The sequence below is a fragment of the Terrisporobacter mayombei genome (genome assembly GCF_020748465.1).
In the GTDB taxonomy this organism is placed as follows: domain Bacteria; phylum Bacillota; class Clostridia; order Peptostreptococcales; family Peptostreptococcaceae; genus Terrisporobacter; species Terrisporobacter mayombei.
Map to the genome: position 1 here is coordinate 691,922 of NZ_JAHZMP010000001.1, position 230,686 is coordinate 922,607.

219 protein-coding genes, 4 riboswitches and 2 other annotated features (2 of these 225 cut by a window edge) are annotated in these 230,686 nt (G+C 28.2%); of the genes, 28 read left to right on the top strand and 191 right to left on the bottom strand.

Features of this window, described 5'->3' with window-relative positions; translation table 11 throughout:
• From nhaC to spoIIIAA, 66 genes are all read right to left on the bottom strand, one after another.
• Window positions 1–1,411 carry the 5' portion of a Na+/H+ antiporter NhaC gene (gene nhaC / locus K0039_RS03370; RefSeq protein ID WP_228103636.1) on the bottom strand. Its footprint begins 20 nt before the window's first position, so only the first 1,411 of its 1,431 coding nucleotides appear in the window; the start codon lies at window positions 1,409–1,411; the stop codon falls past the left edge of the window.
• Window positions 1,412–1,716: 305 nt separating this feature from the next.
• On the bottom strand, window positions 1,717–2,220 hold the full coding sequence (locus K0039_RS03375) for a lecithin retinol acyltransferase family protein (RefSeq protein ID WP_228103637.1): 504 nt from the start codon (window positions 2,218–2,220) through the stop codon (window positions 1,717–1,719).
• Between the two features lie 228 nt (window positions 2,221–2,448).
• Window positions 2,449–2,718, bottom strand: coding sequence for a metal-sensing transcriptional repressor (locus tag K0039_RS03380; RefSeq protein ID WP_228103638.1), 270 nt, complete (start codon window positions 2,716–2,718; stop codon window positions 2,449–2,451).
• A gap of 172 nt (window positions 2,719–2,890) precedes the next feature.
• Window positions 2,891–3,103, bottom strand: coding sequence for a heavy-metal-associated domain-containing protein (locus K0039_RS03385; RefSeq protein WP_228103639.1), 213 nt, complete (start codon window positions 3,101–3,103; stop codon window positions 2,891–2,893).
• A gap of 25 nt (window positions 3,104–3,128) precedes the next feature.
• Window positions 3,129–5,627 carry a heavy metal translocating P-type ATPase gene (locus K0039_RS03390; RefSeq protein ID WP_228103640.1) on the bottom strand — a complete coding sequence of 833 codons (2,499 nt, stop codon included), beginning with the start codon at window positions 5,625–5,627 and terminating at the stop codon, window positions 3,129–3,131.
• Window positions 5,628–5,985: 358 nt separating this feature from the next.
• Window positions 5,986–6,900, bottom strand: coding sequence for a ribosome biogenesis GTPase YlqF (gene ylqF / locus K0039_RS03395; protein WP_228103641.1), 915 nt, complete (start codon window positions 6,898–6,900; stop codon window positions 5,986–5,988).
• A 165-nt stretch (window positions 6,901–7,065) separates the two neighbouring features.
• Window positions 7,066–7,416 carry a 50S ribosomal protein L19 gene (rplS, locus tag K0039_RS03400; protein ID WP_228103642.1) on the bottom strand — a complete coding sequence of 117 codons (351 nt, stop codon included), beginning with the start codon at window positions 7,414–7,416 and terminating at the stop codon, window positions 7,066–7,068.
• 98 nt (window positions 7,417–7,514) lie between these two features.
• On the bottom strand, window positions 7,515–8,210 hold the full coding sequence (trmD, locus tag K0039_RS03405; protein WP_228103643.1) for a tRNA (guanosine(37)-N1)-methyltransferase TrmD: 696 nt from the start codon (window positions 8,208–8,210) through the stop codon (window positions 7,515–7,517).
• 8 nt (window positions 8,211–8,218) lie between these two features.
• Window positions 8,219–8,734 (bottom strand): ribosome maturation factor RimM, encoded by a 516-nt coding sequence (rimM, locus tag K0039_RS03410; RefSeq protein WP_228103644.1) that lies wholly within the window; start codon window positions 8,732–8,734, stop codon window positions 8,219–8,221.
• Between the two features lie 208 nt (window positions 8,735–8,942).
• Window positions 8,943–9,170: a KH domain-containing protein gene (locus K0039_RS03415; RefSeq protein ID WP_018589721.1), complete on the bottom strand. Its 228-nt coding sequence runs from the start codon at window positions 9,168–9,170 to the stop codon at window positions 8,943–8,945.
• A 62-nt stretch (window positions 9,171–9,232) separates the two neighbouring features.
• The gene (rpsP, locus tag K0039_RS03420) at window positions 9,233–9,505 is read right to left on the bottom strand and encodes a 30S ribosomal protein S16 (RefSeq protein WP_018589722.1); all 273 of its coding nucleotides are present in this window, start codon (window positions 9,503–9,505) and stop codon (window positions 9,233–9,235) included.
• Between the two features lie 41 nt (window positions 9,506–9,546).
• Window positions 9,547–10,899, bottom strand: coding sequence for a signal recognition particle protein (gene ffh / locus K0039_RS03425; RefSeq protein WP_228103645.1), 1,353 nt, complete (start codon window positions 10,897–10,899; stop codon window positions 9,547–9,549).
• The gene (ylxM, locus tag K0039_RS03430; protein ID WP_018589724.1) at window positions 10,896–11,264 is read right to left on the bottom strand and encodes a YlxM family DNA-binding protein; all 369 of its coding nucleotides are present in this window, start codon (window positions 11,262–11,264) and stop codon (window positions 10,896–10,898) included. The genes ffh and ylxM overlap by 4 nt, the downstream gene beginning before the upstream one ends.
• Window positions 11,265–11,362: 98 nt before the next feature.
• Window positions 11,363–12,532: a signal recognition particle-docking protein FtsY gene (gene ftsY / locus K0039_RS03435; protein ID WP_228103646.1), complete on the bottom strand. Its 1,170-nt coding sequence runs from the start codon at window positions 12,530–12,532 to the stop codon at window positions 11,363–11,365.
• 34 nt (window positions 12,533–12,566) lie between these two features.
• Window positions 12,567–16,115, bottom strand: coding sequence for a chromosome segregation protein SMC (smc, locus tag K0039_RS03440; RefSeq protein WP_228103647.1), 3,549 nt, complete (start codon window positions 16,113–16,115; stop codon window positions 12,567–12,569).
• Between the two features lie 88 nt (window positions 16,116–16,203).
• Window positions 16,204–17,274 carry an elongator complex protein 3 gene (locus tag K0039_RS03445; RefSeq protein WP_228103648.1) on the bottom strand — a complete coding sequence of 357 codons (1,071 nt, stop codon included), beginning with the start codon at window positions 17,272–17,274 and terminating at the stop codon, window positions 16,204–16,206.
• A gap of 17 nt (window positions 17,275–17,291) precedes the next feature.
• Window positions 17,292–17,996 (bottom strand): ribonuclease III, encoded by a 705-nt coding sequence (gene rnc / locus K0039_RS03450; RefSeq protein WP_228103649.1) that lies wholly within the window; start codon window positions 17,994–17,996, stop codon window positions 17,292–17,294.
• A gap of 114 nt (window positions 17,997–18,110) precedes the next feature.
• Entirely contained in the window at window positions 18,111–18,584 is a 474-nt protein-coding gene (locus K0039_RS03455) for a CD1247 N-terminal domain-containing protein (RefSeq protein WP_228103650.1), read from the bottom strand.
• A gap of 90 nt (window positions 18,585–18,674) precedes the next feature.
• On the bottom strand, window positions 18,675–19,232 hold the full coding sequence (gene efp / locus K0039_RS03460) for an elongation factor P (RefSeq protein WP_148488690.1): 558 nt from the start codon (window positions 19,230–19,232) through the stop codon (window positions 18,675–18,677).
• Between the two features lie 330 nt (window positions 19,233–19,562).
• Window positions 19,563–20,843: a type I 3-dehydroquinate dehydratase gene (gene aroD, locus K0039_RS03465; RefSeq protein WP_228103651.1), complete on the bottom strand. Its 1,281-nt coding sequence runs from the start codon at window positions 20,841–20,843 to the stop codon at window positions 19,563–19,565.
• 447 nt (window positions 20,844–21,290) lie between these two features.
• Window positions 21,291–23,228: a bile acid Fe-S flavoenzyme BaiCD gene (gene baiCD, locus K0039_RS03470; RefSeq protein ID WP_228103652.1), complete on the bottom strand. Its 1,938-nt coding sequence runs from the start codon at window positions 23,226–23,228 to the stop codon at window positions 21,291–21,293.
• 161 nt (window positions 23,229–23,389) lie between these two features.
• Window positions 23,390–23,974 carry a TetR/AcrR family transcriptional regulator gene (locus K0039_RS03475; RefSeq protein WP_228103653.1) on the bottom strand — a complete coding sequence of 195 codons (585 nt, stop codon included), beginning with the start codon at window positions 23,972–23,974 and terminating at the stop codon, window positions 23,390–23,392.
• Window positions 23,975–24,269: 295 nt separating this feature from the next.
• Window positions 24,270–24,791 carry a hypothetical protein gene (locus tag K0039_RS03480; RefSeq protein WP_228103654.1) on the bottom strand — a complete coding sequence of 174 codons (522 nt, stop codon included), beginning with the start codon at window positions 24,789–24,791 and terminating at the stop codon, window positions 24,270–24,272.
• Window positions 24,781–25,215 (bottom strand): GspH/FimT family protein, encoded by a 435-nt coding sequence (locus tag K0039_RS03485; RefSeq protein ID WP_228103655.1) that lies wholly within the window; start codon window positions 25,213–25,215, stop codon window positions 24,781–24,783. Before K0039_RS03485 ends, K0039_RS03480 begins: the two co-directional genes overlap by 11 nt.
• A gap of 20 nt (window positions 25,216–25,235) precedes the next feature.
• Window positions 25,236–25,835 carry a hypothetical protein gene (locus K0039_RS03490; RefSeq protein ID WP_228103656.1) on the bottom strand — a complete coding sequence of 200 codons (600 nt, stop codon included), beginning with the start codon at window positions 25,833–25,835 and terminating at the stop codon, window positions 25,236–25,238.
• Window positions 25,816–26,172 carry a hypothetical protein gene (locus K0039_RS03495; protein WP_228103657.1) on the bottom strand — a complete coding sequence of 119 codons (357 nt, stop codon included), beginning with the start codon at window positions 26,170–26,172 and terminating at the stop codon, window positions 25,816–25,818. The genes K0039_RS03490 and K0039_RS03495 overlap by 20 nt, the downstream gene beginning before the upstream one ends.
• A 16-nt stretch (window positions 26,173–26,188) precedes the next feature.
• Complete coding sequence (aroE, locus tag K0039_RS03500) at window positions 26,189–27,043, bottom strand: shikimate dehydrogenase (protein ID WP_228103658.1); 855 nt, start codon at window positions 27,041–27,043, stop codon at window positions 26,189–26,191.
• A 59-nt stretch (window positions 27,044–27,102) separates the two neighbouring features.
• On the bottom strand, window positions 27,103–29,592 hold the full coding sequence (locus K0039_RS03505; RefSeq protein WP_228103659.1) for a sensor histidine kinase: 2,490 nt from the start codon (window positions 29,590–29,592) through the stop codon (window positions 27,103–27,105).
• A 26-nt stretch (window positions 29,593–29,618) separates the two neighbouring features.
• On the bottom strand, window positions 29,619–32,015 hold the full coding sequence (locus tag K0039_RS03510) for a PAS domain-containing sensor histidine kinase (protein ID WP_228103660.1): 2,397 nt from the start codon (window positions 32,013–32,015) through the stop codon (window positions 29,619–29,621).
• 214 nt (window positions 32,016–32,229) lie between these two features.
• On the bottom strand, window positions 32,230–32,880 hold the full coding sequence (gene sigK, locus K0039_RS03515; RefSeq protein WP_228103661.1) for an RNA polymerase sporulation sigma factor SigK: 651 nt from the start codon (window positions 32,878–32,880) through the stop codon (window positions 32,230–32,232).
• 77 nt (window positions 32,881–32,957) lie between these two features.
• A complete protein-coding gene (locus K0039_RS03520) occupies window positions 32,958–34,619 on the bottom strand; it encodes a peptidoglycan D,D-transpeptidase FtsI family protein (RefSeq protein WP_228103662.1) in 1,662 nt (553 codons plus the stop codon).
• Window positions 34,620–34,733: 114 nt separating this feature from the next.
• On the bottom strand, window positions 34,734–35,189 hold the full coding sequence (locus K0039_RS03525) for a MarR family winged helix-turn-helix transcriptional regulator (protein ID WP_103978886.1): 456 nt from the start codon (window positions 35,187–35,189) through the stop codon (window positions 34,734–34,736).
• A 214-nt stretch (window positions 35,190–35,403) separates the two neighbouring features.
• Window positions 35,404–36,333, bottom strand: a complete 930-nt coding sequence (locus tag K0039_RS03530; RefSeq protein ID WP_228103663.1) for a peptidase U32 family protein — start codon at window positions 36,331–36,333, stop codon at window positions 35,404–35,406.
• Window positions 36,334–36,335: 2 nt separating this feature from the next.
• Window positions 36,336–36,998, bottom strand: a complete 663-nt coding sequence (locus tag K0039_RS03535; protein ID WP_228103664.1) for an O-methyltransferase — start codon at window positions 36,996–36,998, stop codon at window positions 36,336–36,338.
• Between the two features lie 108 nt (window positions 36,999–37,106).
• Window positions 37,107–38,174, bottom strand: a complete 1,068-nt coding sequence (mltG, locus tag K0039_RS03540; protein WP_228103665.1) for an endolytic transglycosylase MltG — start codon at window positions 38,172–38,174, stop codon at window positions 37,107–37,109.
• 171 nt (window positions 38,175–38,345) lie between these two features.
• On the bottom strand, window positions 38,346–39,671 hold the full coding sequence (locus K0039_RS03545; RefSeq protein ID WP_228103666.1) for a pyrimidine-nucleoside phosphorylase: 1,326 nt from the start codon (window positions 39,669–39,671) through the stop codon (window positions 38,346–38,348).
• 87 nt (window positions 39,672–39,758) lie between these two features.
• Window positions 39,759–40,928, bottom strand: coding sequence for a phosphopentomutase (locus K0039_RS03550; protein ID WP_228103667.1), 1,170 nt, complete (start codon window positions 40,926–40,928; stop codon window positions 39,759–39,761).
• Window positions 40,929–40,941: 13 nt separating this feature from the next.
• Window positions 40,942–41,829 carry a tyrosine-type recombinase/integrase gene (locus K0039_RS03555; RefSeq protein WP_228103668.1) on the bottom strand — a complete coding sequence of 296 codons (888 nt, stop codon included), beginning with the start codon at window positions 41,827–41,829 and terminating at the stop codon, window positions 40,942–40,944.
• Between the two features lie 12 nt (window positions 41,830–41,841).
• Window positions 41,842–42,453 (bottom strand): stage II sporulation protein M, encoded by a 612-nt coding sequence (locus K0039_RS03560; RefSeq protein ID WP_228103669.1) that lies wholly within the window; start codon window positions 42,451–42,453, stop codon window positions 41,842–41,844.
• A 58-nt stretch (window positions 42,454–42,511) separates the two neighbouring features.
• Window positions 42,512–43,042, bottom strand: a complete 531-nt coding sequence (locus K0039_RS03565; protein ID WP_228103670.1) for an NUDIX hydrolase — start codon at window positions 43,040–43,042, stop codon at window positions 42,512–42,514.
• Window positions 43,014–44,111 (bottom strand): DUF3866 family protein, encoded by a 1,098-nt coding sequence (locus K0039_RS03570; protein WP_228103671.1) that lies wholly within the window; start codon window positions 44,109–44,111, stop codon window positions 43,014–43,016. Before K0039_RS03570 ends, K0039_RS03565 begins: the two co-directional genes overlap by 29 nt.
• A gap of 4 nt (window positions 44,112–44,115) precedes the next feature.
• The gene (locus tag K0039_RS03575; RefSeq protein WP_228104179.1) at window positions 44,116–44,880 is read right to left on the bottom strand and encodes a glycosyl transferase; all 765 of its coding nucleotides are present in this window, start codon (window positions 44,878–44,880) and stop codon (window positions 44,116–44,118) included.
• Between the two features lie 64 nt (window positions 44,881–44,944).
• The gene (locus tag K0039_RS03580; protein ID WP_228103672.1) at window positions 44,945–45,637 is read right to left on the bottom strand and encodes a glycosyltransferase family 2 protein; all 693 of its coding nucleotides are present in this window, start codon (window positions 45,635–45,637) and stop codon (window positions 44,945–44,947) included.
• 25 nt (window positions 45,638–45,662) lie between these two features.
• Entirely contained in the window at window positions 45,663–46,541 is an 879-nt protein-coding gene (locus K0039_RS03585) for a copper transporter (protein ID WP_228103673.1), read from the bottom strand.
• Window positions 46,542–46,563: 22 nt separating this feature from the next.
• Window positions 46,564–47,685, bottom strand: a complete 1,122-nt coding sequence (gene steA / locus K0039_RS03590) for a putative cytokinetic ring protein SteA (protein ID WP_228103674.1) — start codon at window positions 47,683–47,685, stop codon at window positions 46,564–46,566.
• A gap of 121 nt (window positions 47,686–47,806) precedes the next feature.
• Complete coding sequence (locus K0039_RS03595; protein WP_228103675.1) at window positions 47,807–49,030, bottom strand: CCA tRNA nucleotidyltransferase; 1,224 nt, start codon at window positions 49,028–49,030, stop codon at window positions 47,807–47,809.
• A gap of 184 nt (window positions 49,031–49,214) precedes the next feature.
• Window positions 49,215–50,042 (bottom strand): sporulation transcription factor Spo0A, encoded by an 828-nt coding sequence (gene spo0A, locus K0039_RS03600; protein ID WP_026255020.1) that lies wholly within the window; start codon window positions 50,040–50,042, stop codon window positions 49,215–49,217.
• A 106-nt stretch (window positions 50,043–50,148) separates the two neighbouring features.
• On the bottom strand, window positions 50,149–51,165 hold the full coding sequence (locus tag K0039_RS03605) for a SpoIVB peptidase S55 domain-containing protein (protein ID WP_228103676.1): 1,017 nt from the start codon (window positions 51,163–51,165) through the stop codon (window positions 50,149–50,151).
• A 127-nt stretch (window positions 51,166–51,292) separates the two neighbouring features.
• Complete coding sequence (gene recN / locus K0039_RS03610; RefSeq protein ID WP_228103677.1) at window positions 51,293–52,972, bottom strand: DNA repair protein RecN; 1,680 nt, start codon at window positions 52,970–52,972, stop codon at window positions 51,293–51,295.
• Window positions 52,973–52,997: 25 nt separating this feature from the next.
• Window positions 52,998–53,810: a TlyA family RNA methyltransferase gene (locus K0039_RS03615; RefSeq protein ID WP_228103678.1), complete on the bottom strand. Its 813-nt coding sequence runs from the start codon at window positions 53,808–53,810 to the stop codon at window positions 52,998–53,000.
• A gap of 4 nt (window positions 53,811–53,814) precedes the next feature.
• Window positions 53,815–55,683 carry a 1-deoxy-D-xylulose-5-phosphate synthase gene (gene dxs, locus K0039_RS03620; protein WP_228103679.1) on the bottom strand — a complete coding sequence of 623 codons (1,869 nt, stop codon included), beginning with the start codon at window positions 55,681–55,683 and terminating at the stop codon, window positions 53,815–53,817.
• A 170-nt stretch (window positions 55,684–55,853) separates the two neighbouring features.
• Window positions 55,854–56,291: a divergent PAP2 family protein gene (locus tag K0039_RS03625; RefSeq protein WP_228103680.1), complete on the bottom strand. Its 438-nt coding sequence runs from the start codon at window positions 56,289–56,291 to the stop codon at window positions 55,854–55,856.
• Window positions 56,292–56,300: 9 nt separating this feature from the next.
• On the bottom strand, window positions 56,301–57,188 hold the full coding sequence (locus K0039_RS03630) for a polyprenyl synthetase family protein (RefSeq protein ID WP_228103681.1): 888 nt from the start codon (window positions 57,186–57,188) through the stop codon (window positions 56,301–56,303).
• The gene (gene xseB / locus K0039_RS03635; protein ID WP_228103682.1) at window positions 57,189–57,404 is read right to left on the bottom strand and encodes an exodeoxyribonuclease VII small subunit; all 216 of its coding nucleotides are present in this window, start codon (window positions 57,402–57,404) and stop codon (window positions 57,189–57,191) included.
• Between the two features lie 2 nt (window positions 57,405–57,406).
• Complete coding sequence (xseA, locus tag K0039_RS03640; RefSeq protein WP_228103683.1) at window positions 57,407–58,612, bottom strand: exodeoxyribonuclease VII large subunit; 1,206 nt, start codon at window positions 58,610–58,612, stop codon at window positions 57,407–57,409.
• 10 nt (window positions 58,613–58,622) lie between these two features.
• Entirely contained in the window at window positions 58,623–59,588 is a 966-nt protein-coding gene (locus K0039_RS03645; protein WP_228103684.1) for a Kae1-like domain-containing protein, read from the bottom strand.
• Window positions 59,569–60,111 (bottom strand): transcription antitermination factor NusB, encoded by a 543-nt coding sequence (nusB, locus tag K0039_RS03650; RefSeq protein WP_228103685.1) that lies wholly within the window; start codon window positions 60,109–60,111, stop codon window positions 59,569–59,571. The genes K0039_RS03645 and nusB overlap by 20 nt, the downstream gene beginning before the upstream one ends.
• A gap of 81 nt (window positions 60,112–60,192) precedes the next feature.
• On the bottom strand, window positions 60,193–60,612 hold the full coding sequence (locus tag K0039_RS03655) for an Asp23/Gls24 family envelope stress response protein (protein ID WP_228103686.1): 420 nt from the start codon (window positions 60,610–60,612) through the stop codon (window positions 60,193–60,195).
• 150 nt (window positions 60,613–60,762) lie between these two features.
• Window positions 60,763–61,449: a SpoIIIAH-like family protein gene (locus K0039_RS03660; RefSeq protein WP_228103687.1), complete on the bottom strand. Its 687-nt coding sequence runs from the start codon at window positions 61,447–61,449 to the stop codon at window positions 60,763–60,765.
• 19 nt (window positions 61,450–61,468) lie between these two features.
• A complete protein-coding gene (locus K0039_RS03665; RefSeq protein ID WP_228103688.1) occupies window positions 61,469–62,023 on the bottom strand; it encodes a SpoIIIAG-related protein in 555 nt (184 codons plus the stop codon).
• A 16-nt stretch (window positions 62,024–62,039) separates the two neighbouring features.
• On the bottom strand, window positions 62,040–62,597 hold the full coding sequence (locus tag K0039_RS03670) for a stage III sporulation protein AF (protein WP_228104180.1): 558 nt from the start codon (window positions 62,595–62,597) through the stop codon (window positions 62,040–62,042).
• Window positions 62,598–62,615: 18 nt separating this feature from the next.
• On the bottom strand, window positions 62,616–63,794 hold the full coding sequence (gene spoIIIAE, locus K0039_RS03675; RefSeq protein WP_228103689.1) for a stage III sporulation protein AE: 1,179 nt from the start codon (window positions 63,792–63,794) through the stop codon (window positions 62,616–62,618).
• Between the two features lie 19 nt (window positions 63,795–63,813).
• Window positions 63,814–64,188: a stage III sporulation protein AD gene (spoIIIAD, locus tag K0039_RS03680; RefSeq protein ID WP_103978953.1), complete on the bottom strand. Its 375-nt coding sequence runs from the start codon at window positions 64,186–64,188 to the stop codon at window positions 63,814–63,816.
• Between the two features lie 24 nt (window positions 64,189–64,212).
• Window positions 64,213–64,410 (bottom strand): stage III sporulation protein AC, encoded by a 198-nt coding sequence (gene spoIIIAC / locus K0039_RS03685; RefSeq protein WP_018589775.1) that lies wholly within the window; start codon window positions 64,408–64,410, stop codon window positions 64,213–64,215.
• A 9-nt stretch (window positions 64,411–64,419) separates the two neighbouring features.
• Window positions 64,420–64,968: a stage III sporulation protein AB gene (gene spoIIIAB, locus K0039_RS03690; RefSeq protein WP_228103690.1), complete on the bottom strand. Its 549-nt coding sequence runs from the start codon at window positions 64,966–64,968 to the stop codon at window positions 64,420–64,422.
• Window positions 64,931–65,890: a stage III sporulation protein AA gene (gene spoIIIAA / locus K0039_RS03695; RefSeq protein WP_228103691.1), complete on the bottom strand. Its 960-nt coding sequence runs from the start codon at window positions 65,888–65,890 to the stop codon at window positions 64,931–64,933. The genes spoIIIAB and spoIIIAA overlap by 38 nt, the downstream gene beginning before the upstream one ends.
• A gap of 150 nt (window positions 65,891–66,040) precedes the next feature.
• Between spoIIIAA and K0039_RS03700 the strand changes: the two genes are divergently transcribed.
• A complete protein-coding gene (locus K0039_RS03700) occupies window positions 66,041–66,853 on the top strand; it encodes a hypothetical protein (protein WP_228103692.1) in 813 nt (270 codons plus the stop codon).
• Window positions 66,854–66,911: 58 nt separating this feature from the next.
• Window positions 66,912–67,667 (top strand): peroxide stress protein YaaA, encoded by a 756-nt coding sequence (yaaA, locus tag K0039_RS03705; protein ID WP_228103693.1) that lies wholly within the window; start codon window positions 66,912–66,914, stop codon window positions 67,665–67,667.
• 49 nt (window positions 67,668–67,716) lie between these two features.
• Here the strand turns inward: yaaA and plsX are convergent, their stop codons facing one another.
• From plsX to K0039_RS03725, 4 genes are all read right to left on the bottom strand, one after another.
• Entirely contained in the window at window positions 67,717–68,748 is a 1,032-nt protein-coding gene (plsX, locus tag K0039_RS03710; protein ID WP_228103694.1) for a phosphate acyltransferase PlsX, read from the bottom strand.
• A gap of 153 nt (window positions 68,749–68,901) precedes the next feature.
• The gene (gene rpmF / locus K0039_RS03715; protein ID WP_018589781.1) at window positions 68,902–69,078 is read right to left on the bottom strand and encodes a 50S ribosomal protein L32; all 177 of its coding nucleotides are present in this window, start codon (window positions 69,076–69,078) and stop codon (window positions 68,902–68,904) included.
• Window positions 69,079–69,091: 13 nt separating this feature from the next.
• Window positions 69,092–69,619 (bottom strand): YceD family protein, encoded by a 528-nt coding sequence (locus K0039_RS03720; protein ID WP_228103695.1) that lies wholly within the window; start codon window positions 69,617–69,619, stop codon window positions 69,092–69,094.
• Window positions 69,620–69,818: 199 nt separating this feature from the next.
• Window positions 69,819–71,015, bottom strand: a complete 1,197-nt coding sequence (locus tag K0039_RS03725) for an acetate/propionate family kinase (RefSeq protein WP_228103696.1) — start codon at window positions 71,013–71,015, stop codon at window positions 69,819–69,821.
• 383 nt (window positions 71,016–71,398) lie between these two features.
• Here K0039_RS03725 and K0039_RS03730 point away from each other — a divergent pair, with 383 nt between their 5' ends.
• Window positions 71,399–72,664 carry a nucleotidyltransferase gene (locus K0039_RS03730; protein ID WP_228103697.1) on the top strand — a complete coding sequence of 422 codons (1,266 nt, stop codon included), beginning with the start codon at window positions 71,399–71,401 and terminating at the stop codon, window positions 72,662–72,664.
• 113 nt (window positions 72,665–72,777) lie between these two features.
• Window positions 72,778–73,959, top strand: coding sequence for a dipicolinic acid transporter SpoVV (gene spoVV, locus K0039_RS03735; protein WP_228103698.1), 1,182 nt, complete (start codon window positions 72,778–72,780; stop codon window positions 73,957–73,959).
• A gap of 45 nt (window positions 73,960–74,004) precedes the next feature.
• Here spoVV and K0039_RS03740 read toward each other — a convergent pair whose 3' ends face one another.
• The 6 genes from K0039_RS03740 to K0039_RS03765 form a co-directional block, all read right to left on the bottom strand.
• A complete protein-coding gene (locus K0039_RS03740; RefSeq protein WP_228103699.1) occupies window positions 74,005–74,517 on the bottom strand; it encodes a hypothetical protein in 513 nt (170 codons plus the stop codon).
• Window positions 74,518–74,535: 18 nt separating this feature from the next.
• A complete protein-coding gene (coaD, locus tag K0039_RS03745) occupies window positions 74,536–75,024 on the bottom strand; it encodes a pantetheine-phosphate adenylyltransferase (RefSeq protein WP_331476674.1) in 489 nt (162 codons plus the stop codon).
• Window position 75,025: 1 nt separating this feature from the next.
• Entirely contained in the window at window positions 75,026–75,580 is a 555-nt protein-coding gene (gene rsmD, locus K0039_RS03750) for a 16S rRNA (guanine(966)-N(2))-methyltransferase RsmD (protein WP_228103700.1), read from the bottom strand.
• 38 nt (window positions 75,581–75,618) lie between these two features.
• Window positions 75,619–77,676, bottom strand: coding sequence for an ATP-dependent DNA helicase RecG (recG, locus tag K0039_RS03755; RefSeq protein WP_228103701.1), 2,058 nt, complete (start codon window positions 77,674–77,676; stop codon window positions 75,619–75,621).
• 91 nt (window positions 77,677–77,767) lie between these two features.
• On the bottom strand, window positions 77,768–79,393 hold the full coding sequence (locus tag K0039_RS03760; RefSeq protein ID WP_228103702.1) for a DAK2 domain-containing protein: 1,626 nt from the start codon (window positions 79,391–79,393) through the stop codon (window positions 77,768–77,770).
• Window positions 79,394–79,408: 15 nt separating this feature from the next.
• Window positions 79,409–79,759, bottom strand: a complete 351-nt coding sequence (locus K0039_RS03765) for an Asp23/Gls24 family envelope stress response protein (RefSeq protein ID WP_018589791.1) — start codon at window positions 79,757–79,759, stop codon at window positions 79,409–79,411.
• Between the two features lie 469 nt (window positions 79,760–80,228).
• Between K0039_RS03765 and rpmB the strand changes: the two genes are divergently transcribed.
• Window positions 80,229–80,417, top strand: a complete 189-nt coding sequence (rpmB, locus tag K0039_RS03770) for a 50S ribosomal protein L28 (RefSeq protein ID WP_228103703.1) — start codon at window positions 80,229–80,231, stop codon at window positions 80,415–80,417.
• Window positions 80,418–81,135: 718 nt separating this feature from the next.
• Here the strand turns inward: rpmB and K0039_RS03775 are convergent.
• From K0039_RS03775 to K0039_RS03860, 18 genes are all read right to left on the bottom strand, one after another.
• Window positions 81,136–81,786, bottom strand: a complete 651-nt coding sequence (locus K0039_RS03775) for a thiamine diphosphokinase (RefSeq protein WP_228103704.1) — start codon at window positions 81,784–81,786, stop codon at window positions 81,136–81,138.
• A 9-nt stretch (window positions 81,787–81,795) separates the two neighbouring features.
• On the bottom strand, window positions 81,796–82,452 hold the full coding sequence (gene rpe, locus K0039_RS03780; protein WP_228103705.1) for a ribulose-phosphate 3-epimerase: 657 nt from the start codon (window positions 82,450–82,452) through the stop codon (window positions 81,796–81,798).
• 2 nt (window positions 82,453–82,454) lie between these two features.
• Complete coding sequence (rsgA, locus tag K0039_RS03785; protein WP_228103706.1) at window positions 82,455–83,336, bottom strand: ribosome small subunit-dependent GTPase A; 882 nt, start codon at window positions 83,334–83,336, stop codon at window positions 82,455–82,457.
• Window positions 83,337–83,497: 161 nt separating this feature from the next.
• Window positions 83,498–85,252, bottom strand: a complete 1,755-nt coding sequence (gene pknB, locus K0039_RS03790; protein ID WP_228103707.1) for a Stk1 family PASTA domain-containing Ser/Thr kinase — start codon at window positions 85,250–85,252, stop codon at window positions 83,498–83,500.
• 12 nt (window positions 85,253–85,264) lie between these two features.
• Window positions 85,265–86,014, bottom strand: coding sequence for a Stp1/IreP family PP2C-type Ser/Thr phosphatase (locus K0039_RS03795; protein ID WP_228103708.1), 750 nt, complete (start codon window positions 86,012–86,014; stop codon window positions 85,265–85,267).
• Window positions 86,015–86,032: 18 nt separating this feature from the next.
• Entirely contained in the window at window positions 86,033–87,064 is a 1,032-nt protein-coding gene (gene rlmN, locus K0039_RS03800; protein WP_228103709.1) for a dual-specificity RNA methyltransferase RlmN, read from the bottom strand.
• A gap of 7 nt (window positions 87,065–87,071) precedes the next feature.
• Window positions 87,072–88,397, bottom strand: a complete 1,326-nt coding sequence (rsmB, locus tag K0039_RS03805; RefSeq protein ID WP_228103710.1) for a 16S rRNA (cytosine(967)-C(5))-methyltransferase RsmB — start codon at window positions 88,395–88,397, stop codon at window positions 87,072–87,074.
• Window positions 88,398–88,554: 157 nt separating this feature from the next.
• Window positions 88,555–89,262, bottom strand: coding sequence for a zinc metallopeptidase (locus K0039_RS03810; protein ID WP_416390112.1), 708 nt, complete (start codon window positions 89,260–89,262; stop codon window positions 88,555–88,557).
• A 20-nt stretch (window positions 89,263–89,282) separates the two neighbouring features.
• A complete protein-coding gene (locus K0039_RS03815) occupies window positions 89,283–90,017 on the bottom strand; it encodes a DUF116 domain-containing protein (RefSeq protein ID WP_228103712.1) in 735 nt (244 codons plus the stop codon).
• A 7-nt stretch (window positions 90,018–90,024) separates the two neighbouring features.
• Window positions 90,025–90,954, bottom strand: a complete 930-nt coding sequence (gene fmt / locus K0039_RS03820) for a methionyl-tRNA formyltransferase (RefSeq protein ID WP_228103713.1) — start codon at window positions 90,952–90,954, stop codon at window positions 90,025–90,027.
• A gap of 14 nt (window positions 90,955–90,968) precedes the next feature.
• Window positions 90,969–91,409, bottom strand: a complete 441-nt coding sequence (def, locus tag K0039_RS03825; RefSeq protein WP_228103714.1) for a peptide deformylase — start codon at window positions 91,407–91,409, stop codon at window positions 90,969–90,971.
• Between the two features lie 17 nt (window positions 91,410–91,426).
• Window positions 91,427–93,967, bottom strand: coding sequence for a primosomal protein N' (gene priA, locus K0039_RS03830; protein ID WP_228104182.1), 2,541 nt, complete (start codon window positions 93,965–93,967; stop codon window positions 91,427–91,429).
• A gap of 126 nt (window positions 93,968–94,093) precedes the next feature.
• Window positions 94,094–95,296, bottom strand: coding sequence for a bifunctional phosphopantothenoylcysteine decarboxylase/phosphopantothenate--cysteine ligase CoaBC (gene coaBC / locus K0039_RS03835; RefSeq protein WP_228103715.1), 1,203 nt, complete (start codon window positions 95,294–95,296; stop codon window positions 94,094–94,096).
• Between the two features lie 3 nt (window positions 95,297–95,299).
• Window positions 95,300–95,560 carry a DNA-directed RNA polymerase subunit omega gene (gene rpoZ, locus K0039_RS03840; protein ID WP_228103716.1) on the bottom strand — a complete coding sequence of 87 codons (261 nt, stop codon included), beginning with the start codon at window positions 95,558–95,560 and terminating at the stop codon, window positions 95,300–95,302.
• A 1-nt stretch (window position 95,561) separates the two neighbouring features.
• On the bottom strand, window positions 95,562–96,188 hold the full coding sequence (gene gmk, locus K0039_RS03845) for a guanylate kinase (protein WP_228103717.1): 627 nt from the start codon (window positions 96,186–96,188) through the stop codon (window positions 95,562–95,564).
• Window positions 96,189–96,255: 67 nt separating this feature from the next.
• Window positions 96,256–97,137, bottom strand: coding sequence for a YicC/YloC family endoribonuclease (locus K0039_RS03850; RefSeq protein ID WP_228103718.1), 882 nt, complete (start codon window positions 97,135–97,137; stop codon window positions 96,256–96,258).
• Between the two features lie 4 nt (window positions 97,138–97,141).
• Complete coding sequence (gene dapF / locus K0039_RS03855) at window positions 97,142–97,975, bottom strand: diaminopimelate epimerase (RefSeq protein WP_228103719.1); 834 nt, start codon at window positions 97,973–97,975, stop codon at window positions 97,142–97,144.
• A 103-nt stretch (window positions 97,976–98,078) separates the two neighbouring features.
• On the bottom strand, window positions 98,079–98,345 hold the full coding sequence (locus K0039_RS03860; protein WP_228103720.1) for a TfoX/Sxy family protein: 267 nt from the start codon (window positions 98,343–98,345) through the stop codon (window positions 98,079–98,081).
• A 140-nt stretch (window positions 98,346–98,485) separates the two neighbouring features.
• Between K0039_RS03860 and K0039_RS03865 the strand changes: the two genes are divergently transcribed.
• The 4 genes from K0039_RS03865 to K0039_RS03875 all read left to right on the top strand — a co-directional run bounded on the left by K0039_RS03865 (window position 98,486) and on the right by K0039_RS03875 (window position 103,412).
• Entirely contained in the window at window positions 98,486–100,249 is a 1,764-nt protein-coding gene (locus tag K0039_RS03865) for an Rqc2 family fibronectin-binding protein (protein WP_228103721.1), read from the top strand.
• A gap of 293 nt (window positions 100,250–100,542) precedes the next feature.
• Window positions 100,543–100,794 carry an N-acetylmuramoyl-L-alanine amidase gene (locus K0039_RS21915; RefSeq protein ID WP_322789376.1) on the top strand — a complete coding sequence of 84 codons (252 nt, stop codon included), beginning with the start codon at window positions 100,543–100,545 and terminating at the stop codon, window positions 100,792–100,794.
• A gap of 91 nt (window positions 100,795–100,885) precedes the next feature.
• Window positions 100,886–101,023: an N-acetylmuramoyl-L-alanine amidase gene (locus tag K0039_RS21920; RefSeq protein ID WP_322789377.1), complete on the top strand. Its 138-nt coding sequence runs from the start codon at window positions 100,886–100,888 to the stop codon at window positions 101,021–101,023.
• A gap of 214 nt (window positions 101,024–101,237) precedes the next feature.
• Window positions 101,238–103,412 carry a GH25 family lysozyme gene (locus tag K0039_RS03875; RefSeq protein WP_228103722.1) on the top strand — a complete coding sequence of 725 codons (2,175 nt, stop codon included), beginning with the start codon at window positions 101,238–101,240 and terminating at the stop codon, window positions 103,410–103,412.
• Between the two features lie 39 nt (window positions 103,413–103,451).
• On the opposite strand, the gene K0039_RS03880 is transcribed toward K0039_RS03875, so the two are convergent.
• The 10 genes from K0039_RS03880 to K0039_RS03925 form a co-directional block, all read right to left on the bottom strand.
• On the bottom strand, window positions 103,452–105,374 hold the full coding sequence (locus tag K0039_RS03880; RefSeq protein ID WP_228103723.1) for an AAA family ATPase: 1,923 nt from the start codon (window positions 105,372–105,374) through the stop codon (window positions 103,452–103,454).
• A 105-nt stretch (window positions 105,375–105,479) separates the two neighbouring features.
• Window positions 105,480–106,724 carry a uracil-xanthine permease family protein gene (locus K0039_RS03885; protein ID WP_228103724.1) on the bottom strand — a complete coding sequence of 415 codons (1,245 nt, stop codon included), beginning with the start codon at window positions 106,722–106,724 and terminating at the stop codon, window positions 105,480–105,482.
• A gap of 36 nt (window positions 106,725–106,760) precedes the next feature.
• Complete coding sequence (gene pyrR, locus K0039_RS03890; protein WP_228103725.1) at window positions 106,761–107,291, bottom strand: bifunctional pyr operon transcriptional regulator/uracil phosphoribosyltransferase PyrR; 531 nt, start codon at window positions 107,289–107,291, stop codon at window positions 106,761–106,763.
• A gap of 243 nt (window positions 107,292–107,534) precedes the next feature.
• A complete protein-coding gene (locus K0039_RS03895) occupies window positions 107,535–108,446 on the bottom strand; it encodes an RluA family pseudouridine synthase (RefSeq protein WP_228103726.1) in 912 nt (303 codons plus the stop codon).
• A 20-nt stretch (window positions 108,447–108,466) separates the two neighbouring features.
• Window positions 108,467–108,898 (bottom strand): signal peptidase II, encoded by a 432-nt coding sequence (gene lspA / locus K0039_RS03900; protein ID WP_228103727.1) that lies wholly within the window; start codon window positions 108,896–108,898, stop codon window positions 108,467–108,469.
• Window positions 108,899–108,996: 98 nt separating this feature from the next.
• Window positions 108,997–109,773, bottom strand: a complete 777-nt coding sequence (locus K0039_RS03905) for a polysaccharide deacetylase family protein (RefSeq protein WP_228103728.1) — start codon at window positions 109,771–109,773, stop codon at window positions 108,997–108,999.
• A gap of 22 nt (window positions 109,774–109,795) precedes the next feature.
• Complete coding sequence (locus tag K0039_RS03910) at window positions 109,796–110,287, bottom strand: TraR/DksA C4-type zinc finger protein (protein WP_228103729.1); 492 nt, start codon at window positions 110,285–110,287, stop codon at window positions 109,796–109,798.
• Window positions 110,288–110,300: 13 nt separating this feature from the next.
• The gene (locus K0039_RS03915; protein ID WP_228103730.1) at window positions 110,301–110,786 is read right to left on the bottom strand and encodes a DUF5665 domain-containing protein; all 486 of its coding nucleotides are present in this window, start codon (window positions 110,784–110,786) and stop codon (window positions 110,301–110,303) included.
• A gap of 176 nt (window positions 110,787–110,962) precedes the next feature.
• Window positions 110,963–111,667, bottom strand: a complete 705-nt coding sequence (locus tag K0039_RS03920) for a 5'-methylthioadenosine/adenosylhomocysteine nucleosidase (protein ID WP_228103731.1) — start codon at window positions 111,665–111,667, stop codon at window positions 110,963–110,965.
• Window positions 111,668–111,800: 133 nt separating this feature from the next.
• Window positions 111,801–112,646 (bottom strand): DegV family protein, encoded by an 846-nt coding sequence (locus K0039_RS03925; protein ID WP_228103732.1) that lies wholly within the window; start codon window positions 112,644–112,646, stop codon window positions 111,801–111,803.
• Window positions 112,647–112,831: 185 nt separating this feature from the next.
• Between K0039_RS03925 and K0039_RS03930 the strand changes: the two genes are divergently transcribed.
• Window positions 112,832–113,428, top strand: a complete 597-nt coding sequence (locus K0039_RS03930; RefSeq protein ID WP_228103733.1) for a TetR/AcrR family transcriptional regulator — start codon at window positions 112,832–112,834, stop codon at window positions 113,426–113,428.
• A gap of 40 nt (window positions 113,429–113,468) precedes the next feature.
• Here the strand turns inward: K0039_RS03930 and ileS are convergent, their stop codons facing one another.
• The 9 genes from ileS to K0039_RS21925 form a co-directional block, all read right to left on the bottom strand.
• Entirely contained in the window at window positions 113,469–116,582 is a 3,114-nt protein-coding gene (gene ileS, locus K0039_RS03935; protein ID WP_228103734.1) for an isoleucine--tRNA ligase, read from the bottom strand.
• Between the two features lie 148 nt (window positions 116,583–116,730).
• Window positions 116,731–116,956 (bottom strand) — a binding site (T-box leader).
• A 77-nt stretch (window positions 116,957–117,033) separates the two neighbouring features.
• A complete protein-coding gene (locus tag K0039_RS03940) occupies window positions 117,034–117,576 on the bottom strand; it encodes a DivIVA domain-containing protein (protein WP_228103735.1) in 543 nt (180 codons plus the stop codon).
• Between the two features lie 11 nt (window positions 117,577–117,587).
• Window positions 117,588–118,373 carry a YlmH family RNA-binding protein gene (locus tag K0039_RS03945; protein ID WP_228103736.1) on the bottom strand — a complete coding sequence of 262 codons (786 nt, stop codon included), beginning with the start codon at window positions 118,371–118,373 and terminating at the stop codon, window positions 117,588–117,590.
• A gap of 13 nt (window positions 118,374–118,386) precedes the next feature.
• Window positions 118,387–118,647, bottom strand: coding sequence for a YggT family protein (locus tag K0039_RS03950; protein ID WP_018589827.1), 261 nt, complete (start codon window positions 118,645–118,647; stop codon window positions 118,387–118,389).
• A 19-nt stretch (window positions 118,648–118,666) separates the two neighbouring features.
• Window positions 118,667–119,137, bottom strand: a complete 471-nt coding sequence (locus K0039_RS03955) for a cell division protein SepF (protein ID WP_228103737.1) — start codon at window positions 119,135–119,137, stop codon at window positions 118,667–118,669.
• Window positions 119,138–119,160: 23 nt separating this feature from the next.
• A complete protein-coding gene (locus K0039_RS03960) occupies window positions 119,161–119,859 on the bottom strand; it encodes a YggS family pyridoxal phosphate-dependent enzyme (protein ID WP_228104183.1) in 699 nt (232 codons plus the stop codon).
• Between the two features lie 22 nt (window positions 119,860–119,881).
• Window positions 119,882–120,949, bottom strand: coding sequence for a biotin/lipoyl attachment domain-containing protein (locus K0039_RS03965; RefSeq protein ID WP_228103738.1), 1,068 nt, complete (start codon window positions 120,947–120,949; stop codon window positions 119,882–119,884).
• 107 nt (window positions 120,950–121,056) lie between these two features.
• Window positions 121,057–121,203, bottom strand: coding sequence for a hypothetical protein (locus K0039_RS03970; protein WP_228103739.1), 147 nt, complete (start codon window positions 121,201–121,203; stop codon window positions 121,057–121,059).
• Window positions 121,204–121,232: 29 nt separating this feature from the next.
• On the bottom strand, window positions 121,233–121,361 hold the full coding sequence (locus tag K0039_RS21925) for a hypothetical protein (protein WP_265589399.1): 129 nt from the start codon (window positions 121,359–121,361) through the stop codon (window positions 121,233–121,235).
• A 330-nt stretch (window positions 121,362–121,691) separates the two neighbouring features.
• Between K0039_RS21925 and K0039_RS03975 the strand changes: the two genes are divergently transcribed.
• Window positions 121,692–122,000, top strand: coding sequence for a DUF1540 domain-containing protein (locus K0039_RS03975; RefSeq protein WP_228103740.1), 309 nt, complete (start codon window positions 121,692–121,694; stop codon window positions 121,998–122,000).
• Between the two features lie 47 nt (window positions 122,001–122,047).
• Here the strand turns inward: K0039_RS03975 and serS are convergent, their stop codons facing one another.
• The 28 genes from serS to K0039_RS04115 form a co-directional block, all read right to left on the bottom strand.
• Window positions 122,048–123,325 carry a serine--tRNA ligase gene (gene serS / locus K0039_RS03980; RefSeq protein WP_228103741.1) on the bottom strand — a complete coding sequence of 426 codons (1,278 nt, stop codon included), beginning with the start codon at window positions 123,323–123,325 and terminating at the stop codon, window positions 122,048–122,050.
• 322 nt (window positions 123,326–123,647) lie between these two features.
• A complete protein-coding gene (locus K0039_RS03985) occupies window positions 123,648–125,132 on the bottom strand; it encodes an alanine/glycine:cation symporter family protein (protein WP_228103742.1) in 1,485 nt (494 codons plus the stop codon).
• Between the two features lie 382 nt (window positions 125,133–125,514).
• Window positions 125,515–126,990, bottom strand: a complete 1,476-nt coding sequence (gene spoIVA, locus K0039_RS03990; RefSeq protein WP_228104184.1) for a stage IV sporulation protein A — start codon at window positions 126,988–126,990, stop codon at window positions 125,515–125,517.
• A 93-nt stretch (window positions 126,991–127,083) separates the two neighbouring features.
• The gene (locus K0039_RS03995; RefSeq protein WP_228103743.1) at window positions 127,084–128,106 is read right to left on the bottom strand and encodes an NAD(P)H-dependent glycerol-3-phosphate dehydrogenase; all 1,023 of its coding nucleotides are present in this window, start codon (window positions 128,104–128,106) and stop codon (window positions 127,084–127,086) included.
• Between the two features lie 25 nt (window positions 128,107–128,131).
• Window positions 128,132–128,740 (bottom strand): glycerol-3-phosphate 1-O-acyltransferase PlsY, encoded by a 609-nt coding sequence (plsY, locus tag K0039_RS04000; RefSeq protein ID WP_228103744.1) that lies wholly within the window; start codon window positions 128,738–128,740, stop codon window positions 128,132–128,134.
• An 18-nt stretch (window positions 128,741–128,758) separates the two neighbouring features.
• Window positions 128,759–130,084, bottom strand: a complete 1,326-nt coding sequence (der, locus tag K0039_RS04005; protein WP_228103745.1) for a ribosome biogenesis GTPase Der — start codon at window positions 130,082–130,084, stop codon at window positions 128,759–128,761.
• Window positions 130,085–130,098: 14 nt separating this feature from the next.
• Window positions 130,099–131,430 (bottom strand): DUF512 domain-containing protein, encoded by a 1,332-nt coding sequence (locus K0039_RS04010; RefSeq protein ID WP_228103746.1) that lies wholly within the window; start codon window positions 131,428–131,430, stop codon window positions 130,099–130,101.
• A gap of 146 nt (window positions 131,431–131,576) precedes the next feature.
• Window positions 131,577–131,777 (bottom strand): capping complex subunit for YIEGIA, encoded by a 201-nt coding sequence (locus K0039_RS04015; protein WP_228103747.1) that lies wholly within the window; start codon window positions 131,775–131,777, stop codon window positions 131,577–131,579.
• Entirely contained in the window at window positions 131,778–132,710 is a 933-nt protein-coding gene (locus tag K0039_RS04020; protein WP_228103748.1) for a YIEGIA domain-containing protein, read from the bottom strand. It lies immediately after the preceding gene.
• Window positions 132,711–132,745: 35 nt separating this feature from the next.
• Window positions 132,746–133,675 (bottom strand): YIEGIA domain-containing protein, encoded by a 930-nt coding sequence (locus K0039_RS04025; RefSeq protein WP_228103749.1) that lies wholly within the window; start codon window positions 133,673–133,675, stop codon window positions 132,746–132,748.
• A gap of 110 nt (window positions 133,676–133,785) precedes the next feature.
• On the bottom strand, window positions 133,786–135,069 hold the full coding sequence (locus K0039_RS04030) for a HAMP domain-containing sensor histidine kinase (RefSeq protein WP_228103750.1): 1,284 nt from the start codon (window positions 135,067–135,069) through the stop codon (window positions 133,786–133,788).
• Between the two features lie 16 nt (window positions 135,070–135,085).
• Window positions 135,086–135,775: a winged helix-turn-helix domain-containing protein gene (locus tag K0039_RS04035; protein WP_228103751.1), complete on the bottom strand. Its 690-nt coding sequence runs from the start codon at window positions 135,773–135,775 to the stop codon at window positions 135,086–135,088.
• Window positions 135,776–135,787: 12 nt separating this feature from the next.
• Entirely contained in the window at window positions 135,788–136,498 is a 711-nt protein-coding gene (gene pgeF, locus K0039_RS04040) for a peptidoglycan editing factor PgeF (protein WP_228103752.1), read from the bottom strand.
• Window position 136,499: 1 nt separating this feature from the next.
• On the bottom strand, window positions 136,500–136,958 hold the full coding sequence (nrdR, locus tag K0039_RS04045) for a transcriptional regulator NrdR (RefSeq protein ID WP_228103753.1): 459 nt from the start codon (window positions 136,956–136,958) through the stop codon (window positions 136,500–136,502).
• Window positions 136,959–136,983: 25 nt separating this feature from the next.
• Window positions 136,984–137,253 (bottom strand): YlmC/YmxH family sporulation protein, encoded by a 270-nt coding sequence (locus tag K0039_RS04050; protein ID WP_228103754.1) that lies wholly within the window; start codon window positions 137,251–137,253, stop codon window positions 136,984–136,986.
• A 117-nt stretch (window positions 137,254–137,370) separates the two neighbouring features.
• The gene (gene sigG / locus K0039_RS04055) at window positions 137,371–138,144 is read right to left on the bottom strand and encodes an RNA polymerase sporulation sigma factor SigG (RefSeq protein WP_018589848.1); all 774 of its coding nucleotides are present in this window, start codon (window positions 138,142–138,144) and stop codon (window positions 137,371–137,373) included.
• An 87-nt stretch (window positions 138,145–138,231) separates the two neighbouring features.
• Entirely contained in the window at window positions 138,232–138,951 is a 720-nt protein-coding gene (sigE, locus tag K0039_RS04060) for an RNA polymerase sporulation sigma factor SigE (protein WP_228104185.1), read from the bottom strand.
• Window positions 138,952–138,990: 39 nt separating this feature from the next.
• Window positions 138,991–139,818, bottom strand: coding sequence for a sigma-E processing peptidase SpoIIGA (locus tag K0039_RS04065; protein WP_228103755.1), 828 nt, complete (start codon window positions 139,816–139,818; stop codon window positions 138,991–138,993).
• Between the two features lie 296 nt (window positions 139,819–140,114).
• Window positions 140,115–141,281 carry a cell division protein FtsZ gene (gene ftsZ, locus K0039_RS04070; protein ID WP_228103756.1) on the bottom strand — a complete coding sequence of 389 codons (1,167 nt, stop codon included), beginning with the start codon at window positions 141,279–141,281 and terminating at the stop codon, window positions 140,115–140,117.
• Between the two features lie 438 nt (window positions 141,282–141,719).
• Entirely contained in the window at window positions 141,720–142,454 is a 735-nt protein-coding gene (locus K0039_RS04075; protein WP_228103757.1) for a cell division protein FtsQ/DivIB, read from the bottom strand.
• 123 nt (window positions 142,455–142,577) lie between these two features.
• Window positions 142,578–143,828 (bottom strand): UDP-N-acetylglucosamine 1-carboxyvinyltransferase, encoded by a 1,251-nt coding sequence (murA, locus tag K0039_RS04080; RefSeq protein WP_228103758.1) that lies wholly within the window; start codon window positions 143,826–143,828, stop codon window positions 142,578–142,580.
• Between the two features lie 68 nt (window positions 143,829–143,896).
• Window positions 143,897–145,114: an undecaprenyldiphospho-muramoylpentapeptide beta-N-acetylglucosaminyltransferase gene (gene murG, locus K0039_RS04085; RefSeq protein ID WP_228103759.1), complete on the bottom strand. Its 1,218-nt coding sequence runs from the start codon at window positions 145,112–145,114 to the stop codon at window positions 143,897–143,899.
• 14 nt (window positions 145,115–145,128) lie between these two features.
• Window positions 145,129–146,259: a stage V sporulation protein E gene (spoVE, locus tag K0039_RS04090; protein ID WP_228103760.1), complete on the bottom strand. Its 1,131-nt coding sequence runs from the start codon at window positions 146,257–146,259 to the stop codon at window positions 145,129–145,131.
• A 44-nt stretch (window positions 146,260–146,303) separates the two neighbouring features.
• Window positions 146,304–147,662: a UDP-N-acetylmuramoyl-L-alanine--D-glutamate ligase gene (gene murD / locus K0039_RS04095; protein WP_228103761.1), complete on the bottom strand. Its 1,359-nt coding sequence runs from the start codon at window positions 147,660–147,662 to the stop codon at window positions 146,304–146,306.
• Window positions 147,663–147,680: 18 nt separating this feature from the next.
• Window positions 147,681–148,646 (bottom strand): phospho-N-acetylmuramoyl-pentapeptide-transferase, encoded by a 966-nt coding sequence (mraY, locus tag K0039_RS04100; protein ID WP_228104186.1) that lies wholly within the window; start codon window positions 148,644–148,646, stop codon window positions 147,681–147,683.
• A gap of 36 nt (window positions 148,647–148,682) precedes the next feature.
• On the bottom strand, window positions 148,683–150,059 hold the full coding sequence (locus K0039_RS04105) for a UDP-N-acetylmuramoyl-tripeptide--D-alanyl-D-alanine ligase (RefSeq protein ID WP_228103762.1): 1,377 nt from the start codon (window positions 150,057–150,059) through the stop codon (window positions 148,683–148,685).
• Window positions 150,060–150,201: 142 nt separating this feature from the next.
• On the bottom strand, window positions 150,202–152,181 hold the full coding sequence (locus K0039_RS04110) for a stage V sporulation protein D (protein ID WP_228103763.1): 1,980 nt from the start codon (window positions 152,179–152,181) through the stop codon (window positions 150,202–150,204).
• Between the two features lie 15 nt (window positions 152,182–152,196).
• On the bottom strand, window positions 152,197–152,544 hold the full coding sequence (locus K0039_RS04115) for an FtsB/FtsL family cell division protein (RefSeq protein WP_228103764.1): 348 nt from the start codon (window positions 152,542–152,544) through the stop codon (window positions 152,197–152,199).
• 392 nt (window positions 152,545–152,936) lie between these two features.
• Between K0039_RS04115 and K0039_RS04120 the strand changes: the two genes are divergently transcribed.
• A complete protein-coding gene (locus tag K0039_RS04120; protein ID WP_228103765.1) occupies window positions 152,937–153,371 on the top strand; it encodes a hypothetical protein in 435 nt (144 codons plus the stop codon).
• Window positions 153,372–153,430: 59 nt separating this feature from the next.
• Here K0039_RS04120 and K0039_RS04125 read toward each other — a convergent pair whose 3' ends face one another.
• The 7 genes from K0039_RS04125 to yfmF form a co-directional block, all read right to left on the bottom strand.
• A complete protein-coding gene (locus K0039_RS04125; RefSeq protein ID WP_228103766.1) occupies window positions 153,431–154,783 on the bottom strand; it encodes an MATE family efflux transporter in 1,353 nt (450 codons plus the stop codon).
• A gap of 122 nt (window positions 154,784–154,905) precedes the next feature.
• Window positions 154,906–156,195: an O-acetylhomoserine aminocarboxypropyltransferase/cysteine synthase family protein gene (locus K0039_RS04130; RefSeq protein WP_228103767.1), complete on the bottom strand. Its 1,290-nt coding sequence runs from the start codon at window positions 156,193–156,195 to the stop codon at window positions 154,906–154,908.
• Window positions 156,196–156,330: 135 nt separating this feature from the next.
• Window positions 156,331–156,431: riboswitch (SAM riboswitch) on the bottom strand.
• A gap of 63 nt (window positions 156,432–156,494) precedes the next feature.
• Window positions 156,495–157,433: a 16S rRNA (cytosine(1402)-N(4))-methyltransferase RsmH gene (rsmH, locus tag K0039_RS04135; protein WP_228103768.1), complete on the bottom strand. Its 939-nt coding sequence runs from the start codon at window positions 157,431–157,433 to the stop codon at window positions 156,495–156,497.
• A 33-nt stretch (window positions 157,434–157,466) separates the two neighbouring features.
• Complete coding sequence (lgt, locus tag K0039_RS04140; protein WP_228103769.1) at window positions 157,467–158,195, bottom strand: prolipoprotein diacylglyceryl transferase; 729 nt, start codon at window positions 158,193–158,195, stop codon at window positions 157,467–157,469.
• A gap of 11 nt (window positions 158,196–158,206) precedes the next feature.
• On the bottom strand, window positions 158,207–158,989 hold the full coding sequence (locus K0039_RS04145; protein WP_228103770.1) for a tyrosine-protein phosphatase: 783 nt from the start codon (window positions 158,987–158,989) through the stop codon (window positions 158,207–158,209).
• 219 nt (window positions 158,990–159,208) lie between these two features.
• Complete coding sequence (gene yfmH, locus K0039_RS04150) at window positions 159,209–160,495, bottom strand: EF-P 5-aminopentanol modification-associated protein YfmH (RefSeq protein WP_228103771.1); 1,287 nt, start codon at window positions 160,493–160,495, stop codon at window positions 159,209–159,211.
• 2 nt (window positions 160,496–160,497) lie between these two features.
• Window positions 160,498–161,772: an EF-P 5-aminopentanol modification-associated protein YfmF gene (yfmF, locus tag K0039_RS04155; protein WP_228103772.1), complete on the bottom strand. Its 1,275-nt coding sequence runs from the start codon at window positions 161,770–161,772 to the stop codon at window positions 160,498–160,500.
• Between the two features lie 359 nt (window positions 161,773–162,131).
• Here yfmF and ychF point away from each other — a divergent pair, with 359 nt between their 5' ends.
• Both ychF and K0039_RS04165 read left to right on the top strand, forming a co-directional pair.
• Entirely contained in the window at window positions 162,132–163,229 is a 1,098-nt protein-coding gene (ychF, locus tag K0039_RS04160; protein ID WP_228103773.1) for a redox-regulated ATPase YchF, read from the top strand.
• A 173-nt stretch (window positions 163,230–163,402) separates the two neighbouring features.
• Window positions 163,403–163,882, top strand: a complete 480-nt coding sequence (locus K0039_RS04165; protein ID WP_228103774.1) for a pyridoxamine 5'-phosphate oxidase family protein — start codon at window positions 163,403–163,405, stop codon at window positions 163,880–163,882.
• 70 nt (window positions 163,883–163,952) lie between these two features.
• Here the strand turns inward: K0039_RS04165 and sstT (K0039_RS04170) are convergent, their stop codons facing one another.
• From sstT (K0039_RS04170) to K0039_RS04190, 5 genes are all read right to left on the bottom strand, one after another.
• Complete coding sequence (sstT, locus tag K0039_RS04170) at window positions 163,953–165,185, bottom strand: serine/threonine transporter SstT (protein WP_228103775.1); 1,233 nt, start codon at window positions 165,183–165,185, stop codon at window positions 163,953–163,955.
• A gap of 516 nt (window positions 165,186–165,701) precedes the next feature.
• Window positions 165,702–166,250, bottom strand: a complete 549-nt coding sequence (locus tag K0039_RS22410; RefSeq protein WP_331476679.1) for an amidohydrolase family protein — start codon at window positions 166,248–166,250, stop codon at window positions 165,702–165,704.
• A 214-nt stretch (window positions 166,251–166,464) separates the two neighbouring features.
• A complete protein-coding gene (locus K0039_RS04180) occupies window positions 166,465–166,875 on the bottom strand; it encodes an FxLYD domain-containing protein (RefSeq protein WP_228103776.1) in 411 nt (136 codons plus the stop codon).
• A 93-nt stretch (window positions 166,876–166,968) separates the two neighbouring features.
• Entirely contained in the window at window positions 166,969–167,229 is a 261-nt protein-coding gene (locus K0039_RS04185; RefSeq protein WP_228103777.1) for a hypothetical protein, read from the bottom strand.
• The gene (locus K0039_RS04190) at window positions 167,226–168,077 is read right to left on the bottom strand and encodes a serine/threonine-protein kinase (RefSeq protein ID WP_228103778.1); all 852 of its coding nucleotides are present in this window, start codon (window positions 168,075–168,077) and stop codon (window positions 167,226–167,228) included. The genes K0039_RS04185 and K0039_RS04190 overlap by 4 nt, the downstream gene beginning before the upstream one ends.
• A gap of 71 nt (window positions 168,078–168,148) precedes the next feature.
• Here K0039_RS04190 and K0039_RS04195 point away from each other — a divergent pair, with 71 nt between their 5' ends.
• Window positions 168,149–168,589, top strand: a complete 441-nt coding sequence (locus K0039_RS04195; protein WP_228103779.1) for a hypothetical protein — start codon at window positions 168,149–168,151, stop codon at window positions 168,587–168,589.
• Window positions 168,590–168,665: 76 nt separating this feature from the next.
• Here the strand turns inward: K0039_RS04195 and metA are convergent, their stop codons facing one another.
• The 12 genes from metA to licT all read right to left on the bottom strand — a co-directional run bounded on the left by metA (window position 168,666) and on the right by licT (window position 179,889).
• Window positions 168,666–169,583: a homoserine O-acetyltransferase MetA gene (gene metA, locus K0039_RS04200; RefSeq protein ID WP_228103780.1), complete on the bottom strand. Its 918-nt coding sequence runs from the start codon at window positions 169,581–169,583 to the stop codon at window positions 168,666–168,668.
• Window positions 169,584–169,734: 151 nt separating this feature from the next.
• Complete coding sequence (locus K0039_RS04205; protein WP_228103781.1) at window positions 169,735–171,018, bottom strand: Nramp family divalent metal transporter; 1,284 nt, start codon at window positions 171,016–171,018, stop codon at window positions 169,735–169,737.
• A 42-nt stretch (window positions 171,019–171,060) separates the two neighbouring features.
• A complete protein-coding gene (locus K0039_RS04210) occupies window positions 171,061–171,819 on the bottom strand; it encodes a LamB/YcsF family protein (RefSeq protein WP_228103782.1) in 759 nt (252 codons plus the stop codon).
• A gap of 22 nt (window positions 171,820–171,841) precedes the next feature.
• Window positions 171,842–172,627: a putative hydro-lyase gene (locus tag K0039_RS04215; protein ID WP_228103783.1), complete on the bottom strand. Its 786-nt coding sequence runs from the start codon at window positions 172,625–172,627 to the stop codon at window positions 171,842–171,844.
• 19 nt (window positions 172,628–172,646) lie between these two features.
• The gene (locus K0039_RS04220) at window positions 172,647–173,984 is read right to left on the bottom strand and encodes an acetyl-CoA carboxylase biotin carboxylase subunit (RefSeq protein WP_228103784.1); all 1,338 of its coding nucleotides are present in this window, start codon (window positions 173,982–173,984) and stop codon (window positions 172,647–172,649) included.
• Window positions 173,985–174,000: 16 nt separating this feature from the next.
• Entirely contained in the window at window positions 174,001–174,432 is a 432-nt protein-coding gene (locus K0039_RS04225) for an acetyl-CoA carboxylase biotin carboxyl carrier protein (protein WP_228103785.1), read from the bottom strand.
• 25 nt (window positions 174,433–174,457) lie between these two features.
• Window positions 174,458–175,468 carry a 5-oxoprolinase subunit C family protein gene (locus tag K0039_RS04230; RefSeq protein ID WP_228103786.1) on the bottom strand — a complete coding sequence of 337 codons (1,011 nt, stop codon included), beginning with the start codon at window positions 175,466–175,468 and terminating at the stop codon, window positions 174,458–174,460.
• A gap of 2 nt (window positions 175,469–175,470) precedes the next feature.
• On the bottom strand, window positions 175,471–176,190 hold the full coding sequence (gene pxpB, locus K0039_RS04235) for a 5-oxoprolinase subunit PxpB (RefSeq protein ID WP_228103787.1): 720 nt from the start codon (window positions 176,188–176,190) through the stop codon (window positions 175,471–175,473).
• Between the two features lie 463 nt (window positions 176,191–176,653).
• Window positions 176,654–176,845: a P-loop NTPase family protein gene (locus K0039_RS04240; protein ID WP_228103788.1), complete on the bottom strand. Its 192-nt coding sequence runs from the start codon at window positions 176,843–176,845 to the stop codon at window positions 176,654–176,656.
• 204 nt (window positions 176,846–177,049) lie between these two features.
• Window positions 177,050–178,492 (bottom strand): N-acetylglucosamine-specific PTS transporter subunit IIBC, encoded by a 1,443-nt coding sequence (gene nagE, locus K0039_RS04245; RefSeq protein ID WP_228103789.1) that lies wholly within the window; start codon window positions 178,490–178,492, stop codon window positions 177,050–177,052.
• Window positions 178,493–178,509: 17 nt separating this feature from the next.
• The gene (locus tag K0039_RS04250) at window positions 178,510–179,010 is read right to left on the bottom strand and encodes a PTS sugar transporter subunit IIA (protein ID WP_228103790.1); all 501 of its coding nucleotides are present in this window, start codon (window positions 179,008–179,010) and stop codon (window positions 178,510–178,512) included.
• Window positions 179,011–179,046: 36 nt separating this feature from the next.
• Window positions 179,047–179,889, bottom strand: coding sequence for a BglG family transcription antiterminator LicT (gene licT / locus K0039_RS04255; protein WP_228103791.1), 843 nt, complete (start codon window positions 179,887–179,889; stop codon window positions 179,047–179,049).
• A gap of 717 nt (window positions 179,890–180,606) precedes the next feature.
• Between licT and K0039_RS04260 the strand changes: the two genes are divergently transcribed.
• Window positions 180,607–181,737, top strand: a complete 1,131-nt coding sequence (locus tag K0039_RS04260) for an AI-2E family transporter (protein WP_228103792.1) — start codon at window positions 180,607–180,609, stop codon at window positions 181,735–181,737.
• A gap of 71 nt (window positions 181,738–181,808) precedes the next feature.
• Here the strand turns inward: K0039_RS04260 and thiC are convergent, their stop codons facing one another.
• The 4 genes from thiC to K0039_RS04280 form a co-directional block, all read right to left on the bottom strand.
• Complete coding sequence (gene thiC / locus K0039_RS04265; protein WP_228103793.1) at window positions 181,809–183,113, bottom strand: phosphomethylpyrimidine synthase ThiC; 1,305 nt, start codon at window positions 183,111–183,113, stop codon at window positions 181,809–181,811.
• A 184-nt stretch (window positions 183,114–183,297) separates the two neighbouring features.
• Window positions 183,298–183,401: riboswitch (TPP riboswitch) on the bottom strand.
• Window positions 183,402–183,656: 255 nt separating this feature from the next.
• Complete coding sequence (sstT, locus tag K0039_RS04270) at window positions 183,657–184,883, bottom strand: serine/threonine transporter SstT (protein WP_228103794.1); 1,227 nt, start codon at window positions 184,881–184,883, stop codon at window positions 183,657–183,659.
• A gap of 426 nt (window positions 184,884–185,309) precedes the next feature.
• Window positions 185,310–185,591 (bottom strand): hypothetical protein, encoded by a 282-nt coding sequence (locus K0039_RS04275; protein WP_228103795.1) that lies wholly within the window; start codon window positions 185,589–185,591, stop codon window positions 185,310–185,312.
• 63 nt (window positions 185,592–185,654) lie between these two features.
• Window positions 185,655–186,548: an SPL family radical SAM protein gene (locus tag K0039_RS04280; RefSeq protein ID WP_228103796.1), complete on the bottom strand. Its 894-nt coding sequence runs from the start codon at window positions 186,546–186,548 to the stop codon at window positions 185,655–185,657.
• A 245-nt stretch (window positions 186,549–186,793) separates the two neighbouring features.
• On the opposite strand from K0039_RS04280, the gene K0039_RS04285 reads away from it, so the two are divergent.
• On the top strand, window positions 186,794–187,264 hold the full coding sequence (locus K0039_RS04285; protein WP_228103797.1) for a hypothetical protein: 471 nt from the start codon (window positions 186,794–186,796) through the stop codon (window positions 187,262–187,264).
• A 49-nt stretch (window positions 187,265–187,313) separates the two neighbouring features.
• Here the strand turns inward: K0039_RS04285 and K0039_RS04290 are convergent, their stop codons facing one another.
• Window positions 187,314–189,647 carry an ATP-dependent DNA helicase gene (locus tag K0039_RS04290; protein WP_228103798.1) on the bottom strand — a complete coding sequence of 778 codons (2,334 nt, stop codon included), beginning with the start codon at window positions 189,645–189,647 and terminating at the stop codon, window positions 187,314–187,316.
• A 205-nt stretch (window positions 189,648–189,852) separates the two neighbouring features.
• Here K0039_RS04290 and K0039_RS04295 point away from each other — a divergent pair, with 205 nt between their 5' ends.
• On the top strand, window positions 189,853–190,311 hold the full coding sequence (locus K0039_RS04295) for a hypothetical protein (RefSeq protein ID WP_228103799.1): 459 nt from the start codon (window positions 189,853–189,855) through the stop codon (window positions 190,309–190,311).
• 53 nt (window positions 190,312–190,364) lie between these two features.
• Here K0039_RS04295 and K0039_RS04300 read toward each other — a convergent pair whose 3' ends face one another.
• The 9 genes from K0039_RS04300 to adhE (K0039_RS04345) form a co-directional block, all read right to left on the bottom strand.
• Entirely contained in the window at window positions 190,365–192,053 is a 1,689-nt protein-coding gene (locus K0039_RS04300) for an ABC transporter ATP-binding protein (RefSeq protein ID WP_228103800.1), read from the bottom strand.
• Window positions 192,054–192,085: 32 nt separating this feature from the next.
• Window positions 192,086–193,207, bottom strand: a complete 1,122-nt coding sequence (locus K0039_RS04305; RefSeq protein WP_228103801.1) for a GGDEF domain-containing protein — start codon at window positions 193,205–193,207, stop codon at window positions 192,086–192,088.
• Between the two features lie 503 nt (window positions 193,208–193,710).
• The gene (gene asnA, locus K0039_RS04310) at window positions 193,711–194,715 is read right to left on the bottom strand and encodes an aspartate--ammonia ligase (RefSeq protein ID WP_228103802.1); all 1,005 of its coding nucleotides are present in this window, start codon (window positions 194,713–194,715) and stop codon (window positions 193,711–193,713) included.
• A gap of 65 nt (window positions 194,716–194,780) precedes the next feature.
• Window positions 194,781–195,029 (bottom strand) — a binding site (T-box leader).
• A 104-nt stretch (window positions 195,030–195,133) separates the two neighbouring features.
• Entirely contained in the window at window positions 195,134–197,746 is a 2,613-nt protein-coding gene (adhE, locus tag K0039_RS04315; RefSeq protein ID WP_228103803.1) for a bifunctional acetaldehyde-CoA/alcohol dehydrogenase, read from the bottom strand.
• A gap of 216 nt (window positions 197,747–197,962) precedes the next feature.
• A complete protein-coding gene (locus tag K0039_RS04320; protein ID WP_228103804.1) occupies window positions 197,963–198,508 on the bottom strand; it encodes a helix-turn-helix domain-containing protein in 546 nt (181 codons plus the stop codon).
• 283 nt (window positions 198,509–198,791) lie between these two features.
• Window positions 198,792–200,048 carry a serine hydroxymethyltransferase gene (gene glyA / locus K0039_RS04325; RefSeq protein ID WP_228103805.1) on the bottom strand — a complete coding sequence of 419 codons (1,257 nt, stop codon included), beginning with the start codon at window positions 200,046–200,048 and terminating at the stop codon, window positions 198,792–198,794.
• Window positions 200,049–200,349: 301 nt separating this feature from the next.
• Entirely contained in the window at window positions 200,350–200,979 is a 630-nt protein-coding gene (locus K0039_RS04330; protein ID WP_228103806.1) for an HD domain-containing protein, read from the bottom strand.
• 58 nt (window positions 200,980–201,037) lie between these two features.
• Entirely contained in the window at window positions 201,038–202,687 is a 1,650-nt protein-coding gene (locus K0039_RS04340) for a potassium/proton antiporter (RefSeq protein WP_306665633.1), read from the bottom strand.
• Between the two features lie 343 nt (window positions 202,688–203,030).
• Window positions 203,031–205,694, bottom strand: a complete 2,664-nt coding sequence (gene adhE, locus K0039_RS04345) for a bifunctional acetaldehyde-CoA/alcohol dehydrogenase (RefSeq protein WP_228103807.1) — start codon at window positions 205,692–205,694, stop codon at window positions 203,031–203,033.
• A gap of 446 nt (window positions 205,695–206,140) precedes the next feature.
• Between adhE (K0039_RS04345) and yidA the strand changes: the two genes are divergently transcribed.
• Window positions 206,141–206,959 carry a sugar-phosphatase gene (gene yidA, locus K0039_RS04350; RefSeq protein ID WP_228103808.1) on the top strand — a complete coding sequence of 273 codons (819 nt, stop codon included), beginning with the start codon at window positions 206,141–206,143 and terminating at the stop codon, window positions 206,957–206,959.
• Window positions 206,960–207,094: 135 nt separating this feature from the next.
• Window positions 207,095–208,891, top strand: a complete 1,797-nt coding sequence (locus K0039_RS04355; RefSeq protein ID WP_228103809.1) for a sensor domain-containing diguanylate cyclase/phosphohydrolase — start codon at window positions 207,095–207,097, stop codon at window positions 208,889–208,891.
• 66 nt (window positions 208,892–208,957) lie between these two features.
• On the opposite strand, the gene K0039_RS04360 is transcribed toward K0039_RS04355, so the two are convergent.
• The 6 genes from K0039_RS04360 to ade all read right to left on the bottom strand — a co-directional run bounded on the left by K0039_RS04360 (window position 208,958) and on the right by ade (window position 215,041).
• Complete coding sequence (locus K0039_RS04360) at window positions 208,958–209,581, bottom strand: PH domain-containing protein (RefSeq protein ID WP_228103810.1); 624 nt, start codon at window positions 209,579–209,581, stop codon at window positions 208,958–208,960.
• Between the two features lie 152 nt (window positions 209,582–209,733).
• A complete protein-coding gene (locus tag K0039_RS04365; protein WP_228103811.1) occupies window positions 209,734–210,540 on the bottom strand; it encodes a MetQ/NlpA family ABC transporter substrate-binding protein in 807 nt (268 codons plus the stop codon).
• Between the two features lie 123 nt (window positions 210,541–210,663).
• Window positions 210,664–210,769, bottom strand: a riboswitch (SAM riboswitch).
• 94 nt (window positions 210,770–210,863) lie between these two features.
• Window positions 210,864–211,496: an amino acid ABC transporter ATP-binding protein gene (locus K0039_RS04370; RefSeq protein WP_228103812.1), complete on the bottom strand. Its 633-nt coding sequence runs from the start codon at window positions 211,494–211,496 to the stop codon at window positions 210,864–210,866.
• An 18-nt stretch (window positions 211,497–211,514) separates the two neighbouring features.
• Window positions 211,515–212,126 carry an amino acid ABC transporter permease gene (locus tag K0039_RS04375; protein WP_228103813.1) on the bottom strand — a complete coding sequence of 204 codons (612 nt, stop codon included), beginning with the start codon at window positions 212,124–212,126 and terminating at the stop codon, window positions 211,515–211,517.
• 41 nt (window positions 212,127–212,167) lie between these two features.
• On the bottom strand, window positions 212,168–212,953 hold the full coding sequence (locus tag K0039_RS04380; RefSeq protein WP_228103814.1) for an amino acid ABC transporter substrate-binding protein: 786 nt from the start codon (window positions 212,951–212,953) through the stop codon (window positions 212,168–212,170).
• Window positions 212,954–213,307: 354 nt separating this feature from the next.
• A complete protein-coding gene (gene ade / locus K0039_RS04385; RefSeq protein ID WP_228103815.1) occupies window positions 213,308–215,041 on the bottom strand; it encodes an adenine deaminase in 1,734 nt (577 codons plus the stop codon).
• 184 nt (window positions 215,042–215,225) lie between these two features.
• Here ade and K0039_RS04390 point away from each other — a divergent pair, with 184 nt between their 5' ends.
• A complete protein-coding gene (locus tag K0039_RS04390; RefSeq protein ID WP_228103816.1) occupies window positions 215,226–216,983 on the top strand; it encodes a GH25 family lysozyme in 1,758 nt (585 codons plus the stop codon).
• 51 nt (window positions 216,984–217,034) lie between these two features.
• Here the strand turns inward: K0039_RS04390 and K0039_RS04395 are convergent, their stop codons facing one another.
• A complete protein-coding gene (locus tag K0039_RS04395; RefSeq protein ID WP_228103817.1) occupies window positions 217,035–218,378 on the bottom strand; it encodes an MATE family efflux transporter in 1,344 nt (447 codons plus the stop codon).
• Between the two features lie 488 nt (window positions 218,379–218,866).
• Between K0039_RS04395 and K0039_RS04400 the strand changes: the two genes are divergently transcribed.
• On the top strand, window positions 218,867–219,412 hold the full coding sequence (locus K0039_RS04400; RefSeq protein WP_228104188.1) for a peptidylprolyl isomerase: 546 nt from the start codon (window positions 218,867–218,869) through the stop codon (window positions 219,410–219,412).
• Between the two features lie 290 nt (window positions 219,413–219,702).
• A riboswitch (cyclic di-GMP riboswitch) is annotated at window positions 219,703–219,788 on the bottom strand.
• 116 nt (window positions 219,789–219,904) lie between these two features.
• On the opposite strand, the gene K0039_RS04405 is transcribed toward K0039_RS04400, so the two are convergent.
• Complete coding sequence (locus K0039_RS04405) at window positions 219,905–220,423, bottom strand: GNAT family N-acetyltransferase (RefSeq protein WP_228103818.1); 519 nt, start codon at window positions 220,421–220,423, stop codon at window positions 219,905–219,907.
• Window positions 220,424–220,506: 83 nt separating this feature from the next.
• Complete coding sequence (locus K0039_RS04410; protein WP_228103819.1) at window positions 220,507–221,016, bottom strand: TVP38/TMEM64 family protein; 510 nt, start codon at window positions 221,014–221,016, stop codon at window positions 220,507–220,509.
• A 372-nt stretch (window positions 221,017–221,388) separates the two neighbouring features.
• On the opposite strand from K0039_RS04410, the gene K0039_RS04415 reads away from it, so the two are divergent.
• On the top strand, window positions 221,389–222,651 hold the full coding sequence (locus K0039_RS04415; RefSeq protein ID WP_334302531.1) for a Y-family DNA polymerase: 1,263 nt from the start codon (window positions 221,389–221,391) through the stop codon (window positions 222,649–222,651).
• A 24-nt stretch (window positions 222,652–222,675) separates the two neighbouring features.
• Window positions 222,676–222,936, top strand: a complete 261-nt coding sequence (locus K0039_RS04420; RefSeq protein WP_228103821.1) for a hypothetical protein — start codon at window positions 222,676–222,678, stop codon at window positions 222,934–222,936.
• A 101-nt stretch (window positions 222,937–223,037) separates the two neighbouring features.
• Here K0039_RS04420 and K0039_RS04425 read toward each other — a convergent pair whose 3' ends face one another.
• Window positions 223,038–224,309: a dicarboxylate/amino acid:cation symporter gene (locus tag K0039_RS04425; RefSeq protein WP_228103822.1), complete on the bottom strand. Its 1,272-nt coding sequence runs from the start codon at window positions 224,307–224,309 to the stop codon at window positions 223,038–223,040.
• A gap of 367 nt (window positions 224,310–224,676) precedes the next feature.
• Window positions 224,677–225,258 carry a hypothetical protein gene (locus K0039_RS04430; RefSeq protein ID WP_228103823.1) on the bottom strand — a complete coding sequence of 194 codons (582 nt, stop codon included), beginning with the start codon at window positions 225,256–225,258 and terminating at the stop codon, window positions 224,677–224,679.
• A gap of 139 nt (window positions 225,259–225,397) precedes the next feature.
• On the opposite strand from K0039_RS04430, the gene K0039_RS04435 reads away from it, so the two are divergent.
• Entirely contained in the window at window positions 225,398–226,942 is a 1,545-nt protein-coding gene (locus tag K0039_RS04435) for a leucine-rich repeat domain-containing protein (RefSeq protein WP_228103824.1), read from the top strand.
• A gap of 53 nt (window positions 226,943–226,995) precedes the next feature.
• Here K0039_RS04435 and K0039_RS04440 read toward each other — a convergent pair whose 3' ends face one another.
• Window positions 226,996–227,676, bottom strand: a complete 681-nt coding sequence (locus K0039_RS04440) for an LPXTG cell wall anchor domain-containing protein (protein WP_228103825.1) — start codon at window positions 227,674–227,676, stop codon at window positions 226,996–226,998.
• A 241-nt stretch (window positions 227,677–227,917) separates the two neighbouring features.
• Here K0039_RS04440 and rbsK point away from each other — a divergent pair, with 241 nt between their 5' ends.
• The 3 genes in view from rbsK to rbsA are tightly spaced (at most 2 nt apart) and all read left to right on the top strand, a layout consistent with a single transcriptional unit that may run on beyond the window.
• Window positions 227,918–228,826: a ribokinase gene (rbsK, locus tag K0039_RS04445; protein WP_228103826.1), complete on the top strand. Its 909-nt coding sequence runs from the start codon at window positions 227,918–227,920 to the stop codon at window positions 228,824–228,826.
• Between the two features lie 2 nt (window positions 228,827–228,828).
• A complete protein-coding gene (gene rbsD, locus K0039_RS04450) occupies window positions 228,829–229,218 on the top strand; it encodes a D-ribose pyranase (RefSeq protein ID WP_228103827.1) in 390 nt (129 codons plus the stop codon).
• Window positions 229,218–230,686, top strand: partial view of a ribose ABC transporter ATP-binding protein RbsA gene (gene rbsA / locus K0039_RS04455; protein ID WP_265589404.1) — the 5' portion only. It continues 55 nt past the right edge of the window; the window shows 1,469 of its 1,524 coding nt (coding positions 1–1,469); it begins with the start codon at window positions 229,218–229,220; its stop codon lies beyond the right edge, outside the window. The genes rbsD and rbsA overlap by 1 nt, the downstream gene beginning before the upstream one ends.

Genomic DNA, 230,686 nt, shown 5'->3' on the forward strand with positions numbered 1-230,686 from the left:
TTTTTAAATCTTCTTCTTTGTTATCATCAATTCTTGCTACTTTATAATTAAATGCTATCATTGCCAATGAAACTAATGGATTTATTAGATTTAATAAGGCATATGGCGCATATACAAAGGCTGATACACCTAATGTTCCTGCAATATATGCTCCACATGTATTCCATGGTATTAATGGAGAACTTAGTGTTCCACTATCTTCTAGTGCTCTTGATAACATCTTTGGATGTATTCCTCTTTTTTTGAATTCTTCGCTATACATTCTTCCAGGTATAACAATTGATAAGTATTGTTCTCCAGCTATTATGTTAGTAAATGTACAAGTTAACATAGTACACAGTACTGTTCCAAATACTCCTTTTGCAGCTTTTAATATAGAAGATGCTATTGCTTCAAGCATACCTGTTTTTTCTAGTATTCCACCTAAACCTAGGGCACATATTGTTAATGATACTGTTGACATCATATTCATAAGGCCACCTTTAGATAATAACATGTCCACTGACTCCACACCTGTGGCTGATACATATCCATTTGTTGCTGCCTCTAATATAGCTCCCATATCTTGCCCTTGGAAAAATACTGCTATAACAACTCCTATCAATGCTCCTCCTATAAGTCCAGGAATTGCTGGTACTTTTAGCATTACTAGCACAATTACTGCTATTGGTGCAATTAATAAAAGTGGTGATAGTGTATTATATGAAGATTCTAATGTATTACTAATTAATTGTATTTGACTTATATCTAATTCTTGTCCAGAATATTTCATTCCCATTATACCAAATATAACTAAAACTATTATTAATGATGGTATAGTTGAATATAACATATATTTTATATGAGTAAATAAATCAGTACCTGCCATTGCTGGTGCCAAATTAGTTGTTTCAGATAAAGGAGATAACTTGTCACCAAAGTATGCTCCTGATATTATAGAACCCGCTACTAAGCCTGTTGGTATTCCTAAACTTTGACCAATACCTAAAAGTGCAACACCAACTGTTCCCATTGTACTCCAAGATGATCCTGTTGCTAGAGATACTATGGAACATACTATTACTGATGCCACTAAGAAAATATTTGGTGATATAACTTTTAGTCCCCAATAAATCATGCTTTGTACTACTCCACTTATTATCCAAGTTCCTATAAGTATACCTATTATCATTATTATTAAAATTGCTTGCATTGCCATTTTAATACTATCAAACATACTACTTTCTAGTTCAGACCATTCAAAGCCTAATCTATATACACCTATAGCTCCTGCTATGGCTGCTGCTCCTACCAGTGGTACATGTGGTGACGATCCATACATAAATATTCCTATTCCTAAAAATAATCCTAAACATATTATCGGTATCATCGCCTCTAATAATGTGGCCTTCCTACTAACTTGCTGTTTCATATTAATTCTCCCCTTATCAATAGCGTAATGCTTTTTTTTTGAAACTTATTAGTTCGTACTAGCTCTTATTATTTTCCTCATAAATCAATATGTTTTGCTGTATCACCTGCTTTATAATTTAAATATACAATTTGTTATATTTTATTATAATTTTAGCACGATTTTTATTAATTGTTAATTTTTTGTTAAATTTTTTTAAATTTTTTTTATTTTTTAACATTATCTTTTATTATACTTGTTTAAACATTTATTTTTATGTAATTTTATAAACAAAAAATACGTAGGTATCGTTTGCCTACGTATTTTTAATAATCCTCATATATTAAATATTTCACAAATACTGCTTTTATCACTGCATTAACTTGATATGATTGTTTAACTCCTGTTTTGCACCAAACAGCAAAATGTTCACAGTTATTAGCATGAAGTAAAAATTTTCTCTCACCTACTCTACTTCTTGCCCTCTTTACAGTTTCTTCTGGTGTATATAGTTTAAATTTAATTTTGTTTTTAATTTTGTAGAGAATATATAAGGCTTGCACATCATCTATTAAATCTCTACCTAGCCCCTCTGCCCTTATCCTACTAACATTAGAAGGTTTGTCTTCTGAGAACTTATATACATAATATTTATCAGAGCCTCCCAGAAAATTTTCCATATCTGTTTCATCTATAACCATCTCTCTAAAAAACATATCTTTTTCTTTCCCACTATAATGAATAACATGGCTTTTATCTACAAATATGCCAAAATGATTATATATGCCGTGATTAACACATATTACGTCTCCGTATTGAGGTTCAATCAAAATATCACCTCCCAATAAATATTTATATATATAATTTATGATTTATTTTTTATAATGTTATTTCTCAAAAAAATATATGTTTTATATTTTTTTATAGTAATCTATTTTCATATATTTAAAAATTTATTAATGCTGGTACTAAAAAAGTGTGTAAATTAACATATTTTTATCTGTTTATTTACACACTTTATATTACATCTCTATTCAAATTTAACATAAACATTATTCTTATTTCATTGTCTTTTCAAGTATTTTTATTATTTCTGCCATTTTTTCATCAGTATCAGTATCATTATTATAACAAGCATCTTTTACGCAATGTTCTAAATGCTGTTTCAAAATTAGTATATTAGATTTTTTTAAAAGAGACTGCGCTGCTAAAATTTGATTTGATATATCTATACAATAACGTTCTTCTTCTATCATTTTTATTATTCCATCAATCTGTCCTCTAGCTGTCTTAAGTGATTGAATCGATTTTTTTTTATCTGTATTCATTATCTTCCTCCTCTTCGCCACCCCTACAGGGTGTATGTGTTCTCATAATAAAACATTTTATTAAAGTTGTCAACTTCCATCTAATATTTTTTTAATTCATAAAGTTTATATTTTATTCTTATATAAAAATTAAGACATAGGATGGATATTATCCACCTATGCCCTAATAAAGTTATTTTATATTTGTATCTATAGTAACTACTGAATATGCATCTCCTAATGTAAAAACTATTTCTTCATTACTTAATGTGCTATCAAGTAATATTGATGATTGTTCTAAATTAACATCTACTGACTTTACTTCTTTAAGTTCTTCAAATAATCCCGTTACTCTTTTTACACAGTGTCCACAATTCATTCCTGTTATTATTATTTTTTTTATCATATTTATATCCATCCTTTTCAATTTTTTATTTATATGCTTTGAATCCTTTTAATCTAAGTGCATTTGTTATTACTGATACTGAACTTAAACTCATTGCTGCAGCTGCAATCATTGGGTTTAATAATGGTCCTCCAAATATATACAACACTCCGGCTGCTACTGGTATACCCACTGTATTGTATCCAAATGCCCAGAATAGATTTTGTTTAATATTTTTCATTGTTTCCTTACTTAATTTTATAGCTGTTGGAACATCCATTAAGTCACTTCTCATTAATACTATGTCTGCTGATTCCATAGCTACATCTGTTCCACTACCTATTGCTATACCTATATTTGCTTGTGCTAGTGCTGGAGCATCATTTATTCCATCTCCTACCATTGCAACGAATTTACCTTGTTCTTGAAGTTTTTTCACTTCATTTGATTTATCTTGCGGTAAAACTTCTGCTAGTACTATATCTATTCCAACTTCTTTTGCTATCGCATTAGCAGTCTTTTTGTTATCTCCTGTCACCATAGCAACTTGTATTCCCATACTGTGAAGTTTTTCTATTGCCCTTTTACTACTTTCTTTAACTACGTCAGCTACTGCTATTATTCCTGATATCTCATTTTCCATAGCTATATACATAGGTGTTTTACCTTGAATTGCTAATTCATCTGATTTTTTACTTAGGTCGCCTAGGCTTATTTTTCTGTCATCCATAAGCTTTTTATTTCCAAGTAATACATTCCTGCTATCTATAGTTACTTCTATACCATGACCTGGTATAGCTTTGAATTTTTCTACTGTCATAAATCCAGTATTTTTTTCTTCACCAAATCTTACTATAGCTTCGCCTAGTGGATGCTCTGATCCTTTTTCAGCACTTGATGCTATTTTTAATAAATAATCTTTATCTACATTTTTACTTACAACTATATCTGTAACTTGAGGTTTACCTTCTGTAATTGTTCCTGTTTTATCAAATATTATAGTATCTATTTTATGTGATAATTCTAATGCTTCTCCACCTTTTATTAATATCCCATTTTCTGCACCTTTACCTGTACCTACCATAATTGCTGTAGGTGTTGCAAGACCTAGGGCACATGGGCAAGCTATTACAAGTACTGATATAAATATTACAAGTGCAAATTCTAAACCTTTGCCTCCAACTGTTAACCAAAGTAATGCTGATACTATAGATATTACTATAACAGTTGGTACAAAATATCCTGATACAGTGTCTGCTAATTTTGCGATTGGTGCTTTTTTACCTTGCGCATCTTCAACTAATTTAATAATTTGAGATAAAGCAGTGTCTGATCCTACTTTTTCTGCTTTAAACTTTATACTACCGTTTTTATTTATACTTGCACCTGTAACTTTAGATCCTATATTTTTCTCTACAGGTATACTTTCACCAGTAAGCATAGACTCATCTACAGAAGTATGCCCTTCTATTACTATACCATCTACTGGTATTTTGCTTCCTGGCTTAACTATTATTATATCTCCAACTTCGACTTCTTCTATTGGAGTTTCTATTTCTCTTCCATCTTTTACAACTATTGCAGTTTTTGGTTGAAGCCCCATAAGTTTCTTTATAGCTTCACTTGTTTTACCTTTTGATCTTGATTCTAAATATTTACCAAGTAATATAAGTGCTATTATTATTCCTGCACTTTCATAATATAGTTGGTGATGCCCGTGACTTTGTACCATATCTGTAGTAGCTATTTGGAATGTTGTATACGCACTATATAAAAATGCTGATAGTGTTCCTATTGCTACTAATGAATCCATATTTGGACTTTTATTTATAAGTGCTTTAAAACCATTTGTATAGAATTTATTCCCAGCTATCATTACTGGTGTTACTAATACTAACTGAATTAATGCATAATTTAATGTACTAGTAACTGGATCTATAATTTCTGGAACTGGCCATGGTCCTATAGGACTTGGTACCATCGGTCCCATTGCTATATAAAATAGTGGTATAGAAAATGCTACTGCTACCAAAAATTTTGTAAACAGTGTTTTCATCTCTTTTTCTTTTCTTATTTTATCTTCATCTACACTAGCATTTCTGTTTTCGCTTTTTTCTAATACCTTGTAACCTGCTTTTTCTATTACATTTCTTATTTGTGTTAATTTTAATTTAGATTGATCATAATTTATCGTAGCTCTTTCTGTAGCCACGTTTACACTTATGCTATCTATTCCATCAAGTTTATTTACAGCTCTTTCAATTGCTTTTGCACAGGATGCACAACTCATACCACCTATTTTGAATTCTATCTTACTGTATTTAACATCTTCTAATAGATTAAATCCTGCTTTTTTTACTGTTTTCTCTAAGTCCTCAAACTTAACTTTTTGATTGTCGTACTCTATGTGAAGTTTTTCTGTCGCCATATTTATACTTTGGTTAACTACTCCATCTATTTTTTTTACTGCTCTTTCTACTGCCTTACCGCAAGACGAGCAGGTCATTCCTGTTACCTTATAGCTTTTTTTTACTATATTACTCATGCTTATCACTCCTTTAACATTTTTTATACTTTAATGAACATTTTAATATTTGTTCAGCAGGTTACTCCACCCACCCCCACCCCCTGGGGGTGTTTTATATTTATTATTATATACTATATTTTTTAGTTGTCAATAAGGTTTTTATGTTTTTTGATGAAATAATATTGTAAATATTATTTCATCCACTTTTATAATAAAATAATTCATTAATTCTGAAGCTTAATTAATTCACAAGTATGTTCTTCAATCTTAGGATATAAGCTAATATATATCTTATTTTAAGTTAAAATAAAAAAAACTATTTTGAATCTTACTCAAATATAAGTAATTTCAAAATAGTTTTTATACTAATTTATTTTTATTTATCCATATAATCCATAGGTTCTTCTAAAGATATTTGTCCTATTTTACCTTCTCTATACTCATTTAAAACAGTTTGAGCTATTCTAGTATAGTCAAGTTCTTGTTTTCCTAGTATAAATCCTCTTTTTCTACCTATCATTTCCATAGTTTCAAGAGGAGTTTCTCCTAACTCTTCTAACTTATATCTTGCTTTTAATTTCTCCGGTTCTATTTCCATAATCTTTTCTATAAATTTAAGTCCTAAAGTATCTATATCAAGTATTTCGTCTTTTATAGCTCTACTGAAAGCTAAGTTAAGTGCAACTTCTTGATCTTCAAACTTAGGCCAAAGTATACCTGGAGTGTCTAGTAATTCTAAATTTCCTTTAAGTCTTACCCATTGCTTACACTTAGTAACTCCTGGCTTATCTCCAGTTACAGTACTTTTTCTTCCTGTAAGTTTGTTTATAAGAGTTGATTTACCTACGTTTGGAACACCAACTATCATAAGTCTAATAGCTCTTTCTTGTCTTCCCTTAGCTTTAAGGTTGTCCATCATTTCTTTAGTAACATTTTTACACTCGTCTACTATTTTATTTACTCCATTACCTTTTATAGTAGCTACAGGTATTGCTTTTATTCCTTTTTTATCATAGTAGTTAACCCATTTGCTTAAGTTAGCTTGATTTGCTAAGTCACTTTTGTTTAAAACAACTACTCTTGGTTTATCTCCAACTATTTCATCTATTTGAGGGTTTTTACTTGAGTAAGGTATTCTAGCATCTAATAACTCTATTACAACGTCTACCATCTTTAAGTTGTTTTGAACCAATTCCTTAGTTTTTTTCATATGCCCTGGATACCAGTTTATATGTAGATTATCATCCTTTAAGTACTCGTCATAATCACTTCTTCTATAATCTCTTGCCATATTTTCACTTCCTTATCTTTTATAAGTACTAATTTATTTCATCCTAATATCTAGGATTTCATTTTTTTATTATATCTATAATTTTGTCCATATTTCATCATATTAATGACTGAAAAAAAGGAAATCCCCAAAGAGATTTCCTTCCTAAATTAACTTAAAAAGTTATTATTTATTTCTAGCTTCTTTTATCTTAGCAGCTTTACCAGTTCTAGTTCTTAGGTAGTTTATCTTAGCTCTTCTTACTTTACCTTTTCTAGTAACTTCGATTTTTTCTATTTTGGGAGAGTGAACTGGGAAAGTTCTTTCTACACCAACATTGAAAGATATTTTTCTAACAGTGAAAGTTTCTCTAGCTCCTCCACCTTGTCTCTTAATTACTACACCTTCAAATACCTGAACTCTTTCTCTTTTTCCTTCAACTATTTTAACGTGTACTCTTACTGTGTCCCCAGGTCCAAATGCAGGAACTTCAGCTTTTAATTGTTCTTGTTCTAATGATTTTATTAATTCGTTCATTTTCTTCCTCCTAAATTCATAGACGCTCTTAATTACTGACCAATGTAAGCAGAGGAGCGGCCGTTATTTATCAACAGTCTTAATTATACTATATTTATTTACTTCTTACAAGACTTTTTATACAAGTCTGGTCTTCTAAGTTTCGTAATTTTTTTAGATTCATCAAGACGCCATTTTTCTATTTTTTGATGATTACCCGATAGTAATACATCTGGTACAGACATACCCATAAACTCTCTCGGTCTAGTGTAATGTGGGTATTCTAATAAATCATCTTTGAAACTTTCTTCTTCAAAGGATTCATTTTGGCTAAGTACACCAGGAATTAGTCTAGCTATAGAGTCTATCATAATTAAAGCTGGAAGTTCTCCACCAGTTAATACATAGTCTCCTATGGAAACTTCATCCGTCACTATTAAATCAATTATTCTTTGATCTATTCCTTCGTAATGACCACAAAGTAATATGATATCCTCACCTAGGGATAAATCACAAGCTATATCTTGTTTATATACTTGCCCTTTTGGTGTTAAGTATACCACTCTAGGATTGTTTATATTGTGAGTCTCTACAATATGCTTATATGTGTCATATATAGGTTGAGGAGTCATAAGCATTCCTGCTCCTCCTCCAAATGGATAGTCATCCACTTTTTTATGTTTGTTTGCTGAAAAGTCTCTAATATTGTACACATGTACTTCTATTATTTCTTTTTCGATAGCTCTTTTCATTATACTTTCACCCATATAAGAGTTAAAAATATCTGGGAAAAGAGTCATAATGTGAAACCTCATATTATCACCTAATCTAACATTCCTTTTATAGGATCTATTATCATTTTCTTTTCTTCTATGTTTATTTCAGGAACAAATTTTAATGTTGATGGGATAAGATATTCTTTATCATTATCTCCTTTTACAACATATACATCGTTAGCTGAATACTGTAGTACGTCTTTAAGAGTTCCTACTTTATCTCCACCTACTGTAAATACTTCTAGTCCTATTAAATCTGCGATGAAAAATTCATCTTCATCAAGGTCTACACTGTTATCTCTAGATATATAAAGATTTTTAGTTTTAACTTTTTCAGCAAGCTCCACAGAGTCTATGCCCTTTATTTTCATTATAACCATATTTCCTTTATATCTAACTTTTTCAACTTCATATTCTTTTTCGAAGTTTTTATCAAAATAAAAGCTTTCTAAATCATCAAATCTGTTTATATCGTCCACATATGGATATACTCTAACTTCGCCCTTAAGACCTTGAGTATTTACTATCTGACCGATTCTAAAATGAGTTAACTTTTCTTTCATAGTCTCACCTTCTTTAAATTGTTTCTTTCTTTTTCAAAAAATATATCTTTAATATCAAATAATATTTGTTTTTGTTTTTAGCTTTTGTTTTTAGTCTTTGTTTTTAGTCTTAAAATTATTTTATATTTATACATTTAATATTTGTATGATTATTTTCAACTTTAAAGATTATTATAAACAAAAAGGATTAGGCACATACCTAACCCTTCTATAATATTTCAAGTGAAACCTTGACATTTTCTTTATTTCCAGCAGATTTTAACACAGTTCTTATAGCCTTAGCTATTCTTCCCTGCTTTCCGATAACCTTGCCCACATCATCTTGAGAAACTTTTAGTTTTAAGATAATTTCATCTTTTTCCATAGTTTCTTCTATTGTCACTTCGTCAGGATTATCTACTAGAGCTTTGACAATATGCATAACTAGCTCTTTCATATACTCATCTCCTAAAAACTAATCCATAATGGATTATATTAAGTACCTTAATAGTTTAAATACTATTTAGATTGTTTTTGAGCTTCGAACTTTTCAGTTATTCCGTTGTTAGCGAATAATTTTTTAACAGTATCAGTTGGTTGAGCTCCTACTGATAACCATTTTAAAGCTTTTTCGTCGTTTATTCTTGTTTCTTTGTTAGCTGAAACTGGATTGTAGAATCCTATTTCTTCTATGAATTTTCCATCTCTTGGTGCTCTAGAATCTGCTACTACTATTCTGTAGAAAGGTTTTTTGTTTGCACCCATTCTTTTTAATCTTATTTTAACTGCCATTACAGTCACCTCCGAATTTTTTTGTCTATTTTGTGTATTATTTATTTAAAGAAAGGAAGTCCGCCAAGTGCGCCTCTTTTCTTCATACCTTTTTGATTACCCATAAACATCTTCATCATTTTTTTCATTTCATTTAATTGTTTTACAAGTCTGTTTATGTCTTGCACGCTTGTCCCACTACCTTTTGCTATTCTTCTTTTTCTAGAAGCATTTAGTAGCTCCGGCTTACGTCTTTCTTCTAAAGTCATAGATTGTATTATGGCTTTAGTTCTTTTCATTTCTTTTCCATTTAAGTCCACATCACCAAGTTGGTTTTTTATGTTACCCATACCTGGCATCATTCCAATAATTTTATCTAATGGACCCATATTTTCTATTTGTTCCATTTGAGTTAAGAAATCTTCGAAGTCAAAATCTTGTTTTCTTATTTTGCTTTCTAATTCCTTAGCTTTTTCTAAATCCATAGCATCTTGAGCTTTTTCTATTAAACTTAGTACATCTCCCATTCCAAGAATTCTCGATGCCATTCTGTCTGGATAGAATGGTTCTAAATCGTCTAGTTTTTCACCCATACCTATAAATTTAATTGGTTTTTGCGTTACAGCTCTTATTGAAAGTGCTGCCCCACCTCTTGTATCACCATCTAGTTTTGTAAGAACTACACCGTCTAAGCCTAAAGCTTCATCAAAACTTTGTGATACATTTACTGCATCTTGACCTGTCATAGAGTCAACTACTAATAAAATCTCATGAGGTTTTATTTCTGTTTTAATAGATTTTAATTCATCCATTAAAGTTTCGTCTATATGAAGTCTACCTGCTGTATCTATAATAACTAAGTCATTGTTATTTTTTAGAGCATGACTTAATCCTGCTTTTGCTATATTTACCGGGCTTTCTTTGTCACCCATATTAAATACTGGTATATCTAATTTTTCTCCTACAACTTGTAATTGTTTGATTGCTGCAGGTCTATAAACGTCACAAGCTACTAATAAAGGTCTTTTACCTTGTTTTTTGAAGTAATTTCCTATTTTACCTGAAGTAGTTGTTTTACCAGCACCTTGAAGACCAACCATCATAATAATTGTAGGTGGTTTCGAAGATATCATTACTTTACTTTGTACATCTCCCATAAGAGCAGTAAGTTCTTCGTTTACTATCTTGATAACGTGTTGAGCTGGAGTTAAACTTGTCATAACCTCTTGTCCAACACATCTTTCTTGAACCTTTTTTATAAAATCTTTAACAACTTTAAAGTTTACGTCTGCTTCTAATAAAGCAAGCTTAACTTCTCTCATTGCATCTTTTACATCTTTTTCTGTAAGTTTTCCTTTTGATTTTAACTTACCAAGTGCACCTTGCAATTTATCTGATAAACCTTCAAATATCATTTTAACAACTCCCTACATATTTGTTCTATTGTTTCTAACTTAGGGATTAAATTAGCACAATCTCTATTTTGCAATAAATCTTGTTTAATGTCAACAATTTTATCTTCAAGTGATTTTAGGATTTTTTCTTGTTCGTTATTTTGCGATACTAAGTGAAGTTTGCTTTCATATTCTCTTAATATCTTCTCTGAACGTTTAAGTGTATCGTAAACTCCTTGTCTAGATACATTAAGATTTTCACTGATTTCACCTAAAGAATAATTTTCTTCATAATAAAGTGAAACTATTTCTTTTTGCTTATCAGTTAGTAATTCTTTATATTGTTCAAATAATAACCCGATTTCCACCATCTTCTCTATATTCATAACTTCACTTCCCAGTGTATACTGTAAAGGTTAATTACTTTACACATTGTATTTTATATTAAAACTAATTTATTGTCAATATATATTTCGTCTAAATTTTACCCAAATAATGCCTCTGAAAATGCTTTAGCATCAAAGTCTTGTAAATCTTCAATTTTTTCTCCTACACCTATTAATTTAACAGGTACATCTACTTCAGATTTAACAGCTAAAACAACTCCACCTTTTGCAGTCCCATCAAGTTTAGTTAAAACAAGTCCTGTTATATCACATACTTGTTTAAAGCTTTTTGCTTGAGATACAGCATTTTGTCCAGTAGTAGCATCCACAACTAGTAATACTTCTTTTTTAGCTTCTGGATATTCTCTATCTACTATTTTGAATACTTTTGATAATTCATTCATTAAGTTAGCCTTATTGTGTAGTCTTCCTGCTGTATCACAGATTAATAAATCAATATCTCTTGCTTTTGCAGCTTTTATTGAGTCAAATATCACAGCTCCTGGGTCTGCGCCTTCTTGATGCTTTATTATATCTACATCACTTCTCTTAGCCCATACTTCTAATTGGTCTATGGCAGCAGCTCTAAATGTATCTCCTGCTGCGATTAAAACTTTTTTACCTTCTTTTTTGTATCTGCTAGCTAGTTTTCCTATTGTTGTAGTTTTTCCAACTCCATTAACTCCTACCATTAATATTATTGTTGGTTTATGACTAACATCTAAAGTTGAATTTTCATTAGTTAATATTTCTTCTATTATTAACCTCAATTCTCCTTTAACATCTTGTGGATTAGTTATTTTTTTAGTTTTTATTGCATCTGTTAGTTTTTCAATTATATTCATTGTTGTATCTACACCAACATCTGCTGTTATTAGTATTTCTTCAATTTCTTCTAATAGATCATCATCAACTTTTGTATATGATTTTAAAACTTGGTCTACTCTGTCTGTTATACCTTGTTTAGCCTTTGATAAACCTTGTTTTAATCTTTCAAATAAACTTATTTTAGGTTCTTCAGTTTTATCTTCAATAATTTCTTCTTTTTCCACCACTTCATCTACTTGTGGTTTCTCTTCAAGTTGAACTTCTTCCTCTATTGATGTATCTAAAGAAACTTCTTCTATCGTTTCAACTGTTTCCTCTTTTACTTCTTCATTTTCTTCTAATACTATTTCTTCTTGAACTGCTTCTTCACTTACAGCTACTTCTTTCACTTCTTCTTGTATTTCTTCTTTTTGGTTCTTTTTGAAAAACTTTTTAAACACTCTGCTTCCTCCTAAGTATACTTTACTTTTCTTGTTAAATAATATCAGTCATTTCTTCTGCTTCATTTAAGCTTAAAGCTATGACTTTTGAAATAGCTCTTTGTTCCATAGTTACACCATAAATATAATCTGCTGCTTCCATTGTACCTCTTCTATGAGTTACAGCAATAAATTGAGTTCTAGATGTTAATTCTTTTAAGAATGTTCCAAATCTAGCTATATTACTATCATCTAGTGGAGCTTCTATCTCATCTAGGATGCAAAACGGTGTTGGTTTTGCTAGTAAAATGGAGAATAGTATACTAATTGCTGTTAATGCCTTTTCTCCTCCTGATAATAAACTTAAATTTTTCATCTTTTTACCTGGTGGTTTTGCAGTAATTTCTATATCACTTTCTAGAATGTTTTCTTCATCTAAAATAGTTAAATTTCCTTCTCCTCCACCAAATAATCTATTATATACATATTTAAAGTTTTCATTTACTTTATCAAATTCTTCTTTAAACTGTACTTTCATGTGTTCTTCCAACTCTGATATTATCTCTTCTATGGCCTCAATAGATTTTTGTAAGTCTTCTTTTTGCTCACTATAGAAATCATATCTTTCTTTTGTTTCTTTGTATTCTTCTATGGAATCTACATTTACATTTCCTAAAGATCTAATATCTTTTTTAATAGAATCTAATATCTTTTTATTTATTTCTATTTCATCATCTCTAAGCTCTATAGCTTGTAAGTATGTTAGATTATAGTCTTCAAATAATTTAAAGTTATTACTTTCCTTATTTGACTCTAGTTTTTCAATTTTAGATTCAACTTTAAATATGGCTTCTTTTAACTCCATAAATTGTTTATCAATATTTTTAAGTTTTATATTATTATCATCTAGATTTTGTTTTAAGTTTTCTCTAGCTATTTTTTTATTCTCTAATACTTTATTATTTTCATTTAATTGACTTTTTAAATTTTCCTTTTCTCTATCTTCAAGGATTATTTTTTCTTCAATATCTTTTATTTCATTTTCTTCTTCATTATTTTCTTTCTCAATTAAAAGTTTTTTACTGTGAAGTTGATTTAAATATTCTTTTATCCTTTCCATATCTGCATTAAAGGACTTAAGTATTTCTTTGTCTTTTGTAAGTTGAAGATTTATATTATCAAATTTACTTTTTTCAGTTTCGTAAATTTCACTTTCTTTATTAAGTTCTTCATTTAAGACTTCTATATTTTCTTTGTTGTTTTTATGCTTGTCATCAATATCTTTTATTTGAGATTCTAATACTTCTTTCTTTTGAAGAGTATAACTTAAGTTTGATCCTAGATTTTGTTTTTCATTCTCCAACTTTTTCATACTAGATAAGAAATTATTTATTTCTTCTTCGTATCTTGAATAAGATGAATTACTAAATATTAATTCTTTATCTAAGTTTTTTATTTCTTCTTCATATGATTGAATATTATCTTTACAGCTTATTATGTCTTTTTCTATGGATACTAGTTTTTCTTGTATAGATGTATTTTCTTCCTTTGTAGTTTTTATTTTTTCGTTAAACTCATTTATAAGTCTTTTTCTTGATAAAATATTTCCACTTGTTTTTAGAGAACCTCCTGTTAAAGAACCTCCTGGATTTAATATTTCACCTTCTAGTGTTACTACCTTATATTTATGTCCAGTTTCTCTAGCAAATTTAATTCCTTCATCTATATTGTCTATTACTATAGTTCTTCCTAGTATATTCTCCAGTATATCCCTATATTTATCATCATAAGATATTAAATCACTGGCAATTCCAATAAAATTAGTCCTAGTTTGAATATTGTTTATCTTTTTAGATTTGATAATATTCATAGGCAGAAAAGTTACCCTACCAATTTTATTATGTTTTAAATAATTTATGGCCGCTTTTGCACTATTTTCATCAGCTGTTATTATATTTTGCATATAAGCACCAAGTGCTGCTTCAATAGCTTTTTCATACTTTTGTGGAACAGTTACCACTTGTCCTAAAGCTCCATATATTCCATTAAGATTTTTATTTTTAAGAACCTCTTTAACTCCTCTGTTAAATCCTTCATAGTGATTTTCCATATCTATATAAACATTTAATTTGGAGCTATATTCTTTTAGAGCGTAGTTATTATTTTGTATCTTAGTATTTAAGTTTTGATTATCTTCTTTTAATTTTCTAAGATTTTCATAATAATTATTTACTTTATTTTTTAAATCCTCAATTTTTTCTTTTTTATTATTTATTTCATATTGGATTTCTTTTAAAAGTTCTTCCTTAGATTTTAATTTTTCATTTATTTCATTAATCTCTACGTCTATATTTTCATTTCTTTGATTAATATTATCTTTATTGGCATTTAAAGTTGATAATTTATTACTTACATCTTGTTTTTCATTAAGTAATTTGATTATTTCATCTTTTAAATTTTCAATTCTATCATTCAACTCTTCAATTTTATTCTTATTGGTTTCATTTTTTTCCATAAAAATATTAAGTTGATTCTTAAATTCATTTATTGATTTTTCTTTTTCTTCTTTTTCATTGTTTATTTTTTCTAAATTTTTTTTATTATCTTCTAAAGATTTATCTATATTTTCTAGCTCCTCAGTATTTCTTTTTATTTTAGTAGAGCTATTATCTTTTCTTTGATTTAATAAATTAATCTCATAGTCTTTTTTATCTATTACAGATTTAATAGAGTTTATATATTCTGTAGATTTTTCTATGGATTTATCTATTTCTTCTATCTGAACGCTGACTTCTTTTGAGTTTTCTTCAAATAATATTTTTTCTTTATCAATATGTTCTAATTCTTCACCTAAAACTTCATATTGACTATTTATTTCTTTTAATTGTTGTTCTATTCTTTGTATTTCCCTTATATAATTGTTTACTTCTAATTTTTTTAACGTTTCACTAAGATCTAAGTATTTTCTTGCTTTAACTTGTTGATTATAAAGTGGTTTAATTTGATTTTCTATTTCCACATATATATCGTTTATTCTATCTAGATTTTCCTTAGTGTTTCTTAAGTTTCTCTCTGACTCCGTCTTTTTATATCTATACTTAGATATTCCACAAGCTTCGTCAAAAACTTTTCTTCTGTTTACTGGGTTATTGCTTAAGATTTCGTCAACTTTCCCCTGCTCTATAATAGAGTATCCATCTTTCCCAATTCCTGTATCTAATAAAATTTCTTTTATATCTTTTAGCCTACAGTTTTTATTATTTAAATAGAATTGACTTTCACCATTTCTATAAGCCCTTCTCTTTATGGTAACTTCACTATAATCTATATTTAACTTTTCATCTGAATTATCTATTGTAAGAGCTACCTCACAGAAATTCATAGGTTTTTGGTTATCAGATCCAGCAAATATAACATCTTCAAGTTTATCTCCTCTAAGACTTTTTATACTTTGTTCTCCAAGAACCCATCTAACAGCATCAGATACGTTACTTTTACCACTTCCATTTGGTCCAACTATTGCTGTTACACCTTCTTTGAAGATTATATCTGTTTTGTTTGGGAAGGATTTAAATCCTTTTAACTCTAATCTCTTTAAATACAATGCTTACGTTCTCCCTTCCTTACAAAATTTGCTTCGCTTAAGCCACTGCGTGGGCGCTACACTTCATATCGCCAACGAGATGTCTTTCCTACAAGTTATAAATATTATAAAGTTTTTTGTACATATCTTCTGCTTTAATATTTACTACCTTATTATCATCTAACATTATTATGAATTCATTTTCGTCTATATTTTCTGGTTTTATCTTCATATTAATATTAAGTTCATTCTTGAAGAATAATTTATTGCTCTTCTTATTACCAACTACTTTTGATATGTTTTTATTGTTTGTTTTTATTTCTAAATTGCTTACAGTCTTATTTTGTATAACAAGATAATGTAAGTAGTCTTTGATCATTTCCCCTTCAACTAATTCTCTAAAAGCTGGATGATAAGGTCCGTCTACTATTCCTTTTCCAAGCTGTATATCTTCTGTTGCTTGAAGCCCAACTCTTATAACATTTATGTTGTTAACATAAAATAAAACTAAAAGCTTTTTAACAATTGAAATACATTCTTCTAAAGTAAAAGGCTTATATTCCCCTTTATTTAATAATGTTTCAAGTCCTGTATCTTTTACTACTAATGTAGGATAAATTCTTACACAAAATGGATTTAGTTCTATGAATTTTTTTGCAGTTTCAATACATTTTTCTTCTGTATCTGAAGGTAGCCCAACCATCATTTGAAGTCCTAAGTTTATGCCAGACTCTTTAATTAAGTGTGAACTTTTGATTACACTTTCTATATCATGTCCTCTAGCGCTATCATGAAGTACTTTTGCATCCATTGATTGTACTCCAAGCTCTATTATTGTTGTTTTGTATTCTTTTAATCTATTTAGGATATCTACACTAATACAGTCTGGTCTTGTTGACATTCTTATATCTGACACTAAACCCTTTTCTACATATTCTTTAGCCACTGATAGTAACTCATTTTGTGTTTTTTCATCTATTGCTGTAAAACTACCACCAAAAAATGCAATTTCCACACTGGCATCCTTTGGTATAGTAGGTAAATATTCTTCTATAATATTTCTCGCTTCTTCACTAGTGACTTCTGTGCTAACTCCTGTTATTTTCTTTTGATTGCAAAATATACAATCATGAGGGCATCCCCTATGTGGCACGAATATGGGTATTATTCTCTTTTTCATTTTATAAACCTCTTAAGTTAAATTTTTTGTGATTTAAGAGCAGATTTTGCAGCAACTTGTTCTGCATCTTTTTTACTTTTGCCTTCTCCCACACCTAATACTTCATCATTGATTCCAACTTCCATAACAAATCTCTTATTATGGTCTGGCCCTTTTTCTTCAACTAAATTATACCATATGTGTTGTTCACCTTTGCTTTGTAAAACTTCTTGAAGATATGTTTTATAATCTCTAAATATTTTACCTTCAACAGAGTTTTCTATTATTTCTTCCATAAATTTAAATATAAATTTACTTGCTTCTTCTAAACCACCATCTAAGTAAATAGCTGCAATTACTGCTTCTAAAGCATCTGCTAGAATTGATATTCTGTCTCTTCCACCAGTAGCTTCTTCACCTTTTCCAAGTAATAGGTACTCTCCTAAATGAATTTGTCCTGCGACTTCACTAAGTGATTCTTCACATACAATATTTGCTCTTAGTTTTGTAAGTTCACCTTCTGGAAGATTCTTTTCTTTTTTAAATAAATAATCACTTATTACTATACTTAAAACTGAATCTCCAAGAAATTCTAATCTTTCATTGAATTTATAATTTTTATTTTCATTTGAATATGAACTATGAGTTAATGCTTCTAAAATATAACTTTTGTCCTCAAATATATAATTAATTGTTTCTTCAAATTTACTAATGTTATAAATTGCTTTCTTATTAACGTTCATTGTTCCTCCTTAAATAATTATATCATTTTATAGTGTACTATTTTCAATAAAATAATGCAAAAAACCTATGGAGCAGAAAGCTTCATAGGCAAAATATTTTAATAATTTTCTGTTCTATTTCTCTTCGTGATCTTCGCAGCTGCATACACATCCACAACAATCTTCATCTTCTTCTGATGATAATATTATTGCTTGGCAGTTAGGGCAAATAACATCTACTGAATCATCAAATAATAGTTCTTCGTCTATGTCAACTAAATCGCCACAATTTGGGCATTCCATTTCTATGTAACTTAATTCATCTTCATCATCGTAATCTTCATCATCGTAGTCATCATAATCATCGTCAAAATCATCTTCGTCTTCTTCATATAATATGTCTTCTACATCTGATAAATCTTCGTCAACACTTTCAACATATTCCACTAACTCATCATAATCTTCTTGCATATCGTCTAATGTGTCAGCTAAGTTTTCAAGTACATCTATTATCTTGCATATCATTTTGCCTTCTTTAGTTTCGCTTTCTATTTCTAAACCTTCTGCCAAACCTCTTAAATATGCTACTTCTTCGCCTAGATACTTCATATATTAATACCTCACTTTCATTTTATTTATAAACTAAAAGCTCATATATCATTATTATTGAGATATATAAGCTTTTTATACATTAAAATATTAAACTCTTGATAAATATTCACCAGTTCTAGTGTCTATTTTTATTTTGTCACCTTCATTTATAAATAAAGGTACTTGAACTACTGCACCTGTTTCAACTGTAGCTGACTTAGTTACGTTCGAAGCAGTATCTCCCTTTATTCCTGGCTCAGTTTCAGTTACTGTTAATTCTGCAAAGTTTGGAGCCTCTACTTGGAATGGTTGTCCTTGGTAGAATCTTATAGTTGCTACTTCGTTTTCTTTTAAGAATTTTATAGCATCTTCAACTTGCTCATAGTTTAAAGGTATTTGATCGTAAGTTTCTTCGTCCATGAAGTAGTATAATTCACCATCATCATATAAGTATTGCATTTGCTTAGTCTCTATTAATGCTTTTGGGAATTTATCACTTGGGTTGAAAGCTTCTTCTCTTATAGCTCCTGTTTTTAAGTTTTTGTATTTTGTTCTTACGAAAGCTGCACCTTTTCCTGGCTTAACGTGTTGGAAATCAACTATTAAACAAGGTTGTCCATCTTTTTCGAAAGTTACACCTTTTCTAAAATCTCCTGCTGTTACCATATCTGTTCCTCCATCTAAAAAATTTGTCATCATATATGTCTTGATGATATCTATTAACTTCATCCCAATACATATCATCATATGAATTTAAATTTTTAATATACAATAACTTATTAAGTAAATTGCATATTTTTACAAAATAATTTTTTCTCTTAATATAATATCATACATTAAGTTATTTAAACAAGTTTTTAACTAACTACTTTATTATATTTTTATAATTTCTCTGTTTTTTATACTAAATCACTTAATTCAAATAATGTTACTTTAGTAAAAATTTAATAAAAGCCTTTATTTACTTATAAAGTTACGTTTTTAGTGACTTATAAATCATAACTTATTTATTATTTCTTCACAAATTTTTTCTATACTTTTATTATCTGTATTTATAATTATATCTGCTGCTTGCAAATATCTTTCTTCTCTTTTCTTCATTAAAGTTGATATATATTCTTCATTCATATTATCATTTAAAATTGGTCTATCTTTGCTATGTTTTACTCTTTTGTATATGATATTAGAACTTGCTGTAAGCAATATCACTTTTCCCATTTCTTTCATTAATTTAATATTTTCTTCCTTTATTACTATTCCCCCTCCACCGGAAATAATAATATTTTTTTCATTTGATAATTCTAATAAAACGTCTTTTTCACATTTTCTAAAATACTCTTCTCCATTAACAGAAAAAATCTTATCAATAGTTGTATTTTCTTTTCTTTCAATATATTGATCAGTATCAATGCTTTTCATTTTTAATACTTCACTTAGCTTTTTTGATACGGAACTCTTACCAGTTCCCATAAAACCAATTAGTATAATATTATTTTTTTGTAAATTAATTTCTTCCTTATAATACTTATTGATTATTTCCAGAGAAATATCTAAATCTTCAACTTCTATTTGCCCTGGCGCGGATGCTTTTGTTCCAGAAGCAAATGTTAAGCAAGAACCAAATATCTGACCGCTCATACGACTTATTATGCCCTTAGTTCCCATGGAAATAGTTATTATTGGAGTTTCATTATATTTTTCTTTCATTATACTAGTAACTTCTAATAATTTAATTACATCTATATAATCATTGGGCATAACTGCCAATTTTGGAATATCCCCATTTAGTTTTTGCATTTTTATTAAATCTTCAATCATTTCACTTTTAGAAGGAGTCTTCTCAAAATCATGTTTAGAAATAATTACTTTAATATCATTATTATGAGCTATTTCAACTAATTCTTTTATTTTTTCATCTCCAACTCTAAGCTCTACATCAATAATATCAGTAAGTTTTTTTTCACATATGTTTTTATATAAATCTATATACTCATTTTCACTTATATTTATTTCTCCGCCTTCTTCTTTACTTCTGATAGTAAAAATCAAAGGCTTTTCATTCAAATTTTTTTTTATTTTATCTAACAAATCACATACTTTTGTAATATCTTTAATATATTCATAAAAATCACATCTTAATTCTACAATATCTACATCCATAGAATATATTTTTTCGCATTCTTTTATTACTTCATTTTCACTTTTACCTACTAAAGATGTACAAATTTTAGGTTTGCCACAACCTAGTCTTATATTTTTAACTCTTACACACTTCATATTATTCTCCATAAGTTCTATTTTTTAATCATATACATTTTAATTTAATTAGATTGTATACTATTATTCTACTATTTGAACACAATAAAACTAAATAAAATTTTTTTAACATAAAAATATAAGTAAATTATTGTAAAATACCATAATATATTGTAATTTATAATTAGAGATATGAGTCTCATATCTTTAATTTGTTTTTTGTTATGTGTTGTTTAAAAATGTTTATTTATGTGTGTATGTAAACGGAAAAAGAGTTGTCTCAAAATGATTTTTAAATCATTAAAGGGATAGCTCTTTTTACATTTTTCACATTAAATAGCGCATCGCATAGAGTTTGATCTTAGAACAAAGGTAATTATATGTTTTCCTAAATATTCATTAATTAAAATAAAAAGAAACCCAAGTATAGTTCTTAGGTTTCTATATACAAAGTTAATTAATAACTTATTATATTTCTCTTGCCACGTCTACTGCCTCTTTAACACAATTCAATGCTCTTCTAGCTTTAATTGCGTCTCCTATTATATGATAAGGTATATTATTTTCATCACAATATTGTGATATTTCCTTATGATCACGAGCTCTTGAACCTATTGATACAACTGTATAATCACAAGGTATTTCTTCTAAAACACCCTGTTTATCAATAGTAATTGAATTCTCTTTTATTTCTACACATTTAGCATTAGTTATAGTAGTTATTCCTTCTTCATATAAATTCTCCATTACACAAATCTTACGAAGTTGGCCTAAATCTTTGGCTACTTCATTTAACATTTCAACAGCAGTAATCTTTCCAACTTTACCTGATAGATACTCAGCAACTTCAAGACCTACTAATCCACCCCCTACTACTACTACATTCCCCTCTATTTTAACTTTCCCAGCTAATACATTATGAGAGTTTGTAACATTAGCTAAATCAGAGCCAGGTATATTTAGTTTTATTGGAGAAGATCCTACTGCTACTATAACTTCATCTGGATTTACACTTTTAATTACTTCAGGTGTTACCTTTGTAGAAAGTCTAATTTCAATACCTGCTTTCTTACATTCTTCTCCCATATGGATAGCTGCCAATTTCATTTCTTCCTTCCTTGGTGCTGCTCCAGCTAATACAAATTGACCTCCTAATGAATCACTAGCCTCACATATTACCGGAATATGTCCTCTTTCTTTTAAAGTAATTGCAGCTTGTAGCCCTGAAACTCCTCCACCAATAATCAGTACCTTTTTAGGTTTTTCAGTTCTTCTTAATTCATATTCCTTCTCTCTTCCTAAAGCTGGGTTTCTTAAGCAGGTTATAAAAGGAACATCTTTGGAATTAAATCCATCATAGCATCCTTGGTTACATCCAACACAACGTATAATGCTATCAGCTTTTCCTTTCATAGCTTTGTTACAAAACTCTGGATCTGCAAGTTGTCCTCTTCCTATAACAACCATATCCGCTTTGCAGTCCTTAATAATTTCATCAGCTTGCTCTGGATCATTTATTCTGCCTACAGCAACTGTTACTAAACCAGTCTCATTCTTTATTCTTGTTGCATTATCAACATTAAATCCTCTTGGTAAATCTACTGGTGGTACTTCATATTTAATAGCTGCACTTGAAAAGTTTCCTCTTGAAACATCAACTACATCTACACCTGCATTCTTAGATAATTTACAAAATTCAATTACTTCTTCAATAGTTAAACCATCTTCAACATAATCATCAAATGCATCTATTCTCATAAATAGTGGCATATCTTCAGGTATATTATTACGTATAGATTCTATACATTCTAATAAAAATCTTGAACGATTTTCAAAAGACCCACCATACTCATCTCTTCTTTTATTAAATGCCTTACTTAAGAAAGAATGTGGAGTATAGTTGTGCCCTGCATGGAACTCAACCGTATCAAACCCTACTTCTACTGCACGCTTTGCTGCTGTTCCAAAAGCTTCAACAGCTTCTTTGATTATTTCTATACTAGCTCCTGGTATTACATAATCAGGAGATGCTTGAAAGTCAGTAGGCAATACAACCATTGCACTTGAATCCCCAAATAATACTGCTGATCCTCCTAACCATAATTGAGCACCAATCAATCCACCTTCCTTATGAATTGCATCAACTAATTTCTTCATTCCTGGAATGTATTTATCATCAGACAAAGCTAAAAAATTCTTTGGTGATGATTTACTGTATACAGAACATACTTCTGTAAAGTTTAAACCATTTCCACCTTTTGCTCTGGCTACATGATAATCAATTAGTTGATCAGTTACATAGCTATCTCCATTAAGCATTTTTGTCCCCATAGCAGGAAATATAACCCTATTTTTTATTTCCAATCCCCTTATTTTTATAGAGTTAAATAAATGATTATAATACATAATATCCCCCTTAAAATTTATTTTTTATCAAATTAAGATTCTTGTTTTATTTTATTATATTCCATCACTTTGATTTAATCAATATGTTTCAAACAAAATGTTTTAATACTGTAAAAAAAGAATATATCTACACTTTTGTAAATATATTCTCACTTACCAACTTAATTATTTTTTAGTATATTCAATATATATCTTATATACTCTATTCTTTTATCTTTATCATTTATCAATTCATTTTTTAAGTCTTCTGTATTAAGATCACTAGTAGGATAAATAATTGATGATAAAAATACCATCTTTGCATATGTAAATTTATTTTCAGATATTTTAATTACTTTTTTTAAAACTCTATCTAACTTTTTATTTAAAGATTCTGTGATATCTATTATTTCTCTTGATATTTCTTCATCTTCACCAGCCTTAGTAGCTTCCTTTTGCATTACAAGCACTCCTGGATATCTTAATGCATATTCCATTATTTCATTAGTACACAGGATTAACTTTTCTTCATCACTAAGCTGTTCATTATCAAGCTTGGAATAAGCTAAAATTGTGTTCTGAATATAAAATCTTTGAACATTTTTTATCATTTCATCTTTACTTCTAAAATAATAATTTATTGCACTTACATTTACTTCTGCTTCCTTTGCTATTGTCCTAATTGGAACATTTAATGAACCATTCTTTCCAAAAAGATATAATGCACTATCTAAAATTTTTTCTTCTATATTTTTAAGTTCTCTCACTTTTTCACCTCTTATAAGAAATTTAAATTTATACCTTTTAATTTTATAACTATATTATATTTTCAATCAAACTATTTATATTTATAGCTTTTTACTATATTAACATTCACAAATAATATTATATCATAAGACTATTTATGAAAATTACTTTTCTATATACTAACATCAATTCATTGTTGTCAAACCAATCATAACTATATAATATCCACTAAAGCAGCATCATACAAATTAGTACTGCACTTTGTAATTGTTTTATCACATGAAAATAGGACGATTAATATCGTCCTATTTTCATTCAAAAGTTTTTTATATAAGATTTAAAAGTCGTTTCATATTTTTCATCATTTTTACTTAAATTAAGTTTGACAGATATCTTATTATTTTCTATCATTACAGATATAAAATCAACGTAGTCACCTATTTCATACCCTCCAGTTTCACTATTTCCACTACTATTTAGCGTATTTATAAACAGTTTTTTATTGCTCTTATAACTTATTTCCTTATCTTTTACATTTCTATATTGATTTTTATATTTACACTTCATTGAATTAATTTTTTTATAAGATGAAGTATCTCCGTTTATGGTATTTCCATTCAAATCACGTATACTTATAATTCCATCACTATTTTCTATAACTTTATTAATTTGATAACACATTTCTTCACCTTGTTCATATAATTCAACATTGTCTTCAATAGTTTTTTTATATTTATTACTAAAAAATAAAAATGAATATAAGCTTAAAGAAATAGTAACTATAATAAATAAAGATATTATGCTTTCTAAAAGCAAGTAACCTTTTCTACTTTTCATATATTCCCTCTTTGTATAGCACTCTTCCGCTTACTGGCACTATTGTAATATATTTATACTTATCACCTTTATTAATGCTTATAGTTCCACCACCATTTTTATATAGACCACTCGTATAAAAAGATATTAAGGAATTGTTCTGGCCTATTGGAAAGTTTAAATTTACATTCTTAGGTAAATACAATCTTTTGTCTTCTTTTTTATTTTTATGTAAAATATAAGACCATTTGTTATTTTCATTTAAAAACCTAATATAAACATTAGTATTGTTTAACATATTCTCTCTTCTTACATAACGTATGTCTGAACATAACTCTCTCGCAAAAATTTCCATTTTATAATTATCACCTTCGTATTTCATAAAGCAAATACTAGATAAGATGACTATTATACTTATTGTTACTATAAGTTCAAGCGTACTCACATTCCTTCTCGCTTCATATATTATTTCTCCTCGTAATTATACAACATAATCAAATCACCTTCATTTATTTCAGCAATTTCATCCTCAGTATTTTCAACATTAACTTCCATATTTAAATCTTCTTCTTCATTCATATTTGATTCTTCTAAATTTTTCTCTGTTTTCCCAAACCAAGGATTTTTAATTTTCACACTTATCAGTGCATATTTATCATGATTATTAATTTTACTTTTTGTTGAAATTTTATAATGAATGTATTCTTTTGTAGACAAACTATTATCAAAAGCCATATCTATAGTTCTATTTGTAAGGCCTGTATTTTCAATTTTCTTTACTTTATTTATAAATATTGCGCTATTATTTTTAGTTAAATAATTATAAAATTCATCTTCTCTTTCCGTGTTTTCCATAGCATATTTAACTTCTTTAAGCATATTACTATAAATAAGTTCAATAACTCCAAGATTTTCTTCCTTAAGCTTTTCAGTTTTATATTCTAACTCACTGATTCTGTTATTACTTAAAATCAAACTGGAACATGTAATACATATTAAACTAATTATTGTAAATGTAATAACAGACATAATTAAAATTGAACCTTTACTCTTTCTTTGTAACATAAGTATTAAGTTCCATTTCTCTATTATTATCTGATACTTTAACTCTTAAATCATAACAATTATAATAACTAATTGGAGTAACTGAAGTTTTTATTTTAAAATTGTTCACCGTTTGCTCTGCATCATATCTGTCTGTATTAGTACTCATTTTTATTTTATTTCTTTCATCTTCGATTTTTTCTTTAGCTATATATAACATCTGTCTATTATGATTATTTTTCTTAAGCAAAATAATATTATTATGCAATGTTGATGTGATTATAAATACTATCATACTAACAATAAATAAGCTTATTACACATTCTAAAGTTGTGAATCCTTTTCTTTTAATCCTCATCACCCTTCCTAAATTTTTACTTTAGTGAATTGAAATATATATTCTTTATTTCTTCAAGATCATCCTCACTCGCTTTTATATTTTCCCATATTTCATAAGCTAATAATCCTTGATTAATTAACATATTAATGCCATAAACAACCTTTAAATTATTATTTTTAGCCCAAGATAATAATTTAGTTTCATAAGGCTTGTATACAATATCACAAACTAGTAAATTTTTAGGTGGATTTATATTAACATCTATTGGACAGTCCTTAGATCCCATACCTATAGGCGTAGTATTAATTAAAATATCAAAGCTTTTCAAATCATTTTCTTCTACTGGATTTGTGTCATAATCGGCTTTTAATAAGAAATTACTATTAATTAAGTTACAAATATTCTTTGCATTTTCTTCACTTCTATTTCTAATTTCAATATAAGAAACTTCTTTGTTAGCCAATTCTACTGCTATACTTCTACAAGCTCCTCCAGCCCCTAAAATGATTATTTTTTTATCTTTTAAATCATAACCTTCATCTGTTAAAGATTTTATAAATCCTATACCATCTGTGTTATAGCCTACTAATTCATTATTTACATTTTTTATTGTGTTTACAGCTCCTATAAGTAGTGCATTTTTGTCTACTTTATCTAGGTATGGGATTATATCTACTTTATAAGGAATTGTTACATTACAACCTTTCATATTAAAAGTTTTTATACTTTGTGCTGCATTTTCTAAGTTATTTTTTTCTATTTCAAAACACATATAAATATTATTTTTTTTATATTTTTGTGATAAGTAATTATGTATGCTTGGTGAAAAACTTTGGCTTACTGGTTGTCCAAAAAGACCTATTAATTTTGTGTTAGAATTTATATTCATAGTAGCTCCTTTATTATGTTTATTATCATATCTTTAGTAATTTATACGTCTTATTTTAACTATAAATCGCATATTTTCTTATATTCATTATAGATAAAGTTTTCATCAATTACTTTAATAGTTTTTTCATTATCATTAATATTTTTTTCAATATTAAGTTCCATCTCAATTAATATGCAATCATCTTTGTTAGTTCTCATGTCTACTTTTCCCTTATATTTGTTCACTATTAACTTTGCAATGGACATACTTAAATTAAGAATTTTTTCTTCATAATTATCAAGGTATTGCTCGTAATTATATCTTTTGAAATTTTCTATCATAATTATTACTTTATCTACTTTGGTTTTTATACTAAAATCAATTGTACTTTTTATCCTAGAGTTTTTTACTACTACAGATAATAAGGTAAGAATAGCTTTAGTCATATCATCTGAATCTATTTTTGTATATACTTCCTCTTCATCTGTATCAAATACTATGTTAATATTTTTATAATCAGTATACTTATTTAATTGAGTAACTATATCTTCACACAAAGATACAATATCGTAAATTTCATTACTTTCATTATGGTTATCTTCTTCTAACTTAGATAATTCCATAATCTTATTAATTAGTGTGATCAAAACTTCCACATGTTTTTTCATAACTGATATAGAGTTGGCAAACTCACCATTAGGCTCTCTCTTAATAATATCTTTACAGTTTCTTTCTATAAATTGATTACTGCTATGAAGTAAGTTAGCCGGTGTTAACAGTTCATGTGACATATTTATAAAGAAATCATCCTTGTCCTTATTAATAATTTCACTTTCTAAAATTTCTTTTTTCATAGATTCCACTTTAATTTCTTCTGTAATGTCTCTAATTATTAGTACCATTTTAGTAGATTTATTAATATTAATAAGTACTACACTACTTTCAATATTTATTAACCCTCCGTATCCATCCTTTAGAGTTTTCCTTATATATTTAATATTTTCATTTATATTACCAGAACTAATTGCTATGTCATTATATATTTCATCCAAGTCCATATTCTCTATATCTTGAATTTTGAATAATTCAAAGAAAGTATCATTTGCATATTCAAACTCTTTACTTTCATAATCTAATACACATATTGCCTCTGGTATAGTATCTATTAAAGTTTTATATTGATTTGTACTAACCTCCAATTTATTAAGTAACTTTTTATAGTTAGAAATATCTTTTATTTCAATTAAACTAATTTCCTCATCATCCTCAATAAATTTTATTCTGTCTATATATAATGAAATTTCTTTACTTTCATCATCAATATAATTTATTTCACCTTTTGTTGCGCTATTTAGAATAATATTCTTAATATCACTATTATTTAAGTCTATATCTAACTTATTATTATTATAAACTATCTCTTTATTTTTCTCTAATATTATAGAGTATGGTATATTTTCAACTATCTTTTTATACTTTACATCATTTTCTTGTATCTTTAAGGCCATTTTCTTTTCATACGTAATATCAGATAATATACAAATGACTTTTGAAGATTCATATTCTTCATATAAAGAAAAGACACATTCAAAAATCCTACCATCCTTTATTGTTACCTCAGTAATTACGCTTTCACCATAATATCTTGCATCTTCTATACTTTTTAAAAATTTTTCTTTTTCTATCATATTGTCATTTAAAAAATTATCTAGTTTTATCGCTGTATGGTAGTCCTTATATGAATTAAACATAGTTTTAAATACAACATCATTATTAATAATATAGTTATCTTCGTCAATTAATAAGGCACTTTTCTTAAATTGCCCTAGAAGAATATGCAGATTTTTTTCTTTTAAATCATAGTCTTCTTGCAATATTTTATTAACCATTCTATAATTATTCAATCTTTCATCATATAACTTCATATTTATGGCACTTCTACTTAAATTACTTTCTGTTTTAGCATATTTTATGTTAGGCTGCTCAATGTAAATTATATAAGTTTTAAAGAATATAAGTGAAACAATTAATAAATCTAGAAGTATATTACTATATATAAGCCAATTAATAATATGACTTTGCAATACTAAGATAAAATTAATAATATAATATAATGAAATAGTCTGTATCACCTTAGGATATTTACTATAAAATAAGTAGATATTTCCTATAATAAGACTTATAATCATAAAATTATTTAAATTAGTATGTATATTATTAAGGCTTAAATAAAATGAAAATATGCAAGCTACATAATTTATAAAAAAAATGATTCTTCTATGTAAGTTAATCTTTTCATCATTAGATATAAGATAAAATAATATTAGTACTATTATATCCCCTACTAAAAACATATAAAATAAATTATAATCATTAGCAATTATAGTATTTGCTACTATTCTTTTTAAGTAATAGCATATTTTCATTGTTAGAATAGTTCCTATCAATACTAATTGAATTATATTTTTTTTGCTTTTTCTAATACCTATACTAGATAAAATAATAAAAAAAACACATAAGAATAAGGAAATCGTTAGTGTGTTCAAATTTACAATAAAGCCATTCATTACTTCCCCCCCCCTATTTTTAAGCGCTAAGCCAGATATATATCAGAAAACTCTAAGTCAATAGACTCTCTATCTATTATAATGTTTTCAATTTTATGTTTATTTTCTTTAGTACTTTCTAAATAATTACCTTTAAGGATTACTTCAAATTTGCTTCCATAGCCTATCTTGCTATTAACTTGAATCTTGGCATGATGAACCAAAGCTAACTTCTTAACAAGATATAAACCAACCCCAGTTCCTTCTGCGGTTCTAGATAAGGATCTATTAACTTGTTCAAAGTTTTCGAAAATAAAATCAAGTTTATTGCTAGGTATTCCACTACCATTGTCTTTAATAGCTATTGTTATATCTTTTTTATCTACTTTTAATGATACTTTTATTTTTCCGCCTTTTTCAGTAAATTTTATTGCATTAGATAATAAGTTAAGTATAATTTTTTCAATTTTTTCTTTATCCATAAAAATTAGAACTTCTCTTTTATTGCTTTCAAATGTTATATCTAAATTTTTAGGTTTTGTATATGCTCTACATAATTGAACAAGCTCTTCTAAATATTTAACTATATCATAGATTTTATAATCTCTATAATATATACCTGCCTCTATCTTACTTATTTCTTCTATATTATTTAATAATCTCTTTAATCTGTAAGAATTTTGTTTAACTGTTTTAGTATAACTTCTTACACCATCATAATTATATATATCTTTGTTGTTATCTAAAAATTTATTAACTTCAAATATAGTATTTATTGGTTTCTTTATAATCGAAGATGCTCTTGTTAAAAATTCAGTTTTAAACTTGTTTCTTTCTTTTATCATTCGAAGTTTATTGTACACACTCTCCAGTTGTTGTTCAATTTCTAAGTCTCTTACTATAACAAGTAGATTATCTTGTTTTGGCACTTGTTCTATGGCTATTGATATTTTTTTATTTTTTTCTTGATTCATATAAAAAGTTTTAAAATTAACTTCTTCATTATTTTCTAAGTATGTATCTATTATTTTATTAAAGTTGTCTAGTCCCATGTCTTTTAACAACCTCATCATGTATTTATTAGTGTATACTTGTTTTTTTGTATATTTATTCACTAATATGATTCCTTCTGGTAAAGTTTGAATTAATCCATAATAAGTCTCTTTATTTTCATCAAGTTTATTTAATGCAACTTCATGTTCCGTACAATCACTGGCAATACTTAATATCATTTTTTTACCATTTAGCCTAAAAGTCGATGAAATGAAATCTATAATCTTTCCATTTTCCAATTCAAGTTGGCTTTTTTCTTGCTCTTTATCACCATTTTTCAAAACAAATATATTATGTAAAAACTCATCCTTGCTATCTTTGCTTATTCTTTTTTCTATTTTGTCCATAGTCCACACATTTTTTATAGATGAATCTAAATCAAAAATATCCATTCCTATTTTATTAATGTAGCTAATATTATCCCCATCATGAATAAGTACACCATCACTTAATATATCCATTAAAGTTTTATATCTTAATTCGCTTTTTTTCAATTTGTCTTCTTCAATAGATATTTCAGTAATATCTTTCAATTCACAAATTATGGTTTCCCCACCTTCAAAGTAGTCTTTTACTAAAACTAACTTATACTTCTTATTAACAAATTCTATTTGTAAAAAATTTTCTTTTCCAAAATCCATCTTACTTATTTGATCAAATATGTTTTTAGGATCTTTATTTAACTCATTACTTATAAAATCACTAAAATCAAAGTTTTCAACATTATAATTATTTCCTATTATAAATTCATCGAAATACTTATTTTTAAAAATACACTTATAATTAAATGCATTTAAAATTATTATAGGAATATTAATTACTTCAACAATACTAGCTAATTTATCATTAACAGTTTTAATTTCTTCCCTCATATAGTTCTGAATATACGTTTCATTTTCTACTTCTTTTATTGTTCTTGATATATATTGCTTATTCATACGAAACTTATTTTTGTTCAATTCATTTTCTTTATGTTTTATATATATAACGTTAATACATATAATGCTTAAAATACATAAGTTAATTAATATTTCATATATTACATCCATAGTCATGGAACCATAAAGTACTGTATATACTAGTCCAATAGTAAATATTAAAGGAGTGATATACTTTTTCAAACTACTTTTGCTTTTTATTTTTATTTGAAATAGTATAAGAAGTTTTAGAAAAATAACTATAGATGATATTTCCGTAGCATAGTTCATTATTAGTCTAATATTATATTCTTTTAATTGCATTATTAATAAATCTAAAAAAAATAATGGTAATATTAACAATATATTTTTGTCTTTTGATATTTTATATATAAATATTAACAATAGTGGTATAGCAATGTTAGTAATAATTTTTAATAAATATAGTAATTCACCATATTCATTTAGAATCATAAAGCTTCCCCCCTTTATAGTATGATAGCAGTAATAACTTATTTATTTTTAAATTACATACATTTTGATTCATTACTAAAAAACACGATTCTTGAGTATAAACTTCATATTTTTTTCTCTTTTTTTATCATATAAGTTATATTATCATAATTATATTAAATATTTTGTCAATTTCTGGATATAAGCGAAAAAGTTATATACGACAAAAAAAGCCTTATTCAAGGCTTTTTTCTGATTTTAGTTCTTTTCTCAACTTTTTAAGAGCTTTTTTTTCAATTCTTGATACATAAGAACGTGATATGTTAAGTTTTTGAGATATTTCTCGTTGAGTTTTATATCCCAAAGGTGTAAGTCCATATCTTAATTGAATAATTTCTTTTTCTCGATCTGTGAGAATTTTATCCAACTTTTCATAAAGCTTACTTATTTGTACTTTTAATTCAACCTGGTCTATTACATAATCAGGTTCAGTACCTAATATATCTATTAAGCTAATGGAATTCCCTTCCTTATCTACACCAATAGGGTCTTGAAGAGAAACTTGCACCTTATTCTTTTTATTAGTTCTGATATTCATTAGAATTTCATTTTCTATACATTTGGATGCATAAGTTGCTAGTCTTGTTCCCTTATCTACTTTAAATGTCTCTATAGCCTTAATTAAACCAATGGTTCCTATTGATATAAGATCATCTTGGTCCTCATTAGAGTTATTATATTTTTTTGCTATATGAGCAACTAATCTCATGTTTCTCTCTATTAAAATTTCTTTAGCTTCTTGATTATCTTCATTTTTTAATAAAGATAAATAATGTATCTCTTCTTCAGGGGTTAATGGTTTTTCAAATGATTTTAGAATAGTCAACAGGCCACCCCCTTTTTTAGGTGTCACTCTAAATTATATGAAAGTGACCTGGTAAAGTTGACTATTCTTCGTTAAATTTATTTTAAATTTTCACAGATTTCTTTGAAAGTTGGAGTTGCTGATTTACTTTCCTTTTCTGTTCCCTCAATTATAATCGTTATGGCGTATTTAGGATTTATTTCTGGATAAAAACCTGTAATCCATCCATGAGATATATCCTTTCCATTTAAACTACTTTGAGCAGTACCTGTCTTTACACCACATCCTCCTTGTAAATGTGATAATGCTTTTGCTGTACCAACCTTTGATACTTTCATCATCATGTTTTTAATTCTAGTCATAGTGTAAGGAGATATTATTTCTGACTTTTTATTAGGTTTGTATTCTTTTATGATGTTTTTATTATTATCTATAATACTATTATATATATATAGTGGCATATATGTACCATTATTAGCTATTGCTTGAGTAAGTTGATTAATTTGAAGCGGAGTAAATTCTATATTAGCCTGACCAATTGCTAAATTACTAAGAGCTATATCTTCAGGTATTTTAGAATCTTTTTCTTCATCTATTCCTATATCTATTTTTTCATCTAAATGAAGTGTTTTTATGGCTTCAAATATCTTTTCACTACCTACTCGTTTTGCTATATCATAAAATGCACAGTTACAAGAATTAGCTAATGCATCACTAACATCTTCTGAGCCATGGGAAACATTATTATTGCAATTTAAAACTTTACCAGAAGTTCCTATCTTTGCACTTCCATTACAGTTATATCTGTAATTTTCATCTATTGCATTATTTTCAAGTGCTGCATATAATACTACTAGCTTAAATACAGATCCTGGAGGGTATGTAACAGCTAGAGCCCTATTTTGCAGCTCACCTTTTGCACTATCACTATAATCAGATATTTCATTTTGATTAAAGTTTGGTCTAGAGCACATTGCTAAAATTGCACCAGTTTTAACATCTGATATTATTACTGAACTAGGATTTTCTTCTTTATCCATAATTTTTTCTACTTTTTCTTCTATCTTAGAATCTATGCTTATTTTAAGGTGTGAAGAATTTTCTCCATTTGAACTTTCTTCTATACTTCCTTTTAAATAATTAAGACCTTTATTATTTACTCCTGCTTTAAACACGGATACATAGTTTTTATTACTATCTTTTAGTTCTTCATTCATATATTTTTCTATACCACTAACGCCATTATTTTCTGATTTTTTTACATATCCTATCAAATGAGTTAGTAGGCTATTATCTGAATATCTAATTGTTTTTTCTTTTACTGAAATATTTTTCTCTTTTAATTCATCTATTTTACTTTCATCAATATAGTCAATGTCTATTTCAATAATTTCATTTGATAACTGTTCTTGTACTGCTTTATATATATCTTCCTCCGTTAATTTTGTTGCTTTTTTTATAAGGGATACATTTTGATAATTACCACTTATTATATCTTTTGGTACAAGCAATACCTTAGTTTCTTTCTTATCTGTAAGAGGTAAATTATTTCTATCATAAATTATTCCTCTTCCACTATTTAAATTTATTGTTTCTAAACTTTGGCTCTCTACTTTGCTTTCATATTCTTTATTTTTAAATATTGCTAAATTTGATATTTCATATGTTAGATAAGCGCACAATAATAAAAAAACAACAAAAAAACAGTTTATCCTTCTTCTTATTAATTTATTTGATGTATTTTTTTTCTTCCTTGTCATCCAATCACCTCTTATCATTTGTAATTATTTTTGACAACTAAAAGAAAAAAAATACTGTAATGGTAAATTTTATATTTAAAATTATGTTTTATTTTTGAGCATAAAAAAAGCTCCCTATTGGAAGCTTTCATATTTTCTTTCAAAGAATCTGCTTGCTTTTCCTAAAATTTTTGTTAATATTTCTAAATCTTCACCTTTAAACGCCTCTAATATAGCATCTATCATCTCTTTATGGAAGATACTATGGACATTAAATACTTCTTCTCCTTTTTCAGTTAAATTAACAAGTACTACTCTTCTATCTTCTTCAATCCTTTTTCTTTCCACGTAACCCTTTTTAATAAGTCTATTTATTGCTGTAGTTAGCGTTCCAACAGTAATTCTCAAATCATGGGCAATTTCTCCCATTGTTCTATTTCCTTCTTTACCTATTGCTTCTATAGTATGTATTTCCGTAATGGATAAATTAGCAAATTCCGTATTTTTCATTGATTTTTCTTCAATATGTAAAATGTCATTAAATAATTGAACTAATAATTTATTTAAAACTTCCTCTTTCTTATTTTCCATAATTTTGTACTCTCCGTCCTTTATATTATAAATGTATTATAATAAATTTTTTGACACAATTCAATCTATACTATTTATATTTAATTTTTATAATAATACATTACTGTTTTATTGTCTTTTCATACTCTTTATTTATCATACCCATAAATATTGTCTACTAATTACAATATTAAAAAATGCACATTTATTTTCATAATTGTGCACTTTAATATTATTATTTCGTATAGTCTATATTTTCTTCTAAATAAAATCCAGTTGTTAAATCTCTATGATCTATGTTTTGTAGTTCTTCTAACCAGTTTTTATCAAATTTCCAGTTATCTGGATTATTTATAAATTCATCAATAGCTTTTCTATATGCTTTTATTACTTTTTCAGTATATTCATTTGATTTTAGATGTCCTTCTACAGTTAAAATAGTAACACCAGATTTAATAAGTTCTGGAATAAATTCTATCATACATAAATCTTTTGCAGCATAGAAGATAGTACCACCTTCATCCTCATATATTGGACAATACTGACCCGGTCTTTTTTCTTCTACTAAATTATAATTTTTTTCCTCGTCATATTTTCCAGCGTCTTTACTTGTCATATAATTTGATAATAATCTTCTACCTGAATATGACATTACCATTGAACCATGAACAAAGGCTTCTATTTCTAAATCTAATGGCGCATTTTTTCTTATTTCAATTGTGTCCTTAAGCGCTAATTCTTTAGCAATTACAACTCTTTTAACACCTAAGTCATAATAAAATCTTGCTGTTTCATAGTTATAAATATTAGCTTGTATTCCCATGTGAACTTTCATGTTAGGCGTTACTTTTCTAACTATTTCTAAAGTCCCTGGCTCGCATAATATTAAACCATCTACTTTTATGTCATTTAACTTTAATAAGTATTCTTCTAGCTTAACGAAGTCATTGTTATGTGGCAATAAAGATATAGTCACATAAACTCTTTTATTTTTTTCATGTGCAAATTTTATGCCTTCTTCTAATTCTTCCATAGAAAATTTGTTTGAAATAGTGTCCATTCCAAAAGTTTGCCCACCTATATATACACTATCTGCTCCGCTTTCAAGAGCAACTTTCAATCCTGCCAAATCTTTTGCAAAGGATGATAATTCTAAGTTTAACATTATTATTCTTCAACCCTTTCTGCTTCCTTGTAACTTAGAGCTACTCCATCTCCAATTGGTATTAATGATGTATTTAAGTAGCCACAATTACATATATAGTCTAAATAGTTTCTCATTCTTTTTACAATAGTTTTTTTTCTTCTCATTACAAGATCATCGTCAGCAATCATACCTTTGTAAAGAATATTATCTGAAATTAAAAGACCACCAACTTTAAGTTTATCTATTACTAAATCGTAGAATAATTGATATTGACCTTTAGCTGCATCTAAGAAAATCATATCAAATTCACCTTCAACATTTTTTAATAATTCTTCCGCATCTCCTTCTAATAAGGTAATATTATTATTAAATCCTGATCTTTCAAAGTTTTTCTTTGCTTGTTCAATCATTTTTTCATTTCTCTCTACTGTTATTATTTTAGCCTCTCCATTTGTAGAAGTTGAAAATAAAATAGATGAATATCCTATGGCACAACCTACTTCCAATATAGTCTTTGGATTTTGAACTTTTAATAAAACTTTTAATAAATCTGATACTTCTTTATGCACAATAGGTACATTATATTCAGCTGCATATTCTTCTAATTCTTTTAATAAACCTTCTTTATCTTTTAGTGTTTCTCTTATATATCTTTCAACTTCATTATTTACAATATTACTCAATTCTTTCACTCCTTAATTTATTACTTAACTTGCTCTCTTCAAATTAATAGGATTATATCTCAAATTTTTAAGACATAATCCATACAAACTATCAATAATATACTTACCCTATTTATCTGTAGAATAACTATTATTTCTTTCTTCTCTATCTTTTCTGTATTTCTCCACATTTTTTACATGTTCTTCATAAGTTTTACTATAAGTATTTCCACCTTCTATAGTTGCCACAAAATATAAATATTCTGTATTATCTGGATATAAAACTGCTTCTATAGATTTTATCCCAGGATTTGCTATAGGTGTAGGTGGTAATCCTGCAACCTTATAGGTATTATATGGAGAATCAATTTTTAAATCATTATAAGTTATACTTTTCTTTCTTTCTTTGAAAATATATTGAATTGTTGCATCAGATTGTAATGGCATGTCTATTTTTATTCTATTATAAAATACACTCGCTATTATTGGTCTATCTTCATCAAGTACAGCTTCCTTCTCTACTATAGATGCCAAATTAACTACTTCATATAAAGATTTATTAAGTTCCTTTTGTTTTTTTTGTAATTTGTCAGTATACTTTGAATCAAAAGTTTCAAGCATATGTTCTAAAACTTCTTTTTCACTTTGTTTTTCACTAAAATAGTAAGTACTTGGATATAAAAAACCTTCTAAAGATTTAATCTTTTCGTCATCTAGAAATTTGAATTTCTCCTTAAATTCTGTTGGGTTGTTTATAAGCTTTTCATAAGCACTTTTTTCACCCAATTTATTTTTAACAAGAATATCCATAATCTCAAAAGAAGTAGATCCTTCTGGAACAGTTATCTTTATACCTTCGTTGTAAACTTTACCTTCAGATAAATCCTCAATTATTTCCTTATTTGAATAAGTTTGATTAAATAAGTACTTTCCAGATTTAAGCTTTGAAGAATTATTACTTACTCTTACATATAATTTAAATAAAGTTTTATTTTTAATTAAATTGTTTTCTTTTAATATATCTGTAACTTGGCTTAGAGCAGATCCTGTTGGAATATCGATTACGATGTCTTCTTTATTAGCTTTATTGTATGGGCCTATTTGTTGAATAACTACAAAAGTTGCCACAATAATTAAAATTAAAACTGCAATTATAAAAACTACAATTTTTTTACTTTTGTCATTGTTCAGATTCATAAGTTGCTAACTCCTTATCTCTTTTATATCCTTTTTATTATAAATCTAAGGTTAAAATATTTCAATAAAAATGTCGTAAATTAAAAAATTCACTTTGCTTAGTTCAATATATTAAAAATTAAAAAAAGCTTAACTTTATTTTTTACAAGTTAAGCTTTTTTAAACATTTAACTAGAATTTACTTATTCCATCTTTTGTCACAACACCATATATTAATTTTTTAGGTTCAGACTTTTCTTCACTTATTATATAAGCATTTTTAAATCTTTTCATAGCATCTTCTAATTTATTTTCTCTATTTAAGTGCATTAAAGCTATAGTATCTCCTTTATTTACAAAGTCTCCAACTTTTTTCTTTAAGATTATACCTGCGCTTAAGTCTAACTCATCTTCTTTAGTTTCTCTTCCTGCACCAAGTATCATTGCACTTACTCCAACAGCTTCTGCTTCTATTTTATCTATGAAACCTTTTTTATCAGATTTTATTTCAACTATATTATTAGCTTTAGGTAATAAAGAGTAATCATCAGCTACTTCAGGATTGCCCCCTTGATTAGCAACAAATTCTTTAAATTTTTCTATAGCTGCACCAGATTCTAGTGCTTCTTTGATTCTTTTTACTCCATCTTCATAATCAGAAGCTACCTTAGATGATACTAGCATATATGCACCTAATGTTTCACAAAGTGTCATAAAGTCTTTTGGTCCTCTTCCTTTTAAGGATTCTATTGCTTCTATAACTTCTAAAGAGTTACCAACAGCGCTTCCTAAGGGTTCATCCATATCACTTATTATGGCTATAGTTTCTCTATTCATAGCCGTTCCGATCTCTACCATTTCTTTAGCTAATGCAAAAGAGTCATCTAAAGTTTTCATAAATGCTCCATCTCCAGTTTTAACATCTAAAACTATGGCATCAGCTCCAGAAGCTAATTTTTTACACATAATAGATGCAGCTATTAGAGATATATTGTCAACTGTTGCTGTAACATCTCTAAGAGCATACATTTTTTTATCAGCAACTGCTATTGATGCTGTTTGCCCACAAACAGCTATTTTTATATCGTTTACTGAGTCTATAAATTTCTTAGGAGTCATTTCTATTGAAAATCCAGGTATGGCTTCTAGCTTGTCTAGAGTTCCTCCTGTATGTCCAAGGCCTCTACCTGACATCTTAGCCACTGGAACACCACAAGCTGCCATTAAAGGTGCTAAGGCGATTGTAGTCTTATCTCCTACTCCACCTGTAGAGTGCTTATCAACTTTTACACCATTTATTGCAGATAAGTCCATTACCTCTCCAGAATTCATCATAGCCTCTGTTAAATAGGCAGTTTCTTTCTTATTCATTTTATTTAAGTATATGGCCATTAAAAGAGCTGATGCTTGATAATCTGGAATTTCTCCCTTTGAATATCTATCTACGAAAAAATCTATTTCTTCTTTTGTTAATTCTTCTCTATCTCTTTTTTTTCTTATTATATCGTATATTCTCATGATTGCCTCCTAAAAATTCACTTTGCTCATGTCGCCAACGACATTTATAAACAGATCCATTGATATTTTAAGATGTTGGAAATTTTGCTACATTATTTCATTCTTAAAGCTTTCACCATTAACAGGTAATTTAACATTTAATATATCTGCTACAGTAGCTCCTATATCTGCAAAACTTTTTCTTATACCTAAATTTATTCCACTTTTAATATTTTTACCATACACAAGTACTGGTATATATTCTCTCGTATGATCAGTTCCTTTATAAGTAGGGTCATTACCGTGGTCTGCGTTTATTATTAATATATCATCTTCATTCATTGATGATATGATTTCAGGTATTCTAGCATCAAATTCTTCTAATGCTTCTTTATATCCTAAAGAGTTTCTTCTGTGCCCGTATTTTGAATCAAAATCAACTAAGTTTGTGAAGATTACTCCATTATTTTCTTTTTTAATATAGTTAATAGTTTGATCTACGCCATCCATATTGTCCTTAGTATGTATAGCTTCAGTTATACCTTGTCCATTAAATATATCTTCTATTTTGCCCACACCTATGACATCTAAATTAGATTCTTTTATTGTATCTAATACTGTAGGTTCAAATGGGTTTAGTGAGTAATCTCTTCTGTTAGAAGTTCTTTCAAAGTGTCCTGCCTTCTCACCTATATAAGGTCTTGCTATTATTCTAGCTACAGCATTATCACCCATCATTATTTCTCTTGCAATTTCACACATTTTATATAATTCTTCAAGAGGTATTATCTCTTCATGAGCTGCAATTTGGAATACACTATCTGCTGAAGTATAAACTATTGCATCTCCAGTTTCCATTTGATGTTCACCATACTCGTCAAGTACAGCTGTTCCAGAAGCCGGCTTATTTCCAACGACTTTTCTTCCTGTTCTTTTTTCAAACTCGTCTATTATTTCTTTTGTAAATCCATCTGGGAAAGTTTTAAACGGATTTTCTACTAAGACCCCTGTCATTTCCCAGTGACCTGTTGTTGTATCTTTTCCACATGATAACTCATCACATTTACCAAAGGATCCCATCGGGTTTTCTTCTTTTGATAAATAATCTATTCCATCTATATTTCCAATACCTAATTTAATCATATTAGGTATTTTTATATTTTTATGGTTTTTAACTATATTACCTAAAGTATTTACTCCCACATCTCCGAATTTTTCTGAATCTTTAAGTGCGCCTACTCCAACACTATCTATAACTATCCATATTACTCTACTCATACAAATTTCCTCCTTATATGCCTTCTTTTTTCCTTGGATGCTTGTCCTTAATTTCTTTCCTAACATTATTGTCCATTTGGTTTAAATATAGCTGCAAGCTAGCTAAATTGGAATTACCCAATATTCTACTTACAACAGCTAAATTTGCCCCTCCTTTTAATAAATGTATAGCAAAAGAATGTCTAAGTATACTAGGATTAATATTTTTACTTATATTAGCCATATTAGCATATTTTTTAATTACTTTCCAAAGTCCTTGTCTTGTAAACCTTTGTCCTTGAGCATTAACAAATAGTGCCTCTTCTTCTGTTTTGGCTAAACTAGGTCTTCCTTCTTTTATATACTTCTCTAAATATACTTTAGTTATTTCACAAAGTGGTATTACTCTATGATTTTTACCCGTATTACAGTATAAATAATCAATTTCCAAGTCTATATCTTGTAAATTTAATTCTACAAGTTCTGAAACTCTTATACCTGTTCCATATAATACTTCAAAAATCGCCTTATCTCTCATTTTTTTAGGACAACTTAAATCAGGAAACTTTAGAAGAGCTTCAACTTCTTCTTCTGTTAAAATTTCAATATTTTCTCTTTTTATTTTTGGTTTCTTTATAGTATTAGCTGGATTAGTTTCGCTAATACGATTTAAAAATAAATATTCATGAAAAGACTTAACAGAAGAAGTTACTCTTGATACTGTAGCAACAGAAATATTTTGTTTTTCTAAGTTTACCAAAAAATTAATAATATCATACTCTGTTACATCTTCAATTTTAATATTCTCTGACTTTAAATAATCTAGATATTTTTTAATATCCGTATAATATGAACATATGGTATTTTCTGATAATTTTTTTTTGGATTTAATATAGTCAATATATTGTTGTAAAACTTCCATAAATAACTCCTTTTATCTTACTAGGAATTGTAAAATACCAATGCTAATTGCATTTAATAATAATTGAACTGATGTACATATTACTATTATAATAATACCATTTAACAAGTATCTTCTACCTAAAAATAAGATCCCTTCTTTTCTTCCTCGCTTATATTCTTCGTAGATATTTTTAACATAGTAAAAACTCACGGCAATAATTAATATTGCCCCTGGTATTATAATAAAATTTTTTATTACCATAATCAATATCATTTTTATACTTTTAAGTTTAATTAATAAAATAAAGCTATTAATAGTATAGCCTATTGATATTCCTTTTAATAAAAAGCTTATTATAGCTAAAGGAAAAGTAAGTACAAATAATGAAAATAATACTATACTTCCTAAAAAAATGATGTTTTCTCTTAAATTAGAAAAAACTACAGCACTTATGTTTATATCACTTCCATGGCTATAGTAGTCATTCAAATTATTTATACTATCTAATACTATATCTTGTCCATTTGAAAAAATCTTATTTAAATAAGTTCCTATGGCTACAAATATAATAAAGATAATACTTAAATAAATTATTTCTTTACTTATTCTTAAACTATCTTTTTTTCTTATTGTTTTTCTCAAATTTATAACCTCCTCTTATCCTAACATATATTTATGTTAGAAAAGAGGAGGTTATGCTTTATATTAATTCTTTAGTTAATAATATTCCAATAGCAGTTTTTGAGTCACAAATCTCATTACTAATAACCATGTTATATGCTTCATCTTTATCAATTTCATAAACTTCTAAAAATTCATCTTCTTCCAAGTTAATTTCTCCTGGAATTAAATTTTTTGCTAGATAAATGAAGACTAACTGATTAGAAAATCCAGGTGTAGCATAATACTTATGAATCAGCTTTAAACTATCTACACTATATCCCGTTTCTTCTTTTAACTCCCTTATGGCACAATCAAGAGGATCTTCTCCAATTTCAATTTTACCAGCTGGTAGTTCATATAATTCTTTTTCTACTGCTTTTCTATATTGCTTAACTAATACAATTTTATTATCTTCTGTTATGGCAACTATGGCCACTGCGCCTTTATGTTCAATTATTTCCCTTTTTTGATATCCTTTATTAGGCACCTCCACTGTGTCTACTCTAAGTTGTATAGTTTTCCCAGTGTAAATTAAATCACTACTTACAGTAGTCTCCTTTGTTATCATCACAAACCTCCATTAAGTAATATGCAGCAGTACTTGCTGCATCAAAAAATTCCTTATCTTGTTCGTAATTTCTGCCCATACTTCTTACTTTAAGGTTAAAATAATCCAAGTCTTCTTTACATTTATCGTTATCTAGATAAATTATATTGTGTTTATCAAATAGTTTATTGTCTTTTACTTGTTTTTTTATATAATCAAATTTCTCTTTATCGTAAATAGTTACAGGAATATTTACGCTCACATTTACAATTTCATTAAATATAGTTATTGCATGATGTGATATCCCTCTATGCCTTTCTCTTAAATCAGCAAAACTTATTCTAGGAATCGCTATAGGGTTTCCTCCTAGTTTTCTAATAGCATCTAATATAGGCCCTTGTTCTATCCCTGTAAAGCCATATTTTGTACCTGTTCCTGCTATTCCAGGTCCCATAGATACAAATACTGCATCAGCCTCTATTATTTCTTTTGCAGTGATTAAAGCTGTATATATGTTTATACATTCATAGTCACCTCCAAAAGCATTTCCAATAGTAATAGTACTGTCAATTAAATTTTTATCTTTTAGATTTTGTACATTTTTACTTAAATAAATTGGAAGAGCTGCTCCGTCAGTCATTATATATACTAACTTTTTATTTGGATTATGCCTTTTATATGATGCTACAAAAGGAGTTAGCATACTGTGAAGAGTTCCTACAACAACTGGCATCTCATCTAAAGTTTCAAAGTTATTTATTATATCATGATGTTTATTTTCATGATCTTCTACAGAATCTACTTTAACTTGATAAGGAGTATATCTAAGCTTCATAATATGACCTTCTGGTGATAAATCAGATTCTTTGTTATTTAGATTTGCTATAACGAAGTGATATCCACCAGTACCTAGACTTAGCTCAACTGCTGTAGTATTAAGTATTGCTTCATCACCTATATTTATCTTTCCTGTTATTTTAGGATAGTTATAAGCTCTTTGTATTTGTCCATTAATATTAACTCTTATATCGTCTAATACCTCGCTGCTATCGACTATTTCCTCTACTATTCCTACTTTTTTACTAATCATAAGATTACCTTCCTAATCTATCAATAAAATTTAATGCTTTATTCTTTTCTATAATCTTTGTTAAAGAGAATCTTTCAGTTAATAAATGAATTAATACTAAAAATACTAACCATCCTATTCTTACATTTAATGTATATCCAAAAGCCATAAGAATACCTATTGATATACCTAGTACATTTGAACCAGTATCTCCCATCATAGCCTTAGCTTTTAAATCAAGATTAAAATATGCTAGTACATTTGGAAGTATAAGTAATGGAAGTATTTTTATATATCCAGTTAAAGTTATGAATATAGTAATCATAATAACTAAGTATACTTTTATAGCTCTACCTGGTCTTAAGTCAAATAAATTCATTAGATTTGTAGATAAGGCGATTATTAAAGTATTTATTATAATATCAGCAATATTCTTAGATATAGATACTGATATTATAAGTCCAACAAAGCCACCAAATAATGCTTTAAATCCTCCTGTTGTAAGTTTACCTTTGAAAAGACTTTTAAAATGCCCTTTTAAACCACTTACATCTCTATTTCCTATAGTATCGTCTATTATACCTGCAAAAAACATAGCCATCATTCCAAATATAAATAAAAATAAACATAACATACTTATAGCATCTATAGTAAAGAATGCCACTATTATTCCATTTATTATTACCATTGGAAGAAAGACTATTCCCATACTTACAGGTATCATTTCTCCTTTATAATTCGGTCTTATACAATTACTGTCGGTAAGTAAGTTCTTGAATAAAGGTATCATTAGGTACGTTCCTATTAAACCTAATAAAAATATTATCCCTCTAAATACATATGAATACAATAGATTACCTCCATTCTTTTTTCTTTTGTCTTAGTACTTTCTTAATGTGATAATATTGTTTTCCTCTATGAATAAACCCTTTTAAATCTCTTCCTGTTTCACTATGAGTCATATTAACTAGTACTTCTTTTATTCTATATCCATATTTTAATATATCTATGGTCATACCAACTTCCACGCCATATCCAAATGGAATTTCATCAAACTTTTCTAATACTTCTTTTTTGAATAATCTTTGACCTGATAAAGTAGCATCTAATTCTACACCTGTCATTTCAAGTACCGATTCTTTTGCAAGACCTTTAACAAATCCAAGTCCTCCTTTTTTCTTTGCAGGAGGGAATTTTGCTATTATAACATCAGCTTCATCATTTAATATTGGTGTTATTAATTTTGCAACTTCTTTTGAAGAACTACCAAGGTCTCCATCTAAAAATCCTATTATATCTGCTTTTGTCATAGCAACTTTTAAACCATTGTTTAAAGCATAACCCTTACCTCTATTTTTGTCTTGAGTTATAACAGTTATTTTATCACTTTTTACTTCTTTTGCTACTTTTGATGTATTATCACTAGAACCATCATCTACAACTATTATCTCACTTATTTCTTTAATATCTTTGATATTTTCTAGTGTATCCTTAATTTTATTTTCTTCGTTGTATGCTGGTATTATTATACTTAAATAAGGATTCATTTTCTTATTCTCCTTCAATTATTAGTTATTTTTCATAAGCAATTAATTCTTTTGCTAGGTCAGAATTTCCATAATGACCAACTGTATTTTGATTTTTTAATAATGAAGTTAAAGAAATTTTTCCCATACCTTCATTTATATTATCTATTGTTGATATATTGTTTTCTGAATATAATTTTAAGGCTTCATGGTTGCTATCACTTTGAGAAACCGCTACTAAATATTTATTTTCTTCTTTTAATTTATCTAAAATTAATTTTTCTTTTGCATTAAACTTATCTTTTGCATCTTTTCCAGTTAATTCTCCAAATAATACTACTGAATCATAATCTTGGTATTTCTTTTCATCTATGTTGTTGATTTTTATTACACCTAAATCTTCTAATGCATATAATTGATCATATCCTTTTGCACTACCTAAAGAACTTACTATGTAACTTATTACATCTTGTGATGATTTAAATGTTTTATTTAAGTCTTTTGATAAAGCAGCTAACTTTTCTTCATCACTTATGTTATCTTTTATAACTATGTTAAAAGATGCTGTTCCATTTGCATTTGTTATTAATTTTTCTACATCTTCACTGTAGTCATTGTTTTCATTTGTTAGTATTATTCCAGTATTTTTATCTGTTAATACATCCTTAGTTAATACATTAATATTTTTATCAATGTATTCTCTTGTTGTTTCTATATCTCCATTTAAAGATTCAATCTCAGACTGTAAATTTTTATTTTTTTCCTTTAATTCATCAAACTCTGTATTAAAGCTTTCAAGTACTTCACTTTGTTGTTTACTTAAAGCTTGGTCGTAGTTTAAGTTAAAACCAACTAGTATTCCTACACCTAAAGCTATAAATATAGCACCAATTGTAACTATATAGTACTTCATATTTATATTCATGTTAATCCTCCTAATTTATATATTACAAGTTTAATAGTAATTTTAATTTTAATTGTATTATTCTGATAAATTGCTGTGTTGTTGGTGATAAGTACGCAAGTATCAATACTGGGAATAATGCTGCTATTATCATTGCCCAAATATATTTAATCTTTAGTTTACTTTTATACAGTAAATTAACACCCTTAGCATCTATTAATTTAGATCCTATTTTTAATCTTACAAGGAATGTACTAGCCATACCTTTTCTTCCTTTTTCCAAGAAATCTATCATATTCGAATGTGTTCCAACTGCAACAATCAACTCTGCCCCATATTCATAAGCTGTAAGCATTGCTATATCTTCACTTGTTCCTGGCGCTGGGAATACTATAGCATCAAGACCTAAGTCTTGTATTCTTTTAAGACCTGGTGCTCTTCCATCCACATAAGCATGTACCACTATTTCACTAGCTTTTTTTAGTGTTTCATCACTAACACTATCCATATCTCCAACTATAACATCTGGGACATATCCAAATTCTACTAAAGCATCTGCACCACCATCTACTCCTACAAGCACTGGTTTTACTTCTTCTATGTAGGAAATTATTGTACTTAAGTCTTCTTTGTAATCTTGTCCTCTAACTACAATTAATACGTGTCTATCTTTGTATTTTGTTTTTACTTTAGGAATTTCTACTTCTCCTAAGATGAAGCCTTTTTCTTTTTTTGCATATTCTATAGTATTATCTATGAATCTATCTAATTCTACAGACATATTATCATAAGCTTCTTTTATTTTTATAGATACCTTTCCCTTGTCTAATACACTACCTTCTCCCAAAAGTTGTCCATCTCTATAGATTTGCCCATTGTTTACTTCTATTATTTGTCCTTCTTTTAATTCATCAAATAATTCTTGTCCAACATTATCTATAATTAAAATATTTTTATCTGTTAATATTCCTGGCCCTTTATTTGGATATTTCCCACTTATAGACTCAGCTGCGTTAATTACTAGTTTGACTTTACCTTCTACAAGAGAATTGGCTGCTACTTCATCTATATCCATATGATTAATAACTGCAATCTCTCCCCCTGTAAGTCTCTTCGCAAGCCTTTTTGTTTTTCTATCTACTTTAATAGGGGCTTCCACTCTCATAATTAAAACCTCCGACATTTTATTAAAATCATATAACATTATAACATTATTTAAGAACAAAGGAAATATTTTATAGTTTTATAAATTATTATATGTTTTTTAATTTATTAAAAACAATTAGTTATATTTCTTTTACTTTTTTAATAAGTAAATTTTTTTTATTTAAATTAGGGTTCATTATAACTTCATCTAAGAGATAATTAAGAACTTGTCCTACGGCTTTATTTTCATAGCCTTGGTCCATGATATCTTTTCCATTCACTTTTAGACTTTTCATTGTATAACATTCTTTATTTTCTTCAATTTCTTTTAATATATCTATAATTTTTCCAAAATTTTTTTCATCTTTATTAATAACGCTATTTATATCTAAATAATCTTCAAACAAATTTTTATCAATTTTATTTAATATTTTTTTTATTTTAATTTTATCTAAATTTTCAATATCAGTTTCTTTAATTAAATTTAAAATAATGTCATGATTCTTATTTATTTTATTTGAATATACTAATTCCTTGCAAAACATCTTACAATTTATATTTAATTCTTCAATTAAGTAATCTAGCACTACCAATCTTTTTACTAATACTTTATCAATTTTTTTTAATATACTAATTTTTTTATACAGCTTTTCAATTTTATTTTCATCTTCTTCACTACTTATATTTAAATTATTTAATAATTTTGTTTTAAAAAGGTATATAATATTTTCCGGTTTATTGCTAAGTATGATTTTATTAAATTCATCAGTTATTCTCTCAAAACTAATATTTTTTATTATTTTTGCATTATTGTAAATAGCTAAAAAAGTGTCCATCTCTATTTCAAAATCTAATTTACTAGAAAATCTAATGGCTCTAATCATCCTTAAGCCATCTTCATTGAATCTATCATAAGGGTTTCCCACTGTTTTAATAATTTTATTTTCAATATCAATCTTTCCTCCAAATAAATCTACTACTCCTTCTTTTTCATTATAGGCCATGGCATTTATGGTGAAATCACGTCTTTTTAAGTCTTCTTCTAATTTACTAGTAAAATCAACATTTTCCGGTCTTCTATGATCCGTATATTCACCTTCTATTCTGTATGTAGTTATTTCATAGATTTCCCCATCCATCACTACACTTATAGTCCCATGTTCTATTCCTGTTTCTATGCATTTAAAGTCTCTAAATATACTTTTAATCGTTTGAGGAGTAGCGTTAGTTGTTATGTCATAGTCATTAGGTTTAAGACCTAATATGGAGTCTCTAACGCATCCTCCTACTATATATGCTTCCAAACCATTTTCATATATTTTATCTATTATGTATTTTACTTTTGGAGGTAAATTTATTTTCATTTTTGTATCTCCTTCATATATTGATAGTTTTATTTATCTATGTTCATTGCTTAAAATTTGCTTCGCTCATAACGCCAACAATATACCTTCATTTCCTTCAGGTATATATGTTGCTTAAAATTTGCTTCGCTCAAAAAATAAAGCCTTCTAAATAATTAGAAGGCTTACTGTAATCAATTTAAAATTATTTAACCATGCTGTGTTCTAATCTTAATTTATCTGCAATCATTGCTATAAATTCAGAGTTTGTTGGTTTACCTTTAGTATTGTGTACTGTATAACCAAATAATTGATTTATTGTATCAACCTTTCCTCTACTCCATGCAACTTCTATTGCATGTCTTATGGCTCTTTCAACCCTACTTGGAGTAGTGTTATATTTTTTTGCAATGCTTGGATATAATTCTTTAGTTACTGCTCCTAAAAGTTCTACATTATCAATAACCATTTTAATAGCTTCTCTTAAATATAAGTATCCTTTTATATGAGCTGGAACACCTATTTCATGGATTATATTTGTTATTTCTGTTTCTATATTTCCTGTATTTTTAACATAATCACTTCTTGTCATTTGAACTTCTTGATTTTGTCTTATTTTTGGTTCTCCGCCAACAACTTTATTAGTTACTAACTCTCTAATTCTATTTATGAATATTACAAAATCAAAAGGTTTAACAATATAGTAATCTGCTCCTAAATTTATAGCTGTTTGAGTTATCTTATCTTGCCCAACAGCAGATAAAACTATTATTTTTGGTTGTTTAGGAAGATCCATTGAATTTAATTTTTCTATTACCCCTAAACCATCTAAATGTGGCATTATTACGTCTAATACTAATAAGTCTGGTTGCGTTTTTTGTACTAATTCAAGAGCTTCAATACCATCTTTTGCTATTCCTAATATTTCAATATCTTCTTCATTAGATAAATATTCCTTTAATAGCTGGCAAAAATCTTTATTATCATCTGCTAATACTATTTTAATCTTTTCGTTCACTAAAATTCCCCCCAATAATAAGTTTTTCTTATTTTAATTTTTTTTTATCCTTACTCTTTTAGGTTTATTCGACACTGTAAAATTATATTCCTTCTAAGTGTTAAAATATTTTATTATCAATTTACAATTTTAACATTTCATCGATGAAAATACCATATCCTTTTTTAGGATTATGTTTGAATACATAGGTTAAACTGCCAATAAGTTTGTTATTTTGTATAATAGGGGCACCACTCATCCCCTTTACAATTCCACCTGTATAGTCAATTAATTTATCATCAACTACTTTTATTAACATATTATTGTCTTCTTTTATTATTTTTTCTATTTTTATTTCATAGGATTCAACATTTCCTTCTTTTGATTGAAAAAGTACATATGCACTTCCAGTTTTAACATCATCTTTTTTTCCAATTTCGATAACTGGAAGATTAAACTTGTAGTTATAATTATAAAAATTTCCTTTTATTCCATTGTTTGAATTTATAGAAAACTTTCCAACAGAATTATTATAATCTATTATAGCATTAATTTGACCAATATTTTTTTCATTATTTTTGTGAATAGATATATTGGAAGCATTGTAAATATTTCCTTCTTTGATATTTAATAACTTTTCTGTATCCATATCACAAATACCATGGCCTATGGCGTAGAATTCATTCGTAATAGGGTTGTAACAAGTTAAAGTACCTATTCCAGATATTTTATCTCTTACCCAAAGACCTAGTTTATATTTATTATTTTCCTTTTTAGTCTTAATTTTACATTTTTTAATTTTGTTATTTCTTTCAAACATGATTTCTACTTTATCTGAACGAAGTTTATTTAAAATATTTGTAATATCCTTATAATTATTAATTTTTTCTCCTTCTATAGATATGATATTATCTCCTATTTTTAGACCTCCAATATATTCTATGTCATCTTCTTCAAATCCTATAACTAAGGCTCCATCTGTATCTGCTTTAATTCCCACAATGTTTCCAAGGGGGTACACATATTGCTTATTTGATATATTTTCATTTTGAAAAGTTTCTAAGACATTATTATATTTTTGTTTTAATAACATATCACAAAAAATTAATAAAGCAAAAATAAAAAAAATGCTTATTATAAATCTATTGTTTTTTTTCATACTTAATCTCATATCCTTCTAATAATAATTTCTATATTATAATTCCATTAAATAGTTAAAATATACAAAAAAGAATAGAAAATGATTCTATTCTTTTTATTAACAATATTAAATTATTTTAATTAAATTAATGATTTTCCTTTGTTAAGTTAACAATTTCTCTAGCATGTTCAATAGTTGTATCAGTTATATTACTGCCAGCAATAAGTCTAGCTATTTCATTTATGCTCTCTTCATCTTTTAATTTTTTAATAGTTGTATAGGTTCTACTTTCATCACTATTTTTTGATATACAAAAATGTGTGTCTGCATTAGCTGCTATTTGTGGTAAATGTGTTATACAAAGAATTTGTTTTTTCTTCGCAATATTATGTAACTTGTCACCTACAACTTGAGCTGCAATACCACTTATACCTGCATCTATCTCATCAAACACTATAGTGTCTATCTCATCTATATCTGCAAGTATTGTTTTAAATGCTAGCATAAACCTAGACATTTCTCCACCCGATGCAACTTTATAAATTGGCTTTAGATCTTCACCTAAGTTAAATGATATCATAAATTCTACTTCACTATTTCCATTTTGAGAATAATTAGATTCAGTGAAGTTAACTTTAAAACTAACCCCCTTCATATCTAGGGATTTCAATTCACTTAGTATAGCCTCTTCTAAATTTATGGCAACTTCTTGTCTCACTTTTGTAAGAGAATAAGCTTTTTTGCTTAGTTCTTCTTCTAATTCAGCTAATTTATTTTTTAGACTTTCTGACATTTCATCTCTATTTACTATTTCTTCTAATCTAGATGAAATTTGATCCTTATATTTTAAAATATCGTCTATAGTATCTCCATATTTTCTTCTTAAATTATTTATTTCATCTACCCTTACTTCAATTTGTTCAAGTTCATAAGGTTCAAAATCAATATTTTCTTTATAGTTTCTAAGGTCCCTACAAGTGTCTTGAAGCTCATACATAATTCGTTCTATAATTTCACTGTATTCACTTATAGTTTCATCATACTTGCTTATTTCACTTAATTCCTTTGATGCCATCCCAATTAAATCAACTGCATTTACACTTCCATCGTGTAACTTTTCATAACTTAAATTAAGATTATTATATATTTTTTCACTATTTCTATAGATTTCTCTTTGTCTTAATAAACCTTCATACTCATCTTTGCTTAATGCTGCTGCTTCAATTTCATTAATTTGAAATTTTAATAAATCTATTTCTCTTTGAATTTCTTTTTCATCTTTATTTTCATTTAGTGTATTTAATGCTTTTTTTACTTTGTTATACTCTGTGTAAGTATCTTTATATTCATCTCTTGGTAAATCTATTATTTTACCTCCAAATAAATCTAAAAACTTTATATGAGTATCTTTATTAAATAATACTTGATTTTGATGCTGTCCATGTAAATCAATAAATGTAAGTGCAATTTCCTTTAATATGGACATTTTAATAGTCCTTCCATTTATTCTAGCTACACTTTTTCCATCTGCATAAATAATCCTAGTTATAATTAGTTCGTCATCTTCTAAATCTATGTCATATTCATCTAATATACTTTGTAAATTACTACTTGGAGATGATACTATAATCTCTGCAATACCTTTTTCAGTGCCTTTTCTTAAAAAAGACTTATCGTATTTGTTTCCTAAACATAAACCAAGAGCATCTATTATAATAGATTTTCCCGAACCAGTTTCCCCTGTTAATATGTTTAGATTTTTGCCTAAGTTGATTCTACTTTCTTCAACTAAAGCACAATTTTTCATATATAATTCAAGGATCATTTTATGCCCCCTTTATCATTACTTGTTATTTATTTAAGTTATGAGATTCTTCTACAACTTCAACTATTTTTTTATCAAAAGACTCTTTGTTAAAAGTAAAGTCATCATTATTGTTTCTTAAATGAATTAAGTATTCTATATTACCTTCTGGCCCTTTTATTGGTGAGTAATCAAGATTTAAAATTGCAAATCCATTATCCACAGCAAATGTTGATATCATCTTTATAACTTCAATATGAACTTTTTTATCTCTCACTACACCCTTTTTACCAACTTTTTCTTTTCCAGCTTCAAATTGAGGTTTAATTAATGCTACTACCTCTCCATCACTATTAAGTAATTCTTTTGCCTTAGGTAAAACAAGTTTAAGAGATATAAAAGATACGTCTATAGAAGCAAAATCTGCAAATTCTTTTGTATCCTCGATTGTAACATGTCTTATATTAGTTCTTTCCATACAGACAACTCTCTCATCTTGTCTTAGCTTCCAGGCTAATTGTCCATAACCAACATCTATTGAAAATACTTTTACTGCACCATTTTGAAGCATACAGTCAGTAAATCCTCCTGTTGATGCTCCTATATCCATACAAACTTTATCTTTAATAGTTACACCAAAATATTTCATTGCTTTTTCAAGTTTTAATCCACCTCTACTTACATAAGGAATTGGATTACCTTTTACTAAAATATTAGCATCTTCTTTAACTTCTGTTCCTGGTTTGTCACATCTTTGATTGTCTACAAATACAAGACCTGCCATTATAGCTTTTTTCGCTCTTTCTCTGCTTTCAAAATGCCCTTTATCTACAAGTAAAATATCTATTCTTTTTTTCATTATACTATCCTTCTAATAATAAATTTTTTATTCTGTTTGCTATTTGTTCATCTGACATTCCTACTGTTTCAAATAATTGATCCACATTACCATGCTCAACATACTTATCAGGAATACCTATATTTTCAACTTTTACATTATAATTATTATCTACTACAAATTTATTTATTCTACTTCCAAATCCACCACTTATAACATTATCTTCTATAGTTATAACTTTAGAATGTTTTTTCAATAATTCATGCAATAAATCTTCGTCCATTGGTTTTAAAAACCTTGCATTCACTATTGTAGGATTAATATTATCTTTAAGAAGTATTTCCCTTGAATTTAATGCTTTTTCAACCATGTTACCAATAGCTAATACTAATACGTCATTTCCTTCTTCTAATACTTCATAAGTTCCTACTTTTATATTTTCATAAGATCCCTTATCAATATAATATGAATTACCTCTAGGATATCTTATGGCTACAGGCCCGTCTGTCTCAGCCGATAATTCCATCATTAAATCTAACTCTTTTATATCTTTTGGCGCCATTACAATTAAGTTTGGTACAATATTTAAGTAACTTAAGTCAAATACTCCATGATGTGTTTCTCCATCATTACCAACAAGACCTGCTCTGTCAATTAAGAAAGTAACATTCTTTTTAGTTATAGATACATCATGTATAACTTGGTCGTATCCTCTTTGTAAGAAAGATGAATATACTGCAAAGTATGGTTTCATTCCTTCCTTTGCAAGACCTGCTGCAAATGTTGTAGCATGTTGTTCAGCTATTCCCACATCATAATATCTGTATGGATAAGATATAGCAAAAGTGTTTAACCCTGTCCCCGAAGGCATAGCTGCTGTAATTGCTACAATTTTATCATCTTCATCTGCCATACTAACTAATTTTTTCCCTACATGAGAAGATATACTTTCTTTTGTAGATGCTTTAAGCCCTTGTTCTATATTAAACTTGGATACACCGTGGTATTTATCTGGCGCATGCTCAGCAAACTCATAACCTTTACCTTTTTCAGTTATAACATGTAATAAAACAGGCCCCTTTTTGTTTTTAGCTTTATTTAAAATATCTATTAGTTCTTTAATATTATGGCCATCTATCGGTCCATAATATTTAATTCCAAAAGACTCGAATAAATCACAGTCCTGTGGTGTAAATTTGCTTATAATTCCGTCTTTAAACTTATCTGCTGTTTTATATATAAAGTTACCTGTTTTTGTCATAGATAATATCTTCTCTATTTGGTCTTTAACTTGATTTGCTTTAGCATTTCTGATAATGCTAGATAAATACCTAGACATGCCACCTACATTTTTGTCTATAGACATTTCATTATCATTCAAAATTATTATCATTTTCTTATTTAAATAACCTAAGTGGTTGATAGCCTCCAGTGCCATACCTCCTGTTATTGACCCATCTCCTATAACAGATACCACGTTGAAATCTTCTCTCTTTATGTCCCTTGCGCATGCAATTCCAAGACCTACTGATATGGATGTAGAACTATGTCCTGTATCAAATATATCATGGTCACTTTCATTTTCCTTCGGAAATCCGCTTAACCCATTAAGCTGTCTAAGTGTTGCAAATTCGTCTTTACGCCCAGTAACAATCTTATGTACATAGGATTGATGCCCCACATCCCATATTAATTTGTCTTTTGGACTATCGAAAACTTTGTGCAATGCCAAAGTCAGCTCAACAACTCCTAAATTCGAAGCTAAATGACCTCCAGTTTTTGAAATAGAGTTTATTAAAAACTGTCTTATTTCTTCTGCCAATTCTTCCATTTCATCAATATTTAATTTTTTTATATCTTCCGGAGAATTTACTTCATTTAAATAATTACACATAATTTTCCTCACCTTTATAATGGTCTAATTTATTTTAATTTTGTATTTAAAAATAACTCATACTAAAAAAGCCTTCCACAGAAGACTTTGATTTTTATAGTTTCCATGTATTTATTATAATTTCCTATAAAACAAAAAAATTATATCATATAATACATTTTTTTTCAATTTTAAGCCATAATGGCTCCAACTACTATACCTAGTATTGCTCCTAATATAACTTCTTTTGGTGTATGGCCTATTAACTCTTTTAAAGTTTCATGTTCAATATGTTTTTTATTTTGTAAATCTTCAACTATTTTATTTAAAATAGCTGCCTGCTTTCCTACTGCTCTTCTTACACCGGAAGCATCATACATTACTATTAATGCAAAAACTACACATATGACAAATTCAGCTGAATCAAATCCCTTTTGTATACCCATTACAGTTGATAAACTCGTAACAAATGAACTATGCGAACTTGGCATTCCACCTGACATAAATATTCTCGAAAATTCCACTACTCTTTCTTTTCCTGTGAATATTTTTATAAACTGCGCTAAAAAACAAGCAAATATACTTATCCATAATATATGGTTGTCAAATACTTGTGTAAAAAAATCCATGTGGCCTCCTTAACAATCCCTACTAATTATATAATCTCCTAGCTGATTTAAAAAATCTATTTCTGATGATAATCCATCTATACTAGATTTTCCCTCTTCTATTAACTGTCTAGCTATTTTCCTTGATTTTTCAAGTCCTAGTAGTGAAGGATATGTTGATTTGTGGTTTTCTATATCACTTCCAATAGGTTTTCCTAATTTAGCTTCATCTCCAGTTATATCTAATATGTCATCTACTATTTGAAAAGATAATCCAATATTTTTCCCATATTTAGTTACTTTTTCCAATTCTTCTTCACTAGCTCCACCAATTATGGCACCAGCTCTCATACATCCGATAATCATAGCTGCAGTTTTATTTAAGTGAATAAAATCTAATTTATCTTTGTCTATTATTTTATTTTCACTTTCAACGTCTACAACTTGTCCTCCTATCATACCATAAATACCTGCATGTTTTGCAATTTCATTTATGGCCTTCAAATATTTATTTGAATCTTTTTTATCTATGGATGAAGACAACATCACCTCAAAGGCATAATTTAATAGAGCATCTCCAGCTAGAGTTGCCATTGACTCTCCAAATACCTTGTGATTTGTAGGCTTACCTCTTCTTATATCATCATTATCTAGTGCTGGTAGATCATCATGAATCAAAGAATAAGTATGTATCATTTCTATAGCCACTGCAAAAGGAATAGCATCTTCTTCTTTTCCACCAACTATTTTACAACTTTCTAAAGTTAATATGGGTCTAAGCCTCTTACCTCCAGCTTTTAGGCTGTAGTTCATAGCCTGCATTATAGTTTGTTGATATCCTTCTTCTTTTGGCATATATTCATTTAAAAGTGCTTCTATATAATTAATTTTTTCCTTTAAAACATCTTTAAATTCCATTTACTCTTCCCCCATATAAAAATCTTCTTCAACACCCTTTTTATTAAATTTACTTATTTTAAGTTCTGCATCTTCTAATAATTTATTACAATGTTTAAATAATTTTATTCCTTCTTCATATAAACTTAATGAATCATCTAAACTAGTATTTTTTGATTCTAATTTCATCAAAATATCTTCTAATTTTTCATAAGCTTCTTCGTAAGTAAGTTTCATGATTATACCTCTTTGCTATTAATTTTATTTACATTACACTCTAAACTACCGTCTTTTAAAGTTATATTTATATCCTCATTTACATCTACTTCTTTTATAGAATTAATAACTTTATTATTTTTTTCAACAATAGAATATCCTCTACTTATTGTCGCAAGAGGACTCAAGTTATGTAGCAGAGCTGCTTTTTTTGAAAGCTTTTCTTTAGAAGTCTCTAAATTTTGTTCTAATCTAAAATTTATTTTATCATAAATTTGGTCTAACTGTATAACTTTGTCCCTGATTACATAGTTTTTCATATAATTATTCATTTTTTCAAAGGTATTCACAAGCTTTTCATTATCTAATATTACTTGATTATTTAAAGACCTATTCATTCTATTTCTTATATTATCAAGTCTATAGTAAATTTGTGACAAATCTGGTGTGGCTATTTCTGCTGCTGCAGAAGGTGTTGGCGCTCTCATATCAGATACAAAATCACAAATTGTAAAATCTGTTTCATGGCCTACTGCAGATATTATGGGTATTTTTGATTTAAATACTTCTCTTGCCACTCTTTCTTCATTAAAAGACCACAGTTCCTCTAAAGAACCGCCTCCTCTTCCTACTATTATTGTATCCACATTTTTCATTTTATTAAAAAATTCAATTCCTTCACAAATATCTTGAGCAGATTTTTCTCCTTGGACATTTACAGGATATAATTTTATATCCACCTTTGGAAATCTTCTTTTAGTAACATTTATAATATCTCTTATTACAGCACCAGTAGGTGATGTTACTATTCCTATAGATTTTGGTATTTTAGGTATTTCTTTTTTATATTTAGTGTCAAATAATCCTTCTTTTTTTAGTTTTTCTTTTAATTTATTAAACTCAATATATAAATTGCCTATACCTTGAATTTCCACTTCATTTATATAAAGTTGATAGGCACCATCTCGCTCATATACAGAAATATATCCTGATGCAATTATTTTAACACCATTGTCCAAATTTAAACTTTTATCATAATTACTTTTAAAAATAATACAATTTAATTTTGACTTTTCATCTTTTAGTGACAAGTAAACATTACCACTACTATGAACCTTAAAATTAGAAATTTCGCCTTTTACTCTAAGGTTATAAAGAATGGGGTCATTTATTAATATTCTTTTTATATATGAATTTGCTTCGCTTATATCTAAAGCTCTAAGTTTCATACATCCACTCCTAATAATTATTCATTTTATTTAATCCTATTATAGCACATCCTACGCCATTATCCGTTGCATATTCTTGATCAGTAAAGTAAGCTTTTATATTTTTTCTTTTTAATTTTTCACTTAATTCTTTTTTAATGTATTCACTTGCAGACACTCCGCCTCCAAATAATACTTCTTTTAACCCATACTTATCACATATGTAAATTAAAGATTTATACATGGATCTAACCAAGGTATCTAAAAGAATTTTACTAAGATATTCTTCATTATATTCATGAATTATTTTATTTATTTGGTTTTCTATCCCCGATAAATTCATATAGCCTTCTCTTACACTTGTTTTCAATCCATTTTTAATTTTTTCATTACATTTTAAAGCATTCTCATCTATATATTTTCCACAAGGAAAATTATAATTCAGTCTAACACCTAAGCGATCTACTAACTGACCAAAACTCACATCTAAACTTCCACCTACAATTTCCATATTATAGTTAGTATCTTTTTTTTCTACTAAAAGTATTTCTGTAGTTCCACCAGACATATGAACTGCTAAAAACTTATCTTTATTTTCCAAGTTATTGTTAAACAGGCTTGCTTCTATATGATTTTCTTGATGAGTTGTTTCATAAAAAGTACAGCTATTAATGCTACTTAATAATTTTGCAAAATTATACCCCACAGAAAAAACAGGCATATAAGAATTATCAACCGGTCTTGGCTTAGTCGATGCACATATACCTACAATATTATAATTTTTAAATTTTTCATTTATTATTTGCGATAATTCTCCCATATTATTTACATGTTGAAAAACTGCTTCACTTTGTCTAAGGCCCTTATTGTCTTTCTTAACTTTTAATATTATTCTTTCATTTAATAATATCTCCTTATTTAAAGAGATAGCTGCTATAGAAGTTGTATAGCAGCTAGTATCAAATCCTAATATGATATTATTGTTCTTGTGTGTCATTAACAACACTTCCTAATATTCCGTTTATAAATTTAGGAGATTTATCGTCACAGTATAATTTTGCTAAATCTATAGCTTCGTTTATTGAAACCTTGACAGGTACTTCTTTATTCATGTATACAATTTCACAAATTGAAAGTTTTAATATAGCTAAATCTACTTTTGCTATTCTACTTAGAGACCAATTTAGGGCATGTTTTGTTATTAACTCTTCTATATCATAGCTGTGTAAGCTTAGCTCATCACAAACTCTTTTCATATATTCCATATCTATTGCGTTGTTCATATTTACACGTTCTAAATCAACACAACTTTCATTTGAGAATTGTAATAATAATTCTTCATATCTATTTATTATGTATTCTTCGTTATTATTTAAGAAATCTTCAAAATAATTATTTATATCTTGTAAATCACCTTCTAATATATCTATTTGATAAATTAATTTCATTAAATATTCTCTACTTGTTATTTTTTTTGCCTTTTCAATATAACTTATTTTGCTTACATTGTCGTTTTTCATTCTTAATGAACCTCCTTCAGTCTTATTATTTACCACTTAAGCAATAAAAAACCCTCTGATTTTCAGAGGGCTTTATTTAATTTATTTAGTAATTTGCTTAGATTCTTCTTTCTTAGCTTGTTTTGCTAATTTAGCTTCTTCTTTTTTAGCTTGCTTTGCTAGTTCTTTTTCTTCTTTTTCTTTCTTGAAGCTAATTTCTTGAACTTGTATATTTACTTGAGAAACTTCTAATCCAGTCATTGTTTCAACTGTATTTTTAACATTTTCTTGTACTTTAAGTGATATGTCTGGTATTGACATACCGTATTCAATAGTTATAACTACATCTAAAGTAACTTTACTGTCTTCCATTTGGATTTTTACACCGTTGTTTTTAAGTAATTTATCTGTTAATGAAGTTATTGTCTCTACACCTTCTACTTCTAAAGCAGCTAATCCAGCTATTGTAACTATAACATCATTCGAAATTTTAACTTGCCCTAAATTATTGTTATTTTCCATGAGATTGTTACCCCCTGTATTAAGGTTTTTATAATTATATATTATCATAGCAAATTATAGTCAGTTTTGCAAGAAAATACCTCAGCATTTTCTGAGGTTTTAGTGATTATATATTATTATAACCTAAAAATAGTAATTAAAATCAATTTATTACTTTTGACTATAACTATTCATTAATTTAATTTTATCGTAAGATACTCCAGCTTGCTCTGCTACTAAGTCAAATATTCTTGCTGCCTCACTCTTAGATAAATCTTGTTTGTTTACTACTACATTTACATTGCTTTCACCTATGTATACTAAAGCATTTTCAAATCCCTTAGCGCTTAATAAATTTTCTATTTTTAATTCTGTTTCTTGATATTTAACAAGTTGAAGTTTCATATTAGATGCTTCTTCTCTTGATTTATCTGTAGTAGAAGGATTATTTATTATTTCATTTAACTCTTCTGATAAATCATTTCTTTGTTTTTCTCTTGTCATTTTCATATCAAGAATATATGTAGACTTGCTCATGTTTTCCTTTGAAGTCAATTGCTCTTCTATTTCTTTGCTTGTTTCCACTGATTTGTCTTTAACTTCATCACTTTCATTATCCTTACTATCCACAACAGTTATTTCTGCCGTCTCCTTACTATTCTTTTCATCCTTATCATTATTTTCTGTTTTTGTTTTGTCCGTATTTTTATCTTGCTGAGCCTGTTCATAAGCCTCAAATTCTTTAGATACAGTAAGTGCTGACTGTTTACTTAACTGATAATTTATAACTCCAACAGCTATTAACATCGTAGATAATGCTAACACAACAAAACCTCTATTTTTAAAATTAAATTTCATTTTTATCCTCCACCCCTTATTATTTACCGTATATCTCTACTTGATGACCTGATATTTGTAGAGATGTTTTAACCGCATCATATAGTAATTCTTTTACCGCTGGATCATTAGCTCCACTTGATACTACTATTACACCTTTTATTTTAGCTTCAGATGTTTTTAATACTACTGGGTCATTTGAATTTGATGTAATCATTGTTTTATTTTCTGTTGAACTAGTAGTTGTCCTCTCTCCTCCAGAAGAATCTTGTTCTTTAGTAGTTTCTGTTGTTGTATTAGAATTATATGCTGGAACAATTTCTTCGCTAGATCGGAAGGTAATCATAACATCCACATCTCCAGCTCCATTAATTTTACTTAGTATTTTGGTCAATTTACCTTCTAAATCTTCCTTTTCCGCTTCAGCAGCAGATGTTTTAGTTTCTGGCTCCGTACTAACATTTGATTCTTCTTTTTTTCCATCTGGCATTACTGATATGACTATGAGAGCTAATATACAAATTCCCGCTAAAAAAATTAATGGTTTCAATTTCTTCTTTTCCATATCATTGAATAATTCGTTAAATTTTTTCAACTTACTCCAACTCCTCTTAATCAATTTCTATATCCTCAATGGATATATCTAGTACCTTTATCAAGTCTTCTTTTAGCTTGCTTTCTTTTAAGTTCAGCTCACTTTTACTTCTAAAGACTTCTTCTTCTTTTGTGTCATTAGATTGTATGTCCTTATTATTGTCATTATTACTGTTTTTTTCTTTTATTTTTATAGTTTCAATATCGGACCCATTGATTGTTAAGCCTTCTAATTCATATCCGTACTCGTCTAATTTGAGTTGTAACACACTTTTAAGACCATCTTCATATCCTTTGCTTAAGTTTTCATTATTTGTTTTTCCTGCTAAATCATTATAACTATCCACATACATCTTTGAGTAATCGCCCATTTTTTTTAATATTGTATCTTCCAATGACATGTTGCTTGAAAAAAAACTTACTACAGGACTTATTATCATAAACACGAAAATAAAATTACATACCAAATTTATATATGGCTTTACTTTAGTGTTTGGTAAAATCATATCTACAATATTTATAATAAATGCCCCTACTATAATCGATATTATCCATTCCTTTATACTAGCAATAATATATCCCTCCCTTTTACTTTAAGTTGCTACTGCACTTATGGAAGTTAATATAGCTATGGTTACAAAAAACATTATTGTTACAGCAATAATTGTAGCCAAAATTATTATCATTAAATTTGATACTTCATTTAAGAAGGATGATATGTTATCCTCTCCAATTGGTTCCACTACTATGGCACATAATTTATATACAAGTATTACTGATAATATTTTTATTATTGGTATTAAGCATAATCCTACTAAAATTACTAATCCCACTCCACCAAATACATTTTTTATGAGCTGAGATGATGATAGCAATATATCAACAGAATCTGATACAAAGCCTCCAACTACTGGAATAAAGTTTCCAACAGCAAATTTAGCTGTTTTTACTGTAAACTTATCAAAGGATGTAACATATAAGCCTTGTATTGATACTAGTCCTAGGTACAAAGTGAATACAGCTCCTAAAGTTACCACATTAATTTGTTTGATAAACGATGATAATCTGTTTAATTTGATATTATTAGTTACGTTATTTATTACTAATATGGCAAAAGCTAAAGATATAGCTACAAATATAAATTTTTTAAATACGATATTTATAGCTGCAATACCTCCAATAAAAATTGGATTTAAGGCTGTCGATGTGATTGGAAACCCTACTAAAACTAAAAGTGAGATCATTATTGGTATAATTACATTAACAAGCCCTATAATACTTTCTATAGTTGCATAACATAATGCCAATATATCTTTGAAGCTTACAAGAGTTAATGTTACTACAGTTATAAAAACTATGTAATTTGTTACTGTACTTATGCTTGATGATGAAAAAGAATTTTCTAGACTTTTTATTATGGATGATAATAAAGCTAAAACTAAAATGCTAACTGCAATTTTAATACTAGTTTTTATTTCAGAAAAAACTGCTGTTTTAATTTTGTTTTTATCAAATAAGTCTAATATATTTGTATTTCCGCTTATCAAGTCTTTTATATACGTTTTTAGATTTATGTCTTTTATTACATTGTCTTCTTTTACATATTTTTCTATTTCATCTATGTTTATTTTACTTAACTGATTATCTATATATAGATCTATGTTATTTTTAGTATCCTCATATTCTTCATCATTGTTCTTATCCTGTGCAAATGACGCAGATGTAAAAGAGAATAAAATAATTAAAACAAGACCTAAAATTTTGTTTTTCATAATAAATCATTCTCCTACTTTAAATTAAACTTATTATGGTATCTACGATGGATAAAAGTATCGGGAATGACATTGTCATAATGATTATCTTCCCCCCAAACTCCAACTTAGTCGCAATGTTTTTTTCCCCACAATCGTTACAAAGAGAAACGGCAAATTCTATAATATAGCAAATACCAATTAACTTAATTATTAAACTTATGTACATAGCTGGAATATTCACCTTATCAGCTAAAGACTGTATTCCTTCAACTATAAAATTCAGCTTCATAACAACAGATAATAAAATTATTACTCCTGCTGTTATTGCAACAAAATTTGCCATTTCTGGTCTATCTTTTCTTATAACTAAACAGAGTATGGTAGAAACCATTGCAATCCCAACTAATTGCATAACTTCCAAAGTATCCCCTCCTCTTTAGTAAAGTTGAAACATTGTTCTAACTGTATTAAATAAATCACTAATTTCTGTTATTACTAATCCTAAAACGATTACCACACCTACAAGAGTTGTAAGCGTTGCCCAGTCCTTTCTATCAACTTTTTCTAAAATCATATTCAATACTGATATTAATATACCAATACCTGCAACTTTTAATATCAATGCTATTTCCATATTAACCTCCTAAATTAAAATTATTCCTATACAAATACCTATAAATGTTATTAGCTTTTTATAAAGTGAACCCTTTTTAAAAATTTCTTCTTTGCTATCGCTAGTAAATTTTTTTAAATTTTCGCAAGTTAAATCTATTAATCTTTGCTGTGATTCTATATCACTTTGTCCCAGAGTTAAAAATAATTTTTTTAACTCATCTATTTCTTTATTTTGTAGATTTGTCTCCTTCTTCAGTTTTATAATATTTTCATTTAACATCTCTTCTAAGGTTCTCCCATCTTCTTTGCTTAAATCCTCTTGCATATCTTTACAAAAATTACAAAGGCAATAATCTTGTTTTAATGATGCTCTATAAAAAACTTCTTCTAATGTGTACAACCCAAAAGCTAAATCCATTCTGATTATTTCCAATATCCTAATGACTTCATTTAACTCCTTATGTCTTTTAATAAATGCTTTATGTATAATATCACCTATTAGATAACTGGCTCCTATTAGAATTCCTATAAAAAATATTTTAATTTGCAAAGTACCATCTCTTTTCTTGTAAATCATATATTTTTTCTACCGTTCCTGGTCCCCTTTTTGCAGAAAGTAAGATAACCTTTTTGAATAATTCTTCATCTAATAAATTATTTAACTCTTTTCTGTTTCTTATATCTTCAATGGAGTCACCATGCACTGTGGTTATAAGTCCAACACCTCCATTCAAGGCAGTATATAAAGCTTTTATATCTTTTTCCGTACCAATTTCATCTGTTATTATTACATTTGGTGACATTGATCTTAAAACCATCATTATACCCACATCTTTTGGACATGTTTCTATAATGTCTGTCCTAATTCCCACATCCATTTGAGGTATTCCCAAATAAGAGCCTGCTATTTCATTTCTTTCATCTATTAAAGCCACATTTACACCCTTGAAGTTGTATTTCTCAGTTCCATTACTTAAATTCCTTACTATATCTCTTAAAAGTGTGGTTTTACCACACTGAGGTGGTGATATTATTATGGTGTTATTTATTTTAGTAGGACCTTTTATAATATGATCCATGACTTTGTCAGAACAGCTTTTAACTTCCTTAGATATTCTTATATTCAAAGAAGATATATGTTTTATATTTTCAACTTTTCCATTTTCAACTATGGCTTTTCCAACTATACCTACTCTATGCCCCCCTCTTAAAGTTACAAATCCCTTTTTTATATCATCCATAAATGAGTGAATAGAGTATTTGCATATAATTTGAAAGGTCTGATCCACATCTTCTTTAGTTACTATATAAGCCTTGTCCATATTTCTGTCTAATTTATTGTATTTTTCATTGTAAAAGTAGTCTTTCTGATTTCCGTTAATTATCAAAGGTTTGTTGATTCTAAGTCTTATTTCTTCAATATTCTCTCCCTGAATTGTTTTAATCTTATTCCTTAAATTAAGAGATAATGAATTAATAATTTCATCAGATAGTTTCATCACCTTGTCCTCCTCTCTTGTTTATAATATTTATATTTATTAGATGTATTAAATATTACTTTTAGAACAACTTTTATGTTCTTGAGTCTGTTGACATTCTTATAGGCTGTGGTAGTATTTAATAATAATCAATTAAATTAAGGAGGCAAAATGATTTATTTATCATTAAAATATAGTATTCTTATCACTTTATTAGTTACTGGAGTTTTTCTTTCATTTGGATATGTTTATAGTCTTATTGAGAGAAGAAATAGTTCATATGTGTACTCAGCTTTTGGCAGTAAAGGAATTTTGTTTACTGGTGTGCTTGGTACAGCTGTTCATGAAATTGGTCATTTAATTATGTGTTTAATATTTCATCATAAAATAAGTGATTTTCAATTATTTAATTTTAAAGGATATAAGTATGAAGAAACTCTTGGATATGTTTCTCATAGGTACAATGATAGAAGTTTATATGAGAAGGCTGGAAACTTTTTTATTGGTATAGGGCCCATGATATCTGGTACTTTATTTATAGTTTTTTCTTTTAAATTATTACTACCTTCTATTTATGAAAGTATTAATATTAATAGTTATTTTACTCACTTATCTTCAATAAATATTGAAAATGCAATTTTTTTATTGTTATCTCTTAGTAAAAATTTATTAATTTCTATTTTCAATATTAATAATTTGGGCGATATTAGTTTTTATATTTTTATTTACTTAATGTTTTGTGTTTCCTCACATATCTCTTTAAGTAAAAAAGATTTTGAAAATAGTAGTGTTGGTATATTATCCTTATTTTTGATTTTCTTTGCAATTTGTTTAGTTAGCATTTTTTTTAACCTTAATTTAAGTTACTTATTGCTAATTTTCATGAATATGATAATATGTGTAATATTTTTCTTATCAATAGGATTGATATTCTCTCTTATTTCACTTTTTATATCTTATATTGTTTACAGTATAATGATATAATCGTGAATAAACTAAAACAAAACTCAAATTAAATTCAAATTATTAGGAGGTAAAAAGTTTGATATCAATTATTTCACCTGCCAAAAATATGAGAAATATTAAAATTAATAATATAATTACTAAAACTATAGGCACAAATAGATATTTTACAAAGGAAACAAAAGAAATAGTCCAAGCATTAAAGTCATTAAACCCATGTGATATACAATCTTTAATGAAAGTTAATGAAAAGATAGCATTCCAGTCTTATGCATATTTTCAAGACTTTAATTTCAAAAAAGAAGGCGTATGTGGCCTTTTAGCTTATGACGGTTTAGTTTTTAAAAATATAAAGGCAGAAGATTTTTCTATAGAAGATTTTGAATTTGCTAATAATCATATAAAAATATTGGATGCATTTTATGGTATTGTAAATCCTCTGGATGAAGTTCTACCTTATAGACTAGAAATGCAATATCCCATAAAAATCCATGACAAAAATCTTTATAAGTTTTGGGATGATAAAATATATAATAAATTATATATTGAAGATAATGTGATTGTTAATTTAGCTTCTGAAGAATATGCAAAGACTGTAAGGAGATTTTTAAAAGAAGATGATATATTTATCGATATAGATTTTAAAGTCCATAAGGACGGAAAGTTAAAGACTCTTGCAACATTAGCAAAAATGGCTAGGGGCCAAATGATAAAATATATAGTTGAAAATAAAATAAATGATCCTGAAAATTTAAAAAATTTTAAATTTAATAATTATAAGTTTTCTCATAATTTATCAACTAGTAGAAAACTTGTTTTCATAAAAGAAGATTAGAATAGAAAAACTTCCAAATTAATTGGAAGTTTTTTAAAGGAATTTATTATTAGTTTTCTTCTTTGTTTTCTTTAGATTTTTCATCTTCTTTTTTTGCTTGTAAATATGATTCTATATCTTCTACCACATTACCATTTACAAAGTGTATAGCTTGATTTATAGCATTTTTTATAGCTTTTGAGTCTGAACTTCCATGAGCTTTTATTACTCCACCTTTTACTCCTAAGAAAGGAGCTCCACCATATTCCGAATAGTCTAGAAATGCTTTTAGTTTTCTTAAGTCTTCTTTTATCAATAATGCTCCAAGCTTTCCTTTTGTACTACTCATTAAAGTTTCCTTCATAAGCTTCATCATTCCCATTGCCACACCTTCACAAGTTTTTAACATTATGTTACCTGTGAAGCCATCGCAAACTATTACATCCGCTTTAGATTCTATAACATCTCTACCTTCCACATTACCTATGAAATTTAAATCCATATTTTTTAATTCTTCATAAGCAGTTTTTACTAGCTCATTTCCTTTTCCTTCTTCAGCTCCGATGTTTGCAAGACCAATTCTTGGATTTTCCATATTTAACACTTTTTTAAGATAAATATTAGCCATCATAGCAAACTCACTTAAATTTCTAGACTTACAATCTGCATTAGCCCCACCATCTGCTATTATAGTCATACTTCCTTTTATATTTGGCATGCAAGGACAAAGACAAGGTCTGTCTATTCCTTTTATTCTCCCAACTATTAAAGTAGCTCCTGTAAGTAAAGCTCCTGTACTTCCTGCTGATACTATGGCATCAGCTTTTTTTTCTTTTACTAAATTTAAACCTACAACCATAGATGAATCTTTTTTTCTTCTTATTGCTTGAACTGGTTTATCTTCATTTTCTATAATTTCTGTAGTATGTACTATTTCTAATTTATTTCTATCAAATTCATAAGATGCAAACTCTTTTTCAAGTATTTCTTTATCTCCTGTGATTACTATTTCTACCTTATATTCTTTTATAGCATCAACAACTCCACCTACTATGGCTTTAGGAGCATTATCTCCACCCATTCCATCTACTACTATTCTCATAATTACCTCCTCGTATATTTATGTATAAATTTATATATAACTACAAAATATTATTAGTATTTTACAGTAATTATTTTATTTTTTAAACTTCATTTATTTTTATATTTTAACAAAAAAACATGTAGATTACTCTACATGTTTTTAAAAATATCATTATTCAGATACTATTTCTTTACCTTTGTAATGTCCACAATCTGGACAAACTCTATGTGGTAATTTTGGTTCATGACATTGTGGACACTCTACGAATCCTGTTGCTGTCATTTTTGAGTTAGCCGCTCTTCTCATTTTAGTTTTTGATTTAGCTGTTTTACGCTTAGGTACTGCCATTTAAGCCACCTCCTTAGTCATTTTTAAATAAATCTTTTAATTTAGCAAAACGTGGATCTATATCATCCTCGTCATTGGCAATTTGGCTGCATGGACAAGTTTCCCTATTTATGTTAGCTCCACAATCTTGACAAAGGCCTTTACAGTCTTCTTTACAAAGAGATTGCGCTGGTAAATTAAAAATTAATGTCTGTCCTATTATGTCAAGTAAATTTACTTCATCACCGTCAATAATAAAAGCATCATAATCTTCAAACTCGTCTTCGTCAAAATCTTCTTTCACTAAGAAACCTTCCATAGCATATTCTATTGGTACTTTAACTTCATCTAGACATCTAGCACAACTGTCTATTATTTCGAAACTAACATTAGCATCCAAGTAATATCCCTTATTCGTTCTAGATATCTTACCTATTAGGTTTAACGGTGAAGCTATTTTATATGTGTTCTCACAATAACTAATAGTATCAATTTTTTGTGAAAAATTCAAGTCTATTTTATCAGTTTCTTTTCTATCTAACTTATCTAGACTAATTATCATACTTTCACCTCGTTATATTACCAAATTTATTATACAAATCTAGTCAATGTTTGTCAAGTATTTTTACTTGATAGTTAAAAATAAGGTTTTAATACTTTATTTATAAATATCTTTAAAATATGTTATTAAAATTATTTTAAGGTAGGTCCAGGCCTACCTTAAAATTTAGAATATTTTCAACAAATAAAATATTTTATGATTATTTAACTAAAGCTAAAGTATCTCTAGCTATCATTAATTCTTCGTTTGTAGGTACTAATAATATTTTAACTGCAGAATCTTCTGTAGATATTACTCTTTCTTTCCCTCTAACTTTGTTAGCTTCTTTATCTAATTTCATTCCTAAGAATTCCATGTTTGAAGCTATAGATTCTCTTATTTCTATTCCGTTTTCACCGACACCAGCAGTGAACACTATAGCGTCTACACCGTTCATTTCAGCAGCATAAGAACCTATATATTTTTTAACTTTTTGTACATATGCATCTAAAGCAACTTGAGCTTTTTCGTCACCTTTTTCTGCTGCACCTTCTATATCTCTAAAGTCAGAAGATATACCAGTCATTCCGTATACTCCTGATTGTTTATTCATCATTGCATCTAATTGATCAGCATTTAAGTTTTCTTTTCTCATTAAGAATGGTAATATAGCAGCATCTATATCTCCACATCTAGTTCCCATTATTAAACCTTCTAATGGAGTGAATCCCATAGAAGTATCTACACATTTACCACCATCAACAGCAGCTATAGAAGCTCCGTTTCCTAAGTGACAAGTTATTATTTTAAGATCTTTTATATCTTTACCTAACATATCTGCAGCTCTTTGAGATACATATTTATGAGAAGTTCCGTGGAATCCGTATCTTCTTACACCGTATTTAGTGTATAACTCATGTGGTAAACCATATAAGTAAGATTTTTTAGGCATTGTTTGATGGAAAGCAGTATCGAATACAGCTACCATTGGTACTCCTGGAAGTATAGCTTTGCAAGCGTCTATTCCCATTATGTTAGCTGGGTTGTGAAGTGGAGCTAAGTCTATACATTCTTTTAAAGCAGCTTCTACTTCGTCAGTTATAACAACTGAAGTTGCGAATTTTTCACCAGCATGAACAACTCTATGTCCTACTGCTTCTACCTCTTTAATATCTTTTACACCACCGTAAGTTAGGTCAACTACAGCGTCTAAAACTAATTTTATAGCTTCTTCATGATTTTTCATTGGTTGTTCAACTATGTATTTACCTTCAACACCATCTTTTTCTTGCTTAAGTATAGAACCTTCTATACCTATTCTTTCTACTAATCCTACACATAATACTGCTTCATTTTCCATATCTATTAATTGATATTTTAATGAAGAACTACCACAGTTTAATACTAATACTTTCATTATTAGCAATCCTCCTTAAAAATTTAAAAATTTTCCTTAAATTAATATTCAAAATGACTATTTAACTTTATATTGTCAATCATAATAAATATAACACCTTTTTAATTAAAAGTACATACTATTTATAAAAATATCATTATGTAATATTTAAATATTACGACATAGCTCTTTTATCTTATTATTTATTTGGTATAATAAATAATTAATTATATTTAGCTTTCAAAATAAGATGTTTTACTTATTATTCATATAATAAAACATATTTATGTACCATAATAACACATTTATATTATTCTATTATTATTAAGTATTTCCTCTATTTTTGTCAACTTAAAAAATATAATATACTAATATGTAGTAAGAATTACCAAAAGGAGGATTGTATGAATTTACTAGGATTAATCGTTGAATACAACCCATTTCATAATGGCCATAAATACCATTTAGAAAAGTCAAAAGAAAAAACAAAGGCTACTCATACTATGGCCATAATGAGCGGTTCTTTCTTACAAAGAGGAGAACCTGCTTTATTTGATAAATATACAAGGGCTGAAATGGCAGTAAAAAGTGGCGTGGATTTAGTAATAGAACTTCCAACTCTATACGCTTGCCAAAGTGCTGAAATATTCTCACATGGAGCTATAACTACTTTAAACTCTCTTAATTGCGTTAATTCAGTTTGCTTTGGTAGCGAAGAAGGTAGTGTTGAAATTTTAAGTACCATAGCAGAAATTTTAGTTAAAGAGCCTAAAGAATTCAAATCAACGTTAAAAAAACATTTAGATGATGGTCACGTTTTCCCCGCAGCAAGAAGTAAAGCTTTATATGAATATATAAAAACACAGAATCTTTTACGTTTAAATGAAAATAAGCTTCAACAAATTTTGAATTCTTCTAATAATATTTTAGGTATTGAATATATTAAAAGTTTAATCAAATTGAATAGTACTATTAAGCCTTACACTATTACTAGAATTGCTTCAGAGTATAATTCTAGTGATATAAGTAGCAATATTTGTTCAGCTACAGCTATTAGAAATTTTTTAAAGGACAACACTGATTTAAAACACATTGAAAATGTTATCCCAAAAACGACCTTTACTGAAATAAGCAGTAGAATTGATAGCAATTTTACTCCTGTATTTGATTACATGTTTTACAATATATTATCATCTATTATTATTAGAGATTATGAAAATTTACACAGCTATTTTGAAGTAAATGAAGGTATAGAAAATAAAATTTATTCAAATATATTCACATCTTCAAATTTAGAAGAATTAATAAATTCTACAAAATCAAAACGTTATACCATGACTAAAATAAAAAGAACTTTAAATAATATTTTATTAGGTATTACAAAAGAAGATGTTATAAGTGTAAAAGACTTAAATTCAGTTCCTTACATTAGAGTTTTAGCTTTTAATAGTAAAGGTCGTGAAATCATAAAAGAAATCAAGATTTCTAGTGATATTGAAATTATCACTAAATTTTCAAAAATAAGTTATGTTGACGACTCTATATTTAAAACACTTATCAAATATGACTTAAAATCTAGTAATATGTATAATCTTGTTTATTATAAAAATAATAAACACTTATTAAAAGGGCCAATGGATTATTATTTATCGCCTAAATATTTGCCATAAAAAAAAGAAAAGGACTCTGTATATAGTCCTTTTCTTTTTTATTAGCTGATCTTTTCATATTTTACTTTTAAAATTAATATAATACCTTAAAGTCTTTATTTATAGGTGATTTTATGAACATATCTAAATTAACAAAATATTTTTTACCCAAAATCATAGTTTTATTATTAATTATTGGGATTATAGTTTTTCCCAACGATTCCATTGAAGCTGCAAAGAATGGAATACATATATGGGTTAATATATTGATGCCATCTTTACTTCCTTTTATAATCGGTGCTAATTTAATAGTTTCATTGAGGGTTGTTGATATAATAGGTGCCATAATAAACCCCATAACTCAACTCATTTTTAATGTATCAGGAAAAAGTGCATTAGTTTTTGCTATTTCAGCTGTATCAGGCTATCCTGTAGGAGCTAGATTAGCTTCAGATTTAAGATTAAATCAAGATATTTCTCAGTATGAGGGTCAAAGATTAGTATCTTTTTGTTCTACATCTGGTCCTTTATTCATAATTGGCGCCGTTGCTGTCGGTATGCTAAATGATGCAACCTTAGGATATGTAATGCTCATCTGTCATTACTTAGGTTCTATAACCGTCGGTCTACTTTTTAGAAGATATGGAAAAGAAAAAAGAGAAAAACCAAATAAAACCATAATTAATAATATAAAATACATAATTAATACTCCCGAAAAAGATGGTTTTTTTATTTGTTTTGGAAATGCCGTTGTAAGTGGTGTAAATACGTTATTAGCTGTTGGTGGTTTTGTAATAATTTTTTCTGTTGTCTTTAAAATACTAACTTTATTCGATATTATAGATGGTATATCTTCCATATTGTGTTTGTTATTATCATTTTCAGGCATGACAAAAGAAGTTTGTTCTGCTTTCATCAGTGGATTATTCGAAATCACCATAGGTTGTAATAACGTTACTAATATTACATATGTTTCTGAGGCAATTAAAGCTAGTTTATGCAGTTTTATTATAGGTTTTAGTGGTTTATCTATATTAGCTCAATGTTGCAGCTTCATAGCTAAGACTGACATTAAAACCAACATTTACATATTCAACAAATTTTTACACGGTACATTTGCAGCTTTATACACTTTTTTACTTTACCCTGTAAGTGAAAATTATTTACCTGTTTCAAATTTTTCATCCATTTATAACTCTATTTATAATAACAATATTCTAAATCATTATTTTTATAATTTCAAAATATTTCTAGTTGTAACCGTAATTATTTATATAATATTCAATCTATATTTTTTATACATAACAAGAGATTAATTTATAAAATAAGGAAAGCTCCCAACTTAACTGGGAGCTTATTTTCTATTCTTCTCTTAATTCTCTTTTATTTCTTTTTACTATTTCCAAAGTTTCAATCAAATTTTGTTCAACAGAACTTATTACATCTTCTGCATATTCAATAGAACCTTCTCTAATTTCAAGGGCATATGACTCTGCTCTACTTATAATTTCTGAAGCTCTTTCTTTTGATCTTTCTACTACTTCATTAGATTCTACAATATCATCAAATTGCTGTTTAAGATTTTCTTCGAACTGCTCACCTTCTCTAGCCTTAATTTGGGCTTCCTGATTAGCTTGTTCTATAATTTGTTCTGCTTCTGCTTTTGCTTCTGTTATTATTCTTTGTCTTTCTCTATTTATCCATATTGCTTGATTTACTTCTTCTGGCATTAATGCTTTGATATCATTAATTATAGCAAGAATTTCTTCTTTATCTATACTAATTGATTTCCTTGCCAAACCTTTAAGTGGTGCATTTTCTATTAATTCCTCTAGTTCTTGAAATAAATCCATAATTTCTAAATCTATTTTCATACTAATCCCCCTAAATTACTATTTCGTCTTACTTTCTATTGCCTGAATAACTTCTTTAGGCACTAAATTCTTAACATCGGCTCCAAAGTTTAAAACTTCTTTAATTAATGACGAACTTACAAAAGAGTATTGTTTGTTAGTTGGTAAAAATATTGTTTCTATATCAGGATCTAATTCTTTATTCATATGAGCCATTTGTAACTCATAATTGACATCGTCTTCACTTCTTACTCCTCTAACTAAAGTATCTATTCCGTTTTCTTTACAATAACTAACTAGTAAACCTTGGAATTCAATAACTTTAATATTATTTAACCCCTTTGTGCAAATCTTAATTAACTCCACTCTTTCTTCTAATGTAAAAAGCCCCTTTTTATTAGGATTTATAAGTACTCCTATTTGTAATTCATCAAATAATTTGGCAGCTCTAAAAATTATATCTAAATGTCCATTGGTAATTGGATCAAAGCTACCAGCAAATATTGCTTTATGCATTGGTTTGTCCATGTTATTCCTCCACTTTATAGAATGTTAACGTTGTATTTCCATACTTTTTATCTCTACTTTTGTATAACCTGCCAATATTATCTGGAAACTTATCTTTAGTATCATGCTCTACAACAATAATTCCATCCTCTTTTAAAAGATTATTGTTATCTATACTACCTAATGCATCACTAAACATATTCTTATAATATGGAGGATCCATAAATATAACATCAAATTTTTCACTTTTTAAAGCGAGAGAATTTATAGCACTTTTAAAATCTAAATTTAATACTATGCTTTCATTCTCAACTCTCGCCTTTTTTATATTAGACTTTACAATATTTATACTTTCCTTACTATTATCTATAAAAATACATTTATTCGCTCCTCTTGATAAACACTCAATTCCTAAAGAACCTGTACCAGCAAATAAATCTAATATATTACTATCCATTATATATGGATTAATTATATTAAATAAAGATTCTTTAACTCTATCTGTTGTAGGCCTTACGTCATCATCTTTAGGAGCATTTAATTTTAGTCCTCTTGCCTTTCCTGAAATAACTCTCAAAATTATGTCTCCTTTCTTTATTTTACCATAAATTTTAATTAATTTAATGAGATTTCTTCACGTTCACTAAATTTATACAATATTTCTTCTTTTAATCTTTTATTATCTTCTTGTTGTAATTTTACATCTTGACCAATTATGTATCTAGCCTCTAATTGAGCCTGTTTTAATATTTTAATATGTTTAAAAATATTTGCAACTTTTAACTCTGGAAGGCCATGTTGTCTTGTTCCAAAAAATTCTCCTGGCCCCCTTATTTCTAAGTCCTTTTGAGATATTTTAAATCCATCTGTAGTTTCTTCCATTATGGACATTCTTTCTCTACACACTTCAGTTTTTGAGTTATATATTAATATACAGTAAGATTTATGTTTTCCTCTTCCGACACGTCCTCTAAGCTGATGAAGCTGGGCTAGACCAAATCTTTCTGCATTTTCTATTATCATCAATGTAGCATTAGGTACATTAACTCCAACTTCAATAACTGTAGTAGATACTAATATGTCTAGCTTTTTATTTTTAAAATCATCCATTATGGCATCTTTTTCACTTGGTTTCATCTTACCATGAAGCAGACCCACTCTTAAATCTGAAAAGAATTCTCTTTTTAGTTCTTCTACAAGTTCAACTGCTGCTGTAGCTTCTATTTTTTCGCTCTCATCTACTAAGGGGCAAACTACATAAACTTGCCTTCCTTTTTCAACTTCACTTCTTACTAAATTTTCATAAGCTTCATTTCTTCTTTTATGTTCTATTGCAATAGTTTCTACAGGTTGCCTTCCTGGTGGCAACTCATCTATTATGGATATATCTAAATCTCCGTATAAAATTAAAGCTAATGTTCTAGGTATGGGCGTTGCCGTCATAACTAAAATATCAGGGCTATCTCCTTTATTTGATAATCTTCCCCTTTGCCTAACACCAAATCTATGTTGTTCATCTGTTATAACTATGCCTAAGTTTTTAAATTCTACCTTATCTTCTATAAGGGCATGAGTTCCAATAAGAATATCTATTTCTTGATTTTTTACTTTTTCTAATACTTTTTCTTTTTGTTTTTTTGTAAGATTTCCTACTAGCAACTCAGATTTAATATTAAAGACCCCTAAGGTTTCTTTAAACGAATCATAGTGTTGTGATGCTAAAATCTCTGTAGGGGCCATTAAAGCCCCTTGATAACCATTTAAAACTGCACTTGCTAATGCAAGTAATGCTACTACTGTTTTTCCACTTCCAACATCACCCTGAACCAATCTATTCATTACTTTTTGTGATGTCATATCTTCAATAATTTCATTTAACGCTCGACTTTGAGCCCTAGTTAGTTTAAATGGAAGAGATTTCATTATATCATTTAATCTTTCTTTTTCTTCAAATTCTATTCCACTAGTTTCATTTATCCCACTTTTAAAATAAAATAGCCCTAACTGCAAAATCAAAAATTCTTCAAAAACTAATCTATATAACGCAACTTTTAAAGTTTCTTTGTTAGTTGGAGAATGTATATTTCTAACTGCAAAATCAATACCACACAATTTATATTTTTCTAATATATATTGTGGTAGGTATTCTTTTACCTGAAATTCTTCCTTCGTAAGAACTGATTTAATCATTCCTTGCAACTCTTTATTAGTTAAACCATAAGTCAAAGGATATACTGGCTCAATTTTACAAGTAGAACTTGGCTTATTAGTGTAATGTTCAACTTCAATAGGTATAAACTCTTTAAAATTATTTTCTATCTTAACCTTTCCAAAAACTAAAATACTATCTCCACTTTTAAACACCTTGGTAATGTATTCTTGATTAAAGAACGACATTTTTATATATCCACTCTCATCCCTTACATCCACTTTGGTTATTTTCATACCTTTTCTTGGACTATAAGTATCTATTTTAGTTATAACACCTTTAATAGATACTTTATCTTCATTTTCCAATTGGTTGATTTTTTTTATAATACTCCTATCTTCATATTGTCTTGGAAAATAATATATTAGATCTTTTAAAGTAAAGATATTAAGCTTATGAAGTTTTTCAGCCCTTTTAGGACCTATTCCTTTAACAAATTGTATTTCCTTATTTAAGTTATTCATAATTATCACCTACAAATATTATTTCCTTACGAATAAAAAATCCTGTATAATATACTAATTTATAGTACGATTATACAGGACTAATTAATCATTATTCAACTGAAATTAAGTAATAATAAAGAGGTTGTCCTCCATAGTGTAATTCCACATCTATATCTTCAAATTTTTCTTCTAATGAATCTCTTAAAGCTTCTGCTTCTTCTTCAGAAGTATCTTCACCATAGAATAAAGTTATTATAGCACTATCTTCATCTACTAATTTTCCTATAAGGTCAGCCGTTATTTCATCCACATTATCTCCTGCAGATAATAATTTACCTTCAGCAATACCTATTATATTTCCTTCTTTTACTTCCACATCATTTATAACTGTGTCTCTTACAGCATAAGTTACTTGACCAGATTTTACTGAAGATAAAGCTTCCATCATGTTTGCTTCATTTTCACTTACGTCTGCATCTGCATCGAATGTCACTAAAGTAGCAAAAGCTTGTGCAACATTTTTAGTTGGTATAACTATTATGTTTTTATCACTTAATTCCTTAGCTTGATTAGCAGCCATTATTATATTACTGTTATTTGGTAATATTATTATATTTTTAGCATTTAAATTTTCTATTGCTTTCATAAAATCTTCTGTACTAGGGTTCATAGTTTGACCACCTTCTATTATGTGATCAACACCAAAATCTTTAAATATTTGTGCTAAACCTTCACCCATAGAAGTAGCTATAAATCCGTACTCTTTTTCTTCAACAGGTACCTCTTGTGTTTGAGCCGTTTCATTTAATACCTTATTTTCATGTTGAAGTTTCATATTCTCTATTTTTATTGTTAATAATTGTCCGTATTTTAATGCTTCTTGTATAGCAAGACCTGGATCATTTGTGTGAACATGTACTTTTATTACACCTTCATCTCCAACTACAGCTAAGCTATCTCCAAATTTCATATACATTTCTCTTATTGCTAAATCATCTATTTTATCACTTTCTAAAATAAATTCTGTACAGTATTGGAACTTAATATCTTCACTAGATATATTTTGTTCAACATTAACCTCTACATTACTAGACGCTCCGCCTTCTATAGATTCTATGTTTCTTCCCTTTAATGAAGATAACATGCCTTCATATATAAGAACTAATCCTTTACCACCTGAGTCTACAACTCCAGCTTCTTTTAATGCCTTTAGTAATTCTGGTGTCTTATTTAGCGATTCATTAGCTTTCTTTACTACTAATTCTAGAAATTCTATCATATCCATATTTGAATTAGCTACTTTTACTGCATACTCTCCACTTTCTCTAACTACAGTAAGAATAGTTCCTTCTATTGGTTTAATTACAGCTTTATAAGCAGTATCAGATCCATTTTTAAGAGCGTTAGCTAAATCCACAACATTTAAACTATCTTTACCTTCTATTGATTTTGCTATTCCTCTTATTATTTGTGATAATATAACTCCTGAGTTTCCTCTTGCTCCCATTAGAGAGCCTTTAGAAAGAGCTTTACCTATATCTGTTATATCATCATTTTGAACTTTAGATAATTCTTTAATTGCATATGATATAGTTAAAGACATATTTGTTCCTGTATCACCATCTGGAACTGGAAATACATTTAATTTATCAACTAAATCTTTATGGTTTTGAAGATTATTTGCACCTGAAACAAACATATCTCTAAATCTTTTTCCGTCTATATATTGAATCATATTCTTCCTCCTATATTACTTAACCCTGATACCTTGCACGTTAACATCAATTTTGCTAACTTTTATTGATGTTGTATTTTCTACTGAGTATTTCACCCTGTCTATTATGTTATTTGCTACAGTAGAAATATTAATTCCATATTGCATTATAACAAATAATTCTATTTCTATTTTATTATCTTCAGTTTCATATATTTTAACGCCTTTAGTAGCATTGTCTCCTTTTAACAATTCAACAATACCTTTTATCTTTTGTGAGAAACCTACTAATCCGTAACTCTCCATTGCAGCTCTATATGCAATTTGAGCTATAACATGTTTATCTATTTCTATACATCCATATTTATTATTTACTTTAGTAGTCATGGTTTTACCCCCTCATTTTCTTTTTTAATAATATTTTGTACAATGTTGAATTATTATTTCATCAATCCAACAAATTTCCTTTATTTTAATAAATTATAGTTTATATTTCTATTTTAGACAAGATATATAATACTATAAGTAATTAATAATTAAAAGTTATTTAAATTTAGCAACTAAAAAGACGTTTATTGTCAATACTATGTATTAAGAAATAGAAGATTTAAAGTTTTTATGTTTTAAAACATAGCGATCTACAGCATAATAAAACAATGATAATAAACTTTTATCATTATTTTTTCTTTTAATATTTACATTAGCAAAATTTATATATATAATTTTATATGATAATGAGAAAATCTTCAATATGTAAAGGACAATTATATATTTTTATTGCAAAAATTCAAATTTTATGTTAATATAAATATGTTTTTAGTCTTAAAATAGTTATCATTTTAAGGAGGTGTATATAATGTCAAGAATATGTTGCGTATGTGGTAAAGGTAAAGTTTCAGGGAACCAAGTATCACACTCAAATAAACACAGCAAGAGAACATGGGCTGCTAACTTAAGAAACGTTAAAGTTATAGAAAATGGAACTCCAAAAAGAGTAAAAGTTTGTACAAGATGCTTACGTTCAAACAAAGTTGATAGAGCTTAATAATAAATTTATTTTATTAGTAAGGAGCCTACAAAAATGTAGGCTCTCATTTTTTTATCTAAAAGTTTATCTAATTTTTTTCTACTTTTTATTCGTTCTCATAAATTTTAAAACAATATTAGAAAGCCATTTTGGTAATTTTACAGTTACCATTTTCATACTTATCCCCCCCAAGTTAGATAATTTTCAATATTTCACATTAGATTTATACCATAACATTTACTAATTTCTATGCAAGTCATTTTTTTTATAGACCTTTAAATTAAATCTTACTTTATCATTATTTATGTCTATGTTTATATCCAAAAACTTCAATATAACACCTTCCCATTAAATTATATTAGAGAAGGCTTTCATTTTAGAATTATAAATTAATTATTACATTATTTTTTCTTTTTATTCCAAATACACAACCTCTAATGATATAATCAGATGTCTCGCATAAATAACAATACTTTCTTGTCCCATTTTTGTTGAATTATCATAATGTTTGTTTTGATTGTTAGAATTTTATATCTTTAAAGGTAATACTTCGTCGTTTTCCTCATAAGTTATATTTCCAATATCAACTGAATTTCTATTTGTATGAGCCACATCAGCCTTTTAAGAAGCTTTAATAATATATGCAACTAAATCATTTAGCCTTGTCCGTTACATCATATTATTTTTTACTTAGTATAAAGTGAACTCCTCTTATTCAAATTAAGAGGAGTTCACTTTATACTAAGTTATAATTTCTTATAATCAATGCATATCCATCTTCAATTTTTATACTACATTCATCTTCTAACATAACATTAGATATGCCTAAAGATGATAAGTATCCCATTTTAGCATTGTTCAAAGGATACTCTAATTTTTTAAGTGTTATATTATTTACATCTGCCATTATTGGTACAACTGATACGGTATCTCCCTTTTTACCATGTAAAATAACTTCTTCGTTTCTTATAATAGTAATTTCTTCTTCGCTCGTGATTATCCTAGGTGTTATATTCATTTCTCGAACATAGTGCATTAAACCTATATTTGCAAGAGTATGATCTATTCGTCCCCCTAAAGAACCATAAAAATCTATTTCTTTTGCTTTTAGTTCTTTTGCTAAATAAATACAAATCTCTGAATCTGTTTCATCCTTATGAGATGGATAAGTTTTAAAAAATACGTTTTTATTTTTATAATAATCCACAAAATCATTATTAATAGAGTCTAAGTCTCCTATTATATAATTAGGTATTATACTCATTTTATATAAATGATTACATCCACCATCGGCTCCTATTATAAAATCATATTTTTCCCTAAGTATTATTTCTTTTGTCCTATCATAATTTTTTATTTCGCCATTTAATATAATACAAATTTTCATTAATATCTCCTAAAGACTTGCATTCTTTCTCATTAATTTTACAGTTTCTTCTATATTTTCACTATTAAATATAGCTGAGCCTGCTACTATTACATTTGCTCCAGCTCCTACTACTTGATTTATATTACTTGGTTTTATTCCACCATCTACTTGTATATCAACATTAAGATTTTTCTCATCTATTAACTTCTTTAATTCTTTTATTTTTTCTATCATACTTTCAATAAATGATTGTCCTCCAAAACCAGGGTTCACAGTCATTATAAGTATCATATCCACATCTTGAAGTACATGTTTTATAGTTTCTATCGGTGTGGCAGGATTTAAAGCTACACCTGCTTTTACATTGTGTGACTTAATATTTTGTATAGTTCTATGTAAATGTCTACAAGCTTCCACATGAACTACAATTAAATCACTTCCTGCATCAACAAAATCTTTAATATAATTATCTGGATTTTCAATCATAAGATGTGTATCAAATACCATATTAACGTCTTTTCTTAATGATTTAACTATTCCAGGACCCAGTGTTATATTAGGAACAAAATGTCCATCCATAACATCTATATGTAAATATTCACATCCTGCTTTTTCTACCTTTTTAACATCTTCTAAAAGTTTTGCAAAATCTGCTGATAATATTGATGGTGCTAATTTTATCATTTTTAATATCTCCTTTTCACTTGTCTTATCTCATTGAGTAGTTGTATGTAACTTTCATACCTTACTTTAGAAATTTCCCCTGCTTCAACAGCTGCTTTAACTCCACAACCTGGCTCATTTTCATGTATGCATTTATTTCCAAACCTGCAGCTACCAACTTCATCAAACTCTATAAAATATTCTTTTAATTCGCTTTCTTCTATATCATCCAGTGTTAATGAAGAAAAGCCTGGTGTATCTGCAACTATACCTCCACATTGTAGTTTTAAAAGTTCAGCATGTCTTGTAGTATGTTTTCCTCTTTTGATTTTATCACTAACTTCACCAGTTTGTAACTTAAAATTTTGATCTATTTCATTCAATAAACTGGATTTTCCAACTCCTGATGGTCCAGCAAACACTACTACGCTATTATTTAGCTCTTCTTTTACTTTATCTATATTCTCTTTAGACTTACTGCTAACTGGAATTACTTTATATCCACTTAATTCATATATTTCTTTTATTTTATTTGTTGTATTGTCCTCATCTAAATCAACTTTTGTAAGAATAATTACAATTTCTAAGTTTTCTTTTTCAGCAAGAACTATAAATCTATCTAATAAAGATAAATGAGGTGTAGGGTTCTTTACAGCAAAAACTATTAAGGCTTTTTCCACATTAGCAATTGGAGGTCTTATAAGCTCACTATCTCTTTTATCAATAGTTTCTACAACACCAATCTTTTTCTCCTCATCCACTATGCTAATTTTCACTCTATCACCTACTAGAGGAGTTTGCTTATTTTTTCTAAATATTCCTCTAGCTCTACATTCATACAGTCCCTTTTCTGTATCTACATAGTAGAATCCCCCTATTCCTTTCATTATCCTTCCATCTAACATTAATTACCTCCTTATTTTTTAACACTTTATTATATATTACCACAATATTTTTATTATTTTAAATTTAATTCTTATATATTGTTTTTTATATCTTAATTTTTTCAAAAAATAAATATAAGTAAGCATGATGCTTACTTATATTTTGTATATATGATTTATTTTTATTCTTCTGCTTCATTTTTGTTGTTTACATTGCTAGTTTCTTGCTCTCCAGAGCTATTATTTCCACCTTGTGATGGTTTTTCTTCTGTCGGTTTTTCTTCTGATGGTTTTTCTTCTGATGGTTTTTCTTCTGATGGTTTTTCTTCTGATGGTTTTTCTTCTGATGGTTTTTCTTCTGATGGTTTTTCTTCTGATGGTTTTTCTTCTGATGGTTTTTCTTCTGTCGGTTTTTCTCCTTTACTTACAACAATATTAACAACATCACCTTTTTTAACACTTCCAACACCTGCAACTGGATTTTGATTAATTACAGTACCTTCTTTATAAATTTCACTATAACCATAACTTACGCTACCCAATTCTAGACCCTTATCTTTAAGAATTGTCTTAGCATCTTTTAATGAGAATCCTATTAAATTTGGCACTGATAATTCTTCTGGCCCTAAACTAATTACTATAGTAACAGTATCTCCTTTTTCAAGTTCAGTTCCTTCTGGTGGAGTTTGAGATATAACATGGTTTTTTTCAATATCCGAATCATGTTTTTCAGTTATAGTTAATTTTAATCCTAAATCATTAATAACTTTATTTGCATTTTCCAAGCTCATATTAAGTAAATTAGGAGCTTTTATTACATCAACCTGTTCATTTTTATTTAAAAGCCCAAATCCATTAGTTACTACTCCCGCTACTCCAAGCATAGCTAATACAAGCAATCCAATCAGAACACCTTTTAATCCTCTTCTTTTTTTCTTTTTGGACCTTCTCTCATAGTTATTAACGTCTTCTCCTTCGGGTTGAATAGAACCATCATCTTTAGCATCTCTATTTTGTTCTTTACCTAATGTTTTAAATTTAGACTCATCTACAACTTCAACTGGTGGTATTCTTCTTGTAGCAAAATCATCATATTGTTTAATAAAATCTAAATCTATATTTTGCTCAATATATTCAATATCTTCAATAACTTCTTCACTACTTTGATATCTGTCTTCTGGAGATTTTTCTGTTAATTTTTTTATTAATGTTCTGATACTTTGAGGTATTTGAGTTTTTTCCTCTAACGTAAAGTCTATTTCTTCATTTATATGTTGAAGAGCAATAGAAATAGGACTATCACCTTTAAAAGGTACTTTACCTAATAACATTTCATATAAAACAATTCCTAAAGAATATAAATCTGCATTATTTTTTACCGATTTACCTTTAGCTTGCTCTGGTGAAAAATAGTGAACAGATCCTATAATACTTCCTATATTAGTCATAGTAGAATTTGTAGCTGCTTTAGCTATTCCAAAATCTGCAACTTTTACATTTCTACCTTCACTTGATATTAATATATTATGAGGCTTTATATCTCTGTGTATAACTCCTTTTTTATGGGCAGCCCCAAGAGCTTTTGCTATTTGCTTAGTTATATCAAGAGCAGTATATTCATCTAAAGTTCCTTCAGATTTAATAATTTCCTTTAGATTTTGACCATCTACATATTCCATAACTATATAATTTACTTTTCCGTCACAACCTACATCATATACATTTACTATATTATGGTGAGATATATTAGCCACAGCTTCTGCTTCTCTTTTGAACTTTGCTAAAAACTCCTCGTCATCAACAAATTCCGGTCTCAAAACTTTTACAGCTACTACTCTATTTAGAAGTCTATCCTTTGCTTCATAAACAAAGGCCATCCCTCCATCTCCAATTTTCCTTATGATCTCGTATCTATTACCTAAAATTGTTTCTCCCACAATATCACCATCCTAATCAATCTTACTTAAGATAACAGATATATTGTCCTTGCCAGAATTATTATTAGCCTCATTTATTAAATCTTGGCAAATTTCTTTTATATCATTATCTTGTTTAATAATATTTTTTATAGATTCATCTTCTACACAACCAGTAAGTCCATCTGTTGCTAAAAGTAATATATCATCTTTTTCTACTTTTTCTCTAAATATGTCTACTATAATTATTTCTTCTGCTCCCATTGCTCGTGTAATTTGATTTCTACGAGGATGGAATCTAGCTTCTTCTTCCGTTATTAAATTAGCATTTACCAATTCTTCTACAACAGAGTGATCTTTAGTTATTTTTCTAAAATTGTCACCTTTAAATAAATAACCTCTGCTATCACCCACATTGGCTATAATCAAATCATTTTTGTAAATAACAGCTACGACTAAAGTAGTACCCATACCTTCACAAGAATTATCTTCTAAAGCTTTGGTATAAATTTTCTTATTAGCATAATTATATCCTTGTTTAATTATATCATCTAAATAATCCATTTTTATGCCACCACTTTGGGAAATATTCTCTTTTAAAAAATCTATAATACTTTCTACCGCTATCTTACTTGCCACCTCTCCTTTTTTATGGCCACCCATACCGTCAGCTAAAGCAAATACTCCTATACAATCATCATCTGTTTGTATAATCTCCCCCATACAGTAGTCTTCATTATTTTTTCGAACTTTTCCCATATGAGAGTCACAATTATAAATCATAGTAATTACCCTCCTTATTTACTTGTGTTTACGTCTAAGCTGACCACAAGCTCCTCCTATATCAGATCCCATAGATATTCTAACTGTTGCTGGAATATTATTTTTTTCTAGGATATCTCTAAACTTATAAATATAAGTTTTATCAGGTCTTTCAAAATCTCTTTCTTCTACTTTGTTAATAGGAATTAAGTTGACATGACATAACATTCCTTTTAAAAGTTTTGCAATTGCATCGGCTTCTTTTTTAGAATCATTTACACCTTTAATCAATGAATACTCAAAGGTTACTCTTCTATTCGTTTTTTCAATATAGTACTTACATGCTTTTATTATATCATCTATCTTATATGCATTGGCAACTGGCATTATTTTTTTTCTTTCTTCATCAAAAGGAGAATGTAGGGAAAGAGCCAAATTAATAGGTAATTGTAAATCTGCAAATTCGTACATTTTAGGTACAACACCACAAGTAGATAAAGTTATATGTCTATATCCTATATTTAATCCATTTTCTTCATTTACTAATTTTAAAAACTTTTTAGTATTTTCAAAATTATCTAGAGGTTCTCCGCTTCCCATTAAAACTATATTAGATACTCTTTTATTGGTATCTTCTTCAACTTTCATAATTTGATCTAAAATTTCCCAAGGCTCTAAGTTTCTAATTAAACCGTCTAATGTGGATGCACAAAATTTACATCCCATTCTACACCCTATTTGATTTGATATGCACACAGTTATTCTATCACCATAATCCATCATAACTGTTTCAACCACATTTCCATCATTTAATTCAAATAAATATTTTTTGCACTTATCTATTTTTGATTTTAATGATAATTCTTGTTTTATATTTCCTATATAAGATACTTCTTCTAATTTTTCTCTTAAACTTTTCGGTATATTATTCATATCGTCAAAAGTTTTAGCACCTTTATATATCCAAGAAAATATTTGGCTGCCTCTAAATGTTTTTTCACCTATACTTTTTAAAAATTCTTTTAACTCATCTTCTGTCATATTTTTTAAAGCCACTTTATTTTCTTTCATTTCATCACTACCTTACTCTAATTAATTTTGATATAAAGAAACCGTCCATTTCATGAACATTAGGATAAATCTTCATATAACCTTTTTCTTGGTTATCTAAGTCTACCTTAACTTCATTTATAGGGGCTAATTCAAAGTTTTTATTTTTTTGCAAAAATTCATTTATCACATCAATATTTTCACTATCTTGTATAGTACAAGTACTATATATTAAAGTTCCACCTTTTTTAACATACTTAGATGCATTTTCAAGTATTTTCTTTTGAATTGGTGGTAAATCTCTAAATTCTTCTTTTTCTTTATATTTTATTTCCGGCTTTCTTCTAATTATACCTAAACCAGAACATGGAACATCCGCTAGAACATAATCAAATTTTCCTATACTATCTTTATCTAAAGATAATCCATCATATTCCTGCGCATCTACATTTGTAAGATTTAATCTTTTGCAAGATGCTTTTATTAATTTTAATTTATGTTCATAAATATCTCTAGATACTACTTGTCCAGTATTATTCATTAATGTAGCCATATGTGTAGTTTTCCCGCCAGGCGCACTACATACATCTAAAACTAAAGATTTTTCCTTTGGGTTCATAACTTTCCCCACAAGCATAGAACTTATATCTTGTACAGTAAATAATCCCTCTTTATAAAGAGTGTTATTTTCTATATCTTTTAAGTTCTCTACTTTTATAGCTTCGTCTACCACATTCACTTTGTGCGCTTTAATATTTTGTTTTTCTAATTTTTCTATTAATTCGTCTCTAGTAATTTTTAAACTATTTGTTCTCAAATATATACTTGGTCTTTGACTATTAGCTTCTAATAACTCTTCTGTAAATTCTTTTCCAAAATGTATCACCCAGTTTCTTATCATCCACTTATCATAAGAATATTTAATGGCTAGATAATCTATATCATCTTTAACTTTTATTTCTCCTATGGTTTCTTTTTGTCTTATAACATTTCTAAGGATTCCATTAATAAATCCTGACACTTTAGAATTTTTCTTCTTAGCTAAATTTACTGTTTCATTTACTGCAGCATAATCAGATATACTATTTAAAAACATTATTTGATATATTCCCATTCTAAGTAATGTTTTCACGTATATTTCCATTTTATTTGTTTTTACTTTTGATAATTTATCAATCATATAATCTATATAATATTTATTTTCTATTACTCCGTATATTATTTCCGTTGCCAATCCTCTATCTTGATTTGATAACTTCACATCTTTAAAGTGTTTATTTATTGACATATTTGAATAGTTCTTGTTTTTTTCTATATCTAAAAGAACTTTGTATGCTATTTCTCTTGCGTTCATAATTTTCTCCTTGTTGATCAAAATTTAATTAAGTTTTGATTTATTTTATTTTTTAAAATTTGCTTTGCTTATATCTCCAACAACTTCACTTCCTTATCACTTCAGGCAACTCCGTTGCTCAAAACAAAACAGGTCCTAGTAAACTAGGACCTAAATATTAATCATCACGATTATTTGCAATCATTAGCAATCTTAATAATTGAAGTATTGCAGTAACTGCTGCTGCCACATAAGTTAGAGCTGCTGCTTGAAGTACTTTTCTACTTTGTCTTACTTCTCTATCGTCTACAATTCCTAGAGATGTAAGTTGAGTTAAGGCCCTACTTGAAGCATTAAATTCTACAGGTAGTGTTACTATTTGAAATAATACTGAAGCAGAGAATAATAATATTCCTATTTGTAAAAATATTCCTCTTGTTGTAAAAAATCCTATCATTATAAGTATCCAAGACATACTTGAAGCAAAATTCACAACAGGCACTAAACTACTTCTTATGTTTAAAGGTGCATATCCATGAGCATGTTGTATAGCGTGACCACATTCATGAGCCGCTACTGCCACAGATGTGATAGATGTCCCACTATAAACATCTTGAGATAGTCTTAAGACTTTAGATCTTGGGTCATAATGATCACTTAGTCTTCCTCCAACCATTTCTATTCTAACGTTATATAATCCGTTACTATCTAATATTTTTCTAGCTGTATCTTCACCAGTATATCCTCTATTTGCTCTTACATTGAAAAATCTATTTGTTGTAGAACTAACCTTATATTGAGCATATAGAGTTAGCAATATAGCTGGTATCAATAAAAACATTGTTGGATCAAATCTATAATAACCCAAACCACCATATCCATACATTGGCATTTTAAACACTCTCCTTATTTATTTGTAAAGAAGTTAATTGCTTCCTCTATTTCTTCAATGTTAATATTTGTATCTATACAAGGTCCATTAGGTCTAGAGTTGAAAACTCCAAGAACTGGAATATCCTTAACATCTCTTACCCCCGATGTTAAATCTCTTTCGCAAGCAACTGCTATTACTGCTTTTGGTTTATTATCAACAATAATTTTCCTTGCTAATGTTCCTCCCGTAGCTATAAATACTTTTGTATTATACTTTTCTTTTATTTGTAATAATTCTTTTATTTTGCACATACCACACTTTTTGCAATTTTCAACATTATTTGTAACTTTTAGTTTGCAATTATGATTTTGAATACAATGTGGTATTAGAATTATTAAACTCTCACTATTAAAACCATATTTATTGCTATAAATATAAGCATTATTTATTTTAATAAATATTTTTCTTATTTCATCTTTTGATATACCCGCAAATTTTCCCATATTACTTATGATGGGAAATATGCATCTTATTATTGTATAATTTATTTTCATTAAATGTTTATTAACTTCCTTATCATTCAAAATATAATAAGTTATCATAGTGGAAAATAATATTAATAATATTATTCCAATGACCATGAGATTTATCACTAAAGAAAGTATATTTATATATTTTGATAAAAATAAATGAATAACTAAGGCACCTAAAATAAGAGTTATTAAAAAAACATTAACTACCTTAACATATTTTTTTGTATCAGTCATAATAAACCTAGCCTAAAACAGTATTTTCTTCAATCTTATTTCCTTTTATATATTCACAAACTGCCACTCTTTTTTTATTTGGCATTTGTATTTCTTCTATTAGTAGAACATTTTCCTTTGTTGATACTCTTATACCATCTTTATCAACTTTCAGTATTGTTCCACACGGTTTGTTACTACTTTCATTTAAAACTTTAGTTTTCCAAATTTTCATAGTCTTATCTTCATAAGTTGTATAAGAACTTGGCCAAGGATTAACACCTCTAACCAAGTCATGAATTTCTTTTGCAGTCTTTGTAAAGTCTATATTTCCTAAAGATTTATTCATTATTGGTGCATATGAAGACTCTTCATCATTTTGTTTTATTCTCGGTGCACATCCTTTTTCTATTTTTTCAATAGTTTCAATTAAAAGATCCCCACCTTGCTCCATCATCATATCATGAAGCTCACCTGCTGTTATTTCATGACTTAGTACAAACTCACTTTGAAGTATTATATCTCCTGTATCCAATCCTTCATCCATATACATTGTAGTTACACCAGTTTTTTCTTCTCCGTTTATGATTACCCAGTTAATTGGTGCTGCACCTCTATATTTTGGAAGTAATGATACGTGGACATTAACACACCCTAGTTTAGGTATATCAAGTAATGCTTTAGGAAGAATTTGACCATAAGCCACAACTATTATTAAATCTGGGTTGATTTCTTTTAATGTATTTATAAATTCTTCATCTCTAGCTTTTACTGGTTGATATACAGGTATGTTATGTTTTAGTGCCAATTCTTTAACAGGTGGCATACCCATTTTTTTGCCTCTTCCAATGGGCTTATCAGCTTGAGTAACTACTCCTACTACATTAAGTTTTTCATTTATTAATTTTTCTAGACATCCTTTAGCAATGCCTGGTGTTCCCATAAATACTATTTTCATTTATATCACTCCTACTATTTTTCTACTTTATCTACAAATAATACTCCATCTAAGTGATCTATTTCATGACAGAAAGCTCTAGCTAATAGTTCTTCTCCTTCTATTTCAAAAGTGTTTCCATGTCTATCTTGAGCTCTTACTTTTACTACATAGGGTCTTTTAACTTCTCCAGTTTCTCCAACTACACTTAGACAACCTTCTGCATCTATTTGTTCTCCGCTAGTTTCTATTATTTCTGGATTTACAAGTTCTAATAAACCATCTCCTACATCAATAACTACTACTCTTTTTAATATACTAACTTGTGGTGCTGCAAGACCAACGCCATCTGCTTCGTACATAGTATCTGCCATATCTTCTAATAAATCTATCAATTTTTGATCAAATTTTTCTACAACCTTTGATTTTTTTCTAAGTACTGGCTCTCCAATTTTAGCTATTTGTCTAATTGCCATAATTCTTCCTCCTCTAATTAAAGAATGTTGTTTGGATTAACATCTATAGAAATGTTCACATCTTTATCAAACACAATTTCTTTTTTCGTTATACATATATATTTTATTATACCTTTTAATAAATTAATTTCAATATTATCATCTTTAAATAATAATTGATATCTATAGTTTTGATTAATTTTTGAAATCGCACAAGGACTTGGACCTAATATAAAATCAAAATCTTCTATTCCTCTTTCTTTTAATAAATAGGTTAATGAGTTGTACATACTTTTTATATTATTCACAACTAATTTCTCACTTTTTCCACTAACAACTACACTTATCATATTATTAAATGGTGCATAGTTGAAGATTTTTCTTACTTTTATTTCATCTTCATAAAAACCTTCAAAGTCATAATTTAAAGCTCTTCTAATTACATAGTGGTCTGTATCGTATGTTTGAAGAACTACTTTACCTTCTTTATCACTTCTACCAGCTCTTCCTGATACTTGAGTTATTAATTGAAATGTAGTTTCAAAACTTTTAAAATCCGGAAAGTTTAACATCATATCTGCTGATAAAATACCAACTAAAGTTACATCTTTAAAATCTAATCCTTTACTAAGCATTTGAGTTCCAATTAGTACATTAGCTTCTTTGTTTTTAAATTTATTTAAAATATTATCTAGTTCACCTTTTTTAGATGTGGTATCTTTGTCCATACGAAGTACTTTTGCATTTTCAAAAATTCTTTTTATTTCCTCTTCAACTTTTTCTGTACCTATTCCAAAAGGCTTAACATAATCACTTCCACACTCTGGACAAGTTTTAGGTATTATTTCTTCATATCCACAGTAGTGACATCTCCCAATGTTTTGGTGTTTATGATAAGTTAATGATATATCGCAGTTTTTGCAGGAAAACACATATCCGCATTTTCTACAAGAAACAAAATTGCCATATCCTCTTCTATTTAAAAATAATATAACTTGATTATTTTTATCTAAAGCCTCTTTAATCTCATTTTGCAAATCATAAGAAAACATACCCTTATTGCCTAAAGTTAATTCATTTTTCATATCAACCAGCTCTATTTTAGGAAGAGGCCTTTTATTTGCTCTTTCCTTAATAGCAATTAAATTATATTCATTATTTTTTGCTCTATAATATTCTTCCACTGATGGAGTTGCAGAACCAAGAACTAAAGTAATGTTTCTTTTTAAAGCCATATATTTTCCAACTTCAATAGCAGAAAACTTTGGATTTTTTTCTGATTTATATGCACTTTCATGAAATTCATCAATTATTATTACGCCTAAACTATTAAATGGCGCAAATAAAGCTGATCTAGCACCAATTAATATTCTTATTTTACCATTTTTTATAGCTTTAAAAACATCATGCTTTTCTCCTTCAGATAATCTACTATGAAAAACTCCTACTATATCTCCAAATCTATTTTTTAATCTAGATATGGTTTGGGGTGTAAGAGAAATTTCTGGAACTAGAAAGATACTATCTAAACCTTGTTTTAAAGCATAATCTATTATTTCCATATAAACTTCTGTTTTACCACTGCCAGTTACTCCATGGATCATATATGGCTTTTTATTTTCATCAAACATCTCCGAAGTAACTTTATCCACAGCTTTTTTTTGTTCTTCATTGAGTATAATTTCCTTTTTATTTTCATCATAACATCCTTTAGGACTCCTATAATAATCTTTTATGTTAAAGACTACTAAATTTTTATTTTGTAAAGAAGTTATACTTGATTTCGATGCTTTTAATAATTTAATTAAATCATTAATTTCTATTTCTTCATTGTATCTTAAAAATTCTATAATATCTCTTTGTTTATCTCCCAATCGAATTTTATTATATGAAACATATTCATCAATAAGATCATGATCCATGCTTAAGGAAATATAACAAATTTTCTTTTCATTTTTTTGACTTTTATAATTCCAATGTATATCAATCAGATTTTCTTCTTTCATTTTTAATAAAAGATTGTTTAAAGTAGATGAAAGTCTTAAATCCTTAGGGTTAATATTTTCTTCTATAGCTTTTTCTTTTATTAATCTCTCTAATTTTATCTTATTTTTATTTTCTATTATTTTATTTATAATAAATTGTCTGCTTTTACTTAAGCTATCTATTTTCATGTATAAACTATCAGCATCTAAATTTTCCATATCTTGCGATAAACTTATTTCTTTGAAGCTATCCACCTTATATCCTTTAGGATGAAGTAAAGATATACAATCCATATAAGTACATAAATATCTATTTTTTATCCAATGAATTAAATTTATATCTTCTTCCTTAAAAATAGGATGCTCATCAAGAGTATCAAATAATTCTTTGAAATCCATATTATCTTCTACTTTATTGGTGATAAAAAATACATAGGCTTCTATAGGTTTATTTCCCCTTCCAAAAGGTACTAAAACTCTATGACCTACTTGTACATCTTCCAATAAAAACTCCGGTATTTTATATGTAAATAAGTTATCTGTATATATGCTGTTATTTTTCACTATAACTTTTGCGTATTTTTCACTATACATAGATTGCTCCTTAAAATTCGCTTCGCTCATATCGCCAACGACAAGTCCGTTGCTTAAAACTCCCTTCACTAATATCATAAGCGACAAGTCCGTTGCTTAAAAATATAAGCACCTATAAATAGATGCTTACTTTTCTAATAATGATTTTACTTTATCTAATATGACATTTGCAACTTCATCCTTTTTCATTTGAGGATATTTATTTATGTTGCCTTCTTTGTCAATTATTTTTACTATATTTGTATCAGTACCAAAGCCTGCACCTTCTTCAGTTAAGTCATTGGCAACAATAAAGTCTAAGTTTTTCTTATTAACTTTACCTTTGGCATTTTCAATAAGATCATTAGTTTCAGCAGCAAACCCCACTAAAACTTTGTCTTTTTTAATTTTTCCTAGTTCATAGGCAATATCCTTATTTCTATCTAATTCTATAACTAAATCATCATTACTTTTTTTAATTTTTTTATCACTATAAGCCTTAGGTTTATAGTCTGCAACAGCTGCACTTTTTATTATGACTTGATTTTCATCTAAATTGTCTATAATTGCATTATACATATCCTCAGCAGATTGAATTTTTATTAGTTTTTTTATATTAGATGGTGGCTCTATATTTGTTGGACCACTAACTAAAGTTACATCTGCTCCTCTATCAGCTGCTATTTTTGCAATAGCATATCCCATTTTTCCTGTGGATCTATTAGTTATGTATCTTACTGGATCAATTCTTTCTACTGTAGGTCCAGCAGTTATCATTATTTTTTTACCTTGTAGATCATTATTTTTATTATTAAGTAATTTTACCACTTCATTAACAATAATTTCTGGAGAAGCAAGTTTTCCCTCCCCTTCATCACCACAAGCAAGTCTACCACTCTCTGGGTTAACAAAATTATAACCTAATTCTTTTAGTGAACTAATATTTCTTTGAAGAATCGGGTTTTTGTACATATTAGTATTCATAGCAGGTGCTATAAGTACTCTTCCTGTAGTTGCCATAACTGTAGTTGTTAACATATCATCACATATACCATTTGCTACTTTCCCAATTACATTAGCTGTAGCTGGTGCAATTAAAAACACATCAGCTTTTTTTGCTAAAGATATATGTTCAACATCCCAAGTTTTTGGTTCTTCAAACATATCACTTACTACATAATTTTGGCTTAATGATTGAAAAGTTAGAGGTGTAACAAATTCAGTTGCACCCTTAGTCATAATTACATGAACATTTGCATTTAGTTTCTTTAGTCTACTTACAATATCACATGCTTTGTATGCTGCTATTCCACCACTAACACCAATTACTACAGTTTTATTATTTAACATAACTTACTCCTCAATTAATTTACTTTGTTCTTCTGCATGTAATGCTTCTTGTATTTCTATTTCTTCTTCAGTTAATAATCTATAAGTTATTTTTCCTTCTGATATTTCTTCAGTAGCAAGCATTACTGGTTTTCCTTTGTTTATTTTGGTCTCAATGTATGGCTCATTTCCATCAACTATTTCTCTTGCCCTTTTTGCTACTGTTCCTACTAAATAATATCTGTTGTCTATTTTTGATAATACTTCATTTATAGATGGTTTCATTTTATAATTCCTCCTTAAATTTTCTTATTATTTCATCTTCATATCTTGTAGCTTTATTTTTTTCAGCGCTTATAATATTTTCAATTTCTATTGCAGCTTCAACTTCTCTATTAGTTTCGTTGAAAATAAAATAGTTATAATCTTTAATTTGTTTTATTTCTTCAAAAGCACAGCTTAATCTTTCTTGCATTTGCTCCTCAGTTTCTGTACCTCTAGAAGACAACCTACTTTGTAATTCACTAAGAGTTGGTGGTAACACAAATATTAAAATTGCATCTGGATAAATTTGTTTTACTTGTCTTGCTCCTTGCATTTCTATCTCAAGAACAACATCTTGTCCTTTTTCTAAGCACTCCATAACTGGTCCTTTTGGAGTTCCATAGAAATTACTATAAGTTTGAGCATATTCTAGAAACTCATTTTTACTTATCATATCATTAAACTTTTCATGAGTTAAGAAGAAGTAGTTTACACCTTCAACTTCACCAGTTCTTGCTTGTCTAGTTGTTGCTGATACAGAAAGCTTTAAATCTTTATTTCTGTTCATTAATACTTTACAAATTGTGCCTTTACCTGCACCAGATGGCCCCGATACAACTAATAAAAGACCTTTCTTGTTTATAACCATTAATATTTCATCCTTTCAACTTATCTATTAGTATTATACATTTTTATAGCATTTATCACACTTAATTCTACTCAATGTTTTGTATTTGTTCTCTGATTTTTTCTAATTCACTTTTAACTTCTACTACTAAATTAGTTATATTTATATTAGATGACTTTGAGCCTGTTGTATTAACCTCTCTATTCATTTCTTGAATTAAGAAGTCAATTTTTCTACCTATGGAATCATTTTTCACTACAGTATTTTTAAGTTGTTCAATATGACTTCTAAATCTAACAATTTCTTCTGTTATAGAGCTTTTATCTGCAAATATTGCAACTTCTTGAGCTAATCTATTTTCATCTATTATACTTGGATTTTCTAGTATTTCAACAATTCTAGTATTTAATTTTTCTTTATATTCATCTACAATAGTATCTGAGTATTTTTCTATTTGATCTACTAAACCACTTAATATATCACATCTTTTTAATGTATCTTCTGCAAGTTTTTTACCTTCTTCTTGTCTCATTTGTCCAAGCTTTTCTAATGTAATATCAAGTGCTTCTTTTAAAATGTTCCAGTATAAATCTTCATCTTCTTCTTTTTCCTCACATTTTACTATATCAGGAAACTTTGCCACACTCATAACACTTATATCATCTTGTAAATCAAATTTTTCTTTTATTTCTTTTAGAATATTTACATATTGAGCAGCTAATTTATCATCGAACCTTAAGTTTACATCCTCAGAATCGATCAAGTCAAGCTTTATATATAAATCTACTCTTCCTCTTTTAACAAAATTTTTTACGTAGTTTCTTATTCTATCTTCTAAAAAAGATATCTTTCTAGGTAGGCGTACATTTATATCACAATATTTGTGATTTATAGTTTTACACTCTACTAAAAAATGATAATTATCATTTTTAAATTCTCCCCTACCAAAACCTGTCATACTTATAGCCATATTATTATACCTCCAAAATTCCTTCGCATATTTTTTCTGCTCTTCCACTCATATAAGTTTCTTCATCAACTAAATCTATTTTTATGCTACCACCTTCAGAAATAACATTTACATTTTTACATACTTTATTTAAATAATTACTTATAATAACTGATGCTGTCATTCCTGTGCCACAACCTAATGTATATCCACAACCTCTTTCCCATGTTCTAACTAATATGTTTGATTCATCTATAACTTTCACAAAGTTGACATTAGTATTTTTCACAAAAATTTCATATTTTTCTATTAATGGGCCATATTTATGTATATCTTCCATGTTTATATTGTCTACAAAAACAACAGTATGAGGAACTCCCATCAACATAGAGCTAATAGTAAATTTTTTATCTAAGATTTGAATATTTTCATTTATAAAAACTTCTTTTTTGGTGTTAACAGGTATATCATCAGATTTAAAGCTTCCTCTACCCATATTAACTGTAATTGTATCTATCTTATTGTCTTTAATGTTAATCTTTATCTTCTTTATTCCATCTAATGTATAAACATTAAATTCTTCTTTTTTAATTATATTATTGTCATAAACAAATTTAACAAAACATCTAAGTCCATTTCCACACATAGATGCACGACTTCCATCAGAATTATAGTATACCATTTCTACATCTGCCACATTACTATTTTTTACAACTAGTAGACCATCAGCTCCAACTGAAAATTTTCTATGGCAAACTTTCTTTGCTAATTCACCGTAGTTATCACTTTCTATACTGTCATTTCTACCATCAATTGCTATGAAGTCATTACCTATACCTTGTAACTTCCAAAACTTCATTCATATCTCCCCTTTTATACAAACAGTTCTAACTTCATATTATACAATATTTTTTTAAAAAAATAAATATGAATACGTCTCTTACTTTATTATTTAATAATTCTTATAAATTGTTTTTATCATAATTTTTCTTAAATTTTTTTAAGTCATTCTTAATACTTTCATCTAAGTCATGCCATCTAATATTTCTTATAGCACCTTCTAAGGCGCATAGTCGATTTAAACAAGCACTTTCATCTATATTTTTAATCTTTATCCAAGCTTTTTTACTTCCTATTTTCCTTAGGCTTTCAATGCTATATATTCCAACTTCATTTAACTGTTTTTCTAATACTTTCCCTATATTAGGTAGTTTACTTAACTCCCCCATTTTCTCGCCTCCAATATTTCTTCTTAGTTATAATTTTATTGTATTTTCATATTTATGTAAAACTTTATGTTCCCACTATTCACATCTTGGTTATAATATGTAATAATAAGTTTATTACTTATGTTTGAAAGGAGAGTATTATGGCATTAGATGGTTTAGTTATTCATAGCTTGGCTTATGAGCTTAGCACAAAGCTTGTAGGTGGTAAAGTGGATAAAATTCATCAACCAGAAAATGATGAATTAGTCTTGCATATAAGAAACAATAAAGAAAACTTTAAATTAGTATTAAGTTCTAGCGCATCAAATCCTAGAGTTTATATAGCAAATGATTACAAAAAAGAAAATCCAATTAAAGCACCGATGTTTTGCATGTTATTTAGAAAATACATACAAGGTGGCATAGTTACAGGAATTTCTCAAGTTGATTTTGAAAGAATAATAAAAATCAGCGTTGAATCTTTCGATGAATTAAAGGAAAAAACAACAAAAGATATATATATTGAAATAATGGGAAGACATAGTAATATAATTTTAACTCAAAACAACAAAATAATAGATTCTATAAAAAGAATTCCTCCTAGTATAAGTAGAGTTCGTCAGTTACTTCCTAATATGACTTATGAACTCCCGCCAGCGCAAGATAAAATTAACCCTGTAAAAGGCGCATCTATAAAAAGTTTTATCAATACTTTAAGAGAATTCGATGGTCCTATATACAAAGGTATCTACGCTAAATTTTTAGGAATAAGTCCATCTGTAGCTAAAGAAATTTGTTACAGATCCAATTTAAACCCTAATGACAAAGCAGAAGATAAAACTCGCGATGAGTTATCTGTCTTATATAAAGTTTTTTCTGATTTATTTACTAAAATAAAAAACGACAAATATGATCCTTGCATCGCTATAGATGAAAATATAGATAAAGTAATTGATTTTAGCTGTATAGATCTTAGCTTCTTAATAGGAAGTAAATTCATAAAAAATGATTCTATATCCCAAATTATTGAAGATTACTACAAAACTAAAGATTTCAAGGATAGAGTTCATCAAAAGACTTCTGATTTGAGAAAAAGTATTTCTATTAAACTAGACAGACTTTATCATAAACAAAAAAAAATAGAAAAAGAATTAAGAGATGCTGATAATGCTGATGAATTTAAAATCAAAGGTGAATTACTTACTTCATATATATACATGATAGAAAAAGGTATGGAAAGTGTAGAAGTAGCAGACTTCTATGACGAAAATTATTCAAATATTATAATACCTTTAAACAAAAATTTAACACCCTCTGAAAATGCTCAAAAATATTTTAAAAAGTACAGTAAATTAAAAACAGCAAAAATAGAACTAACTTCTCAAATTACTATTTGTAATGAGGAAATTGAGTATTTAGAAAATATAATGCTTGGTATTGAAAACTGCGAAAATCTGGATGAATTAGCAGATATTAAAGATGAATTAATTAGATTAGGATATGCTAAAGCTCCTTATAGATATAAAGCAAAAAAAGATATAGATCTTACAACAAAACCTAATCAGTTTACATCTTCAGATGGATTTACAATTTTAGTTGGAAAAAACAATAAACAAAATGATTATTTAACATTAAGGATTGCTGATCCAGAAGACATTTGGATGCATACTAAAAATATACCGGGCTCTCATGTTATTGTTAAATGTGCTGGAAAAGAAGTACCTGATGAAACATTATATGAAGCTGCCATGCTTGCAGCTTTCTATAGTAAAGGTAGAATGTCTTCTCAAGTTCCTGTGGATTACACTATGAAAAAACATGTAAAGAAACCTAGCGGATCAAAACCTGGTATGGTTATTTATGAAACTAATAGCACAATTTACGTTACTCCAACAGAGGAAATAGTAGTAAAATTAAAAAAATAATACTAAAAAGGTAATAAGTCTTCCCACTTATTACCTTTTTATATATATTTATTTGTTTTTTAACTGGTTGCATTCATGTAAATAGTACTAATGTTGTTGAAAAATCTAATAACACAAATTCTAATAAAGATAAGTTAAAGAAAAAAGTCATTGCATTAGTTGTATGTCATCAATCAAAAGATGATTTATCTAAAGAACTAGTAGAACCTGGTTCTTCAGAAATTAAATATAAAGTATCTTATGGCACTTGTGGAAAGACTAGCTGTTTATATGAATGCTAATTAACATTAATCATTTCCAATAAATTAAAGGTAGAACTCCTCCCCCGTTGTTATGACACAATTATGATTCGAGAAAATAATGACGTAAACATAAGCAACGCTGAAAGATCACAGATTGCAAACAATTCTAATAGCTACATATTCTTAAAAATTCATTCTGATGTAGATGATAATAAAGCTTTAAACGGTATAATGACCCTTTGTCAAACTCCTAATAACCCTTATATAAAAAATCCATACAAAAAAAAGCAGAACTTTAACTGATTGTATTTTAGAATACATGATATTAGAAACTGACGCCAACAGCCGTGGTGCATGGGAAACTGACACGATGCCTTGAATTAATTGTTGTAAAATCCCTGTAACAATTGTGGAAATGGGTTTTATGTTTAATCAAAGGGAAGCTACTTTAATGGCATCTGATGACTATCAAGACAAATTGGTACAAGGCATATCTAACTGTATACATGAATACTTTAAAACAAATGATTAATTTTTTTCATATTTAACCATTACATTAATATTTTAACATTACTAAACATTTTTACCTTTATTTCAGTTATATTATTTACAATCTTGTTACATTATTATATATTTTAATTATAATAGTATATTTTGTCTAAATTTATCTATTTTATGATAAGTGTTGTCATAAAACTACAAATAGAAATTTTAGAACAAAATATCATCTTGTATAGGGGGAATTTATGAAAAAAATAACAAGATCATTTCTTGCCATATCACTTACAAGTTCTATGATTTTTCAAAACATGTTATTTGTAAGTAATGGTGAAGAAATAATTACAAAGGGAACAAGCAAGGATGCTTATGTTAGTAGCAAGTCTTTAGACAATCAATCTTCTACTATACAACCTGATCCAGAAGCTACTCCTCATCGTAACATGGGAGAAACACCTTCTACCTACTCACTTCAAAATCAATTACCTGATTTAGAAACTAAAGGTTTGACTGAAGCTAATTCTATAGGCTTAGGAACAGTTACTACAACTACACTAAATGTAAGAAGTGGCCCATCAGCATCATATAGTGTTGTTGGTACATTAAGTAATGGTACTAAAGTAGATATAATAGGCAGGGATAATAATTGGTACAAAATATCAACTAATAATGTAACTGGATATGTATCAGCTCCTTATATTAAGTTAAGTCCACTAGAAAAAGGAATTGATGTAAGTAAGTGGAACGGAACTATAGACTGGAATAAGGTAAAAGCTGATGGAATTGATTATGTAATAATAAGAGGTGGATTCGGAAATGATACTGTAGATCCACAGTTTCACTCTAATATGAAAGGTGCAAGCGATGCCGGATTAAAAATTGGTGTATATTGGTTTAGTTATGCCACTTCAGTAGCTAAAGCAAAAGAAGAAGCTGCCAAGTGTTTAGAAACTATCGCTCCTTATAAAAGCAAAATAACTTATCCTGTATTTTATGATTTTGAATATGCTAGTGTGGATTACGCTAAAAAACTAGGAATAACAATTACTAAGGATTTATCATCAAAAATGGCAGATGCATTTTTAACTGCCATAAAAAACGCAGGATACGTAAACGGCATATACACGAATAAAGACTTTGGTGATCAATATTTTTATGAAGATATGTTATTTGCCAATAATTTATGGATTGCGCAATATTCATCAGCATGTACATATCCTAGGCCATATATGATGTGGCAATATACAGAAAAAGGTACAATTAATGGTATTGGTACATCAAGTAAGCCTGCTTACTTTGATATGAATTATACTTATTTAAAACCAATAAGTAACCAAATACCAAGTAATAAAATTGACTTATCTTCATCTTCAATAAGTGAGATAAGTTCAAAAACATATACTGGAAGTGCTATAAAACCAAGTATTGCAGTTACTCTAAATAATAAAACTTTAAAGGCTAACGAAGACTATACTGTTACTTATTCCAATAATACATCTATAGGAACTGCAAAAATAACAATTAATGGAATAGGAAATTACAACGGTTCAAAAACTACTACTTTTAAAATAATACCAAAACAAGTAAGTAATATTTCTTTAGTTAAAAAGACTACAAGTGCACTTACCTTATCATGGTCTAAGCTTGATGATGTAAGTGGATATAAAATTTATAAATACAATCCTACTTCTGACTCTTATGAGCTTTTAAAAACGATAAGTAATAATTCTACGACTTCTTATATTGATGAAGTTTTAAAACCTGCATCTGTTTATAATTATAAGATTAGAGGATATAAGTTAATAGACGGAAGTTACTACTATGGAAATTATTCAAATGTATTTAGTGAAAGTACAAGAATAAACAAGGTTACTAACCTAAAATTAGATACTAGAAATGCAACATCTTTAGAAATATCTTGGGATAGAGTAAAAGATGCAGATGGATATAAAATTTATAAATTGGATACAAATACAAACACATATAAAATAATTGATACTATAAATAGTAACTCTATAACATCTTATAAGCACAGTAGCATAATATCTGCAACAAATTATTACTATAAAGTAAAAGCTTTTAAATATTTAAACGGAAGTAATCGTTATAGTGATTATTCTTCAACCTTAAAAGCTGCTACTAGACCATTACAGCCAAGTGTAACTTTAAGTTCAACTAAATCAAATTACATAAAAGCAAACTGGACAAAGATTAGCAAAAGAACAACAGGCTATCAGATATATATGTCAACTTCTAAAAACGGAACCTTTAGCTCTATCGGTACAACTGAAAATACAAGTTTTACAAAAGGCAATTTAACAAAAGGTAAAACATATTATTTTAAGGTTAGAGCTTATAGAACAGTTGATGGTGAAAAGATATATAGCTTATATAGCAACGTAAAAAGCATTGTATGCAAATAAATTAAAGGGCTTATTTTCTAAGCCCTTTAATTTATTACATTATATAACCCCCATTATTTCAAATAGTTTTTTAAAATTATTTACTGTCTTATCACTTAAATTTACTGACTTACATTTTACCTTATCATAAAATTCTTTAGCTGCCATAGTCTTATTATCAATATAATTAATGCTAAATTTATTCTTATCCTCCTCACTAATAAGAGTTTCTACAAACTCTGCATATTTATAAATATCCTTATCTTTATTGTCATAGGTATCATTACAATTCACAAAGAATATATCTTTATTTATTTTTAAATTTAAGTTTTCTATTAACTTGTCACACTCTACAAATCCAGCCTTATCATAGTCTAATATTATTTTAAAATCACATCCCCAACCAATTAGTATTGATACAATTACATTTACATTTCCTGCACCAACAGCTGGAATAATATAGGGCATTTTTTCTTCTGGTACATTAAAGTAATATAACATAGCCGTATAATACATATAGTCAGTTATACCTTCTGTTACAATATTTAATTTTCCTCCTTGTGGTCCAATATTGAATCTTAAATCTGCTCCTATAGCTTGAACTAACGGACTTAATGTCTCTCTTTTTGATACGCTATTTAATTTATTATCATAAGCTGTGTTATAAATATTTGTATTTCCTTTTTCATCCTTTTCTATTGCCCTTATATTTATAATATTATTTGAATCTATCATATAAGGCGAATGAGTAGAATAGACTACCTGATTATTATTTTTACACAAATCATAAAATAATCTAAGCAGTTCTCTTTGAGCATTTACATGAAGATATACTCCAGGCTCATCTAGTAAGTAAATTACATTTGTGTCTTTTATATCATTTGCTAAAATATCTATAAATAAATTTAAATACCATCTAAGTCCATTACTTCTTTCATTAATATTTGTTGTATTTTCATTTGTTTTCACAAGAATCTTTATAAAATCATTTTTGAAAGATATTTTAATTTGTGCATTTTCTTCGCAATAAAATTCATTGAATTTTTTTTGTATATTATACTTAACCTTTTCTTTAATTTTGTTTCTGAAAAGTTCTAATTGATTTTCATCATCATTTTCCATAGCAAGTAAAAATTCCTGTGCATTTATTTCACTTGCTAATAAAAACTTATATAAAGCTCCCCTTCTATCTCTTATTTGTTTTTTTACTTCTTCCAATTGGTACTCACTTTGTAGTTCTTCTTCACTTTTTCTATGATAAAGTATAGGTAAAAGTGAATATTTTTTTCTTATTTTACTTTTAATAATTTCTAAATGCCTTATAAGAGTATATCTTTTTTCATCATATACTATATTCGACTCATTCTCAATTTGTATATTGTCACTGAAGCCATCTTCTCCACTAACACAAATGTAGTCTCCCCCATAAGAATTGAGAATATATAATAACTTATTGAGTGTCTTCTTGTACTTAATCCAAATAGTATTATCAATATTTTCCATAAAGTTGATATATTTAGCTACATCACACAAAAATTTACTATCCAGACTATCATAATAATTTTCATGTAAATATGAAATTAGCTCACTTTTTAAATAATTGATTGATTTAATCAGTTCTATATCCTCATTAAATAACCTTGAATATCCTCCTTTGAACTCAATTTCCCTATGCTGTGAAAAATAAAAATAAGTAACATCATCTTTAATATCCTTGTATTCTTTTAATAGTTCTATTTCATTTTTAGTAAATTTAAGTTCTACAACTAACGATAACTCTTCATCTAAAGAACCATTATTAAACTTATAAAAATCATCTAATATATAGTGACTAAAAGAAATTGCTCCTAGGATTTCAAGTACATTACTTTTCCCACTATCATTTTTACCTATTAATGCAGTAACATCATCTTCTAACAATAATGTATTTTTTTGAGTTCCTATTGATTTATAATTATTTATTATTACGCTTGATATCCTCATACAATTCACGCCCCAATTTAATCTTCTATAAATTATATTAATATAAGTATAAAAAAAATCACAAATTATATATATAGATAATTTGTGATTTAATATTAAAATTTATTATTTCGTACTGGCAAGTTCTCCAATAGAACTGCTCTCTTCTTTTTTAAAGTCCTTATAATTTATTAATATGTTAACAATTATACCTACTAAAGCAGCTAAACTAAGTCCTGTTAGTTTTGAATTACCAGCTATAGGTATACCTATTTCTACTCCTGTAAAGTGCTTTACATAGCAAGTAGTAAGACCAATAACTAATATTATTAACATTACTGAAAGATTTCCATTTTCCTTGTAACATTCGCTATCTCTTATAGTTTTTATTCCTATGAAAGTAATCATTGAGAATAAGTAAATACTAATTCCTCCCATAACTGCTGTTGGTATTGATTGTAAAAATGCACCAAACTTACCTACACAAGATATTACTATGGCAAACACTGCTGTAAGTCTTAATAGTTTAGGATCATAGTTTTTAGTTATGGCAAGTAATGCTGTATTCTCACCATAAGTTGTGTTGGCTGGTCCACCCATAAATCCTGCGAATAAAGTTGCTATACCATCTCCTAGTAATGTTTTATGAAGTCCTGGATCTTCTAAGAAGTTCTTACCAACAACAGCTCCATTAGTAGTTATATCTCCAACATGTTCCATAAATACTGCTAAAACTACTGGTGCTATAATTATTACAGCTTCAAGCGAAAACTTTGGTGCACTAAAGTTTGGGATAGAAAAATAACTAGCTTGACTTACTGCACTAAAGTCTGTTATGCCTACAAATTTACTTACTACTATACCAACAAATATGGCTATTATTACACTAAACTGTCTAATACTTCCTTTGGCAAACTGATTAATTCCTACTGCAACACCCAAAGTTATAAGTGCAACAAGCAAATTGTTCATTGCCATATCTATAGCTGTTGGTATTAAATTTAAACCTATTACTATTATCATAGCTCCTGTAACTTGCGGTGGAAAGAATTTTTTCACTTTTTCTGGCCCCACAACTCTTACTATTATTGACATAACCACATATATAAGACCTGCTACAATTATACCACCTTGAGCATAAGACAAGTCTCCATTAAAAGTCTCTGCAACTTGATTTATTACTGATATGAAAGCAAAACTTGATCCTAAAAATACTGGTACTTTAAAATCTGTACACTTATGGAATAATAGTGTTCCAACTCCTGCACAAAATATTGCTACTGATGGATCAAATCCAGTAAGCAGTGGAACTAATACTGTAGCTCCAAACATTGCTAACAAATGTTGTATTGATAAAATGGCTTTTTTCATTTATTTTCCCCCTAAGATTTTAACTATATCGTCGATTTATTCTTCTATGCTAACTGAATCCTCTGCATCACACTCATTTAATTTAACAGATATTATTTCTGTTTTTGATGTTGGCACATTTTTACCTACATAATCTGCTCTAATAGGTAACTCTCTGTGGCCTCTATCTACTAAAACTGCCAATTGTATAGCTTTAGGTCTTCCCACATCCATAAGTGCATTTAAAGCTGATCTTACTGTTCTTCCTGTATATAATACATCATCAACTAATATCACTATTTTGTCTGTAATATCAAAATCTATTTTTGTTGAGTTAACAACTGGATCAATTTGTTTTTTACTTAAATCATCTCTATAAAGGGTTATATCCATTTCACCTATTTCTATTCTTTGGCCTTCTATATTTTCAATTTTATCTGCTATTCTACTTGCAACTGGAACGCCTCTAGTCTTAATTCCTATAAGTACTACATTCTCTATTCCTTTGTTTCTTTCAATAATTTCATGACTTATTCTTGTTATTGCTCTTCCTATTGCTTTTTCATCCATTATTTTTGCCTTTTGCATAAGAATCCTCCTAAAATTTTTGTATTTAAATAATTTTATTAAATACCATGTAAATTCCAAAGAAATATTGTTGTACATAAAAAAAACTTCTTATCTTAAGACAAGAAGTTAGTATTTTTCACATAAAAAAATTCTATTATTACATGCCTTATGATCTCTCTGTATCATTTTAAAGGTATTTAATTACTATCACCTATTATATATAATTAATAAGTTTTTTTCAAGTATATTTTACATTTTCCATTATCTTATTCGATTAAGTATTTTTTGGAAATACGTTGGTAACTCTGAATTAAATTCTACATATTCATTTTTACTAGGATGAATAAATCCTAATTTCTTAGCATGAAGGGTTTGCCCTTCCACTTTTAATTTGTTATTTTTAGGACCATATAAAGGATCTCCTAAAAGTGGATGATTTAACGATGCTGCATGAACTCTAATCTGATGAGTTCTTCCCGTTTCCAATGTAGCTTTTACTAAAGTATAATTTTCAAATCTTTCGATTACTTCAAAATGAGTCACCGCTCTTCTACCATCTTTAACTATAGCCATTTTTAATCTATCTTTTGGATTTCTTCCAAGAGGCTTATCTACCGTTATTTTATCTTCTTTAAATACACCATGGCAAATAAATTCATACTCTCTAGTTATTGAGTGATCTTTCAATTGATCAGCTAACGAGTTATGTGCATTATTATTTTTTGCAATCATCAAAAGCCCAGAAGTATCTTTATCAATTCTATGAACTATACCTGGTCTAATTACACCATTTATAGATGATAAATTATCTTTACAGTGATATAAAATTGCATTTACCAAAGTATTATCATAGTTACCTGGCGCAGGATGAACCACCATATTTTGCGGCTTATTTACTATTAGTAAATCATCATCTTCATATACTATATTTAAAGGAATATTTTGCGGAGTAACTTCTAATAATTTTGGAGCTGGTATTTCAATTACTATTTTATCTTCTTCTTTAACTAAGTATTTTGCTTTTTCTATCTTATCGTTAACTTTAACTTTTTTATCTTTAATAATTTTTTGTATATAACTTCTAGACATATCCCCCAGCTGACCTGATAAATATACGTCTAATCTTTCACCTTCTTCTTCTTCAAGGACTAAGAACTCTCTTATTTCATCCATTATTTCACCTGCTTCTCATCTTATTCACTTGTAATTATATATATACATAGCAATATTGTTCCTACTACTACAAAACAATCTGCTAAGTTAAATACATAGCTCCATATTATATGAAAATCTAAATAATCAACTACAAATCCTAATCTAACTCTATCGATTAAATTACCTATCGCACCTGATATTACTAGTAGTATACCTATTTTCCCAAGATTATTCACTTTTTTAGTATGTAAATAATAAAGACCATAACAAGAGGCAATTGCTGCAACTACTATAAAAATAGTTTGATTATTTTGTAGCATACCAAAGGCTGCTCCCCTGTTTTCCACATAAGTTAAATTAAAAATATTATTTATGACAGGGATACTCCCTATTCCTTTTAAATAATTCAATACCCAATATTTTATTATTTGATCTAGTCCAATTAATATAACTACAATAAGTTCATACATTTTCAAATCCTCCTAAACAAGTCTCATCTTAATTATACAAAAAAAGCATCTTTAAAGAAACAAATTTCTAAAAGATACTTTTTTATCTTATATATTATTTAATTAGGAATTTTTTCATTGTTAGTATTTTTTTCTAAATGCTCTATTAACTCTGAAATTGTTACAAACTTATATCCTTTTTCTAATAAGTCTGGAATTATTATATCTAAAGCTTCTATTGTTTGAGACTTAGGATTTCTTACTTTATTATAGTCGTGTAATAATATTATGCACCCATTTTGTATTCCACTTTCTATTGATTTCACAATAGAACTTACTCCTGGACTTTCCCAATCTCTAGCATCTACATAAGACCAAAGTACTATGCTCATATCTTTTTCTTTTATTATTTCACACATATCTTTACTTATGGCTCTATATGGAGGTCTAAAAGTTTTTGGGTATATTCCTGTCACAGAATTAACTGCACTTTGAGTATCTCCAATTTCTTTTTTAATTTTGTTGTATCCATTTTTTGATACATTTATATGTGTATAAGTATGATTTCCAATTTCATGACCCTCTTCAAATTCTCTTTTTATTATTTTTTTATTGTATTGAACTTTTTCTCCTATAACATAAAACGTTGCCTTCACATCGTATTTTTTCAAAACATCTAATATTTGTGGTGTGAAGTCTTCATCAGGACCATCATCAAAAGTCAATGCAAGAAGTTTCTCATTTGTATTACCACATTTAATTATTAAATCTTCATAATCAAGTTTTGATGATTTCTCAAACATTCCTGTTTCTATATCTTTATTAGATATATTTCTAATACTTATACCTATTAAAACTATTACACCTAAAATTAATGCATAAATAGTCTTTCTCATGGGAAGCACTCCTTACTTATTTTTATTCAGTTTCTCCATCTAAATCATTTTTATTTAAGTCAGTTAAATCTTTAATATACTCACTATAATACATATTGTCATATGAATTAAGAGGATTTCTATCCATATGTTCACTTTCATCTGGTGGAGTAATAATTTCTTTTGCACAAGAAGAACAAAGAGTAGTTTCTGGTATTATATCTAATCTTTCTTTTTCTATTTTTTTATTACAATTTGTACAAATACCATAGCTGCCATCAGAAAGTTTGTCTAAAGCTTCGTTTATTTCATTTAAAACATATTTTTGATGATTTATTAAACTATTATCCATGTCATGCATATATACATCTGTTCCTATATCGCCTATATGATTATCTACACTGGATAATTCTCCACTACTGTATTTTTCGCTAGTATGTTTGGTTATATTCCCAAATAGAGTATTATCTTCCATTTCTTTTATGGTCTTTTTTACTTGATTTTTTTCATTTTCTAGTTTTTTTCTGTAGTCCATAATATCACCTCATTTATTTTCTGTATTCTTGTACTATATTTAATAATTTTGCTATGTAACTACCAATAAAAGGTAGGTCTACCCAACTAAATAGAATGGTAAGCACTATAGCTGCAAGAAATGTAAATCCAATAGCTTGGCCAAATCCCTTTCCCACACCAGCAATAAAATTGATAATAAATAATCGCCTTTTACTATCTGTCAAATACATATAGTCTCTAATTCTACTTCTTTCGATTATTATTATTAGTTTTTCTAAATATCGTTTAATAATACCTAATTCTTTTTGTGAATCATCACTTAAGTACATTCCATTAATAAGCCTATCAATATCTTCAATACTTACATATTCTTCAGTATTTTTTTTGCATTTTTCTGTATAGGAGGCCTCTACGGCCTTATCTATATCTAAATATTTTTCATCTTCAACATTGAATTTTTCTTTTTTATTTTTATAATTTTTTAGATTTTCTGCAGATATACGAGTTTTAAACTTCATTATTCCACATCCTTTTTATTTTCATAACATCAAATTTAGTATATGAAAAAAACTTTTAAAAATACAAAATAAAGACTAAGTAATTTTCATTTTCTTAGTCTTTCCTTTTTTATTATTAATTATTTCTTTTTATATATATTAGTATAAAAAAGGAAGCCCTTTTGGCTTCCTTTCTATTATAATGCTCTTAACATTTTTAGTACTATATCTTTCGAATTTTCAGCTGCTTCTATAACAAATTCATCGTATGTTACATTAGCACTTCCATCAGCCTTATCTGACATTGCTCTTATTATTACGAATGGAATATTATTCAAATAACAAGCATGAGCAATAGCCGCACCTTCCATCTCTCCACAATAAGCATTAAAATCATTTTCTAACTCTTCTTTTAACTCTTTAGAAGATATAAATATATCTCCCGTTGCTACTCTACCTTTAACTATTTTAAATTCTTTATCCTTTACTTGAGCAAGAGATGATTCGTATGCAGCATTTATAAGTCTTTCATCTGCTATAAATATAGAATTATCCATTTGTGGTATTTGACCTTTTTTATAACCAAATGCTCTAGCATCTACATCATATTGTATCGCTTCTGTTGATATTACTATATCATTTACATCTAATGATGAATGTATAGCTCCTGCTACCCCTGTATTAACTATAGCATTTACATTAAATTCACTTATTAATATTTGAGCACATAATGCAGAGTTTACTTTTCCTATTCCACATTGTACCAATACTATTTCTTTATCTTCTAATTTCCCTTCATAGAATGTCAAGCTTGCTTTTTTAACAGTGTTTTCTATTTTCATTAGGCTTTTTAGAGTTGTAACCTCTAATTCCATTGCTCCGATTATTCCTATTTTTTTCATATTTCCTCCTAATTTACGTGCATTTTTAATAATAAGCATTTTATTATTAAAAAACCGTTCTAATAAATTAGAACGGATATTTTCAATATATTTAATAATATGTTTTATAGATAAATTTGTCAAGAAGCCAAATCTATATAACTGCCACCAATACTGCGCCTTCCGATGTATAAACACCCATTGATGGACCTACTTCCATTACATAAACTTCTTTAAAGTCATGATGATTTTCTAATACTTCTTTTACTTTCATAGCTCTTTCTGGGCAATTTGCATGCCCTATAGCTAATTTAGTTCCACTTGTTTTATTCACATTATTTTTTATATAATCTATAACTTTATTTATTGAGTTCTTATCTCCTCTAGCTTTATCTATAGGCTTAACCAAACCATCAGTGACATGAACAATCGCTTTCAAGTTTAAAGCACCTATTATTTTACCTGCTAAAGCATTTATTCTTCCACCCTTTATTGCATTTTCTAAAGTGTGTAAAGCTCCATAAAACACTAATTCATGTTTTAATTTTTCAATAGTATTTAATATTTCATCCATATTTTTATCTTCATCTATCATATTTGCAATTTTTGATACTAATAATGCTTGACCGATTGAGCCTGTAGTAGAATCTATTATCTCTATTCTCTTTTTGCTTCCATTTTCTTCTTCATACATATTCTTTGCAAGTACTGCACTATTATAGATTCCTGATAATTTGCTTGTTAAACATAATACTATAATGTTGTCTTCCTCACAATCAAAAGCATCTAAGAATTGATTAGGAGATGGACATGATGTTTTTGGTAATTCACTATAGTCTTTCATCATTTTATAAAATTGTGGTATAGTTATATCTGTTCTTGTTGAATAACTTTTATCTCCAAAAGAAACCATTACATCTACTATTTCAACTTTACTACTATCTATAATTTCTTGTAAAAGATCACAACTACCATCTGTTATTAATTTTATATTTTTCATTCAAAAATACCTCTCCTTAAATATAGTACATCAAATCGGCCAACTGACCGAGCAGTAAGTATATTTTATCTTTTATAAGGATTTTTGTCAATATTTATAGAATGAAAATGTTTTTTGTAATTTGACAATATTTTTTTGTGACATTATAATAGGTGTAGATAAGTAAAGTTAGGAAGGTTTATAATATGAAATTAGATAGAGGAACCAAACAAAATCATAACATGAAGGAAAAGATTTTATTAACTTCTATTGATTTAATGACTAAGAACGGCATAAACAATACTTCTTTAGCAGATATTGCAAGAGAAGTTAACATAAGTAAAGGCACATTATATTATCATTATTCATCAAAGGACGATATTATTTTTGACATAGCCGATAATCATTTGAGTATAATATCAGAAGCATTATTAGATTGTTTAAAGGAAATAAATTTTCATTTTACTACAGAGGAGTTTGTATTAGTAGTACTTAAAAATATTTCAAACATTGAAAGTACTGGTAGAATTCATATGTATTTAATTTGTGAGGCAATAATGGGTAATAATGCATTAAGAGAAAGAATTGGACTTAAATATGTTGAATGGAGAACTACTTTAGAAAATCAAATGACGCAAATTATAACTGATAAATCTCATGCAAAAGGTGCTTCATTCTTATTAATGTCTGTAGTAGACGGACTAGTAATACAGGCCCTTTTAAAAAGCGAAAAAATACCTTACGCAGAAATAGCTAAATTCTTAATAGATTATTCAAATAAAAATAGAACTACCTCTTTATAGTTATTAACTAGGAGGTAGTTCTTTTTATTATCTTAAATTATTATTTTCTAATAACTTTTATTCCTGTATCATGTCCATTTAAATCAAACACTTCTAAAGTATTCTCTTCTACTCTTTCTATATCTAGTGCTAAAGTTTCATTTTTAATATATTCATCGAAATTACTTATAGCCTTTGCTATTTCATCATCTCCACAGAACTTTATATCAATATTATCTAATACTTCAAAGTCATTAGATTTTCTTAATTGTTGAACTTTTGATATGAATTCTCTTGCATATCCTTCTTCTATTAATTCTGGAGTTAAGTTTGTATCTAGAATTACGAATATGTTGTTTTCCATACATACATCGAATCCTTCTTTAGAAGATATATTTATTAGAACCTCATCTTTACCAAATTCGAATGTTTCTCCAGCTAGATCAACTGCTACTTTTTCCCCAGCTTCTAACTTAGGTACTACTTCGTTAGCATTTAATTTTCCTAAAATTCCAGCAAACATTCCCATTTTCTTACCTAAAACAGGTCCTAAAGCTTTGAAGTTTGGCTTTAAGCTATAGTTCATATATTCACTTAAATCAGCTGCAAACACAACTTCTTTAACGTTAAGTTCTTCTTTTATTAAATCTACAACGTCACTTATTTGAGCTTCATATTTTCCATCAACTAAAACTTTTTGAATTGGTTGACGAACTTTTATTTTACTTTCTTCTCTAGATGCTCTACCTAAAGTAACTAAAGCTTTAGTTATTTCCATTTTTTCTTCTAATTCTAAATCTATTAATTCTTCATTAGCTCTTGGATATGATGCTAAGTGAACTGATTCTTCATTAGTTAAATCTCTGTATATTTCTTCAGAAAGATGTGGAGCAAATGGAGCTATCATTCTACAAAGTTCAGTTAATAATTCATAAGTAGTATTGTATACTGCTTTTTTATCTTCTGTTAACTCAGTAGCCCAGAATCTTCTTCTAGAACGTCTTATATACCAGTTTGATAAATCGTCATTTATGAAAGCTTGTATACTTCTTATAGTTTTGTTAACTTCGAATATCTCTAAGTTTTCTTCAGTTTCTTTCTTTAAATGGTTGAATCTTGATAATATCCATCTATCAAGTTCTGGTCTATCTTTATAATCAACAAAGAAATCAGTTGGATTTACATTATCTGTATTTGCATATAAAGCAAAGAAGTTATATACGTTTTTGATAGTTCCTATGAACTTACTTTGTATTTCTCTAAGACCTGATTCATCAAATCTTATTGGAGTCCATGGTGGAGATACGTATAATAGATACCATCTAAGAGCATCTGCTCCGTATTTATCGAATAATTCAAATGGATTTACTGTATTTCCTTTAGATTTACTCATCTTCTTACCATCTTTATCAAGAACAAGGTCATTAACAAGTACATTCTTGTAAGGAGCTTTTCCTGTTACAAATGTAGATATAGCAAGTAATGAATAGAACCATCCTCTAGTTTGATCTATACCTTCACAGATATAATCTGCTGGGAATAATTGATCAAAGTTTTCTTTATTCTCAAATGGGTAGTGATGTTGAGCAAATGGCATTGAACCACTATCGAACCAACAATCTATAACTTCTGTTACTCTTGTCATTGGTTTACCACAACATTCACATTTTAAATGTATATCATCCACATAAGGTCTGTGAAGTTCTACAGTTTTTGGATCTATATTTTCTATTGCTTTAGCAGCTAATTCTTCTCTAGAACCTACTGATTGTTTATGACCACAATCACATCTCCATACGTTAAGTGGAGTACCCCAGTATCTAGTTCTTGATACTGCCCAGTCATTTAAGTTTTCTAACCAGTTACCAAATCTTCCTTCACCAACGAATTTTGGATACCAATTAACACCATTATTGTTTTCTATTAATTTATCTTTCAGTTTAGTCATTTCTATATACCAGCTTGGTTTTGCATAGTATACAAGTGGTGTTGAACATCTCCAACAGTGTGGATAATTATGCTCGACTTTTATTTTTGAGAATAATTTATTTTCTTTAGCTAACCATTTTATTATTTCAACGTCTAAACCGTCTTCCATAACAAATTTACCTTCCCATGGAGTAGCTGTAAACTTACCACTTTCATCAACTGGTTGTAATACTGGTAAGTTATATTTTCTTCCTAAGTTGTAGTCATCTTCTCCGAAAGCTGGAGCAGTATGAACTATACCCGTACCATCTTCAGTTGTTACATAATCACCTAAAGTTATGAAGAATGCTTTTTCATCGGTAGTTACAAATGGCATTAATTGCTCATATTCAACACCTTCCAAGTCAGCACCTTTCATCTCTTCTAATATTTCATAAGTTCCTTCTCCTAAAACTTTATTAGCTAAAGGTTTTGAAACATAGTATATTTCATCATCTTTTTTAACTTTTAAATAATCTACTTCTCCATTTACTGTTAATGCAACATTTGAAGGCAGAGTCCAAGGAGTAGTTGTCCAAGCTAAGAAATACTCATTTTCAGCATCTTTTCTTCTGAATTTAGCTACAACTGTATTCGTTTTAACTTCTTTATATCCTTGAGCAACTTCATGTGAAGCAAGACCTGTTCCACATCTTGGACAGTATGGAAGTATCTTATGTCCTTCATACATATATCCTTCTTTATTGAATTTATCCAATATCCACCAAACTGATTCTATATAGTTATTATCTAATGTTATGTATGGATTATCTAAATCAACTTCATAAGCCATTCTTTCAGTCATGTTTCTCCATTTACTTTCGTAAGTAAATACTGATTCTCTGCATTTTTTATTGAACTCAGCTATTCCATACTCTTCTATCTGTTGTTTATTAGTTAAACCTAATTCTTTTTCAACTTGAAGTTCTACTGGTAAACCATGAGTATCCCATCCGGCTTTTCTTTTAACTTGATATCCACTCATTGTTTTATATCTACAAACCCAGTCTTTTAAAGTTCTAGCAACAACATGGTGTATACCTGGGTTACCATTTGCTGTTGGAGGTCCTTCATAGAATACAAAGCTAGGATCATTTTGCCCTTTTTCTAATGTTTTTTCTAGTATATCTATTTGTTTCCAATATTCTGACACTTGACTCTCAGCATCTTTTACTGAAGAATCTACTAGCGGCTTAAATTTTGCCATGTTAAGTTCACCCTTTCTTAATCATTTATTAGTATAAAATTTAATTATTCCCATTTTTGTTGACTTAAATGCCAATTTGGATATTTATAACTTCGGTTAGTTTAATTAAAAACATGGTATTTTGAATATAAAAAACTCGTCCCCTAATAAAAGGGACGAGTTGAAATCGCGTTACCACCCTAGTTCTATATATACTTATAAGTATCTATAACACTCTATAGTTTAACGGCACTAACCGGCACAGCTTAATTGATTAAAATCTTTCAGCCTGCAGCTCCAGAGTGATTTTCAACTTTATTCAATACATTGGTTCTCAGCTTGTCCAACTCTCTGTAGAATATCCAAAAGTTTACTCTCTCTATCATTGCTTTTTAAAGTATATAATTATATTCTTAAAGTATACAATAACTTATCTTTTCAGTCAACATAATTATTATTTAAACATTTTTTCTTATTCCATAGATGAAGCTACTTCATCCTCTGCCAAAATGTTATTCTCATCTTCAGATAAATCAATCATATTGAATGATTCATTACAGTGTTCATCTACATTGAAAAATATCTCATCTATATTTGTCATTTCATCTTGAATTAAAGACTTAAATTTATTTCTAAAAATTTTAAACTCTTTAACTAAATCATCATATTCTTTTGTTAATACTACTATTCTTTCTTTACAATTTTCTATAATTTGTTTTGACTTTAATTCAGCATCTTCTACTATTATTTTAGCTTTCTTATTTGCTGCATCACAAGTATCTTTAGCTGCTGTTTGAGCAGTTATTAAAGTATCATTTAGAGTTTTCTCTATAGTTTTATATCTGCTCACTTGTTCTTGATATAATTTAATTTTTTCTTTTAAATCTAAGTTTTCTCTATATAGATTTTCAAAATCTTCTTTTACTTTATCTAAGAATACATCAACCTCATCTTCATGGTATCCTCTAAATCCTTTTTTAAACTCTTTATTTTCTATGTCCATTGGAGTTATCATATATTCTCCTCCTACAATAATAATTTTCCTTGAATTTTAATTTTCCCTTTTTTTGTTAAATCGCCAATATTAATTATTTGTGATCGTCCTTTTCCCCTGACAGAAATTAAAGACTCCGGTTTTATTTCTTTTGAACATGATATGACTTTTTCATAATTAACCTGAACTTTTTCATTGTTTATTAACTTAGCACTTTCTTGTCTTGATATATTATATAAACCACTTATTATACAGTCTATCCTACTTGAAGAAACAGTAAAGTTAATTTCTTTATAATTAGGCGGATTGTAAAGAACCTCTTCCCTAGAAATTTCGTTTAATTTTACATTATTCCTAGCAACCTTCTCTAAGTTCATTAAAATAAAATCACAGATATCAAAGGTAACAATTACCTGACAAAAGTTCTCATGTATAATTATATCTCCAATTTTTTCTCTTTTTATACCTAGACTTAATAAAGAACCCAGATAATCTTTATGACTGATTGATTTAAACTTGAAATTTCCTTCAATTTGTATAAATCTCAAAGTTTCACTTATATCTTCATATTCCATATAAAATGGATAAATAAATACTATTTTTCGTTCACTTTCATCATATCCACCATCGACTGTATATTTTAAGTCATCATTTGAATTTAAAATAGCTTTAGCATTTTCCACTTCAAATGGATTTAAAAAATCACTAAATCTTACGTCATAATTTTTTAAACAGCCATTTGCTTTATCAATTATTCTAAACATCTTATTTTTTAAGTCTATATCTTTGATGTGAGATGTTAATTTTAACTTGTCCATTTTATTACCTATTCTACCAAACCAAACTATATATTAAATTTTTAACCATTGATATTACGAAGAACGCTATAATTGGCGAAAAATCTATTGGTATATCTATATATCTAAACAAAACTTCTCTAATCGGTCCTACTAAAGGCTCAGTAAACATACTTAATATCTCATATGCTTTTGAATATCTAGCTCCTGGAAACCAAGACATTAAACATTGTATTAAAATAAGCCAAGTTAGTATGTTTAAAAGCTTAATAAGTAATACGGCTATCATTTGCATGGTTTTTCTCCTTTATATATTATTTTTGCCACGGAAAAAATGCTTTGCTTTCTAATTCTTTTTTAATATTTGCGTCTATGTCCACATTATTGGGTGCTAAAATAAATATTGATTTAGAAACCTTTTGCATACTTCCATCTAATATATACACTGCTCCACTTATAAAGTAGTATATAGATTTTTTAAGTTCTGGCTCTTCTTCTACACTTTCTAAGTTGACAATTACTGCTCTTCTTTGTCTTAGATGATCTGCTATTATAGTTACATCGTCATATTTTTTAGGTTCAGCAATAACCACTTTCATTTGACTGTTAGTATGTATATTAACTACTTTACTGCTTCTTGTTACATGAGAGTTAGCAGCTTCTAATTTAGGTTCTTCTTGATCTTGTTCTTCTTGAATACCTTCGTATCCTTCATCTTCTCCATCATATTCTTCTTCATCAATTGACATCCAATCTTTAAACTTCTTTATAAATCCTTCACTCATTTTATATTCCTCCCTAATATTTTCTATTTATTATAATTTCTTTGGCCAAATATTGAAGTTCCTACTCTTATAATTGTAGCTCCTTCTTCTATGGCTATTTTAAAGTCATGGCTCATTCCCATAGACAAAGTATCCATTTCTACATTTGGTAAGTTTAAATCCTTAATTTGCAATGATAAATTCTTTAAACTTTTAAATACTTTTCTTATTTCTTCTTCATCATCTATAAAAGGGGCCATTGTCATTAAACCTTTAATGTGTATATTCTTATAATTAATAGATACATTCTTAACAAAATCTATTACAAACTCTTCTTCAAGTCCATGCTTACTTTCTTCTTTTGATATGTTAATTTGAACTAAGCAATTAATCTCTTTGTCTATTTTTTCAGCTCTTTTTTGAATTTCTTCACATAAAGCTATTCTATCTAAGGAGTGAATCATATAAACTTTATCAATTATATACTTCACTTTATTAGTTTGTAGAGTCCCTATTAGATGATATCTAACCTTATCACCAATAACTTCATATTTTCTGGCTAATTCTTGAGGTTTATTCTCACCTATATCTGTAATGCCTGCATCTATAGCCTCTAAAACCTTATCTACATCCACAGTTTTAGTAACTGCCATTAAATTCACTTCTTCTTGTCTATTACTTTCTTTTCTTATATTATCAATATTTTGTTTAATGGATATTATATTATCTTTAATTGACATAATTACCACCTTCTTATTAGTTATACTAGTTAATCTTTGCAATTCTTTTATTAATAAAATTTGGCTTTAAAATGATTCTGTCATGTAATTTAACCGTATTTATTCCATTAGCTTCATTACTTCTAAAGTCAACATATATATAAGTATCGTCTTCAAAAGAAATTCCTTTAATTTCTATAAATTCAGGCTTATTATTTTCTTCATTTATCACATATACACCTGTTTTATTGTCTTTTTTCACTAAAGATTGTTTAGGTATTCTTAAAGCTTCCATTTGTTTATATATTATATCAAATTCTTCCACTCTTGTATCATAAATTCCAATATTTTGTTGCGTAAATTTAACTATTATAATAGAATAATTATCCTTCTTACATATTTTATATATCTCTCCATTTATTTCATTATCTCTAATTCCAATTTTAACACTATCACCTTCATTAAACAACTTGTTATCTTCTATTACAAACGCCATGTAACAATCATTATTATTTATCACTCTTGCAATGATAGTATCTTGTTTTATCTTTTTATGGTTAGTTGCAGTTGGTATATAGTTATTACTTGCATCATCTATATCTTCTTTAGTTATATTAGATAAATAATCAGTGCTATATTTATTTTCATTGTTGTCATATTTGTAAGATATAATTCCTGATGAACTTGCACAGTAGTTAGTAGAATTAGATTTTATTTTTTCTTCTAATATGTTTAATTCTTCTTTTTTTACAGATAATATCCCAATTTTTAATGAATTATTTTCACTTTCCAAACCTTTTATTTCTTCTTTTAAATTTATTAATTCTTCATTAATATTCTCATCTATATTGTTATTGTACACAGTAGCTATATTCTGAGATTTTTGAACTTTTTCATTGCTATTCACCAACAAAGATAATGTTCCATTAGTATCACTTTTTATTAAATATTCATCTCTTACAACAATACCTTTTTCTTTAGTTTTCATAGTATAAAAATCATCTTTTAATACTAGCACAGATGTATTTAATCCTATTATTAAAGCTATCCCTTTAAATATTAAGTATATAAATACTCCTAGTATAAAAAGTCTAGAATATTTTATTTTCTTCAATGGATTCACCCCAGTATTTAAATAGTATTCTTAATTTAAAAGTAATTAATTTATAATTTCTTTAAATATTATTTAAATCCTTCTTAATATGTAAATAGATTTACATTTTAATCCTTATCTTCTATGCAAATTTCTTCTTTTTTCTTAAAAAAACTTAATTTTATTTCAGAAATCACAACTGCAATAGATATAAAAACAAATCCTATAGCAAGTTTTGTTGTAATTTGTTCATTATAAACTATAATGAACAACATAATGCCAAAGACAGCTTCCAAACTCAATATTAAAGAATCTTTGTTTTTACAGTAAATTGATGTGGCCATAATATTATCGCTGCAAAAAATCCAGATAGTAAAATAGCTAAATCTCCACCTGTTATATCTAAGTTTTCATTTAATGATACTAATACCATTCCCTTTATACATCTAAAAATTAAGAAATAAAGTTATTGCCATAACTAGACCGCTCTTCAAATATTCCTTGTCTATTACCTTTAATTTTTTATAATAAATTAATATTAGCGTTAAAGATCCTACAGAAAATCTTAATGCCAAAATATATTTTTATCTTTCATTTTGTATCTCCTTATGAATAAGTAGCTTTAAAATCAAACCATCCCATAATAATTAAATTATTCTTATAATATTAGAATATATTTCCAATAAAATGATATCTCTTTATACATACTTTTTTTTCTTTGGATAAAAATAAGATAATGAAGTGTTGATTAGGAGGAAATAATATGTCTGAAAAAAAATTATATTGCAAAGCAACTAATTGTGCTCATAATTACGATGAATGTTGTCGTGCTGGTTACATAAATGTAAGAGGTAATTCTGCAGTAAAAACATCTGAAACTACTTGTTCAACATATTTTGCAGATAGTTTAGGTTTTTTTACTAGTGCAATAGAAGTAGGCGGGTATACAACACCAAAAAATATAATTTGCGAAGCTTGTAATTGTATTTATAATAATGACACACATTGCACTGCAGATAGTGTTCTGATTAATTCTCATTTTTCATCATGTGAAACATTTAAATGCAAATAATAAAAAAAAGAGAGATATTAATCTCTCCTTTTTTATGTAAATTAAAATTATTTTATAACATTTATACCCATATATGGTATTAATACTTCTGGTACTACTACTGAACCATCAGCTTGTTGATAGTTTTCAAGTATAGCAGCAACTGTTCTACCTACAGCAAGACCTGAACCATTTAATGTATGGCAGTATTCAGCTTTAGAGTTTTTATCTCTTTTAAATCTTATACCAGCTCTTCTAGCTTGGAAGTCTTCACAATTTGAGCAAGAAGATATTTCAACGTATCTATTATATGATGGCATCCATACTTCTAAGTCATATTTATATGCAGCAGTGAATCCCAAGTCTCCTGTACATATTCTAACAACTCTATATGGTATGTTTAATTTTTGTAATAAATATTCTGCATTAGCAGTTAATTTTTCTAATTCATCATATGAAGTTTCTGGCGCAACTATTTTAACCATTTCAACTTTGTTGAATTGATGTTGTCTAACAAGACCTCTAGTGTCTCTACCTGCAGAACCGGCCTCTGATCTAAAGCATGGAGTATAAGCAGTATAATTTAAAGGTAATTCATCATATGATAATATTTCATTTGCAACTATATTTGTTAAAGGTACTTCTGAAGTTGGTATTAAGTAGTAATCAGTATCTTCAACTTTGAACATATCTTCTCCGAATTTTGGAAGTTGTCCAGTTCCTAAGAATGAGTTTGTATTAGCCATAAATGGTGGTATAAACTCTGTGTACCCTTGCTCTTCTGTATTTGTATTTAAGAAAAAGTTAGCTACAGATCTTTCTAATCTTGCACCTTTGTCTCTATATAATGTAAATCTTGAACCAGTTATTTTAGCTCCAGTCTCAAAATCTAATATTCCTAAATCAGTACCTATATCCCAGTGAGCTTTGAAATCGAAATCAAACTTTTTTGGCTCTCCCCATTTTCTAACTTCTACGTTATCTTCATCAGTATCCCCTTGAGGAACGTTTGCATTTGGAACATTTGGTATTCTAAATAATCTATATTGTAATTCATCTTGAACTTTTTTAACTTTTTCATCTAAAGCTTTTATGTTTTCAGATAATTCTTTAAGCTTAACTTTTTCCGCTTCAGCTTCTTCTTTTTTTCCTTCTTTCATTAGTTGAGGTATTTTCTTTTGTTCAACGTTCATTTCGCTTTTTAAAGACTCAACTTCTTTTAATAACTCTCTTCTTTGATCGTCTAGCTCAACAACAGCATCAAGGTCGAATTCTTTTTCTCCCCTTCTATCCATTGCTTTTTTAATATCTTCTAGATTTTCTCTTATCCTTTTGATATCTAACATTTTCTTTCCTCCTACATTTTATGTACAAATTGAATTATGTATATTCCCTGAGAAATATAAAACATAAAGTATAATCAATCCATTTTAACTATATTTTAAGCATTATAAATTATATTGTCAAATAATTTAACTTCTATATAATGAATTTCAATATTATTACTTTATTATATATAAGATTATAACCAATAATATTAATTTTTTCACATATTATTCTAAAAAATATAAAAAATTTGTATTAATATAAAAAAAATGGTTCTTTATAATAAAGAACCATCTTTTTTATTATTTATTTACATTTATAATTAATAAAATTCAATTCACATTAGTCAACTTTTTGTTTATTTCTATTTTCCCAGAAATCAGCATTTTTAATTCCTAACGGTACTGGGTCAAATGTAATTTCCTCACTAGACTTACCAGACTTCATTTGGGATTCGTAGTCTTTAAAACACTTCATTACTATGTTTGATAGTAGAAGTATGGCTACTATATTCAGCCATGCCATAAGACCAACACCTATATCACCCATTGTCCATGCAAGCTTTGCAGACTTAACACAACCAAAGAATATCATTATTAACATTACAAATTTTAATACGTGTGTTGCCATCTTACTTCCTTTACCAGTAATCCTCTTAATCATATAATTTAAGTTAACTTCAGCTATATAATAGTAAGCCATCAACGTAGTAAATGCAAAGAAAAATAATGCTATAGCAACGAATGCTGCTCCAAATCCATCTATTAATGTATTAACAGCGCCTTGAGTATAAGCAGGCCCTATTTGTTCAACTGTATATTGAGGTCCTGCATTGTATAGTACTGTACCATCTGCATTAAAAGTAGTATAATTATTAGTTATTAATATCATAAATCCAGTTGCAGAGCAAACGAATAATGTATCAACATATACTGAAAAAGCTTGAACAAAACCTTGTTTTACAGGATGAGATACTTCTGCAGCTGAAGATGCTTGTGGTCCAGTACCTTGACCAGCTTCATTAGAGTAAACACCACGTTTAACACCCCAAGCTATAGTAGATCCTAATATACCAGCAAAAGTTTGTTCAACACCAAATGCTGATTTAAATATTGTAGCTATAACTCCTGGTAAAGCTCCTATATTAAAAATTATTATTATTACAGCCATTAGTATATATGCTCCACCCATAAATGGAACTATAAATTCTGCAGCAGCACCTATTCTTTTAATTCCACCAAATATAACTATACCAACTAAAATAACTAATGCTATACCAGTAATTGATGTACTTAATCCAAATGCATTTTCAACAGATACTGCTATTGAGTTAGATTGAACACCTGGCATTAATATCCCCATTGCTAAAAGTGTAACTATAGCGAAAGCCATACCATATACTTTTGCCCATCCTTTTTTGCCAAAACCTTTTTCTATATAATATGCCGGACCACCACAGTATTCACCTTCATGCTCTTCTTTATATATTTGACCTAATGTAGACTCTGCAAGTGCTGAACCTGCTCCTAAAAATGCTATAACCCACATCCAAAATAATGCTCCTGGACCACCCCAAGCAATAGCTGTAGCAACACCTGCTATGTTACCTGTTCCTATACGTCCTGCTAGTGCAGTACAAAAGCCCTGGAATGATGAAATACCTTGTTCAGATTTTTCACCTGCGAATAATAAATGTACCATTTCTTTGATATTTCTAATTTGAGAGAATCTAGTTCTAAGAGAAAAATAAATCCCAGCACCTAGACATAAGTAAACTAGTGCACTACTCCATACGATGTCGTTGACCGCATTAACAATGGTTTCCATAAAACCCCTCCTAATAATAAAATTTGTCCCTAAAAAAATTAATATACCTGCGAGTAAAAGATATATTTATAAATTATATTTTTAGCACTTCATTTTATAACTAAAAAGAATGCTAAAAACACATACCTTAATACTCGTATTTAGACTAATTCTATGTTTACTCCAAATTTCCTCCTTTAATTTTCAATTTTCTCAAAATTTTCTGAATTATTTTTTCAGTATGACTATTCTGATTTGACTATATATTCCAAATTATAATAAAAATTAGAAAATATATAAAATTATTATATATTTGCAAATAAAAAAGAACTAAATTTATTACATTCAAAAATTCAGTTCTTTTTTATTATATAAATATTTAATTTTTGTATTAAAATTGTTTTTATAGCAAAATAGTTATTATATTGCTACTACCTTCATTAATAATTTTTTGTAATGTTTTTTGGATCTTATATCTTATTTCTTCTGGCATAGTATACAATTTACTTTGTAATTGTTCTTTCACTAAATCATTTAATGATTTACCAAACATATTTGATTCCCAAATTTCAGCTGGATTTTGCTCAAATTCTTCAAGTAGATATTTTATCATTTCCTCTCCTTGATTTTGATTTCCAACTATAGGAGATACTTCTGTTGAAATATCTGCTTTTATTATATGAAGAGAAGGTGCATTTGCTTTTAATTTAATTCCATATTGCTTTCCTTGTTTTGTAATTTCTGGTTCTTCTAAACTAAGTTCATCAAGAGATGGTGCAACAACTCCATATCCTAAAGTTTTTGCATCACATAAAGCACTTTCTATTTTATCATACTCTGTCTTAACCTTTGATAATTTTGTAATTAAATTAAGTAATTGACAGTTTCCTTCAATTTTAAATCCACTTTGTTCTTCTAATATTTCATAGAATAATTCTTGCTTTGTACGTACATCAATATTTATTACTCCTTCACCAAGACTTACATCATCTACTTCACAATCTTCTAAGAAAGGTAATTCATTAAATCCATGTACTACAAAATCTATATCTCTTATTTTATCAATAGATGCTATAGATTGCTTTAAAGTATTAATAATATTACTCTTGATCCAGTGATTATTAGGTAATCCTTCTACCCAATCAGGTAAATTAATCCTTATTTCAGCTAGTGGGAAGTCATATAGAACTGTTTCCATAACTTCCTCTATATCCTTTTCGTCCATTTGATCCACATCCATAGGTACTACAGGAACTGCATATTTTTCCTCTAAGTCACGTCTTAAGAATTCTGTTTCTTCACTACCTGGATATTTAGTATTCAATACTATTGCAAATGGTTTCTTTAATGCCCTTAGTTCTTTTATCACTCTTTCTTCTGGGATTATATAGCTACTTCTATCAATTCCTGTAACAGAACCATCTGTAATTATTACAATTCCAATTGTAGAGTGATCTTTGATAACTTTTTTTGTTCCTATTTCAGCAGCTTTTTCAAAAGTCATAGCTTCCTTTGACCATGGTGTAGATACTAGTCTTTGCTTTCCGTCTTCTTCATGACCTAAAGCCCCATCAACTATGTATCCTACGCAGTCCACCATTCTGACTTTTAGAGATACTGTGTCTTTGATTTTTATTTCAACTCCATCAGCTGGAACAAATTTAGGCTCTACTGTCATTATGGTTTTTCCTGAACCACTTTGAGGTATCTCATCTTTAGTTCTTTCTCTTTTGAAGTCATTTTCTATGTTAGGTAACACAAGGGTTTCCATAAATCTTCTAATAAACGTTGATTTACCTGTTCTTACAGGTCCAACAACACCTATATATATGTCACCTTGAGTTCTTTTAGCAATGTCTTCATATATATTGTTCATAATAATTCCCTCCTGCATATAATTTCTTAGTTAATTATATTTCAGGAGGGAATTTTTTATTACATATATATTTATACCTTATTTAATAAATATTTATTATTTGAATAAGCCGTTATTAACTATTTCTTCCATTTCATGTTTTTTTGATCTAGTCATTAATTCTAGCACAGCTTTGTTAGGATTAGCTCCTTCATACAAAACTGAATATATAGCTTCTGTTATTGGCATATCAATATTTAAATCTCTAGAAACTTTATATGCTACTTCTGTGGCAGTTATTCCTTCAACTACCATTTGAACTTCATCTAATGTTTCTTGTAAAGATTTACCTTGCCCCATAAGTATACCCGCTCTTCTATTTCTACTATGCATACTTGTACAAGTAACTATTAAATCACCTATACCAGCAAGTCCTGTAAAAGTATTTACGTTAGCTCCCATAGCAACTCCAAGTCTTCCGATTTCTGCAATTCCTCTTGTCATTAAAGCTGCCTTTGTATTATCTCCATAACCTAAACCATCACACATTCCTGCACCAAAAGCTATAATATTTTTTAATGCACCACCAAGTTCTACTCCGATTATATCAGGATTAGTATAGACTCTTAAATATGGACTCATAAAAGCATCTTGTACTTCCTGAGCATATTTTATTTCTTCACAAGCTGCAACTAAAGTTGTTGGCATATATTTAGAAACTTCCTCTGCATGTGAAGGTCCTGATAATGCTACATAAGGGCTATTAGGTAATTCTTCTTTTGCCACATCTGAAAGTCTAAGTCCAGTTCCTTTTTCTAAACCTTTTGCCACGTCAACTAAAACCTGCTCATCCCTAAGGAAAGGTTTAATTTGTTTGCAAACACTTCTTACAGCTTGAGATGGAACTGCAAGTACAACAATTTCACTATCTTTTATAACTTCCTCTAAATCATTAGAAACTATTAAATCTTCTGGGAAAACAACATCAGGTAAAAACCTACTATTTTTTCTAGTATCATTTATTTCTTTAACTTGCTCATTATCTCTTGTCCACATGAAAACTTTATGATTATTTTTATGTAAGCTAAGAGCTAGTGCACTACCCCAGCTTCCAGCACCTATAACACACATCTTCTTCATAATAAACACCACCTAGTATAGTAATTTAATTTTTCTTTTCTCCTATTTTTCTTTCTGTACCGTTTAGTAATCGTTTAATATTTTCTTTATGAGTTATTGCTACTGATATGGTTAAGAATAATGCAACTAAAACACCTTTAGTATTATGATTTATAAGCATGATTATAGGAGATAAACCAATACCTAGTATAGAACCTAGAGAAACATACTTAGTTATAGCTACTATTATTATAAAAAATCCTAAACACATTAGCGCAACTAGCGGATTCATCCCTAACATAGAGCCTAAAGAAGTCGCAACTCCTTTACCTCCTTTAAATCCAAGAAAAGCAGGATAATTGTGACCAAGAACAACAGCAACAACTGCAAAATAGGCACAAATGCTTTGGTCCATATGAACTCCATAAGCAATTAACCTTGCTATTAATACTGCGATTAATCCTTTTAAAACATCTCCTATAAAAGTTAATGCTCCTGCTTTTTTACCTAATGTTCTAAGTACATTGGTAGAGCCTGCATTACCAGAACCCTGAGTTCTTATATCAACTCCAGCAAGCTTCTTTGCTACTATATATGAAGTTGATATATTCCCAAGAAGGTAGGCAATTATAATTATAATTAAATAAATTAACATATTAACCCCCTAAAGTCTCTATCTTTTTCTATCCTTTTCTCTATATTCAAATTGCATTGATGTTCCTTCAAATCCAAAGTTTTCTCTTATTTTATTTTCTAAGTATCTTTGGTATGAGAAATGAGTTAAATCTTTACTGTTTATATATAAAGTAATCTTTGGTGGCTTAGTTCCAGTTTGAGCACCATAGTATATTTTAAGCCTTTTACCTTTATCTGATGGAGGTTGATTAAGCATCACAGCTTCACCAATTACATCATTCAATTGAGAAGTACTTACACGCTTAGAGTGTTCTTCAGCTACTTTATCTACTGTATCTAATATTTTGCTCATTCTTTGGTTAGTTACTGCTGATACGAATAATATTGGAGCATAGTTCATGAATGGGAACATATCTCTTATCTCGTTTGTATAATTTCCAAGTGTCTTATTGTCTTTTTCTATTAAATCCCATTTGTTTACTACAAATATGCAAGCTTTACCTTCATCATGAGCGATACCTGCTACTTTTGTATCTTGTTCTGTAACACCTTCTGTAGCATCTATAACTATTAACACTACATCAGCTCGAGATACTGCAGACATAGCTCTAAGTACTGAGAATTTTTCAACTCTTTCATATACTTTACTTTTTCTTCTTATACCAGCTGTATCTATTAATAAATATTGTTGATCACCTTTTTCAAAGTATGTATCAACGGCATCTCTTGTTGTTCCTGCTATTGGACTTACTATAACTCTCTCTTCTCCTAATATTTTGTTAAGTATAGAAGATTTACCTGCATTTGGTTTACCTGTTATAGCAACTCTTATTATATCTTCGTTATACTCAGTGTTTAATCCTTCTGGGAAGTTTTCCACTATTTCATCTAATAAATCTCCAAGTCCCATGGCATTTGCACTTGATATTGGATGTGGTTGCCCAAGTCCTAACTCATAGAAATCATATATATTATCTTCTAAGTTTATATTATCTATTTTATTTACAGCTAAAATAACTGGTTTATTTGTTTTTCTTAGCATTAATCCTACTTCTCTATCTGCAGAAGTTATTCCACCTTTACCATCAACAACGAATACTATTACATGAGCCATATCCATGGCAAGCATAGCTTGGTTTCTCATTTGAGTTAATATTATATCATCATTTTCAGGCTCTATTCCTCCCGTATCTATTAAAGTAAAGTATTTATTTAACCACTCTACCTCTGTAAATATTCTATCTCTAGTAACCCCTGGTGTATCCTCTACTATTGATATTCTCTTTCCTGCTAATTTATTAAACAATGTAGATTTTCCAACATTTGGTCTACCTACTACTGCAACTATGGGTCTATTATCCATATTTATTCTCCTTCCTATTTAGTTATCTTGTCTACTACATCAGTACCTTTATTTTCGCATGGTACTACTTCTAAATTCAATTGTTCTTCTAATTCTTTTAAGGTTATATTGTCTAAGAAAATTTCTTCATCAGCTTTCATCATAGACCTAGTAATATACAATGTTTCACCTAAGTCTTCACTTTTCAATTGATCAATTAAATCAGTAGCTGTTAAAAGACCACTAACTGTTATTGTTTCTCCAAAGAAATTATTTTTAATTCTATATACATTAATTTCTATATTTTTAAATTTATCCATTATTTTATTAGCCATACGGCACATAAATTCATAAGCAGATTTTCCTGTTGCAATAGATACCTTTTTTGATTTATTTAATCTTGAACCAGATATTGTATCTAAATACTGTACAATTTCTGTTCCCATTTTTGTTATCATTCCAACACCATCTTCGAATTGGTCAAATCCCTCATACTCATCATATTTTAATAATGGTCTTTTTGCAAGAATATAAAACTCATCTGATAAAAATGCAAATCTAGTATTTAATTTATCCAAATATTTTTCTTGTAATTTATTAACTTGGTCAATTGTATATCCTGCACTTTTTTCATCAAATATATCAAGTCTAGCAAGATTATCTCTATGTCTAGTAATTCCAACTGGAACTATAGCAGCACTTTTTACGTAAGGATGTAAACTTGATAAATCTTCTAATGATCTTTCTAATTCTTCTTTATCATTATATCCTGGACAAAGTACTATTTGAGCATTCATTTCAATTCCTGCTTCTGCAAGTCTTCTCATTATATCTATTAGCTTTCCTGCAAATTTATTGTTTATCATTTTTCTTCTTAGTTCAGGATTTGTAGTATGTACAGAAATATTTATTGGGCTAATCCTATATCTTATTATATTATTAATATCATCCTCACTCATATTTGTTAAAGTAACGAAGTTTCCTTGTAAGAAAGATAGCCTTGAATCATCATCTTTAAAATAAAGTGTTTCTCTCATACCTTCTGGTAACTGGTCTATAAAGCAAAATACACATTTATTTCTACAACTTTTTGCTTTATCTATTATAGGGTTAGTAAATTCTATGCCTAATTCTTCATCATAATCTTTTTCAATTTCGTATAAATATATCTTTCCATTTTTTTGTTTTTTAATTTCTAGCTCGATATATTCTTCACTTATTAAAAATCTATATTGAATTATATCTTCAACTTTCTCTTTATTTACAGATAAAAGTATATCGCCAACTTCGATACCCATTTCATCTGCAATACTATTTTTATAAACTTTACTTACTATATTATTAATATTTTTTACGTTTACTTCCATTTTGCATATCACCACTTTTCCACATAAATGTATTATCTAATTTTAGATGTAAATACATCATTTAATCATACATGATTTAAAAAAATTAGTCAACTTGTATCTAGCTTTCAACCATATTAATTAACAAAAGGTACCCCCAAGGTACCTTAATGTCTTACTACTATAAGAATTTCCTCAGTTATTTGATGAACCATTCCATCCACACTTTTTGCCACTAGTAAAGCTTTCTTTTGCATATCATCATCATCATTTGCATAAAATAGAGGACATCCTCCTGATATAACCATATTTTTATCTGTAGTTATCACTGCCATTGTATATGAATTAATACCTATATCATTTCCCATCTACTTACTTTCCTTTCCTTCAATTTTTAGTTTTTTTAATGCTAAGTGTTTACCTCTAGCACTATCTAGTATTGGGCAAGATTTAACCGCCTCTATTACTTTTCTTTCATCTTTTTCCATTGGTATAAATGCTATATATATAGCTTGGCTAACTGGATCTTTTCTCGGTATTGGAGTAAAAGCAGGTTCATCACTTTCTTTAAGTACTCCAAGTCTTGAGTATAAGTTATAACATATTGCCTGTCTCTGACCAGGATAACTTAAAATTCCAGCATTAGTATAACTATTATTTTTAGGTCTTATTTCAATTCCTATACCATCTTTTAAATACCTCTCTCTATCCTCTTTTAAACCAACATTTGTTATTCCTTTTAAATTACCAACTTTTAACAAAGTACCCTCTACAAAACTAATATCTACAATAGATACTTCAGCTATATCAGCAATGCATTGTCTTGATAGCGCATTTCTAAGAAGAAGAGCTATTGAAAGGCCAACTACTGTACTTATTATTGTTGCTGAATTATCACTTATATTAGTTTCATTGCTTAGACCATAAAAACATGCAACAGTTATAAAGGATGTTACAATACACATGTAATTTCTAATTTCGTACGTTCTAGCTATTTCTTCAATAAATGAATTTCCTCTAGGAACTAACTGTGTAGGTTCCAGATCTTGTAGGGAATTCCTTCTACTACTTCTTACTTGTCTAAACTGTTCTGCTGCTAAGGACAAAAATGTAATTGATGTATAAGATCTATTTATCAAAGCTGGAATTAATAATGCTCCTAATGAAGATGCCACAAAGGCTAATACTATTTGTGATGTTAATATATTCGGTTGGGTTGGATATTGTTTGTTATCAAGATTCAACATAATTAATCTTGAAGTAACTCCTATTGTTAACCCTATAAAAAATATGTTGTCCATTTACTCACCTCTTTCAATCACTTTTATTTGAAAAGTTATGATTTTTTCTTATAAGCACTTTGCTTGCCTTTTGATGTATCTATAATAGGAGTACTTCCTGCTGCTTTCATAAGAGTTATTTCATCTTTAAGTAAAGGTATCATAACAATTACTACAGATTTCTTTTTTAGATCAGTCTCAGAAATTGCTAGTAAATCTCTTTCATCAACATCTTTGTCCATGCCAAGCTGAATATAAATATTGTGCATTATAGCCTTTTGTTGACCTATATCATTTATTGTTCCGAAGCTTCCCATATCTTTAGGTACTATTTCTATGGCAACACCTTTTTCCATATATTTCTTCCTACTGTCTTTTAGACCAATATTACCCATGACTACATCATTAACTTTTAAAAGAGGTCCATCAAATGTTACTTTTCCTAGATATACATCTGCTAAATCATTAACACTTTTTCTTCTTAATAATCTTCTAAATATAAGTGATAACACTATGGCTCCCACAGTTGAAGTAACTGTACAAACTAATACGCTATCGTTATATATTCTAGAAGTAAATATGTATATTAAAGAAGCTATCAAAGCAGAGAACAAGCTTACATAACTTCTTACTTCATAAGTAGATGCAATTTCATCAATATATGGCTGTCCCTTATCTATCAAGTCATCATTATCAATATTTTCTAAAGTGATTTGTTCTTGTTGTGATAAACCTTGAAATTGTTGTATTCCTACTGCTAAAAAAGTTAAGGCTGAAAACTCTTTATCAATTAATGCAGGCAAGGCTACAGAACCAAGAGATGCGGCTAAAGCTGCCACTATTATTTGTTCTATATAATCCTGTGGTCTTGATGGGTATTGTTTATCTTTAACTCTTAGTACAAAAAATCTACATAAGGTTCCTATAATCATGGCTGTAATAAAAGCATGTCTAAATAGAGCGTCATTTATTTGGCTATTATTCATAAAACTAAATCCTCCTAATAATTTAATACCTTGAAACTAAATTTAAAGTTTTCTACTAATAAATCTATAAATTTAGTTTGTGCAAAAAATAAAAAAAATTTCCTAATAATCTAGGAAATTTTTTTCGGTAATCTTACTATAAATTTGCTACCCTCACCAAGTTCGCTTTCTACGCAGATGCTACCCTTTAGAGAGTGAACAATATGTTTTGTTATGGCAAGACCCAAACCTGTACCTCCTACAGATCTACTTCTAGCCTTATCTACTCTATAAAATCTTTGGAATATTTTACTTTGGTCTTCCTTTGGAATACCAACTCCATTATCTATAACTTCTATTACTATTTCATCATTTATAGATAATTGGTTAATAGTTACCTTACCTCCTTCTGGAGTATATTTAATAGCATTATCTATTAAATTAAGAAGCAACTGTTTAAGATAATCGCCATAAGCTTGAACTACTATTTCTTCATCTTCAAAATTATATTGTAGATCAATTTTTTTTGAATTAGCTATGTAATTTATCATCTCATATACTTCTTTAAATACATCATAGAGTAATATATTTTCCATTACTAAATTATTTTTACTTTCTATTGATGATAATAAAAGTATATCCTCAATTAATCTTTTTAGCCTATCTGATTCTTTTTTTATTATAGCTAAAAACCTATTTCTCTTATTTACTGGTAAATCTTCATTCATTATTAATGTCTCTACAAATCCATTTATTGATGTCAAAGGTGTTTTTAGTTCATGACTTACGTTAGCCACAAAATCTCTACGCATATTTTCTAATTTTACAATCTCTGTTATATCTTCAATATTAATTATAGAACCTATAATAGCATTTTTAGAGTCTTGTAGATATACAGGGTCAATTTTTATTCTATAGACAATTTCATCATCTAAAGTTACATTATTGCTTTGATTTTCTTTACTTCCAATATATCTTTCTATACCTCTTAAAATATCATCAACATCAATAACTTGTTTTAAATTTTTTCCGTCTTCTTTTCCATTACATTTACTTTTTATCATTTTACGTGCTTCATCATTAATTAAAATAATATTGCCATCGATATCAATAACTACAATTCCATGTGAAATACTTTTAAGTACTGAGGTAAGTTGAAGATGCTTATACTCCACTTCTTCAATTGTACTTTCCATTGTTTCCATCATAAAATTGAAGTTTCTAGTAAGCTCTCCTAATTCACCTCTAGCAGAAGTTTGTAATCTTGCATGAAATTCTTTATTGCTTACCTTATTTGAGATTTTAATAAAACTTTTTAAAAATCTTCTTATAGTTATAGTATATCGATATAAAAGTATTGCCACACTACAAGCTAGTAACATAACAAAAAAGTAAACACTGCTAATAGGTTCCATATATTTTCTCCATTTCTTACTCTATTTTATATCCTATTCCTCTAATAGTTTCAATATATTTTTCATTACCATCTGGACTTTCTATTTTTTTTCTTAAATATCTAATATGAACATCTACAGTTCTAGTCTCACCATAAAACTCATATCCCCAAATTTTATCTAATAAAAAGTTTCTAGATAAAACTTTTCCTTTATTTTGAAGTAAAATTTTTAATAAATCAAATTCTTTAAGAGTTAAATCTAGCTTTTCTCCATTTCTAGTTGCTTCATGTTTTATTAAATCAAGTTTTATATCTTTTACAGTTAATATTTCTTCTTCTCTTGGTGAATTCATATTATATCTTCTTAAAACAGAGCTTATTCTAGCTAATAATTCTTTAATGCTAAAAGGTTTTGTTATATAATCATCTGCACCACCTACCAAGCCTTCAACTTTATCACTTTCCATATTTTTAGCTGTAAGCATAATAACAGGTATATTTTTAAGGTCCTTATCTCCTCTTATTTTCTTTAATACATCTATACCACTTATATTAGGTAACATCCAATCAAGAAGTATTAAATCAGGTTTATTTTCTTTAGCTTTTAAAAACCCATCAAATCCATCATAAGAATAGTCTACAATATAATCTGAAGTTTCCAAATTAAATTGTAGTAGCTCTACTATGTGCTCTTCATCATCAATTACAAGAATCTTAGTACCCATTATTACTCCTCCTTATCTAATTTGAATCATCGTTCCTATTCTCTTTGATGTTTTATTATGTTTTCTGTAAGAATAGAATTTATCGTGATTGCAATTAGTACATATTTGAATATTTATTATATTTTCTTCTTTAACTTTATAATCTTTTAACATAAGTTCGTTAATTTTCCATAAATCCAAATAATATTTATTATCTTTTATTATATCGAATTTTCCTGCATTATTTGCTAAATTTATGTTAAATTTTTCAACTAAGTCTTTTGAAACTTCATAACAGCATGGCCCTATTGATGGTCCTATTATACATATTAAGTCTTCTGGTTTAGAATTATAATTTTCACTCATTTTTTCTATAGTTTTTTCACTTATCTTATCATAAGTCCCTCTCCACCCTGCATGAACTATTCCTATAGCTTTGTTAACTGGGTCAACAATTACAACAGGTACACAATCTGCCGTTAATATTAGTAATGGAACTTGAGGAACATTAGTTATTAAAGCATCTCCATCTATTCTCTGACCTATATTATGTTCATCAATTTTATTAACAATACTAGAGTGAATTTGAGAATTTCTTGTTAAATTTGTTAACTTAAATTCTTCTTGTGTAAATGTCTTAAATAAATCATCTTCGTTTTTTGCATCTATATTAGTTGTTGTTATAACTAAGTTAACAAAATCTAATTCTTTTTCTACTCTATCTACAGTTATATAATTTTCCATTTTATTTATCCTTCTCCATTAATATCGTTTTTAATTCATTAACAAAAGTATTTATATCTTTAAATTGCCTATAAACAGACGCAAATCTAACGTAAGATACTTCATCTATATCTTTTAGTTTGTCCATTATCATTTCTCCAATTATTTTTGTTTCTATCTCAGTCATATAGTTTTTATTTATTTCATTTTCTATGTAAGATACTACCCCTTCAATTTGATCAATTGAAACTGGTCTCTTTTCACAAGATTTTATTAGACCATTTTTTATTTTTTCTCTATCAAAGTACTCTCTTGTATTATCTTTTTTTACCACCATAACAGGTGTTGTTTCAATAGTTTCGTAGGTTGTGTATCTTTTTTTACAAGATTCACACTCTCTTCTTCTTCTAATAGAATCACTATCTGTATGTCTTGAGTCTACAACTTTAGACTCCTTATAATTACAATAAGGACATTGCATAATCTTCCTCCTTAGTTAAGTTAGTTTAAATTTTCATTTCATCAATATCTAATTTTCTTTCTGAGCCTATATTTACTATTATTGTGTCACATCCTATTTTTAATATATCATTCCAAAATATCATATCTACATCCATTCCTCTAGAAAAAAATCCTCCACTTCCTTCTCCTGTTGTTGAAAAAGATACAACCTTACCTTCATTAACATCTATGTCTATGTCTGTAATAAAACCCATTTTCTTTCCATTTTTCACATTGATAATTTCTTTATCCATTATATCAGATACTCTTATCATATTATAACATCCTCCTTAAAAATACAAAAAAAATATATTTCTCTCTTAATAATTTTTATGCAAAAAAAATCCTTAGTATTCTTCTACTAAGGATTTATTCTTCATATTTAATTATAATTAAATGTACTTTCTCATATTTTTCAGTGCATTTTTTTCAATTCTTGAGACTTGTGCTTGAGATATTCCTATTTCATCTGCCACTTCAATTTGAGTACGGCCCTTATAAAATCTCAAGTCCAATACAAGTTTTTCTCTGTTATTAAGTTTTTTTATTGCTTCTTTCAGTGCTATTTCTTGAAGCCAGTGCTCGTCAGTATCTTTTTTATCCTGAACTTGATCCATTACAAATATGGCATCACCATTATCTTGGTATACAGGGTCAAATAAAGATATGGGATCTTGTATAGCATCTAGTGCCATAACAACAGATTCAACATCTAACTCTAGCTCCTTTGCTATCTCTGAAACTGTTGGTTCCTTTGAATTGCTTCTAATTAATCTTTCTCTAACCTGAAGAGCCTTATAGGCAATATCCTTTAATGATCTACTAACTCTTATAGGATTATTATCTCTTAAATATCTTCTTATTTCACCTATTATCATTGGAACCGCATAAGTTGAAAACCTAACATTTTGACTTAAATCAAAATTATCTATAGCTTTTATAAGACCGATACAACCAATTTGAAATAAGTCGTCAATATTTTCTCCTCTATTGTTAAACTTTTGAATGATACTTAGAACTAGTCTTAAATTACCCCTAACAAACTGTTGTCTAGCTTCTTCATCGCCTGCCTTAATTTTAACTAGAAGATCCATCATTTGAGCATTTTTAAGAACTGGCAATTCAGATGTATTCACACCACAGATTTCAACCTTATTAATTTGCATAAGTTTCAGTCCTCTCTTAAAAGATTCTTTATATGAAATTATTTACATATCATATATTTTTATACTTTTATCGAGATTTTATTTAATTTATACAAATTTTTTCATTTCCTTTTTTAACCTGCTGATAATTTTCTTTTCAAGTCTAGAAATGTAAGATTGAGATATACCAAGGATATTAGCTACTTCCTTTTGCGTTTTTTCATTTCCTCTTGTACTTAAACCAAATCTTAATTCCATAATTTGCTTTTCTCTATCTGATAATTTGTCCAAAGCCATAAATAATAAATTTTTATCTATTTCCTCTTCAATAATTTTATATATTTCATCATTTTCTGTTCCAAGTACATCTGATAGCAACAATTCATTGCCATCTAAATCAGTGTTTAAAGGTTCGTCAAATGAAACTTCGGCCTTTTTCTTATTATTTTTTCTAAGATACATTAATATTTCATTTTCTATACATCTAGATGCATAAGTTGCTAATTTAATATTTTTATTTGATTTAAATGTATTAACAGCTTTTATAAGCCCAATAGTTCCTATTGATATTAAATCTTCAACGTCTATACCTGTATTTTCAAATTTTCTAGAAATATACACTACTAATCTAAGATTTCTTTCTATTAAAATAGTTTTTACATTATCATCCTTTTCGAGTCTATCTATTAGTAATTTTTCCTCATCTGGTTTTAGAGGTGGAGGCAGTATATTTACACCGCCCATGTAATACATGCCATTAGGTTTAATTATACCTAATTTAGATCCTATATTCACTACCCAAGAGTTTATTTTCCACTTCATTTTCATTAATGTTAATTTCAATTATAACCCTCCCCATTTTTAGACCTAAGAAAGTATACTTGGATTTAGTATGGCATCATAATTGTCGTCTTTAAAATTTGATATACCAAGTACAATGTTCCCTATCTTTTTATTATCAATTTGTAAATAGTCGGCTTTAAATCCTAGTACCATGTTAGTTTTATTACTAGTAGCGTGGTTATAAGGAATTAGCCTTACCCTGGATGATATGTCTTCACTTAAAATATTGATGATTTCCTCTGCCAAGAGTACATCAACATATTCATAATTATAATTTTCAGGCAAATACTTTTCTAATAAAGAAGAATTCACCATAACTACATCACTTTTACTTAAAGGATCTTTTAGCAAGTTTCCACTATCTAAAAGAGCAACACACTTTAGTTCTTCTCCAAGAAGCGAAATTGTCACTTCCTTAGTAAATTCTTTAATATGATTTATTAACCTAATATCCGAATATATTTTTTTTAGTATAAGGCCACTAATATATACGGAAACTATTACAAATGAGATTTTTATATGTTCTATCCCTGTAAAATAAATTATAAAATATGTACTTCCACAGATAAAAAAATTCACTAAAAAAAATACGGTAAGTATTCTTATAAAGTCATTTTTATCTGTGTAAACGAATGATATAAATCCTATAATTACAATAAATATTGCTTTTGAGGGTAATGTATATAATAAATAAAACCTTGGAAGTAAATAAATTACAGAGTAAATAGTTCCAACTATTGCCCCTATTATTTTTCTTTTATAAGAATTTGTATTTTTTGCAAGTGTAGAAGTACAACTTATAATAATATAATTTATTAATAGGTTTTCAATAATGTAAAGGTCTAAATACATTAATTACTCCCCCCTTTTTATGTTTATATTATAAGCTAGCATAAAAAAATAATATGTCATTTTTAACAGTCGAAACTCAATTACTTTAATATAAAAAAACACAAAAAAAGGAAAAATTCTTCTTTTTCCTTTTTTAAATAATATTTTACTTCTTTTTAATTAGTATAAAAACACATATATTGTTCATAATTTGTTATAATTAATAACTTTCTTTATAATTCATAATATGCAACATGAATAAATATTATAACAAAAAAATAAGAAGCTTAAGCTTCTTATTTGACTATGTATATTAACTATTTTCTATTTCTTCTTAAAAAAACTGGAATTGGTGGTAAATCGTCATCTATATCATGAGCCGGCTTTTTATCTTCCACTTTTTCCTCTACTTTTTCTTCTTTTGTTACAACAACTTCTTCTACAGTAGCTTTTTTAGTTGCTATTTCCGAAGGTCTATTAGTACCTCTGTTTTTAAATGAATCCTCAAATCCTTGAGATGGATTAGTTTCAAATCCTGTAGCTATTACAGTTATAGTAATATCTTCTCCTAAATCTTCTCTTATAGATGTACCAAATATTATATTAGCTTCTGGATCACATGATTCTGTAACTAAACTTGATGCTGCATTAGCTTCAAATAGTGTTAAATTAGCTCCACCAGCAACGTTAAGTAATACTCCTTTAGCTCCTTTTATTGAAGTTTCTAGTAATGGTGATTGAATAGCTTCTTTAGCAGCTTCTAAAGCTCTATTTTCTCCACTAGCAGTACCTATTCCCATATGAGCTAATCCTTTGTCCTTCATTATAGAAGTAACGTCGGCAAAGTCTAAGTTTATAAGCCCTGGCATTTTTATTAAGTCAGATATAGATTGTATACCTTGCTTTAATACATTGTCTGCTATAGAAAATGCATCTACCATTGATGTATTCTTTTGTACTATTTGTAAAAGTCTATCGTTAGGTATTGTTATTAGCGTATCCACATTAGCCTTTAAATCTTTTATGCCTTCTTCAGCATTTTTCATTCTTATTTTACCTTCAAATCCAAAAGGCTTAGTTACAACACCTACAGTAAGTATCCCCATTTCCTTAGCTAATTTTGCAACTATTGGTGCAGCACCTGTTCCAGTTCCTCCACCCATACCTGCAGTAACAAATACCATATCTGTTCCGTCAAGTAATCCTACTATTTGTTCTCTACTTTCTTCAGCAGCTTTTTTTCCTACTTCGGGCTTAGCTCCCGCACCTAATCCTCTAGTTAACTTTTCTCCGATTTGAATTTGGTTTTCTGCCATAGATGATAATAGTGCTTGCTTATCTGTATTTATAGAAATAAACTCTACTCCTTTTACTTCTTCTCTTATCATTCTGTTAACAGCGTTGTTTCCACCGCCACCAACACCAATAACTTTTATAACAGCATCATTGTTGTCAGTTTCTATATCAATTCTATTATTATTCATTATTTTTTAACCTCCCTATCTTCTGAATTAAACAGTCATGTATTATGATTATACCATTTTACTTGTATTTTTTGTTAAATTACTATCTTATTCCATAAAAATACCAATTTTTACTCTTGTTATTAAACATGTATAATAGATATTTAACAATCTGTCTTGTATATTGTCAAATAATATAGATAAATATTCCTTAAAATAATATACTATAAAAGCGTCTTATTCTCTATATTATTATACTCTTAATAGCAATGATTTGAAAATAGATATTTCCTAATTTTATGAAAAATTTCAAATATTTATCTATTACGCTTATGAAAACATTTTTTGTCATTAATTTACAACATTTATCTACTTTAAATTTTACTGTGAAACTGTGGTAATATTCAAGTGATTTTTTCACAATATTAATGCATTTTTTCTATTTTTTAAATAATTTTATTAATTTGAATACGGGCTATATAGTAAATAATTGTCATAAGTAAAATCTACCTTTCCATAATGCTCTTTTCTATTTTGCAAATCTATCATAACTTTACTAAGCTTTAATATGTTTTTTTCTATGTTATTATCTTTATTAAGACATATAGTAAGTCCTGTTTTACCCTTCATGATAATTTCTTTTTCTTTTGTAAAATTAACTGTTTTAATTTGTAATAGTATGTTTTCTTCATCCAGCTTTTTATATAGCGTAATAAGTTTATTCTTATCATTTTCATTATTAAATTTTAAAGTTTTATTATTTAATGTGTAAGCAATAGATATAACTAGTTCATCATTTGCTATCTCTTTTAATTCATCTACAAATTTTCCTTGGTCATCTATATAACAATAAGACTTACCATTATACAAAGGTCCAATAATATTTTTTTCTTTTACATTTACTATAAGTTTGTTTGGTATCTTCCTTTTTATTTCACAATCTTTAACATAGGCACTTTCTTTAACTCTGTTTTCTAAATTTTGTAAATCATAGAAAAAAATATTCTTATTTTTTTCTAAATTTAAAAGATTATTAACATCCTCTTTTGATAAATATTTATTATTATTTATCACTACGTCTTTTAAAAAAAAGAAGTCACTTTTTAAGAAGAAACATGTTCCTAAAGTTAATAACAAAGAAAAAAATAAAATTCCCATAAGTTTATTAGTATTTATCTTTCTTCTTTTTTTCAAACACACCCCTCCTTAGTTTTTATTATATATAAAATACTTCTTTTACTCTCAAAACTCCTACAAAAGTTTTCCATTTTAATAAGCAAATTATGACAAAAAAATATAAAAGGTCTAAGAGACCCTTTATATTTTCCTAATATCTGCTCCTAAGTTGTTTAATATACCTTCTATATTTTCATATCCTCTTTCAACATGATATATATTACTAATTTCACTTTCTCCATCAGAAGCAAGTGCTGCTAAAATCAAAGCTGCTCCACCTCGTAAATCAGGTGATTTAGTTTTAGCACCATATAATTTACTAACACCATTCACTTTACACAAATGAGTACTTATTATCTCTGTGTTTGCTCCCATTTTATTAAGTTCACTACAATGCATAAAACGATTTTCAAAAATAGTCTCATAAAAAATATTATTTCCATCACTCAATGCCATAAGTGCCATCATTTGGGCTTGCATATCTGTGGGGAAATTAGGATGGGTATCTGTTTTTAAAAAGTTTATTGCTTTAATTTTCTTTGGTGAGTTTAAAATAAGACCCTCTTTAGTGTATTCAATATCACATCCTGCTTTTATTAGAGTATTATTTATAGGATCCATATGAGATCTTACTATTTTATCTACTTCTAAACATCCTCCTGTAATCGCACTGGCAACCATATAAGTTCCTATTGCAATCCTATCAGGAATAACAGTATGCTCTACTTTATCTAATTTATCTACACCTTGTATTTCTATAAAATCACTTCCTGCTCCGCTAACTTTAGCTCCCATTTTATTTATATAATCTTGCAGATCCTCTATTTCCGGTTCCTTTGCTGCATTATATATTCTAGTCGTTCCTTTAGCTTTAACCGCTGCTAAAATAATATTTTCCGTAGCACCAACACTTGGACTATCAAGAATTATGTCATTCCCTATAATTTCTTTTCTTTCGCAGTTTATAATCGAACCTTCTTCTATCCTTACTCCTAGTTTTTTTAAAGAGTTAAGATGCAAATCTATTGGTCTTTTACCTATTGCACAACCCCCTGGCTCATATATTTTAACATGTTCTAATCTACTAATCATAGCTCCTAGTACAATAATAGAAGATCTCATTTTCTTAACATATCCTTCATCTATTTCATTAGATGTAAGATTAGAGCTATCTATTACTAATACATGGTCATTAAAATCAATTTTACAACCTATGCTTTTTAATATCTCTATCATTGTATATACGTCAGCTATTAATGGAACATTATGAATGATATTAATATTTTCATTCAACAAGGACGCAGCCATTAATGGTAAAATGGAGTTTTTCGCCCCTTTTATACTCAAGGTTCCGTGTATTTTGTTTCCACCAGTTATTAGATATTTAGACAAAATGAACCCCCCTAATCATAATATTAAATCCCTTATTATTAAATATTATGAGTTAGAGGGGGTATGTGTTACTTTTTCTTTATTCCTATTGTTTTTATTTCCTTAACTTCTTCAGTAGCCTTTGTTTCTTTGGCTATTTCTTTTAATTCTTTCTTTTCTTGTTTAGGAGTATTATTTTCTTGTTTTTCATTATATGCTTTCATAATTTCATCGTATATTAAATCTATTGCTTGAGGTTTTCCAATAGATTTACTTGAATTAGCCATGTCTATTAGTAATTCCCTATCTCCTAGTAATTTAAATACTACTTCATTTAATTTTTCAGGAGTTAAATCTTTTTCTAATATGGCAATTCCTGCACCTTGAGACTCTATACTCTTAGCATTATATTCTTGATGATTTTCAGCAGTATAAGCCTTCGGTATTATAATAGATGGTTTTCCAAGAGCTGTTATCTCTGCTAAAGATATAGCCCCAGCACTTCCTATTACTATATCACTAGCAGAAAGTCCATCAGCCATATTATCCAAATAAGGCATTACTCTTTGATAAGGTTTTAAAGAAATTTCTCCTAAAGACTCCACAAATTCATCATAATATAGCTTTCCAGTGGCAAATATAAATGCAATATCTTCTTTTACCATATTATTTATTACAAGTCTCATTGCATCATTAATTTCTTCTGATCCACCACTACCACCATAGCAAAGAACCATTTTTTTATCTTCACTTATTCCAAGTTTTTTTCTTGAAGTAGATTTTCTTGATTGTAATATTTCTTTTCTTACTGGATTTCCTGTAAGAACTAGTTTATTTCTACTTTCTTCAGGAAATCTTTCATGAGAATCTTCGAAACTTGTAAGGACTCTTGTAACCACTTTAGAAAGTATTTTATTTGTTACTCCAGGGAATGAGTTTTGCTCATGAACTATTGTTACAGTTTTATTTAAAGCTGAGTTAAATAAAACTGGTCCACTTACATATCCACCAGTTCCTATTACTATATCTGGTTTATATTTTTTAACTATTCTTCTAGATTGTTCTAATCCCTTACATAGTTTAAATACCCTTTTAACATTTTCAAAATCTATTTTTCTTCTAAACCCTTGTACTGTTACAGTTTTTAACTCATATCCGTATTTTGGAACTATTTCTGATTCTATACCTTCTTCTGTTCCTACAAATAATATCTCACAATCAGGATTTTCTTCTTTTATTTTGTTAGCGATTGCTATTGCTGGATAAACGTGTCCTCCCGTTCCTCCGCCTGATAGTAATACCTTCATTGTATCATCTCCTGTTATTTAATCTTGACATGTTTTGAGATGTTTAACACTATTCCTATCTCACCCATAAGCATGGTCAGTGAGGTTCCTCCATAACTTATAAATGGCAGGGCTACTCCTGTATTTGGCATAGTCGATGTGGCAACAGCAATATTTAATGCTGCTTGAATACCTATTAGAGCTCCTATACCTATTACTAACATGCAAGCAAATATGTCTTCACATTTTAAAGCTATACGAACACATCTATAAACTAATAATATAAATAACATAATTACTAATATACATCCTATTAAGCCCAATTCTTCACCTATTATGGCAAAGATAAAATCATTCTGTGGTTCTGGTATGTAAAAATATTTTTGTTTACTTTTCCCTAGGCCTAGGCCAAATAATCCTCCTGATCCTAGTGCATACAAACTTTGTATAACTTGATATCCAGCTCCTAGTGGATCTTGGAATGGATCTAAAAAGGAAGTAATACGTTTTAGTCTATAAGGCTCTATCATTACTAAGATACCAAATAGTCCCACTCCTGATAATCCCATAACCCCAACAAATTTCATATTCATTCCTGCTACAAACAACATAACAAAGGTTACAAGTATTACTGTACCAGCTGTAGACATATTAGGTTCAAGCATTATTAACACAAATATTAGCATAGGCATAAGTAAAAGTGGTAAAACACCTTTTGTCAAAGATTTTATTTTATCATATCGTTTTTCAATTAATTTTGCTGTAAACACAACACAAGCAAATTTAGCTATATCTGATGGTTGGAAAGTTGCCCCTCCAACGCCTAACCACCTCTTAGCACCATTAGCTTCGATTCCAAGCGGTGTCAAAACTAAAAGTAAAAATATAATGGCAACTATACAAATCGGCGTTGCATATTTTTTCCAAAGTTTATAATCAACATTGGAAAGAACCATCATTCCTATAAATCCAAGTGTTGCATAAATTAAATCTCTTTTTAAAAAGAAATAGGGATCATTATGTTTAAATGAAGATTGAATGTAACTTGCACTAAACACCATGATGATCCCAAAAAATACTAAAATCATGGTAGTATAAAATACTACTGAATCAAAATCAGTCTTCATCCCCCTGTCAATTTGCTTTTTTAAAATTTTACTAGGCATCTGATAGACTACCCTCCATTTCGCAGTGAATTGCTTTGAAGGAGTTATTTTAAGTTGTTTACATTATCTTTGAAGTCGCGTCCTCTCACCTCAAAACTTTTGTACATATCCCAACTTGCACAAGCAGGAGATAATAAAATTACATCTCCACTTTTAGCTAAGTCATAAGAAGCTTCTACAGCTTCTTTCATATTATTAACTCTAATTATAGTTTTATAATCTTTTTCTTTTGCACATTTTTCAATTATACTTGCTGTTTCCCCCATTAAAACTAAGGCTTTAATGTTTTCTTTTCCTACTTCTAAAAGCTCATTAAAATCACTTTCCTTATTATATCCACCAGCTATTAGTATAATTGGATTTTCATAAGAAGTTATTGCCTTAATAGTTGAATCTGGATTAGTACCCTTAGAATCATTTACAAATATAATATCACTTAATGTTCTAACATACTCTAATCTATGTTCTACAGCTTTAAATGTTTTTAATACGTGCTTTAATCTTTCCAAATCTACATTACAGACATATGCCATAGCAATAGCCGCCATACAATTTTCTAGATTATGTGCTCCTGGTAAACTAAGCTCTTTTTTATTTAATAAAACAATTTTTTTATCTATATGAATAACTATATTGTTATTTTCGTCTAAATATACACCTTTATCAAGTTTTTCTTTTCTCGAGAAGAATATTATTTGACCATTGCAGTTAGATTCTAGTGCTCTAACTTCTTTGTCGTCATAATTTAATATGGCGAAATCACTTTTGTCTTGATTTTTAAATATATTTGCTTTAGCAGCTATATAATTTTCCATAGTATGATGTCTATTTAAATGATCTGGAGAAAAATTTAATATTGATGCAACTTTAGGTTTAAAATTAACAATACTTTCTAATTGGAATGAACTTAGCTCTGTTATTAAGTATGAATTTTCATTTGTAGTTTCTACTGTATCTATGACAGGATTTCCAATATTTCCAACTATATATGTATCCTTATTGTCTGCTTTAAATATTTCACCTACTAAAGATGTTGTAGTCGTCTTTCCATTTGTTCCAGTTATACCTACAAATATAGGATTTTTAGAAAGTCTATAAGCTAATTCAACTTCTCCTATTATCTCTATATTATTTTCTTTTAATTTTAATATAAAAGGTAAATCTAAAGGTACTCCTGGAGATACTACCGCTAAGTCTATGTGGTCTACATTTTCTGGGTGATACCCAAGAATATACTGAGCATTTTTTATATCTTTTAATTCTAATAAAATATCTTTTAATTTTTCTTCATCTTTTATATCATTAACTATTATATTTGCTTCTAATTTGTCTAATAATTTAATTGTTGAAACACCTGTTTTAGCTAAACCAACAAGTAAAATATTTTTATTTTTTAGGTTCATTGTTTTCCCCCCTAGTGATTAGAATACTGCAATTATTCCTATCCATGCTAATACCACTGTAGTTATCCAGAATATAAACACAACTCTAGTTTCTGGCCATCCACATTGTTCAAAATGATGATGTACTGGAGCCATTTTAAATATTCTTTTACCAGTTAATTTAAATGATACAACTTGTAATATTACTGATATAGCTTCAGCAAAATAAATACCTCCTACTATTGGTATTAAAAGTACTGAGTTTGTTAATACTGCAAAAGCTACTACTGCTCCTCCTAAGGCCATAGAACCTGTGTCTCCCATGAATACTTTAGCAGGATATGAATTAAATCCTAAGAAACCTAAACAAGCTCCTCCAGTTGCTGCTGCAAGTATTGCAACATCGCTATTACCTATTGTTGTTGCCAACATCATAAAAAATGCTGATACTATTAAAGTTACTCCAGATGCTAGACCATCTAAACCATCAGTTAAATTTACAGCATTTACTGTTCCTATTATAATAAACATCATTATTGGTACATATAAAGGCCCTAAGTTTATTACATAATCAGTAAATGGAACCATTATCTGTGTTGCACTTGGTGATGCACTATACTGGTAATAAGCAACAAATAATGCAAGAGCAAATTGTAATACAATTTTTTGATATGCTTTAAGTCCTAAAGATCTTTTCATTTTAATTTTAATAAAATCATCTAGGAATCCTACAAATCCAAATCCTGTTATACATATCAATCCTACTAATAAATCTCTGTCTATTTTTGCTCTTGTAAGTCCCGTAATAAGGATAGCTATTATCATTATTACCCCACCCATAGTTGGTGTTCCGTTTTTTAGTAAATGAGTTTGTGGTCCATCATCCCTAACCGTCTGACCAAATTTAAATTTTGATAACATTGGTATAAATATTGGTCCTAGTATAACTACTATTAAAAATGCGATTATCGCTGTATACGTAAGTTGTGTTATTCCTAACATAATATAAAACTCCTCTCCCTAGTTCGCTAATTATTTTGTCTATTTATTAAGATGTTCAACAATCTTTTCTAGATGCATTCCTCTCGATGCCTTAACTAAAATAGTGTCATTTTCTTTTATGATATCATCTAGATTTTCAATTGCTTCTTCTTTTGTTTTAAAATGATAAAGATTGTCAGGGTTCATATTATTTTCTTTTAATTCTTTTACTATAAACTCTGAATCCTTTCCTATTGATATTAATATATCCACATTGTTTAAGGCTGCTTTTCCTACTTGTCTATGGCCAAATTCTGCAAATTCACCCATTTCAAACATATCTCCAAGTATTGCTACTCTTCTGCTTTTATATCTTCCAAGGATATTTAATGCAGCAGTCATAGAATCTATGCTTGCATTATAAACTGAGTCAATTATAGTTAAATTATTATTTTTTATTATGTCTAATCTATTTTTGGTACATTGGAAATTTTTTAAACCATCTTTTATTTCCTCTAGTGTCATATTCAGATTAATTCCTACTAATATTGCTGTCAGAGCATTATATATATTATGTTTTCCAACTGTTGGAATGAAAAATTCTTCTCTTTTTCCATCAATAACAGCTATGAAGTTTATACTGTCTTCATCCATCTCAAAAGATTCACAATATATATCGTTGTCTTTTTCAAATCCAAAAGTTCTTAATTTATAAACTAAATCTTTACTCTTTAAAGTTTTTAAACAATCATCATCTCCATTAACTATTAATAAAGAACTTTCATTAAAGTTTGTTGTTATTTCCATTTTTGCTTTAAAAATACCATCTCTACTTCCTAGATGTTCCACATGAGAATACCCAATATTAGAAATTATACCTATTTGTGGATTTACAATATTTACTAGGTATTCAATTTCATTAAATCCACTCATTCCCATTTCTATTACTGCACATTCATGTTCTTTATTTAAATTAAATAAAGTTAAGGGCACTCCAAATTGGTTGTTTAAGTTTCCTACATTTTTAAGTGAGTTGTATTTTGCACTAATGGTATAATATACCATATCCCTGGTAGTTGTTTTTCCAACACTACCTGTAACAGCTATGAAAGGTATTTCAAATTTGTTCTTATAAAATCTAGCAATATTACCAAAAGCTACTTCCGTGTTGTTTACTTCTATTACATTAATTTCTTTATTCTCTATGTCAACGTTGTTATCTTTATTTTTTATAATAGTTTTACAGCCTTGATTTATAGCTAAATTAATGAAATCATGCCCATCTAAGTTTTCTCCAACTATAGCAACAAAAGCATTGTCTTTACTTGCTTTTCTACTGTCTATTACTATATCATTTACTAAAGTTTCTTCACTACACGTGGAAACTAACTGTCCTTCACTAGCAAGTATTAACTCTTTTATAGTTAAATATTCCATTTTAACCTCCTTATTCATTTTTAATTTCATACTTATCTTTATAAAAGGCAATGCATTATATACATTGCCTTCTATATATTTATCTTAATAATTATATACCATATTAACTTTTTTTTGAAGATATTTATAAGTTTCTGTAATATTAATTATCAAAATAAATGGATATTAGAGAACCTTCATTTACACTAACTCCAGGTTTTGGGAACATATCTTTAATTATTGTTCCTTCCTTTATATCTACATCATTATCAATATTTGCTTCTAATTTAGACTCCTCTAAAACTTTTGTTGCATCTTCTATAGTTAGACCTCTAACATCGGGCACTTTCACTTTATTTTTTACATTTTCAGCTTTTTCTTCTTCTGTATATTCTGGCTCTACACCTAGATATTTCAATGTATTGCTCATTACTTCTTTTATTATTGGTCCTGCTGTTGTTGAACCAAATTGCATAACTCCTGTAGGCTCATCAACTATGGCAAGCACTACAATTTGTGGATCATTAGCAGGTGCCATTCCAACAAATGAACATGCATAATGTCCTTGAGCATAAGCTCCATTTATAACCTTTTGTGCAGTTCCTGTTTTTCCTCCTAATCTATATCCTGGTAAGTAAGCTATCTTACCTCCACCTTCTGTTACAACAGATTCCATTATTTCTCTCATTTGCGCAGATGTTTCTTTTGAAATAACTTGTTTAACTTGTACTGGGTCTACTTCCTTAGTTATGTTTCCTTTATTATCTGTATATGCCTTTACTAATCTTGGTTCCATTCTATTTCCGTCATTTATTATGGAACAGACTGCTGTAATAAGTTGCATAGGTGTTACAGATATGGATTGGCCAAAGGAGATCGTTGCCAGTTCAACAGGCCCCACATCCTTTTCATTGTACATTATACTTCCTGCTTCACCTGGTAAGTCTATTCCTGTTTTTTTATTTAAACCAAATGCTTCTATGTAATCATACATTTTTGAAACGCCAAGTCTTCTGCCTACTTCAACAAAGACTGGGTTACAAGAGTTTTGAACACCTTGTTTAAATGTTTCTGATCCATGAGGTCTATAAGATCTCCAACATTTAATTTTTTGTCCTTCAACCATGACACTGCCACTACAAGTAAATTTGTCGTCTTGTTTAACAACACCTTCTTCTAGCCCTGCTGAAGAAGTTATAAGTTTAAATGTTGAACCTGGTTCATATGTATCACTTACTGCTGTATTTCTCCACATAGTTGAATACGCTTTTATTTTTTCATTATCATTTTTACATCCTTCTAATAATTCTTCATAAGCAGGATAAATTGCTTTTGTAGGAGTATTTGGATTATAATCTGGTTTTTTTACCATTGCCTTTATATCTCCTGTTTTAGGGTCCATGGCAATTATAGTTACTTTATTTGCATTGTTTTCTTCATAAGCTTTTTGAGCCGCCTTTTCACAATAATGTTGAATTACTTCATCAACAGTTAATACTAATCCATCTCCTGTTGTTGGCTCATAATATTGTTCAGAACCTTGAGGGATTTCTTTTCCTGCTGCATCAGTACTTACAATTAACTTTCCTGCAGTTCCTTTCAATACATTATCATATTTTAATTCTATTCCTGCTACACCTGATGAATCTGCAGATGTATGACCAAGTACATAAGAGGCAAAGTTGTCATACGGATAATATCTTTGATTATCTTCAGCCACCCATATGCCAGATAATCCCGCCTTAGTAATTTTATCTGCCGTGTCATCGTCTATCCATCTTTTTACTTTAACTAAAGCCATGTTTTTCTTATTGACTTTTTTGTATATATCATCATATTTTTCATCTAATATTTTAGCTAGATCTTCAGACGTTTTTTTTGTATCTTTTACTTCAACTGGCTTACACCAAACTGTATATTTTGTAACACTTACTGCCAATTCTTTCATATTTGTATCATATATAGCTCCTCTTTTAGCTTCTATAGGAATCTCTCTTGTTTGTTGTTCTGATGCTTTTGTACTAAGCCACTCTCCTTTAATCAATTGTAAATACCCTATTCTAAATACCAATGCTAAAAATAAGGAACAAGCCAACACCATTACTATAACTAATCTTTTCCTGCTGTTTATTTTTATCTTCATTAACAACCTCCCTTTCTAATCCTTTAAGTCAATATATCTCATTTGACTTTCATTAGGGTAATCCATATTTAACTTTTCTTTTGCATTTTCTTCTATATTAGTAATGCTGGAATTTTCTAGTTGTTCCATTTTTAATCCATCTAAAACTATCTCTTCTTTTCTTAACTGCTTTTTCAGTTTGTTAATTTCATATTTGTAATTTGATACAATAGCATTACCACATAAATTTATGATGATTATTGATACCACGGGAAATGCACACAAAATAGGCTTAACTACTCTTTTTATTTTTCTCCTTCTATATCTATTCTTTTTTCTCTTTTTATATTCATTTATGTTCTTCACTCTTTCCTTACTATTCAAAAAATCACCTCCGTCTTCTGTGGTATATACATATTTAGTTTTTTTGTGCCTGCCTTCCTTTAATGACTTATACAAAAATTCATACATAAAAGAGTATGAATTTTTATATGTAGAACATTTTTTTAAAAAATTTATATTTTTTTGAAGTATTAAATAGAACTAAATACGTTCATTTTCTTTATATTTTTAATAAAGTAATTTATACTTAAGTTAATATTTCTTTAAAAGAAATAACTGTTGTTTATGAAATAATTAAAGCATGAGAAAAATTGTGACTTTACTAATTAGTATTAAAAAGAAATTACATAAAAACTCTGTGCTTGGCTTTAAATAATATAAAGTAAGGAATATATTGATAAAATATTTTTATGTTTTAATAAAAGGAGGAATATATGAGAAAGAGATTATTATTAATTATACTAATATCCACTGCTATTGTTTTTTATGGTTGTAACAAAAATTCAAAGGAAGATAGTCCTGTTTCCCTATCTTCCGTAGATATAAGTTCATTAAATAATAAAAAAATATTAGATGTAATATATGACAATGATTTAGAAGAAGGCGTTTATCAGATAATAACAAGTAACAATAAATATATATTTTTTAAGGGTGTCAAAAATGAATATATTGATGTAAGTTCAGACCTCGAAGATAAAATACTTGTAATAAACTGTAATACTATATCCTCTTCTGAAGAGGTGAATAAACTATATGTTATAAGAGAAAAAAATTCAACTTCATCAAAAGATAAAAATTTATTTTTCGATACAATAATGTTAGAAGTAAATAATAAAGAAGTTCCATTTAATTCTGTACACACCTTATAATAAAACAGATAAATTATGAATTTCTACCATCTAAAAAAGCTCATTTTATAATGAGCTTTTTAAATTTCATGTAATTTCCACTTATTTCCCTTATATCTAGTAATAAAGCATGCTACTCTGAATACCCAATCTATACTCATGGCTACCCATACACCAAAAACTCCCATATTCATATATCTTCCTAATACATAACTAAAACCAATTCTAAAAATCCACATAGATAAAATAGCAACTATCATACAAAACTTAACATCATTTGCTGCACGAAGGGTATTGGGAAGGACAAAAGAAACTGTCAATATAATAATTGATAAGCTTCCATGATATAAAATAATATTTTTTGAAATTGTTGCTGTATAATCAGATAGATTATATGCCTTTAGAATTAATGGCATACTTATAAAAGTAAGTATTACAGCTAAGGATATGCATATAGTACTTATCTTAACTAGTTTTCTTGTATAATATTTTGTTTGATCGTAATCTCCTGCACCTATACATTGAGATGTTACAGAAAGGGTGGCCTGGCTAATTGCCATACCTGGTATAATTTGAAAAAGTCCAACAGCATTTGCTACAGCATTAGCTGCAATAGCTGCAGTTCCAAAGGTCGCAATTAAGTTTAGAACAATAATTTTTCCAAGTTGAAACATTCCATTTTCCAGACCATTTGGAATACCAATATGAAGTATTTTCCTGATTAATATTCTATCAAATTTCATGCACATTTTTTTAGATAAGTGAATTTGTAAATTATCATTTTTTATTAATATAAAAATTACTAAAGCAGCCACAACTCTAGAAAAAACCGTAGGTATGGCTGCACCTGCAATTCCCATTTTAAAAACATAAATTAGAAAATAGTTTCCTATTAGGTTTATTAGATTCATCATAATGGCTATTTTCATTGTGATTTTTGAATTTCCCATAGCTCGAAATAAAGCTGCCCCACCATTGTATATAGCTATAAAAGGAATTGACATAAATACTATGGTTAAATAAGTACTAGAATAGTTCATAACATCTTGTTCTATATGTCCAAAAACTATATGAAGAATAAAGTATTTGCATAAATACCCTAGTATCATAACAGTAATAGAACTTAAAGAAAGAAAAAGTATAAGTTGATCAGCGCTCTTACATGCATTATCCTCCTTTTTCTGACCTAAATACTGACCTGATACAACTGCGCCTCCAGTAGCAAGTGCTGTAAATATATTTATTACAAGGATATTTATACTATCTACTAAAGATACAGCAGATACTGCAGCTTCACCTATGCTAGCGATCATTATTGAGTCCACTAACCCTACAGTTACTAGTAAAAATTGCTCTATTATTAATGGAAAAATAAGTTTATATAAATTTTTATCTGAGAATAAGTATTCCCGCGTCTTTGGAGTAATTTCCATATAAGCACCCCCCCTTATAACATTCACCAATAATTATAACAGATATTTAATTTATATTCAGAAGCTGAGAATTATAATTGCGCAATACAAAAAGAAAGATGATACTTCTCATCTTCATTTTTCTATAATGATGCTTTTTCTAAAGCTTGATTCAAATCCCATATTAAATCATTTACATCTTCAATCCCTACAGAAACTCTTATCATATCTGGAGTAACTCCTGCCAATTCTTGCTCTTTTTCATTTAGTTGAGCATGAGTTGTACTAGCTGGATGAATTACAAGTGATTTAGCATCTGCCACATTAGCAAGATGAGAAAAAATTTGAAGAGATTCTATAAATTTAATTCCAGCTTCTAGTCCTCCTCTTATTCCAAAAGTAAATATTGATCCTGGTCCTTTAGGTAAATACTTTTGGCATAAATCATAATATTTATTTTCTTTTAAACCTGGATAGTTGACCCATGCAACTTGAGGATGATTATTTAAAAATTCTGTGATTTTCTTAGTATTCTCCACATGTCTTTCAACTCTTAATGATAAAGTTTCAAGTCCTAACAATAATTGGAATGCATTTTGTGCACTTAGGCAAGCTCCTGTATCTCTTAGATATTGAGCTAGAAGCTTTGTAGTATAAGCTGATTTTCCACAATCTTTAGCATAGTTTAAACCATTGTAAGATAAGTCTGGTTCTGTTAAACATGGGAATTTGCCACTTTCTATCCAGTCAAAATTTCCACTATCAACTACTACTCCACCTAAAGTAGTTCCATGTCCCCCTATAAATTTTGTAGCTGAATGAACAACAATATCAGCACCATAATCAAATACCTTTATTAAATAAGGCGTTCCAAAAGTATTATCTAACATAAATGGAATTTTAGCCTCATGAGCTATTTTTGCAATTTTTTCTATATCAATTATATTTATTCCTGGGTTTCCTATAGTTTCTGCATAAACTAATCTTGTTTTATCGTTTATTGCAGCTCTAAAACTTTCTGGGTCATCAGGATTTACAAAATGAGTTTTAATCCCTAATTTAGGTAACATATTTGCTAATAAATTGAATGTTCCGCCATATATTGTTGGTGCAGCAACTATTTCATCACCAACTTGAAGTATATTTAATATGGCTGCATTTATCGCTCCCATTCCAGAAGAAAAGGCTACAGCCCCTACTCCACCTTCAAGTAAAGCCATTCTTTCCTCAAATACTGCAACCGTTGGATTTGATATTCTTGAATAAATATGCCCTTGTGCCTTTAATGCAAATAAATCTGCTCCATGGTCCACACTTTCAAAGCAATAGGATGTTGTTTGATAAATTGGAACTGCTCTAGCTCCTGTTGCTGAATCTGGTTGTTGTCCCCCATGAACTTGTAATGTTGAAAAACCTAACTTTCTTTCACTCATAATTTGTATCCCCCTTGTTATTTAATATAAATAATATTAAACAATATATAAAAAACCTTACAAATTACATCTCATAAAATAAAAAAGGTTCTTTTATCCTTAAAGATAAAAGAACCTTAATAATCTAAGATTTACCTCTTATCTTTCTTATGTTTCCATAAGTAGGATTTAGCACCTATCTAATATAGGTTGCCGGACTTCTCAGGGCCTATTCCCTCCATCACTCTTGATAAGATTTTTTACTATTAATTTAATAAGTTAATTGTATACATGTTCTTATTCATATGCAATAATAAAAATTATTTTTTTTGAGCTACCCTAAGTTTTGCACTTCTCGCTCTTGGATTTCTTTCAATTTCTTCATCACTAGGAATTATTGGTTTTCTTGTTATAATCTTAACTTCTGATTTTTTGTCACATTGACAAATTGGTAGTTCTGGTGGACAAACACAACTTAAAGCTAAATCTTTGAATTCATTTTTTACTATTCTATCTTCTAAAGAATGGAAGGTTATCACACAAACTCTTCCTCCTTTATTCATAATAGAAACAGCATCTTCAATCATTTTGTTTATTACACCAAGCTCGTTATTTACTTCTATTCTTATGGCTTGGAAAGTTCTCTTTGCTGGATGTGGTCCATCCATTCTAGCTTTTTTAGGTATTGCTTTTTTTATAACGTCTACAAGTTCACCAGTTTTTTCTATTGGACCATTCGCTTCTCTTTCTTCTACTATAAATTTAGCAATTCTCTTTGCCCAATTATCTTCGCCATAATCTCTGATTATCTTAGCTAATTGCTCTTCACTATAAGTATTTACCACATCATAAGCAGAAAAGTCTTTTCTAACGTCCATTCTCATATCTAGTGGTGCATCATGCATATAAGAGAATCCTCTATCAGCTTCATCAAGTTGATGAGAAGATACACCTAAGTCAGCAAGAACTCCATCTATTTTATAAACACCTATTTTTTCTAATTCTGATTTAATATTTTCAAAATTACTGTGTACAAATTTTACTCTATCTGAATACTCTGCCAGTCTTTCTTTTGCCGTAGCTATGGCATTTTTATCTTGATCAAATCCAATAAATAAACCTTTATCAGATAATCTCTTTACTATTTCTTTTGAATGTCCTGCACCACCCATAGTACAGTCCACATATACTCCATCTTCTTTTATGTTTAAATTTTCAATACATTCATCTAGTAGTACTGATACATGATTAAATTCCATTTTTTCTTCTCCTTAAGAGTTACTAGTTAGCCTCTATTTTTTCTTCTTCAATAATATTTTATGTAAAATTAAACAAACTATAATAGTTACTAAACTTATTACTTGAGCCATTCTAAGTGGACCAATCATAAGAGAATCTGTTCTAAGTCCCTCTATGAAAAATCTTCCTATTGAATATAAAATTAAATACGATATAGCTAATTGGCCTTCATATTTTTTCTTCTTTCTAAAACACCACAAAAATATGAATATACCTAAATCCCAGATAGATTCATATAAAAACGTTGGATGAACTTTCATGCCATCAACAATTATTCCCCAAGGTAAAGAAGTTGGACCTCCATGTGCTTCTCCATTTATAAAATTTCCCCATCTTCCTATGGCTTGACCTAAAGGTATACCAATCATTACCGTATCAGCCATCTTAAAGAAATTAATTTTTTTAATTTTAGTATATATGAACCCAGCCAATATACCACCAATTAAAGCTCCATGTATTGCCATACCTCCTCCTCTGAAATTTAATATTTCAGATAGATTATTAGAATACCAAGACCAATTAAAAATAACATAGTAAAGTCTAGCACCAATTAAACCACAAGGTATTGCTATTATAGCTAAGTTTAGTAAATCATCTTCACTTATATTTACTCTTTTTCCTTCTCTTAGCGCTATAAACACGCATATTATCATAGCCAATGCCATTAATACGCCATACCACATTACATCTAAACCAAATATTGTGAATGCCACTCTATCCATTATTTCACCTCTTATAATTTAAATAATCTTTTAAAAAATCCTTTTTTCTTTACTTCCTCTTTACAAGGTTTTGACACATATAGATCTTCATTATTTATTATTGCATTATTATTTTTAATGAATAAATTATCTGCCATTTCTTTTGAATATTTTTCGCATACATATTTGTAGGCATCTAAAAATATTGGTGTTCTTCTTTTGCTACGATGAGCATCTGTTCCTACAATATGAACCATATTTCGGCTTATTAGTGTATTACAAGTTCTTTGTAATTCTTTTCCACTTTTGCCTAAAATACTATGAGAGTTTATTTGTATTATAGCTCCAGCTTCAATAACTTCATATATTAACTCAGGATTTTCTTGAACCTCTCTATATCTTTCCACATGTGCAAAAACTGGTATATAGTTTTTTTCTTTTAATTCATATACTATATTACATAAATCACTTGGAAAATTTGTAGGAGGAAGTTCGATAAGTATGTATCTACTATTATTTAAAGTATAAAAATCTAATTCATCAATTTGTTTTATTAAATCATTAGTATAGTAAATTTCATTCCCAATTAACACTTCAATATCTATCATATTTTCTCTTAAAATATTATTAAAATCTTTTAGCTCTTTTAATAGTTCTTCGCCTTTTTTGTACCTGAAATCTGGATGATAATGTGATGTATTAATAATTTTTTTTATACCTTGTTCCCTAGCTATGAGAGCCATTTCTATAGACTCATTTAAGCTTCTAGAACCATCATCTACTTCAGGCAAAATGTGGCAATGTATATCAATCATAAAACATAGCCTCCTTCTACCCTAAACAATTATCCCTTTCATTTTTTATTATATCAGTTTCTTAATAATAAAAAAATAGAATGCCTTAATTATAATTAATTAATAAATATTTTACAATGAAAAAAGGATAATTATCGTCAAATTTAACTAAAATTATATCTTTAATTAAAATTGACTAATTACCCTTTATTTTATTACATTTTTATTTTTATATAAGTATTATCTAGGTTCTGCGATAGATATAACACAATTTTCTTCTCTAAAATGATTATTTAGTCTTTCACTTACCTCTTCAAATGTGATTTCCTTCATTACCTCCACATAGTCAAGTAAATTTATACCTTTAAATTTGTACGTTATAAAGTTATTAGCAATAAAAGTAACTGAATCAAAATATTTAATAAAGTTGCCTATATTTTTTTTCTTTGTTCTTTCAAAACCTTCTTTGTCTAAACCTTCTAATTTAAATTTTTCAATATAAGACATTATTATTTCTTTTACTTTATGAGGATCTTTTGATTCACCACCTATAGATGTATATGAATAATCTACTTGTGATGAGAATCCTGCTCCAAAATTTGGTGTTATAAGGCCTTGCATATATAAATCTTCGTATATAGCACTACCTTTTTTGAATAGCATATCTGTAATGATATCTGTCATTACTTCGTATCTCAATAATTCTTCACCCTTCATTCCTACTTTGTCATCTTTAAAGCAAATTGAAAACATTGGCATAGAGATTGGGAATTTTGCTACAATCTCTTTTTGCTTGACTTCCTTAGGTTCTTCTGGATAAAATCTCACAATTTCTTCTTCAAGTTTTTGTATATCTTTATGATTAGCTTTTTTTATATGATTAAATACTTCTTCTTTATCTAAATCACCTACAACAAATAAAATCATATTCCCTGGATTATAGAATGTGTTATAGCATTTATATAATTCTTCTTTAGTTATCTTATATATACTGTCCACAGTACCTGCAATATCTATTCTTGTAGGATGATTTACATACATAGCCTTTAAAGCATTAAAAAATACATTCCACTCTGGATCATCATTATACATTTTTATTTCTTGCTCAATTATTCCCTTTTCTTTTTCCACATTCTCATCTGTAAAATATGGTGTTTGAACATAATCTATTAGATGTTCTAAACATTCGTAGAAATATTCTGTAGCTGAAAATAAATAAGCTGTCATTGTAAAGTTAGTAAATGCATTGGCATTTGCTCCATATTTTGAAAACATATCAAATGCATTTCCTCCATCTGGTTGTTCAAACATTTTATGTTCTAAGAAATGAGCAATACCAGCATTTACAAGCATTTTTTTCGTTTCATTTATAGGAATAAATTCTAAATCATTTGAACCATAATTCGTTGCAAGAACAGCATATTTTTTTGTAAATCCTTTTTTAGGCATAAAATATACATCTAAACCATTTTCTAATTTTTCATAATATAATTCTTCTTTCAATAATTCATTAATTATTTTTTCCATTTTTATGCCTCCTTGTTGTTACTTAAGAAGTATATAGTATCTAGCTGAATATTTTTAAATGCATCAACTATATCTTTCACTGTAACCTTATCTATCATTTCTATAATTTTTTCTACAGTTGAGTTTGTTTGACCCATTGTTTGAGAGAAATAAAAATCTGATGCTCCTCCTATAGAGTCTTTTATTGTTTTTAATGAACTTATTAAGGCACTTTTACTATTTAATAATTCTTCTTCTGAAATTTGCCCTTCTTTTAAGTATTCTAGTTGTTCTTTTATTAGCTTAATTGTTTTATCATAGTTTTCACTTTCTATTCCAGAAGCTATAAACATGGATGTTTTATATTTTTCTAGTGAAGAATAAATATAGTAGCATAAGCTCTCTTTTTCTCTAACATTTACAAATAACTTTGAATGAGGTCCTCCACCAAGAACATTAGAACCTACAAATAAAGAATAGTATTTATATTCGTCTTTGTAGTCAATGTTGCATCTAAATCCCATAACAAGTTTTCCTTGAGTTATGTCCATATATTCATTTATTACCTTTACTTCATCCACATCTTTATTAAAATCTGCTCTAGGTATTTCTATTATATTTTCTCTATGAAAGTTAAATCCATTAGATATTATTTTTACTATTTCATCTTCATCAAAATTACCTTCTACAACTATATCTATGGGAGAAGTTTTCATAATTTCCATATAGTGTTCATAAAGTCCTTTGGCAGTTATTTTATCTATATCTTCTACGTAACCTAAATCACTAATTCCATATCTTTCTCCTTTAAACATTTCTTCACGAGCACGCTCAATAGCATATCTACCTTTGTCATTTATAATTGACTCTATTCTATTTTTAAGGTTTTCTTTCTCTATTCTTACATATTCTTCTTTGAATCCACTATCTATAACTAATGGATGATTAACTACTTCGTCTAGAAATTCCACAACAGGTTTAAATATTTTTTCGTCTAAGTATTTTTCATCTGTACTGATAATTTTAAAAGTAATTACTTGAGTTTCTCCTCTTTTACTACTATCTGCTCCTATAGAAACTCCATATAAATCATCTTGATGCTGAGACATTTCTCTAGCACTTGGATATTTTTCACTCCCACTCTTTATTACAGAAGGAAGTAGAGCATTCATCGTTACTTCATCTCTATTTAATAATCTTTGGATATAAATACTTACTAAATTAGTTTTAAATTTTTCTTCTGGTATTAAAGTTAGATTAATTCCTTTACCTAGATTTATTGTTTTATTATTTTTCATTTTTACCTCCTCTTATGAGTAATCACTTGTATATACAATAAATGATTTATATATTCAAAATTTTTCCTTTTACTTAATTATATATCTTTTATTATTTTCTAAAATACTTATTTTTATTTTGTTTACATATTTTTATTAGGATATGCCAAATCTCAAGTTAAAATCCTATTAATAATATAAATTCTTACAAAAATAATGTATTTTACAAATAATAACTTATTTCAAACGTGTTTACACATATTAAGATTATGATGTATAATCAATATGTATGTCTAGAAAATACTAAGAAGTGTTTATAATTTATGTATAAATAAAATTGACAAATATGTAAATTCATATAAGAAAGGAAGATTATTAATATGAAATTAGGTATAGTAGGATTACCAAACGTTGGTAAAAGCACGCTATTTAATGCTATAACTCAAGCAGGAGCTGAATCTGCAAACTACCCTTTCTGTACGATAGAACCAAACGTGGGTGTTGTTTCTGTTCCAGATGAAAGATTAGAAGTACTTAGAGAAATGTATGATTGTAAAAAAGTTATTCCTACAGCTATAGAGTTCTGTGATATAGCAGGTCTTGTTAGAGGAGCTTCAAAAGGTGAAGGTTTAGGAAATAAATTCTTATCTCATATAAGAGAAGTTGACGCTATAGTTCATGTTGTTAGATGTTTTGATGATTCAAATGTTATACACGTTGACGGAAGTGTTAATCCACTTAGAGATATAGAAACAATAAACTTAGAGTTAATATTCTCCGATATAGAAATATTAGAAAGAAGAATCTTAAAAAGTACAAAAGCTGCTAAAGCTGATAAAACAATTGCTGCTGAGGTAGAATTCTTAAAAGAGATATTAGCCGTTCTTGAAGATAATAAATCAGTAAGAGCTATGGATTTAAATGAAGATCAAATTAAATTTGTTGATACTTTAAATTTATTAACTTCAAAACCAGTTATATATGCTACAAATGTTTGTGAAGATGATTTAGCTGACGAAGGTGAAAATAACGAATATGTTCACAAAGTTAGAGAATTTGCTGCTGGTGAAAATTCTGAAGTTGTTGTTGTTTGTGCTCAAATAGAAGCAGAAATAGCTGAATTAGAATCAGAAGAAGAAAAACAAGAATTCTTAGAATCTTTAGGACTTGAGCAATCAGGTCTTGATAAATTAATAAAATCTTCTTACTCTTTACTTGGACTTATGTCTTACTTAACTGCTGGTGTTCAAGAAGTCAGAGCTTGGACTATAACAATAGGAACTAAGGCTCCACAAGCTGCTGGTAAAATCCACTCTGATATGGAGAAAGGATTCATCAGAGGTGAAATAGTAAACTACAAAGATTTAGTTGAATGTGGTTCTATAGCTAATGCTAGAGAAAAAGGTAAAGTTAGACTTGAAGGTAAAGAATATATAATGCAAGATGGTGACGTAGTTAACTGGAGATTCAACGTATAAACTTAATATAAAAATGATTAAGCCAATTATAGATAAATGTCTTTATTGGCTTTTTATTTTCTTTATATAAATAAAAATTTTAATATTCTGTATATTTTTTAAATACATTTTTTTACATATAATAGTGCTATAATTATTACAATTATAAATTATATTCTAAGGGGATGGGGATTTTGAGAAGAAAAGATAGAACTATTAAGGATATTAATACAATCAAAGAGATTGTTTCTAAATGTCAAGTCGTTAGAGTTGCCATGTGTAAAGATAATGCACCTTATTTAGTTCCTTTAAATTATGGTTATGAATTTAAGGACGGAGGAGAACTTATTCTCTACTGTCACTGTTCCACGAACGGTAAAAAACTTGATATTTTAGAGGAAAACCCAAATGTATTCATAGAAATCGATAATAAAAAAGATATTATCGAAGATAATACTCCTTGTGAGTTTGATTTTGAATACTTTAGTATAATGTCTCCAGGTAAAGTTGAATTTGTACATAATATTTATGATAAAATCCATGGTCTAAATAAAATAACAGAAAATTATACTTCTAAAGATAATAATAATGAGTTTAAAAACGAAGCTTTAAATAAAATTTTTTTGCTGAAAATCACATGCACAAACCTTTCTGCAAAAAGTTGTACTAGATAAAATAAAAAGGTATGGTATGAGCAAGATAAATTCTTTCATACTATACCTTTTATATTTATGATAAATTTGTCTAAGCTATGTTTTCTCTTGCTTTTTTATCTTTACGTCTTTTTGAAAGTTCCGCAACTGCAGTATACAATACGTCTGTTGAAGAGTTTAGCGCAGTTTCACAAGAGTCTTGAATAACTCCAACTATAAAACCAACTCCAACTACTTGCATTGCTATTTCATTTGGTATACCAAATAGTGAGCAAGCAAGTGGTACTAAAAGTAAAGACCCTCCAGCTACTCCTGATGCTCCACAAGCAGATACAGCTGATAATACTGATAATATTATTGCTGTTCCTATATCTACTTTTATCCCCAATGTATTCGCAGCAGCTAAAGCAAGAACTGATATTGTTATTGCTGCACCACCCATATTTATAGTTGCTCCCAAAGGTATAGACATTGAATATGTGTCTTTATCTAGTCCTAATTCTTTACAAAGTCCCATATTTACTGGTATATTGGCAGCTGAACTTCTTGTGAAAAATGCTGTTAATCCACTGTCTTTTAAACATTTTAATACTAATGGATATGGATTTTCACGAATTCCTATAAATGTTATTATAGGGTTTACAACTAATGCCGCAAATACCATACATCCAACTAATAATATTATTAATTGACCATAACTTAATAATGATTCTATTCCTGATGTTGATATTGTATCAAATACTAATCCCATTATCCCAAATGGAGCTAAGTTAATTACCCATCTTACTACTTGAGATATGGCATCCGAAATATTTACTATTATTTGTTTTGTAGATTCTTTAGAATTTTTTAATGCAAGACCTAATACTAAGGCCCAAGTTAGTATACCTATGTAATTTGCATTTGCTAGAGCATTTACAGGGTTATCCACCACGTTCATTAATAAAGCTTTTAATACTTCACCTACTCCACCTGGAGGAGTTACTCCCTCTGCCCCTGCTGCAAGTGTTAAAGTTACTGGGAAAATAAAACTTGCTATAACTGCCACTACACCTGCTAAAAATGTTCCTAAAAGATATAAAATTATTATTGATTTCATATTTGTTTTTTGTCCTTCTTTATGTTGACATATTGCAGCCATAACTAAGAAGAAAACTAAAATTGGCGCTACAGCCTTTAAAGCACCTACAAATAATGACCCTAAAATGGCTAATGGTGCTAATTGAGTTGGTACTGTGATTGCTAAAGTTATACCAATTATTAATCCCATAATGATTCGTTTTACTAAACTAATATCATTCCACTTTTTTACTAATTCCTTCATATATGATTCCCCCTAAAAAATTTTTGATATAAACAAATATTAGCACTATTTTATATAGCTTTCAATTGAATTGCTATATTTTCCTATTTATTGACAAAATCATCATAATAATCAGAAAAATAGTTATTAATTTACTCTAATTTTATAACTAAAAAAGCATATTGATGATTACATCAATATGCTTTTAAATTATCTTTTAAAATCAATTATTTCTTTATTTCCAAAATCAACAGTAGTCTGACTTAAAGTTGTATTAGCTATTATTTCGCCTCCTCTGATTGAACAATAAACAGATGCCTGTCTTCTTACTGCATCGTATCCATTCTCAGCTGAAAGAGTAATTATATTTCCTGGCTTACCAACTTCTATTCCGTACTTGTCACTTATATTTAAAGTCCTTTCTGGGTTATCTGTTGTTAAATCTACCGATTAATTTATCTCACTATATCCCATCATTTGGCATACATGAAGCCCCATATGAAGTACTTGTAACATATTTCCTGTTCCCAGTGGATTTCACTGATCCATTATATCATCATGACCAAAACATACATTTATTCCACTCATCTTTAATAATCTAAATAATTTGTATGTGTGAGCTCCATTATATGAATGCATGGCAGTTGTATGACTTGCTGTAACTTTATGAACCATATTATACTCATAAGCTCTAGCTGCAAGTCCTTCTATAAATCTTGATTGCTCATCATCTATCTCATCACAATGGACATCGACTAATACACCATATTTTTTAGCAAGCTCCATAATTTTATTTATACTTTCTACTCCGTATTCTCTTGTAAATTCAAAATGTGGTATGGCTCCTATTACATACGCACCAAGCCTTAATGATTCTTCTAACAATTCTAAACCATTTGTGTAAGATAAAATTCCTTCTTGTGGAAAAGCTACTATTTGTAACATTACATAATATTTTAACTCTTCTCTAAGTTCTATCATAGCTTTCATTGCTGTAAGATTTTTATCTGTAGTATCTACATAAGTTCTTATATATTGAATTCCGTTAGCAACTTGCCAAGATATAGCTTTTCTTAATTTATTCACTTTTTATACAAGCAATACTTATGCCAAAATATTTTCCTTATAAGATCCTCAATATAGCCATCCTATTCATATAAAATTAATCTTATTTTGCGATTTTTCAAATAAAAGATTAATTTCACAAGTTTTACAACAAAAAAAGTGTGCATTTTCCCCAAAATACACACTTAATATATATAATTTAAATACCCCTATTTCAAACCTCTTTTTTAATTACTTAAAAAGCACTTGATTTTACTTTAATATCATATTTGTCAAAATCATTTTCTGAGCAGAATATTTCAATTTTTCTCTTTTCTCCAGGTTCAATTTCTGTTTCATTAGTAAATGACTTTTCTACAACTGTTCCGCCAGAATTCATTAATTTATATTCAAATTCCACGTAGTCTAAAACTTCCTCACTAGTATTTTCAAAAATACCAACTATCTCAGTGCTATAATCACCTCTTTTTACTTTCCATTCTATATCTTTAGCCATTTCTTGTAACTTATTATCATTTTTAACTGTTTCTTTTTCTACTTCTTTTACTGCGTTATCTACACCAGACATTCCTGCTCCAACTAATGCTACACAACCTCCAACAATAACTACAAATCCAATAATAATACCTAATAATACCTTTTTCATATTTTACCTCCATAAGTGATTGTCTAATTATAAATTAATTATATAAATTTACTTATGAGAGTTGGTATGCTGTCAGCATACAAAATGAATTTTTTAGTTCATAGTTAAAGTTAATAATCCACCACCTATTAAAAATATACACATCACATAAATAAAATACCCTACTAACCTTATTGCTATTTTTTTACTTTTTATCAATGGTAACTTATTTTTTATCCCTAAATAATTTGTAAATATAAAATATGTAGATAACATCACTACAACAAGTATAATATTACCTAAAAAATCATTAAAACCTTCTGCAATAAATAGACCAATTATTAAAAATAAGTACCAAAAACTAGCGCCTATCATATAATAGGATTTTTAGATCTAAACCCTGGTAAGGCTTTTGAGTAGTTATGTGATGTTTTTATCTTTCCTTCTTTAATATGCCATTTGCTATCTACTTTTTTATCTATTTTAGTATTTTCTTTATCATAAAGTTTATTTTTTAATTCTTCTTTTAACTCAAGAACATTAGCATATCTTTTTTCTGCAGAAATATGAGTACATTTTTTTATTATGTCTTTTAATAAAGTATTATTTACTTCTTCTTTTACATGTTTTCCTGTAGTTAATACATTCATCATAACACCCATTGCGTATATATCACTTCTACAGTCTGTTTGATCAAACCCAAACTGTTCTGGAGAAGCATATCCTTTTGTCCCTAAAAGGGTTGTATCTAAACTTTCCCCTTCCTTATAAGTTCTTGAAATATCGAAATCAATTAGCTTTAACACATTATCATTGCTTATAATTATATTAGCTGGTTTGATATCTCTATGAATTATAGGAGGATTTAAACTATGAATTTCATATAAAGCATCACACAGAGAAATAATATATTTAATTACTTCTTTTTCTTTTAGCTTATTTTCTTTTTCTAGTATTTTTTGTAAGGTATCTCCATTTATAAACTCTTCAATTATTATAAGTTTATCTTCATATTCTAATATTTCATATATTTTAGGCATGTTTTTACAATTTATATTTTTTATAATTTCATATATTCCCTTTGTATATTCTTTTATTTCTTTTTTTATATATATTTTTTCATCCTGTATATTTTGAACTATAAAAATTTCAACTTTTCTACTTTTATGAATAGATTTCAGTTCTTCATACAAAGATAATTTAAATTCTGTATTTATATTCAAATTTAGCACCTCATCTTATTGATTTTGTAACGCTAAAATTATATCATATTACAAGAAGAGGTGAAATATCTATGAAAAATCTAGAAACCATAAATCTTATGAGCTTATTAAATAATATAGATAATGAATCTAACTTAGATGATTTTATATCAAATACTTTAGATAACTCTAAAAATATAAAACTTTGTGAATATTTAGAAAAGATGTTTAAAGAAAAAGGCATGAGTAAAAGCGTCGTTATTAAAAATGCCGACTTAGATAGAACTTATGCATATGAAATTTTAAGAGGAGATAAAAAGCCTAGCAGAGACAAAATACTACAACTTTGTATAGGTAGTAATTTCACTTTAGACGAGACTAATAAAGCCTTAAAAATCGGTAATTGTGGTGAGCTTTATCCAAAAATCACAAGAGACAGTGTTATAATCTTTGGCCTAAATAAAAATTTAAATATCCTTCGTATTAATGAGCTTTTATTTTCTTATAATTTGACATTATTAGGAGAGGAATAATACTATTCCTCTCAATATTTTTAGATTAAGTTTATACAAATTATTTCCCAGGAAAATTTATTCCTAATTATTATAATTAATTTATTTCATCAATATTATAAGGTGTATCTTGGTATACACAGTAATTTAACCAATTACTAAATACTATGTTTGCACTTTCTCTCCAAGTAACTAAAGGAATAGTTTTATCATCATCATTTTCAAAATAATGTTTAGGCATTTCTATAGGTAATCCTTTGCTTAAATCTCTTAAGTATTCTACTTTTAAAGTATCCCTATCATATTCTAAGTGACCAGTTATAAATATTTGTCTTCTACTTTTGTTAGCTACAATAAATATCCCTGCTTCATCTGATTCTGATAATATCTCTAAATCATCAACTTTCTCTATATCTTCTCGTTTCACTTCTGTATGTCTAGAATGAGGAGCATAAAACACATCATTTAACCCTCTAGTTAAATTATCATGTTCAAAATTATTTCTATGTTTAAATACCCCAAATAATTTCTTATCTAATTGATATTTGGACACATTATAATGATGATAAAGAGCTGCTTGTGCTCCCCAACATATATGTACTGTGGAATAAACATGAGTTTTCGTCCAATCCATTATATTTTTTAATTCATCCCAATAATCCACATCTTCAAATTTCATTTGTTCCACTGGTGCACCAGTAATAATAAGTCCATCAAATTTTTCATCTTTAACATCATCCACATATCTATAGAATTTTTCTAAATGTTCAAGTGGTGTGTGATTGCCCGTATATGATTTAGTTTGAAGCAGTGTAATTTCAACCTGAAGGGGTGTATTCGAAAGATATCTAAGAAGTTGATTTTCAGCTTGAATTTTTATAGGCATTAAATTTAATATTCCTATCTTAAGTGGTCTAATATCTTGATGATTTGCTCTTTCTATATTCATTACGAAAATATTTTCACTTGACAGTACATTGTATGCAGGTAACTGTGATGGTATTTTAATAGGCATTTATTTTCCCCCTTTTTTCATTTCCCCTTTTTCTATATTTAGAATAAATTATAGCACAATTATATATTTATTTAGCCAAAAAAGTCATAGTAAAATATGAAGGATAAGATTTTATAATAAAACCTTATCCTTCATATTGATAATATTAAAATTATATAAATAATCCTTTTACAGTTTCAGCAAATGATAATAATGAACGATAACTTATAGCTAAAGTTACACATAATATAAATAGACCTAATACATTATTCCAAAGCTTATTTTTGTATTCGCCCAAATCCTTATGATTCAATACATATATTAAGAATATTGCGATAATTGGCAATATTATAGCATTTGCTGCTTGAGCTACTAGTATGAGTTCTGTTGGGCTTGATGACATTCCAAGAGCACTAAGTACCATACCTACTCCTAAAACTATCATCCAAACTATTTTGAACTTCATACTTTTCATATCTTTTTTATATCCAAGAGCACCTGTTGTAGCAAATGCTGCTGAAAGCGGTGCTGTTATTGCAGAAGTAAAACCTGCTGCAAACAATCCTATACCAAAGAACCATTTAGCCCAAGATCCAAGTAATGGTTCTAATTGTTGTGCCATTACTGCTCCACTATCTATAACCGTTCCACTTCCATGGAAAGATGCTGATGCTGAAATTATTACAGCCATAGAAATAAGACCACCAAGTCCTATAGATATAACTGTATCTATTCTTGCATGTTTTAAATCTTCTTTACTAGTCCATCTCTCAGATACTGAAGATGCATGTAAAAATAAGTTGTAAGGGACTACTGTTGTTCCAATTAATCCTACTATAGTTAACCAATCATTAGCCCCTGCTTTTGGTATAAACATACCTTTTATGATTGCTCCAAAATCTGGTTTTGAAACTATGGCAGTAGTAAAGAATGTAACGCTCATGACTAAAACTAATCCAATTAATATTTTTTCTATTTTTTTATAATTCCCTGACCAAAGCAATGAGAAGGCAGCTAAACCTAGTAATGGTGCCCATATAGTATTTGGCACTTGTGGTATTAATGTTGAAAGTCCCATAGAACCACCAACTAAATTCCCTGTTTCATAAGCTACATTCCCTATAAATATAGCAACTATTACTATTCCTACCGCTATAGCTTTTAATGCTTTGTTCGAGATTTTTTCTCTAATATTTTCACCTAGACCTTTTTGAGTAACTATCCCTAACCTTGCAGCCATTTCTTGGAATATTATTGTGGCAACTGTTGAAAATAGCATCGCCCAAAGAAGAGTATATCCACTACTTGCTCCTGATTTTGTACAAGTTGTTATTGTCCCTGGTCCAATAAATCCAGCTGCTATTAAGGCCCCCGGACCTATATTTTTTAATTTTTCTTTAATTTTGCTCTCTTTTTTGGCGATTTCTTCAATTGAATTTTCCTTCAAAACTTCCATTTTTATTCCCCCTTTTAAATTTTCAAAATAAGATTATAAGTCCTAAAATAATGATTTTATCTCTATATTCTCCTCTTTTAATTTTCTATTTATTTTTTTTACAAACTCCAGTGCTTTTATTCCATCTCCATGAACACAAATAGAATCAGCTTTTATATCTATATATTTTCCACTTATCGTTTTTACTTGTTTTTTTACTATCATATCTATTACTCTGTCTATTGCTTCTTCTTCATCAGTTATTACAGCTCCATCTTTTTTTCTACTTACTAAAGTACCATCTTCTTCATATGCTCTATCAGCAAAAACTTCACTGGCACATTTAAGCCCAACATCTTCACCTGCACGAATTAGCTCGCTTTCACTTAGTCCCAAAAGTATAATTTCTTTATCAAATTTATATATAGCTTCACATATAGCTTTTGATAAGTTATAATCTTTTGCTGCCATATTATACAGCGCTCCATGAGGCTTCACATGATTAAGTTTTATATTTGCACTTTTACAAAATCCATATAGTGCTCCTATTTGATATTTTGTATATGATTTAGCTTCCTCCAAAGAAATATCCATATTTCTTCTTCCAAATCCCATCAAATCTAAAAATCCTGGATGAGCTCCTATTGATACGTTATTTTCTTTTGCTAATTTAACAGTTTTCTCCATTACAACTGGATCTGATGCATGAAAACCACAAGCTATATTAACAGAAGAAACATATTTAATAATTTCTTCATCTAATCCTAATTTATATCTCCCGAAACTTTCCCCTAAGTCACAATTTAAGTCTACTCTATACATAACTTCTTCCCCCAAAACTTATTTAGTCTTTTAAATCTTCATTTTTAATGTCAGTAATTAGCATGTGACCTGGAGAATGAGTTATTACTATATTAGGTTTCACATTCATAACTACAGATTGAGGCGTTACTCCGCAAGGCCAAAATATTGGTACTTCACCTTTTTTAATTGTTACACTATCTCCAAATTCAGGACTATTAATATCTTCAATTCCAATCACTGTAGGATCTCCAATATGAATTGGTGTACCATGAACTTTTGGAAACTGTTCAGTTACTGTAACTGCTTTTATCACCTGATCATAAGGAATAGGTCTCATACTTACTACCATATTTCCTTTAAACATCCCTGCTTCTTTACATTCAATATTGGTTTTATACATTGGCACATTGCACCCTGTGGTAATATGCCTTACTTCAATATGATTTTTTATTAGTTCTGATTCAAAAGAAAAACTACATCCTATTAAGAAGCTAACAAAATCTTCTTGCCAAAATTCTTCTACTTCCTCATATTCTCCCCTTAATATTCCGTTTTCATATACTCGATACTTCGGAATATCTTTTGCAATATCCACATCTTTTGCAATATATTTTAAGTTTCTACTTCCAGTATCTGACACTTCTAAAATAGGACATGACTTTGGATTTCTTTGTGTAAACAAAAGAAAGTCATAAGCTAAATCTTTAGGTAAAATTACTAAATTTGCCTGAGCATAACCACTACACATACCAGAAGTTGGTTTTGTGTACTTGCCCTCTCTAATCATTTGTCTAACTTTAACTGGTGACTCTTTTGAGTAATCCATTTTTATCCCCCCATTTTTATCATAGCAATTCTTCTATAAATCCTGTATCTGCTTTCCCCTGCACATAAACTGGATTATTCATAAGAGAATATTGAAAATTAGCATTAGTTTCAATTCCGCTTACAACTAATTCATCTAGAGCTATTTTCATTTTTTCTATAGCTTCACTTCTATTGCATCCATGAACTATAATCTTACATATCATAGAATCATAATTCATTGGTATTTTATATCCACAATATATAAAAGTATCAACCCTAACTCCATTGCCTCCTGGAAGGTTCAGTGAAGTTATTTCTCCTGGACATGGTAAAAAATTATTAGCTGGATTTTCTGCATTTATTCTACATTCAATGGCATGTCCTTTTATCTTCACGTCATCTTGTGTTAAAGATAATGTCTCACCATAAGCAATCTTTATTTGTTCTTTAATTAAATCTACACCTGTAACCATTTCTGTTACTGGATGTTCTACTTGAATTCTTGTATTCATTTCAATAAAATAAAAATTTAAATCCTCATCCATTAAAAATTCAATAGTACCTGCATTTTCATAGTTTACTGCTTTTGCCGCCTTTACTGCCATGTTTCCTAATTTTTTTCTAGTTATTTCATCAATAACAGGTGAAGGTGATTCTTCTATCATTTTTTGGTGATTTCTTTGTATAGAACAATCTCTTTCACCTAGGTGAATCACATTTCCATAACTATCTCCTAAAATTTGAACTTCTATATGTTTAGGATTTTTAATATATTTTTCAACATACATAGTATCGTCATTAAATGCATTTACTGATTCTATCTGAGCTAAATTAAATAGTGTTTCAAAATCTTCTTCTTTTTCTACTATTCTCATGCCTTTTCCACCACCACCAGAAGATGCTTTAACTATTACAGGGTATCCTATTTCGTCTGCAATTTTTTTACCATCTTCACTTATATATATAGGTGCTTTACTTCCTGGAACAACAGGAACACCAGCTTCAATCATTGTGTTTCTTGCTTTTGATTTATTTCCCATAGCATCAATTATTTTACTATCTGGACCTATAAATTTAATGTTTTGTGATTTACATAACTCAACAAACTCACTTTTTTCTGACAAGAAACCAAATCCTGGGTGAATTGCATCTGACTTTGTTACTATAGCTGCACTTACAATTTTACTCATATCTAAATAACTTTCTCTTGGATTTGCCTCTCCAATACAAATCTTCTCATCGGCCAAAACTGTATGAAGTGAATTTTCATCTACTTTAGAATATACTGACACTGTCTTTATACCTAAAGTTTTACAAGCTCTAATTATACGAACTGCTATCTCTCCCCTATTTGCAATTAATATTTTATTAAACATAACTATTCTCCCATAATTAAAGTACTTTTATTTTTATTAGACTCTGACCATATTCAACAGTATCATTGTTATTAATTAAAATGTCCTCAACTATTCCATCGTAATTACATTTCACTTCATTCATAACTTTCATAACTTCAATTATACCTATTATTTGCCCTTTAGATATTTTATCCCCTGTAGCAATATACGGTTCTTCCTCAGGCGATGGAGAGTTATAAAAAGTTCCTATAAGCGGAGATTTAATATACTCAAAATTATCAGATTCTATTTTTTCAACATCATCTTTTATTTCTAAATCTTCATTTTGCAAGACCGATTGTGTATATGCAGTCTCTCCCCTATTCTTCTCTATTTTTATTTTTGTATTTCCCTCTTTAAAAGAAAATTTAGTAAGTGTAGATTTATCTATTGCTTCAATTAATTCTAATATTTCTTCAAAGTCCATGTTAATGCCCCCTTTTTCAAACTTGCTATTTGCTATTTAACAATATTTCTATTTTCTTAGATGTATTTCTTGGATTTAATACTTCTATACATGGTCTGTTAATTTGTTTCTTAATCTCATTCATTTTTTTGATTTTATCTCTATAAATCTGTTGTGCTTTTTCTAAAGATATTTCTTCAAATCTTATTTTGTCTCCAGTTTTTCTTTGAGCTAGTTTTCCAATATCTAAGGAAATAACAGTTGCAATTTTTGTATAACCACCTGTTGTCTGTCTATCGCTTAACATTATAATTGGTTTTCCATGGGAAGGTACTTGTATTGATCCTAGAACAATTCCATCAGATATAATATCTGCCGATGTTTTATGTTCTATAATAGGTCCATCTAATCTACATCCCATCCTATCAAATTCCTTTGTTACCTCATATTTTTCATTTAAAAATGTATAAATTCCGTTTTCTGTAAAAGCATCATCTTGTGGTCCTAATATTACCCTTAACACAATTTCTTTTTCTTCTTCTAACTTAAGATCTAGCTTTCTAGATAAGTAATTTTCTAAATATACCTTTGGCCAAGAAAATTCAATAAAATCTCCATCTTTCAACGTTCTTCCTTTATATCCACCTAAAGAGCATTTCACATTTGTTGATTTGCTCCCCATTACTTTATCAATTTTTAATCCTCCACAAAAAGCTATATATGCCCTAGCTCCTATTTGTGAATCTGTAAAGGATAAAATATCATCTTTCTTAACAAGTAAAGCTTTATACATGGAGACCTTTTCTCCATTTATTTTTGGATTTAAATCGCCACCAGTTATAGATATAAAATTTTCTTCTGTAAATTTTATTTTAGGTCCAATCAAAGTTATTTCCAGACCTGCTTCATCTTCTTGATTATCAACTAGAAGATTTCCAATTGATAAAGATTTTTTATCCATGGCTCCACATACAGAAAACCCCGCATCTTGATAACCGATTCTTCCAAAATCCTGTACAGAAGTATATAGTCCAGATTGTAGTATTTCAATTCCCAACGCTATGCACTCCCTTCAACCACATTACATTCATAAATTCCTTTATCTACTAAGTCTTTTATTTTGTAATATTCTTTTTTGCTTATTGGTGTAAATTTTATATAATCTCCAGCTTCATATAAAATTACCCTATTTCTATTTGAATCATATGGTTTAATAGGTGTTCTTCCTATAATCCTCCACCCACCTGGAGATGCTAATGGGTAAATTCCTGTCTGCTCCCCGCCAATTCCTACTGCTCCTGCTTCTAGTTTTAATCTTGGGTTTTCTAATCTTGGTGTGACTAACCTTTCATTCATTCCTCCCAAGTATGCAAAGCCTGGTAAAAACCCTAGCATATATATTAAGTATTCTTTTGAACTGTGTAGTTTAATAACTTCTTCTTTAGATAATTTTGTATATTGACTTACAAAGTCTAAATCTTCTCCAAATTCTTCATCATAGCAAACTGGAATTTCTATAACCTTTCTTATTTTCTTATTCTCAACATCTATTGTTTTAAATAAATCAGTTATAATCTCTTTTACTTCACTAAAAAATAATTTTTCCGGATTATAATAAACTAATAGCGCTTTAAAAGAGGGTACTGTTTCTATTATTCCATCTATATTTAATGATTTGATTTTTTTATTAAAAACTCTAATCTTATTATTAATTTCATAATTAATTTCATCGCCAAATTCTAAAGTTAGTGCCGAGTCCCCCACTGGTGAACATTTCATTATTACACCTCCATTATGATTTAAAATTCAAATCACTTTTCAAAATATACCTTTATTTATCATATTTACCTTAGTATAAATTGTATATTACAAAGTTTATTTTTGCAATATATTTTTCTTAACTTGCATATTATTTTTAATTAATAATAACATATTCTCTTCCAATCTATATAAACCTTAGATTTTAAGGTGTTTTTATAGTTTTGTTTACCATATCTAATATTTAATACTTGATTATTTTGCATGTATGAATTTCTTTAATTCATATATGTCATTTTTCGAACCTTTAATTTCAATTATCTGAAAATTTAGTTATCTTATTTTTTTGAATGAATATACTATTTCACCTTCAAGTTTTAAAATAACCATAGAATATCCAATGAATGAATTATCCTATGGTCTAATATACATTTATATAGTTTCTTTTTTACTCAAATCAAGTTCGTAAATCACATCTGCATTTTCACATACATTTTGAGAATGCGTTACAATAATAACAATTTTTTTCTTCTTTAGCTAATTTTTTAAATATCTTTAATATTTCATTTTCCGTCTTTCTATCCAAGCTACCCGTAAGTTCATCTGCTAGAATCATATGAGAAACTTTTGCTATAGATATCCTTTGTTGCTTTCCTCCTGACAACTTTAATATCATTCTATTGACACGGATGCGTCGAGACCTACATTTTTTAATAATTCTATAACCCTTAAATATTTCTTAATTTATCTCCTTATTATGGATATAATGACATTGCTATATTTTTCAAAATTCTTTTAATTCACCTTTTATAATAAAAAAGTTCCTAAGATAATAATCTTAGGAACTTTTTCGTTATAAACTTTTATTATTAAAAAGCTTTTACCCGCAAAGCTTTTTAAATTCATCTGCCACAAATTGTACATGAGTACCAATTATAACTTGTACACTAGTTTTGCCAGGTCTTATCACACCTGCCACACCAGCTAATTTTATAAGTTTTTCATCAACTAACGATTGATCTTTTACCTCTAAACGAAGTCTTGTTATACAATTATCTATAGAAGTTATATTCTCACTTCCACCAAGACCTTTTAATATTAGCTCAGCAGTGACAGCATAATCATTATTTGATGTAGCTACACTTTCTTTTAAAACAACCTCGTCATCATCTTCTCTACCAGGAGTTTTTAAATTAAATTTAGTTATTGCAAATCTAAATGTTACATAATATAAAACTGCAAATACTAAACCTATTGGTAATAACATTAATGGATTTTCTGCCATTGGAGCTTTGAAACTTAAGAACCAGTCAACAAATCCTGCTGAGAAGTTAAATCCAGCTCTTGTTGGTAGCATAGCACAAACTGCCATTGATATACCTGTTAATCCTGCATGTAATACATACAAACCTGGAGCTAAGAACATGAATGCAAATTCTAATGGTTCTGTAACTCCTGAGAAGAATGCAGAGAAAGATGCTGCTAATAATAATCCATACACAGCTGCTTTCTTTTCTTTTTTAGCAGTATGGTACATTGCTAAAGCTGCCGCTGGTAAACCAAACATCATAACTGGAAAGAATCCTGTCATATACATGCCTGTCACACCTGGAGTTCCTGTTCCTCCCCAGAAGCTCGCTATATCATTTATTCCTGCAACATCAAACCAGAATACTGAGTTTAATGCATGATGTAACCCAGTTGGTATTAACAATCTATTGAAGAATCCATATATCCCAGCACCTATTGGTCCTGCAGATATTATACCTTTACCAAATGATACTAATGCATTGTATACTATTGGCCATACTAAGAATAATATAACAGCTACTATAACTGAGAATAATGCAGTTACTATAGCAACACTTCTCTTACCACTAAAGAATGATAACCAACTTGGTAATTTTGTATTTTTAAACTTATTATAGCAAGTTGCTCCTATAATCCCTGATATTATACCAGTAAATTGAGTTGCTATTTTCCCAAACGCTGGATCAACTGCAGTTACATCTATTTGTTGGAAAAATGCAACTGAACCTGGAGCTAATAATGTAGTTATTACAAGCCAAGATACTAAAGCAGCTAAACCTGCTGAACCATCGTTGTCATCAGACATACCTACACCAACACCTATAGCAAATAATATTGCCATATTATCTATTAATGCACTACCTGCTTTTATTAAAAATGCAGCTATTACACTATTTGCACCCCATCCGGTAGGGTCAACCCAATAACCTATCCCCATTAATATACTAGCTACTGGCAAACAAGCAACTGGTAACATTAATGACTTACCTAGTCTTTGAAAATATTTCATCATAATTAATAATTCCTCCCTTATTTTATTATAATTTCTATAATATTATCTTGTTTTTCAACTTCCCCTATTTTAACAACATTAACATCTGCATATTCAAAAGTGTTGCATATTATCATAGGTGTAGTCGTGTCATAACCAGCTTCTTTAATTTTTTCTTCGTTGAATTTTATTAATAAATCTCCAGTTTTAACTTTATCACCTACTTTTACATAAGATTCGAAGTGCTCACCTTTTAAATTTACCGTATCTAATCCTATATGAATAAGTATTTCTACTCCATCATCACTTTTTATAGATACAGCATGTTTTGTTTCAAACAAAACTGTTATTTCTCCATTTACTGGTGATACTACATTTCCTTCAGCAGGTTTTATAGCAACACCTTTTCCTAACATCTCCTGAGCAAAAGTAGGATCATTTACTTTATCTATAGTCACCACTTCTCCCTTTATTGGAGCTACAACAAGTATACTTTTATCTTCTTTTTTGCTAAATCTTTCTTTTAGTCCTTTAAACATTTTAATCCTCCATAATATTTCTTCTCTTTTATAATTTTATAAATCCTCAGCATACATAGACACTCTTTTTATGTGTACTGCCAAATATGCTAACTCTTCCCTTGATACTTCATGTTCATATTTTTTCTCAATATATTCTTTAATTCTTAAACTACATTCAAATTCTTTTTCATATCTACTTGTGATCATATCTACTAAAATATCATCTGTATCTTTTATTGTTTCATTCAAAAATAATCTTTGAGATAAAAATTTTAAATGTGTTATTAATCTTGAATAATGTAGACTTTCTTCATCTAATTTAATTCTATAAAAATCATTTATTATTTTTACAATATCACTTATTAAAGTGGTAATTTTCAGCGCATCATTCATATTTGTGTTGTATTCTGCGTTTACAATATGTAGCGCAATACTTGCTGCTTCATCTTCATTCATCTCTATTTCTAACTTTTCTTTAATAAGCCTGAGAGCATATTCTCCAATTAAATACTCACTTTTATAAAATTGCTTCACTTCCCACAATAAAGGATTTGGAAACATCATTCCCTTTTTAAATCTTTTTACTGCAAAGTTAATATGATCTGTTAGTGTAATATAGATATTTTCATTAAGTTTTTGGCCTAAAGTTCTTCTTGCATAGCTAATAATTTCATAAGATAGTCTAAAATGCTCTAAAGGAAGTTTTTCTAACAATTGTTTGAATTTATCTACTGATGATTTATCATCCATAATAAATATTTTTTCAATTCTTTTTTTACTTACTATATCCCCTTCTTTTGCTTTAAATCCAATTCCTTTACCCATAACAACTACTTCTTTATTATTTGAGTCATAAGCACATACAAAACTATTGTTAATCACTTTTGTTATCTTCATAAATACATCTTCCTTTTTCTATATTTTTCAACGCAAAAATGACCAAACTTTATAACACACTAAATAGATCTTAGAAGAAATCTAATGTGCTATAAAATTTGGTCTTGCCTGCATTATCAGTAACACGCCAAATCATTTAATTATCCAGTTATAATTATATGATATCGTTTGCTTGTAATAATGTCAATATAAAAATATAGTTTTTTATCCTTCTAGTCTATACCCTACTTTAAATACAGTTTTTATTTAGTTTTTCAAATATAGTTTTTCTCTAATTCTCTAAACATGAATATCTACTGTTCTAGTTTCTCCCACATATTCAATTGACTATTCTTTTATTTGTATCTACTTCAACATTTTTAAATTTTATTTTATGATTATCTTTATTATATCTCCTTAAGATAACTTCTATTCTAGCTAATAATTCTATAGTTTCAAAAGGTTTAACAATATAATCTTTTTTCTTGTACTTTAGTTCGAAAAGTTAATAATAAACTTGATTATAGACACAAATTATTATATCATATTATTTAACAACGTAAATTCTCGAAGGGGAGTAGCTTTCACATTTGTGATAATCAGCCGTCATTACGTATAATATCCCGGTTGATTAGCAAGGTAAAACTTGTTAGCAAGACCTTCAGAGAAATATTCATTTTGTATTTATGAATATTTCTCTGAAGGTCTTTTCAATTATTTGTAATAAAGGAGTTCAAAATGAAAAATTTTAAAGAAGAATTTGTTAAATCCATAAGATATATAATACCTATATTTCTTATATTTGTAGGAATACTTATACTTAAAAACTACGGCCATATAGCTAGTTTTTTTAGTGATAATTTTACAATACTTAATAGTTTACTTGCACCATTTTTTATAGGTTTTATAATAGCATATATGCTTAATCAACCTATGAAAAAATTAGAAGAAAAATTTAAGTTAAGAAGAGGGCTTTCCGTTTTAATTATTTATGGAATAACTTTGATTATATTAATATTTTCATGGTTATTTATTGTTCCAGTTATAAAATCTAATATTAGTGAACTTGCTCTTTCTATTCCAAGCGGTATAGATCAGGTACAAGATTTAATTAATAATATTTCATCACAATTTAAATTTGATATTACTAATCCAGACATTAAAGCACAAATTAATGATTTTATCACTAAGGTTTTAATTCCAGTATCAAGCTTTACAGCATCTACTGTTAGTAACTTTATTATTAATTTAATGAGTACCATCGTATCTTACACTATCAACATCGTTCTTGGTTTAGTTATCTCAGTTTATCTACTTTTATCAAAAGAAAAATATATTAAAGTTGTAAGTTTATTTTTCCAAAAAATATTAAGACAACATTATTTTAAAGTAAAAGAATTTGTTAATATATTGGATAATAATATTGGTGTATATATAGTGGCAAAAGCTATGGATTCTACAATTTACGGTATTATCTGCACTATAGTACTTGCATTAACAGGTTCTAAATATGCATTATTTATAGGAATAATCGCTGGTGTAACTAATATGATTCCTTTCTTTGGACCTATTTTAGGTACTATTATAGCTGTTGTTACCAACTTATTCTTCTCTATTAATAAGGCTATTTTAGTTTTAGTAGTTATGATAATCGTTCAACAGTTAGAAAGCGCCATATTAGAACCTCATTTCGTTGGAAAACAAGTTGGTGTACCACCAATATTAACAATATTCGCTGTAACATTTGCTGGAAAATATACAGGATTTTTAGGTATATTGTTAGCCGTACCAGTTACTGGTGTTCTTTTAGTTTACTTTAAAAGATATCTTTACAACAAAAAAGAAGAACCTCTAAGCGATACCATATAAAACAACAAATATAATTAAAATAAAAATACCTTAGAATCGGCTTTTATAAACTATTCTAAGGCATTTTTTAATTAATCCATAATATCTACATCTTCACCTTTTAATATCTTATTTATATTTCTAACTGCACACATTTTTCCACACATTGTACAAGTATCTTCATTTTCTGGTTTAGACTCTGTTCTGTATCTTCTAGCTTTTTCACTATCTATAGCTAAATCAAACATTTTCTCCCAATCTAAATCTCTTCTAGCTTTACTTATTTCATTGTCCCAATCAGTAGCACCTTTAACACCTTTTGCTATATCAGCTGCATGAGCTGCTATTTTAGATGCAATTATTCCTTCTTTTACATCTTCTACTGTTGGCAGTCTTAAATGTTCTGCTGGAGTTACATAACATAAGAATGACGCTCCATAAGTAGCTGCAATAGCTCCTCCTATAGCAGCTGTTATATGGTCATAACCTGGTGCCACATCAGTAACTAACGGACCCAAAACATAAAAAGGTGCTCCTTTGCAAACAGTTTCTTCTATTTCCATATTGGCTTTTATTTGATTTAATGGCATATGGCCAGGGCCTTCTATCATAACCTGAACATTTCTCTCCCAAGCTTGAGTAGTCAATTCTCCTAATGTAACTAACTCCTCAATTTGAGATACATCCCCTGCATCTGCAATACTTCCCGGTCTACAAGCATCTCCTAAACTTATAGTAACATCATGTTTTGCACAAATGTCTAATATTTCATCATAATATTCATAAAAAGGGTTTTCATTGCCTGTCAGCTCCATCCATGCAAATATTATAGATCCTCCCCTAGATACTATATTAGTAAGTCTATTGGATTTTTTAAATCTTTCTGCTGTATGTTTGTTAACTCCACAATGAAGAGTCAAAAAGTCCACACCATCTTCTGCATGCATTCTAACAATATCTAACCATTCTTTTGCAGTTATCTTCTTTAATGGTTTATCATAATATACTACTGCATCATATATAGGCACTGTACCTATCATTGCAGGACACTCATATATTAATTTTCTTCTAAATGTTTGGGTATCTCCAAAAGAACTTAAATCCATTATGGCTTCAGCTCCTAAGTTTACTGCATTCATAACTTTTTCCATTTCTATATTTGTATCAAGACAATCTTTAGAAGTACCTAAATTTACATTGATTTTTGTTTTTAGTTTTTTACCTATTCCATAAGGTTTTAAAGATGTATGATTTTTATTAGCTGGTATTACAACCTTACCTTCTCCTACTAAATTAAGTAATTCTTGAACCTCCATATTTTCATATATTGCCACACTTTTTAACTCTTCTGTTATTATTCCCTTTCTTGCTGCATCCATCTGCGTTGTATAACTCATTTCATTCCCCTTCCATTTTAACCTTAAAATATTTTATTTATTTGCAATAAAAAATCTTCCTTACTTTAGCTATAATTGCACTAAAATAAGAAAGATTCTCTTAATATAAAAAGTCGTACAATAAATGTACGACTTCTAATCAAAATTAATAAATAATGTAATTAACAATAAAATGTCAAAACAAAATATATACAATATTTAATCTCCCTACGTCGGCATTATCCAAACAGGTTCAGTGGGTTTAGAATTAAAAATTCATTCTCAGCGATAGCTCCCCCTAAATATTTTATTTTAATTTTATTCTAGCACTATCTTCTATCAACTTCAACATTATGGACTATTTTATATAGATATTTAAATATTTATTGTTGATCTCTTCAATAAAATCTTTAGACATATTTCTCCCATATTAATATGACAATAATTTTATCTAATTATGGTCAACTCACAAAACAATAGAATTATTGTAAAAATAAAACCATATTGATTTAAATATCAATATGGTTTTAATATATTATCTCTATTAATCTAAGATTAAAATTATTAAGCAGTTTTTTTCATAGATTCTTTTCTTCTCTTACCAAACTCTGCAACTGCAGTGTAAAGAACATCTGTTGAAGAGTTTAATGCAGTTTCAGCAGAGTCTTGTATAACTCCAACTATAAATCCAACACCAACTACTTGCATTGCTATTTCGTTTGGTATTCCAAATAATGAACAAGCAAGTGGCACTAGAAGTAATGACCCTCCAGCTACTCCTGATGCTCCACAAGCAGATACTGCAGATAACACTGATAATATTATTGCTGTTCCTATATCAACTTTTATTCCTAAAGTATGAGCAGCAGCTAAAGCAAGAACTGATATTGTTATTGCAGCTCCACCCATGTTTATAGTAGCCCCTAAAGGTATTGATACTGAATAAGTATCACTATCTAATCCTAAATCTTTACAAAGTTTCATGTTTACTGGTATATTTGCAGCAGAGCTTCTTGTGAAGAATGCTGTAATTCCAGATTCTCTTAAACATCTTAATACTAATGGATATGGATTTTTTCTTATTGCTATAAAAGTTATTATTGGATTAACTATTAAAGCAAAGACTGCCATACTTCCTAATAACACAGCTATTAATTGCCCATAACTGAATAATGATTCTATTCCAGATGTTGCTATTGTATCAAATACTAATCCCATTATACCAAATGGTGCTAAATTAATTACCCATCTAACTGCTTGAGATATGGCGTCAGATACATTTACGATTACTTGCTTAGTTGAATCTGATGAATTTTTAAGTGCAAGTCCAAGAACAACAGCCCAAGTTAACACCCCTATATAGTTAGCATTTGCTATTGCATTTACTGGATTGTCTACTACATTCATTAATAAAGCTTTTAGTACCTCGCCTACACCACCTGGAGGTATTACTCCTTCAGCTCCTGCAGTAAGTGTTAATGTTACCGGGAATAAGAAACTCCCCACAACAGCTACTATACCAGCTATTAATGTACCAACAAGATATAAAGTTATTATAGATTTTATATTTGTTTTTTGTCCTTCTTTATGCTGACATATTGCTGCCATAACTAAGAAAAATACTAATATTGGAGCTACAGCTTTTAAAGCTCCTACGAATAATGATCCTAAAATTGCTATTGGTGCTAATTGCGTTGGTACAGTTAAGGCAAACGTTATACCGATTACTAAACCAATAATGATTCTTTTTACTAAACTAATGCTGTTCCATTTGTTGATTAGTTTTTTCATTTTCTCTCCCCCCCAAGTTTTTTCTTGAATTTATAATATCATTATTCGACAACGTTTTCAAGAAAAAAGCCCGTTTTTTGTGAAAAAGTTTTCACACCCTTATAATTGTACTTCTATTTCAAATTTAATTTAAGAATCTATTATTAAATATTGATTCACTAACCCTTTGCTATGGCAGTATTGCAGCTACTCCTATTCTTATTTTAGATAGTTTTCTCAAAATAAAGTTATTATCTTTTTCATACGTCCATCTTCTGAAAACATTTGCCCGCATTTTATTTTTAAGCAAATCAATATTATTAATTTATTGTATTATTAATCTACAGCTTTATAGCTTTCTTAATATTTTTTACGCTTACTGTTCATATGTTTTTTACAATTTTATCCAAAATAAAAAGGAATGGTTTAAACCACTCCTTTTTTCATCTATAGCTTTTCTTGCATATATGTAAATACCGTTTCAACATACTTAGCAAAATCATTTTCATCACTCGGAAAAGAATATTCTTCTATAAATTCCATTGTTTTATGTAAAACTAACTTATAAATAGCTTTTTTATTATCTTCTTCTAATTCAACGTGCCCTCCTGTTTCTGGATTTATTAGAGAATCTAATAAATAATCGGTGCATCCTTGTGTTAATTCTGTAATCTCTTCTATTTCAGCAAGTTCTTCTTCACTTATATTAAATTCATTTATGCCTGTCATAATATTTCTTCCCTTCTAAATTTGTATTTGTAATATATCATAAAAGAATATATATAACAATAATTAAAACCAAGTTATCTGTGTTATTTCATAATTATGCTTGTAGTCCTCTATAATATCTTCCATTTTGTATAAAATATTATATTTTTCACATTCTTCTTTAAAAATTTTCCATAAATAAGTTGCATTTGGTGACGGATGTTCATATACATCTCCAAATACATTAATATACATTTTATCTAAGTTTTCTTTTGGGAATATTCTTCTCAATTGTTGAAAGTAGTATTCTCTTTGATTATTTCTAAGCGTTACTCCCATACCATATGCGAAAATAAATTTTCCGCCACATTCATGTACTTTTTTTATAATATTTTTTATATTATATTCATTATCATTGATAAAAGGTAATAATGGCATAAGCAACACACCCGTATATATGTTATTATCACTTAATTCTTTTATAGCCTTAAATCTTTCATCTGATGTACATACTTTTCTTTCAATTTTTTTGCACAATCCATCATCAAAAGTTGTAATTGTCATTTTAACTATAACCGGAGAGTGGCTTTGTATTTTTTTCAGTATATCTATATCTCTAGTTATTAAATTACTTTTTGTAGCAATTGCGATTCCAAATCTGTATTCATCAATTATTTTTAAAGCTTCTCTAGTCAGTTCATATTTTTTTTCAAAAGGATTATAAGGATCACTCATTGCTCCCGTTCCAACTACACCTTTTTTTCTTTTACATTGAAGTTCTTTTTTTATTATTTCTATTGAATTTTCCTTTATTCTTACTCTGTCAAAATCTATAATTTGATAACAACTACTTCTAGAGTCACAATAAATGCACCCATGACAACAACCTTTGTATATATTCATATTGTAATTAATTCCAAACCAATGTTGATTTTCATTATATGAAGATATGATTGCTTTTGTTGGTATAAATTTCATAAAACTTCAGTCCCTTCTTTTTTTGCTGAGTATTATATTTAGAAAACTCCAAACTAATTTCATTATATTTATGGATTATATCATAAAAAGAATCTCTCAACATATATTATATAAATTTATTAATAAAGGTTGTGGATATGCCATAAATAAATTTTTTACAACTGAATAAAAATTACCAATAATATTTATACTCAAAATATAGTAATCATTATATAATTATTACTATAACAACTTGGAGGTAGGAAATGAAACTAAAAAATTTAATTCACTATAAAGATTTTGATTCAGATAATATTATATTCAATTCTCTAACACAAAGTACTGATGATGAAATACTAACTTATGTAATTAATGTTACATCTGATTTGTTAAATGGAGTTTTTTTAGCTAATGATTTTAGAATAAGCTCAAAAGAAAATCTAATAAACTATGATGAAAGAGATCTTGGAGAATTAGCTACATATATGTGTATAACACCTTTTGTGCAATCTACTTTAGCAAAAGAAACTAACTGGCAAGAAAAAGCAACTTCTTACTTAGAATGTTTTATAGGATATATTATCGGTACTATGGATAAAGAGGAATTTTTAAGCAATTTAATGGAAATGAGAGAAATATTAAATATTTCTAATAAGTTTTATACAGGATTGATTATTTACTTTAGTGAAAATAAAAAAATTATAATTAATGGCATATTAAATAAACTACAATTTTAATTTTTGCATAAGAAAACACTACCAAACTGTAGTGTTTTTTTATATTAACTTACTCATTATCCCAAAATCTTTTGCATAAATTCTTAATATCATTAGGTTTTTTTATCCTCACATAAGGATTCCATTCTTGCGGAAAAAGACTTTTGTATCTATAACTTGAATATCTATTGTCTAGAAGTAAAATTACCCCTCTATCATTTGAAGTCCTAATACATCTCCCCACAGCCTGAAGTACTTTTGTCATTCCTGGATAAACATAAGCATAATCAAATCCTTTATTATTCTCATTTAACTGGTCCTTTATTATATCTCTTTCTATGTTTATTTGTGGCATTCCAACTCCCACAACAATAACGCCTATTAGCTTATCTTCTGTTAAATCTATACCCTCTGAAAAATGACCTCCCAGGACACAAAATCCCACATGAGTTTCTTTATTATCATTAAATAAATTTAAGAATTCTTCTTTTTCTTCCTCGCTCATATTATTTTCTTGTATGATTACATTAAGTTCTTCATACTTATCTCTAATTTTTTCATAAGCCAATTCCATATATTTATATGACGGGAAAAATACCATATAATTACCAATTTTGCTTTCTACACAAACTTTAATATATTCTACTAAATCTTCTACTGTATCTTCTCTTTTATTATATTTAGTGGAAATATCTTCTCCTATCATTATCAATCTGTTTTTTACGTCAAAAGGACTCTTTAAATTTATTACAAAGTCTCCATCCTCACTACCGTAAATATCTTTATAATAGCTTAAAGGTGTTAACGTGGCAGAAAAAATTGTTGTAGATTTAGATTTATTCATTTTCTCAATAATTAAGTCTGAAGGATTTGCACAAAATAATTTTACATTAATACCTATTAATTCATCACTATATATAGTTCTATAGTTATCATTATAGAACGTTGAAATAGATAAAAATTTATTAACTTCAAAATACAAATCTAGTAGTTCGGAGTTTTCTTCATTAGTTCTTGATAAATATTCATCCATAAATTTCATTAAAATATTAAATAGCTCTATAAGCGATTTAGGTAATTCCTCTTCAATAATATGCTTCTCTTTTATTAAATTTAATACTTTTGATTTATCTGTAAAATATTTTTCTATTTCTTTTATTGTATTTAATATTCTTTTATCTTTTTTGCCTATTATTTTCTTCATTTTTATAAAAATTTGTTGATTTATTTCAGCAGAATACATATTTCTACTTCTATCTAATAAATTGTGTGCCTCGTCCACAAGAAATATAAAATCTGTTTTTTTTACATCAAAATATCTTTTTAAGTAAACCCTCGGATCAAATATGTAATTATAATCACAAATAATTACATCACTAAACATGGTTAAATCAAGGCATAATTCAAAGGGACATAATTTATAAGCTTCACTTATTTCATCAATATTTTTTCTACTAAAATCATTATATTTACTTAAAATTTGCTTAAGGGCATTGTTTATTTTGTCATAGTATCCATTGGCGTAAGGACAATAATCTGGATTACAATTAACCTCTTCCATCTTACATATTTTTTCTTTTGCAGTTATTGTTACACTTCTCAAATTTAAATTTTGTTTTTTCATCAATCTTATAGTCTCATTTACTACTTCTCGCGTTATAGTTTTTGCTGTAAGGTAAAAAATTTTTGAAGTTTTCTCTTCTCCCATTGCTTTTATAGCTGGAAAAAGTGTTGATATAGTTTTTCCAGTACCTGTTGGTGCCATGGCAAAACATTTTCTGCTATCTACTATACTTTTATAAACTCTCACTGCAAATTCTCGTTGTCCTGACCTATATCTTTCAAATGGAAACTTCAATTTTTTAATGGAGTCATTTCTTATTTCCATCCATTGTTTCTCCATATTTGCCCATAGTTTATATTCATTAACCAACTTAAAGAAAAACTCTTCCAATTCACTTAGTTGGAACTTTTTTCTTAATATTCTTGTAGATTTATTTTCTATATTATAATAAGTTACTTGTAAATCTATTTTATGTAAATCATTATGGATACAATACATATATCCATAGCATTTTACCTGAGCCCAATGAAGCGGATTGCTATCTTCATCTATTAATAGTAAATCTTTTGTAGTAGTTTTTATTTCATCAATTATAACTTTACTATTTTCAATTAATAGCCCATCCATCCTTCCTTCAACTTCTATTTCTACTTCATCAAAAGTAAATGTATGTTTTATAGATACTTCCGAAGTATATTCACCTCCATAGGATTTTTGTACTTTTTGATGGCCTCTGATTCCTTCAATTGCCTTTATATTTCCTACAAATCTGTTGTCTATACTTCCTTTTTTCATAATAAACTCAACTAAGTTTCTCACTGATATTTTTATTTTTTTCATAATAACTTCCTTATTAGCATTTTTATAAATATCTATGTTTTATCTTATTATATACAAATTTACTATAAATTTAAAACTAGCACAAATTTATCTACTTATTAATAAATGTAAATTTATGTAACATCCAAGGCTATTATGCCATATTATAGAATATAGACATTAAAGAAATATGTCTTAATATTATTACAAGGGAGGACAGTGAATTATGAATAAAGATAAAAATTCAATGAATAAAGTTAACTCTTCAAGTGCTAATACTTCTAACGCTTCTATTGTAGTTCAATTTACTGTTTATACTAGCGAAGAATACCTATCTGCCTTGTTAAGTACTCTTGGAGAAAATAACTTAAATATCTCTGCATATTATATATCAGAGAACAACAGACAACTAAAATTTGTATTTATAGTTGGTGAAGATGATGTTCAGTCTTCAAGCGATGTAAACATTACAAGAAATATATTAAAACAAAATAGATTTAAATTTGATGAAACAAAGGTAGTAAGACTATCAACACCTAATGATGTAGGTTTACTGGCATATCATTACAGTGAGTTGATTAAAAATTTAACAGTTTATAATTCTTACACTGGAGAAGATGGAAGCATTATATATGAAACTTGTTGCCCAACAAAGACTTTAAAAGCAGTAAATGAATTATATTAAAAACAAAAAGTGATGAATTGTTTCTTAATTCATCACTTTTTATTTTCAATTAATTATGCCGTTTCTAACTTATAAAAATCATAGAATTTCGCTTCTTTTTTTATTAAATCAGTAAAGTTGCCTTGCTCGATTATTTTACCATCTTCCATAAAAATTATCTCGTCATATAAACTTAATAATTCCTGACTCATTTTATGTGTAATCGTCATTAATGTAAGATTATCTAAATTTAATAACCTATTTTCAATATCATATCCAGTTTGCATATCTATTGCTGAAGTCCCTTCATCTAAGACAAGGATTGGTGTTTGTTGAATTAAAGCTCTTGCTATAGCAATTCTTTGTCTTTGCCCACCAGATAAGTTATTACCATTCTCACCTACAAAATAATCTAAGCCCTCTTCTAATTCATTAATAAATTTATCTGCACCACTTAATTTTAATATATTGTTTATATTATCATAGGAAAATTCCTCATATAAACAAATATTATCTTTTATGTTTTTATCAAACATATATACATTTTGATGAATGATAGAAATCATCTTATTAATTTTTTCTATGTTTACATTTCTAATTTCTTTGTCATCATACTTGATTTCTCCACTATAATCTGCATAGTATCCAAGAATTAACTTTGCTAAAGTTGACTTCCCACAGCCACTAGGTCCTACAATGGCATATTTTTTATTTTTCTTTATTTTTAAGTCTACATTTTCAAGAATATTTTTATTCTCTTCATATGCAAAATTCACATTACTTATTTCTATATAGTTTTCAAAGAAAGGATCTTCATTTCCTATAAAACTATTATCTTTATAGTTAGATATATCATCTAACCTTTTTATCACAGAAGTCATAGACGTAATCTTTGGAGCATAGCTCATTATCATAATAACAGGTTGAATAAAACTTCCTGATAATTGAACAATAGCAATTAATGTTCCCATAGTAATATTTCCTTTTAAAACTAAATATGCTGATAAAAATACTGCAACAAATTGAGTTCCCATACCAAGTAATTGGGATAAAGTTTCGTTTATTACTAGTAATTTATCCGCTTCGAACTTAGTCTTAGCTAAATCTACATTTTCTTTTTCAAACTCTTTAAATGCATCTTTCTTTAAATTATAAGATCTTATAACATCGTATCCACTAAGCATATCTTTAATTACAGTAGTAAATGATGTAAGTTTATTAGAAAGGTTCATCTGTTTACTTTCTAGTTTTTTTCCAAAAATACTTGGTACTATAAAGATTAATAACATACTTATAAATAAGCAACCTGTCACTAATGGACTTAAATATAGCAATATACCTATTGTTGCTAAAAATGCCACGGAAAACTGTAAAACTAATAATAAAGATGTAATATAGTTTTCTTCTACTAATTTAATATCATTTGTCAGTGCTGATATGTAGTCTGCTGTATTTTTAGAATTAAAATCTTTATAGTTATGATTTATTATACCCGAAAAGATTTTACTTCTAAGTTCCCTCGTTACATTCCTAATAAACATTTTGCTCAGGATATCATAAATAAAATATAATAATCCCATAATTCCGCAATATATTAGAGTAAAAATTAAAATTTTTTTAAATCCTTCCATATCTCCATTCATTACTTTGTCTATAGTTGATTGTAGTAATAGCGATACACCTACCATGGTTATGGACGATATAACACTAAATATTATTGTGATAAATAATAATATCTTATTCTTTTTAATACATTCCTTCATAAATGTCCCCCCTCTGCCTTTATAACAATTAATTAATGTAACTTTTTCTTTATTTTTTGCTTATTTATGTACATTAACTCATCAATATCTTTAATATAATCAGTAATTCGTGAATAATTATTATAAAATTTTTTATAACCAGTACTTATGGTTAATTTATATGATTTATTTAATTTAATATTATATTTACATAACTGAAGATTTATATCTCTAATTATACTATTTACTTGAATTTCATTTTCTTTGTAAATAATTATAATAAACTCATCTCCACCCATTCTACCTACTTTCCCTATATCTTTAAAATAATTTTTTAGGAAATTAGCAATATTTATTAAAGCCTTATCTCCTTCATTATGTCCGTAAGTGTCATTAATAAGTTTAAAGTCATTAACATCCACATAGATAAGTGAAAATGGCCTATTCTTATTTATAAAGTTATTATATATATATAATTCACTAGTCATTCTATTCCATACACCTGTTAGATTATCATATCTTAAAAGTTTTTCCTGGATATATATATAATGTATTACTAAAGATATTCCTACAGATCCCCAAATAAGTAATAAATTATTAAAAAATATTTGAATAATGGCTGCAATAAAAGGTATAGCTTCAAACATAATCAAATTTATATATTCTTTATCTTCTGTTTTTTCTTTATTTTTAAATATAATTATTAAGCTTGTTATAAAATAAAAATATGTTATGATAATCGATGTAAAAAAAAAGGTACCTCTGCTATATATATTTAGATTATTAACTTCAAATATAAATCCATATTTATAGCTCAATAAACTGATTGCAAAATTTATTATTAATGGCATTATAATAAGTTTTGATTTTGGCTCCAGATTAAAATATTGCAATAAATATATCATCCATAAAAATGCTGAAATCGGATATAATCCAAACCCTATGATATTAATTATTTTTGTAATAGGAACAAGAATAGTACTATGATGTAATAATAAAATTTTATCTAATATTTCTAAAATTATAATTATAGTAGTGGTAATTATTAAATAAACATAAGTTTTATTTATTTTTTCATCCATTTTAAATTTTGTTTTATACGTATGCAGTATGACTACCAAAAAAATAACCACAATTATATCTAAATCTATAATTGGTAAAATTACTTTATACATTTTTCCCCCTCATCAGTAAGAAATTACTATTTTCATATTACTTTCTTATCTAAATTATATACAAATGTATAGAAAAATGTATTACAAAATTTGTAAAATATAATTTTCAATATAGTTAAATACTTCATGTGGTAAAATTCCTAAAACTGTAACAAACCATTCATTTAACATATTTTCTGCAATATCCATGATATTTTTGTCTCTTTTAGCACTTTATCTCCTATTAATTTTTTATATCAATGAATATAATTCTTTTTCAAATATTAACTTTTTCATTTTCTACAAGAGTTTTAATTATTGTATTTTTACTATTTATATTTTAAATTATATTTAATGTTTTGCCTACAAAAAAAGTAGTTTTGACAACTGGACTTACGTTATCAAAACTACACATTGTATTTTTATTTTATCCTATTTTAAAATTTTCAATGTAAGCAAAACTTTTATTACATAATATGATTTTTATTGAAACTTGGTAATCTTTTTTATTAAAAATTCACAAATTATAATAAAGTTATTCCTGCTTGACTACATTCTTCAATCATATCTTGAGGCCATATACCTACTTGTACTTCACCTATATGAGCTTTATTTAAGAAGAACATACATATTCTAGATTGACCTATACCTCCGCCTATTGTATATGGTAATTTTCCATCTAACAAATCTTTGTGGTAATCTAATTCTTTTCTGTCTTCACATTTAGCCGCTTTTAATTGTCTTTCTAATGCTTCTTCATCTACTCTAATTCCCATAGAAGAAAGTTCTATAGCACTATCTAATACTGGGTTATAGAATAATATATCTCCATTTAAATCCCAATCATCGTAATCAGGACTTCTTCCATCATGTTTTTCTCCACTGCTTAATACTTTTCCTATTTGCATTAAGAAAACTGCTTTTTTGTCTTTTACAATAGCATTTTCTCTTTCTTTTGCACTTAAATCTGGATACATGTCTAGTAGCTCTTGTGAAGTTATGAAAGTTATTTCTTCTGGTAATACACATTCTACTTCAGGATATATCCCATGAACATGTTCTTCAGTTTCCTTAAAAACATTATATAAATCTCTTACAACTTTTTTTAATGTTTCCATAGTTCTATCTTCTTTATTTATTATAAGTTCCCAATCCCATTGATCGACGTATAAAGAATGTAAGTTGTCTAGTTCTTCATCTTTTCTAATAGCGTTCATATCAGTATATAAGCCTCTACCTACAGGGAATCCGTACTTTTTAAGAGCCATTCTCTTCCATTTAGCCAAAGAATGTACTATTTCTGCATCTTTTCTTAAATAAGGAACTTGAAAGCTCACTGGTTTTTCCACACCATTTAAGTTATCGTTTGTTCCTGTTTCTGGTAAAACAAATAATGGAGAAGATACTCTTGTCAATTTTAACATTTCTCCTAATCTATTTTCAAAAAAATCCTTTAAGTCCTTTATTGCCTGTTGAGTTTCTATAACCCCTAAACTTGTCTCATATCTTTCTGGTATTACTAAACACATATTACTTCACTCCTTTTGATTTATTATTGTGATTTTTCCAATAAAAAAAGCCTTTCATCCTATATGAATAGGACGAAAGACTAGACTTCCGCGGTACCACCTAATTTAACTTTAATAAAAGTTCGACTCATTCAACGTACTAAATAATACATTGCCAAGTAGGTAACGGCTTGGTTCCGACTAAGTCTACTTTCTATTAGATTTCGGTTAGTAGCTCTGGGAGGTTCTTCATTATATACTTTGTACTGGACTCACACCATAACCAGCTCGCTTTGACTCTGTATTATAATTACTCTTCCCTTCATTGCTTTTATTCTTTTTTTAACTAATTAATAGTAATATTATACGAATAAATATTATTTGTCAATAAATATTTTTAAAAGTATTATATCTCATTATAAAAAAATTATTCTTATTTCTAATATATTTTATTATATATTTCTTTTAATTCACTAACTAAGGGCGATCTTGGATTGGCAGAAGTACATTGATCATCAAAGGCTTCCAAAGATAATTTTTCTATAACAGAAAAATACTCATCTTTTTCTACGCCACACTCTTTAATACTCATTGGTTCATTTAACTCTCTCATCAATCTTCTTATTTCTTCGATTAAATTTTTAACGCCCTCTTCAATACTCTCTGCTTTTAATCCAAGTGTTTTTGCAATTTCCCAATATTTTTTATTGGCTACAAAAGATTTATATTTAGGAAATGCTGTAAATTTACTTGGTATTTGCGAATTATATTCTATTACATAAGGCAATAAAATTGCATTTGCTTTTCCATGAGGTATATGAAACTGTGCTCCAAGTTTATGAGCTAAGGAGTGATTTATACCTAAAAAAGCATTTGCAAATGCCATTCCTGCAATACATGAAGCATTGTGCATTTTTTCTCTAGCTTCTTTACATTCAGCCGAATCTTCACCTTTATATGATATTGGTAAATATTTAAATACCATTTCTATGGCTTTTAAAGCCAAGGCATCTGTGTAATCTGTTGCCATTACAGAAACATAGGCTTCTATTGCATGAGTTAATACATCTAGTCCTGTATCAGCAATAACTGATTTTGGCAAACTCATAACAAACTGAGGATCTACTATTGCCACATCTGGTGTTAATTCATAGTCAGCCAAAGGGTATTTTATATTATTTTCTTTGTCTGTTATAACTGCAAAAGAAGTAACTTCTGAGCCAGTTCCTGATGTTGTTGGTATTGCCACCAGTTGTGCATTTTTGCCTAATTTAGGGAACTTATAAACTCTTTTTCTTATATCCATAAATTTAAGTCTTAAATCTTCAAAATTAACCTGTGGATTTTCATAGAATAACCACATTCCTTTTGCTGCATCTATTACTGAACCTCCGCCTAATGCTATAATTGTGTCTGGTTTAAATTTGATCATTTCCTGCGCTCCATTTAGTACTGTTTCTACAGATGGGTCTACTTCAACATCTGTAAATTTTTCTATAATAACTGGATTTCTTCTTTTTCTTAATTGGTATTCTATTTTCTTTACGTATCCTATATTTTCCATAGTTCTATCTGTAATTATGATTATTCTTTCTGCATTATGCAATTTTTCCAAATATTGAATAGAACCCATTTCATGATAAATTCTTTCTGGAACTTTAAACCACTGCATATTGGCAGTTCTTTTTGCTACCCTTTTAAGGTTGATTAAATTAAGGGCAGATATATTGTCCGTAGTAGAGTTATTTCCCATAGATCCACAACCTAAAGTTAATGATGGCATATTAGAATTATATATACCTCCTATTGCTCCTTGACTTGATGGCGTATTTATTAAAAGCCTTCCTGTTTTTACTTTATTACTAAATTTTGAAATTACATTATCATTATTTGAATGTATACATGCCGAGTGTCCAAGACCTCCAAACACGGTCATTTCAACACATTTATCTATACCCTCCTCTTCATCTTCCACCTTTATACAAGCTAAAACTGGACTAAGCTTTTCTTTTGATAAAGGATAGTCCTCACCTACTCCACTAATTTCTGCAACCAATATTTTAGTGTCTTTTGGCACTTCAAATCCTGACATCTGTGCTATTGTATAAGCACTTTGACCTACTATTTTTGGATTTAATGATTTAGTTTCGACATTTATAACAGTCTTTTCTAGTAATTGTTTTTCTTCATTATTTACAAAATAACATTTATTATTTTTCATTAAGGAAACAACATCTTTATATATTTCATCTTCTATTATTACAGCCTGTTCAGAAGCACATATTACACCATTATCAAAGGATTTAGAAATTATTAAATCATTAACCGCTTGATTAATATCTGAAGATTTTTCAATAAAACAAGGAACGTTTCCTGCTCCAACTCCTAGAGCTGGCTTACCAGAGGAATATGCTGATTTAACCATTCCAGGTCCTCCAGTTGCTAAAATTATGGATGTACCCTTATGTTTCATAAGCTCACTAGATGCCTCTAATGATGGTTTCTCTATCCATTGTATGCAGTCTTTTGGTGCTCCTTCTTTTATGGCCGCATCTCTTAATATTCTAGCAGCTTCAGATGAGCATTTTTGTGCAGATGGATGAAAACTAAATATTATTGGGTTTCTTGATTTTATAGATATTAATGATTTAAACATGGTTGTTGATGTTGGATTAGTAACAGGTGTTACTCCTGCAATTACTCCTATAGGCTCTGCTACCATCATATATCCTTCTTCATCATTTTCTTCTACAATCCCAACAGTCTTTTTGTATTTTATACTGTTATAAATATATTCTGTTGCAAAAATATTTTTTGTTACCTTATCTTCAAAAATCCCCATATTAGTTTCATCCACAGCCATTTTAGCCAATTCAATATGTTTATCAAGGCCTGCCTTTGCCATGGCTTGAACTATTTTGTCTATTTTTTCTTGGTCAAACTTTAACATCTCTTCCATCGCTACATTAGCTTTTTTGACTAATTCATCAATCATATTTTCTATGTTTTTTTCTTCTTTTAGATTTTTAGTATTTTTTATGTCTTTATTCATTATTTTAATCCTCACCAAATATAATTATTTTTAAATTTGTTATATTTTTGTTGATTATTTATATATTTATACCTTATATTTACTTCCACATCTTTCAAAACTAATTTGTAATTAAAAATCAATGCACATAATTTATTAATAATTTAAATAAATATTAAGGCCTGATATCAATATTAATGATAATCAGGCCTTTTAATTCGTAAAAGCTATCTATTTTTATAATAAAACAGCAAATATAATTTTTGATTCTAAATCACTATTATTTTCCCATCTATGTTTCATTCCAACAGGAATTTTTACACTGTCCTCTTTCTTTAATTCAAATTTTTCATCATCTAAATGTAAGGTAACTTCACCTTCCAATACATAGGCAATTTCATATCCATTGTGATGAATATAGTCAGTACATGATGATGATTTGGGTGATAAATCCATAATAGCAAATTCTAAATTATCGCTTACACCAGGTGCTAGCATCTCATATATAACATTATCAGCTCCAGGAAGTATTACTTTTTTTCTATTATTTCCTCTTATAATTAAATCTTCTTTTATTACCTCAGAAGTAAAAAATGTAAATAATGGTGCATTCAATGCATTTGCTATGGACTTTAAAGAGTTAACCGATGGATTTGCCAAACCTCTTTCTATCTGACTTAGTAATGATGGTGTAACTTCTGCCATTTTTGCTAACTCTCTTATACTTAAACCTTTACTTTTTCTGTATTGTGCTATTTTTTCCCCTATATTTAAATCACTCATTAATATTCTCCTTGAAAATTTATATGATAATCTATAAACTTTGTTTTCTTTTTATTATACCACAATCTCTTAATCTTCCACCTTATCATTAAATACAATTCATTTTAGTAAATTAAATTTAACACATACTTATTTTTATACAATGGTTTTGTTTTATTAGTATCACTTTAAATATAAAAATGGTGAACATGTATATTACGCCCACCATTTTTATGTTATATATTAATAATTTAAGCAAAAGATCTATCTATAAAAATATACCTATTGCTGTGAGAGGCTAATTCTAATCTTCAAAATATCCATCTGGGTATAATGGGAATTTTGAAACTAAGTTTCTTGCTTGACTTTTACATTCTTTTAAAACATCTTCATTATCTATATTATCTGAAACTTTTTCCATTATATCAGCTATTTCAGTGATTTCAGTATGACCAAATCCACGTTCTGATACTGCTGTAAGCCCTATACGTACGCCACTTGTAACAAATGGACTTTCTGGATCATTGGGAATAGTATTTTTATTTACTGTTATACCTATAGATTCAAGGGCTTGGTCAAACTGTTTACCAGTTATTTTTTTACCTCTTAAATCAACAAGTACTGTATGGTTATCAGTTCCACCGCTTACTATTCTAAATCCTCTCGCTTCCAATTCTTTTGCTAAATATTTAGCATTATCTAAAACCCTTTCCATCGTGGCAATAAACTCTGGCTCTATTACTCTCTTAAACATATTTGCTTTTGCTGCAATACCATTTATTTGTATAGAACCAAGTGTTCCAGGGAAAGTTGATCTATTTAATGCCTTTGCATATTTTTCTTTACACATTACAAATCCGCCTCTAGGACCACAAATTGTTTTTGAGCAAGAAGATGTACAGAAATCTGCATAAGGTATAGGTGAAGGAATTACACCAGCTCCTATAAGTCCTGATATATGGGCCATATCTACCATTAAATACGCTCCTACTTTATCAGCTATTTCTCTCATTCTTTTGTAATCTATTAGTCTAGGATAAGCACTAGCTCCAGCTATTATCATCTTAGGTTTAAACTCTAATGCTTTAGCTTCTACTTCATCATAATCTATTGTTTCATTTTTTAAATCTACACCATAGTGCTCATAATTAAATATTTTACTTACAAAGTTTGCTGGTGAACCATGAGTTAAATGTCCACCGTGATCTAACCTCATTGCAAGTATTTTGTCTCCTGGGTCAAGTACAGCATTAAATACCGTATAGTTCGCAGTTGCTCCTGAATAAGCTTGAACATTTACATATTCACAACCAAAGGCTTCTTTAGCCCTCTCAATACATAAGTTTTCTACCTCATCAGCATATTGTGAACCTGCTTGATATCTTTTCCCTGGAAGACCTTCCTCTGTTTTATTTACAAATACACTTCCCATAAGTTCTAATATTTCTGTTGGTGCAGAGCTTTCAGATGCTATCATTTCTATATTGTATTTTTGTCTTTCTAATTCTTTTTCTACTATTGAATATAATTCTGGGTCAGTTATTTTTGTTGTTTTTAACATAATCATTTCCCCCTTAAAATATTTTTAATATCTGAAAAAGCAATTAAACTATTTTATTATAAGCATACTCAACTGTGTTTAATTATTTTTAATTAATTAAATTTTATTAATTAAATAGTAATAGCTCATTCCAATTTTGTCAATTATATTTTAATATTTTAAATTTAATTTAACACTTTTGTATATACTTTTTAATTTTATAACTTTTTATAAACAAAAAAGTCTGTTATATTTTTTATAAAACAGACTTTTAAGATATATTTATATTAATTTGTAATTTTTTTCTTTTTTAATATTATAATTATTCTAGCTCTTGAAAATCCTTTAATGCATTTTTTAGATAAGCTTCTTTAAATGAGTAATCTTCATTTACTGATCTTCCAAGGGCGTCTGCCTTTGCCAATAGTATCAAATCTTGTGGACAAACTGACTTATTAAATAACTTTCTAGTACTTTTCAACCTGCTATTTTGATTTGCCAGTTGATTTGGTTGCATGTGGAGTTCCACCATGTTTAATATATAATCTCTAAATTCATTCTCTTCTTTTCTAATTGTTCTATTTAAAAATGTCCTAACTAATTTTAATCCAGCTCTTTCATGATTATAAGAAATTATTTTTCCATCTTCTTTCGTTGTAGTTGTAATCACTTTTCCAAAATCATGACATAAAGCTGAATACATAAATCCAATTGGATTTTTAGCTTTATTCTTTAACTTTGCAGCCTCATCTACAACCATCATAGTGTGATTAAATACATCACCTTCTGGATGATGTACAGGAGATTGAATTACCCCTACCAAATCACCTATTTCAGGAAATTTTATATCCAAATTATTATCCTCTTTTAAACCTGTAAAATATCTCGATGGTTTTTCATATGTTAAGAGCACTTCTTCAAGTTCTTCTTGTATGTTTATATTTTTTGTCATAGTTTAAAATTTCCTCATTTATTCATTAATTTTAATTTTCAGACTTGTCAATTTATACTTAATGATTAACAATATCTAATTTATCTATATCACTAATATCAGTTCCTGTTATTACTAATATATCATTAGGAAGTATCTCTGTAGAACCATTTGGAATAACTATTTCTCCTTTTCTCTTTATCATCGCTACAAGAATCTCATCTGGTATATCTGCCTCTGCAATTGATTTATTTGCAAAATTACTTGTAGCTCCCACACATATTTCCATAAGTTTTGTACTCTTTCCTTCTTGATACATTCTCAATTTATCAAAATTATTTCCTGTTACAACTAGTATATCTCCAGGAAGTATTTTTGTAGTACCATTCGGAACAAATACATCTCCTTCTCGTTTTATCATTACTATAAGAATATCTTCTGGTATATTACTATCCATAATAGTTTTATTTGCCAAATTACTATCTTCAGTAATTGATATTTCTATTAGCTTTGTGCTTTTATCTTCTTTATAGTCATTAAAGGTTTTGAAAACTGAAGATTCATCATCTATTAAATCTAATTTTAATGCAATTTTAGGTATAAGAGTTCCTTGTACTCCAACAGAGAATAATGCTATAAAGAATATAATGTGAAATATATCACTATTAATTGGAACTCCATAAGTTATTGCAAATATGGCAAAAGCTATGGATGCAGCTCCTCTAAGACCTACCCAAGATATAAATATCTGCTGTTTGAAAGGTATTTTGAACCAGCTTAAAATACTAAATGTAGCTATAGGTCTTGCTATAAATATCATAAATAGAGATATTGCAATTCCTTGTACCATTATATCAGACATTTGGGATGGATAAGATAATAATCCTAATAAGAAAAATAATATTATTTGCATAAGCCATGATATGCTATCAAAAAATTCAAATATACTTTTTTTGTGAGGAATTTTACTATTCCCAATTATTATTCCTGTTATATATGCACTTAAATAACCATTTCCACCAAATAACTCACTTAATCCATAAGATAACACTGCAATAGCTGTTACAAATATAGGATAAAATCCATCTATTTCAAAGTTTATATGTCTCAATAGATATATAGTTAATTTTGATAATAGGATAGCTAATATAATCCCTACTACAATCTGACTAAATAGCATTGGTACTATACTTGAATATCCTTTGTTAGACATTAATGAAAGTATAATTATAGTTAACATATATGCAAAAGGATCATTACTCCCACTTTCAATTTCTAATATAGATGCAATTGAACCTTTTAAATTTAATTTTTGTGAACGAAGTATAGAGAATACTGAAGCTGCATCTGTAGATGCTACTATAGAACCTATAAGAAGGCTTTCTAACCATGTAGTTTTTAATACGCCATAACAAAATGCGCCTGTAAGACCTGCTGTTATAACTACTCCTATGGTTGACATTAATATGGATGGAATAGCAATAGGCTTTGCCATTTTCCAGTTTGTACCAAACCCACCAAAAAACATTATAAATATAAGGGCTAAGGTACAAATATCTTTTGTTAATTCAAAATTATTATAATCAATTCCGAATATCCCATCTGCTCCAAAGACCATGCCAAGTATTATAAAGATTAAAAGTATGGGTACCCCAAATTTGTATAACACTTTACTAGATGTGACGCAAGTTAATATTACAAGAGCGCTTATAACCATCAATTTTATCATCCTACCACTCCTTTACAATATAATTTTTTATATTATTATACACAATTATAATATAAAAATTATAAGTTAATAGTTTATCAATTTAATTTTAACCTTAAATATATCATACTGTCAATTTTTTTAATTTTCTATCAATTCAATAATTATAAAATACAAATTTACTTATTGAACTTTTAAGTGATATAATTTGTATTAATAAATAAAAAATGAGATGATTTTGAACGTAATATTGGGTAAAAATCATATACAAAAGACCTTCTATTTTTTATAGAAGGTCTCTTGTATTGCACAAAATATTAATTTTTAAGGTTATATTTTTAAGGAATCACTAATTAAACTATTTTTATACTAATGTTTTTTCTTCTTTTTTAGATTCTTTTAATACTTTTTTAGCTGGATATATATTCTTATATATCTCATGTAGTTCAGTTACTAATGGTAATCTTGGGTTAGCTGGAGTACATTGATCGTCAAATGCATCTAAAGCTAATTTTTTAATTGAACCAAAGTAAGTTTCTTTTTCTATACCACATTCTTCTATAGACATTGGCATATTCAATTCTTTCATTAAATTTCTAATAGCCTCAACTAAGCTCTTAACACCTTCTTCAGTTGTATTAGCTTTTAATCCAAGAACTTTTGCTATTTCAGCATATTTCTTATCCGCTACGAAAGATTTATATTTAGGGAATGCAGCAAATTTAGTTGGCATTTGTGCATTGTACTCTATTACGTGTGGTAATAATATTGCATTAGCTCTACCATGTGGTATATGGAACTCAGATCCTAACTTATGAGCTAATGAGTGGTTTACACCTAAGAAAGCATTGGCAAATGCCATACCTGCCATACAAGATGCATTATGCATTTTTTCTCTAGCCTCTCTACCTTCAGCAGTATATCCACCTTTATATGATAATGGTAAATATTCAAATACCATTTGTATAGCTTTCATTGCAAGAGCATCTGTATAATCAGTTGCCATTATAGATACATATGCTTCTACAGCATGAGTCAATACGTCAAGTCCTGTATCTGCAGTAACAGCAGCTGGTACAGACATTACAAATTGTGGGTCTATTATAGCCACATCTGGAGTTAACTCATAATCAGCTAATGGATATTTAACATTATTTACTTTGTCAGTTATAACTGCAAATGAAGTTACTTCTGAACCTGTTCCTGAAGTAGTTGGTATAGCTACCATTTTAGCTTTTCTTCCTAATTTAGGGAACTTGTAAACTCTTTTTCTTATATCAGCAAATTTAAGTCTTAAGTCTTCAAAGTCTGCTTCTGGATTTTCATAGAATAACCACATACCTTTAGCAGCATCCATTGCAGATCCTCCACCTAAAGCTATTATTGTGTCTGGCTGGAACTTTCTCATTGCTTCAGCACCATTTAGTACAGTGTCTACTGATGGATCTGGTTCTACATCAGCGAATACTTCTACCATTACTGGATTTCTTCTTTTTCTTAATTGATATTCTAATTTATCAGCATATCCAAGTTGAACCATCATTCTATCAGTTACAATCATTACTCTTTCAACATTTGGTAGTTTCTCTAAGTATTGTATTGAACCTACTTCATGATATATTCTTTCAGGAACTTTGAACCATTGCATATTAACTCTCCTTTTAGTAACTTTCTTAACGTTTATTAAGTTTACAGCAGATACGTTATCTGTAGTTGAGTTATTACCCATTGATCCGCATCCTAAAGTTAATGATGGAGTATTTACGTTGTATATATCTCCTATTGCTCCATGAGTAGATGGCGCATTTACTAAAAGTCTTCCTGTTCTTACTCTATTTGAAAATTCTAATATTACATCATCATTGTTTGAATGAATAACTGCTGAGTGTCCAAGTCCACCAAACTCTGTCATTTCAACGCATTTTTGTATTCCTTCTTCAGCATTTTTTACTTTTATACAAGCTAATACTGGAGATAATTTTTCTTTTGATAATGGATAATCCATTCCAACACCTTCTATTTCAGCTACTAATATTTTAGCATCTTTCGGAACTTCAAATCCTGCCATTTTTGCTATAGTATATGGACTTTGTCCAACTATGTTAGGATTTAATGTTTTAGTTTCTGGATTTATAACTGTTTTTTCTAATAATTCTTTTTCTTTTCCATATACGAAGTGACAGTTGTAATGCTTAAGTAAAGCAACTACTTCATCGTATATACATTCTTCTATTATAACTGCTTGCTCAGAAGCACATATCATTCCGTTATCAAATGATTTAGATAATATTAAATCATTTACTGCTTGTTTTATATCAGAAGATTTTTCTATGAAACAAGGCACATTTCCTGCCCCAACTCCAAGTGCTGGCTTTCCTGCAGAGTAAGCAGACTTAACCATTCCAGGCCCACCAGTTGCAAGTATTAATGATACTCCATTATGCTTCATTAATGCACTTGATGCTTCTAATGATGGTTTTTCTATCCATTGCACACAATTTTCTGGAGCTCCTGCTTCTACAGCTGCATCTCTTAATATTCTAGCTGCTTCAGCAGAACATTTTTGAGCTGACGGATGGAAACTAAATATTATTGGATTTCTCCCCTTCATAGATATTAAAGTTTTAAACATTGTTGTTGAAGTTGGATTTGTAACAGGAGTTACCCCAGCTACTACACCTATTGGCTCAGCCACCATCATGTATCCTTCTTCATCATTTTCTTCTATTACTCCAACTGTCTTTTTGTATTTTATACTGTTATATATATATTCTGTAGCAAAAATATTTTTTGTTACCTTATCTTCAAATATTCCTCTTCCTGTCTCGTTTACTGCAAGTTGAGCAAGTTCTATGTGTTTATCAAGTCCAGCTTTTGCCATAGCTGCTACTATCTTATCCGCTGCTTCTTGATCTAACTTTAACATAGCTTCTTTAGCTATAGTTGCCTTTTCCACTAATTCATTAATCATGCTTTCAACATTTACTTCTTGGTTTACAACTTTAACTTTTTTTGTTTCTTTACTCATTTCGAAACTCCCCCTATATAATTATAATGTTAATAAACTTCGTTATATTTTTAACAACTTTTTATACTATTTATAATAAATTATCTTATTTCACCTGTCAATATATTTGTTAAATTTTTATCAAATTAATATATAAAATTAAATCAACATATATAATTCTCTCCAAAACCACTTATATTCTAATTTTTAAATTATATATTTTTAATTACTAAAAATGATTTATATGCTAATATTAATATTTTATATAGTTTATTTTTTAACAATTAATTTTATTCCAATGAAATTTTATTGAATTTAGTTATAAAAACTTTTAAACTATATATTGTCCTTGAAAATTACTACTAATAAATTTCAATATTAATCTTATCCAAAAATATTAATATATAAGTTTATTAATATAGTTATTTAAAGATAATTTACATTTTTAACATGCAACAGGAGGATTTATGAATTACAAATTAATTGCATTAGATATTGATGGAACTTTAATCAATAGTTCACACCAACTTACAGAAGGTGTAAAAAAATCTATAAAAGAAGCAAAAGAAAAAGGCGTTAAAGTGGTTTTATGCACTGGCAGACCATTAAAAGGTGTTGAAAAATTCATAGATGAGTTAAGTCTTAAAGAAGAGGGAGATTATGCTACTACTTTCAATGGTGCTTTAGTTCAAGATACATTTACTAAAAATCCTGTATCTCACTTAACACTAAAATATGAAGACTTAATGGATTTATACAATTTAAGCCTTGAAGTTGGATCTAGAAGTCATTTTTATGATACTAAAACTATTTATACTTTTAATAAAGATATCAGTGATTATACAGTATTTGAATGCCATCTTACTGGAGTTCATTTAAATGTTGCTACATTAGATGAAGTTCCAAAAGACATTGCCATGTCTAAATTTATGATGGTAGACCATCCAGAAATATTAGATGAATGTATAAGAAAAATCCCTAAAGAATACTACGAAAAATATACTATAGTAAGAAGTACTCCTTCATTTTTAGAGTTCTTAAATCCAAATGCAAATAAAGGTAATGGTATTTCGCTCCTTGCTCAAGAACTTGGTATAAAAAAAGATGAAATCATCTGTATTGGAGATGCAGAAAATGATAAACATATGATAGAATATGCAGGACTTGGAGTTGCCATGGGAAATGCTACAGAAGAAATAAAAGACTTAGCAGATTATATTACTCTTTCTAATGATGAAGATGGAGTTGCTCATGTTATAAATAAGTTCATACTAGAAGAAAGATAATTTTAAAAGGAACTACTTTATATAAAGTTTTAGTAGTTCCTTTTTTATATAGTATTTATAGACATAATCATGAAATAATTGTAAAATATTTCTTGTTATGATTTACGAAAAATACACTCAAAAGGAGCTTATATAATGGAGAATACTAATTCTACAGACATATATAAATTATTTTTAGAAAATATACCTTATCCTGTGTGGATACAAGGCATTGATACAAAAATAATTTTTATAAATGATCATTATGAAAATCTATATAACGTAAAAGCATGTGATGTCATTGGAAAAAAAACTGTTGATGTATTATCTAAAGAAAAGTCTGATATTTATAATGAACAATTAAAAAACACATTAATAACAAAAAAAGTAACTATTTCTGAAGTACTTATTAAAGATTTATACTTTAGAACCTATGTATTTCCTATTCTTGATAAAAGACAAGAAACACAAGGTGTTGCAGGCATAGTTATTGATGTAGATGAAAAAAAACAAAAACAGTTAGAATTAATACATCAAAAGAATATTTTAAGAACTATTATAGATACACTCCCTGAGGCAATATTTTACAAAGATGAAAATTCTAAATACCTAGGTTATAATAAGGCATTTTTAAATAGCTTTAAAAATCTACACATTTGCAATTTATTAGATGATGACAGCCTATTAGAAAAAACTGACTTGGATTTAATGCATAACAAACATAGAGCCATGAACTTCTATAAACAAGATAAAGAAATTTTAAAAACTAAAAAACCAATTAGTTTTGAAAATTGTTATAAACACTCTGACGGTCATATTATAACTGAGGAAAGCATAAAAACACCCATAATTGATGAATCTGGAAATATACGTGGTATAGTCGGAATATCAAGGGATATAACTCAACATAAAACTTTAGAAGAGAAGTTAAGATATTTAAGTGAAATAGATACTCTTACTGATCTTTATAACAGAAATAGTTTTGAAGAAAAAATAGAAAAACTTAATAAAACAAAGTATCATCCTCTAGGTATAATAATGGGTGATGTTAATGGATTAAAATTAATTAATGATACTCTTGGTCATTTAGAAGGCGATAAATTATTAAGAAGTATTTCTAATGTTTTAAAGTCTTCTTGCAGTGAAAGTGGATATGTTTTTAGATGGGGCGGAGATGAGTTCATTATTCTTGCTCCAAATGCTAACGAGTTAAAATGTGATAAATTAATAAAAAAAATTTTAAATGATTGTAAAAAATACGATTATAAATATATGCAACTTAGTATTTCTTTGGGGGCTGTAGTTAAAGATGAGGTTGATGATAATATTTATGATTGCATAAATAAGGCTGAAGAAAAGGTTTATCGTCATAAATTATTAGATAACAAAAGTATTAAAAGCTCCATTATGGATTCTTTACTAAAAAGTTTAGAAGAAAAAAACTTAGAAACTAATGAGCATGCTAAAAGAGTAACTAAATATGCACTAGCTTTAGGACAAAAGTTAAACTTTAAAATTTCAGAACTAGATGAATTAATTCTAGTAGCTAGACTACATGATATTGGTAAAATAGGTATTAGTGAAGATATACTACTAAAACCAGGTTCTCTTACTAATGAAGAATTTGAAATAATGAAAACTCATACAGAAAAGGGCTATCGTATTATAAATGCATCTAGTGAACTATATACTGTTGCAAAATGCGTTCTTACACATCATGAAAGGTGGGATGGCAAAGGATATCCTCTCGGACTGAAAGAAGATGAAATCCCTTTAGTATCTAGAATAATTAATATTGCTGATTCTTTTGATGTTATGACTAATAATAGGCCTTATAAAAATACAAAGAGTAAAAATGAAGCTATAAAAGAACTTCAAAGATGTTCTGGGACACAATTTGATCCCACTTTAGTTCAGTATTTCATAGAATATATTAATGATATAGAGGAGTAATTCCCCTATATCATTTTAAATTTCACTCTATAATATTTTAGATTACTTCTACCTTTTTAGCTCTTATTAATTATTTATATATTTTTCAAAAATATATCCGAAATCTTTATTATTATAATTCTCTCTTATATCACTCATCCAACTAAAATTAAATTTAGTAATTTCTTCTATCATATTGGCAGTATTACCCTCCATACGAGATCTACTTACAGCATCATTGGCCATGTCTAAGCTTTTCATTCCATATTCATAAGACTGTCTATTTTTATGTTGTATTTTCCCAATTTCAAATAAAGCTTTATATAAATCTTTTAATTGTTCTATTTGTTTTTTATCAACATCTATACTGAAATAATCGTCTGCAAAGCTAAATTTTATTTCCACGTCTAAATCTACTGTTCCTGCCGTTTCTAGCGTTACCGAATGAACATTTTCACTACGAAACTCATGTCTTTTTACTACTCTTTTTTTACTCACAGCAGATGCACCATCCACATGTATTAATCCTCTATTTGTAAACACATACTCATCTGATTTTGATTTTATAACAAAGTAGATTTTCTCACCATCTTCGTTCATTATATAATCATCTCCATCAACTTTGTTAAAGTCCTTTGGATCTATTATCTTGCCTATATCAGATAAACCTAATGTGTCTGCTGCCATTTTTCCAAATATATTGCCTGCCATATTGTCCTCCAAGTTATTTGATTCTATTAATACATTTATATTATACCATGTTAAAATTTCTATTCAATCATGATAATTTTAACATTAATTACGGTGCAAATTTCATGGAAATTTATTATTTTATATGTCTCATTTAGACAACTATGTTTACTTTAAAATACAGGTATTACAATTCCATTATATTTAGATTCTATAAGTTCTCTACATCTATCAGATGTAAGAACTTCTTCTAGCACTTTTATTTTTTCACTATTCTTGTCTTCTATTCTATATGCAAGTAAATTAGCATATTCATCATTTATCGGTGCTGTATAAATTCCATCTTCCTTTGCACTAAGTCCTGCAGGTATGGCATAAGTTGTATCCACAAACCCAGCTGTAACATCTTCTAATGATGGCGGTATTTGAGCCACATCTAATTGAACAAATTCTAAATTTTTTAGATTTTTAGTAATATCATTAACTCCAACTATATCACCTTCTCTTAAAGTTATTAACCCTTCACTCTCCAAATATCTTAAAGACTTTGATGCTGAGGAAGCATTATCACTTATGGCAATCTTGTCTCCACTTTTAAATTCGTCAATAGAATTTATTTTCTTAGAATATAATACTCCTGGACAAATATATAGTTTAGATCCTGCCATTATTTTATACCCCTTACTTTTTACTGCCTCATCTAAATAAGGCTTATGTTGAAATAAATTTGCATCGATTTCTCCATTATTTAATGATTCATTAGGTAGTACATAATCATTAAACGTTACAACTTCTAACTCATATCCTTTTTCTTCTATAAGTGGTTTTAACTCTTCTAATAATTCTCCACCTGGAACTAATGTAGCCCCTACTTTAATTGTTTTATCATCCTTAGATTCAGGTGATGAATTTGAGCATCCAACTAATGATGCGCATAGCACTGCACTTAGTGCTATGTTTAATAATCTTTTTAATTTCATAATAATGTTCCCCCTTAAATTTGTAGTAAAATAAAAATCTCTATAGCTCCTCCATTACTTGAAATTTCATTCATATAAAACAAAAAAACTTGAGTATAAACTCAAGTTTTAATAGCGAATTTATACTTATCTTTCAGTAAATATACTGCAGGATTTAGCACCGTGTATATAAAAATATACTGGTTGCCGGGTTTCATAGGGCCAGTCCCTCCACCACTCTAGATAAGAGATATTTATTTTTTAATTTGATAATTATAGTAACACTATCCTTTTTTAAAGTAAATTATATAATTTAATTTTTATACTTTTATTTGTTTTTAATGTTAGCCTCCTATTTTTATTATTTTGTCTTTAATATTATTAGCGAATCCTATATCATGAGTTATTATCAAAATTGCCATGCCTTTGGACTTTAAATCTCTTATTATTTTTGAAACTTTTTCTATTGAATCCACATCTAAGGCTGATGTTGGCTCATCAAAACAAAGGATTTTTGGTGTTAATGCACAAGCTCTCGCTATGGCAACTCTTTGACATTGTCCTCCAGATAACTCATAAGGATAAGCATTTATTTTGTCTTCTAAATCTACCATTTTTAAAATTTCTTTTGCTTCTTTAGTTGCCTCTTCCTTTGACTTTTTCAATACATTTATTGGTGCTGATATTATATTTTCTAAAACCGACATATGTGGAAATAAATTAAAATTTTGAAATACCATTCCTATTTTATCTCTATTTTTCGATATATGACTTTTATCCTTCATTACACAATTATCTACTATTATTTCTCCTTCATCAAAATCTTCAAGACCATTTATACATCTAAGAATTGTAGTTTTTCCTACACCTGATTTTCCCAAAAGTACACATACTTCCCCACTATTTACTTCAAAACTTATATTATCTAGTACTTTATTATCTCCAAAGGATTTATTTAAATTTTTTACTTGTAACATATTTTTTCTCCCATCTTTTTATCTATAATAAGCATATTTGTTTTCAATTTTTTTGAACATAATTGTTAAAATTCCAATTAAAACTAAATACACTCCTCCAGCTTCTATTAAAGGCACTATACTTGCCTGTTGATTTTGTGCTATTTGAGCAATTCTCAATATATCGTTTAATCCTATGGCATAAACTATAGCAGTGTCTTTAATTAAAGTTATTACTTCATTTGACATGGCAGGTAATACTCTTTTTATAACTTGTGGGAAGATTATTTTTCTGTACATTTCAAATTTACTAAATCCTAGTACAAAAGCACCTTCATATTGACCTTTGTCTATAGATTGAATTCCACCTCTAAATATTTCAGCAAAGTAAGCTGCATAGTTTAGTGAAAATGCTACGATTACTGCATCAAATCTATCAAATATTATTCCCATTAAAGGAAGACCGAAAAATACAAATACAAGTTGTAATAATAATGGTGTTCCTCTCATAATTAATATATAAAAATTTGCTATCTTGCTTATTATTTTATTTTTAGATAATCTTAAAAAAGCTATCATAATTCCAAGTGGTACTGATATTATCAAGGTTATAAAAAACACTGATAATGTAATTTTTAATCCTTCTAACATTATAAAATTTCCTCCTTGCTTTTTTCCTTAATTTTTATATCTTACTCAGATTTTCCAAACCATTTGTTATAAATTTCATCAAAAGTTTTATCTTCTTTTATTTCATTTATTGTCTTATTCACCTTATCTCGAAGCTGGGCATCATCTTTTCTAAATGCAACAACATAGTCTTCAGTTCCGAAATTATCATCTAAAATTTTATATTTTTCTTCACCTTTTTTACTTATATAGTATTTAACTAAAGTTTCATCTCCAACTATGGCGTCTATTCTCCCTGCTTCTAAATCTCTAAAAACCTTATCGAAAGTATCATATAAAATTGGTGCTCCATTTAAGCTATTTAATATTTCTGTATCCTTTTCTAAAGCTTCTAGCCCTGCTGATCCTTGTTGAGTCCCTACTATTTTACTTTTTAAGCCTTCTTTATTTTTAATTGTTGAGTCTTTTAAAGTCACTATAAGCTGACTATTTTTCATATATGCATCTGTATAAGCAACTTTTTCTTTTCTTTCTTCAGTCAATGAATATCCATTCCATATGGCATCTATGTTTCCTGAATTTAATTCAGTTTCTTTCATTGACCAGTCTATACTTTGAAATTTTACATTCATATTTAGTCTCTTAAAAGTTTCTGCAGCTAAATCCACATCAAAGCCTACTATATTTCCATTATCATCTAAATATCCCATAGGAAAATATGTATTATCATACCCTATTACTATTTCATTATCATTTGAATCTACATTCTTTTTATTACATCCTACTATCCCTATCATAATTACTAAAACTGCTAATCCCATTGTTAATTTTTTTAATACTTTTTTCATTTCTTTTTCCTCCTAATAATTTAATTTTTTCTTTGTTAATTATTGCAATAAAAAAACCACATAGGCTAATACCTATGTGGTTAATATTTATAATATATATTCCACCATAGATACAAGCCTTTTTAACAACGCTAAAAGGGCTTGTATCTATGAATTAAATTTCATAATTTACAATCCCTTGCTTCTATGATGGTGATGATGAAGTTGTATATTTAATTTTATTATAATTTTCGAATTTTTCATAACACCATTTCTCCTCTTCTTAATTTTTATCTAAATTAATTTTTTTATTTGTAATTAATAGTAATATCAATATTTAGAATTGTCAAATGTTTTTTATTTTTTTATTCTAATTTATTTTGATACTATACTCATAAAATCAAAATTTTCCACATCAAATAATCCTTTATCTGTAAGTTTTATATTAGGGATTACTGGAAGTGCTAAAAACGCTAAAGTCAAAAATGGATCTATATCTTTACTTACTTTTAATGAATCATAAGCTATGTCTACCAATTTACTAAATCTTGAATTAACATACTCTATATCTTTATCACTCATTAAGCCACCAATATTTAAAGGTAAGCTTTCTAAAATTTCATTGGAAGATGATATTGCAATTCCTCCATCCATACTTATAACTTTATTCACAGCATTAACTATATCTTCATCATTATCCCCAACAACTATAATATTATGAGAGTCATGAGATATAGTCGTTGCTATAGCTCCATTTTTTAATTTGAAGCTTTCTACTAGACCTATACCTATATTTCCTGTATTTTTATGTCTTTCTATTACTGCTAACTTTAATATATCTTTTTCATTGTCATATTCAAACTTATTCTGAACAATATTAACTTTAGCCTTTGATTTTTCAGTTATCAAACTATGAGGTTTTAATGAAATAATATTTACTTCTTCTTCTCCATCTTCCTTTTCAAAATATATTTGTATGTCTTCTATATCAATTTTTGAAAGATGAACAGTTTTTAATACTTTAGAAATGTCTTTTTCTTTAGTTGTGAATAAAGGCATTTTTTCTTTTCCTACTAACTTTCCATCTTTATAAACTTCTTCTATATTAAATTTTTCTAAGTTATCAAATACGATTATATCTGCCTTATATCCTGGAGCTATTGCTCCTACATCTTTTAAATTGTAACAGTTTGCTGGATTTATAGTTGCCATTTGTATTGCTGTTATTGGGTCTATTCCATTTTTTATTGATAATTTAACATTGTAGTCTATATGACCTTCTTTTAATAAATCTTCTGGGTGTTTATCATCCGTGCATAATAAAATTCTTTGATAGTTATATTGATTAACTCCGTTTATAAGATTTTTAAGGTCTTTAGTTGCAGAACCTTCCCTTATCATAACATACATACCTAGTCTTAATTTTTCTAACATTTCTTCTTCTGTTGTACATTCATGATCTGTGTTTACTCCACTTAAAACATATGCATTTAAGCCTTCTCCATTTATACGAGGAGCATGCCCATCTACACTTTTTTTATTTTTATAAGCTAAATTTAACTTATCCATTACAACTTTATCTTTATATATAACACCAGGGTAATTCATCATCTCACCTAAACCTAAAACCCTTGGATGATTTATATATTTTTCCAAATCATCAGCCTTAAGAACTGCTCCTGAATTTTCAAAATTAGTTGCTGGCACACATGAAGGTAGCATCACATATGTATTTAAAGGTAATTCTTCACTTGAATTTAATATATATTCTATTCCATCAAGACCACAAACATTAGCTATCTCGTGCGGGTCTGTGATTATTGTAGTAGTTCCTCTTGGTACTATAGCTTTTGAAAACTCACCTGGTGATAACATAGATGACTCAATGTGAACGTGGGAATCTATAAGCCCCGATGCTATATATTTCCCTTTTAAGTCTATATTAGTATCTCCTGTATATTCTCCAATTCCTACTATTATGCCATCATGTACTGCAACATCCCCAGTCACAATTTCATGTGTAAATACATTAACTATATTTGCATTCTTTAATACTAAATCTGGATTTTTATTTTTCATTGATCTGTCTATTAATTCACTAATGTACATAATACTCTCCCAACTATCAAATATTTTTTAAATCCTATAATATCACATTTATATTCATAGTCAAGTTTTTTTATTAAAATATTTTTTCTTTTAATACAATTATTTCTCTTAAGTATTTATTCATATATAATATATTTATACATATTTGTAAAACTATGTAATTTTATAATGAGGGGATAAATTTATGAGGAATTTAATAAAAAAATTTTTAGCTATTTTTCTAGCTAGTATAATTTGTTTTTGTAGCTTTCAAAATTCAAGTTATACTTTTGCTGCAGAGAATTCTATACTTGCTAAAGGATATGTCGACGTTTCATCTACAGCTGTTAAGGAGCTAAGTGTAAGATCTAAGCCTTCCACTTCTGCTTCAAAAATAGGCTCTATTAAGCATGGAGGTTCAGTAAATATATTAGATAGTATTTCTAGAATCACGAAAATAAATGGTTCTAACGTAGTAACTGATCCTTGGTATAAAATATCTTATTCCAATAGTTCTGGATATGTTTCTGCAGACTATGTCAAATTACCAAATGAAGGTAAACCTTATCAACCTAGCAATAGCACTGCCATAAAAGGAATCGACGTAAGTTATCATCAAGGAGATATTGACTGGGAAAAAGTAAAAAATTCAGGTGTTAAATTTGCTATTATTCGTGCTGGAAACGGAACGACAGAAGACATTAAGTTTAAAGCAAATATAGAGGGTGCTTTAAATGCTGGAATAGAAGTTGGTATTTATTGGTTTTCCAATGCTTATACTGTTAATAGTGTAAAAGATGAAGCTCAAAAATGCATTGAAGTAATTTCACCTTACAAAAATGAATTATCTTTTCCTGTTTTCTTTGACTATGAAGAATATACTATAAAATCGGCACAAGATAATAAAGTTAATCTTAGTCTTAGTTCAGTATCTAATATTTGTGAAACATTTTTGTCTAAATTAAAATCAAATGGATACAAATGTGGTATATATACAAACAAAACCGTATCAAAATTTTATCTTAGTGATAATCTAAGAAATTATTACGATTTTTGGATAGCTCAATATAGTGATAAATGCAATTATTGGGGTAAATATATCATGTGGCAATATAGCCAAAGCGGAAAAGTCGATGGTATAAGTGGTAATGTAGACTTAAACTACTACTATAAAAGTAATCCTATAAACATTTCAAAAACTACTATAGATTCTATTTCAAATCAAAAATATACAGGCAGCAAAATATCACCCAATATAAGCATAAAGTACAATAATAAAGCCTTAGTAAAAAACAAAGATTATACTGTATCATTTGAAGATAATACATCTATAGGAACTGCAACTGCCACTATAAAAGGTAAGGGTAATTACACAGGAACAAAAAAAATCACATTTAAAATTGTTCCTAAAACTGTAACCAACACTAAAATTTCAAGTACTACTTCTTCAAGTATAAAATTAAGTTGGTCAAAAGTTTCAAATGCAGATGGATATAGAATTTATAGATCTAATAGTAAAAATGGTACTTACACTAAAATAAAAGATATCACTAAAAATTCCACTTTAAGCTATACTGACTCTAGTTTATCTAGTAATAAGAAATATTATTATAAAATAAAATCATTTAAAACTTCAAAGAAAGAAAAATACTATAGCTATTATTCAAACGTAATAAACGAAGAAACAAAATTATCTACACCTTCAGTAAAATTATCAACGCCAAAAAGTAAAAGCATAAAAGTTTCATGGAACAAAATTTCTGGCGCCGAAGGATATGAAGTATACAGATTAACTAGTAAAAATGAAAATTATTCAAAAATAACTACAATCAACTTAAGTTATATCCATACAAATCTAACTAAAAATAAAACTTATTACTATAAAGTAAGAGCATACAAAATAGTAAATAGCAAGAAAGTTTATAGCTCTTATAGTTCTATAAAATCCATTTCTGCTAAATAATTAAATCATAAAAATAAAAACATATTTTAAAAATAAAGAAGGTATTGCTTATTAAGCAATACCTTCTTTATTTTCTATTTTTTTCATTTTTCTATAATAAGTTATAATAAGTGGCACAGCTGCTGCTATCCAAGCTACAGGATCTGATAAACAAATACCTGTAAATCCTATAAACTTTGGTAATGTAAATGCCACTATACTTCTTGCCACTAGCTCATAAACACCTGCCATCATAGGTACAAAAGATTCTCCCATACCTTGCAGTACATTTCTATATACAAATATAAATCCTAGTGGTATAAAGAATACTGCAGAGTAATTAAATACTTGTTGAGCATAGCTAAATATCTCAGGTGTTGGATTTTCCATAAATAAAGTTACAAAATATTTCCCAAGGAATATAAGAACAGCACCTGCTATTAAGCTAGTAACTATTGATACTTTATTCATTATCTTCATACCATTTTTAATTCTATCAAACCTACCAGCACCTAAGTTTTGTCCTGCATAAGTTGCTATTGTCACCCCAAATGAAATTGATGGTTGCATAACAAGTTGAAGTACCTTTGATGATGCTGTATAAGATGCTATTACTATTGATCCAAATACGTTTATAGCGCTTTGAACTATTATGATTCCAACAGCTGTTACTGAAAATTGTAACCCCATAGGTATACCAATCTTTAAATGCTTTGTATAATAGTGTGACTCAACTTTAAAATCTTCTTTTTTAAGTCTTAATACTTGGAACTTTTTATAGCTATAAATTAAACATAACACTGCTGAAAATCCTTGTGCAATGTTAGTAGCATGAGCTGCTCCTGATACACCCATTTTAAAATTAATTATAAATACCAAATCTAAAATAACATTAAGAATAGATGAAATCATTAAAAAATACAGTGGCGTTTTACTATCCCCTAAAGCTCTAAGTATTCCTGCAGCCATATTATAAAGAGCCTGAGTTATTAATCCTGCAAAAATTATTGTTATATAAGTATTTGCATTATCAAAAATATTTTCTGGTGTATTCATCATTCTAAGAAGAGAATTTTTTACTATTAAAGCTATTGCTGTCATAAAAAAAGTTGAAATTAATGTTAATGTAATATTACTTGCTACAGCTTTTTTTACACCTACTTCATCTTTTGCACCGAATTTTTGAGAAACTAATACTCCAAATCCACTAGTTAGACCTAGTATCATACCATTTACCAAAAAGAACATGGATCCAGTAGAACCAACTGCTGCCAGTGCATCTACTCCTACAAATCTTCCAACTATAATTGTATCAACCATGCTATACAATTGTTGAAACACATTTCCAATTAATAAAGGTATGGAAAAAAATATAAAAATTTTCAAAGGACTCCCCTTAGTCATATCGTTAGTCATATATTTATTTCTCCTATCTTTATTTATTTTTCTATACTGTTACCAAAGATGTCATACATCTATTGCTACATCATAATATATTTGAAATTAATAATTATCTATAAATTAAATAATTATTAATTCCCATTTACAATAAAAAAGCAAGCATTACTTTAGTAATGTCTGCATTATTTTTTTCAATCTTATAAAGAATATCAGATAAAAAATTATAGGTCAATAAGTATATTTTAACCTTTTTTGTGAAATCGTTTCCAACACAAAATACACCTTTTTTATATTATTCATTCAATTCTATGTGTTAAATTTATAGTTATGTGTAAAATTTCTCTTTTTAATTCATTTGAAACTATTGATTTCTATTTATGATATAATAAATAATTATAATAAAAAATAAAAGGTGGTAATTTATGACTGACAAAAGAAAAAAAGGAATTCTAGCAAGCTTGTTAGCAGGAGCAATGGCTCTTGTAGGATGTTCCCAAGGAGAAATGAATAATGAAGTTAGAACACCTCCCAAAGAGCTTCCTATAGCAACTATAGTTATCAAAAATTATGGAACTATTGAAGCTGAACTTTATCCTCATATAGCTCCAAATACAGTAAATAACTTTATCTACTTAGCTAATAGTGGTTTTTATGATGGCCTTACTTTCCATAGAGTAATAAAAGACTTTATGATACAAGGTGGAGATCCAAATGGTGATGGTTCAGGTGGCCCAGGATATAGCATTAAAGGCGAATTTACTAAAAACAAATTCCAAAATGATTTAAAGCATACAGAAGGTGTTTTATCTATGGCAAGAAGCCAAAACAAAAATAGTGGAGGTAGTCAATTTTTTATTATGACTAAAGATTCACCTCACTTAGATGGACAATATGCTGCTTTTGGTAAGGTTATAAAGGGTATAGATATAGTACACGAAATCGAAAATATAAAAACAGGAACTAATGACAAACCTGAAAAAGGCGTAATTATAGAATCTATAAAGGTTGATACTAAAGGTATAAAATACGATGAACCTGAAAAAATGTAAAATTACTTTTTAAAATTTAAATATAAAAAAAAGACGGAATTTCAGGGGTGAAATTACCGTCTTTCTTTAATTATGGGGTATGTTATATTTAAATATTTGTATAATGGGGATTATACAATATTTAAATATAGGGTTTGGTGTATTTAAACATGGGGTTGTTTAAATACGGGGTTTTACTACCAAGCCTAAAATAAAAAAACTACCATTTCAGGGTAGTTGCCATTCTATTCTAATATCATAAACCTTTATAAAAATAGCTTACGTTTATGATAACAAAGAATTTTTTATTCTTCGGCAACTGGCTGGCATAGTGTGATTAACCTTAGCCCCTATAGCTTTGCGTCTCTAGATTTCTCTAGATTTGCCAATATTTAGCTATTACACTATAAATTATATACACTTTACATCATATATGCTAGTGTTTATTTATATTTTTTTGTTTTATTTTATTTTTATTTTAAATCAACTTTTATATATGATTAAATCCATACTTTAGATAGTTTTTTTTCTTAATATCTTTTCAAAAGCTATTCTTTCAGATTGATCTTTTAAATAAATTACACCACAGTACTCAAATTTATTTTTACTTAAGAACCTTTGCATTGATTTATTGTGTCTATGAGTGTCAATCCTAATATGATTTATATTATTTTCTAAACAAATTTTCTCTATATGTTTGAATAGATCATCAGCTACCCCACTACCTTTTATATTACTAGAAACTGCCACCCTATGTACAACAGCATAATCTTCATTACTAATCCACCTTCCATCATATATAATATCATAATCTTTTTCTCCACCGAAAGATAAATAAGCTGTGGCAATTATTTTATTATCTTTCAATAAAACATAGGATTCGCCACTTTCAATATCATTAATTATGCTCTCTTCATTTGGATATCCATCTTGCCATTGATCAATATTATTTTCTTTAAAGTAATTTTGAGCTTCTTCAATAATATTTATAATTTCTTTTATATCTGATTTTCTTGATTTTCTGAATTCCATAGATTTCCCTCCTTATTTTTCATTTAAACTTATTATATTATAAAAGCCCTCCTAATAAAGAGGGCTTTTTCATATATAATAAATTATTTACTTTTCTTTTTTTCATATCTTTTATAAATAAAAAATAATATTCCACTTACAATCAAGGTTACTATAAATACAGTGGCTGCCATAGTGTAATTCTTTAATCCAAGACAACACCCTCCAATAGTTGAAGAAACAACAGATGGTATCCTAGCCACTCCTGAAACCAATAAAAATGGTACAAGTTTAATAGGTGTAACTCCTGCAACATATGAAATAACATCCTTAGGTGTTCCTGGAATTAAAAATATAAAAAATGTTGTCATATATAATTTTTTATTATCTTTCAAAAAGGTCATTTTTTCTAATTTTTCTTTTGATACAAAAATTTCAACAAAGTCCATTCCAAATTTTTTAGCAAATAAAAACACTACTACTTGTCCTAACAAAGTTCCAGCTAAACAAAGAACTGCTCCTAAAAACCATCCAAAAGCATATCCTGATGCAATTTCGATAGGCTCTCCTGGTATAATTGCTACAATAATTTGAAAAGCCGAAATTCCTATCATAATAAATTTTCCCCATATTCCTGTACTATTTATCCATGCTCTGAATTCATTCGGATTTTTTGCAAGGGAAACTATTTTTTTTCCTACTGTAAATCCTAGAGCAGTAATAATTACTAAAAATATTATTCCTCCAATTAGTAGTATTTTTTGATTCTTATCTAGTTTTTTTATAATAATTTCCCTCCTTACTTAAAATTTTTTATTTTTTTAACTGTACTTATATTAACCAAATAGACTCAATACATTCTTACTTCAGTGCACTTCCTTATTCAAAAGTATTAATTCTATTTTTGTTATAAATTTCATATTTACATAGAACAATAGTTCGAATATAATTAAAATATATTAAACATTCGTTCCATGAAAAGGAAGGTGCATTTATTGAGCAAAAAACTTATTTTTCATATTGATGTAAACAGTGCATATTTATCTTGGACAGCTGCTTATTTACTAGAGAAAGGATATGAAACAGATATTCGAAAAATTCCTAGTGTTATTGGTGGTAATGAGGAGACACGTCATGGTATTGTATTAGCTAAAAGTGGACCTGCTAAAAATTATAAAATTCAAACAGGTGAAACTTTATTTTCTGCTAGAATCAAGTGTAAAAATCTAATTGTAGTTCCTCCCCACTATGATTTATTTAAAAGATGTTCTGACTTCATGGTAGAACTTCTTAATGAGTATACGCCTAATATACAAAGGTTTAGCTGCGATGAATGCTTTTTAGATTTTACAAACATGGAAAATTTATATAAAGATCCCCTAGATTTAGCCTATGAAATAAAAGGTAGAATTGAAAAAGAACTGGGTTTTACAGTCAACATAGGAATATCAAATAACAAATTATTGTCAAAGATAGCATCTGACTTTTCCAAACCAAATAAAGTACATACTCTTTTTCCTTATGAAATAGAAAAAAAAATGTGGCCTTTAGATGTGGGAGAGCTATTTGGCGTAGGAAGAAAAACTCTAAAAAAACTTAATAGCTACGGTATAAAAACTATAGGTGATTTAGCAAATTTTGATGTTGATGTTTTAAAATATAAACTAAACTCCTATGGTGAGCAAATTTGGAAATATGCCAATGGCATTGAAGATTCAGAAGTTAGAAAAAGTAGTTATATAGGTATGAAAGGTATGGGCAATAGTACAACTACTCATTTTGATATAGCCACTAAAAAAGAAGCTCACATGGTTATTTCATCTCTTTGTGAAACAATTGGTATGAGGCTTAGAAAAAATAATAGTTGTTTCAACGTAGTATCTATACATTATAAAACAGACTCTTTCTTTTATAGAAGAAAGCAGAAAAAACTAAATTACTCTACTGATAGCACCCAAGACATAAAAAAAGAAGCTATAAAGCTATTTGATGAATTATGGGAAGAAGAACCCATCCGCCAAGTAGGTGTGCATGTGACAGGACTGTTTAATAATAACGAAGTTCAACTATCTTTACTTGAAGAAGGAAGCCATGAAAAAAAGAAAAACCTAGACAAAACTATTGATAACATTAGAAATAAATATGGCAAATATGCAATATCAACAGCTCAATTTATAGACACTCCTATTCCGCCACTATGTGGTGGCATAAACGAAGATGATTACCCCATGATGAGTAGTTTAATATAATTTATTGAAAGGTGATGATTATAAATGAAACTTGTGTCTAAGGAGATCGATATAGTCACTGTATTTGATAAGAGTGGTAAAATACAACCTATTAAATTTAAATTCGAAGATAGAGATTCTACTAAAGTCATAAAAGTAGATAAGGTTATAGATTTTGTAGATTGTAAATTTGCTGGTGATTCAATTATAGTTTATAAATGCCAATCTTGTATCGATAATGTTATAAAACCTTTCGAACTAAAGTTTGAAAAGAGAACTTGTAAATGGTATTTGTACAAAATTTAAATAATAAAAAGAACATCTACAAAATATAATTTCAGAGATGTTCTTTTTATTATTTAACTCTATTAATTTATAACAATAAAGAAAATTGTCCAATCTAAGCTTTACGCCGCTATTTCTTCTTTTCCACCACCACAATATTTGTCTACATCAAAGTCTTTTTCACTATTGGCAACAATTAGTGTGCACACATTATCTCCCATAACATTAACTGTAGTTCTAAACATATCTACTATTCTTTCCACTCCCATAATTAACCCTATTCCTTCAAGAGGTAAATTCACAGAAGTAAGAACCATAGATAACATTATCATTCCAACACCTGGAACTCCAGCAGTACCTATTGATGCTAATGTGGCTGTTAAGACTATTGTCATCATTTGATTCATTTCCAAATTTATACCATATATTTGAGCTATGAATAAAGCTGCCACACCCTGCATTATTGCAGTTCCATCCATATTTATAGTTGCTCCCATCGGTATTGTGAAAGATCTTGTAGTTTTACCAACACCTAAATTTTCTAATATTTCCATACTCGCTGGAACTGAAGCATTACTTGATGAAGTCGAAAAAGTAATAGCTGCAACTTTTGTAAACTTCTTTAAAAATGGCTTAATTTTTTGTTTTGTAAATACTTTGAATAGTCCACCATAAACTATAGTAACATGAATAGCTAGACCTAAAAGTACAACGACTAAATATTTAACTAAAACTAATATGGCATCTTTTCCCACAGTTGAGAAAGTTTCTGCAACTAAAGCAAATACACCTATTGGAGCTGCCATCATTATTATTCCAACCATTTTCATACATATATCATTAGCACTTTCAAATACTTTTCTTACTGGCTCTGCTTTTTCGCCCACCATGCTCATTGCTACTCCTGTAAGCAATGCAAAGAATATTATTTGTAGCATATCACCATTTGCAAAAGATGCAATTGGATTTGATGGTATTATCCCAAGTATAATATCTACAAGTGATTTTGATTCTCCTATTGCTACCTCACCAGTAACTACAGAACTCATATCCAGACCTGCACCTGGTTTTAATACACTTCCTAAAAATAAAGCTATTATTATTGCCACAGCAGTAGTTAATAAGTAAAATACCATAGTTTTAGTTCCTATTCTTCCTAATTGTTTAACATCTCCCATAGATGATGCTCCACATACTAATGAAACAAATACTAATGGAACAACCATCATTTTAATTGCCGATGTAAATCCAGTACCTAATACCTTGAATACTCCACCTATAATTACTGTATCCTTAATATAGCTTCCCGGTAATGATTTCAATATTAATCCAAATATAAAACCTAAAAATAATCCTAATAAAATTTTACTTGTTAATGTAACTTTTTTCTTCATTGTTCAATCTCCCTTATTTCTTTTTCGTCGTTATTATTACATTATACACTAATTTTCGTATTTTTGTTTATTTTTTTAAGTTTGAATATATTTTTGTATTGTTTTTGTTTATTTTTTAAAGAATTATAAGCTAAAACATTATTTATTTTACTCTTATTTAATTTCACAGGTAATTATTAATGTATTTGTTAAAAAATTTATTAATTTTCAAGGTTTATCGAACTTTAAATCCATTTTGATATATAATATTCCGTTTTAAGTAAAATATACAAAATTATATATAGTTGCATTTCTTTGTGTATTCCAAATAAAATACACCTAAAGATATATCCTTAGGTGTATTATGTTAAATATAAAATTAATCTTATTATATGGTATATATTCTCGTATTACAGTACTGCATAAGTGGCACCTCTGCTTCTTTATCTAATTGACTCATAATCATAGTAATATCATAATAGTTTTCATCTTTTTGATAAATAGCATAGGTTGATTTTATATATCCTTGTATAGAGTCTGTTATTACTTTAGAAGGAGAGCATACTTGACAGCATTTATTATTCATTTGACTATCTACAGGAATTAACTCTTCAATTTGTAGAGGATGTAGTTTTCCTCCTATATTAAAAAGCTTCTCATAATCCTCTTCACTATATTCCACTATATATGATGTTTCTAATTTATTATTACTGTCCTTCTTTATTATTTCTTCCTTACAATCTTCAAAAACTTCTTTAGTTGTATATGTTCCAGAAAAATCACCTCTAACAGTTGATATTGACCCTTTTTTCTCACTATAATTCACTTCCATAGTTGTATTAGAAGAGAAGGTAATTATATTATTATTGTCCCGATTTACTTCCTGACCTGTAACTCCATACTCTATTTTTAATTTTTTAGCATTATTAACTAACTTTATTAGCTGTTGCAATACACTGCTTTCATGCATTTAATCACCTCCATTTATTCATTTTTAATAAATATTATTTAAGTATATTATAATTACACCTAAATTATTACTAACTATATCAATACATATTAACAAATCAATATCTTCAATCATATAAATAAAAAAGGGGGTGCGTAAAATGACTAACCTAGTTCCGGACATAAATTTAAAGACTGTCATAAACCAATACTTTTCTAGGGAAGAAAACACAGAAATAACTAAATCAGACTTGGAAAATGTAAAAGGTTATATATATTCAGATATATCCTCCCTAGGCAAATATATCTGTAGTATGGAGGGTCTTCAATATGCAACTAATATGACAGAGTTGCTTATTGAAAATAATTTATTAACTAGCATGGAACAACTTATTAACTTAAAAAATTTAAATACTTTATTTTTAAATAACAATTTGATTACAGTTGTGCCAGATTTGTCTAATATGACTAATTTGACGTCTTTACTACTTAACGGTAATGAGATTAAGGATATTTCACCTATTTCTAGTGGAAAAAATCTTAGATTTATTAAAATTAATGAAAATAGAGTTTCTGACTTATCTTCATTATCTACTTTAGAAAACCTTAAAGAATTACGTGCCATAAATCAAGATATAGAAATCAAGGATGTTATAGGATCACCTGATTTTTATACATTAGATATTAGCTTTTTAAAGGACATTAATGGGCAAACACCAAAAAACATATCTCCTACTCACTTAGGTGAATATAATAGTGAGAGTAAAGAGATAACTTGGGATACATCATTAGTTTCTTTTGAAAGTCCTAGTTTTAATTTTGAAAGTGATGATGGCTATTTTTCTGGTATTGTTACAGTAGATTTAATTGACGTGGATCAAACTGTTATTATAGAGGACGAAAATTTACAAAATGAAATAATGGATATTTTAGATAAAAAGAACAATATTATAACTTTAAAAGATATTCTAAAACTTCGATATTTAGATTTAAGCAATAAGAGTATTAAATCTTTAAAAGGTTTAGAACATGCAAATAATTTATATACATTAATCTTAGATAATACTTACATTACTGATTTGCAGTATGTTCCTTCATCTGTTAATTATGTATCTTCCAAGGACTTAAAAAATGAAGTAAATATTCCAGATGATAGATTGAAATCACTTATAAATATTGTTCTAGATAAAAATGATAGATGTATTCTTACTTTTAATGATATAAAAAATTTAACTGTTTTAGATGAATTTGCTAACCATATTAATTCTTTAGAAGGCTTGCAGTATGCTGAAAACTTAAAAATTCTAAGTCTTCTAAATAATAGAATTTCTGATATAAATCCTATATGTGCTTTGACTAATCTAACTTATTTGGACCTTAGCAATAATAATTTAAAAGATTTATCACCTTTGTCTTCTTTTTATAAAAATATCTCTTATGTTTATGCTAATAATCAAAAAATTACAGTTGAAAAAGGTACAGCTCCACAAAACAATATTTTTAATTTATCTTTAGATTTTGTAAAAGATATTGATGGGAGTATTATTAAAAATATAACTCCATGTCAAGGCGGCATATATAATAAGCAAGAGAACTCTATAACCTGGAATTTGGATTGTATACCTTGTGATCTTAGCTTCGATTTTGCTGGTATAAATGATATTTTTTCTGGAACTGTTTATGTAAAAGTTAAAATAATCGAATAAATAAACATAAATTTTTTAATAGAAAAAGCCAGTGATTTCACTGGCTTTTTCTATTAAACTTCTTTATTTTTTCTTTTTCTTATAAAAATAAACCCACCAATAACTATAACTGCTACTCCGCTAATTATCATTATAATATTAGAAATGTTTGGAACATTAAATTTAACATGAATACTATCCAATGTATTTAAAGTATAGTCCCAATTATAAGTAGTTCTTCCATCCTTCTCTTCAACTGTGCTTGTTGCATTAGACTCTGATAATTTAAATGGAATTGTCATATGTAGATTCATACTAGCTGAGTTTCCTATAAAACTAAGCATTGACAAATCTTCTTCTGTCATCTCTCCAAGAAGAGCCTCTTTAATATTTAAAGTTACATCATAAGTATTATAAATTAAACTTTTCTCTTCCGATATATTTATAAATTTATTATCTTTTATATTTTTATTTTCACTAGACATTAAACCTTTTATGTTTCCTAAATCTTTTTTAAGCAAATATCCTGACTGATTAGGTTCATTTATTTTTTCAATAGAATCTGCCTTATACTCTTCTTTTACTCTTTGTAAATCCTCTTCTGTCATATTTGTAGCCATATAATTATTAGTTAATAATTTCATAGCCATGGTCATATTACCTTTTTTGTCTATATCCAATGTTAGGTCTGTATTTACACATCCTACCAACAAAATACTAAAACATACTAATAATACTGCTAATAATTTTTTCATTTTTACCCGCCTTTACTTAAATATTCCATATAATATTATATCCCCTATGGCAATAAATGACTAGTTAATCTTTTTTCTATTATATATAAAATCTTATTTAATTTATTATTAAATACTATATCATTATATATGTCAAATTCAATCGAATTATGTTGCACTATTTTTTTCAATATGTTACTCTATATAAAATAAAATATTTTTTATACATAAGATGTATACAATATAACTTTGGAGGTAAAACATGAAAAATATATGCGTTATAGGCAGCTTGAATATGGATTTAGTTGTTAATGTTGACACAATGCCAAAGCCTGGACAAACTCTTTTAGGAGGCAATTTCAAAGAAGTTCCAGGAGGTAAAGGAGCAAACCAAGCCGTTGCAATGGCTAGATTAGAAGGAAATGTTTCTATGATAGGCAAAGTTGGTAATGATAGTTTTGGTAAAACATTAATGGAAGCTCTAAATAATGATAATGTTAATACAGATCATGTTCATATAGCTAGTTGTTCTACTGGTGTGGCATTTATAACTGTAGATAAAAATGCTCAAAACGCTATAGTTGTAGCCCCAGGAGCAAATTTTCAATTAACTAAAGATGATATAGATAGAAATATAGATTGCATAAAAAACAGTGATATAGTGGTAATCCAATTAGAAACTCCTTTAGAAACTGTAAAGTATGCTCTAAAAGTTGCAAAAGATTTAAATAAATACACAATACTTAATCCTGCACCAGCAGTTAAGTTAGATGATGAAATAATAAAAAGTGTGGATTTATTAACTCCTAATGAAACCGAATTGGAAATTATCTCTGAAATAAAAATAGAAAATGAAGATGATATAAACAAAGCAGCTAGCAAAGTAATAGAAAAAGGTGTCAACGAATTAATAGTTACTCTTGGATCTAAAGGTAGCTTATATATAAATGAAGAAAAATCATTCTTTAAACCCGCTTACAAAGTTGAAGCAGTTGATACTACTGCTGCTGGTGATTCTTTCACAGGAGCTTTAGCAGTTGCTCTATCAAACAACAAAACTATAAAAGAAGCCATGGACTTTGCTTCTAAAGTAGGAGCTTTATCTGTTATGAAAGAAGGAGCTCAAAGCTCTCTACCAACATTAAAAGACGTTGAAAACTTTGGGAGGTAATTATGAAAAAGACAAAAATGATAAATAGTGAATTATCTTATGCAATAAGCCAAATGGGACATACTGATTCTTTAACTATAGGTGATTGTGGTTTACCAATTCCATCTGAAACTAAAAGAATAGATTTAGCTTTAACTCATAATGTACCTACTTTTATTCAAACTTTAGATGTAATACTTGTGGAATTATGTGTTGAAGAAGCAATAGTAGCTTCTGAGATAAAAGAAAAAAATCCAGAAGTTTATGAAGCAATAAAGAAAAGAGTTTCTAACTTACAAGAAGTAAGTCATGAAGAATTTAAAGTTTTAACAAAAAACAGCAAGGCAGTAGTAAGAACTGGAGAATGTAGTCCTTACGCTAACATAATTTTAAAATCAGGAGTAGTATTTTAATGAAAACACCAATTTTAAAAATGACAAATATAGTTAAAGAATTTCCTGGTGTTAAAGCCCTTGATGGAGTTAATATTGAACTTTACGAAGGTAGAGTTATGGCTCTTATGGGTGAAAATGGTGCTGGGAAATCAACACTTATGAAAATACTAAGTGGTGTATATAAAAAAGACGGCGGTGAAATCTTCTATAAAGGAAAAAAAGAAGATATTAAAGGACCAAAAGATGCCACAGATAAAGGTATTGCCATAATACACCAGGAATTAAACTTAGTTAATGACTTAAGCATAGGTGAAAATATATTCTTAGGTAGAGAACCTAAAAAAGGATTTAGAATAGATTTTAATAAATTACATGCAGATAGTGAAGTCTTATTAAAAAGATTAAATATAAATAAAGACTCTAGAGAACTTGTAGAAAACTTAAGTATAGGTGAAAAGCAAATGATAGAAATTGCTAAAGCTCTATCTCTAGATGCAAAAATAATAATAATGGATGAACCAACAGATGCTCTAACTGATAAAGAAACTGATTCTTTATTTAAAGTTATAAACGAACTAAAAGCTGATAACAAAGCTATTGTTTATATATCTCACAGATTAAAAGAAATCTTTGAACTTTGTGATTATATAACAGTTCTTAGAGATGGAAAATTTGTTGGTCAAGAAGAAATATGTAACCTTGATGAAGACAAAATGATAGAAATGATGGTTGGTAGAAAATTAACTGATCAGTTCCCTCATTTACAAGTTGAAAAAGGTGATACAATCTTAAAATTAGAAAATGTATCTAATAAATTTGTAAAAGATATTTCTTTTGAAGTTAAGGCAGGTGAAATACTTGGCATATCAGGACTTATGGGTGCTGGTAGAAGCGAACTTGCTAAAACTATATACGGCCATTTTCCTTTAGAAAATGGTTGCATTATAAAAAAAGGAAAAAAATTAAACCTTAAATCTTCATCTGACGGTGTAAAAAATAGAATTGCTTATGTTAGTGAAGATAGAAAAGGTGACGGACTTATTTTAGGTTTATCAATAAGAGAAAATATGACTTTATCTTCTCTAGAAAGAATTTCAAAATCTTTTGTAGTTGATAAAAATATGGAAAAAGAAAGAGTTAATAGTTATATAGATAGAATAAGAATTAAAACTCCTAGCATGGAACAATTAATTAAAAACTTATCTGGTGGTAATCAACAAAAAGTTGCCATAGCAAAAGCTCTTATGACACATCCTGATGTGTTAATCTTAGATGAGCCAACTCGTGGAGTTGACGTTGGTGCAAAAAAAGAAATTTATGATTTAATAAATGAATTTAAATCTGGAGGAAAAGCAATAATTATGATTTCTTCTGAAATGCCAGAAATTCTAGGACTATCTGATAGAATTCTAGTTTTAAGTCATGGTGAAATAACAGGAGAATTTGATATAAAAGAAGCTACACAAGAAAAAATATTAAAATGTGC

What these genes read in the sequence shown, in the direction of transcription:
- K0039_RS03380 (WP_228103638.1), bottom strand. Translation starts at nt 2,718, where the DNA reads ATGAATACAGATAAAAAAAAATCGATTCAATCACTTAAGACAGCTAGA.
- K0039_RS03385 (WP_228103639.1), bottom strand. Translation starts at nt 3,103, where the DNA reads ATGATAAAAAAAATAATAATAACAGGAATGAATTGTGGACACTGTGTA.
- K0039_RS03390 (WP_228103640.1), bottom strand. Translation starts at nt 5,627, where the DNA reads ATGAGTAATATAGTAAAAAAAAGCTATAAGGTAACAGGAATGACCTGC.
- ylqF (WP_228103641.1), bottom strand. Translation starts at nt 6,900, where the DNA reads ATGGCAAGAGATTATAGAAGAAGTGATTATGACGAGTACTTAAAGGAT.
- rplS (WP_228103642.1), bottom strand. Translation starts at nt 7,416, where the DNA reads ATGAACGAATTAATAAAATCATTAGAACAAGAACAATTAAAAGCTGAA.
- trmD (WP_228103643.1), bottom strand. Translation starts at nt 8,210, where the DNA reads ATGAGGTTTCACATTATGACTCTTTTCCCAGATATTTTTAACTCTTAT.
- rimM (WP_228103644.1), bottom strand. Translation starts at nt 8,734, where the DNA reads ATGAAAGAAAAGTTAACTCATTTTAGAATCGGTCAGATAGTAAATACT.
- K0039_RS03415 (WP_018589721.1), bottom strand. Translation starts at nt 9,170, where the DNA reads ATGAAAGAGCTAGTTATGCATATTGTCAAAGCTCTAGTAGATAATCCT.
- rpsP (WP_018589722.1), bottom strand. Translation starts at nt 9,505, where the DNA reads ATGGCAGTTAAAATAAGATTAAAAAGAATGGGTGCAAACAAAAAACCT.
- ffh (WP_228103645.1), bottom strand. Translation starts at nt 10,899, where the DNA reads ATGATATTTGAAGGTTTATCAGATAAATTGCAAGGTGCACTTGGTAAG.
- ylxM (WP_018589724.1), bottom strand. Translation starts at nt 11,264, where the DNA reads ATGAATATAGAGAAGATGGTGGAAATCGGGTTATTATTTGAACAATAT.
- K0039_RS03445 (WP_228103648.1), bottom strand. Translation starts at nt 17,274, where the DNA reads ATGAAAAAGAGAATAATACCCATATTCGTGCCACATAGGGGATGCCCT.
- rnc (WP_228103649.1), bottom strand. Translation starts at nt 17,996, where the DNA reads ATGAACGTTAATAAGAAAGCAATTTATAACATTAGTAAATTTGAAGAA.
- K0039_RS03455 (WP_228103650.1), bottom strand. Translation starts at nt 18,584, where the DNA reads ATGAAGTATCTAGGCGAAGAAGTAGCATATTTAAGAGGTTTGGCAGAA.
- efp (WP_148488690.1), bottom strand. Translation starts at nt 19,232, where the DNA reads ATGGTAACAGCAGGAGATTTTAGAAAAGGTGTAACTTTCGAAAAAGAT.
- aroD (WP_228103651.1), bottom strand. Translation starts at nt 20,843, where the DNA reads ATGAAGTGTGTAAGAGTTAAAAATATAAGACTAGGTTGTGGCAAACCT.
- baiCD (WP_228103652.1), bottom strand. Translation starts at nt 23,228, where the DNA reads ATGTATTATAATCATTTATTTAACTCTATAAAAATAAGGGGATTGGAA.
- K0039_RS03480 (WP_228103654.1), bottom strand. Translation starts at nt 24,791, where the DNA reads ATGAAAAGTAGAAAAGGTTACTTGCTTTTAGAAAGCATAATATCTTTA.
- K0039_RS03490 (WP_228103656.1), bottom strand. Translation starts at nt 25,835, where the DNA reads ATGTTACAAAGAAAGAGTAAAGGTTCAATTTTAATTATGTCTGTTATT.
- K0039_RS03495 (WP_228103657.1), bottom strand. Translation starts at nt 26,172, where the DNA reads ATGAGGATTAAAAGAAAAGGATTCACAACTTTAGAATGTGTAATAAGC.
- aroE (WP_228103658.1), bottom strand. Translation starts at nt 27,043, where the DNA reads ATGAATATAAATTCTAACACAAAATTAATAGGTCTTTTTGGACAACCA.
- K0039_RS03505 (WP_228103659.1), bottom strand. Translation starts at nt 29,592, where the DNA reads ATGAATGGCTTTATTGTAAATTTGAACACACTAACGATTTCCTTATTC.
- K0039_RS03510 (WP_228103660.1), bottom strand. Translation starts at nt 32,015, where the DNA reads ATGATTCTAAATGAATATGGTGAATTACTATATTTATTAAAAATTATT.
- K0039_RS03520 (WP_228103662.1), bottom strand. Translation starts at nt 34,619, where the DNA reads ATGACAAGGAAGAAAAAAAATACATCAAATAAATTAATAAGAAGAAGG.
- K0039_RS03525 (WP_103978886.1), bottom strand. Translation starts at nt 35,189, where the DNA reads ATGGAAAATAAGAAAGAGGAAGTTTTAAATAAATTATTAGTTCAATTA.
- K0039_RS03530 (WP_228103663.1), bottom strand. Translation starts at nt 36,333, where the DNA reads ATGTTAAACTTAGAATTATCATCCTTTGCAAAAGATTTGGCAGGATTG.
- mltG (WP_228103665.1), bottom strand. Translation starts at nt 38,174, where the DNA reads ATGAATCTGAACAATGACAAAAGTAAAAAAATTGTAGTTTTTATAATT.
- K0039_RS03545 (WP_228103666.1), bottom strand. Translation starts at nt 39,671, where the DNA reads ATGAGAATATACGATATAATAAGAAAAAAAAGAGATAGAGAAGAATTA.
- K0039_RS03550 (WP_228103667.1), bottom strand. Translation starts at nt 40,928, where the DNA reads ATGAGTAGAGTAATATGGATAGTTATAGATAGTGTTGGAGTAGGCGCA.
- K0039_RS03555 (WP_228103668.1), bottom strand. Translation starts at nt 41,829, where the DNA reads ATGGAAGTTTTACAACAATATATTGACTATATTAAATCCAAAAAAAAA.
- K0039_RS03565 (WP_228103670.1), bottom strand. Translation starts at nt 43,042, where the DNA reads ATGATAACAAAGGAGACTACTGTAAGTAGTGATTTAATTTACACTGGG.
- K0039_RS03570 (WP_228103671.1), bottom strand. Translation starts at nt 44,111, where the DNA reads ATGATTAGTAAAAAAGTAGGAATAGTAGAGGAAATAGTCGATAGCAGC.
- K0039_RS03575 (WP_228104179.1), bottom strand. Translation starts at nt 44,880, where the DNA reads ATGATACCTTTATTCAAGAACTTACTTACCGACAGTAATTGTATAAGA.
- K0039_RS03580 (WP_228103672.1), bottom strand. Translation starts at nt 45,637, where the DNA reads ATGAATCCTTATTTAAGTATAATAATACCAGCATACAACGAAGAAAAT.
- K0039_RS03585 (WP_228103673.1), bottom strand. Translation starts at nt 46,541, where the DNA reads ATGAATATAAATATGAAGTACTATATAGTTACAATTGGTGCTATATTT.
- steA (WP_228103674.1), bottom strand. Translation starts at nt 47,685, where the DNA reads ATGAGAGTGGAAGCCCCTATTAAAGTAGATAGAAAAACAAAAAGGCTT.
- K0039_RS03595 (WP_228103675.1), bottom strand. Translation starts at nt 49,030, where the DNA reads ATGAAAATAAATTTACCTCCAAAAGTAAAATACATAATAGATAAAATA.
- K0039_RS03605 (WP_228103676.1), bottom strand. Translation starts at nt 51,165, where the DNA reads ATGAAAAAAAACAATAGATTTATAATAAGCATTTTTTTTATTTTTGCT.
- recN (WP_228103677.1), bottom strand. Translation starts at nt 52,972, where the DNA reads ATGATCCTTGAATTATATATGAAAAATTGTGCTTTAGTTGAAGAAAGT.
- K0039_RS03615 (WP_228103678.1), bottom strand. Translation starts at nt 53,810, where the DNA reads ATGAAAAAAAGAATAGATATTTTACTTGTAGATAAAGGGCATTTTGAA.
- dxs (WP_228103679.1), bottom strand. Translation starts at nt 55,683, where the DNA reads ATGTGTAATTATTTAAATGAAGTAAATTCTCCGGAAGATATAAAAAAA.
- K0039_RS03625 (WP_228103680.1), bottom strand. Translation starts at nt 56,291, where the DNA reads ATGGATTTTTTTACACAAGTATTTGACAACCATATATTATGGATAAGT.
- K0039_RS03630 (WP_228103681.1), bottom strand. Translation starts at nt 57,188, where the DNA reads ATGGAATTTAAAGATGTTTTAAAGGAAAAAATTAATTATATAGAAGCA.
- xseB (WP_228103682.1), bottom strand. Translation starts at nt 57,404, where the DNA reads ATGAAACTTACTTACGAAGAAGCTTATGAAAAATTAGAAGATATTTTG.
- xseA (WP_228103683.1), bottom strand. Translation starts at nt 58,612, where the DNA reads ATGAAACTTAGAGCTTTAGATATAAGCGAAGCAAATTCATATATAAAA.
- K0039_RS03645 (WP_228103684.1), bottom strand. Translation starts at nt 59,588, where the DNA reads ATGACACACAAGAACAATAATATCATATTAGGATTTGATACTAGCTGC.
- nusB (WP_228103685.1), bottom strand. Translation starts at nt 60,111, where the DNA reads ATGAAAAACGACAATGTAAGCAAAATAAGTTATATTGAAAAGGCAAAA.
- K0039_RS03655 (WP_228103686.1), bottom strand. Translation starts at nt 60,612, where the DNA reads ATGGAAAATAACAATAATTTAGGGCAAGTTAAAATTTCGAATGATGTT.
- K0039_RS03660 (WP_228103687.1), bottom strand. Translation starts at nt 61,449, where the DNA reads ATGAAATTTAATTTTAAAAATAGAGGTTTTGTTGTGTTAGCATTATCT.
- spoIIIAE (WP_228103689.1), bottom strand. Translation starts at nt 63,794, where the DNA reads ATGAAAAACAAAATTTTAGGTCTTGTTTTAATTATTTTATTCTCTTTT.
- spoIIIAD (WP_103978953.1), bottom strand. Translation starts at nt 64,188, where the DNA reads ATGCAATTAGTTGGGATTGCAATGGTTTCTACCATACTCTGTTTAGTT.
- spoIIIAC (WP_018589775.1), bottom strand. Translation starts at nt 64,410, where the DNA reads ATGGAAATAGCATTGATATTAAAAGTTGCAGGTATTGGTATATTAATA.
- spoIIIAB (WP_228103690.1), bottom strand. Translation starts at nt 64,968, where the DNA reads ATGATTTACAAGAAAAGAGATGGTACTTTGCAAATTAAAATATTTTTT.
- spoIIIAA (WP_228103691.1), bottom strand. Translation starts at nt 65,890, where the DNA reads ATGAAACTATCTGATGAAATTATTAATTCATTATCTCTTAATTTAAGG.
- K0039_RS03700 (WP_228103692.1), top strand. Translation starts at nt 66,041, where the DNA reads ATGATTTATTTATCATTAAAATATAGTATTCTTATCACTTTATTAGTT.
- plsX (WP_228103694.1), bottom strand. Translation starts at nt 68,748, where the DNA reads ATGAGAATAGTAGTAGATGGAATGGGTGGAGATAATGCTCCTAAAGCC.
- rpmF (WP_018589781.1), bottom strand. Translation starts at nt 69,078, where the DNA reads ATGGCAGTACCTAAGCGTAAAACAGCTAAATCAAAAACTAAAATGAGA.
- K0039_RS03720 (WP_228103695.1), bottom strand. Translation starts at nt 69,619, where the DNA reads ATGATAATTAGTCTAGATAAGTTAGATAGAAAAGAAACTGATAAAATA.
- K0039_RS03725 (WP_228103696.1), bottom strand. Translation starts at nt 71,015, where the DNA reads ATGAAAGTATTAGTATTAAACTGTGGTAGTTCTTCATTAAAATATCAA.
- K0039_RS03730 (WP_228103697.1), top strand. Translation starts at nt 71,399, where the DNA reads ATGAATTTACTAGGATTAATCGTTGAATACAACCCATTTCATAATGGC.
- spoVV (WP_228103698.1), top strand. Translation starts at nt 72,778, where the DNA reads ATGAACATATCTAAATTAACAAAATATTTTTTACCCAAAATCATAGTT.
- K0039_RS03740 (WP_228103699.1), bottom strand. Translation starts at nt 74,517, where the DNA reads ATGAAAATAGATTTAGAAATTATGGATTTATTTCAAGAACTAGAGGAA.
- coaD (WP_331476674.1), bottom strand. Translation starts at nt 75,024, where the DNA reads ATGGACAAACCAATGCATAAAGCAATATTTGCTGGTAGCTTTGATCCA.
- recG (WP_228103701.1), bottom strand. Translation starts at nt 77,676, where the DNA reads ATGAATAACTTAAATAAGGAAATACAATTTGTTAAAGGAATAGGTCCT.
- K0039_RS03760 (WP_228103702.1), bottom strand. Translation starts at nt 79,393, where the DNA reads ATGATTCAATATATAGACGGAAAAAGATTTAGAGATATGTTTGTTTCA.
- K0039_RS03765 (WP_018589791.1), bottom strand. Translation starts at nt 79,759, where the DNA reads ATGACTACTAAAGTAAATAATAAATATGGATGTATAGAAATAGATAAA.
- rpmB (WP_228103703.1), top strand. Translation starts at nt 80,229, where the DNA reads ATGTCAAGAATATGTTGCGTATGTGGTAAAGGTAAAGTTTCAGGGAAC.
- K0039_RS03775 (WP_228103704.1), bottom strand. Translation starts at nt 81,786, where the DNA reads ATGAAAATTTGTATTATATTAAATGGCGAAATAAAAAATTATGATAGG.
- rpe (WP_228103705.1), bottom strand. Translation starts at nt 82,452, where the DNA reads ATGATAAAATTAGCACCATCAATATTATCAGCAGATTTTGCAAAACTT.
- rsgA (WP_228103706.1), bottom strand. Translation starts at nt 83,336, where the DNA reads ATGTTAGATGGAAGGATAATGAAAGGAATAGGGGGATTCTACTATGTA.
- K0039_RS03795 (WP_228103708.1), bottom strand. Translation starts at nt 86,014, where the DNA reads ATGATTTATAATTGTGACTCTCATATGGGAAAAGTTCGAAAAAATAAT.
- rlmN (WP_228103709.1), bottom strand. Translation starts at nt 87,064, where the DNA reads ATGAAAGAAAATAAAGTGGCTTTAAAAAATATGACAGAAGATGAGTTA.
- rsmB (WP_228103710.1), bottom strand. Translation starts at nt 88,397, where the DNA reads ATGAACGCAAGAGAAATAGCATACAAAGTTCTTTTAGATATAGAAAAA.
- K0039_RS03810 (WP_416390112.1), bottom strand. Translation starts at nt 89,262, where the DNA reads ATGTATGGATATGGTGGTTTGGGTTATTATAGATTTGATCCAACAATG.
- K0039_RS03815 (WP_228103712.1), bottom strand. Translation starts at nt 90,017, where the DNA reads ATGACTGATACAAAAAAATATGTTAAGGTAGTTAATGTTTTTTTAATA.
- fmt (WP_228103713.1), bottom strand. Translation starts at nt 90,954, where the DNA reads ATGAAAATAGTATTTATGGGAACACCAGGCATTGCTAAAGGATGTCTA.
- def (WP_228103714.1), bottom strand. Translation starts at nt 91,409, where the DNA reads ATGGCAATTAGACAAATAGCTAAAATTGGAGAGCCAGTACTTAGAAAA.
- priA (WP_228104182.1), bottom strand. Translation starts at nt 93,967, where the DNA reads ATGTATAGTGAAAAATACGCAAAAGTTATAGTGAAAAATAACAGCATA.
- coaBC (WP_228103715.1), bottom strand. Translation starts at nt 95,296, where the DNA reads ATGTTAAATAATAAAACTGTAGTAATTGGTGTTAGTGGTGGAATAGCA.
- rpoZ (WP_228103716.1), bottom strand. Translation starts at nt 95,560, where the DNA reads ATGAAACCATCTATAAATGAAGTATTATCAAAAATAGACAACAGATAT.
- gmk (WP_228103717.1), bottom strand. Translation starts at nt 96,188, where the DNA reads ATGGTTATAAACAAGAAAGGTCTTTTATTAGTTGTATCGGGGCCATCT.
- K0039_RS03850 (WP_228103718.1), bottom strand. Translation starts at nt 97,137, where the DNA reads ATGGCTATAAGTATGACAGGTTTTGGTAGGGGAGAATTTAAAAATGAT.
- dapF (WP_228103719.1), bottom strand. Translation starts at nt 97,975, where the DNA reads ATGAAGTTTTGGAAGTTACAAGGTATAGGTAATGACTTCATAGCAATT.
- K0039_RS03860 (WP_228103720.1), bottom strand. Translation starts at nt 98,345, where the DNA reads ATGGGGGAGTTAAGTAAACTACCTAATATAGGGAAAGTATTAGAAAAA.
- K0039_RS03865 (WP_228103721.1), top strand. Translation starts at nt 98,486, where the DNA reads ATGGCATTAGATGGTTTAGTTATTCATAGCTTGGCTTATGAGCTTAGC.
- K0039_RS03875 (WP_228103722.1), top strand. Translation starts at nt 101,238, where the DNA reads ATGAAAAAAATAACAAGATCATTTCTTGCCATATCACTTACAAGTTCT.
- K0039_RS03880 (WP_228103723.1), bottom strand. Translation starts at nt 105,374, where the DNA reads ATGAGGATATCAAGCGTAATAATAAATAATTATAAATCAATAGGAACT.
- K0039_RS03885 (WP_228103724.1), bottom strand. Translation starts at nt 106,724, where the DNA reads ATGAAAAAAGCCATTTTATCAATACAACATTTGTTAGCAATGTTTGGA.
- pyrR (WP_228103725.1), bottom strand. Translation starts at nt 107,291, where the DNA reads ATGCAAAAGGCAAAAATAATGGATGAAAAAGCAATAGGAAGAGCAATA.
- K0039_RS03895 (WP_228103726.1), bottom strand. Translation starts at nt 108,446, where the DNA reads ATGGATGAAATAAGAGAGTTCTTAGTCCTTGAAGAAGAAGAAGGTGAA.
- lspA (WP_228103727.1), bottom strand. Translation starts at nt 108,898, where the DNA reads ATGTATGAACTTATTGTAGTTATATTAATTGGACTAGATCAAATAATA.
- K0039_RS03905 (WP_228103728.1), bottom strand. Translation starts at nt 109,773, where the DNA reads ATGAGAAAGACTATTTATGCATTAATTTTAGGTGTAATAGTTTTAATA.
- K0039_RS03910 (WP_228103729.1), bottom strand. Translation starts at nt 110,287, where the DNA reads ATGGACTACAGAAAAAAACTAGAAAATGAAAAAAATCAAGTAAAAAAG.
- K0039_RS03915 (WP_228103730.1), bottom strand. Translation starts at nt 110,786, where the DNA reads ATGAAGTTTAAAACTCGTATATCTGCAGAAAATCTAAAAAATTATAAA.
- K0039_RS03920 (WP_228103731.1), bottom strand. Translation starts at nt 111,667, where the DNA reads ATGAAAAAAATAGGAATAATCGGAGCAATGGAATTAGAGGTTACAACT.
- K0039_RS03925 (WP_228103732.1), bottom strand. Translation starts at nt 112,646, where the DNA reads ATGAAAAATATAAAATTAATAACAGATGGTAGTTGTGATCTTTTACAA.
- K0039_RS03930 (WP_228103733.1), top strand. Translation starts at nt 112,832, where the DNA reads ATGAAATTAGATAGAGGAACCAAACAAAATCATAACATGAAGGAAAAG.
- ileS (WP_228103734.1), bottom strand. Translation starts at nt 116,582, where the DNA reads ATGGCAAAATTTAAGCCGCTAGTAGATTCTTCAGTAAAAGATGCTGAG.
- K0039_RS03940 (WP_228103735.1), bottom strand. Translation starts at nt 117,576, where the DNA reads ATGATAACTCCAATGGACATAGAAAATAAAGAGTTTAAAAAAGGATTT.
- K0039_RS03945 (WP_228103736.1), bottom strand. Translation starts at nt 118,373, where the DNA reads ATGGACAAGTTAAAATTAACATCTCACATCAAAGATATAGACTTAAAA.
- K0039_RS03950 (WP_018589827.1), bottom strand. Translation starts at nt 118,647, where the DNA reads ATGCAAATGATAGCCGTATTACTTATTAAGCTTTTAAACATACTAACT.
- K0039_RS03955 (WP_228103737.1), bottom strand. Translation starts at nt 119,137, where the DNA reads ATGAGTGAAGGATTTATAAAGAAGTTTAAAGATTGGATGTCAATTGAT.
- K0039_RS03970 (WP_228103739.1), bottom strand. Translation starts at nt 121,203, where the DNA reads ATGTTGTTCATTATAGTTTATAATGAACAAATTACAACAAAACTTGCT.
- K0039_RS21925 (WP_265589399.1), bottom strand. Translation starts at nt 121,361, where the DNA reads ATGGTATTAGTATCATTAAATGAAAACTTAGATATAACAGGTGGAGAT.
- K0039_RS03975 (WP_228103740.1), top strand. Translation starts at nt 121,692, where the DNA reads ATGTCTGAAAAAAAATTATATTGCAAAGCAACTAATTGTGCTCATAAT.
- serS (WP_228103741.1), bottom strand. Translation starts at nt 123,325, where the DNA reads ATGTTAGATATCAAAAGGATAAGAGAAAATCTAGAAGATATTAAAAAA.
- K0039_RS03985 (WP_228103742.1), bottom strand. Translation starts at nt 125,132, where the DNA reads ATGGAAACCATTGTTAATGCGGTCAACGACATCGTATGGAGTAGTGCA.
- K0039_RS03995 (WP_228103743.1), bottom strand. Translation starts at nt 128,106, where the DNA reads ATGAAGAAGATGTGTGTTATAGGTGCTGGAAGCTGGGGTAGTGCACTA.
- plsY (WP_228103744.1), bottom strand. Translation starts at nt 128,740, where the DNA reads ATGTTAATTTATTTAATTATAATTATAATTGCCTACCTTCTTGGGAAT.
- der (WP_228103745.1), bottom strand. Translation starts at nt 130,084, where the DNA reads ATGGATAATAGACCCATAGTTGCAGTAGTAGGTAGACCAAATGTTGGA.
- K0039_RS04010 (WP_228103746.1), bottom strand. Translation starts at nt 131,430, where the DNA reads ATGGAAGTAAACGTAAAAAATATTAATAATATAGTAAGTAAAGTTTAT.
- K0039_RS04015 (WP_228103747.1), bottom strand. Translation starts at nt 131,777, where the DNA reads ATGGGAAATGATATAGGTATTAATTCATATACAATGGCAGTGATAACT.
- K0039_RS04020 (WP_228103748.1), bottom strand. Translation starts at nt 132,710, where the DNA reads ATGGACAACATATTTTTTATAGGGTTAACAATAGGAGTTACTTCAAGA.
- K0039_RS04025 (WP_228103749.1), bottom strand. Translation starts at nt 133,675, where the DNA reads ATGAATAATAGCCAAATAAATGACGCTCTATTTAGACATGCTTTTATT.
- K0039_RS04030 (WP_228103750.1), bottom strand. Translation starts at nt 135,069, where the DNA reads ATGGAACCTATTAGCAGTGTTTACTTTTTTGTTATGTTACTAGCTTGT.
- K0039_RS04035 (WP_228103751.1), bottom strand. Translation starts at nt 135,775, where the DNA reads ATGGGTACTAAGATTCTTGTAATTGATGATGAAGAGCACATAGTAGAG.
- pgeF (WP_228103752.1), bottom strand. Translation starts at nt 136,498, where the DNA reads ATGGAAAATTATATAACTGTAGATAGAGTAGAAAAAGAATTAGATTTT.
- nrdR (WP_228103753.1), bottom strand. Translation starts at nt 136,958, where the DNA reads ATGCAATGTCCTTATTGTAATTATAAGGAGTCTAAAGTTGTAGACTCA.
- K0039_RS04050 (WP_228103754.1), bottom strand. Translation starts at nt 137,253, where the DNA reads ATGATAAGAGTATCTGATATAATGGATAAAGAAATTATCAATGTGAAA.
- sigG (WP_018589848.1), bottom strand. Translation starts at nt 138,144, where the DNA reads ATGCAAATTAATAAGGTTGAAATCTGTGGTGTGAATACATCTGAATTG.
- sigE (WP_228104185.1), bottom strand. Translation starts at nt 138,951, where the DNA reads ATGAAAATGAAGTGGAAAATAAACTCTTGGGTAGTGAATATAGGATCT.
- K0039_RS04065 (WP_228103755.1), bottom strand. Translation starts at nt 139,818, where the DNA reads ATGTATTTAGACCTTTACATTATTGAAAACCTATTAATAAATTATATT.
- ftsZ (WP_228103756.1), bottom strand. Translation starts at nt 141,281, where the DNA reads ATGAATAATAATAGAATTGATATAGAAACTGACAACAATGATGCTGTT.
- murG (WP_228103759.1), bottom strand. Translation starts at nt 145,114, where the DNA reads ATGAAGGTATTACTATCAGGCGGAGGAACGGGAGGACACGTTTATCCA.
- spoVE (WP_228103760.1), bottom strand. Translation starts at nt 146,259, where the DNA reads ATGCCTAGTAAAATTTTAAAAAAGCAAATTGACAGGGGGATGAAGACT.
- murD (WP_228103761.1), bottom strand. Translation starts at nt 147,662, where the DNA reads ATGAACCTAAAAAATAAAAATATTTTACTTGTTGGTTTAGCTAAAACA.
- K0039_RS04105 (WP_228103762.1), bottom strand. Translation starts at nt 150,059, where the DNA reads ATGGAATATTTAACTATAAAAGAGTTAATACTTGCTAGTGAAGGACAG.
- K0039_RS04110 (WP_228103763.1), bottom strand. Translation starts at nt 152,181, where the DNA reads ATGAAGATAAAAATAAACAGCAGGAAAAGATTAGTTATAGTAATGGTG.
- K0039_RS04120 (WP_228103765.1), top strand. Translation starts at nt 152,937, where the DNA reads ATGAGAAAGAGATTATTATTAATTATACTAATATCCACTGCTATTGTT.
- K0039_RS04125 (WP_228103766.1), bottom strand. Translation starts at nt 154,783, where the DNA reads ATGGAAATTACTCCAAAGACGCGGGAATACTTATTCTCAGATAAAAAT.
- K0039_RS04130 (WP_228103767.1), bottom strand. Translation starts at nt 156,195, where the DNA reads ATGAGTGAAAGAAAGTTAGGTTTTTCAACATTACAAGTTCATGGGGGA.
- rsmH (WP_228103768.1), bottom strand. Translation starts at nt 157,433, where the DNA reads ATGGAATTTAATCATGTATCAGTACTACTAGATGAATGTATTGAAAAT.
- lgt (WP_228103769.1), bottom strand. Translation starts at nt 158,195, where the DNA reads ATGGATAGAGTGGCATTCACAATATTTGGTTTAGATGTAATGTGGTAT.
- K0039_RS04145 (WP_228103770.1), bottom strand. Translation starts at nt 158,989, where the DNA reads ATGATTGATATACATTGCCACATTTTGCCTGAAGTAGATGATGGTTCT.
- yfmH (WP_228103771.1), bottom strand. Translation starts at nt 160,495, where the DNA reads ATGGAAAAAATAATTAATGAATTATTGAAAGAAGAATTATATTATGAA.
- yfmF (WP_228103772.1), bottom strand. Translation starts at nt 161,772, where the DNA reads ATGAAAAATAATAAAACAATAAATCTAGGTAAAGGAATTAATCTAACT.
- ychF (WP_228103773.1), top strand. Translation starts at nt 162,132, where the DNA reads ATGAAATTAGGTATAGTAGGATTACCAAACGTTGGTAAAAGCACGCTA.
- sstT (WP_228103775.1), bottom strand. Translation starts at nt 165,185, where the DNA reads ATGAAGGAATTAGTAAAAAAGTGGAATGATATTAGTTTAGTAAAACGA.
- K0039_RS04180 (WP_228103776.1), bottom strand. Translation starts at nt 166,875, where the DNA reads ATGAAAAAGGTATTATTAGGTATTATTATTGGATTTGTAGTTATTGTT.
- K0039_RS04185 (WP_228103777.1), bottom strand. Translation starts at nt 167,229, where the DNA reads ATGATAGGCGCTAGTTTTTGGTACTTATTTTTAATAATTGGTCTATTT.
- K0039_RS04195 (WP_228103779.1), top strand. Translation starts at nt 168,149, where the DNA reads ATGAAAAATCTAGAAACCATAAATCTTATGAGCTTATTAAATAATATA.
- metA (WP_228103780.1), bottom strand. Translation starts at nt 169,583, where the DNA reads ATGCCTATTAAAATACCATCACAGTTACCTGCATACAATGTACTGTCA.
- K0039_RS04205 (WP_228103781.1), bottom strand. Translation starts at nt 171,018, where the DNA reads ATGGAAGTTTTGAAGGAAAATTCAATTGAAGAAATCGCCAAAAAAGAG.
- K0039_RS04210 (WP_228103782.1), bottom strand. Translation starts at nt 171,819, where the DNA reads ATGTATAGAGTAGACTTAAATTGTGACTTAGGGGAAAGTTTCGGGAGA.
- K0039_RS04215 (WP_228103783.1), bottom strand. Translation starts at nt 172,627, where the DNA reads ATGGATTACTCAAAAGAGTCACCAGTTAAAGTTAGACAAATGATTAGA.
- K0039_RS04220 (WP_228103784.1), bottom strand. Translation starts at nt 173,984, where the DNA reads ATGTTTAATAAAATATTAATTGCAAATAGGGGAGAGATAGCAGTTCGT.
- K0039_RS04225 (WP_228103785.1), bottom strand. Translation starts at nt 174,432, where the DNA reads ATGGACTTTGAAGAAATATTAGAATTAATTGAAGCAATAGATAAATCT.
- pxpB (WP_228103787.1), bottom strand. Translation starts at nt 176,190, where the DNA reads ATGAAATGTTCACCAGTGGGGGACTCGGCACTAACTTTAGAATTTGGC.
- K0039_RS04240 (WP_228103788.1), bottom strand. Translation starts at nt 176,845, where the DNA reads ATGATATTAAAGTTGTCAGGAGGAAAGCAACAAAGGATATCTATAGCA.
- nagE (WP_228103789.1), bottom strand. Translation starts at nt 178,492, where the DNA reads ATGATGAAATATTTTCAAAGACTAGGTAAGTCATTAATGTTACCAGTT.
- K0039_RS04250 (WP_228103790.1), bottom strand. Translation starts at nt 179,010, where the DNA reads ATGTTTAAAGGACTAAAAGAAAGATTTAGCAAAAAAGAAGATAAAAGT.
- licT (WP_228103791.1), bottom strand. Translation starts at nt 179,889, where the DNA reads ATGAAGATAACAAAAGTGATTAACAATAGTTTTGTATGTGCTTATGAC.
- K0039_RS04260 (WP_228103792.1), top strand. Translation starts at nt 180,607, where the DNA reads ATGAAAAATTTTAAAGAAGAATTTGTTAAATCCATAAGATATATAATA.
- thiC (WP_228103793.1), bottom strand. Translation starts at nt 183,113, where the DNA reads ATGAGTTATACAACGCAGATGGATGCAGCAAGAAAGGGAATAATAACA.
- sstT (WP_228103794.1), bottom strand. Translation starts at nt 184,883, where the DNA reads ATGAAAAAACTAATCAACAAATGGAACAGCATTAGTTTAGTAAAAAGA.
- K0039_RS04275 (WP_228103795.1), bottom strand. Translation starts at nt 185,591, where the DNA reads ATGACAGGCATAAATGAATTTAATATAAGTGAAGAAGAACTTGCTGAA.
- K0039_RS04280 (WP_228103796.1), bottom strand. Translation starts at nt 186,548, where the DNA reads ATGAAATTTATACCAACAAAAGCAATCATATCTTCATATAATGAAAAT.
- K0039_RS04285 (WP_228103797.1), top strand. Translation starts at nt 186,794, where the DNA reads ATGAAACTAAAAAATTTAATTCACTATAAAGATTTTGATTCAGATAAT.
- K0039_RS04290 (WP_228103798.1), bottom strand. Translation starts at nt 189,647, where the DNA reads ATGAAAAAAATAAAAATATCAGTGAGAAACTTAGTTGAGTTTATTATG.
- K0039_RS04295 (WP_228103799.1), top strand. Translation starts at nt 189,853, where the DNA reads ATGAATAAAGATAAAAATTCAATGAATAAAGTTAACTCTTCAAGTGCT.
- K0039_RS04300 (WP_228103800.1), bottom strand. Translation starts at nt 192,053, where the DNA reads ATGAAGGAATGTATTAAAAAGAATAAGATATTATTATTTATCACAATA.
- K0039_RS04305 (WP_228103801.1), bottom strand. Translation starts at nt 193,207, where the DNA reads ATGTATAAAGTAATTTTACCAATTATAGATTTAGATATAATTGTGGTT.
- asnA (WP_228103802.1), bottom strand. Translation starts at nt 194,715, where the DNA reads ATGTGTTTAGTAATACCAGAAAGATATGAGACAAGTTTAGGGGTTATA.
- adhE (WP_228103803.1), bottom strand. Translation starts at nt 197,746, where the DNA reads ATGAATAAAGACATAAAAAATACTAAAAATCTAAAAGAAGAAAAAAAC.
- K0039_RS04320 (WP_228103804.1), bottom strand. Translation starts at nt 198,508, where the DNA reads ATGAGTGATTTAAATATAGGGGAAAAAATAGCACAATACAGAAAAAGT.
- glyA (WP_228103805.1), bottom strand. Translation starts at nt 200,048, where the DNA reads ATGTTAAAAACAACAAAAATAACTGACCCAGAATTATATTCAATAGTA.
- K0039_RS04330 (WP_228103806.1), bottom strand. Translation starts at nt 200,979, where the DNA reads ATGACAAAAAATATAAACATACAAGAAGAACTTGAAGAAGTGCTCTTA.
- K0039_RS04340 (WP_306665633.1), bottom strand. Translation starts at nt 202,687, where the DNA reads ATGATAAAATTGATGGTTATAAGCGCTCTTGTAATATTAACTTGCGTC.
- adhE (WP_228103807.1), bottom strand. Translation starts at nt 205,694, where the DNA reads ATGAGTAAAGAAACAAAAAAAGTTAAAGTTGTAAACCAAGAAGTAAAT.
- yidA (WP_228103808.1), top strand. Translation starts at nt 206,141, where the DNA reads ATGAATTACAAATTAATTGCATTAGATATTGATGGAACTTTAATCAAT.
- K0039_RS04355 (WP_228103809.1), top strand. Translation starts at nt 207,095, where the DNA reads ATGGAGAATACTAATTCTACAGACATATATAAATTATTTTTAGAAAAT.
- K0039_RS04360 (WP_228103810.1), bottom strand. Translation starts at nt 209,581, where the DNA reads ATGGCAGGCAATATATTTGGAAAAATGGCAGCAGACACATTAGGTTTA.
- K0039_RS04365 (WP_228103811.1), bottom strand. Translation starts at nt 210,540, where the DNA reads ATGAAATTAAAAAGATTATTAAACATAGCACTAAGTGCAGTGCTATGC.
- K0039_RS04370 (WP_228103812.1), bottom strand. Translation starts at nt 211,496, where the DNA reads ATGTTACAAGTAAAAAATTTAAATAAATCCTTTGGAGATAATAAAGTA.
- K0039_RS04375 (WP_228103813.1), bottom strand. Translation starts at nt 212,126, where the DNA reads ATGTTAGAAGGATTAAAAATTACATTATCAGTGTTTTTTATAACCTTG.
- K0039_RS04380 (WP_228103814.1), bottom strand. Translation starts at nt 212,953, where the DNA reads ATGAAAAAAGTATTAAAAAAATTAACAATGGGATTAGCAGTTTTAGTA.
- ade (WP_228103815.1), bottom strand. Translation starts at nt 215,041, where the DNA reads ATGTACATTAGTGAATTAATAGACAGATCAATGAAAAATAAAAATCCA.
- K0039_RS04390 (WP_228103816.1), top strand. Translation starts at nt 215,226, where the DNA reads ATGAGGAATTTAATAAAAAAATTTTTAGCTATTTTTCTAGCTAGTATA.
- K0039_RS04395 (WP_228103817.1), bottom strand. Translation starts at nt 218,378, where the DNA reads ATGACTAACGATATGACTAAGGGGAGTCCTTTGAAAATTTTTATATTT.
- K0039_RS04400 (WP_228104188.1), top strand. Translation starts at nt 218,867, where the DNA reads ATGAATAATGAAGTTAGAACACCTCCCAAAGAGCTTCCTATAGCAACT.
- K0039_RS04405 (WP_228103818.1), bottom strand. Translation starts at nt 220,423, where the DNA reads ATGGAATTCAGAAAATCAAGAAAATCAGATATAAAAGAAATTATAAAT.
- K0039_RS04410 (WP_228103819.1), bottom strand. Translation starts at nt 221,016, where the DNA reads ATGATAGGAATTTCGGCTTTTCAAATTATTGTAGCAATTATACCAGGA.
- K0039_RS04420 (WP_228103821.1), top strand. Translation starts at nt 222,676, where the DNA reads ATGAAACTTGTGTCTAAGGAGATCGATATAGTCACTGTATTTGATAAG.
- K0039_RS04425 (WP_228103822.1), bottom strand. Translation starts at nt 224,309, where the DNA reads ATGAAGAAAAAAGTTACATTAACAAGTAAAATTTTATTAGGATTATTT.
- K0039_RS04430 (WP_228103823.1), bottom strand. Translation starts at nt 225,258, where the DNA reads ATGCATGAAAGCAGTGTATTGCAACAGCTAATAAAGTTAGTTAATAAT.
- K0039_RS04435 (WP_228103824.1), top strand. Translation starts at nt 225,398, where the DNA reads ATGACTAACCTAGTTCCGGACATAAATTTAAAGACTGTCATAAACCAA.
- K0039_RS04440 (WP_228103825.1), bottom strand. Translation starts at nt 227,676, where the DNA reads ATGAAAAAATTATTAGCAGTATTATTAGTATGTTTTAGTATTTTGTTG.
- rbsK (WP_228103826.1), top strand. Translation starts at nt 227,918, where the DNA reads ATGAAAAATATATGCGTTATAGGCAGCTTGAATATGGATTTAGTTGTT.
- rbsD (WP_228103827.1), top strand. Translation starts at nt 228,829, where the DNA reads ATGAAAAAGACAAAAATGATAAATAGTGAATTATCTTATGCAATAAGC.